The sequence below is a fragment of the Paenibacillus sp. cl130 genome, from assembly GCF_900116035.1.
Lineage (GTDB): Bacteria > Bacillota > Bacilli > Paenibacillales > Paenibacillaceae > Paenibacillus > Paenibacillus polymyxa_B.
Map to the genome: position 1 here is coordinate 502,135 of NZ_FOYG01000001.1, position 230,686 is coordinate 732,820.

Genomic DNA, 230,686 nt, shown 5'->3' on the forward strand with positions numbered 1-230,686 from the left:
ATTTCCGCACCACGTCGGATAGCGTGTTCCAGTGACTCCAGTACCAGAATACCTGCACCTTCGCTCATGACAAAGCCGTCCCGATTCTGATCAAAAGGTCGACTTGCTATAGAAGGCTCCTCGTTACGTGTGGACAAGGCAGTCGCATTAGCGAAACTCGCCAAGGCCAATCTAGTCACCGCCGCTTCAGCCCCACCAGCAAAAATGACATCCGCATCTCCTGTACGAATCGTCCGAAACGCCTCTCCAATTGCTGTATTCCCAATAGAGCAAGCCGTCACGGGTGAAAGCGTAGGTCCCATCGCTCCAAACGCGATACTAATTTGAGCAGCAGCCATATTCGAGATCATCATAGGTACCAGCGTTGGGCTAACTCTACCCGGTCCACGATGTAGCAGCACATCTACATTGTCCACCAACGTATCCAAACCGCCGACTCCCGATCCCACATAAACACCGACACGCTCCAAATCGGTGTGATCCAGTTCCAGACCGGAATCCTTAAGCGCTTGTTCTGCTGCATATAATGCAAACTGAGTAAACCGATCCATTCGTCTAGCATCTTTACGTCCCCATTGTTTTTCTGCATCAAAATCCTGTACCAGTCCAGCAATTTGTGCTTTCAAATCGGACACATCGAATGTATCAATTTTACGTATACCTGAATTGCCTTCCAGCAAATTCTTCCACAACGTGTCCACTTCATTACCCAGTGGGGAAACGACACCCATACCTGTTATCACTACTCTTTGCATAAGCTATTCATTCCTCCTGCTCGGTGACTTACTTATAATCCTCATTTTACCCTCGTCTTATCCTATTACAAGTGTTTGTTTATCCTGGTATAATGAACACTACTATAGTAAACGCCTTATTTGCTCACTTCGGATATACCCATTGAATGGAGAGAAAATACCTATGAAAACGGAAGCACGTCTGGAAGCACTGTCTGTTTTTCTAAAAACAAAAAGAGCCCGCCTACACCCACATATGGTCGGTCTCCCCCAAGGATCACGTCGCAGAACACCAGGCTTGCGCAGAGAAGAAGTCGCTCAGCTGGCAGGTGTCAGTACGACTTGGTATACCTGGCTGGAGCAAGGACGAGATATTAAGGTGTCCGCCTCTGTGTTGGATGCTATTGCTGCCGCATTGCAGTTGAACACAGACGAGCGCAAATATTTGTATGATTTGGCGATCGAAGCCGGGTCTCACAGCCTTCCTGCTCCTGCAGAGCAAGCCGTCATTTCCCCCTCTCTGCAAAAGATCGTACAAGAGCTCCACTACTGCCCTGCTATTATTTCAGATCGGCGCTGTCATATTGTCGGCTGGAACGCCGCTGCTGCTCATGTTTTTATGGATTTTGCCGAGCTACCCCATGAGCAACGCAATATGATTGAACTGCTATTCACCAAAAAGGAGTTTAAAAGTCTAGCCGTGAACTGGGAACACTTTGTAAAGGGGTTCCTTGCTATTTTCCGCGCTTATTACGGGCAATACGTGACAGACCCCTGGTATGCACAATTTATACAAAATATGAGCCAGGCCTACCCAGAGTTTAACGAGCTTTGGAATCAGAGTGAAGTAAGCTCCGCACCGGAGGTGCTCATTGAATTTCGTCATGCCAAGGCTGGCAAAATGCTATTTGACCTGACTTCTCTTCAGGTACAAGGCAGTGTTGATCTCCGTTGTAGCATTTACACCCCCAATGCGCAAACCTCTACGGAAAGTAAACTCCAAAAGTTAATGGAAGGCAGCTAAAGGATTTCATCCCTCCTGTTATGAAGATATCTTTTTCCGTCCATACTACATCTACGATCTGTGCTAAATAGATGCCACATATGTGACAGAACCAAGAGCTTCAACTGTGCTACTACCAGGAGGGAGGGAATCATCATGAAAGCCAAATCGACAAGTTCCCCGCATATACACAATCAAGCGCCACTGCCTGTTCCGGTGCAATTTGATCGAAGCTGGCAGGATGAGCTGGACCAACGCCTACACAAAGGTGGCCCTTGGGGAGATTGGAATCTGTATCAGCTGGCCATTGAGGCTGAAAAAGCCAAGCTGGTGCCGAGCTTCGATGAGCTTCAATGTCTACAGCATTTGCAAGACCTCACTCCACTACCCCATCAGCTGGATACCGCTCGGAAGGTACTGTTTCAAATGTCCGGACGTGCCATTCTTGCCGATGAAGTCGGCCTAGGCAAAACGATCGAAGCTGGAATGATCCTAAAAGAATATCTGGTTCGCGGGCTGGCTTCCAAAGTGCTTATTCTTGTACCCGCATCCCTGGTCCTACAATGGGTGCGTGAGCTGAACAGCAAATTCGGTATTCCCGCTGTCGCCCAGAAGAAAGCGTATTCTTGGTCTTCAGAGGTCGTCGTGGCCTCTATGGATACCGCCAAGCGGGAGCCCCATAGTAACATCCTGCTAGATACCGATTATGACCTGCTCATTATAGACGAGGCTCATAAGCTGAAAAATGAAAAGACATCCAACTACCAGTTTATTATGAAGCTGCGTAAAAAATATTGTTTGCTCCTGACAGCAACACCTGTACAAAACGATCTGTCTGAGCTGTTTAACCTGATTACACTGCTCAAGCCCGGTCAATTGGGAAGACATGGCGATTTTTCAGCCAACTTTGTTGTAGATAAGCGTCTGCCTAAAAATGAAGATCAGCTCAAGGATGAGCTGTCTAAAGTCATGATCCGCAATCGTCGCGGAGAAGGCCCGGTTCAATTCACCAAACGAAATGTTTCCAACATTCACTTGGAACTTTCGCCGGAAGAGCAAGCGCTGTACGATGGGGTGACCTCTTTTGTCAAAGAGCAATACCAGGCGAATGGCGGAAATTTAAGTAGCATGCTGTCTCTCGTCACCCTTCAACGGGAAGTGTGCAGCAGCCGGGACGCTGTGTTCGTGACTCTGGTCAATTTGTCTAAAAAGATGGCTCCAGACTCTCCTCTACGCGATCGTGTCTGGGATTTGGTTGCACACATTAAAGCGATCAAGGCCAATTCCAAAGCAGAAAAAGCGCTTGAGCTTATCCGTCAGATGAACGAAAAAGTGATCATTTTTACAGAATACCGAGCCACACAGGAGTATTTGCTGAACTATTTCCGTGACCGTGGCCTATCTGCTGTTCCTTACCGAGGCGGCATGAACCGTGGACGCAAGGATTGGATGATGGATCTGTTCCGTGGGCGCATTCAGGTCATGATTGCCACCGAAGCGGGTGGTGAAGGCATTAACCTGCAATTTTGTCACCATATGATTAACTTCGATTTACCGTGGAATCCCATGCGCGTGGAGCAGCGGATCGGACGGGTACATCGACTTGGACAGACGCATGATGTTAATATTTTTAACTTGTCCACAACTGGAACGATTGAGGAGCATATCCTGCATCTGCTGCATGAAAAGATAAATATGTTTGAGATGGTCATTGGCGGATTGGACGTTATTCTGGAGAAGTTTGAGAAGAAAGAATCCATTGAAAAAAGTTTGTATAAAATTATGCTTGAATCCAGTAGCGATGATGAAATTCGCAAAAAAATGCAAAATCTGGGTCACTCGCTGGATTCCATCAAACAGGAAATGGAACAACTGCGCACAGACCAGCCAAACACCGAGGATTTATTAGGCTTAGCAGGCAATACGGTTCCTCCGGGCAAAGCTCGACGCAGTGTGAAAGGAGGTCGCTAGTTTGACCATGAATGCACAGCAAGTCCAGCGCTTTGTCCACACCTATCTGGAAGCTACCGGATGTAGTGTCATCGAGAGGTCGCCCCACCATGTAACCGTCAAGCTTTCTCCAGAAGCGGATAAAGCCCTAACAAACCGCCCCTACTATTGGGGATACGTAGAGCGTACTGGCGTTCCAGCGCAGACGATGTCCTTCACTTTCATCTTTGATGGGGAAGCCTATCGCACAGAACAGGAACGTTTAGCCGATCATACGCCACCAACTCCAGCATCAGGCAACGCAGCACAGGATCAGGTCATGGGGCGTTACTTCGGTCATGTACCGACGTTACCACAATTAGGACCTGGACGTATTTTGCAGGAGGAGCTTCGATATGGAAGCCGTCGGCTGCATCAAATTTTTGAAGCCGCACGGGATGGAGGGAAATATGTTTATTTGTTTGAGCAGCCTGATGCCCGTCAGCTGTCTGCCCGCTCTCCCGTAGTCTATGAAGCTTGGCTCAGCATTTGCTATAAGATTGAATTCGCCTGCGATTTGAAGCGTGAGGAACTTCAGTGGCTAGGTATTTCGCTCAAAAGCGGCACCATTGTAACCGATTTTGGCGCCATGCTCGAAACCCGACAGCTCAGCCCGCTGCTGGCGGGCAATATGCATGTACAGCCTGCCAAGCTGTCTGTCCCTGAAGCTTCCACCTCGCTTGAAAGCTATCTTACCGAACAGCTCCGTCAGCAAGATTATGATTGGGCTGAGCAGGCGAGGGAACGATTGCGTGAGGAATTGGAGGTTATTGACCATTACTACGATGATCTAATCAAGGAGCAGAAAGAGGAAGAGGATAAAAAAGAGGCCATTTCAGAGCAGTATCAAGCCCGCCGTAAAGAAATGGTATGGCAATATGAGCCAAAGGTACTCGTATCCGCCATTAACTGCGGGATATTTCATCTGCGGTAACCGATATCTCTCGCTCCTTCGCAGGAAAGTTGCAGAGGTATCGTCAGCTTGTAACATCTTGCTTCAGCCTACATCAGTTTCCGCTGCTGTAACCACAAGTTTGGTTAAACATGTCTCCTATGTATCGACAGCAAAAAACGAACCTGGATACGACATTTATGCCGACAAGGTGCAGCAGTCTTTTTATCGGACAGGCTGTATGCTGGATAAAAAAGAATGCCTCCGTCGGGCAATCAAGCCGACAGAAAGGTGGATTACATTGAATAAGAGTCATTCCGGGCACTATAGCATAGGTATGATCGCAGCTGTTCTGATCGGCCTGTCCGCAGTCTGTCCGTTCACTTCCATTCATGCGGCTCCCTCAGCCGCACAAGGCAACAATTTAAACTCGGTGTCTCTCTACAACGAAAGCTCGTGGGTTCCTCCATTGAATTCCACGAGTCCTATTCCCCCTTCCCCAGGTGACGTTTCAGCAAGTTTTCCTACTGAGGAGCAAGGCGTGCCCGCAGACGTAAAACAGACTGCGGACAACACGGTACAATCCCTATCATCGCAGCCCCCTTTTGCCTCGTGGAAAGATGCTGAGCTTAGCTATCATCCGCTCGGACCTGGAACCCATAGTTGGCTTGTTCAAGTAAACCGTGCGGGAGAATACATCGGCTACCTGATTATCGGCTCAGACTCCAATGGCGCATATCAACTCAACGAATACGGGAATGGTCCGGGCGGGCCTTATAGTATGGCTGTACTTCGTCAATCCCTGGTGTCGCTCACAGATACTGATCTTTCATCTATCGACAAGCTGCAAATCACACCTATGTATGAGGAACCGCTACTAGCCTACTGGCTGGTGCGTTCCTCTACAGGCAGCGAAATATGTATTGATGCTGTGACTGGCGATCCGTTACCTGTAGAAGTGGCAGATGGGAGTTGGAAACATAAGCTCCAGAACAACGCATTCTCTTTATCTGTACCCTTTTTGAAAACAAAGGCGCAAGCGGTTACGGTCTCGTCTGCTCCTTTTGATCCCTATGACGATCTGGGTTGGCTTCAACCCAAGCAAAAACTTTCTGTCCGTAACACAGCCCAATTTATGGATACACTGAGTATTTCACCGCGTATTATATTTTCTGCCACAGGTATCAATTTTGCCTTTGGAGGTCCCTTATCCATTAGTGGGTATCAGTCCTGGATATCCCCAGATCATCCGTCCCAACCCAATTTATATGCGTTAACCTACCATCATGGACTGTCCCGATTTGTACCATTAAAACAGTTATTGTCAGCTGGTGAATTTTTTCGTTTGGACTCTTAGTTATTAAGAAACACGCAAAATGATTCGGAATGATCCCTACAACACAAAAAGAGACCTCAAATGGCATCCCCTATGCCTCTTGTGGTCTCTTTGGCGAGTTTAATGTCGCTCTCTTCGTTCTCTGCGTGTGGATTTCATCCACATTTTCAGAGCCAGAGGCAACATGCCAAACCATTTGCTCACCCACGGCTCTCTGGCTTGTTTTTGACTGCGTCGAACATCACGCGGTGTTTCCATATAGCGAACAATTCGCTGCGTAATATACGTCACCAGTTCGTCACTCTTCGCCATCCTCCATGACCTCCTCTATTCTGCCCCTATCATGTCCATTCACATTGCTTGGAAATATCGGATTTACACGTTAGGTGCAGATACAACTAGCTTGCTCATTTTCCAAAAGGTCTAACCCCTGTGGGAATAACTATGCATGGTTTCCCTTAAATGGAACATACTATCTTCAATCAGTAAATAATCAATTCGTCCACTGGAGGAATAGAACGTGCGAAAAAAAAAGTTAAACAAGATATGGCTGAAAGGGCTGGGGTTGAGTCTATGCATCCTTTGCAGTGCTGTATTTGCCCCATTTACCTATATAGCTGCTCAGCCCAACGAGAAAAGTAGCGAACCGAACAAGTATACAGAGGGTCCATCCAACGTACATTCGTCCTATCACGCTTTTGCCAAGCCCGTTGTCCTGATTGATGTAGGCCATGGCGGCGTGGATGGTGGAACAAGTCACAAAGGGCTTTTGGAAAAAGATATCAATCTCGCCATTGCTCAAAAGCTGTACTTGATCTTACGCTCCCAGGGTTACCCTGCTGTCCTGAATCGGGACAAGGACTACGCACTGAGTGACGATAACCGTTGGTTGCAGTCCAAATCCCGGCACCTTAAAGACCTGGCTCAACGTAAAAGTCTAACAGAACAACTGCCCACCGCTTTGGTTGTAAGCCTGCATGTCAATTGGACCAAACGTACCGAAAAACGTGGACCCATTGTGCTGTATCAGGATGAAGGCAGCAGCTATCTGTTGGCTGAACGGATTCAGCATTCATTAAACCGCTTATTTTGCATGAATAGAGAAACAGTGTACGGAAAACCCTTTTATCTTCTGAATAAAATCCAGCATCCCGCTGTAATTGTGGAAACCGGATTTATCAGTAACGAACAGGACAGAGCCATGCTTTCCGGGGATCGCGGTCAAAAAAGCATTGCTGAAGCTGTTGCCGAAGGCATTATTGCGCATCTGACGGCATGGTAGTGTTGGTGGCTGGGTCTCCAGTCCATCCCCATACAGCACGCACCAAATCGCTAATACCCACAAATTTGGCGTGCTCCTTTAGCTTGGGAACCGATGAATGAAGAGCCGAGGATGTATACATGCCAGACATGCCAACGTGCCCAATCGTTACGCATGTATCGTGCTCGTCCAGCCACTCAACCACTTTTGTAAGTTGCCGATTCACATGAGCGAGTGTATGGACATCATCCAGGAAAACATCATTGCGTACCGGTGGCATTCCCTTTTTAGCGGCAAGTTCAGGTACCACTGACCAATAATTAGTACGGCTGTCGACAAAAAATAGTCCATGCTCCTTACAAACATCAAGAACAATAGACATAATGCGTTTATCCGAAGTGACCTTGGAACCCATGTGGTTGTTCATTCCTATCGCATAAGGAACATCCTTTATGGCTGCTGTCACCTTAGCGCGTACTTCTTCATCCGTCATATTTGCCTTAATTGCTCCGGGTCCAAGCCATTCGGGCTTTCCCTGCTTTGGTTCCATTGGAAGATGGACGATGACATCATGACCACGCTTATGCGCTTCCATAGCGTCCTGCTTGGTTGTAGGCAGGAAAGGCATCACAGCAACGGTAATCTTAACGGGTAAATTTAAAATTTGCTCAGTCCCTTTCATATTATTTCCCAGATCGTCGATAATGACGGCAACCATCTTTTGCGGCACGTCCTGTTTGTCTAATGCTTTTGCAACACCAGTACTACAGACCATGAATAACATGCATACCGAAATACAGAGTACTACGGTTCTCCGTATTTTAGAGCTTGAATGGAATACAGGTACATAAGCTGGCTCTTTCCGGCCGCGAGATGCCTTTAAAGCCTTTTTTATTATGTTTCTCATGTGTAGCTTCCGTCGTGTACTCATTGCGGGTCAGCCTCCTTCTCTGTCCCTTCATTGTGTGAGTAACCTCGTCTAAATATGTATAAGGCAGATCCATGGAATACTCCCTGATCTGCCTTATCGTGCGTAGAAACGTATATTAAAGCCGCTTACCAGTTCTTATCAATAAATTCATCACGGCCTGATTGGGCCCGATCTTCCTTATAGTGCTTCACGTTTTTCTTGTGGTAATCCTGATGATAATCCTCTGCCGGATAAAAAATAGAAGCAGGAAGAATCTCCGTTACAATTGGCTTATCAAAACGTCCACTTTGTACCAACTGCTCCTTGGACTGTTGCGCAAGCTCACGTTGCTGCTCTGTATGATAAAAAATTGCGGGTTTATACTGTGTACCCCGGTCCTGGAATTGACCTTCCCCGTCGGTAGGATCTGTTTGCGGCCAATATAATTCGAGCAGCTTTTCATAAGGAAACAGCTCAGGCTCAAAAGTAATCTGCACCACCTCGTAGTGACCTGTAGTTCCTGTTTTAACCTGCTCGTAGGTCGGATCGGGAATCGTTCCTCCAGTGTATCCTGACACAATGCCATGAATGCCCGGCTGCTCCTCAAACGGAGTCACCATACACCAGAAGCATCCACCTGCAAAAGTTGCTTTCTCCATATTTCATCCAACCTTTCAATAGCTTCAATCATAAAGTGCGTTATTTTTTATCATATCTTAAAAGATAACCTTATAAAAGAAATTTTCTCCCTTTACAAACCTCAACCGATATCCGTATTACATAGTCGTCTGGATTTTTTTCTGCGAAATAGTTGAGCAAATCCACTGCGTACGCACTCCCGCACACAGTCATCCCTTTACTCGCTATATACTCTTTTATAACGGAGTACGCTTCAGACATTGTTTCATATGATCCTCTGTGATTTAAGACAGCATAGAGGCCTTTGGGTTTGGTAACTATTCTCTCTCCCACAGTCGGAGCCTTTAGCTTATTGGCAATATAATCGGAATAATAATCCCCTGACTCAAACCGATCCTTGGATAAAATGGTCCAGATCGGAAACTCATAATCAGTAAAGTGATTTTCGCAATAATCTCGATGTTCACTTAATTTGTGAGCAAACTCCTTATCACCATCACCCTGTTCCAGTAGTGTGGCAATGAAATATTCCTCTTCACATTCTTCTATCGACGGTCCATCGTGTAACTCTCCCTTGGCTTGCTCCGTCATTTCAATGGCATCTTTCAATAGGCTTTGCATCCGTTTTATTCTAATCCGTTCCACTTCAAGGTCATGCAGTTTCTGTTTGAATAGCTCTATGAGCAGAGGCGTATTCTGATTCTCAATAAATTCCTTGATTTCCTGTAGTGAGCTTCCCGCCTTCTTTAGCACATTAATAATATCAAGCGCGTAGCATTGCTGAATGGAGTAAAAACGATAGCCTTTTGAGTTTGTGAATTCTGGTTTCAAGAGCCCGATCTCATCATAATGGAACAGGGTATGTTTGGTGACTCCGCAAGTCTTGGCCAGCTCACTGGTAGTAAAGTATGGGCTGTGACTTTTTGACATAACTCATTCCTCCGTTATGTTTTAGAAGTTTAGTATGTCTATTTTATCCCGAGAATTAGCACTTGACTATAGGGTAACCCTATAGATTAAGGTTTTAAATTGTAATAACTTAAATTTATATTCACGGAGGAACAACATGTCTAAATTCAAACGCTGGTTGGTTCTGGCTATCGTATCAAGCGCTCTTTTGCTTATTGTGATGGATATGACCATCCTGTATACCGCATTGCCGAGCTTAACCCATGACCTCGGTGCATCAGCGTCAGAAAAATTATGGATTCTCAATGGCTACTCGCTCGTTATGGCGGGTCTGCTGCCAGCAATGGGAACGCTTGGGGACCGCTTGGGTTATAAAAAAATCTTTACCCTCGGGTTGCTTGTATTTGCTGCTGCTTCGCTTACTGCCGCCTTTTCCCCCGTGCCCTTTGTATTGGTGGCGTCTCGGGTTCTTCTTGCAGTCGGAGCGTCTATGATGATGCCCGCTACCTTGTCAATCATTAGGGTTACATTTACAGATGAACGCGAGCGTGGATTCGCGATCGGCATTTGGGGCTCCGTTTCTGCAGGAGGAGCAGGACTAGGTCCTATCGTCGGCGGGCTTCTTTTAGAGCATTTTTGGTGGGGTTCTGTATTTTTGATTAATTTGCCGATTGCGATCATTGCTTTTGCATTAACTCTGATTTATGTTCCAAAACATGCGGGCAATACAGAGAAAAAATGGGATCTTACCGGCTCCATCCAAATCATGATCGCCATGGTGGGACTCATCTATTCCATCAAAGAGTTTACCCGTCGTGACGGGTCTCCAATATTAGCCGTAATAGGTGCAGTTATCGGCGTCTTGGCACTTATCATCTTTATCCGTCGTCAAAATAAAAGCGCTAGCCCTCTTATTGATCTTACTTTATTTAAAATTACAAGGTTCAGCACCGGATTTATAACAGCCTTGGTGGGTGCATTTACACAGATGGGGATTCAATATATTGTAACCCAGCGTCTTCAACTGGTGGAAGGTCTGTCGCCTCTCCAAGCAGGACTGTACACGATTAGCATACCAATTGCATCTCTCATTGCCGGCCCCTTAACCGGGTCCATATTGCATCGCTATGACGTTATCCATATTAAAAGCTTCTCTCTTCTGATTGCCGGTCTGGGAATGGGCATCTATCTCACGCAATTTAATTCAGGCATGGCCGGGCAGATTCTTGGATTGGCTTTACTTGGTGTGGGTTTGGGAGCAGGTATGACAGCAGCATCTCACTCCATTATGAACTATGCCCCGGCACACAAAGCAGGCATGGCTGCATCGATTGAAGAAGTTGCCTATGAAATGGGGGGAGCATCAGGGATTGCTATCATCGGAAGCATGTCAACTCTTGCGTATTCCCTAGCTATGAAAGTCCCTACAGGACTCCACGTTCCAGCGAATGTGAAAGACAGCCTGGATGAAGCGCTCATAGCTGCAGAGGGTTTGCCTGCCCAGGCTGCAGAAGCACTGAAAGATGCGGGCCGTTCTGCTTTTGATCAATCCTTTTTTGTTATCCTTGTGGGAGTAACTGCAATTTTGGTGGTAGCTTCGCTAGTTGTCCGTTTGGCAGGGGCGCGCTCCAAGAAAAAAAGAGATGTTGAGTTTTGATACAGTTAATTCCATGTAGTTAATTCTAAACAACTGCCGCTACATCTCACGAGCGGCAGTTGTTTTATTTGTTATTTTTTAATCGCCTCCAAAAGTCTCGTATTTAGTAGATTCAATTAGGAAAAATCCACCGGAATGCGCTTATAAGGTCATTCCAACAGTAGACTTATTATCCTGTTCTCATAGCTTCGGAGAGATTTCTTCGACACAGGTCTTGGGTAACAACTTAAATTTTTTAAGCATACAAAAAGGTCCGCAAACTGCTATAAAAGCAATTCACAAACCTGTATATTATAAGATGATGCGGTCGAGAGGACTCGAACCTCCACGGGGGTTAGCCCACACGGACCTGAACCGTGCGCGTCTGCCAATTCCGCCACGACCGCATATATGTTGTCATATACCTCGAAAGATCTATCTTTCTTAGCGACAAGATAGATCATACCATGCTCATATCAAGATGTCAAACCTTTTATGTTTGTTAATTTCCCCTTGATAAAAAAGGAATAATAAGCTAAAATAAGAACATAAGTTCTCAGGAACGAAGGTTCTTTTTTTCAATCGGTTATGAATTATCATCACATTTTCCTAAGGCGGTGAATGGTAATGACTTCTTTAGATACTACTCAGCATGAATGGTCTCTTGTGAAAAGTTATCTGCTCCTTACCTTTATTCAAAAAGTATTTGAGCGGGACAGCCTAATTCTTGAAGAAAGCGGTATGCTGAAAACCCCTGATCTTTATGTCGAAATGGTTAACGCAGGTGTAGATCGTACCGGAATCCTGCTATCTGAAATAAAACATGAATTTAATAAATATCACATTCATGTTCTAGACATACAACAAAACCACTCCGGCGTTCACGCCACCTATATAAGTAAAGGAAATAAAGAGCAGTTCAATATGGCTATGCCAGCATTCCGTAAAGAAATGTATGAGCGGATGCGAGCATATCTGGGGCTCTCGACCTCCATGCCTCATACAGCCGCCCTTCCTTTACTAGAGAAACATCGCCCCGAATTACCAAACAATTCAACTTCCAAACCCCTACGCATCGTTGAACGAAGTTTGGTTACATCCTCTTTGGCCTATAAGCGTAAAACGTCTCGCCCTGCTGCTTTTGCCGCAAGCAGAAGAGCATAATCCCCGCACAACAAACACGCAAAAGAAAGAAGCTTCCGCAGACACCAACTGTGCTCGGAAGCTCCTTTCCATAACCATCATATATCAAAATCGATCTATATTCGCTATCACGAAGTATAAGCATATCTATTAATGATTTGCTTTATTGCAACGCCTTCTGTACACGCGTAACCCCTTGACTTAGAGCATGTCCTCCACCTACTGCTGCGGCCACAGCAATGGTCTCCATAATTTCCTGATCACTGGCTCCTTTGGACCGCGCCTCGTCCACGTGATAAAACGTGCATACTTCATTGTTGGCAAATAAGCCAATGCCTAGCGCAATCAGTTGCTTGGTTTTCTCATCTAAGCTGCCGGCTTGAAAGCACTCTCCGGTAAAGCGATGATATGCATGAACTACCTCGGGCAACTGATCTTCCAAATGGCTGATTTGATCCTTGTATGCATGTACTTTTTCGTCCATAACCGTCATTGACACAGCACGTCCTCTCTGTTGGATTTCCCTTCATTACTGTGTCCGATTTAGAGTTTCTGTATGCCTAATGAATCGCTCAGTTATTTTTATCCAACACCCATTTGGAACCCCTTCCTAACCCAGATCTATCGGATTGTGACGCGGCTCGCCGAACGGCTGGTATGTATAACTGCGATCCAACTTGACCACACGTCGATTCTGGCGGCGAATAAGCACCTGTTCATCATCCCATGCCAGTACAATGCCAACAACATCGTTGGACTCCAATCCATCGCGTACGACACGCACCTTTTCACCGGAGAGTCGATAAGCATCCAATTCTTCGTCCATAATCATCCTTGTCCCCTCCTTATTCACTTTTTTAACACAGCAACCATGATTCTATATACATGAAAAAAGTTTAAAAAGAGACCTAAACAATCATTTAGGTCTCTTCTCTCTTACTACTTATATGGATTGCCAACAGAGCGACAAATTATCCCGACTGGTTTACACTGTGATCATGTTCTTTTGTATCGTTCTTCTCGTACCAGAAGTCCAGCACTTGTGCAGACAACACTCGCTGATCTACATACTCCACTTGGTGAGCAGTAAATTCTTCTTTCCAAGAGAAGGACAATTCTTCGCATAGGTTAACCAACGTCAACAACTCAGACCAGGCCACATAGCGTTTATACCAAAAAAACTGAGGATGTTCAATCATATAGGGATACAAATCGTCGAATTCCGTATGCTTACAATCCAAGGCACGCTCAAAGTGTACTTTAGCCGCTGCCAGTTTTTCCAGAAAAAACTGTTCGGTCAATTGTTCTTTCCCCATGTTGCTGCCTCCTCTCCAAAACCTTATCTATATTATAAGCGAAATTGAAGCTCATGCAAAGGTTATTATTAGAAATAAGGATCAGGAGTTTTGAATTGTTACTATTCAGCAAACTCAATCTTGCCGTCAGCTAACGACGAAATTTTGACCAATGACTCTACACGAATACCCTGCTCACGGATGGTTCTCGCTCCGGCCTGAAAGCTTTTTTCCACCGCGACACCAAATCCAACCAACTCCGCTCCAGAGCGTTGAATGATTTTAACCATACCTCGCGCCGCATCACCATTAGCAATAATATCATCAATGAACAGAACACGGTCATCTTCGTGAATAAATTGACGAGACAGCATAATATCCGTAACAATACCTTTTGTAAACGAAGGTACGCGTTCACACAGCGCGTCTGGATCAGCTAATAGGGTCTTTTTACGACGAGCAAATACCAACGGTACACCCAATTCCAATGCTGTCGCAAACCCGATGGCAATGCCTGAGGACTCCACGGTCACTACTCTGGTAATCTTCTCTTCTCGGAAACGTGCTGCGAACTCTCGTCCCATTGCCATTGTCAGTTCTGGATCAACCTGGTGATTAAGCAAACCATCCAGCTTCAGCACCTGATCTGATGCAATCACGCCTTCATTTAAAATTCGTTTCTTTAATACTTCCATTACATGACCTCCCACGGCAATCCTATGCGGTAAAAGTACCATACTTCACCCGCCGCTTTCAAGCTATAGCTGCTTTCCATGCGGTCATGTGACATTTTTTTTACGCTTGTTCCAGAACCATGCGGTGATTCCTCCCACAACGATTAAAAGAATAACAACCAGCCCTACCCGATGCGTTACCTTCTCCATTAGCTTCGCCACCTGCTCCCAATGCATGCCCACCGCATGTCCAATCCCCAAAAATGTACCGCACCACAGCAAAGCTCCTGCTGATGCATAACTGATATAGCGAAAAACGCCTAGACGGGTTGTACCTGCTAGATATGAGGATACATGTCTCAAGCCGGGGACAAAATATCCGAACAGGATTCCCCAGGTACCATAGCGCCCAAACCAATTTTCAGAAGAGGCAATCCTAGAAGGCGTAAGCCTCACCCATTTTCCGTATCGATGCAAAAGTGGTTTGCCCAACAGACGCCCCAATGTGTAGCTAAGCATCATACCCGTCATACTACCGAAAAATGTGACTGCCAGTGCAGCAATGAAGTTGTAGTGCCCTTGAGACACGAGCCCGCCGAAGGCGATCATTAGCACTTCGTCGGGTATCGGCATACCCGCTACTCCAAGTGCAAGCAAGCCGAACATTGCCAAATATCCGTATTCAAGTATCCATGCAAGGATTTGACCCATAAATTACGCTCCCGTCAAGCTATTCATTAATTCACTTTAATTATTTTCAGTCTCATCCAGTCATGTCCTATTTCAGTTGAACATAGTTTGTATTATATGCTCGCTGCAGCGTTATTCAAGCAGGCAAGGAGGGACTGGGGATGAAACGTAATATTCATGTTTTTCAAATTGCTTTTACATACATCGGTACAATCGTCGGTGCCGGATTTGCTACCGGACAAGAAATTCTGCAATTTTTTACGCAGTATGGTCGTTGGGCTACACTCACTATTATGCTATCCACAATCATATTTGTATGGTTGGGTACGAAAATGATGCTGATCGCTCATGATATTTCAGCCAAATCCTACGAGGACCTGAACAAACATCTTTTTGGCGCCAATGCCGGGAAATGGATTAGCTGGTTCACACTCATCGTGCTGATTGGCGTAAACAGCGTCATGCTGGCAGGAGCCGGCTCTGTTTTTGTAGAGCACCTTCACCTGCATTACCAAACCGGATTGCTTATTACACTGATTGGAACTTATTTGCTGCTAAGTAAAGGCATTAAAGCCATCTTGCATATGAACACCGTGGTTGTCCCTTTGATGATCATCATGTCTCTTCTGCTCGTTCACAGCACGCTCTCCATGCCTAATCCTCAGAGTTTTATTACGAATACGACAGATCACAGTACATTTCGAACCTTGCTGTCTCCACTGCTGTACACGTCCTTTAACCTAACTATGGCCCAAGCCGTGCTTGTACCCCTTGGCAGTCAAACCTTCTCCCGAAGAACCATCCGCTGGGGCGGAGTTTTGGGCGGAGTTGGTGTCGGATTTATGCTAATGGCTGCACACTTTGCCATGTCAGCACATATGCCGGGTATTCAGCAATTTGAAATCCCTATGGGAAGCATTGCTTACCGTCTGGGTGCCTTTGTCGAAATCATATACATTCTACTCATTTTCATGGAAATCTTCAGTACCTTTGTAGCCGACATTTATGGAGTCAGTCTGCAAATTCGTCAGCATGTCCAAATTTCGCCCAAGCTCATCACACTATTCATTATGCTCACCTGTTTTTTAATCAGTCAGTTCGGCTTCAGTTCACTGTTATCTGTCCTTTATCCTATTTTCGGAATGCTCAGTCTGATGTGGGTTAGCAAACTGATCATAGCAGGACGCAGGAGACCTTTCCGTTCCTCACGTCCTCGCTCCAGCTTTCGGCATTCCGATTCCAAACCAGGTGGTACTCGTCATGGTTAATGTGGGAATTTCAAATACATTTTCTTCAACTCGTTAACCGCCCGACTTAAAGAATAGCTTGATTTAGCTTTATCGCAGGCAGATCTAGCCAGCTCATAACGATAGGCAGGGTCAGCAATGACCTTTTCTAATGCGTCTGCCAGTGCCCTCGGATTGTCGGGTGGCACGAGCAGACCATTTACCCCATCTTCAATCTGCTCCGGTATTCCTCCCACTTCTGTACCTACCAATGCCAGGCAACTCAACGCTGCTTCCGCAAATACCGAACCAAAGGCCTCCGCCCGAGAAGGCAAAACAAATACATCAAAGAAAGGCATAAACTCTTCTGGATGAAGGGTATATCCATAAAAAATCGTCTCATGGTATATATCGAGCTGTCGTGCCATCTCTTCCAGCTCAGGGCGAACCGGACCGTCTCCAATAATATGAAGCACAAATTCCAGATTTCTTTTTTTAAGTTCAGCACAGGCCCGCAATAAAATATCCAGTCCTTTCGCCGGAACAAGGCGGCAAACGGTTATGAGCTGTGTCACTTCATTTTCGTGTGGAATGGGCTTGAAGCGCTTCTCATCATATCCGTTCGGAATGACTGCAATGTCTTGCGGATTCTGAACGTAAGGAGTTAAGTAATGCTGAAAAGAATGAGATACCGCTATCAAGCGATCCGCCTTCTGCTCCATTTCCCCATACAGTGACACCAAGAATTGGTGTTCAGGCCCGTTCTCCTCTATTTTCCCGTTTAGAATTAACTCCTTCTCATAGGAAGAGTGAATCGTCTGTACGAGCGGAATGTCAGGAAAAACAGTTTTCATGGCGATTCCGGCAATAGGATGATGGGCATGAATGAGGTCATAGGGCTTCTGAATACGAAGCCGTGTCCACCACAAATAGTCACGGTACGTCTGAATATATTTTTGGACGATTGGATATTGTTCATATCTCGTCCAGTCAAAGGTATCAAAAGTTACTTCGTCCCTACCCTTGTTGCGAATCCGTTTAGGGATTGAAAATAGCTCCATTTCCCAACGGGGGGATGTAAATCGCTCTTGCAGATATGGAATCATGGATGAAACGCCTCCCGGTTGCTCGGGTGGGAAAAAGAGAGCCTGTAGCAATTTCATGACGTGCTTCCCCTTTCAAGCATTAAACTGCCCGGATCACAGATTGTATGTATAGGTTTCCGGATTTTCTGAAAGATGATATATTGAGAATAAATGTTAGTCACAAAAGAAAATTATAACATTTTAAATGGGATAAATCCTGTCTATTGTATCGGAACGGTATCATCCGTTCAATAGATTGACTACTTTTGCAAATGGAGTCGGTGATGTTGACGTTGTTGTCCTTATCGGGAACCTTGGGTTTCCCATCTCTGGCCGGGGCCGTAAGTGCAGCCTGCGGTTTGTATATTATACTCATGATGGCACTGATGTGCGTGATCATATATAGCAGACAACGAAAAAGAGCCTATATCCTTTTTTCGGTTGCCGCTATTATTATTATGACATATGAAGCCATGAATCTCTATTCAGCAGGCGGAGGCAAGATGCAACTTCAAGGAATCGTGTGGAAAAATGCGCTGGAGGCGTCTGCCTTCGTGCTCATCAATGCCGCCGTATTTCAACTCTACCGGAAGCTGAAACGTGTGCAGACATGGACCTTGATGCTGCTGGGTGCGTTATTGATTTTGCCGGTTATTGCCTGGACTGCAGGTTTGTTACCCGCTTGGATCAGCACAGCGAAACTAGTTGGATTCACTCTGTTTTATCGAGTACTGGTACTTATACTGAGCCTTGTGTTCATAACCCCACGAATCGGACAGCCAAAGAAGTATGTAGCGGGCTTATTCATGTATTTGCTCTGGCTCGGCTATTTGTGGCTGCGAAATGACATCCCTGAAGAAGCAGGCAGGTCAAACGCAGTCCTATATATGTCATTTTTACCATTGCTGTACTACACTACGTTATTCATTATCCTATTTGAACGGATTGTGGAGCTGCTCCAAAGGATTTACCGTTCTTCCATCACCGATGGCCTGACAGGGCTATATAACCGTAAATATTTTTCGGGACGACTACGGCGATATATGGATCAAGGAATCCGCGTGTCGGTCATTTTTTGCGATATTGACAATTTCAAAAAGCTGAATGATACGCAGGGCCATGCTCGTGCGGATGAAGTACTCAAACAGGTCGCACAGATTATGGAGGATGAACTGGATGAAATCGGACTGACCGGACGATACGGTGGCGAGGAACTGGTCGCAATGGTTGTGGATCGACGTGCCATGGTTGGACATGTCGCAGAACGTATCCGCGAGCGGGTCGCGGAAGAAAGCATTGTCACGATCAGTGTCGGATACAGTACAGTGAGGAAAGAAATGAACCCGGATGAACTGGTCAAGCAGGCCGATCAAGCAATGTACATATCCAAAACGACAGGTAAAAACAAGGTTACAGCTTATAAAGCAGCCGAAGTGAAAAAAAGCCGGGCAGCACGCGCACAATAATTCGTAAACTGCGATTCAGTGTTGAACGTTGAGTTTGAATAATTCTCTGTCAGGTTGTCTATATCATAAAATGACGCACAGGAATCTCATAAGAGCCTGTGCGTCATTTATATTTAATCTGCCTATCAAACTTCTGACGTTGCAGATGCTATATCCCGGCCGATCCATTCCAATTCTTCGCTAGTCAGCTCTCGATAGCTGCCCAGTGGAAGCTGTTCATCCAGCTTCAATGGCCCCATGGCCGTTCTTTTCAAATAGGTCACCTTTTTACCAACCGCCTCGAACATACGCTTCACTTGATGAAACTTACCCTCATGGATTACAAGCGAAATATAGGAAATGACTTCTCCATCTGCCTGGTACGGATGTTCGTGACGAAGAATGGTCAACTGCGCGGGAAGGGTAACATACCCATCATCCAGTTCCACTCCTGCTGTAAATTGATGAATATCCTCCTCCGTGACATGACCCGACACGGTAGCCTCATACGTTTTAGGGACATGCCGCCGTGGAGAAAGTAGTTCGTGCGCTAGCTTACCGTCGTTGGTCAACAACAATAGTCCTTCTGTATCTTTATCTAAGCGTCCTACTGGAAAGGGCTCAAAATGTCGTTCTTCCGCACTCAGCAAATCCAACACCGTCCGCTCCCTCGTATCTTCAGTTGCAGATATGACGCCCGGTGGCTTGTGCAGCATGATGTAAATATACTCCCGAAAAACAACAAGTTCCCCGTTCACTTCAATCTGATCCTGGTAGGGATGAACCTGTAAGCCGCTATCCTTGGTGGTTCTCCCGTTTACCGTGATCATCCCTTGCTTCACCTGTCTCTTGATATCACTACGGGAGCCATATCCCATATGGGTTAAAACTTTGTCCAAACGTTGCGTTTGTCTTCCTTTTCCACTCATACCGATGTCCACCTCCAGCCTGTAGGGTATTCATTTTTGAGCATGCCGTCCTGCCATTTGCCCCACCCAGCCGAATAACCATCAATGCACACGAGAGTATAGCCTTTGGGCTGGACTTCGTTCCGCAGTGCCATTCTCTCAACGGGGATGGACAAGGTCTCACCTTTTAAATACCGGATGGCCTCAGCATCTGAACTGGAGAGATTGATGCTTCTAACCGCCTCTGAAGGGCGTAATGCCACCGCCAGCGGATGTGAAGGCACAAAGCGACCATTCTTGTCGGTACCCATAAACCAGCCTGGTCGCACCACCTTCAGGCCGTCCAAACGATGTGATGCCAGTGGCGACTGATAAATGCGATCTCCGTAAACCACCGTATAGCCTGTTAAGCACACCTCCAGCTGCTCCTTCACAAATTGGTGATAGGACTCCAGCACATCCTGTGGGGAGCGTGCAGCGGATTTTACATTTTCTTTGCCAGAACGGGACTTATTGCCACCCAAGCCGCGCGCGGACTTTCCTTTACCGGACTTCCCATCCATTCCTTTACCACTTCGTTTAGGCTCACCAGTCGCATGTCTTCCTTGACCGCTTGGCGTCAACGCTTCCTTGACGGACAAAAACTGCTTCTTCCGTGGATACACTGCATCTATGTTCAACGCCCTGTCATTCTTGTCCTCAAATGGAGTCAAATCCTCTGATTCAGTGTGATCTTCTGTCCCAGTGACACGACCACCCTGATGTTGCAACACAGCGATAAAATGGCCTTCTCCCTCTACGAGATGCGGCCAAAGGCGTGCTGTTCCCCGCAGTTCGGGGTGTGCTGCCGCGACCTCTTCACTCATCCATTCCGGATGACCTGGTGCAAAGCCTGCTTCCGATAGAACTGGGACTACGTCAAAATCGGGATGGGCCTCCAGAAATTCTGCGATCATTCCTTCATTTTCTTCTGGCGCAAAGGTGCAGGTCGAATAGACAATTCTCCCTCCTGCGCTCAGCATTGAGGCCGCTACACGCAAAATGTCCCGTTGCATGACTACACATTTATCCACCGAATGCGTCTCCCATTGTTTTGCCATATCCTCATCCTTGCGGAACATACCTTCTCCCGAGCAAGGTGCGTCAATTAGTATCTTGTCAAAAAAATGTGGAAAGGCAGCGGCGATTCGATCCGGGCTTTCATTCAGTACCACGGCATTACGCACACCGTACAATTCCACATTTTTAGCCAACGCTTTGGTTCGGTCCGCGCTAATATCATTTGTCACCAATACGCCGCTTCCTTGTAGTTTGGCAGCTATTTGGGTCGATTTCCCGCCCGGTGCAGCGCACAAGTCCAATACAGCTTCGTCCTGAGCTACATTGAGTAGCTCAACTGGAGACATTGCACTCGGTTCCTGTACATAGTACAGCCCCGCATGGTAGTAAGGATGTAACCCCGGCTTTGTACCGTGCGGAATGTAGAAACCCGTGGCACACCACGGAATCGGCCGCAGTTCGAACGGAGAACGTTCCTTAAAGTCCTCCATCGGAATTTTTAACGTATTGACGCGAATCCCGGCATGGGGCGTGTGGTCATAGGCGGTCATAAATGCTTCAAATTCGTCGCCGAGCAATTGCTCCATGCGCTTTACAAATGCTGTGGGGAGCTGTACACCCATAATCGTAATCATCCTGTCCTTTTAAAATAAATTTTATTGTACCATATTCAACCTGTTATCCTGCAATATCGGTGTGATTTACAAACTTTCACTACAAGCTGTAATGTTGTATAATAATGAGATTCATAGCTACATATTTTGAATTTTGATAGGAGAGATTGCATTGAACGCACAAAAATCCAACAAAAAAAAGCTTATACCTGTCATCGGCTTTTTTGTTGTGCTGGTCATTTTGCTTGGAGTGCTACTCGCTTTAAATTCAGGCACTAAGAACAAGCTGTATGGCGTTTCCACAGCCTCGTTAAATCCTGCTACTCAAGAGTTGCTGAATGACCCGAACTATCAGCAAATTATTAAGCCGGAAGATCTACAGAGCAAAATTGATAAAAAGGAAAACTTTTTCGTCTATCATTTCGCGTCCGACTGTGTGCATTGCCGCGCCACTACTCCCAAGCTCTTGCCTTTGAGCAAGCAGGAGAACATCACGATGCACGAATTTAACCTGCGTGAGTATGAGGATGGCTGGGACAAGTATAAGATTGAGTATACCCCTACGCTCATTTATTACGAAAAAGGCGTGGAAAAGGAACGTATGGTAGGCGGGTTGAAGGAAAGTCCTTCGGACAATGGGTACACACTCGACGATTTCAAAGCCTTCTTTGAGAAATATAAAAAGAACGTAACCTCCTAGTCAAACGTTCACACACCTGAAACGATAAAGCAGCCCGATCCCCATGAAACGGATCGGGCTGCTTGCTTACCATGTGCATGTGCTTCAAACTCAAGGCGCATCCTTCGTTTCCACCGAGACAAAGCCCGATCCGCCAGCGGCCTGTCTTCGCCTAATTGAAGCTTCCAGCGCCTGCTGACGCTGCTCATGCTTTTCCCCACGCCGAGGACCTCTCTGCTGCGGGATGTTGACTGGAATGGACGACGATGCCTTCTCCACGGCACGGCGCAACCCGGGCTCGACGATTTCAATCGTCAAATCCCGATAAACCGGCGGTTGGTGCTGAAGCTCTTCCGTGCAGGTCATAACAGCTTCAGCAAGCTGACGGGCGCAAACGCGCGCCTCGTCCACCAGTTTCGCCATATTAATGCCCAGCGCCTGCGAAGGAGCATGCTCCAGCCGGTGGACCGCACTATCCAGCATCATATGTCCACCACGATAGTTACCATTCCGAAAATGATACAGTCCTACAGCAACTTGCAGCAAACCTTTATATACAGGGTCACGGTCCAGCTTAAGCCACAGCTCTTCCAGTACCTCATGACATTCAAAGTAATCCCGATCCCGATTGAAGTATACCAAATAAGTCACGTACAGCGGTTCGTAGGAAAGGTTTGCCATTTAATATTCATCCCTGTCTTCTTCCTTGGTAGAGGCTTCTAGCATCTCTTTAACCTCATCGTGAAGCAGCTTGATTCCTTCCATGTCGTGCCGTTCCCACAGTTCATTAAATCTGCGCTGCGCATCAATCGTTTCACTGATCTTATGGTAGAAATACAGCCGATGCATACCTGTTAGCACTTTGGATACGATATTGGCTTCATCCTCGAACTTTTTCTGCGCTTCCAATATTTCAAGACGCATGGAAGACATCTCATTATCCAATACAAAGGCTGCCTCAGCTGCCTTTTTCAACCGTGTGCGCATATTATCAGGCAAGCTTTCACGATACTTATAGCTAAGAGAATGCTCAATAGTTGCCCAAAAATTCATAGCCAACGTACGGATTTGAATCTCTGCCAGCACGATTTTCAACCCCACTGCTGTCTGAACCGGATACTCCACAATCATATGAAAGCTGCGATAGCCGCTGTCTTTATAATTGGTGATATAGTCCTTTTCATACAGTACGGTCAAATCCTTACGTCTTCTGATGTATTCGGCCACCCGCCGAATATCCTCTACAAATTGACACATAATGCGAATGCCTGCAATATCCTCGATTCCCGTCTCCAGCTGATCAGAAGGAACTTGTAATCTCTTCGCCTTATCGAGGATGCTTGATATTTTTTTAACCCGTCCGGTTACGAATTCGATAGGAGCGTATTCCTCGCGCTTTTTCAGCTCCGCACGCATTGTTTTGAACTTGACCTTAAGCTCTTCCACCGCCTGATCGTATGGCAGTAAAAATGTTCCCCAGTCTCTTCCGTCCATCCCCGTACCTCCTGTCTCTTCCGACAACACTTTTTTATCTGTGATCTGCACCAACAGCCTCGTTAATGTGTCTAAAGCCGTCCTTTCGAAGCAGCTCACGCAGGCCAGCATGTATAGCCCTATTTACTTCCGGCCCTTCGTAGATCAATGCTGTATAAATTTCAATCAGGCTTGCGCCTGCTTTAATTTTGTCATAGGCATCACGACTCGTGAAGATGCCGCCTGATCCGATAATAGGCAGCTTACCTTCCGTCTGGCGGTACACCCGTCCGATGACCTCTGTGGAACGGTCACGCAGCGGCTTACCACTCAGCCCTCCTGTTTCACTCGCATTTCGGTGCGTCAGACCAGCTCTGGATATCGTTGTATTGGTCGCAATAATGCCGTCTACTCCACTGGCAGCAATCGCATCTGTCATATATTCCAATTCCTCATCCGATACATCCGGCGCAATTTTAACTAGTACAGACTTGGCATTGCCGTACTTTTTCGCCTGGACTCCCATCTCTGCCCGAACCGCTTCCAATAGCGACTTCAGTTCATGACCATGCTGGAGCTTTCGTAAATCCGGCGTATTCGGCGAGCTAATATTCACTACAAAGAAGTCCGCATACGGATACAGTGCGGAAATACACTTTTCATAGTCCTTATGAGCATCCTCATTGGGCGTGATTTTATTTTTACCGATATTAACTGCGACCGGAACAGGTCGATGTTTGAGTGCAGCCAGACGTTTGGCCATGCTCTCAGCACCCAGATTGTTAAAGCCCATCCGATTGACTAACGCCTCATCGGGAGGCAGTCGGAACAAACGAGGTCGATCATTGCCGGGCTGTCCCACAGGTGTCACCGTTCCCACTTCCATAAATCCAAACCCGATAGAAGAAAAACCAGTAACCGCTTCTGCATTTTTATCCAGTCCTGCAGCCAGTCCAATCGGGTTGGGAAAATGAATGCCAAACAGATCAACGGCAAGATCCTCCGTTTCCTTGACTCCGTACATCCCTCGCAGTGTCGCTGCTCCACCAGGGAGTGAACCCGCATGTTTTAAGCCGTCAATGACTACATGATGGGCCGTCTCTGGACTCATTTTAAAAAAAACAGGTTTCGCAATCCTTCGATACAACACGATTCATCCACTCCGTTCTATGCCCTTGCACAATCCTAAAAAAACATCTCTACAAAATAGTTTAGCTTTTTCCATACCAAAAAGAAAGTAATTTGCGAGGTGTAGTATCAGAACAATTCAGTTGTCATGGAGATGTCATTGAAAATGTATAATCAAACCATTTACAATGGACATAGTAAGACAAGACCTTAGCCCGTTAGAAAAGAGGGATTGCTGATATGAAGACCAAGCGCAAGCCGCCCAGTCTGCAAAAGAAAAAGGATGAGGTGAACAAGAAAGCGATTGTATGGACCGCCGTCAGCTTTGTTCTCCTCATCATTGTGATTATTCTGGTCATTGTTTTAGCACAAGCAGGAAATCGTTAAACACCAAGTAGCAATAGCATCAAAACGTTAATTTAGCCAGTGATAGGTTTTGCGGGGATTCGTCTGGTCATGCTGCGGCTCACTTGTAAATCGAGAACCAGGCACAAGCACTTGATCAGGCAATCCCCCGTTACCAATGACCACCTCCGTACCCGAAGGTACGAGTGCAAACAATTCCTCCACATCCTCTTTACCCATTCGGACGCAACCCAACGACTCATTTTTGCCAATGCTGTCCGGCTCGTTCGTGCCATGAATGGCATAATTCGTTGCAGACAGTTGCATTCCACGACTACCAAACTCACCGTTGGATTTACCGTTCGGATTTACTACTTTATCGGTAATCACAAATTTCCCTTCTGGTGTTCTTTCTCCACCCAAACCGATAGGATAATTTCGAATAAGTACATTGCCACTTACCAGGGCGAGCCTGTGCTTAGATTTGTCCACCACAATTCGCAGCGGTTGCCCCAGAAAAGGTCGTCCGTGCAATGACGATGCCAGTAATGGACTGCTTTCGGCCGACGAGTCAGCGTCTAAATCTACTGCCTTCCCTGTTCCCTGTCCAGGTGAAGCAAGTAAATTACGCATAGGTGTAAAAGCCTTCTTCATCCCGTCTGTCGTACCGTACATCGTGTTAGCGGGAAAGTCTCGAGTCAGTTCATCAAGACTCTGGGGAAGACGTTGATGCTGTGAGCGAAAAGCACGCATGGAGCTATTCAACACAGCTAATTCCTCCTGTCCAGCAGCCCATTTTAGACCTGCTTTGCGAAGATTTTCACTGTCTGACGGCTTGCAAGCACACGCAGCGGCGTCGTAAGACTGAACAGCTAATCCGCCGTTTCCTTTGTTCTGTACACTAAGTAATGGCTTCATGCCCTCTCTCCAGAGCAGCCACGAGCCCCCTTGCTCCATGCCCAACACCGTAGTCTTGGACGGCAATCGGCTAGTCTTAGCCAACATATCAGTAAGCCCCGTTCCAGCTCCACTCCCTTTTCGAGCTTGAGCCGTAAACACACCACCAACCACACCGATCTGGGCCATCTCCTTCGGATCAGCAGCGGCCACTTTCGTAACTTCAATATTATCAATTGCTGCCTGCTCAGTTCCGGATGGAACAGATGTATTTTCATTTGAGGGTCTCGGTGAATTGGCTGAAGGAACCCATATGAGCAGTAGTACCATTAACGCAGTTAACAGGTGGCGTGTTCGAGCCGTCCTTCGCTCCTTCTCCTTGGACATCTGAACCAGTTTATCCTGATATTCCATCCATACGTCTGCCGGAATCTGTTTATGCTCGAAGGCTTCGAACACTTCTCCTGCGCGATTGAAGCAATAATTTGCTTTGCCCTCCTGACCGCTGCTCTCATACTCTTTGCCGAGTAAATACCAGGCCATTTTATTATCAGGGTGTTTTTTTACATACGATTTAAGATGAGGCGAATGGTTCATCGGATCCTCCTGATCGTGTAATCTTGCATACTTCCTATTATGTATATCGGTAAAAATAGACTCGATGGACAGCACATAAAAAAAACGTCTATCGATGGACTTTCACGGAAGCCAGACCGCGTTTGGCAGAAGTTTTTTTAGATTATAGAATGGCTCAGCTCCGCTGAACTATTCTATAATCTAAAAAAACAGCACCGACAGCTTACTTTCACCGTTATACGGCGAAGGGAGCTGTCGGTGCTGTGCCTATCAAAGAAGCCTACGCTTAACCTTCTTTATTGAACGGCTCGTCTGCTACTTTAATGGAATCTGTAGGGCAACCGTCACAAGCATCCTGCATATCATCAAACAAATCATCCGAGATTGCCTTGATGCCTTGGTTTGCATCCCCTTCAAAGATCACTTCAGCCAAACCTTCATCATCATAATCATAAATGTCAGGTGCTGTAGCGCCACAGGCTCCGCAAGCAATGCATGTATCTTTTTCTACCCAAGTGTATTTAGCCATAACTTTTCTCTTCCTCCTATACAATCAAACAAACCAGCTTTTACATTCTATTCACATATTAATACAAACCCAATATTATTACAAATTATTTTCCTTTATCCTTCGTGTAAAAAATGCTTATAACGTAAGCTTCTGATGCTTGCAATAATCTATCCAAAAGCTCACTCCGGAGTTGGTAGATTGTCTTTTTGCAGCGAAGTTCCGCGCAGCTTGGAGTTGCGCAGAAGTACCGAAGGATCATCTCCCAGCATCCCAGCGGTCAAAATTGCATTTTCACCAAACTTATCGCGCAGTGCATCCATCGTCTTCAATAAGCTTTCTTTCTTAGGCTGATCCTGGTATTCAAATAGATCCATTTGAACGGCCGCTTCCTCCTTTGGAATGAGCTGCTGTAACGTAATCCCCAGTAAGCGTACAGGCTTATCTTCTCCCCAATGGCGACGATACAACGCACAAGCTTCCTTATATATGTCCTCTGCACTTTCCGTAGGAGTGTTCCTGACTTGAGAACGCGTAAAGGTCTTCATATCCGGCGTCCGAATCGTCAATTGTATACCTCCTGCCAGCATACCGTGTCGTCGAAGCCGCCGGGCCACCTGATCACTAATGTTAAGAAGTACCCGTTGGGCTTCTTCCAGCTTTACCACATCCATAGGCAGGGTAGTCGTGTGACCAATGGACTTGTTTGGCTCCCGTTCAGTGCTGACTGGTGAATGGTTAATTCCGTTAGCGGCCAATTTTAACCACGAACCCGTCACACCAAATACGCCAACCAGCATATGCTCATCGGCCTTAGCCAGTTGCCCAATGGTACGAATATTCATTTGTAGAAGCTTATCTGCCGTTTTGCGGCCCACACCAAACAATTGACCACAAGGAAGGTTCCACAAAATATTGGGTACATCACGCAAACGTAGAATAGATATCCCGCGTGGTTTTTTCAGATCAGAAGCCATTTTGGCCAGCAACTTGTTAGGAGCAACTCCAATTGAACAGGGCAGGCCCAGCTCGTCTTCTACTCTGCGCTGGATTTCCTCAGCAATTTCCATAGGTGTTCCAAACTGTTTGGAGCCAGAAATATCCAGATAGCACTCATCAATTGAAGTCGCTTCAAGCATAGGCGTATACGAATATGCAATGCTCATAAATGCTTTGGAATAACGACGATACAAGTGAAAATCAGGCTGTATTACAATGAGCTGTGGACAGATCCGGCGAGCCTGCTGAACGACCATCCCTGTTGAAATACCCAATCGTCGGGCTTCATAAGAGCAGGTTACAATTACACCTTTGCGCAGCTCACTACTGCCTGCCACCGCGGTAGGCAGTCCCTTATATTTCTCCGGCTCCTCCGCTGCATGAACGGAACAATAAAATGCATTCATATCCACATGCAGAATAACTCGCCCACCAGCCGGATAATAAGCACTGACATCTTTCATGCTCAACCCTTCTTTTTAACTGTAAATTCACCCATCATCGCGGGAATATGTGTTTTGATTTTATACTTGAGACACTTTTAAATGCTATTTCTATTTTACATAAAAATAATGGTTTTGCGGCTAAAAATGATAATTATATATTACAATTGAAGTCATAAGTTGATATAATCGACTAACATACGAACACGACAAACTAACGCTTTCCTGTTTTTAAGCGTTAAACAACTAAATTAATGTGCTTAAAAAAGCAGAGCATCACCAATCTGAGCAATCCGCAAAGGAGGAGTCCCTCATGTCCACCGCTATTTCTATCTTTGACACAACGCTGCGAGACGGCACTCAAGGAGAAGGAATTAGCTTGTCTGCTGATGACAAATTGAAAATCGCCAAAAAACTCGATGATCTCGGTGTTCATTATATTGAAGGCGGGATTCCCGGAAGCAACAGCAAGGATATCGAATTTTTCAAACGGGTACAAGAGCTGGGCCTTCAGGCAAAGATTGTCGCCTTCGGCAGCACGCGACGCAAAGATAGCATCGCAGCACAGGATGTCAATCTGCAACGAATTCTGGAATCCGGCGCTCAGGCTGCTACACTTGTGGGTAAATCATGGGATTTTCATGTACACACCGCCTTACAGACGACACTGGAGGAAAATCTGTCTATGATTTACGACTCCATCGCCTTTTTAAAGCAAGGGGGCATGGAGGTTATTTTTGATGCCGAACATTTTTTCGACGGATATAAAAATAATCCCGAGTATGCAATGGCCGTTATGAAAAAAGCTGAAGAAGCAGGCGCGGATTGGCTCGTGATGTGCGATACAAACGGCGGTACCCTACCGCATGAGATTCGGGAAATTGTCACTATGCTGCAAAGCCAGATAACGAGGTCACAGTTGGGTATTCATACACACAATGACTGCGAATTGGCAGTAGCGAACTCTCTAAGTGCTGTACAAGCAGGCGCAAGGCAGGTTCAGGGTACCATCAACGGCTACGGTGAACGGTGTGGTAACGCTAACCTGTGCTCCGTCATTCCTAATTTGCAGCTCAAGCTGGGCTACGACTGTCTAGATATTGAAAAGTTAAATCAACTCCACAATACAGCCCGCTTTGTGAGCGAAGTCGCCAACGTCAATATGCCTGTGAACCAGCCTTATGTTGGCAATGCAGCTTTTGCCCATAAGGGGGGCATCCACGTGTCAGCCATTCTACGCGACTCGCGAACTTATGAGCACATCGCTCCTGAACTCGTGGGGAACAAGCAGCGGGTTTTGGTCTCCGAACTGGCCGGGCAAAGCAACGTGGTATCCAAAGCGCAAGAGCTGGGCATCACCCTTGACCCATCCAGTGATGAGGCACGTGGCGTAATTAGCCGCATCAAGGAACTGGAGCATCAGGGATACCAGTTTGAAGGCGCGGATGCTTCGCTGGAACTGCTCATTCGTGAAGCAGGCGGTGAAGTGAAGGAAATGTTCTCTTTTGAGTCCTTTAAAGTGCTGGTAGAGAAAACAGCCGGCCGCCCGGTCGTATCCGAGGCATTCTTGAAGCTGAATGTCGCAGGGACGAGTGTCTATACCGCAGCTGAAGGCAACGGTCCTGTCAACGCGCTCGATAACGCACTCCGCAAGGCTCTTTCTCAATATTTCCCTGCCTTGCGGGACATGCATTTGGCTGACTACAAGGTACGTGTGCTTGACGAAAAGGATGCCACCGCCGCCAAGGTACGTGTGCTCATTGAGTCTAAAAATTACGAGGACGTCTGGAGTAATGTAGGTGTATCCGAAAATGTAATTGAAGCCAGCTGGGAAGCTCTCTTGGACAGTTTCCGTTACGCATTGTTGGAAGCACCAACTCCAAAAAACGATCAGGCAGAGCTTACTCATCATGGATTAGTTAATCACTAATCAGGTGCTCGCATGAGCTATAAGGTGCCTTTGGCGGTCTACTCGGCTCCCAAAGACACCTTCTTTTTTTGAAGAGTTTTTATTTTGCGTTCCAACTCCTGCTCACTGAGCATGCCGATTATGATTTCGCGGACCTGTCCATGATGATCAACCAGTACATGGGTCGGAAAAGCCACCCCTCCAAATCGTTCAAACAATGCTCCTTGCTCATCAAGTAAAATGGGAAATTGGAGATCCAAAGAGCGGGAAAACTTCTGTACATCCTCCAATCGATCATAGCGAGTTACATTGATACCATAAACATCCACATCATCTTTGTACTTACTATACAACTCATTCAACATAGGCGCTTCTAATCGGCACGGGTCGCACCACGAAGCCCAAAAGCTAATAACCAAAGCTTTATTGCGCGTGGCCCCTACATCGTAGGACTTGCCATTTAACCCCTTTAAAATCAAAGAAGGAAGCCGTTGACCAGGCTTTATCTTTTTCATTACCTCTACCGCATGTGCTTCAGCCTCTACCTCTTTCTCAGCTTCAACTCTTTCTCTACCATATTCCTCTTTTAATGGTACATTTTTTATGGACAGGCTTGCTGCATAAGTTGTGTTTGCAATAACTCCCCATGAAGCCCCAATCACAACCAGCATAACCATCGCTCTGATGAAAAGAAATCTTTTCACGTCTTATCACCTGTCTTTCATCTAAATGACCCTTACCTTCTCCATAGGATGCCCATACTGTTCCCACCTCTAACCTTCTAAATCTGAACAGGACGCAAAAAAAACAGCAAACCCACGAAATCGCGAACTTGCTGTTTTTATGTGTATATGAATGCTATGCCTTGTACTGAATCAGGCATGACTTAAATGCGCGTAGACATCTGCCAAATTGGTCACGTTACGCTTCAGCATTTCCTGAACATACGCAACCCACAGCTTAGCCGTCATTTTCGCATCCTCTAACGCATGGTGCCGCCCTTCAATCGGAATGGATTGGTAGGCCAACAATTCATCCAAACTGTAGGTTTGATGTTGCTGTGGCTCGAGCCATTTGGCAAGCATCATCGTATCCAGAACACGATGAGTCAATTGGACTTTAGATGTTTTCCATAACGCAGCATTCAAAAAGGCCTTATCATGAGCGCTAGCATGTGCTACAAGTACTCGCCCACCTACAAAGGACATAAAGTCGTGCAGTCCATTCATAAGTGGTGGAGCTTGATCCGTCATTTCCCGGGTAATCCCAGTTAGCTCGGTAATGTGCTCAGGAATCACAGTCCGTGGATTAACAAGCGTATAAAACTGCTCTTTTTCCATAATCATGTCCCCGACAACCCGAATCGCCCCGAACGATAAAATCTCATCTCCATGCTGTGCTGAAAATCCCGTTGTCTCCAGATCAAAAACTACCGTCTCCAAACGATCCAGCGGGGTCCGCAATACTTCAGAGCGCCGTTGCTCCCGGGTTAAGGAGCGAATAAACGCCATCTGCTGAGCCGTAGGAGCCCCCATTACAGATGCGATCGCAGACGGTACTCCTCCTCTGCGGAGAGCGCTCCAGAAGCCACTTCCCTGCGCCGGTTCCTTCATGACCTTCTCCCTTCCATAAATCGCAACTGCCTTTGCAACGCACGATGCAGCCGTCGTACCGTCGAAAGCGCCTCGCGCAACTCATGCCAGCCTTTACCTTGTTTCAGCGGCTTTACAGCCAGGTAGCCATTGCTGACCAGCAATCCATCATTCTCTTTCACTGGCGTAGCCATTCGTAGCTGAAGCGCAATCCGAAAGGCTCGCTCGCAAGCATCGAGTAAAGGCAACGGTGCCGCTTCCAGTGATGCGAGACGACTGAGCCTTTTGAAGGTGGAGGTTTCCTCTACACCATGTTGCAACGCCAAAAAACGAACTGCGTTCACCAGCGGAATGTACAATCCGTATTTCACATCAAAATCGCCCGCATGCTCACCGAAGCGCTCGGTAACGATCTGACCTAAAATATTAAGTGTCGCTTTATGCCTCACTGTGTTCCTAAGTACCGCCGAGGGTAAATCAGGATGTTTTCGGAACAACTCATAAAAACTTCGTTTCCAGTTTGCAGATAGTCGCTCATCTCCAGCGATATGCCTCATATCAGACGAGATAATCAGATAACGGATCGGCTCCCAAGCAAAATCATCCGACCATTTCGTTAGCTGTTTTTGCCATCCAGACAATGTTTGACGCCACAACGGCTCCGAGCACATTACTTTCCCTTCACATTTGGGATATCCCAAATACTCTAACATCGCAGACATTCTGCGACCAAACTCTCTAAAATACAATTCTTTGTCAGCAGATATTGTGTCACTGATAATCATACCGTTATCCTGGTCACTCCACAGCGTCGATTCCGAGCGCCCCATGCTTCCGAAGGCTATAAATGCGTAAGGGACGGGAGGAGGGCCGAAGCCATCCTCAACCATCCCTTTTTCGCACATTTGTACAGCTCTGGCCGCGATGCGGTCATGCATTTCATTCGCCGTTCGTAACCAGTCTGATAACGGAGCGGAGGCTTGGGAAGCCAGCAGCCATTTTTGAGAGTCGACCCTGGCCTGCCTTAGCGATTCAGGTGTATCTGCATGATCTATCGCTTCGGCGGAACTCACCCAAGGGGCCATATTTTGCAGTTCCATACTTCCATCTCCTCCGCTCATCCATACTGGTTCTTTATATTTTACATATTAGTTCACAATTCCAGAACGCTTTTCAGCCTCAGCAACCAACTTCATTTGCTCAGGATAGCCGTACGTACCGTGTTCACTGATATCCAGTCCCATCGTTTCTTCCTCTTCCGTAACGCGAATACCCATAATCGCTTTCATCGCACCCAGAATAATGAAGGAAATGACGAACACGAAAGCCAAGGTGCCAATCAGTCCAAGCAGCTGTACTCCTAATTGAGTAAATCCACCACCATAGAACAGACCCGCTTGACCTACACCTGTTATTTTTACAAGCTCAGGAGTAGCGAACAACCCTGTGGACACTGCGCCCCACATCCCTGCAACACCATGCACGGAGAAAGCATATACCGGGTCATCTACTTTTGCACGCTCAAACCATTGCGCTGTGAAGAAAGTGACGATCCCTGCAACTGCACCAATGACCAGTGCCGCCCAAGGTGCTACAAAGGCACAAGAACCAGTAATGGCAACCAAAGCTGCCAGCACACCGTTTAACATAGCAGGAATATCTGCCTTTCCGTATACCATCCAGGATACGAGCAAAGCGAAAACTCCACCTGCCGCAGCAGCAATATTGGTAGTCAAGGCCACATATCCAAAGAATCCGTCGTTCATAGCCGATACAGCACTACCTGGGTTAAATCCAAACCAACCAAACCAGAGAATAATAACACCCAAGATAGAGTACACCTGATTATGACCAGGGATAATGTTCGGCTTGCCATCTTTATTGAACTTGCCCAGACGCGGTTTGAGCAGCAGTGTAGCGACGAGTGCCGCCGTAGCGCCTGTCAAATGGACTACCGTCGAACCGGCATAATCCTGCATTCCCAACTTACCAAGCCATCCGCCGCCCCACACCCAGTGAGCTACAACCGGATAGATTACGATGGAGAATAAAATACCGAAGATAATGTATACACTTAATTTTGCACGCTCTGCCATCCCCCCGCATGCGATAGAAAGTGATACCGCAGCGAAAGCAAAGTGGAACAAAAACATAATTGTAATCGGAACATCCAGACCTGAAAGAGCATCAAACGATACTGCAGCATCCGTACCACTCATGAAGAAACCCGTCAGTCCCATAAATCCGTTGCCGCCATCATTACCAAAGCCGAATCCAAATCCAAGTGCCCAGAAGGACAAAGCCGCAACACCCGTGGTGAGAATCGTTTTACCAGCGACATGGCCCGCATTCTTCATTCGTGTCGAGCCTGCCTCCAGCAATGCAAATCCCGCTTGCATAAAAAATACAAGTATAAATGCCAAGAACGTAAAGGCCGTGTTTAACCCAGCTTGAAGTTGAATATTTGTCGGACCGTCAGCAGCAAACGCACCTACCGGAAAAGCTAATACTGTCAGCATGGCCAATAATACAACTAACCACTTTTTTCTCATGAAGCCCACTCCCTCGAATGTTAAGTTTCTTTACATTTCGTGAAATTCTTATTGTCATTATAATCAGAATACATGAAAGTTGACAAGATTTTTTTTATTATGTTAAAAAAAGATGGTCCCAAACAATCCATGTCACATTTACTAACTATAAAAGTAGCTTGTTTCTTCCGAAAAAAAGCATGACGTTTGACTGTATGGTTGGGAATCATGTAAAATATTCTTTATAAACACTCCGTTTGCAAATGCTAATATTGAAGGTTGAACGAAGAGCGCGAGGTGAAGACAGATGGGGATATGAAGCTGTATCGAATTGGTGAGCTAGCCAAGGCGGCTGGTGTCAGCGAACGAACTATTGATTATTACACAAAGCTTGGTTTGATCACACCTGAAGAACGATCATTGAAAAATTATCGGCTTTATAATGATGAAACCTTAAACAGGCTTGAACGTATTAACCAAATGAAACAAGAGAAATATAGCCTCGAGGAAATCAGACAGACACTGATTAAATGGAACTCGGTCGCGGGGGAAGAGCACGTCACGGACAAATTAACGAGTCTAGAAATGCACATGCAGCGTCTGGAACGTGAAGTCAATGAACTACAGCCTCTTCTGGGGCAGCTCAAGCCCGTTCAAGCGCGCAAGTTGCTTACTGGTCTACTACCACAAAGCGCCGCTTGTATCGAAGCTCTGAAGTATCTGCTGGAGCATAGTTCTATGATGTAGATGCCCGGGCTAGTGATGAACAATAATGGAGGGTTGCTTTATGATGGGTATGTATATATTGATTATTCTTGCGTTCGGATTATCCTTATGGGCGCAATTCCGTGTAAAAGGTACTTTTAATAAATGGTCTGATGTCCCAAATGAAAATGGGTTGACCGGTTATGATGCTGCTCGGCATATGCTGGATCGCAATGGTTTGCATGATGTGCCTATTGAACCAGTACCTGGTGCGTTGTCTGACCATTATGATCCAATGCAAAGAGTCGTACGGCTGTCCGAGCCCGTTTATTATGAAAAATCCATTTCTGCAGTTGCCGTAGCTTGTCACGAGGTCGGTCATGCCATTCAGCATAAAGAGCATTATCCCATGCTGGCACTCCGTCACCGGATCTTTCCGATCGTAAACTTCGCTTCCGGGATTGCACCGTTTCTGCTGATTGCCGGTTTCTTATTCAGCTACACGAACCTGATTGGCTTGGGTATCATCTTTTTCTCGGCTACTGTCGCTTTTCAATTAATTACATTACCGGTTGAATTCAATGCTTCCAACCGCGCCCGAGAAATTATGGTTTCCGAAGGGTTTATCCGTAGTGATGAAGAACGGGGTATAGCCAAAGTATTAAATGCTGCTGCATTAACTTATGTGGCTGCAGCTCTCGTTTCCTTGCTGGAACTAATCCGCTTAATCGGTATCTTTAACAGCCGGGATTAATTGCTTGTATTACAAAAAAGGTTGTTCCTCCACCAAGAGGAACAACCTTTTTCCTTTATCTAAAACCAATCAGCTATACTCACTGCCCTAAATCCGCTTTAGCACTTCCATTCGGAGTAGCAGCACTACCTTTAAGGCCAAAATATTGCAACAAAAAAGTTCGGAATGACTTTGCAACTAAGGGTAGTTTGTCATCTCTGCGATGAATCAAGCCAATAGTTCGCGTGACCTCTGGATCAACAATCGACACTCTTGCAGGTTGAAGCGGGTTGGTCTGAAACAACGCCATTTCAGGCAAAAGACTGACTCCCATACCAGCCGCAACTAATCCGCGAATCGTATCTGTCTCTTCACCTTCAAAAGCGATATCCGGCGTAAACCCTGCCTCCAGACAAGCCTGCCAGACAATCGGACGTAACGAATATCCATCTCTGAACAGGATGAATTTTTCTCCTTTAAGCTGACTCAGCGTAATGTGTTTGGCCGTAGCTAAAGGATGATTGGGCGGGAGAACAGCAAACAACTCCTCGGTCAGCACCACATCCCCCTCTACATGATCATGACGATCCGGAAAAGGAGATACAAAAGCCAAATCCACCTCACCCGCTAACACATCACGAATTAAACTCGGGTACATCCCCTGTTTAAATCTGAATTTAACATTGGGATACCGCTTTCGGAATTCAGCCACCACTGTAGGAATAAGATGAATCCCCAAACTGTGCGGAAAACCGATGCGGATTTCGCCCCCCTCAGGATCCAAAAACTCATGTACTTCCAAAACAGCTCGCTCTAGATCTTTTATAATCGTCTCAACCCGTTTGCAAAATAGTTGTCCCACTGGCGTAAGCTGCAAATTGCGACCCTTTTGCATAAAAAGATTGACTCCCAGCTCCTCTTCAAGCTGATGAATTTGCCGACTTACCGCAGATTGCGCCACATGTAGCTCCTCGGCTGCCTGAGTGACATGTTCTTTTTGCGCTACCTTCATGAAGTATTGCAACTGTCGTAATTCCACTCCGATATTCGCTCCAATCTGTTTTTCAACATCCGGAAGAAGACGTCAATCGAACATCATCCTCTTTCTTCCCCTGCTAACTTACGGTAAAACTGTCTTTAGTGACGTTTGCGTTGGCCAGTCAATCTGATCATTAATCCATAAAGGAAAAACCCACTGAGCAATCCCCCGAAGTGAGCGGTCCAGTTAATGTTCGCTACAGCGAAAGAAAACAGGATACCAAACCCAAGCAGCGTGTACAGCGTTTTACGCGAGGCGTCATCCATCAGTGACCGCTGGAACAGGGCAACGTATAGGAATGCTCCATAGATGCCATAAATCGCTCCTGAAGCTCCTACAGAGACTGTCGTTTCCGTCATCATATTGTAATGCGCGATGGACAGTATGTTCCCTACAATGCCCGTGACCAGATACAATAACACATAGCGGAAGGACCCCAGCAAACGCTCCAGCGGAGGAGCGAAGACGAGTATGGCGAAGGAATTGAACAGAAGATGATCAAACCCTGCATGTAAAAACATAGCTGATACATATCGCCACAGTTGATCAGTGAATGGCGCTTCATTAATCAAAGCTCCATATCGGATCAACGTCAAACTATTTTCCGATCCACCCTGTACGGTGAGTACAATAAACATCACAATATTAATGAGCAAAATCAGACAGGTTACTGGGTAAAACCGCAAATAACTTTTCCAGTTCTCATAACGTAAAAAAATCAAGGCAATCCTTCCTTCATGGGTGTCTCCACCTTATTCAAATTGGACAATGTCTTTTATAAAAGATTATAATAGATTTCGGCAACGATAACCAATGCTAAAAACCAAGGAGGCTATTACATATGGCACAAGAACGTACAGGAGCTGCTACTTTTAAAGGCAATCCTTTGACACTCTTAGGTCCTGAACTGAAGGTTGGAGATCAGGCACCTGATTTCAAATTACAGAAAAACCTGCTAGAAGCAGCTACGCTCCAAGACTTTGCAGGCAAAGTCAAATTGATCAGTGTTGTTCCTTCTTTAGATACAGGCGTGTGTGACGCACAGACTCGACGTTTTAACCAGGAAGCTGATTCCCTTGGGGATCAAGTCGTAGTGCTGACTGTCAGCGTCGATCTGCCTTTCGCTCAAGCTCGTTGGTGCGGTGCTGCCGGTATCGACCGCGTATTGACACTGTCCGACTATAAGGATCATTCCTTCGGCGAAGCTTATGGTGTGTTCATCAAGGAATTCCATTTGGATCATAGAGCTATTTTTGTGATTGATCAAAATGACAAAATCGCTTACGTAGAATACTTGAGCGAAATGTCCGAACATCCTGACTACGACCAAGCGATTGCAGCAGTGAAAAAACTCGTCTAAATCAAGACTGAATATTAAAAAAGCGAGTGAAGGGTTGCCTTCCTCGCTTTTTTTGACGTTTGGCTGCCACAACACTGCTCACACATCTACAATCACTGCACGACCTTATGAGCGGACAGCTTCTTGTCAATCACAGCGAACAATTGCAAAATGATGCGGTAATTCGCGCCCAAGTCCCCTAGCGATCCGCGTGAAGCAGAATAAATATCCACCGCACTCCGAACTGGCGAGACGGACAATATAGAAACGGTAATGTCGACGGTTCTACCGAACGCCGTTCGCTTCTCTAACGTAATCTCACCTACAGATGCTACCTCATGGAGTACCTTGTAGCCAGGAATTTTTTTCAAAATAGATGATACTTCTTCCCAAGCCTTGTCTCTCGATAAGTTATAATAGCGTGTCTTCATTTGGGGGTCCTTGACCCGGTCGCTTGTACCTTCTTGGCTGCGCACAATCCCTACCAGAGTCCTCTTCAACGACAAGACATTTCCTCCTTCACGATAATCGTTGCCATAATGCAGCACATCGGTTTTTTTGCTGCAAGCGCTTTATAAAAACGTTAAACAACAAAAATTTAACCGACCATACCTGTGGTATGCGACCTTAGTACCTCATGTCTTAGTTTAACATTGTTACATACAAAAAACACCCTGTTTCTGCACGAAGCATGAACAGAGTGTATTCATTATCTTTGGAGTACCCGCCGATGCCGTCCGACCATAGCGTCTTCTGAACCTGCTTTAGCAGGTGGGTGACCGCAGAATAAACTTTTGAAGTCCCCTTGTCAGGAATTGACAGGGCTTTTCAGCTGTTCATCCGTATAGATCTCCCTAGACATTGTCATTGGTTCAAAACAACAAATGACCGTAACGTGCATCGCAGGATGTGACCTTATTATAGCGCTTCTCACTCAGAAAGTAAATGCTAGGAGAAATATGTTTTATTTTTAGAGGTTATCACTTTTCTTGTCTTCAATGGTTGCCGTACCTTCATCTTTCTGCTTCATCTTTTCCATTTGATCTTGCATTTTGAGGAATGTTCCATAAAAATTAAAGAAAGCGAACCAGGCAACCACGCTGCCGATGAAGAATAGGAAAAGCACAGGATATTTGACTCCAATAAATATAACAACGGCGCTGCCGAGCATGGTGGAAAATACACGGAATGGTCGAATCAGCGTCAATAAAACCGCATTTTTAATAATTTGTCCGGTAGACATATGATAATGAGCCACCATCGAAAAGAAGTTAAACATAGACACAAGCAAAATAATGATAAGAATAAGCATAATTACGCCCACGATTTGCAAGTTGCTGAGTTGTGTCATATATACGGTATAATCCACATACATGATGACAAACAGCAATGTGTAAAAGATACCCCCGATCAGACTCTGCTTATAATTCTCTTTATACCCTTTAAAAAAGGTACGAAACACGCCCGTATCGGTATCACCCATTACCCATTTGCGAACCACTGTGAACATAGCCGATGTGGCTGGAAATAAAGTAAGCGGTGCCAAAATAGCCATCGCCCAGTTCATTTGTAAAGACTCATTAGCCAAATTCTGATTCATTACAAGTAGTTTCAGTATGAGGCAGAATACAAAAGGCGACGAACATAACACCCATAACAAATTTGTAGCCGCCAGTCGGGTAATCCACTCGGTCAGGCGGTAAATACCACCCATAGCTCCTTTAAACTCCAATGTCAGTCTCTCCCTCCGCAAGCCTTGGCAGTTCCAAGACTCATGTTGCTATGCCTATAAATTCCGGCTCTTGACTATATCATACCGTATTTCAGCCCTAATACGCCAGAGAAATCAATACGTGACCCATTAAAGCAGATCGCTAAAAGGTTCATTCATACTGATCAATCATAACAAAAAAGCCGAAGCTTCATCTGCTTCGACTTTTCATTATTTCATTTCTTATTCGGAAGAGGAATCTTCACGTCTTGCAGGACGACGAGTTTCTCCATTGCTGCTCGGGCGTGGTTTACGATCTCCACTGTAGCGGCTTCCGGAATCACGGTTGTAGCCACCGCCTTCTTTGCCACGGTTGTAACCGCCATATCCACCTTTACTTCCACTACCGCCGGTACCGCCAGAACGGTTGGAATTGTAACCACCGTTGCTGCGACCGCTATAGTTGGAAGGCTTGCGACCGCCAGAACGCACGTCTGGTTTACGACGTTTTGCACGGATCGGATCTTCTGGAGTCAACTCAATCGATGCTTCTCTTTTCTCACCAGTCATCAGTTTCAGAGCTGCGGAGAGAAGTTGTACAGAATCATATTGCTCCAGCATTTGAATAGCCAAACCTTTGTACTCGTTCAGCTCACCGCTTTCTACAGCCTCTAGGAGACGTTCAGCAATGATACGTTGTTTGCCTTCCAGAGCTTCAGCCAACGTTGGAAGCGGCTTGCGTGGAATGCGGTGACGAGTTACACGTTCGATAAAGTGCAAATGGTCAATTTCACGAGGCGTTACGAAAGACCAAGCTTCCCCTTCTTTACCTGCACGTCCAGTACGTCCAATACGGTGAACATAGCTTTCTGGATCTTGCGGAAGGTCAAAGTTCACAACGTGAGTTACGCCGGAAACGTCCAAACCACGGGCAGCTACGTCAGTCGCTACGAGCACATCGATGCTTCCGTCACGGAATTTACGCATTACAGCATCACGTTGGTTTTGAGACAAGTCACCATGCAAACCGTCTGCAGAATATCCGCGTTTTTGCAGAGCTTCAGCCAGCTCGTCTACCCGACGCTTGGTACGACCAAATACGATAGCAAGTTCTGGGGATTCCATGTCGATCAAGCGGCTCAATGCTTCGAATTTTTGACGCTCAGGAACTTCGATATAGGCCTGATCAATCAGTGGAGCACTAACTTGTTTAGGAATAACTGAAACATGCTCAGGATTTTTGAGGAATTGCTCAGCCAATCTTTTAATATTAGGAGGCATTGTAGCCGAGAAAAGCATCGTTTGGCGCTCGTCTGGAACTTGCTTCAGAATGGATTGAATATCTTCCATGAAGCCCATATCCAACATTTCATCTGCTTCATCCAAAACAACTGTGTTTACATCTTCCAGCTTGATGGTTTTGCGATTAATATGGTCAAGCAAGCGTCCTGGCGTACCAATAATAATTTGAGGTTTCTTTTTCAAAGCACGAATCTGGCGTACGATATCTTGTCCACCATAGATTGGCAAAGTACGAAGACCTTTGAAACGGGAGAGTTTTTCGATTTCTTCAGCTACCTGGATAGCAAGCTCACGTGTTGGTGCCATGATCAGGGCTCTGATTTTTTCGTCGCTTCTAGAAATTTTGTTGATCAGCGGAATACCAAACGCAGCAGTTTTACCAGTACCTGTTTGGGCTTGGCCAATCATGTCTCTGCCTTGCAGTGCAATCGGGATGGATTGGGATTGAATTGGTGTTGCTTCTTCAAAACCCAGTTCTGTAATCGCCTGAATTACTTTCGGTTCAAGATCAAATTCTGCAAATGTCGTCAAATTTATTCAAACTCCTTCATAATGGTGGATGTGGTGGACAATCCACAATGTTGTCTGTATTCTTAAGTAGCGATATTATTGTATAAGTTTTCCCCAATACAGTGACAGTTTATTTAGACCTATAACTGCATCTTTCTGTAATGAATTTGGGGAACCTATCCGATACATCTTAAACGAATTTATCCTTTTTAAAACAGTTTAAATTTTAAGTGTTTCTCTGGACATAGGTCCCTACTCAAGAATATCCACATCGCATTATAGCACAGAACAATTCATGAATACCAGCAAGTTGCTTCCCGTATAATTTAAATGAGGTGAAATTAAGTTGTTAAAAATAGTGTTAAACTGCTTAACTGTCATTTTTGGAGCCGCTGCCATTGCATGCGGTTTTAATCTGTTTCTCGTGCCACACCACTTGCTGAGCGGAGGAGTAGCCGGGCTTTCCATGTTAATCGGCTACTTCACAAAATTTGATATCAGCGCGATGTATTTTATTATCAATATCCCGATGCTTATTGCAGGCTGGTTTATTTTAGGCAAGCGTTTTATTAGCCTGAGCATTTTATCCGTTGTCGTTACAACGTGGATTTTGGCGTGGGTGCCGGTGCAATCTGTCGTGTCGGACCCCCTGCTGGCCTCCGTTTTTGGTGGGGTAATGATCGGCGTTGGAGCAGGAATTTCCTTTCGGGTAGGAGGGTCCACGGGCGGTTTTGACATTATCGGTTCCATCGTCACTCGTTATCGTGACTTCCCCGTAGGAACTGTACTTGTTGGCATGAATGGACTGGTCATTCTTGCAGCAGGATATTTGAACGATGATTGGAATATTGCACTTGCGTCGATGCTATCTATTTTTGTGACTGGCAAGGTATTGGATCAAATCTATGTCAGTCACACGAAGATTACCGTCTACATTATTACAGAGCACACCGACAAGCTACTGGAGCGGATGTTGACCACACCACGCGGTGTTAGCAAAATAAAAATTGAAGGCGCATTTTCACATACCGAAAAGGACATGCTGATGACTGTCACGACACGCTACGAGCTAGTTGAATTAAAACGCATCATTAAAGAAGTGGACCCATCTGCTTTTGTCAATATTGTGGAAACGGTTGGGGTGATGGGTTCATTTCGCCGAAGATAAGCACAAACCTAAGTGTCAAAATACAGTTTCTGTGGTACACTATATGTGCGCTGTTCCCATAGTATATAAAGACCAGCTTTACCTGCTATTTCACAGGCACTTTGCTTTTCCGAATCGTATTGAATGATTCTTTTGGAATGATTCCGAGCAGGAAAGGGTGATTTTTGTGGAAATGGAAACGGTAAAACTGTCCGACATTGTCTTAAGGTGGTACCCGGAAATGCTCCCTTCTCTCAAAAAGGATGAGCTTAACTCGATGATTGTGCTTCGGGACGGGATGGCCATACTCAAGCCAACGGATGCGCTAGAAATTATTCAGTACAGTATTTGCGAGCATCAAGACAATAATTATCTTCAATAAATTTCTTTACCAAGTGCCGCTTCTTCCGGTTGCATCTACGACCGCGAAGAGAGCGGCATTATTTATGCATTTTTATGGATTCAATGAACACCGGTTGGGTTAATCATGTAAGACTGTGCCTGATGATTCCAGTATTGGTTACAAGCGTGTTGTTTTTCGATACATAACTTTACGTATAATCAGGTAAGCGACATACATAAGGGAGAGAGTTAGGAAATGAATATGATTTGGGCAATTATGCTATTGGCGATGGGGATAGGCGGAAACGGGGATCAGTCAGCCAACGCTCCAAATGTAAAAGATACGGTGGCAACAACAATTAGCAGCGCCATGATTCAGGCTCAGCACAATAATATGAAGGTGGATGCCTCCAATCCTCCGGTTAAAATTGACCCACAACCGACGACTCCTGCTATCAAGGGCATCTATGTCACGGCTTATAGCGCAGGCGGTTCGCGTATGACCCAGCTGCTTGAACTGCTTGACAAGACAGAGCTCAATTCCATGGTTATTGATATTAAAGACGATGCAGGTTACATCACTTATCCAACGACCACTCCCGAGCTGCTCAAATTGGGCAAGCCGCAAAAATTCATTCGGGATATTTCCGGTTTGATGGACCGATTGAAAAAGCATAATGTTTACCCGATTGCTCGTATTGTCGTATTTAAAGATACTGTACTGGCCAACAAAAATCCCGAGATGTCTTTCCGTAACCCTGACGGCTCTGTCTGGAAAAACGGCAAAGGAGACGGGTTCGTTAATCCCTATAATAAAGAAGTATGGGATTATAATATCGCCATCGCTAAGGAAGCAGCCAAACTTGGTTTTAAGGAAATTCAATTTGACTATGTACGTTTCCCCGAAGGCTTTGAGAAAAGAGCAGACAAGCTGAAATATACCAAATCAGATCAATCCCGCTCGGATGCAGTCGCTGAATTCGTACAATATGCCCGCAAAGAGCTAGCTCCATTAGGTGTACGAGTATCGGTAGATATTTTCGGATATGCCGCATCCGTTCCTGCTGCGGAGGGGATCGGACAGGATTTCACTAAAATCTCCGAAAATGTGGATGTCATTTCGCCCATGGTTTATCCAAGTCACTACACCACAGGCTGGTTCGGTGTAAAAGATCCCGATAAGAATCCTTACCAGACGATTAAAGGCTCCATGGCCGATACCCACAAAAAGCTCGATCCGACGGGCAAGCTAAAGCCAATTATCCGTCCTTGGATCCAGGATTTTACCGCAAGTTGGTTGGGGAGCGGACATTATGCCAAGTATGGGAAAACTCAAGTAGAGGATCAAATTCGCGCGCTTAAGGATATGAAAGTGGATGAATATTTACTCTGGAATGCCACAAACCGCTATACAAGTGGAGTAACTTACAAATAATTTATCCCTCCGGACTTCTCGTTCTCTTATACAAGATTTAGAAATTATATAATTATTTCGAAGGCTGTCCCGTTGTTTGGCGAACGGGTGCAGTCTTTTTTATTACTGTTCAAATGTAGCGGTATCCCTTACAATAAATACTTACATGTTATGATATATACAAATAATCAATCCCTAGTAAATGAGGAAAACAAAAATGCAATTGACACTAACAACGGGGCAGAAATGGAAGCAGCTTTTCTACATTTTGCTCCCTATCCTGATTACCCAGCTTGCACTATCTGCCATGACTTTTTTCGATACGAATATGTCAGGGCACTTTTCCCCTGCCGATCTGGCTGGAGTAGCCATTGGAGTAAGCCTATGGGTTCCTGTACAAACAGGCCTTAATGGAATACTTATGGCTATCACGCCCATTGTATCTCAATTGGTAGGAGCACAGCGCAAAGATAAAGTCTCCTACTATGTCATTCAAGCACTTTGGCTCTCTCTCGCCCTGTCTATGGTCGTTTTGATTGCTGGCATTATTTTGGTCAAACCTATTTTGAACGGTATGAATTTGGAACTGAGAGTTCATAATGTGGCCCTATACTACCTTTGTGCCATGGCCTTCGGGATTGTTCCTCTATTTGCCTACACTGTGCTCCGAAGCTTTATGGATGCATTGGGACAAACCCGCTTTACGATGTTAATCACGCTCATGTCATTACCCATCAATGTATTGTTAAATTATCTACTTATTTATGGAAACTGGGGTTTTCCGCGTCTGGGGGGTGTGGGTTCCGGGGTAGCGACGGCGACCACCTACTGGATCATCATGCTGGTTGCCGGTATCACTGCGCATCGTGGAAAAATATTTGCCGAATACCGAATCTTTAACAAAATATACGGGATTGCTGCTGGTGCTTTGAAAGAGCTCATCAAGATTGGAGTACCGATTGGATTTGCTATATTTTTTGAGACTGCCGTCTTTTCAGCCGTCACCCTCTTCATGAGCAGTTATAATACAGCTACCATAGCCGCACATCAGGCCGCCATGAACTTTGCATCTACGCTGTATATGATTCCACTCAGCATTTGCATGGCACTTACGATTCTGGTTGGCTATGAAACAGGAGCTACTCGCCCGCGGGATGCCAAAGCTTATAGTGTAATGGGTATCAGCAGCGCAGTAGGTCTATCACTGATTACAGCTATTGTACTGCTTATCTGGGGTGAACAGGTTGCTCGACTTTACTCCACCGATCCGCAGGTCATTCAATTGGCACAGCATTTTCTAATCTATGCGATTTTCTTTCAGATATCTGATGCTGTCGCTACACCTACACAAGGAGCGCTACGCGGGTATAAAGACGTCAATCCAGCCTTTTTGCTCACATTCCTCGCCTATTGGGTCATTGGGCTTCCTGTAGGATATATACTGGCACGCTGGACTTCATTGGGGCCCTACGGCTATTGGATCGGTTTGATTACAGGATTGGCAGTAGGCGCTATTTTACTTCTCTGGCGTCTGGTGAAAGTACAACGTCGTTTCTCCGAAAAAAAACAACACGCAGAGGCTATCTAGCCTTTGCGTGTCTCGATTACATATGCTGCGCCTAAAGTTATTCGTTTTTTCTCCACAATCGCCACTTCGTTCAGCTTGGGAGGAAATAGAAAGTGTCTCTCCACATGTTGTTCAATCTCCTCAAATGCCTGTTCTTCATTTTCAGCGGCGAGAATAACGGTCAGCGCTCCTTCCGAACTGTCCACTTCGATTTTGAATAGGTACATGTATGACTACCTCCTGATAGGACTCAAAGCTAAAAAAATAGCGGATGACTCGGGTCATCCGCATAATTTTGATCTTTTCCAATATCAGAGCCGATCTATTTTACATAAAGGCTCTTATTATTGGGACAAACGCAAGGCCAGCTCATAAAGCTCCATATTGAAATCTTTTTTGGTATTTACAACCTTGTCAATATCTGTAGCTACCAACTTACCGTCGATCGTTCCGCAAGCCTTGTCAGATATGCCCTCAATCAATTGGCGAACAGCAAAGTCACCCAAACGGCTCGCCAGGTTGCGGTCAAACGCTGTTGGTGTGCCTCCACGTTGGATGTGTCCAAGCACTGTAACACGAGGCTCATAATCCGGACAGTTTTCTTGGATAACCTGTGCTACTGTTTCGCCTTTGCCTACACCCTCAGCAACAATAATGATACTGTGGCGTTTGCCATGCTTAAAGTTTTGTTTCATCCGATCGGATACTTCATTCAGATCAAATTCTACCTCAGGCACCAAAATCGTTTCTGCGCCAGAAGCCAGACCTGCATGGAGAGCAATATCGCCACAATGACGTCCCATAACTTCCACGATGGAAGAACGTTCATGGGATGACATCGTATCACGCAGCTTGTTGATTGCGTCCACTACGATACTAACCGCTGTATCAAAACCAATAGTGTAGTCCGTGAAAGAAATGTCATTGTCGATCGTACCCGGAAGACACATGGTTTTAATGCCTTGCTTGGTCAGTTTATTAGCTCCTTGATAGGAACCGTCTCCACCAATCACGACTACGCCGTCAATTCCACGGTTACGCAAAATTTGAGCGCCTTTTTTCTGTCCTTCTTCAGTCGTAAATTCCAGACATCTTGCAGATTGAAGTACAGTACCCCCACGTTGGATAATATCTCCAACGCTTCTCAGATCCATTGGAAAAATATCATCGTTCAAAAGGCCTTGATAACCGCGTTGAATCCCGAATACTTCCAGTCCAAAATACAATCCGCTACGTACGACGGCGCGAACTGCCGCGTTCATCCCTTGTGAATCTCCACCACTTGTTAATACTGCAATTTTCTTAACTGCTGTCATGATTTATGACCTCCTCAAAATAATCATATAAGCCTTCTTATCCATCGACTGTTTAATAAGAAAAACAAACGCATGAGCGGACTATTTTTCATTAAACGTCTCGAAACAGCGCGAACGTCCTGCTGCTCGCTAACTTTAGGGTCGGATAAATATAAAGCCAGCAATCCCTCGATAATCATCCGGTGAAAGGAGCTGGCAGGGACATCTGCAATATCAGCCCGCGCCCGATTCACAACGTAGGCGATCCGGTCTAGCATCATGTCGGTATCTTCATAATAATTGCAAAAGTTAAGATCTCCGCCCTTCCGGTCTTCGTCTTGATCGATTAGATAATCCAGCAAAATATGAAGACTGCACACATGTGGAAAATACGATGCATGTATTGAGGCAGCCCCTGCATCGGTCAGATGCTGGTCGCTGGCAGCAAGAAACAGCATAAAGACCCCCAGAGTTGAACCGGTAGCCGCAGCAAACTCATTCCAGCGCAACTCTGGTGTACGGTCTTTATGAAGCGACCACCAGTCCAAAAGCGCTTGTTCCCGCAGCTCGGGTTTAATATGCTTGTATACTTGCAAATCCGTGTATAATCGCGCCAAATCCTGAACGTAAGGCATTGCCGCCTCATAGCCCGGAAGCCTGCTTACACAAGACTGACAGGTTGTCACCAGCCCGGTCAAATAACCGCCATCCTCCTGCTCACGACGCAACTCATAATAATTCACTGGCCTAGCCGTCGGATTAACCGCATCCAGCATAGCCTGATGCAACAGCCTGAAATCATCCGGGTCCATGGACGTACTGCGATCACACAGGTTGTCCAGATAATCACTAATGGTCTGATACGCTACGATCAGCGGAATTAGCGTCTGCCGGGCAGACATATTGGCTGCGGCATAAACCGCCCCACCCACGCAGTGAAACGTCTTATCCGCTATGCTCGCAAGCGCCTGGCTTCGCAGCTCAGGGTCCGGAATTTGTTCGGCCTTGCTCTTCCAGTTACTCAATTCTAGTTTCGTTTCAGGGAGAATGTGCTTGTACATTCGGCTCATTAGACCTATGGGGCCTCTCGGTACTTGATAACGTCCTTGCTCAACATAACTCAAATGACGGTGCCTCCACATTGTTGTCTACGTAATTATACCTATCCAAACCATATCCATTATAATATGTTCGTCCTTTTAGCACAAATGAACAACCTCACTTTTTTCTTTAAAATTCAAGAAAAATGAGCTATTCTCACAAAAAGACTTTATACCTGTAATGTTTTATTAGTCAAAAATAGGAGTTACACAAAATCTATCCTTATAAGACTTTAATCGCAAATAGTATAAATGGCCTACCTATCCCTTGTCCTCTGCTGGCTTCACCCCTTGGATTCCCTCTCCCATGCTTGCCTGCTTCCATTTCCCGAAAGCATAATAGAAAATGACTGCTACGGCAGAGATAGCAAAACCAACAGGAAAACTCCACCATACAGCATCTAGACCATACTCATCGACAAATGCATAGGCCAAAGGTATACGAATGCCCCATAATGAAATAATGGTAATTAAAAGCGGTATCATTACGGAACCCGTTGATCGAACAACACCTGTAATGACATTGGTAACACCGAATATAACAAAAGACCACAAAGTGATCAGATTAATCCGCATGCCCAATTCCAATGCACCCCCCGTAGAAGGAAGGAACATGAGCAAGGCCTGACGGTTAAACATGTAAATTAATACCACAGCTCCACCAGTCAACACAAAATTATACACAATCCCAATCCAGGTTGTCATGCGCACTCGATCCCAACGTCCGGCTCCGATATTTTGAGCGGCAAAGGAAGATACGGCTGCACCTAACGCCATTGCCGGCATCTGCACATAGCTGGACAAATTATTGGCTGCTGTATAAGCTGCTGCTGCCACTGTTCCGTAGCCATTAATCAGATTCATTAAAGCAATCGCGCTGGTGGAGACAGCAATCATTTGCAACCCCATCGGCACTCCCTTACGGATTAGGGTCCAAATAATCTTCCAATCAAATCTGAGTAAATGAAGCTCTGAAGAAGTAATGCGCAAAAAATATTTTACTCGATATAGGTAAATGAGGATCAACACAAAGCTAATCCCTTGAGCGATCAGGGTAGCAGTAGCGGAGCCTCCAATGCCCATAGCAGGAATCGGTCCCCATCCGAATATTAACAGCGGGTTAAGTAGTACATCTAGTACGACGGAAACAATTAGAAAATAAAATGGTGTTTTGGAATCTCCAGCGCCTCTCATTACGGTCATTATGTAGTTATAGCCGTACAAAAAGGGCATGCCCGCAAAAATAATACGCGTATATGTGATCGCCATATCCACTGATTCGGCAGGTGTATTGAGTACATGAAGAATCCAAGGCGCACTCAAAAATCCGATAATACCTATAGCAAAAGCAAGCACCAGAAAAAAGACTGCACTTGTACCTACTACACGCTTGGTTTCAGCTACGTCTCCTGCTCCGATATTTTGTCCGATCATAATAGTGGCAGCCATGGTGACGCCAAAAATCGAACTGATAAGAAAAAACATTATAATATTTCCATTGGAAGCGGCAGTCAATGCGGCTTCTCCCAGAAACTTTCCAACCCAGATCGAGTTGATCGTTCCATTCAGGGATTGCAGAATGTTTCCGAACAGCATCGGCAAAGAGAACATAAACAGCGTTTTGGCAATAGGACCTTCAATCAGGGAAGGCCTACGACTAGCCTCTGCTGCACTCATTTTCTCAACTCCTTCAATTTAAGATGTCTTCTGCTTAGTTTTATTACGTATAATACCCTATTCCTGCTCAATCTTCTCATATCATAAACGTATTTACGCAAAAAAGCGCAGTCCCTTAAATTTAAGGAACTGCGCTCTCAATTCATAGTTTAACCGTAATATATAAGACATCCGTAGAAACGGAACCATTCTTACAATTCAGTTACACTTACAGTTTGATTACGTTAGCTGCTTGGGGTCCACGGTTACCTTCAGTAATTTCGAATTCAACCGCTTGACCTTCTTCCAAAGTTTTAAAGCCGTCGCCTTGGATTGCGGAGAAATGTACGAATACGTCCTCGCCACCATCCATTTGAATGAAGCCATAACCTTTTTCTGCGTTAAACCATTTAACTGTACCTTTCAAGTGAACAACCTCCTAAAAATACCGCCATCTATGGCGAATATCCATATTATACTTCATGCTTTTTCACAATGCAATTGATGTTTTCCCTGGTTTTTCGGGCTGGAATGATTTGCTTTTGCGGCGGAAACTGCGGTATCATGAACCAAAACATCTATAAAATCGGAGACATGCATATGATGAAAAAACACGAAATATACAAAAAAGACAATTGGAACATGATGACTGTCGAGGTGCAGGGCCGTTACATCGTTCTACGGGAAATATCCGATGATTGGGGCGAGGAAGCCCACACGTTTTTAAGCCGTCCGGCGCTGATGCATTGGGCTCAAAATCGGTTTCCCAAGCAGTCCTTTCAAGATAATGAGGAAGAGTGGCAGCGGATCATGAACGCTTTCAAACAGGTCTAGCCTATTCATGGTGTCCAACAGCTATCTCATCTTCATTATTCTGGCCTTCACGCTGGGCGGAGTGCTGATCATGAAGCGTGATACGATACCGACTCCTCTCAAAAAGTGGATGGCCCTCACTGCTGTAATCATGGTTTGCCTTGCCTTTTATCTTATTGTATACAGCTTATTAAATATAGGTTCCAACCCACAGTAAGGAAAATTATACTTTCGGGCGTAAGAGGTCATACTATGGCATAACAAGCCATGGTATAAGGAGGATCTGCCGTTACATGCATCCTGTAAAACCTCTTGCCCTGCTGCTTACGGTAAGCGTGGCGGTTTCTTCGTTTTGGCATCCGTCCCTTACTGCCGCAGCCCTACCCCACATTACGTTCGATCAGAGGAGGCTCTCCATGAGTGAAATTGTAAAACGCGCTGATGCGCCAGTGGAAAATACATGGAAACTGGAAGATTTGTTTCCTAACCGCAAAGCATGGGATCAAGAATACGAAGAAGTCAAACAACTAGCCAAAAAGGCTGAACAATTCCAAGGCAAGCTCAATTCAGCAGAGTCGATTGGCAGCTGTTTTAAATTGGAAGATGAATTGTCGCTTAAAACCGAGCGTGTATATGTGTACGCACATCTGCATCATGATGAGGATACAGCTGAACCTACATACCAGGGTCTTTCGCAAAAAGCCAAAAAATTAGGCGTTGAGGTTAGCGAGTCTCTTTCTTTTGTGACGCCTGAAATTTTGGCACTGCCGGATCAACAGCTTGATGCCTTCATTGAAGATCCGAAGCTTGCAGATTATCGGTTTACACTTCAAGAAATGAAGCGGGAAAAAGCACATATTTTGGGCAAGACAGAAGAAGCGCTGCTCGCTCAGGTTGGCAATCTGGCTCAAGCCCCACAAACGATTTTTGGCATGCTCAACAACGCTGATCTGAAGTTTCCAAAAATTAAGGATGAGAACGGCAAAGAGGTTGAACTGACTCATGGCAGCTACATTCAATTCCTCGAAAGTCCACACCGCGAAGTACGCGAACGTGCTTTTAAAGCGGTATATGACACATATGCCAAAAATAAAAATACAATTGCTTCTACACTAAGTGCCAATGTAAACAAGAATATTTTTTATTCTCGTGTTCGCAAATACCCTTCTGTACTGGAAATGTCACTGTACGGTGACAATATTCCGAAGGAAGTGTACACGAATCTCATTGACACCATTCATGAAAGCTTACCCCTGCTCCATCGTTACATCAAACTGCGTAAAAAGTTGTTAGGTGTGGATGAGCTCCATATGTATGATTTGTTCGCTCCGCTTGTGGACGAATACAAGATGGACATTACGTATGAAGACGCCAAAAAGCAAACAAAGGAAGGCCTTAAGCCACTTGGCGCGGACTATCTGGCTTCGTTGCAAAAAGGCTATGATGAGCGCTGGATTGATGTATACGAAAATGAAAACAAACGCACTGGTGCATACAGTTGGGGAGCTTATGGTACCCACCCATATGTGCTGCTGAATCATAAAGACAACCTGAACAGCATGTTCACACTTGCTCATGAAATGGGGCATGCGTTGCATTCGTACTATTCAGACAACGCATTGAAGTATAGAGATGCACAGTACACCATTTTCCTGGCTGAAGTGGCATCCACAACCAATGAAGCGTTGCTAATGGACTACTTGCTGAACAAATCAACCGATCCGAAAGAGAAAATGTACCTTCTCACCTACTATGCAGATCAATTCCGCACAACGGTATTCCGTCAAACCATGTTTGCGGAATTTGAGAAAATTGTACATGAACGCGCTGAACAGGGGGAATCCCTTACACCGCAGCTTTTATCGGAGATTTACTATGATCTGAATGTGAAATATCACGGGCCTGGCATGAAGGTAGACAAAGACATTGAAATGGAATGGGCACGGATCCCTCATTTTTATAACAGTTTTTATGTCTACAAATATGCTACTGGCTTCTCGGCAGCAACTAGTTTCTCGAAACAGATTCTGGAAGAAGGCCAACCAGCCGTTGATCGTTACTTGGGCTTCTTAAAGAGCGGTGGCAGTGATTATTCAATTAATATTTTGAAAAAAGCTGGTGTTGACATGTCCTCTCCGCAGCCGATTCGCGAAGCGATGAGCGTATTCGAAGAAGTCATTACAGAAATGGAAAAGCTAACTGAAGGAAAGTAAAACCGTGCGCACTTAAAATCCAGCATTGAAATGATGCACGGATAAATCCCTTGTCCATGGCGGGCAAGGGATTTTATAATGTAACGGGAGGAGGTGGCATTTTGAAAACACAATGGTCTTTGATCGCAGCTCTTGTTATTGCTCTGTTAACAGCTGTATTTGCTGTTATTAATGTGAATTCGGTTCAAGTGAACCTTCTATTCAGTATGGTTAGCATTCCTTTGATTCTGCTTATTCTTGGTTGCACTCTTCTAGGTGGACTTATTGTCGGTTCTTTCGGTATTTTCCGCCAATATAGGCTTCAGAGAGAGATTAAACGTCTGACTACTCAGCTTCATACATTACAAGAAGAGCACACATCCACGGTGGAAGCAAACGCGGATGTGACCTATGACACGACTGGGTCTTCCAGCACAGGGTCTACTTTCGACCAAGATATAGAGCAACCGTCCTCTAACCCTGATCGGTTGTCCAAATGAGGAGGAGCAACAAATGACGATTCAATTAAATGAAGATTATATGATGAACTTTTTAAATCAGCTACTGAACACGCCCAGTCCCAGTGGGTACACACACCATGTGATGGAGCTGATTCATAAGGAAGCTGAGAGCCTCGGGGTACCCATCGAATGGAATGCAAAAGGCGGTGCCATCTTGACTCTGGAAGGTCAGGAAACGGACCGTACGGTGGCGCTGAGCGCACATGTGGATACATTGGGCGCGATGGTACGTTCGATTACAGCACAAGGCACCCTACGTCTGACATCCGTCGGCGGTTTCATGATGAACAGCATTGAGAACGAATACTGCCTTATTCATACCCGAAGCGGACAAACGTATACGGGTACTATTCTGTCCAGCCATCCATCCGTGCACGTCTATGATGATGCACGAAGCTTTGAGCGCAAGGAGAGCCACATGGAGGTTCGGATTGACGAGCTTGTTGAGTCAAAAGAAGACGTGCTTCAGCTCGGTATTGCGGTGGGCGATTTTATTTCGTTCGATGCGCGTCCAGTCGTAACACCGAGTGGATTTATCAAGTCACGGCATCTGGATGATAAAGCTAGTGTAGCTGCACTGTTTGGTCTACTGGAATCTGCTGTACATGGAAACTGGAAGCCTCGACATACCGTTAAATTGCTCATTTCTAACTATGAGGAAGTGGGGCACGGAGCGGCTTACATACCTGAAGGAATCAGTGAGATGATAGCTGTCGATATGGGCTGTATGGGTGAAGATCTGAGCTGCAAGGAAACGGATGTTTCTATCTGTGCCAAAGATTCCTCCGGGCCTTACGACTATAATATGACGACCCGTCTGATTGAGCTGGCCAAAGAGCTGAATATTCCGTATGCTGTAGATATTTATCCGCACTACGGTTCGGACGCTTCGGCTGCACTAAGAGCAGGTAATAACATCCGTGCTGCTTTGATCGGCCCTGGCGTACACGCCTCCCATGCAATGGAGCGCACGCACAAGCAGGCCGTGGTGAACACTGCACGTCTGCTTGCAGCTTATGTGACAGTTTAATTCGAACGATAAAAACCGACCTGTTCCACTGGAGAATAGGTCGGTGAAGGCTTAGTGAAAGGAAATCACAGCTATGGATCTGAAAAAACTACGTTACTTTATCGCAGTAGCGGAAGAACTGCATTTTAACCGTGCTGCGAAAAAACTGAATATCACCCAACCTCCCTTGAGCCAACAAATTCAAAGCCTTGAAGAAGAGCTTGGTGTGAAGCTTTTGGAACGAACCAAAAGACAAGTTCGACTTACGTCAGCAGGAGCGATATTTTTAGAAGAATCCAGAAATATGGTTGCTCAATTGGAAAGATCTATTAAGATCACACAGCTTGCAAGTCAGGGGAAATTCGGACAATTATCCATCGCTTTTGTAGATTCAGCCTCTGGCAGTCTGATGGTTAATGCCTTGAAGAAATTCCGAGAGCGCTTCCCAGATGTGAAGCTTACGTTATTTGAAATGACATCTGCCCAACAACTAAAAGCCATACACGATGGCAAAGTTCATGTGGGCTTCCTGCGCAGTGCAGATCCATCTATACATATCACTTCTCGTCTTTACGCCAACGAATCACTCATGGCCGTTCTTCCTCAGACACATCCGTTAGCCCACCATTCAACCTTGTCTTTACGTTCTTTAGCGGACGAATCTTTTATCCTGTCTCCGCCTCATATGGGAGCTTCTTTTCATAATCTCATACTCGACTTTTGCGGACAACATGGATTTCAGCCTCAAATCGTACAGGAAGCCGTTCAAATGTATACGATCGTTAACTTGGTAGCGGCGGGTATAGGTATCTCCATTGTCCCTTCTTCCGTATCTGTCTTTCAACGCAGTGATGTCGTATTTCGTTCATTTCAAGAAGAGTCTCCGTCCATCCCACTTTATGCTGCATGGAAAACAGGTGCACATGAAACTGTTCTGACTCATTTTCTGGAAGTGGTTGAAGAAACAGCTTGTAACGAAGAGTTAGACATGTAAATCTCCTTGATCGTATATCTTAACCTGTTTTTCTCGGATCACGTTCAACAATACCATTTAAAATGCTATCCAATTGTCTCATGACCTGCCCATCTAGACGGACACCCGCAGCTTTTACGTTCTCTTTAACCTGCTCGGGCTTGGAAGCACCGATAATAGCTGAGGACACTTGCGGGTTTTGTAAAACCCATGCGACTGCAAGCTGGGGCAGCGTCAGTCCGCATTCTTCTGCAATCGGCTGAATCTTCTTTACTGCCAAAAGGACTTCTTTACGTAACCATTGTCCAGCCAAACGTTCAAAAAATGGTGACCCTGCTGTCGTAGAAGCTCGTGAACCCTCGGGTAACGGCTTGTCTGCTGCATATTTACCAGAAAGGATACCTTGTGCCAGAGGTGACCAAACCACCTGCCCAATCCCTTCCTGCTCACAAGCGGGAATCACTTCAGCTTCAATGACACGCCATAGCATGGAATATTGGGGCTGACTTGCCACGAAAGGGACCCTTAATTCCCTAGCCAGAGCAGCTCCTTGCTTTATCTGCTCTGCTGTCCACTCGCTTACTCCTACATACAAAACCTTCCCTTGCCGCACCAAGTCGGATAAGGCCAAAAAAGTTTCTTCAAGCGATACGGTTGGATCAAAACGGTGTGCATAATATACATCAATATAATCCGTTTGTAGGCGTCGAAGAGAAGCATGGCAGGCCTCCATGATATGTTTACGAGACAGCCCTTTATCATTCTGTCCGGTACCTGTGGGATGAAAAACCTTAGTACATAATTCAATACTTTCACGGCGTATTCCCTTTAAAGAATGACCCAAAACCGTTTCCGCCAGGGTATCCGAATACACATCAGCGGTATCAAACGTGGTAATCCCTGAGTCTAGTGCAGCCTTTACACAGGCTTGCGCTATGGTATCATCCACTTGGGCACCGTGGGTGATCCAGTTCCCCAATGCAATCTCACTTACCATCAAACCACTTTTTCCAAGTTTACGATATTCCATTTTCAATTCCTCCCCTCCATCTGCAATCCATTATACCCACTGTAATTTAATATTAGAAATATATAATTCACTCGCTTTTAATATGAAAAACGTATTAATAATTCGATAAAAAAAGCAAGCCCCCACTCTGAATGGTGACTTGCTTCTGTATTTTTAAGATTTACTTTGTTCAATCTGCTCGGCTAGCTCATTCAGGTAGGTCCAGCGTTCCATTTGGTGCTCCAGATGCTGTTCGGCCTTTGCTTGCTCAGCCATGAGCTCCTGTAATCGTGCTGAATCACTGAAAGAATCTTCCATCTGTCGCTGAATGTCGGCCAACTTCTGTTCGGCTTGTTCAATCAGCTCATCAATTTGCTCATATTCCCGCTGTTCCTTGAAGGTGAATTTAAGCTTGGTTTTACTTGTCTCCTTGACTGAATCAGAAGGACCCGCAGACTTAGGCGCGGAAGAGCGATTCGAGGAAGCCGTACTCGTCGAGACAGACGTATTCACAGAAGATTGAGCATTTTTACTGATCCATTCTGCATACTCACTATAGTCGCCTACATGTACTCGTACCTGTCCATCCCCTTCAAACGCCAGTATTTTGTCCACTGTCCGATCCAGGAAATAGCGATCATGAGAAACAATAAACACCACGCCCGGGAATTCATCCAGATAGTCTTCCAAAACGGAAAGGGTCTGAATATCCAGATCATTTGTTGGTTCATCCAGCAATAGCACATTCGGTGCTGACATCAGAACACGAAGCAGATACAAGCGCCGTTTTTCACCCCCGGACAGCCTGGAAATAACCGTCCATTGCGCGCTTGGTGCAAACAGGAAACGCTCCAGCATTTGTGCAGCTGTAATCGTCGAACCGTCTGCTGTACGAATCACTTCGGCTTCTTCCTTAATATATTCAATGACACGTAATGATTCGTTCATTTCCTGATGTTCCTGAGTAAAATAGCCAAGCTTCACCGTCGGTCCCAGCACAACGTTGCCGGAATCCGGTTCTATGTGCTGGGCAATCATTTGGAGCAGAGTGGATTTCCCACTACCGTTAGGACCTAGGATACCAACACGATCACCAGGAACCGCAATGTAGCTCAAGTCCTGTATCAGCTTACGGGAATCTACCGATTTGGACAGATGCTCGATCTCCAATATCTTTTTACCCAGACGTGTGGAGGCGACAGACATATCTACAGATCCAGAACGAGCTTCCGGTTGCTGATCCCTAAGCTGCTCATATCGATCAATACGCGCTTTCTGCTTGGTGGAACGAGCCTTTGCTCCACGACGAATCCAGGCCAGCTCATTACGCAGCAAGTTCTTCCTTTTTTGTTCCGTAGACGCTTCCCGCTCCTCACGTTCTGCCTTCAACTCCAGAAAACGGGTATAGTTAGCCTCATAACGGAAAAGGCGGCCATGATCCAGCTCCAGCATGACATTTGCAACTCTATCCAGAAAATAGCGATCATGCGTGATCATTAACAACGCACCACGTCTTTTTTGCAAATACTGCTCCAACCATTCAACAGACTCATTATCAATATGGTTTGTAGGCTCGTCCAGAATGAGCAACTCGCAGGGTTGGATTAAAGCCGCCGCCAAAGCCACCCGCTTACGCTGCCCGCCGGATAGAACGCCCATACGAGACTCAAACTGGGTGATCCCCAGTCGGGTAAGTATATTTTTGGCCTCGCTCTCCAGCTGCCATGCCTGGAACGTATCCATTTGCTGACTTGCTCGCAATAGACGGTTTTGAAGCTCCTCGCTACCCGGATTTAACTCCAACAACTCCATGATTTCCGTATATTCACGGACCGCTTTCATCTCAGGCTGGTTGCCATGAAAAATATGCTGGAGCACCTTCATTTCGGGATCAAACTCCGGATTTTGTGCTAGATACTGAATTCGCACATCGTTGTTCACTGCAATGTTGCCATCATCTGGCGGCTCTAAGCCGGAAATTACCCGTAAAAACGTTGATTTGCCGGTACCATTTACACCGACGACCCCTATTTTGTCACGTTCATCCATACCAAAGGAAGCATCCTCAAACAACATTTTCTCGCCATAGCTTTTCGTTATATGTTCAACGGTCATAATATTCATACGGATTCCCTACTCTTCCCCTATTTTGTGATGCATCCTGTTTATTTTAACACAGACACAGCCAATGATTAAAAAAACCGTTACCTGAACGAAGTCAGTACGGTTTTTTAGCAACAAGATGTCAGGATTTTTGTACCCCGGCTTTACAGCCATGCATAAATAAGTTCGCCGCTAATTCAGCCGTCTGATCTACGTCACATTCGCGGAAATCTTTATTCAATAAAATATCCATTTTTAGGCGTTCCAACATACCAATGAATGCCTTCGCATGAAACTCAGACTGCTGTACACCCTCTGACGCCAGTTTATTTTTGACCAAATCAGTATAGTCCTGGATAAATCCCCACATAAACTCCATTAGGTCGGGGTCACTGTTGGGGGTCATAAAAAATAATTTAGTATGCTGCTTGCGCTTGAAATAGTAGTGCAGATGCAAATTTGCCATCCGCAGCAGTCCTTCTCCTAAAGTACGATTGATTAATGCGCCTTGCATTTCGGCTAGGTATTGCTCGCAATCTCTACGTGTGACTGCTGTAAATAGCTGCTCTTTGCTTTTAAAGTACAAGTATACTGTGCCTTTGGCAACTCCCGCTTGTTCTGCAATCTCGGAAATTTTGCTTTCATAAAAGCCTTTGGTGCCAAAGACGGTGTAAGCGGCGTCCAAAATAGCTTCATATTTATCTCCTTGTATATCGCCCATCTTAGCACCTCCTTATACAAGGATTGAAACACGGTCAATTCTTATAACAATTTTTTCCTTGTAATGATCTCCAGCTCCGTGTTCAAAGTATAAAAAAAATACCTGCAAGAGCGACCAATCCTCCGAAAATAGAACTAATGCTATTCACCCGATCATTGCTCATCCAACGCCAGCCTCGTACATAGACCGTCGTTTGTCCACAATGTGAGTCTACTTCTACTTCCCGTCCGCAAACCGTGCAGGAACGCATCATTTGCACCGTAGCACCTAGATAGGAATCAGCAAAGGCCCCGGCGCTACCGGATATACCTCCAACCAGTGCCCACAGCCATAACGGCAAGCTCGGCGTTCCTATGGCGTGTCCAAAGCCCCATGCACCTATGCCGATCAGTACACCCCCAGCCAAGGCCGCAGCCGTTCCCAATACAGATACTCCACCTGAGGTTCCGGGTGCCAGCACCTTCCCGTTAAGCACCGAACGGGGTGGCCTACGACTCAGGCTGCCAAATTCCGTTGCCCACGTATCGGATGTTACCGTAGCCATGACACCGACAAAAGCCAGTTGCCACGTAACATGGGGCCATATCGCATAGCCCAGGCATAACAGCATACCTAATCCCCCATTGGCCCATACTTGGCCTGCATCCCGGTTTCCGGTTTTGGCATACGATTTTTCCAGCTCAGCCTTGCGCTCCTTTTTGAACCTCGACAGGAGGGTCGACGTGATAAAGAACAAGAGCAATGTGCCGAACCAGAACAGGTTACCCGCCCCATAATATACGGTTCCCATCAGTACAGCCGTGGCAAAGCCAGATAAGGTTAAGGATTTTTTATAAAATGCAGCTCCCGCCACCACAGCAGCACAAAGCAATCCGATGATCCAGTCCATGATATACCCCCGCTTTTGAAATGAATCTCCGTTTTTCTTTTTTCGTTCTGTATATTATTGTACAATGCTCTACACTTATATAAAAGCCGTGTCCCATGCTTTGGCACAGGACACGGCCTTCACAATGCTTTTCTAAGGGAATCGCTCTTTATTTCCCAACTACCAAGAACATTCCCTTTTTTAATCCTCATCCATGAATGCCGTTCACAAGTTTATGCGATGGTGAAGCTCCCCTGACGATCACTCCCCCAGAAAAGCTCAAAGCGATCCCCGCTTGCTGTAGGCCCTACTCCTGCTGGAGTACCTGTAAAAATAATATCTCCTTCACCCAGCCCATAATGAGTCGCTATATATTCGACGATGTGCTGGATAGAAAAAATCATATCTTTAACATGTCCACGCTGGACTTCCTGTCCATTTTTGAGCAAGGAAAAATCCTGCTGCTCCAGCATGTCCAATTTTTCTAAAGGCAGGAATGGTGTCACGGGAGCAGACGATTTAAAGCCTTTGGCGGCGGTCCATGGATGGCCTTTTTTCTTGAGAACACTTTGTACATCACGCAGGGTAAAATCAATGCCGAATGCAAATGCGTTCAGACACGTATCTGCAGACATGCCTGGTTCGTATTTACGTCCTACAGCCACGACCAGCTCAGTCTCAAAATGAATATCTCCCTGCCCCTGAGGAAGCTCCAGCGTGGCGCCATCCAGCGGCACAACCGCATGAGACGGCTTCAAAAAAATCATCGGTTCTGCGGGAACCTCATTACCCAGCTCCTCCGCATGCAGCTTATAATTGCGTCCGACACAATAAACATTACGAATTTCCACGTTCATTACGATCCGTCACCCTTCCCGCGTATGTAGTCCAATTGATTAACGAATAAGTTTACGTATATAGTGCCACATCCGGTGCTTGGAAAGCAAAAAAACCTGTTCCCAGCGATCCGGCCAATTAGTGCAAATCATCAATTCAGGATGTAATGAGGACAATTTCCGCATTATACGGCGGTCATCCACCGTCCACGCCATGACAGTAATACCGCGGCCAGTGAGATCTTTCATCAGGTTTCGATCCAAACGCGGATAGCCTATGGATAAAAAAGTGCATTGTAGCTGCTCCAGTTGCGTTGCCAAATCATCTGGACGCGCATCGATAATCAATCCGGTACGGATCTCAGGAGACAGCTCCTTAGCCCGGCGTACTGCGGCACGCTCAAAAGAGGTTAATACCACCTCTCCCTCCATCCCTCTCATCACAATTTCACGGAGTACGGCTTTCTCCAGTCCCGGATACATATCTCCCGCTGTTTTAAGCTCAATATTGAGTGATACGCGGCCACGACATAAATCCAGTACCTGTGCGAGGGAAGGGATCATTTCTCCACGGTATTCTGCACTTTTCCAGCTACCAGCATCAAGTTGTTGCAATGCTTTCCAGTCTGAATCCTTTACTTTCCCTATACCATTCGTCGTGCGCTCCAGCGTAAAATCATGAATTACCACCGGAACACCGTCCTTTGACAGCTGTACATCCAGCTCAATCCAGTGTACAAATGGCTGCTTCAACGCAAGCTTAAAGGCTGCCATCGTGTTCTCGGGAGCAATCCCCGAAAAACCGCGGTGAGCCACGCACAAATGATTCATCTTGTTATGACCTCCATCCACAAAGGAGTCCTTCATACGATCGTTCCGTCAATTCCCATATAAAAAATTTCTTTTCGAGCTTCTATTGAGCGCTTACTGTACCATCCGTCCCTATAGAGACATTTCCCGGTGACAGTGCCGCCACTCTCTGCAAAATTTTGCTGGCCTCCGTATCCTTCAATGGAATCGGTTGACCTAGCTCCGCCCGGTAAGGGGTCAGCTTCATTTCGCAAGCCCCTTTTCGGGTGCAGGTTGCCTGAAATATGGCTGTATCCCAAGTGGCTGGCACCGTTGATTTAGAAAAAATAAAATTGCCTGTGCTGTATGCGATCCATTTACCTTTATATTGCTCCATCCCTTGAAGCACATGTGGATGACCGCCAATGACAAGATCAGCTCCAGCATCAATAAAAGCATGCGATAACTCGGTCTGATGGGGCTCAAGTGCAGTAGCGCGCTCCTTCCCCCAATGGGCAATGACAATCACCAGATCGGCCTGCATTCGTGCCTCACGGATGGACTTTACGATAGCGGACGAATCATAGGCTCCTGCTACACCGGGCAGTTTGGCGCCCGCATTCCAGTTGGCTTCAGGCATGACACGTGTAGTCCCCAACAACGCAATTTTGATCCCTTTACGTTCAAAATAATGCGGCGCATACGCTTCTTTTGCATTACGTCCGGCTCCAGCATGGGCTATACCTTTTTCATCCAGATACTTCAGTGTATCCAGTAATCCGCCTGTGCCCTGATCCAAAATGTGATTGTTGGCCAAATTGACAGCATCTATCCCTGCCGCAGCCAACGCAGTTAACGCCTTGGGCGAAGATTTATACACATACGTTTTATTTAACGCACCCACACCATTCGTTGTCACGGGCGTTTCCAGATTGGCAATCGTCAGATCGTCTTTATGAAACAAGTTTCCGAGATATTGATACGGAAACTCAAACCCATTCTGTTCCAATCGCTGCTCAACTTTACCGGAAAATTGCACATCCCCTACAAAGTGAAGCGTGACTGTCGGAGAATCTGCACCGTCTGTTTTGGATCTTTTTACATCCTCCGTTCCTCCCTTATCCGCGGATGGATTACCGTCGTATTCCTTATTGGACGTATCGTTCCCTGCTTGCCCGTCTTTCCCCGAGGATAATTTTGCTCCTGAAGAGCTGCCTTCGGGAGCATTTGTGTCAGACGTTGTCGCGGGACGATGGCTTGTGTCTGAAGCAGCAGATTGCTTCGTTTCATCGTCAGCAAATTGCTTATCTGCATGGGAGCCTTCGTCCAGCTGTTTATTTGACAAGTCTGTAACATTTTCACTGACCGAGGGAGTAGACCGCTCTTCACTAGCAGATTCCGTTTGGATTTTCTTCTCCGTTTGCGAATACCCGGCATTTTCCGCAAGAGAGGCACTGTTGTCGTGTTCAAATATGTAATAATAACCGAAAAGACCTACGATCATAAGCAGCAGGACCAGATTCGTAATAATCCAAGCCTTGCCTATTTTTGGTTTTCTTGCTTTCTTGCGACCTTCATTTCTCTGTGATCTGGGAGGGTACATTCTTCACTCCTTCTATGCTATTGCATATGCATAACTTCTTTATTAGCTGGCGAATTTTACACCTTCTCCATTATATATCAAATTTCAATATAAATAGAACCCCTCGCCTGGATCGCGAAGGGTTCATCATTGAACATTTACACCTGTACCTGGACCGCTTCCTGCTGTGTCGTTTGGACGGCATGGGAGGCCCATTCCTTAGCCTGACGGATGCAATCCGGTAAACCAATCGCATCATAGCCAGCACCCAACACATACACTCCCGGCATGGCAGTGCGTAACTCTTCCCGCAAATCAGCTATAGCCTGCGGATGCCCTACCGGATATTGCGGCATGGAATTGCGAAGACGTGTAATTTCCGTGAACAGCGGAGTTGCTGTAACTCCCATCATCTCTTTCAAATCCTTACGTACCAGTGCAATCAGCTCATCATCCGGTAACTCTACAGTGTCTTCAGCTCCTGCTCGCCCTACATAACAGCGCAACAGCACCTTATCATCCGGGCTAGTATGTAGCCACTTGGCAGACGTCCATGTGCAAGCGGTCACGCTGCGTCCTTCTTTGCGAGGGACCAGAAAACCAGAACCGTCAAAGACATTCTCAATATCATTTTTATCGAAGGCCATGACCACGTTTGCTACGGAGACATAATTAACGGCTTCCAGTGCAGCCACATTGACATGATCTCGCAATAGCGGCGCAGCAGCAAAGTTGGGAGTCGTTACAAAAATATCATCCGCCTCCAGCGTCTCTCCATTATCCAGCATAACGCGATATGGGCTGTCTCCACTTTCCGTGGTCTTTGTGAATTCTGTAACAGCCATTCCGGTGCGTAAATCACAGTCATACAAATCATTCAGCAACGCATGCACCAAACTTTGCAAGCCTTGACGGAAGGTCAAAAAGGCGCTTTTTTTCGTACCTGTATGTGTTTCAGCTGGTTTTCGGCCTGTCATCATCCCGTGAATGAGGCTTCCGTACTGCTGCTCTACCTCAGCAAATTGTGGGAAGGTCGCCTGCAAACTTAGCGTCTTCATGTTGGCAGCATAAATCCCCGCCAGCAGTGGCTCGGTTACATTTTCCAGCACTTCTTTGCCCAGTCGGCGTTCAATAAAATCACCCAACGCCTCATCTCCCGGTACACGGCGAGGCGGAATGACAAAATCCATCATAGCCCGCATTTTCCCGCCTAGAGAGATCAAGCCGCTGCGCAAAAAAGGTTTCAGCTCTGTTGGAATCCCCAGCACCAGCCCAGGAGGCATCGGATGAAGCTGTCCTTCATGCAAAATGTATGTCTTTTTAGCCTCAGGATTTGTGCTCACCAGTTCATGATCCAACTCCAGCTCTTTTGCCAGGTCTATCATGGCCGTTTTACGGGCCAGAAAGGAATCTGGCCCCTTTTCAATTACAAAACCATCTTTATGCAGCGTTTCAATTTTCCCGCCCAGCACGGAAGCTTTCTCCACCAACGTAATTCGAGGTGTATAGCCAGCTTCTTTGTACATTTTTCGTGTATAAAAAGCAGTGCTAAGCCCGGTCAAGCCTCCGCCTACAATTACAATATTACGTAACTTTTGCTCCATTATGTCCTCATCCCTTTTTCCATTGGTCTATGATGACATCACTAAGCGTCTCCATATACAGTGGATCACTGTTGAGTGAATCAATACGCTGAAAACGCATATCCAATTCCTTCGCTAACGCCTGTGCTTCAATATCCAGATCGTATAACACCTCTAAGTGATCAGAAACAAAGCCAACTGGCGCAGCCAGCACATACTCCACTTGCTCCTCTTTAAGACTGTGCATGGTATCCAAAATGTCTGGCCCCAGCCATGGCTCTGCTGTACGACCGGCGCTTTGCCACGTAAACTGCCAGTTGGTAATTCCCGCCTTGTCCGCAACAGCCTGCGATGTAGCCATTAATTGCTCAACATAAGGATCACCCATAGCCAAAATCCGTTCAGGCAAGCTGTGCGCACTAAACAGAACACGAACCTCATCCCGCTTGGCTCCAGCTTCTTCAAAAAGCGCCAGTTTGGCGTTTACACGCTCAGTCAGCGTCTTAATCAGCTTTGGATGAAGATAATAGCTCTCCACAAATGATATGGCTAGATCCAGTTCCTGTGCCTTAGCCTGTGCGCGCTTAATATAAGTGCCTACACTCATAACGGAATAGTGAGGAGCCAGCACGACACCCACCGCTGTACGAATGCCATCATGCACCATAGCTTCCACACCGTCTTCAATAAACGGTTTGGCATGTTTGAGTCCCTGATAACAGACAAATTCAATGTCCGGGTTGCGGTTTTCCCGATTTAAGGTTTCCTGCAAGTTTTGAACCTGCCGATCCGTGTTCTGCCGCAGCGGAAACACACCGCCTACAATAGCTTCATAACGATCCTTTAATTCTTTTAACTGCTCCGGCGAGGGAGCATTGCCGCGACGAATATGTGTATAATAGGCTTCCACCTGATCCAGACTCTCCGGCGTCCCGTAGGACATGACCAGTACACCCACTTTTGTTTTCATTAACAGATCACCTCTTAACATTTCTAATGTATTCATTTTTTGACAAAACCGAGCGGGAATACTCATGTACATAATTAGTAAGCTCTCTTAGCTTATCTAGCGAGGCCTCAGGAAATAAACCATGACCGAGATTGAAAATGTAACCCGGCTCCAAAATGCCTTCATCTACAATGGTTTTCGCATACTGCTTGATAACATCGATTGGCGCAGTAAGCACATAAGGATCCAGGTTTCCCTGTACACCAAAACCGTTCCCCAAGCGACGACGTCCTTCAGGTATACTTACCCGCCAGTCCAGTCCAATCACATCGGCTTTTAACCCATTCAAGTGTGGGAGCAATTCACCAGAGCTTACGCCCGGAAAATAAATTTTAGGTACATCCAGATCAGATAGTTCATGGAAAATACGTGTGATAGTCGGCAGCACAAAAGTTTGAAAATCATAAGGCGAGAGCGCACCTACCCAGCTATCAAACAATTGAAAAGCCTTACCGCCATTAGCGATATGGGCTCGCACGTATGTAATAACCATGTCTCCTAGCTTATCCATCAGGCGATGCCACAGCTCAGGCTCTCCATACATCATCGCTTTGGTGCGAATATATCCTTTCGAAGGCCTTCCTTCTATTAAATAGCTTGCAATGGTAAAAGGCGCTCCAGCGAACGTAATCAATGGCACGTTTAGTTCACGGTCCAAAATACGGATCGTTTCCAAAATATGACCCAAATCGCGTTCCACATCAATTGGACGCAACTTATCTACGTCTGCAGCTGACCGGATTGGATTATCAATAACCGGGCCAATATTTTTGACAATATCAAAATCAACCCCTAGCGAGGCTACCGGATTCATAATATCAGAATATAAAATTGCAGCGTCCACCCCAAGCTTGCGCACGGGCATCAAGGTCACTTCTGCGGCCAACTCGGGCTGGCGGCATATTTCAAGCAATGTGTATTTTTCTTTAATTTTGCGATACTCAGGGTCATACCTTCCGGCCTGCCGCATGTACCATACGGGAATATGATCCACAGCTTGCTTGCGGCAAGCGCGGATAAAAGTATCATTGTAGGTCATGACTTCAGCCTCCAGTTCGAATCATAAATACTATATTTTATTATGCCCTTTTTCAAGAGTCGTAACAACCGCAGCTCTCGAACAAACCATGACAAACCCATGACATTTGGATAAAGTTTCAATGAAGTGTGCTATACTAGAGAAATGGCTTTTTTAAAGCTCCGGAGAAGTTATGCTTTGATAAGTAGGATTTACAACAGGATGAGAATGGGCAGAAAGGAAGTGAAAGCACATTGAAAACGTGGGAGACGTGGAAAATCAATCTCATTGTGCTTTGGTTCGGTCAGTTTCTGGTCAATGCGGGTATCACGATGATTACTCCGTTCCTCGCCCTGTATCTGGCTCAGGACCTTCATGTGAAGGGAGAGCACGATATTGGTCTATGGGCCGGAGTTATTTTTGCCGCTAACTTTTTGACCTCATTTATGTTCCAGCCTTTGTGGGGCAAGCTGGCTGACCGATATGGACGTAAAGTCATGCTGCTTCGCTCAGGCTTTGGTATGGCTTTGGTCATCGGATGTATGGGTTTGGTCACCCACCCGTGGCAACTGCTGGCGCTTCGCCTGCTGAACGGTACGATTTCGGGTTTCAATCCGGCATCGATTTCCCTAGTGTCGGGTACCACTCCCAAAGAGCGAACCGGATTCGCTATGGGGATTATGCAATCCGGTCAGATGGCTGGCACGATTCTCGGCCCTCTGCTAGGCGGATTTTTGGCTGACTGGGTCGGATTCAGACCGATCTTTTATATTACAGGCGCTCTAATTTTTATAGCCTCGCTCATCGCAATGTTTCTGGTTAAAGAAAATTTCAGCAAAACGGAAGCCGCACGCATACCGCAAATTTCGGTTCTTGCCGGATTAAAGGAGCTAAGCCATACGCCCCAGCTTCCGGCTTTGTTCACCGTAACGTTTCTGCTCCAGTTTGCCATGATCAGTACGGTATCTCTGCTGCCATTATATGTGCAAAAGCTGTATGGGTCGGCAGAAGGAATTGCGCTGATTGCCGGGTTCGTTACGGCTATTACAGGCGTATCCAATATGGTTGCTGCACCGCTCCTTGGAAGATTGAGTGACAAGATAGGGGCGCACAAGATCTTGACCATTGCACTGCTCGGAACGGCGGTTATGCTCATTCCGCAGGCTTTTGTCAATGAAGTATGGCAACTTGTCATTATCCGTTTTTTCATGGGTGTATTTATGGGCGGTCTGCTACCAAGCGTAAATGCGTTGATTCGCACGTATACACCGGAAGGAATGGAAAGCCGTTCTTTCGGCTTCAATACCAGTTCGCTAGCGCTCGGAAATATGCTGGGTGCTGTCATTGGCGGGGTGCTATCCGGGTTTATTGGCATCGAAGGACTGTTTATCATGTCAGGTGTCCTGTTAATCGTCAACATATTCTGGGTACGCATGAAGCTTTTTGATCGTAAGGCTACGCCTGATTTCAGGTAAGATAACCTTCGGGTAAGACAAGCCTGCCTTAACAGACAAGAACCACCTTATTCACGCTGCCGTGGACAAGGTGGTTCTTTCTTTATATGTGGCTATACATGGGGAATGAACGCTATTTAACTCGAGCTAGCGCCAATCCATCGTACGCTGGCAAAAGCGTGCTGACCAGCCGTGGATCTGTTGCTATCGTTTCGTTAAAACGTCTCACGGCCTGGACGGCAGGGCCATTCTTATCCGTATTCAGCGTCCGTCCGCGAAGGAAACAGTTGTCTCCCGCAATAATGGCACCCGGATTCGCCAGAGCAATCGCATATTCCAGATACACTGGGTAATTTTCCTTATCTGCATCAATGAAGAAAAAATCGAAAGTTCTTCCCTCTTCCTGAAGTTCCTTCAAGCTGTCCGCTGCGGGTCCGATACGATATTCGACACGGTCACCGTATCCGTTGTTTTCCATATGTCGATGTGCCAGCGCTGCGTACGCTTCTTTCAGCTCCAGTGACACAATGCGGCCCTTTTCTCCCAGCCCACGAGCCAGACATAATCCACTGTAGCCGCCTAATGCGCCGATTTCCAGTACATGCTGTGCGCCAGATACTTCAATTAGAAAGGTCAACAGTTTTCCGTAAGGATGAGCAACGGATACTTCCGGCATACCTTCTTTAACGATAGCCTCCCTAATACTGCGCAGTGCTTCATCTTCTTGTACCAGCTGGTCTACATATTGTTCAGGGGTCATATTTGGTGTAATTTCCACGGTTCATCTCTCCTTCTTGCTTAATCATAGCGCAGGTTGGACGTGATGTCCTTCGTAAATTTTTTACCTTAATGATTTGTCTCTTCGAGTACAATGACCTATACTATAGGGATTGAACCAAGCTTACATGATTATGGGGACGGAGTGAATACGTTTAATGACTCAACTGCAACTAATTGCAACTGCGCCAATGGGACTTGAAGCCGTCGTGGCCCGGGAACTCAGAGAACTCGGGTACGAAGATCTGACCGTTGAAAATGGCCGCGTCGTTTTTACCGGAGATTATATGGATATATGCCGGTGTAACCTGTGGCTTCGCACATCAGACCGCGTGCTTATAAAAATGGGTGAATTTGCTGCAACTACCTTCGACGAGCTGTTCGAGGGTACCAAAGCATTGCCTTGGCAGGATTGGATTCCTGTAGATGGTGAATTTCCCGTAGAGGGACGTTCGCACAAATCACAGCTTAGTAGCGTACCAGCCAGTCAGGGAATCGTCAAGAAGGCGATTGTAGAGAAGCTCAAGGAAACCTACCACACAGATTGGTTTGCTGAAGATGGCCCTCGTTACGTCATTGAGGTCATTCTATTGAATGATCGTGCGTTGCTGACACTTGATACGACCGGTCCAGGACTGCACAAACGCGGCTATCGTAAGCTCGTTACAGAGGCGCCTCTCAAAGAAACGATGGCTTCTGCTCTTATTCAGCTTAGTCGCTGGAGCCCTGACCGACCATTCTATGACCCATGCTGCGGTTCCGGTACTTTATTGGTCGAAGCTGCCATGCAAGCCTGGAACATTGCGCCAGGCCTGAGACGTACCTTTAACTCGGAAGACTGGCCTGTCATTGGCAGAGAATTATGGGATCAGGCTCGCGACGAAGCGATGGATTTGACCCGCGATGACATTCCTTTTGAGATTGCAGGTAGCGATATCGACCCAAATGCCATACAAGTTGCTGAGGCAGCTGTAAAAGCAGCAGGCTTTGCTAAAGACATCCCTCTTAAGGTAATGCCTGTAACTAAAGTCAGACTCGAAGGACAATATGGTGTGATGATTACAAACCCACCTTATGGCGAGAGACTGAGCGAGCAATCCGAGGTGGAAAAGCTGATCCGTTCACTCGCACGCACGGCAGCCGAAATGAAGACTTGGTCCTTCTTTGCCATCAGCTCCACCAAGCAATTTGAGCATTATTGGGGCCGTAAAGCAGACAAGCGCCGGAAGTTGTTTAACGGCCGTATTGAATGCCAATACTATCAGTATCTAGGCCCTCTGCCTCCGCGCCGCAAAGATACTTCGCCGTTGCAGCCTTAAATATGATGAAGTTTAGGCCAGGAAACGAACCCTCTGTTCGTTCTTCTGGCCTGATTTGTGCTGTATTTTCTTTACTTAATCATTGAAATGCGCGAGATGAGCGCTATAATAATTAAAGGCATTTCGGTTTTAACATTACGTTAATATGTAGTTTATACTAGCCGAACATTTCTGCCGGAGGGGGTAAAGTGTTGGTTATTCGCACGTCCAGTGCAAGTCGCACTGGTAACACGTTCAGCAGAGTGCTGCTGTCTCGATATTTTGGATTAGGTCTGTTTTTTGTACTTATGATCGGCAAGCTCGTACTGATTCACTATAACTTGCATGCCCAAAATATTGACATGAATCCGCTGGATTATGTCATCGCTATTGGTTCTCTTTTACTTGTGAGCTTCTGGACCTTATGGCTACCACGTCGCGGACGTTTGATTGCTCTTGTGGTGCTCGATGTTTTACTCACCGCGCTCATTTATTCCGACATGGTTTATTATCGTTATTTCCAGGATTTCATTACGATTCCCGTCTTGCTTCAAGCCGGACAAGTTGATTCTCTGGGCGGGAGTATCGCATCCCTTATGTACTGGTGGGACATTTTCTTTTTTGCAGACTGGATTCTATTCATTCCGTATGTCATATTTGTGGCTTCGTTACGACGTCGACTTACAACGAATGATACTTATTTAGAAGCATCCCGAAGCTCGTTCACAAGGAGGTTCCTGCTTCGCTTCTCCAAAGGGGCATTGGCCTTCCTGATTGGCTATGTATTGACATTTGGGCCGATCAAATATTATACCTCCACATGGGCAACTGGCATATTTGTCGGCAACTGGTGGTCAATGGCCTTGTACAACGTAACCGGATTGATCGGATTTCATGGATATGACATCTACCGTTATGGTCAAGATCACCTTGGTCCCCAGCCAACATTGGCTCAAGCGGAATCTGATAAGGATAAGGAATGGTTTAATCAGCACCAAAAGTTGCTTCAGGTTAAAAATGATCTATCTGGCAAGTATAAGGGCAAAAACGTGATGGTCATACAAGCTGAAGCGTTCATGAACTTTTTTATCGGCAAACAGATCAACGGTCAAGCGATTACGCCTAATTTTGACAAACTGACGAAGGAAAGCATGTATTTCAACAATTATTTTCACCAGACTGCGCAGGGTCGTACTTCGGACGCGGACTTCTCTACACATGCTTCGCTGCATCCGCTCCCTACTGGCTCGGTATTTATCCGTTATGCGGACCATAAATTCGATACGTTACCTTCCATTTTGAAGGATACTGGGTATAGTCCCAATGCGTTTCACGTGTACGATAGCAGCTTCTGGAACCGTTACACCATGTATAAGGCAATGAACTATGACAAGTTCTACAGTAAAAAAGATTTTAAAATAGATGAGCCACTCGGTTGGTCCCTAGGAGATAAATCCTTTTTCCGTCAAACGCTCAATGATCTCACCACCGAAGTTAAGCAGCCGTTCTACGCCTATATGGTCGGTATCTCCAGCCATCATCCGTACAACCTGTCACCTGACGCGGTAGATTTGGACGTTGGCGAGTTTGAAGGTACCATGTTCGGAGACTATCTGAAATCTGTCCATTATGTAGATGAAGCACTGGGCGAATTGGTAGATCAGATGAAGAAAGACGGACTGTGGGATGATACGATCCTGATGTTTTATGGGGATCATGACAATTCTATTAAAGACAAAGCACTGTATGAGAAGTTTTTAGGCAAGCCACTTACGGATCTGGACATGCAGAAAATCATGAATCAAGTGCCATTGCTTGTGCATCTTCCTGACGGAAGTCAGGCGGGCACGTATACGGAACCGGCAGGTCAGTTGGATCTGACGCCTTCCGTAATGCACCTACTTGGGATTTCTACAAAACCATATCATTTTATGGGAAACGATCTGTTTAGCGGGAAGCCTCGTATGGTTGTACTGCGTACTGGTGCTTTCACCGATGGACGAGTGTACTACATTCCATCTGAGGACGGTACATTCTCCAAAGGGACCTGTTACAACCTGAGTACAGGCCAGCCTACAGATGTTAACGCCTGCGGACCGGGCTATACCGAAGCTCTCAATCGGTTGAACATATCCGATCAGGTTATCACATACGATCTTATTCGCGAATGGGAACCACAAACAAAGAAGTAACTCCTTCTTTATCTAATAGACTTTCTGTGGGAGGTTGCTAACATAGCATCCTCCCCGAACTCTTTTAAGGATGCCGATCGCATACCCACCCTGTATATAACAAAAAAGCACGATCCATCAGCTTGTAAGTGCTGTGGATCGTGCTTTTTTATATGGATTGTCACTCGACTGCGCTAGGAACGCAACGTTTTTTTAGCTTGTTCAAGCCGTTGTACCTCTTCACCAAGCATGTCCTCTGCAACTTCTACTGAGTCGTCACCAAGGCTATCCTTTGCCTGCTGTATGGCATGTTCCGCATGAGTGCGAGATTGCTCCGCCTGTTCAATCAGTTGCTCAGCCGGATGTGACAATGCCTGAGAGACGGCATTGTGTAGCCTGTCCACCGAGTTTTGTGTTTGAGCTTCAACACTGTGATTGTCGAGATTAGAATCATATTGGGCCATGAGTCACTCCTCCTTCTGGGCAGTGGTCTACATCCATTAGCATGGATCAGAAGAAGGAGAACTATTCAAAAATTGCGAATGCTGCGTACTGGAACTATTTGATAAAGCGCGCAGCCTTCTCCAATACTTCATCCTCTGTGGCCGCACTCACATAACGTCCGTTCACATACACAAACGCCCGTTTCCCACAAGGACCGCAATACGATTTGCAACCGATTTTGATCTCGGCATCCGGTGCCATCTTTTGCAACTTGGGCAAGATCGTTTTCAAGCGGATATGATTGCATTCATCACATACGCGAATATCATTGGCCATCTGTCATCCCTCCGAGCTCCGGCTTAGTGGTCGCCGTGATTACCTTGGGAAGGGTTAGTAATGACAAATCCTTCTTCGGGGAAGTACAAGTAATCAATTTTTACACCATCCAGCAGCGGCTGGCCGTTTTCCAAAATTACGTCAATGCCTTTATCTGTAGATACGACAGTATCTGTTTCTTTAGGCGTGTCCAAATCCAGCCCGTAATGAGCATGATCTCCATGAGCATGAGTAATAACAACGCGCAGGCTCTTCCCTTGGTTCTCTTCCTTATCCAGTTCAAGTTTCAATACTTTAGCTGCGTTACGAGTAATTTTGCAGTTCATCAAACTTCATCTCCTTCATATTCATTAAATGAAATGTGGTTCATTGGATACCTATCCACACCACACAACCTAGCGGGTAAAATCAACAACTCAAATAATTAGCCTCTATCCCAGAGGGAAAGAGGTACTATGGCAGCATAGCTGCGTCTGAAACATCATCATGAGCCAATAGATCACAATTATATTCAGCATAGCAAAAGGCAATATTCCTATTGTAAAGAAAATCGTGAAAAATCGCAATCACGAAATTCATAAGCTTATCTACCGAACACGTACATGCTGCTTTTCAAGCACATCTGGATATTTTCGTTCGGCACGGGTGACAAACCAATTCATAAGCAATAGCGTCACACCAATATCGTCGATGGGCATAAATGGCATGACATCAGGTAATACCCAATAGAGCAATACAGGCACCGCAAAGAGTAACTTTTCTCCCAGCGGAATCCTTGATGAAGTAATAAATCGGGGCATACGACGAAATACATGTGACCATTGACGGAGAGATAGTAATCTTTTCCACTTCATAGTTGTTCACTCCATTTCCAATGCTCCTAAGTATATATACCCCATTGAAGGGACATGTAAAGAGGAACACTTATAAAAAACGTGTTCCTCCTAATACGTGCAAATGATTCGATACGTTTCAGTAGGCCGAATTTTTCACCATGACAGCACTGTTGCCATTAACATGCCCACTTCTGCTGCAATATCATCGTAATCACGCATGGGCAGCGGATTTACACCTAGACCGACTTCAACGGTAAACCCTGGTTTACCAAATCGCTGTATAAACCAATCCTTGTACCCTGCATCGCTCCCACCCAGCTTTACCGCCCGGTACCCTGTTGTGGCAGCTAGCCGTAAGGCCCAATCTCGGCTCTCCTTAGGCTCTAGATCCCGATAATTCCAATAGATCTCCTGTCCCTGACTGTGTATGGATAACACCATGTCGAACTGTTCGCGCTCCGTCAGATCGGCAAGCGCCTTGGACTCTGGTTCAGACAAAGGTGCAGGTCCTGCATAGTCTCGTCGAGACGGACCTATTTTACCGCGTCTGCGTACCTCTTCTTCCCAATATGCCGGAAATTGATCGTTGAGGTCGACACCACGAATATTGGCCTTCCAACCGCGATAATCAGCACGTCCTTCATTCCACTTTTTGAGATCATGATACAACGGATGAGTTGGGAGTACACCTTGTTGCACCAGCTCTACCCCATCCGGGTTGACCATCGGAACCACCCATAGGGATGTATGCTCCAGCAAATCCTGCGGAGAACCTCCATACACCCATTGAGAGGTCCCTATATGTTCTTCAGTCCCATCGATCCCTTGTGCATATTGCTCTATAAAACGCAGCAAACAAGGCGTCGTCAGCCATTCATTAGCATGAACAGAAGCATTGGCATGAATTTTACGGGTTCCCTGCCCAATACGTACATAAGGAATATCCTTCCCCATGACACTGGTGCCAATGCTGCCAACTTCAATAAACGGATATCTGAGGGCCAAGGCCGCTAGGTCTTCCTTTAAATCTTCATATCCATACTCTCCACGTAATCGTACAATCTGATCCTGATGGTCTTCAGGAATAACAATAGTTTTTCCTTCCGTAAAATCATGCTCCGCAAGTCCTGGATTGGCTAGCCGTAACTCATCAAGCTCCACACCAAACTGCTTGGCAATCTGTCTTGCATACTCACCAGGCTGAATAACGTATTTACGATCCGTAGACGGACGAATATATAACACTTGACCACTAATCAGATAGGGTTGCGTGGCGGCCCACGGATTATCTACGATCAAAGTATCCGCCGATATTTTAAAAGCCGAGGCGACCCGGTGCAATGTATCTCCTTTTTGAACGATATATTCCCTCATCTTACTACGCCCCTTCCATCTGCCTTACTGCATGTTATGCAGACGCGGCGTGTCTTGATGTAGCGAAAAGCAAAACAACCGACTTCTTTTGTCCAATGACAAAAAAAGTCGGCTGTCTCGTTAATCCAAATTGGTGACTTGCCAGACGACAGGCGTTTGGCGAATTTGCTCCCCGAGCCACTGTGCGGCAATGCGCTGGAACAATTCAGGATCGCCGGAACAAAAAAGCTGATGTACCGGCGTTTCGTCCCCAGCTTCCAACTTGCCTTTGTTATACAAAATGGTACTCGTCTCACGCGCCGTTTCATCTGCCGAGCTAATGAGCTTTACTGCAGGCCCCATGACTTCTTGAATCGTTTCCTTCAAAAAAGGATAATGCGTACAACCAAGAATCAGACAATCAATCGGATACGTTTGAATAGGTCTTAATGTCTCCTCCACAACCTGCGATGTCGTCTTGGAGCGGAATAACCCTTGTTCCACCAATGGAACAAGCGCAGGACAAGCATGGCTCACCACGTCTACATAAGGAGACAATTGCTTGAGCGCAGCTGTATACGCTCCGCTTCGAATCGTACCGACAGTCCCAATCACCCCGACATGCCCGGTAGCCGTCGCGCTAATCGCAGCACGAGCCCCAGGGTGAATGACTCCGATCACCGGAATGGATACCTTTTGGCTTATATAGTCCAATGCCGCGGCAGTAGCCGTGTTACAAGCAATAATAATGACTTTCGGATCAAATTGAATCAGAAAATCAACCATTTGCTCTGTAAATTTTTTAACCTCTTCCGATGGTCGGGGGCCATACGGAGTGCGCGCAGTGTCTCCAAAATAAATGATTTTTTCCCGTGGAAGCTGACGCATGACTTCTTTTACAACCGTCAAACCTCCTACACCGGAATCCAATATTGCAATCGCTTGCTGCACGTACACACCGCTTCCTTTTTTGTTCAAATATGAGTTGTTTCATCTCGGAAAGCTATCCGTTGCTACATACCTTATGTTGTATTAATGTAAAAGGTACCCCAAAAGATTACCCTAAAACAAGGAAGTGATCAATAAAAAGGCTCCACCCCAACGGGAGAAGCCACGAATTCAAACCGTATTCAGTGTTTCACCTACGTTTTACAGACCGTTACAGAGCATCTTTTTCCGTATCTTCTTGAACAGTCGCTGATGAAATACTAACCTCAGGAATCATTTCACTCTTTTTACGCCATTGCCCGATTTCATGAATGACGGCTGAGGCTGTTTCCTTAATTTTGTCAGTATACTCAATTGAGGTGTCTGAAATTCTCACCGCTAGCTCCTGTCCCTTATCACTTACGTTGCGCGCCTGATCTGTAATATTCTGACGCAGCTCACGACCTGACTTAGGGGCAAATAACAAAGCAGCAACCGAACCAACAATGCTGCCTGCCAACGCGCCTCGGATAAAACTTTTGCAGTTCTCCTTCATCATCATCTCTCCCTTGTGCCCGGGCGAATGCCCATCTGTTAGTGCATTATAAGCATGGGGAGCTTGTCATGATACAGGAAACAAGCCTGAAAAGTTTTACTTTTTTTTAGAGCGGATACGATACAGGCAGCAACGGCCCCCATCCGCCAAACAATCCTCACGAACAACCTCGGCATCAAGCAGCTCCTCAAACATTTGCTGCTCGCATTCACAAGCCTTGCGGTAACGGCCTGCAATTTGAGAGATAGGACAATTGTATTCCACAATAGAGTAGCTACCATCCTCTTCCTCGTGCCACTCTGCCATATATCCGGAAGCATTCTGGATGCCCGAAAGCTTTTCCACACGTGAGGCCAGTGTAGTCTTCCCCTCCATGTGAGGGGCGTAGCGCTTCATCATTTTACGTTTTCTACCATCAAACAGCGAGTAAACAGCTTCCATTCCCTGTTCTTCATCCAGCTCCTCTAACAGTTCCAGTAACAGATGATCATAATTACGAGGAAACTGCTCGCTTCCCTGCTCGCTCAGACTGTATAAAAACGTCGGGCGTCCCATCGCCTGTCTCACGATCGTAGCCACGATCAGACCATCCTGCTCCATCAATTTGAGATGCCTGCGCACTCCCATTTCGGTAATGCCCAATTGAGCTGCCAAGCTTCCGACGCCCACAGGTCCCTGGGTTTTCAATAATGTCATGATCATGCGCCTAGTGGGCATTTCGGGTACGATATACTTATCCGTCACTTTTGCCTTTACACTCCCTCGGGCTGGGGACCCAATTCCTTATTTAAATAATCATGCACGTTAGATGCAAAAAGCTCCAGCAACCCAGGCAGCTTTGGTGTAAGCGGGTGAAGGCTTGTCCGGTCCCAATGGAAGTACTCCTGTACTAGGGGTTTACGTAAGCCTACCAGCTCTACTAGCGAATGAAATACGGTATCATCCAGTACACCTTCCTCATGAATGATACCGATAATATCCTCATAGCTACTAGCGTCACGCATAATAAATCCGTCGATGATATAGCTTCCTACGTCCGTTACCGTCTCAATTGCCAGATGAAGACAGCGCTCCTGCACTAGCCCCTGCAACAGATCGCCGTTCCAGGCAGCAGAAGTCTGGCGAAGTCCGGCGACAATGTCGGGAACAGCCCCTAGTCGAAGCTCAATTTGTTCCCGGTTGACATAATACAAGGTCCTGCACCTCCAGTAATCGCTTTAGATTTCATAATCAACTGCGATAGATACATCCTTTACTTCATTCATGTGTACAATAATTTCCTGATGGACAGGGTGTACCTGATACGTTTGCAAATCCTCCAGTGTTTCGACAACTGCGGTAAGGGAAATATCATAAGAACGTTCCGAACGAATCACATCCGTACCTACTTCGAGTGACAGCAGCTCTTTGATTTTGCCGTTCATGCTGCGCAAGATGGATGCTGTGTGCTCAATGCTTTCGGGGGAGCGGTCTTTCAATTTGAACAAAACAATATGTTTAATCATGCGTATAGGCTCCTTATCTTAAAATGTTCTCTTGAAAATTTTATCATAACGCCCCACATACGGAAAGAAACTTTGTAATTCTAGCGATCTTTTCCGCCATTTTTACCATCAGACTCCTTGTCCTTTAATAGGGCAAAAAAATTCTTGAGCTTCGGTGGAAGCGGCAGCCCCATTCGTGAACAGTTTTCCGTAATAGAGATTAATTCATTGGATAAATAAAAATACGTCGCTGCCCCTTTCATGATTTCGGTACCCATCAGGAGATCCACGTGATGCGCCAAAGAAATCACCATTAGCATTAAAGCCTTTCTCGCCAGCCCCCAAAAGCCGGCTTTACTGCTTAAACCTTGCCCAGTCTTAATTGCTGCGGCGACTCCAGTCACATAATCAACAGCCATTGCAACCGTGAATAGCACCATTAGCTGATTCCAGCCGCCAAAGGCAAACGTAATAAGGGCTCCTGCGGTAGCGCAAATCATACTAAACATATTCGGATTAATATTCATACCTCTCCTCCTCTCGGGGCGGTTACTGTAATATATGCAGCGACGTGGTAACCCGTAAAGTCATATGACCTGTGCATAGACATGAATTCATAGATTCATATAAAGCATGCTGCAAACTTCACAATTCCGAGCGAATACAACAAAAAGACACCTTTTCAACCACTATAAATGGTTGAAAAGGTGCCTTTTCTTTCATGCTATTCAATTAACGATGATCATTCCAAAAATTAAGCGGAGTCAGGTTATCATTCAACGGCTCGAACGAATATCCTTCTTTCTGCAAAGCGGCCATGATTTGTGGAAGAACCTTGATCGTAGATGGCTTATCATGCATAAGAACGACTGGTGTTCTGCCTTGCTTTTTCAATCTTCTAATATCACTTAGGACAGTCTGTACAAAATGCTCTGGATTTTTAGTATAACGCCAATCATTGGAATCGATATTCCAGTCCCAAATATGATAGCCTGCACCTGTCAGTTGATCGCGGTATGCTTTCTTCAAATATGGTTTGCTGCCATAAGGTGTACGAATCAAAGAAGTGCGTTTTCCTGTAGCCTTAAATAAAATTTCATTATCCTGATTCATCTCTGCCAATGCTGCTGCCGGGGATGCATAGATTTTCTTCACCTGATGCGTCATCCCATGCAGGCCCAAACCATGACCCGCCTCTACCATTCTTTTCATCACTGCGCTATGTTGACGAATTTCAGGTCCCAGCATGAAGAAAGTAGCCTTCGCATTATATTTATCTAAAATATCCAGCAGCTGCGACGTATGCGCCGTAGGACCATCATCGAAGCTCAAATAAATCGTACGGCTGGATGATGAGGCAGTTCCCTTGTTGCCTGAATTGCTGGCTTTGCCCGGTTTGACAGCTGCATACTGTTTAATTTCTGTTGCGAATGTATTCAAAAACTGAGCATCAGACAAACTAGCATTTGCGTTCTGAATTCGATATAGATTACTTGTTGGAAGCGTAATAGTGAAGCCGAACGCATCGGTCAAAGTGCGAATTGGCACCATTGTACGATCTCCACGCTCGAACACATCCCCCTTGTTCAAATCCAGCGTAAAGCTGCGATTATGTCCAGTCAGTACCAATGTGTTGCCGTTGGCCGAAGTAGAAATCCCCATCTTTTGCCCTAATGTAACGATAGGAACATACAACTTATCATTTTTCATTACGGGCTGAATGGTATTCGAATCTAGCAACACATCATTGACCCCCAGCAAAGGAGCCTTCGCTTGTGCACTCGCTGTATTCGTATGTATACCTAGCAAACCCAAACAACAGATTGCCATCAAGCATACAGCCATCCATTTTACTTTTAAAAGCTTCATTCATTACACCATCCTGTGCTGTATTTTATAATGTGCGGGAGCTATCTCTAGCTTGTCTATGAAGTTATACAGACATGACGATATAGACATGGCAATATAGACATTCACTCAACATATAGAACATAAACGCATATGAACCGACTGAACCGGACGTCTTTTCGTTCCCCCTATATATATTAATAGATTACCAGACTATAGTAGGTAAATATAGTAAAACAATTTGAAAACAATCTCGCAACCCCCCTACCAGAGAAGGTTACAAAGTTGTGAATAAATCAGTTTAGAAGTACAAGTGGGTAGTAGATTCTTTTAATGGAATTAGAAACTACCGAAAAAAAATGGAGGTAAGGTACTTGGAGCAAGATACAGTGGTATCTGAAGATTTTGGGTTTCTAATAGACTATGGGATTGTCAAAAGGAGTATCATTCAACCCATTTACTTAATACTAGGTGTTGATGTAAAGAAAGACCTTGAGGATTGCCGCCCCCAAGATCTTTCCATTTGCCTATTCTATTAATGATACCTCGAACCTCTTTTTAACTTCATCCAGATAATTAGCAAGAAACAAATCCTTATTTGTAAATCCTAAATAATATTCGTAGTCTTCCTCATCAATAGACGAATAATATTCCTGATGGAATAAAACATTGAAATGTTGTTTAAAATCTGAACCCTTCTTAATGACAATACATCTAAATAAATTATCAATTTCAATTGCTTTAATAATTTCTTCTTTTTTCACCGCCGAAAACCACATTATTTTCGGCGGTGTCTGATTCGGTTCATCCCAATGAGGTATAGATTCCCCCCATGGCAATACCCACTCAGAATTCACAAAAACACACCTCTCTAAGATGAATTCCTGTGTATTCACATCAAATAAATCCATATTCCTTTCGTAAAAGGAAAATAATACAATTGAATCATTTTCAATAAATAAGCTTATCAAGTCAGCAATGTTCTCTGTTGACATATTATGCTTAATCACACCATAAGGCTGTTTAAAATTTATTTTCAAATCCATCATCCTATTCATTCGAAATAATAGTAATCCAATGTGGTTCTACGTGTCTTCGGGTCAATGTATTAAAAATGCATTGGAACATATTGATCAGGATCATAGATTTATTATCAGTCATGAAGTTTTAATAAAAAAGACCACAACACGAAACTATCTGGTAATTGTGTACAGGCATATTAGAGGAATATTATACGGGAGCAATGAGGGTTAAGTTCGTTTGGACTTAGCCGCCCAATTCATTCGACACTGGGTAGGAGTAAAGTAAGACCTTGAGAGGATTTACTCGTCTCAAGACCGTAAACTACAGTGGGTTCTAGGTCAAATAATACTATTTAGAAATATCCACATTGATTCTTTTTAGCTGTATTGCCAAGTTCCAATTCAAAGGTTTGGTCTTTGATGAGCTAAACCAGTTAGCCCCCTCACTTAGCCACCTAATCCTATATTCTTCGATTGACTCTGGAATGTCCTTTGCATCATCATCAAATCCAGACTCAAATCCACAACAATTACATATTTCGTGAGTTGGAAAACCATGTTTATCCCATTGAGGATAATTCAACTCATTATAACCACAGACTGCACAAATATATTTACTCATGATGACACCCTCATACTCTTTATTGATTGGCTGTTGTAATTCCTCATGAAATAATTGTAACCGCATTTTGGTCACTACTTCCAAATTTAGGTTTATAAAGACTCCCTATGTGGTTAAATAATTCAAAATTCTACTTCAATACTTGTGCATTTCCAGCCTCTACATCATTAAAAAAAACTCTAGCATCCATACCCTACCTACCGTTGTTATTTTCATCCAATGTTAGACAACTCATATTGATTCGGTACTTTTGTCGGTTTTAAAATCTCCAATCCCAGCCATCGCTACCTCCACCGGTTGACACATTTTTCAAATGCAATTGTTCCCGACTGTTCCTCTGAAAAGGATTGATTAAGTCAATACGATATTCATATCCACTCTTTCTCCCTGAATAAAATCAAACTGTACAATTCAATTCTGCTATTAACAATATAAAGCAACTACTATGCCACCAACTTATCCAAAAACTATTTATAAAAATAATAAAAATTACAATATAAAACCATATAGTAAAACAATATCCATTAGTCTTTACGAGAGTTGATTTGAGTCTTGTATTAGTATCACCGGATTAATCGAGTAGATTTTACCAGTAATGTTTCAAGAAAAAATATAATAAATTTAGTGATTTTAGTACATGGCTCGCAAATATTGAAGTTCTGTGGTGCTGTCCCATAGCTCACCCGAGTAATGAAATGGATTGGATAACTTCTCCAGTGAAGAAGTTATATCTCGCCAAATATCATAGTTATGTTACTAGATTTATAGAATTATACTGGGACGAAAAAAAGCACTTGAAATCACCACAAGGAATTTCAAGTGCTTTATAATTTAGTTTTAAGTTACTCGTATAGTCGTCCTTTGCAGCTTTGATAATGACATAATATACACGCGTTGAAAACTGGTTATTGCTAAACAAGCGAGGATTAGTCTCGTTTGTGGTCTAATAAAGCCCCTTCTCGAAAAAAGGAATTTTTCATCTTCCTCATTATTTGGCTTCAGGAAAATTATCCTTGATTGGTGGGGTAGAGTCCCAGCTTATCAGTTTAATATGGTACTTATCAAGTAATTCATTTGAATTGGAAAATTGAGTATTAATAGTCCTTCCATCATTTTCAAAAACCCTTCCATCTTTTTTAATGATAAAGCCTTCTTGTTCAATAAATATAGAGTCAGCAACAGTTTGCTTATACTCGTCAGTACTATCCAAATCCCCCATATAGTACTCTGCAATACCTGGATGATAGGATACTTCTATTTTGACATTTTTTTCTATTAAAGGTAGTAATATATATCAGATGGATAATCTTTCTTTCCACTTACGATATTTGCCGTGAGCTTCATTTGAACCAATGCCATCATATTCACATATTAACGTATCTTGAATAACCTTTCGTTGCCCGTTAATTTCATATTCCAAACGAAATGGAAATTTCCCATATGTGATTTCAGGATGTGAAGAATTCGGTTCTAATTGAATCCCTATGAATATTAGAAGCCAAGGTAAAGCAATGAACGCTATGATTGCAAATGCCAACAACAACGGAATGCTTAGTAATAATAATGTTTTTTTCACTTTCATTTATACCTCTTCTCCTTCAAAGCATTTTTTACTGAGTCCATTTTATGGTTTCTGACCATTTGCCAAGCCTTATATGCTTTAGAGTGCCACCACTTAATTTTATACTGCGTAGGTAAGTAAACCGTTGTTCCAGTGCCTACTTCACCTAAAGTCTTGTTCAGAATTTCGTCCTTAACTACATAATTCGTTACTCTTGCAGTATAGTTCCTATCACTTAAACCATATTTACCTAGTGAAGGTACTGCAGGATTAATTGTAATGACATTTTTATTAGTCACTATAATTCTTACAATCGTAAGAGAAGAACATATTACCTCCATTTCCATTAATAATGTCACATTTTAATATATCGACACCTTAAACTTCCATTTTTATAGGCCAAATGGACCTTATTTTCCATAAACCGGTTAAGCCCATGGGATTAAAAGAAAATCAGGAGAGGAGTCACTTGCAAACCCCCCTTCGGGTATAGTAGTATGTGGTTAAAAAAAATCGGAGGGTATATGCCTAAACAACAAGATAAACATTCCATTCAGGCGTGGTCTCTGATCAATCGCAAATATTTGGGAAAAGGTGTGCGTGTCAAACGTTTTCGTAAACCAACACGCTGTCAAGTGCGCAATCGCGTTTTGCTTGCCGTTTTGATGGCTAATGACATTAAACTGTCCCAACTTGCCGAGGAGCTTTCCATTTCCTCCCGTAGTGTCAGTGCGTGGGTATATGAAGGTCGCATTCCCGGCAACACTAATCTGGAAAAGACGTGTAATACACTTGGTTATCCGCACCATATTCTATTTAATGAAGAGGTTGTCCGGCGTTCACCACTCATCTGTCAACCAGCGCCGTCCCGTTTTATGAAACGGACTGTGACTCGTTCTCCGGTTAAAAATCGGATCTTGGCGGGTCTATGCATGGTACATGATATTTCGGTGACCGATGTGAGTCATTGGATTGGTGTTCACCCCGGTACATTTCGGAAATGGTTGCATCAGGGTACCGTTCCTTCGCAAACCTTCCAGGATCAGGCGGAACAGTTTTTCCGTATTCCAAAATCCATTTTGTTTGCTGATGCCATGCTGAAAAAGTAAAAATGTCCGTAAAAGAGAAATGGTTGTGATTTTCATGAAAGTCTTTGAAAGGAACGCATTACCATCTTTCATCCGCTGAGACTTTCACATCATGTAATTCACAGAATATAAAAATGCAAAAAAGCACAGTCTGCCGATTCCTCGGCGCACTGTGCTTTTTAGATAACAGACCTTTAAATACTTCTTGCTTATATTTTGTCAGCTTTTTAAGAATGAATGCTTGCCGTTTCAGTTGAACGTTTGGCTTCTTCCTTGATGGACTTTAGCTTTTTCATCATCGGATTGCCTCCACGTCCAAAGTAGTCGTGAAGACGGCTGTATTCCTCGTACAGCTTATCATACACGGCCGCGTTCTCAGGGATCGGCTTGAAGCTCTCGTCCCGTACACGCGCCATATGACGCGCTGCTACGACGATATCGTCGTACCCTCCAGCTTCAGCTCCCGCAGCCACTGCTGCGAACATGGCTGCACCCAACGCAGGAGTTTGGGTAGAAGCAGCGACCTTAATTTCCCGTCCGGTTACGTCAGCATAAATTTGCATCAAAAGACGATTTTTCTGCGGCAATCCACCGCACGCATACAATACGTCTACTGGCACGCCGTTATGATGGAATGCATCGATAATTTTACGTGTTCCGAACGCAGTTGCTTCCAGCAATGTACGATACACTTCCTCTGGCTTCGTCAGCAACGTATATCCGACAATCAGCCCCGTCAGGTTGGTGTCAACCAACAAAGAACGGTTACCGTTCCACCAGTCGAGTGCCAGCAATCCGGTTTCGCCCGGTTTATATTCAGCCGCTTTACGCTCCAGCCATACATGGACGTTCACACCTTCCGCAGCTGCCTGCTCCTTCAATTCGCCCGGAACAGCATGTTCCACAAACCATGCGAAAATGTCTCCTACCGCCGATTGTCCAGCCTCATACCCGTAATAGCCCGGAATAATTCCGTTCTCTACAACGCCACACATACCTTCTACTTCTTTTTCTTCCTCACCGAGGAGCATATGGCAAATGGAAGTTCCCATCGCCATCACCAGCTTGCCTGGTGTGACGACGCCTACTGCCGGAACAGCCGCATGTGCATCCACATTGCCTACCGCTACTGCCGTTCCCGGGTTCAGTCCGAGTTTTGCAGCCATATCCTCTGTTAATCCACCCGCACGGGCACCCAATTCATAAATCTCACCGCGCAGCTTCGTATCCGTCAAATTTTCTAGACGCGGATCGAGCGCTTTGAAAAATTCACGATCCGGATAACCATCGCGATGATGGTAAATAGACTTGTAGCCAGCTGTACACTGATTACGTTTCAGTTCCCCGCTGAGCTGGGAAATTACCCAGTCGGTCGCTTCTACAAAGCGGTCTGTTTGATTATAAATGTCCGGTGCCTCGTTCAGAATTTGCCAAATTTTTGCGATCATCCATTCGGAAGAAATTTTCCCTCCATAGCGGGGCTGAAACGCCTCTCCGCGCTGCGAGGCAATGTCATTTAAACGGTCCGCTTCCTCCTGTGCTGCATGGTGCTTCCACAGTTTCACCCAACCATGCGGGTCATCTTTCAGGTTCTCGTCAAAGCACAACGGTTGTCCCTGCGCGTCAATCGGCAGCATCGTACATGCTGTGAAATCGATTCCGATCCCGATGATATCGTCTGGAGAAATCCCTGTCTCCTTCATAACAGCAGGTACGGAAGTAGTCAGGACTTCAATATAATCAGCCGGATGTTCCAGCGCCCAATCCATATCCAATTTGCGTCCGCTACCAGGCAATACTTCATCAATAACTCCATGACGGTAAAGTGTTACATGTGTAGCAATTTCAGCTCCGTCAGACAGGTCAACAATGACCGCACGGCCAGACTCCGTTCCATAATCGACACCAATTGTATACTTGCTCATTTGTGTGCCTCCTCCTTTATCGTTGACCATCATAAGCGTTCGCCCCATGCTTGCGCAGAAAATGCTTACCCAGCAGTGCCAGATCCATTGAGGTGAATTCTGGATTCCGAACGAAAGAACGGTACAATGCCAGATGTGTATGCGTATCTGACGAAGAGCGAACGCAAATAAACGCCTTGTAGATTCAGCACAATCAGTTGCTCCGCTTTCAGTTCTTCATAGTCCACGCCCTTGGAAGAGCCAAATTGGCCTCCCATACTTCCTTTTTCAATTGTTCTACTATGTATAAGGCACACCTTTTACTATCATTTCTGAAATCTGCAATGGAGGAGGTAACTGAAACTAGCCTCAAATGGAAAATTACAGGAAGGTCGTAACGACCCTTTATTCTTGGTTTCGCTTTCATTATATGCTTGTACGTACAACCTAGCTAGTCTTTTTTATGTATTTTTTCGATAGATTTATGTACTCATTTTCAGAAAAAACATAGCAAAAACAGTCTATTTCTGCAATCCAGAAAACAGACTGTTCGGTATGGCGAGTAACATGCCCATCAAATATTAAACGTTGAAGCTGTACACTTACTAACTTGTCCTGACATGTTAAGACTGATCTCCCTGCCTAGTGTTCTCCAGGCATTACCTGGACAGGCCCCGTAGATTCACGAACTATGAGCTCAGGCGGTAGAATTAACTGACGATCTTCTTCATGGTACCCCTTCTCTTCAATCATCGACAGCATGGTATCGGCAGCACGTAACCCCAATTCTTCCTTTGGATGCCGAATTGTCGTTAGCTTGATTTCCGTTGCTGTCGCCAAAAATGAATCATCGAACCCAACCAGCGATAGATCATTGGGAATGTTCAGGCCCGCCGAACGTACAATATCAAGGAGTCGAACAGCCAACTCATCATTATAGGTCACCCATCCAGTAGGACGCTCTCCCGCCTCCATCGCCAGCAGCCTCGACGCACGTTGTAGCGGAATCTCATTTTTTTCTTCTGTCCGGTAAGTCGTTACTGCGTTCGGGTGTAATGTCACTCCATATTTGCGGTGAGCAGCCACAAATCCTTTCATACGAAGAATTCCTTGCATATCATCGGTTTTGAAAAATCCGGCCAAGCGTCGGTGTCCCAGCTTAATCAGATGTTCGGCCGCCAAAAAACCACCCTTTTCATCATCTACTCGCAGACATGGCGCATCCATTTCCTCATAACGTGCATTGATCATCAAATAAGGGATTTGGCGATTTTCCACGGTTAAATAATAGTTCAGATTGGGGTTACGCTCTCCACTTTTAGTCGGTTCAATAATAATTCCGCTCAGCGGTTGACTTAACAGCATTTCCAGGCACTGACTTTCTTGCTCAGGGTCATTACCTGTGCTTGACAGCAGCATCTTGTATCCCTGGCGACTCAATTTGGATTCAATTCCCTGTACAATGGATGGGAAAATATAATCCGATATATAGGTTGTAACGACTCCAATCGTCTTTGGATCTTCGGGCTGCTTGCTGTCCCGTGTCGCGACAAAGGTTCCCTTGCCCTGCATCCGAAACAGCCAGCCTTCCTGCACCAGCTCACCCAGCGCCTGACGCACCGTTTGCCGACTAACGGCAAATTGTTCAGACATTTCATGCTCAGATGGAAGCTGGCTTTGTGGTTCCAGTTTAGATGAATGAATCCAGGACAAAATTTCTTGTTTAACTTGTATATATTTGGGCGCCATAATTTCCTCCGTACTTGCAATATCGTGTACCTGTTCATATTCCACGATTATAGCATACCGTTCATTTGTACATACAAATGTTACAGGAGCAGGATATCGTCGTATTGCTGCGGAGGTGTAAACCCATTCACTTATCCCTTCCTTGCCACACATAACTGGCCGAATATCTAAGGACAATTTGTGTAGATGTTGCACATTACGAACGAAGCAATTGATGTTCATTCATATACTTGAGTCCAGTATAGCGATCACGCAAGGTATGAGCCGTGCGCAATGCACGAGCAAGTTGTTCCTCCGTAACCCCCAGCTCGGCAATGGTAGATGGGCCTCCAACCTGAGACAGCCATGCACGCATCTGCTCCGACGTAGGCAAAGCCCGATACACCTTAAAAGCCTCTACATCCTGACTGGCTGCTAAATCCCTGTACAGGTCAGAAAGCAATGCGGATGCTACGCCTACTTTGGCACCATGCAAAACTTGCTTGCGTCCCTCTGAAATAAAATCCATTTCAATTCGGTGGGAAATATGGTGCTCTCCCCCTGACGCTGGACGAGAATGATCTATCATCAGCATCGAAATACCGGATGCAATCAACGCATTCATCAATACCTCAACACCAGCCTTGCTGCCTGCCGCAATCTCGTCGACATGCTCTACACAGTCACGCAGAGCCTCCTCAGTAATGCGATTAGCCACAGGTGAATATGGCTCGTTTCCCAAATCTCTGGAAACATGCCAGTCCGCTAGTGAGGTGAACTTACCGAGCATATCGCCAAAACCGGCCGCAGTCATCGTCTGTGGCGCATTTGCCAGCACGGACAAATCAGCAAAGATCGCCTCTGGCGGAACTGCTTGGAATGTCTGCTTGCTGCCATCCACAATTAGTGGTGCGCCTGCGGAGGTAAAACCATCCACCGAAGCAGCCGTTGGTACTGACAAGAACGGACGATTCATTTTATAACATACGAAGCGAACCAGATCATGAATCGTGCCAGAGCCTACAGCAAGTACAGCCTGACTCTTATCCGCCACACCCAGCAGCACTTTCATAATGTAGGTCTCATCAGCAATCACATCCCCTACAGCATTCGGAGGTAAGCGGACGACATCAACTGTCAAACCAGCCTCACGGATCAGCACAGCCACTTTTTTTCCTGCCGCCGCCGAAGTATGCTCATCTTCTACCAAAGTTACATGACGATAATCCAGTTGGTTCAAATAAGGAACAACAGACTCCAGTGCTCCATCTCGTACCTCGATACACAATTCAACCTTTCGGTGAGGATGGTCAGCGTTACTAGCCTGCGCCTCTTCGTTCCACAGCTTGATCTGTTCATTCATATTCATTTCATCAGCCTCCTGAAAAGGAATAATTTGCACAAGAATGATCCATAATAATTAATAGATTCCGTTTGAAAACGATTACTATTTAATTGTACGCACAAGTGTGTGTCCAAGTCCAGAGAAAAAGTACAAGTTACTTTTTAATTTATATATTCGAAAGGAACATGTTTATGAAATTTGGAACGGATATTGCCTGTGCACTTGGGTTACTGGCAGGTACAACGTTTGGCAGTGGTATTGCTTTTTTGTTCGGCTGGCAAGCTTATCGGGCCCTAACTTCTGTTGCAGTCTTTGGCGTTGCGGGGATTATCATAACCATTGTCGTTTTTCGCTTGCTGCACCGTAAGTCACTTTCCACGTCTAATTCTCGATAAATGCTGTTAGTGAAACGAGTGCAACTTGTTTTTTTGCCAATATACATAAAAAACGGGTCTCTTAAGCAATTGCATCGCTTGAGAGTACCCGTTTTTGTTTTACAAATATTCACTTATAAAGTTGTATCAACCTCTGGATTAACATCTAATTCATAATCAATTTCATCAAACCCGAATCCAAATAATTGAAGGAAATCCAGACGGTATTGTTCGAGATCGCCTAATTCAGATACATTTTCTGTAGTGATTTCGGACCAAGCTGCTTTGACAGCCTGCTGCACATCGTCTCTCATTTCCCAGTTATCCAGACGGATGCGTCCTTCTTCATCCGTTTCCACAGTCGACCCACTGTATAGCGTCTCGAACAGACGTTGTGCCTGCTCAATACATCCCTCGTGCAGTCCCTTTTCTTTCATGACCTTAAACAGCAAAGAAATATACAAAGGCACGACTGGAATAGCCGAACTGGATTGTGTAACCAAAGCTTTATTCACAGAAACATAGGCTTTTCCATGATAACGTTCCAGTTGCTTTGTTAGAGTATGTGCTGTAGCTTCCAAATCATTTTTAGCTTGGCCAATGGTTCCTTTACGATAGATAGCCTCCGTAATTTCGGGACCAATATACGAGTAAGCCAGTGTGGTTACTCCTTCAGCCAGCAGATCAGCTTCTTCCAACGCTTTTAGCCACAAGGACCAATCTTCGCCACCCATTACCGTGATGGTGTTCTCAATTTCCTCCTGCGTAGCCGGTTCTAGCGTAATTTCTGATACGACACCTGTATTGGTATTCACTGTTTTATTAGAAAAAGACTGTCCGATAGGCTTGAGAACGGAATTAAAGGTCTCACCCGTATCGGGATGTGTCCGTCGCGGTGAAGCGACACTATACACAATCAGGTCTACCTTGCCCAGCTTTTCCTTTACCAGCTTCAACGTCTCCTGCTTAATTTCATGAGAAAAAGCATCTCCATTAATGCTTTCTGCTATGTAGCCAGCTGCTCTGGCCGCTCTTTCAAAGGCTACCGTATTATACCAGCCTGCTGAAGCCGTGCGCCCCTCTGATGCAGGACGTTCATAGGATACCCCTATGGTGTCCGCTCCCAGACCGAAGCTCGCAGCAATACGAGAAGCCAGCCCGTATCCAGTAGATGCTCCGATCACAAGCACCTTTTTAGCTCCTTGTATTGATGTGCTTTCTTTGATGTAGTTGATCTGACGGTTAACATGAGCCGCGCATCCTGCAGGATGTGCAGTCGTACATATGAAACCACGAATTTTCGGTTTAATAATCATTGCAAGGGTCCCCCTACTTTAGCATTCATTTAATATGGATGTAATGGTTGTCCAGTCATAACTATATAGCAAATCAGCTTGCGGCTCAACACATAACCTAGCACTTGAAGGCAGCCGAAGAAAACCGTCGTAAACATCATAGTCTGCAACGCTTTTTTACTCCACTATTCATTTTGAATCATTTTCTAACAACATCACATCTTCTCCTTGCTGTTGTCTTATTTGGATATTAGCCCTTCCCCAAGAACACATTAAGTCAATAATTTCATTTGCTGTAATTCCATATTCCGTTATATAATACTCCACTTTTGGAGGCATTTGATTATACACATGTCTACCTATGATACCATCCTTTTCAAGTTCGCGAAGTTGCTGTATAAGAACCTTTTGAGAAATGCCCGGAATACTACGCTGTAATTCACTTGTCCTTTTTCTACCAGACATTAATAAACAAATGATTAATGATTTCCATTTACCTCCGATGATCTCAAGTGTTGCTTCTATGCCTAAATTATATTGTTTCATAGTACCACCTCTTCAACGCTAAAAATAACAAAGTTTATCTAATTAATTTTATAATTGCGTATCTTCATTCTAAGTCCAATGCACACTTTCAAGTAACTATCTTACTTTATTGTGTGTATTTACTTTTTTTGAAGCATACAGAATAATAATAGAGCATCTACAAAGGCAAATATGTTACGTAAGAAAGGTGATTTATGATGAAAACTCTTGTGATTTTAGCTCATCCCCATATCGAAGATTCTAGAGTAAATAACAGATGGAAACGAGAAATACTTCAATATACCAATGAAATTACAATCCACGAAATTTATAAAGAGTATCCAAACTGGAGCATTGATGTTTTGAAAGAACAACAGCTACTTGAAGCACATAGTAATATTATATTTCAATTCCCTTTATATTGGTATAGTTACCCACCTTTATTAAAAAAGTGGTTGGATGATGTTTTTACTCATGGATGGGCTTATGGTTCACAAGGTGATAAGCTAAAAGGAAAGAAGCTAGGGATAGCCATGTCCATCGGCGATAAAAAAGAAAATTACTCACCTACTGGTTCCGTTTCTTTTACTGTAGATGAAGTTATAGCACCTTTTAAAGCAAGCGCAGTGCATGTTGGCGCGATAACATTACCCTATTTCGCTGTCTTCGGAGCCTCATTTCAAGCAAGCGACGAAGACATTAATCAGAGTGCAAAGGACTATATTAAATATATATTTCAGTATAAATAAAATAGTTATAATGGTACACGCATCTTAACCATATAAAAACAGGCTCTTGGTGGCATCCAGCCAATCCAAGAACCTGTAAATGTTAGGCTATGATGCGGTCGAGAGGACTCGAACCTCCACGGGGGTTAGCCCACACGGACCTGAACCGTGCGCGTCTGCCAATTCCGCCACGACCGCATATTATGTACTCACACCGATGTTTTTCAGTCACCGTAATTAAGATTATATCTTCCATAGAACATAAAATCAAGCCATTTTTATTTTGTATTTTCTATGAATCATTTCCGCAAATATAAGAAAATCACTGGATATCACAATCCATATATGGTAAAATGGGTCCATCAGGAAAGGAGGTGCGTCAACATCAATAATCACATGTTGAGCGTATCCCTTACCCGGTCCGTTATTCTCTAATTTACAGAGTTGACGGAGGCGCGGGATACGGATCAAAGCTTTAATTAAGCGTCACGGGTAGAAAGACCGTCCTCGGACGGTCTTTTTTATTTCAACATCATCTATAAGATTACATACTGCACTGTGAAAAGAGGAGATACGATGTCGATTAGACCCGCAAATGTGGAAGAGCTCAACGAGTTGGCAGCCATCTGGCTAGATGCTTCCATAGAAGCCCATCATTTTATTGCTCCGCAGTATTGGGCATCACAAGTTACCGAGATGGAAAACAGGTACCTTCCCCTCGCTCAAAACTACGTTATCATACAAGATGATCATAGCATTGGCGGCTTCGTCTCCATGTTGGATGGATACTTGGCGGCTCTGTTTATACGTGTTGATTCTCAAAGAAAAGGCTATGGCAAGTTACTACTAGATTGGATCAAGAAGCAACATGATGAGATTCAATTAAAAGTATACCAGTCGAACACGAAAGCATTTAACTTCTATACCAAAAATGGATTTACCATTCAAGCGGAATCTGTTGATGCCGAAACTGACGAGAAAGAATTTGTGATGGCATGGACAAAACATGAACGATAATGAAGCATCTTTAACTATATAGTCTTCTTATTTAACCTATAGACCTCGGTATATAAAATCTCTTTAAACGGAGCAAAATCCTGTTCAGCCAGCGCACCTGGATAGCTCATAATTTGAAGCCGCAGATCAGCCTGTCCTTCTCTTAAAGGGGGCTGTACATAGTCAAAATGGTTCAGATGAAACCCCAAACGTTCATAAAAACCAATTCTTCTCTGAGTCCATTCATCCACTGGTGGCTCAACCTCCAGTACTACCGGTTTACCGGACTGTGAAATAAACTTGCTCATAAGCTCTTTACCTAACCCGCCACCTCGTATAGCCGAATCTACGGCAATATGCTCTACAAACCGAAAATCTGTAAACTCCCATCCCGCCAAAAAAGCAATTATTTGCCCTTGTTCGTCCTTTTTGGTAAGTAAACGATAACATGGATGATGAAGCAGAGCCCTTTGTGACTCGGATGTTCTGCATTCCGTTTCAGGAAAAGAAGCCTCCATAATCGCATATACTTGAGAGAATTCTAGTTCATTCATTTATACTTTCAACTCCTCTAACGTTAACTTGTTGGTCTACTAATGTCATTTACATTAGGTCCCTAACCCTTTAGACCTTGTTTAATTCCATAAGCGTCAGCAATATGTGTTCCAACAGCTCTGGAATGTCTTCCATCTGATCTTCGTTAATTTGTCTGGAAAATCGGAGTTCAATCCTGTTTTGGTATATAGACGTCTTCTCTCCGTAAATCTGACTAAGGGTTTGTACCGGTCTAAGATCGGGCTTCCAAATTTCGGCCAGTATATTTTCAATCCGGCTGCATTGTGACTCAATCTCACGAATTTCCATGTAAAAACTCAGCAACAAGACACATCCCGGAACTTGATCTTTGATTTCCAAAATTTCCGCAGCCAAGTTGTTTAAATCCGCCTTTAGTTGAATCTCTGCTGTCACACTCGGGTGTTCTCTCAGTCTGAATTGGACAGCAAATTCACGTGACATCACGGACATTTCCAATCTGTCGATCCGCTGTGTAATGTCAATACGTGAATCCAAATTATCCAGATCGTAAACCGTATTTTCCATAGCCACTTTTAAATTATCAAAAACCGTAGGGTCGAACATGTACAATTCACCTCTGCCTATCGTTACAATTTATTATCCAACTCATGTCGAAGTTTGTTCTTAATCCAATGAGTATACCATATATATTTTCCTCCAAGAAACCTAACCTTTAAACAGAAGCCCTAGAAAAAACCTGTAAACAAGCGAAATGCAATTCCGTAACAAAATGTTCTATTATATTTATTTTATTGATAAATATCCCTTTTTATTATTCCAATTCCCTGGTTAATGATATACAATAAACTCGAGCGTAATTACTAATATATTCATATAAATGAATATAAATCACAAAAAAGGAAGGAAGTTTATCAATGAAAAAAATGTTGTTAACTTCATTAGGCCTGACACTTATGTTAAGTACTTCTGCCAGTGTCGCTTTAGCCGAAGAAGCAAATTCTGTACCAGTAGCAAAGGAATCAACTCTAACCTCTGTACTTGAATATAATGAACAGGAGCCAAATGATAGTTTTGAACAAGCTAACTATTTTTTTATAGGTGATGCTGTCATCGGTACCCTTGGTAAAGAGGTTCAAGGAGGCTGGGAAGCCTACGATGTATTTAAAATTAAGGTTTTTAGATCGAACGAAGTTCAGTTTATAATTGAAGGCGACCAATACCCTGATTCTTGGATGGAACTAACTCTTTACGATAGTAATGGTAAACGAATTAAACGTTCAAAAAACGCCCAATATTCTTTAAATGCTGATCTTGAAAAAGGTAAGGAATACTACCTAGCTGTCGATGTACCAGGACTTCAACCTGGAGGAAAGGTATTCGACTATAAAATCTCTACTGAAGTTATAAGGTAGCCTAAATAAATTTATGTAACTTTCCAAATAGTTAAATTATTATTTACTGCCTGCTGTTGTGTTGGATACATACAAAAGGCGCGTACAAAAATCAAAAAACTCTAACTACACCAAGAGCCTAGCCCCTTTTTTAAGGGGCTAGGCTCTTTTTAAAGATCATGCAATTGGTACACTCTGTTATTTCACATTACCCTTGTCTTACGACAAACGTGAGCTAAAGTCCTCGTAGGAGAACTGACGGATTACCTTGATGCCTTCTTCGTCGTTGTAGCTGGCGATGGCTGGCAGGTTGACTCCGTTGAACATGTGGTTTTTGACCATCGTGTAATGGGCCATGTCGCAGAATACAAGCTTGTCTCCCGGCTTCAATGGCTCTTTAAAGGAATAGTCTCCAATCACATCTCCAGCCAAGCACGTAAGTCCACCAAGTCTGTAGGTGTAAGCATACTCACCAGGCTTGCCTGCATCAATGATATTCGGACGATATGGCATAGCCAGCACATCAGGCATATGACATTCAGCCGAAGTATCCAGAATGGCAATATCCATTCCGTTTTTCATCGTATCCAATACGGTAGCCACCAGATATCCAGTATTCAAAGCAATAGCTTCGCCTGGCTCCAGATAAACCTGCACACCATATTTATCCTGAAAATATTGAATACAGCGTACCAGCGTGTCCAGATCATAGTCTTCTCTGGTAATATGGTGACCGCCGCCGAAATTGAGCCATTTCATATTCTTAATGTATGGCCCGAATTTCTCATCCACGACTTTAATGGTGCGCTCCAGCGTATCTGAATTCTGTTCACACATCGTATGAAAATGAATACCATCCACGCCATCCAGATCCTCAGGTCTAAAGTTAGCCAGGGTCACACCCATTCTGGAGTTGTTGTAGCAAGGATCATACAGCGGCGTTTCGATTTCCGAATATTCCGGATTAACCCGAATGCCGATGTCGATTTTTTTGGAAGTTACGCCTTGCACTCTGCTTTTGTAGCGTTTCAGTTGATCAAAGGAGTTGAAAACAATATGGTCAACATACTTCAATAGCTCATCAAATTCACTGTCAACATAAGCAGGTGCGTATACGTGAACCTCCTTGTCCATTTTTTCGCGACCAAGTCGTGCCTCGAACAACGAACTGGAGGTTACGCCTTTTAAGTATTTGCCAACCAGAGGAAAGGTCGAAAACATCGAAAATCCCTTAAGAGCGAGCAAAATGCTGCAGCCTGTCCGCTCTTGGACGGAATTTAAAACCTCAAGGTTTTTGACAAGAAGTCTTTCGTCAACAAGATAACAAGGTGATGGAAGTCCTGTAATATCAATATTCATCACAGACCTCAATCAAGCAACGTTGGCGTAAAGTTCTCTTGCCATGGCAATCCGTGTTTATTTAGTGCTTCCATAAATGGATCTGGATCAAATTCCTCAACGTTGTAAACGCCTGGTTTTTTCCAGATACCTTTGATAATAAGCATTGCGCCGATCATGGCAGGAACACCAGTTGTGTAAGAAATGGCTTGGGAGCCAACCTCTGCATAACATTCCTCATGATCACAAACATTGTAAACATAATACGTTTTTGGTTTTCCATCTTTCACACCTTGGATGATGCAACCAATGTTCGTTTTGCCTTTTGTTCTTGGTCCCAGAGAAGCCGGGTCTGGCAAAATAGCTTTCAGGAATTGCAGTGGAATGATTTGTTGTCCTTCGTAATCAATAGGCTCGATAGAAGTCATGCCTACGTTTTGAAGTACATTCAAATGATTCAGATAATTGTCCGAGAACGTCATCCAGAAGCGGATTTTTTTCACGCCTTTAATATTCACTGCAAGAGATTCCAGTTCTTCATGGTACAAAAGATATATATTTTTCGGTCCAATTTCAGGAAGGTCGTATACCTTTTTCTCAGAAAGTGGCTCAGTTTCAATCCATTCTCCGTTTTCAAAGTAACGGCCCTTCGCCGTAATTTCACGAATATTGATTTCCGGATTAAAATTAGTTGCAAAAGGATATCCGTGGTCCCCTGCATTCGCATCCACAATATCAATCGTATGAATTTCATCAAAGTAGTGCTTTTGAGCATAAGCCGTAAATACTCCAGTTACGCCTGGATCAAAACCGCTGCCCAGCAGAGCTGTAATTCCTGCTTTTTCGAATCTTTCTTTGTAGGCCCATTGCCAGCTGTATTCAAACTTCGGCGTATCCGGCGGTTCATAGTTCGCCGTATCAACGTAATGAACACCTGTCTCAAGGCAAGCATCCATTATCGTCAAATCCTGATAAGGGAGAGCCACATTGATAACTACATCCGGTTGAAAGCTTCGAATCAAGTCAATGACCATGTCGGTGTTGTCAGCATCAAGCTGAGCCGTTTGTATCTTCGTACGACCTCCACCCAGCTTCTCTTTAAGCGCATCGCATTTCTCAACAGTTCTGCTTGCGATACAAATTTCTTCAAATACATCTGGGTTTTGGCAACATTTATGCACCACAACGCTGGCCACGCCACCGGCGCCAATAATCAATGCTTTTCCCAAAATAAATAACCTCCTTATTCCATACGCTAATCGCTAATCATTCTTGCAAACAAAATGATTATAAAGACATCCCACCAAATAATCAAGAAAAACGACAATTTGCTGTATCAAAATTCACAGGAGCATGTCACAAAAACTTTACAAATCCCAAAATTAGGAATAAAAACTTCGTAAAGTGAGCAGAAAACAAACATTACCCCGTACACTCCAGGGAAGTCAGCACACGTTTAACGGAAGTTTTTTTGAATCTAATGCTCATAGCCCTAAAGAGTTAATACTATCTTATTTCTAAACAAAAGACCACCCCTCCGCATCCTATGAAGAAGATTCATGTGGGGGTAAAATTATGGGCTGATAGCGTAATGCCTCATCTACGATCTCTGCCGCACTCAAATCACGATCATCCCAGTAGATCAAATTACTGATCCCCGGATGGGGCGTATTTTGCATCACTATGGTCAGCATGCTGTCGATTTCCTCTTCTGTTCCCTCATCTCTGATGATTTTTTCCACCAACTGTATAAGCTCACTTCGGTTTAAATTTTGGAGTTCCTCGCTGGCTCGATCCAGACTCATGTAATCGCCCTCCTTTGTATTGAGTATGATCGGCATTGTGTGGCCCATCCCTTTTTCTGTAAGCGCTATATGACCTATTATGGAGCTTTAAGAAGCGTTTATGATAAATAAAGCCGCCCCCAGTATGGGAACGGCTCTATACAGTAAAGCTTTTTAAACCATGATTTTGCAAATATCATTCGTGAATTCAACCGGATCTTGCAGCGGCAAGCCTTCGATCAGCAAAGCCTGATTATACAGTAATGCCGTATAGAGGTTTACTTTCTCCTTATCCTCGGCAAAAGCTTCTTTCAAAGAGTTGAACACCGCATGGTTTATGTTGATTTCCAGCACTTTATTCGCTTTGACATCGGCGTTATTAGGCATAGCGTTCAAGATTTTCTCCATCTCAATCGTCACTTCGCCGTCTGCGGACAGACATACCGGATGTGTCTTCAAGCGCTTGGAGGCTTTAACACTGGATACCTTGCCTTCCAGCAAGCCCTTCATGTACTCGAACAGCTCTTTGTTGTCGTTTTGTTCTGCTTCTGTTTCTTTCTCGTTTTCGTCAGGCTCAATGCCCAGATCGCCGCTAGACACAGATTTGAATTCTTTCTCTTTGTAGCTTAAGAGCATTTTAATAGCGAACTCATCAATATCATCGGTGAAGTACAGAATTTCGTAGCCTTTATCGGCCACCATTTCGGTTTGCGGCAGTTTTTCAATACGCTCGTTGGACTCGCCGGAAGCATAATAAATATACTTCTGATCCTCTGACATACGTGATACGTATTCGTCCAAAGTAACCTGCTTTTTCTCTGTAGAAGAGTAGAACATGAGCAGATCCTTGAGAGTTTCTTTATGTCTGCCGTAATCGTTGTAAACACCAAATTTCAATTGTCTGCCAAATGATTTGTAGAATTGATCATACTTCTCCCGGTCATTTTTGAGCAAGGTCAGCAATTGGCCTTTGATTTTGCTTTCGATATTTTTGGCAATCAGCTTCAGCTGACGGTCATGCTGCAGCATTTCTCTGGAAATGTTGAGTGACAGGCTTTCGGAGTCAACCATACCTTTGACAAAGCTAAAATAATCCGGCAGCAGGTCAGGAGATTTTTCCATAATCAGCACACCGTTGGCATACAACTCCAGCCCTTTTTCATATTCCTTGGAGTAGAAATCAAACGGGATATTTTCAGGAATAAACAGAATAGCTTGGTACACTACCGCGCCATCCGCGCTGACGTGGATATGCTGGAGCGGCTTGTCGTAGCCATAGCGTTTTTCCGCATAGAAATTTTGATAATCCTCGTCGGTCAGCTCGCTTTTGTTTTTTCTCCAGATAGGAACCATGCTGTTGATACGCTGTTCTTCTTCGTAATCCTCGAACTCGTTGTCGCTTCCCTCTTTCAGACGCTTGCCTGTAATATCCATTTTAATCGGATAGCGGATAAAGTCGGAGTATTTTTTAATCAGTGCTTTTAATCGGTACTCGTCCAAATATTCGTCGTAGGACTCATCTTCGGTGTTTGCTTTGATTTTCAGAACAATCTCGGTTCCGACCTCGTCCTTCTCAGCTGCTTCAATGGTATACCCGTCTGCACCTGTGGATTCCCATTTATAAGCAGTATCACTTTCCAAAGCCTTGGTAGTCACTGTAACCACATCGGCTACCATAAAAGCTGAATAGAAGCCGACGCCGAATTGACCGATGATGTCATGACCATCCTTGGATTCATTTTCATTTTTGAATGCCAGTGAGCCGCTTTTAGCAATAACACCCAGGTTATTTTCTAGTTCTTCCTTGGTCATACCAATCCCGGTATCACGCAGGGTTAGCGTTCTGTTATCCTTATCGGCAGTTACTTTGATATAATAATTTTCTTTGTCAAAGACCAGTTGATCATCCGTCAATGCTTTGTAATAAATTTTGTCAATCGCATCACTTGCATTGGAGATCAGCTCTCTTAGGAAAATTTCCTTTTGCGTGTAAATCGAGTTAATCATCATTTCTAGCAGACGCTTGGACTCAGCCTGAAACTGTTTTTTCTCCATTCGGATATCTCCTTTCAGATATGAACCTATGTAAGGCCAGCAGATATGAGCTATGCAAACGATTCAACTTTGTTAGCACTCCCATCATTCGAGTGCTAGCCTACCTTTTTTATAACATTCCTCATTTTTTATGTCAATATCTCGGTTGGCTGAGCAGTAAAATTACATTTTAGGAAATCGCTAGTGTCTAATGTGCTTAAACATCACGTTAAACATTTCGACAGAAGATGGAAACAGCCCCTGTACATGGGGAAGCAGATTACTCCTGATTCGTAGCTCATCCTCATTCAAATGCTGTAGGTCCTCATGAAAGAACCAAACAATAGGATAATCGCCGTCCTTATGTCTGCTGCCTGCATTTAAACAAACGGGGCCCTGGTCGTCCTCTGCTATTGCAAAAGGAATGTAGCCTGCTGATAGCAGAGGTGACCATTGATCAATCAAATCATAAAATGCCTTTAAGCCTTGACCTACAGGCAGACGTGGAAACTCAACAAACGTACAATCGCTCCAGTATACTCCCGGAATGGATTCATTATCGAATTGTAAAGATACATAATGGTAGGCCATGATAAAACTCCTCAGCAGGGGCGGCAGCTCAAAATGGTATTTTTCCTCCATCTCCCGAACTTCCTGTTCAGTAATCTGTGAAGGGAGAGGCTTCCATTTGATCCATCCCTCCTCGTCGACATTCCCATCACGCATTTCAATCGGTACATTTTCTTCCACATCCATAAAAAAGGCTTCATCCATTTGAGCAAATAGTTCCTTCATGGATGTACGAATATCCGCTTTCTTGTCCATGTCCTCACACCTCTTTCCTCTCTATTCACATTTTGCATCATGGGTTAATGCCAAATGCCCTCTATCTGAAAATAGCATTGTAATCATGTGTTACTACACTTTTTAAGTTCAGCTTATCAGAACTTGCTTTTATCACCATTTGCGGAATATTAGTATTACCAGCGCAATGGCTCATAGTTCCGCCAGATCACCCAACGCGCTGTCTCGTGAATTGGCGCGGTGCCAATGCTATATTCGTCCTTCGTGCCGCTCTGCAAATCAATCAAATGAAGCATACCTCCATACGTTCCAACCGCCAACATACCTTTATCAGGTGTAACTGCCAGCCCGGATATCGTACTGCCGACAAAATAGCGCCAAAGTTCACGACCCTTCCTGTCAATCAGACGGAGATAACCGTAGGCATCACCCAAAATAGATCCTTGTGTCAGCGCTGTTGCGGCGTATACTCGCATTTCTTCATTGATTATCGGCCATTCTTCCTTATTCTGAGCAAGACCCTGCTCCACCTCAGCAATCGATACTTGAATGGTGGCACCGTTATAGAAATGACAGGCATTGTACCAGACGTCCAGATCATCTTTGGAAAATAGGGCATAATGCGGATAACTAGAACTTGGCTCCAATGTATGCACCGTCTTATCGGACAGATCCATAAGCATATGCTCACTCATCTGGCTGCCGTATGCGATCCAGCGTCCATCCCTCGACACAGCTCCATGTGCCATATCCACAATCGTATCTTCCAGCTCTAGTTCTCTTCGTTCAGACGCCTTAGGATGGATCAAATCCACCTGATCACCAGCCAGCAAATAAACGCCGTAACCACAAACCAGCAGAAGTCGCTGTCCGTCGCCAAACGGAATCACTTCATCTAATATATCCTCAGGATGATCCTCATCTCCCAAGCACTCCAGATCAGGAATGGATGCTTTTAAGCGTCCTTGTATATCCTTCCACTGAAAATGTGCTGTCTCTTCTCCTTGCAGATTTCGGTCCGGTTGACGAACAATACGAATCCCCTGTCCATCCACCAACGCAAAATAAGTCCCGTCCGGCGAACAGCCTACTCGATGCAGTCCGGGGATTTGCAAGATTCCATCTTTTCCCGTCACATAGATCGTCCCACGTTCCCGAGGATTGCCCGCATGTACAATGATTTCATTGCCTCCATTCACAAAAGCTATCGGCCTAACGGCTTGCAAAGCCTCCTCGAACGCTGGTGTAAGCGGCCAAGACGCGGCTGGAATTTCTCGACGTAACTGCTCCATTTCACCAGCCTGATTTGCCTCCTGAATCATACGAAAAATATCTTTAGCCATCTTGGGGCGTTCGTCCTGCTTTGGCTCTGATTGCTCCTGCTGCCATTCACTTTCCATGCCGACTCTGATAAATTCATTCACATCTGCGGCATACCTTTTTCCTTCCTGTCGCCACTTTGCTGCCATTTCATGATTCAACCAACTCATTTGCTTCCCCCATCCAGTGTATGTATGCCCCGTTTGTTCTACAGGCTTTGTTCATTCTGTTAGGTGGTTTCTCACCTTTGTCAGCACAGACCACAGGTCTGTCACTGCCTTCACCTCTTCATAGTCCAGAAAGGCATCTCGTTTGTCATAGTATTTTACCGCCATAATCACCATCTGAAGCGTCACTGGCTGTCCGGCAGCCTTAAGGACTTCCACAATACTTTCGAAGGTCGCCAACTCAAACCAGGTTTGAACCTGACGATCCGGCACCCACTTGGGAATATACTCGTCCTGTTCGTTGGTTACGGCTGTACCCTCCTCTGCACATTCCTCTAGCCAATGCTCATCCCAATAATAAATCGGTGTGTAAACAGGGTCCTGATCCCATTGATCCACATTCACATATAACCAGTTATTATGCAGTTGCCCCACGCTACGCACCAATTCCTGTAATCCTTCAAATACACGATAAGACGGGCGCTCTCTGCGACGGTAATCCTCAAGTCTTGTCTCATACCTGCTCATCTCCAACCTCCCGCTTCCTATATCAGCTAAACACTCAAAATTCGCATAACATACATTTACAACTTATAAAACCCGATATAATTACAAGCACCTCGTAAAGTGTCAAGACTACATAAGGAGATTGATCTATTCATGAAAAGAATCACCGCACTTGTTATCCTGTCCTTGCTATTACTTGTATCCCCGATCTACGCTGCTGCCCCAGCACCTATGCTGGTCTATGTGGACCAGAGTAACCACTCCTTCATCCCGCTTCGTCTCCTGAACAGCTATGAAGGGATCACACTCAACATGACGGCAGCGGACAAAAAAATAGAAATTGCGCAAGGCAATACTCGGATTACCCTATTTGCCGGAAAATCTACTGCCAAAGTGAACGATCAAACGGTCCGTTTGCAAAATGCTCCTTTTACCGATAATGGTTCGACCTATGTACCCTTGCAGTTCATCAGCCAATATCTAAACCTGCAAGTCTCATGGCAAAAGGAAACCTCAGCTGTACGCATTAAGCAGGGTACAACGTCCGTCACGCTTCCGGTACTTACCGGTAAGCTACCCGGAAATACTACACCCATTACGACGGCTCATAAAAGCTTCAAGGTCGGATCTCGTACCTTTTCCGCTAAGGTGGTCACCATCTCTATGCTCCATCCCAAGGTAAGCCTGGATGTGGCTCTGGCAGGCAATACTATCGGCAAAGTGGAAGACTTAAGCAGTCTCGCCAAACGTAATCAAGCGGTTGTAGCCATAAATGGTACATTCTTTGACGCCTATACCAAAAGCTCCTACAAAACGCCTTACGGCTACCTGGTCAGTCACGGAAAGATGTTGAAAAAAAGCTCCGGCGACCAACGGACGGTCTTCACCTACGATGCTAACCATTTAGCTGAACTGGTGTCAGGTTCTGCCTTTGAACAAAGATTAAGCCAAGGTAACATCGAAGGTGCCCTGCAAGCTGGGCCTCGTCTGGTCACGAACGGACAGGTTTCCCTAAATGTCAAAGCCGAAGGCTTCAAGGACCCTAAAATATTAACAGGCGGCGGCGCCCGCAGCGCACTCGGAATGAGTCGGGATCATAAGCTGATCCTCCTGACCACAAGCGGAGCGACTATACCGCAGCTCGCCCAAATGATGAAACAGGCCGGAGCTTATCAGGCCATGAATCTGGACGGCGGTGCTTCCAGCGGGCTGTATTACAACGGCTCCTACCTCACCACACCCGGCCGCCAAATCAGCAATGCCATTATTGTAAAGTATCAATAGACGGATAAAGGGCTGTCTTCACGGATGTGTAAGCCGTGGGGATAGCCCTTTTTCCATTTTCCCCGGTTCCGGTTGTTCCTGCTTCCACCTGTTCAGGTGGCTTGTATGGGCCATTACGGGTTGATCCTGCAACCTACAATCGAATCAGCCCCGTAAAGCTATTGGTGCCTTCGCTTCCTTTTTTTAAAGAAAGATAAATACGATTGTCTTCTCTGCTCGCCAAGCATTCATAAATTCCGGGTTGCACAGAAAGGAACGTCCCTCCCCATACACATTCAGGCTCCAGTCCACCACTTGTGGCTTCCTCCCCCGCTCCAATAAACAGGTTGCCTGAGGGAACCTTCAAAAACAGCCGTACAGCAGGCTTGTCAATATGATCTGTCATCACAACCTCATAGGTCCCGTCGGCTCCCAGATTCAAAAAAGCTACATTTCCTTTGTTCAACTCGCCCAGCTCGTCCTCTTCAATGGACCACCAATCCGGATCATCGTCCAAACGATGCTTAAGAGCTTGCGTATCAAATAGGCAAAGAGTCGCCGTATCTGTTGTAAATTGAAATGGACTGCTTGCCGTATTCATCATGTGATCCTCCTGATTTTGGTCAGCCAATTTCTGTTTTCCCACGTCTTACGCTATCCGTATTGCCATATACTTGAGGGAAAATCTCCCTGTATGTAAAGTATAACAATGCTTGTAGGGCCAGACAACATGTTGGGCTAACACCCATTCTGCATAAAAAAGCCCTCCCTCACGATGTCGTGAAAGAAGGCCGATTTGTGGATTTAAGCGATGCTAACCTGCTGTTAGATCAGAAAAGACTTAGTAATAATCACCAACAAAATGAACAATACCAAAATCGCTCCTGTGGATGTCCATGCTCCACCGTAACCTACTTCACCCATGTCTGAATCCCTCCTTGCGTTAAAGCTTACTCTTATCGTATGAAGAAAAGCGGATAACGACAGGGCGAATCGGCAAGTTTATTTGCCATGGAAGGACTACTCAGAAAATGGACTGATACGTTTGAGATAGATCGCTAATGACTCTGGATGACAACTGGCAGAGAAGTCGTCCGTTCTTCGCAGTAACCTGCTCACATCCTTGTACTTCATTTTTTGAAGGAGCGGGGTTTCTAACTGGGATGAAAGAAATTGAGTGGTGCCTATAAATACAACAACATCCAATCCCGGGTTGGTTTCGGTATGTAATAAGTGCAGCAGATCAGTCATAGACAGGAATCCGGGAGGGAAAAGGCTGTTGTTTTCTTTCATATATAGTGCTTGTACAGGATTTGGGCTAGTTTCATGTGGTATTGGGATAGAGTGTGAAAATCCGTTATTGAATTATGTAGGTGTTGTGAGGGTCTGGACGGTTGAGTGGAACTTGGAATAAAGGTAGAAGGAGCTTCTTTCATATCCTATTCCTCCAGAGAATTTCAATATTAGTCTTATTATACTCTGAAATAATACTTATAGATATAATAAATGCTAAATATACGATTCTTAATCTCATGTTTACCCAAGAAAATCTTGTCTACACTTTTTAGTATGAAGGGGTGTAGACAAATGCAGGACAAAGAAGTATTAAAGCTAGTTGGGGCTAGAATTAGAGTGTTACGCAAAGAAAGAGGCCTCTCACAAGAAGCTCTTGGAGAAAAAGGTGGATTTCATTTTACATACATTGGACAGATCGAACGTGGAGAAAAGAATGTTTCTTTAATAAATGTAGCTAAGATCGCAAAAGCACTAGACGTAAACTTAATTCAGTTATTTTCATATGTAAGCGAGGACTCTAAAATTGTGGAGTCTGATGAAGATATTATACAAATTATTACGATGCTCAAAAAATCGAGTCCAGAGAAAGTACGTTTGGCGAGGAATGTGATAAGGGAAATTACAAATTAAAAAAGATTTTTTTTGTTTTCAAAATTATGAAAATCAAATAAACCCACCCGTTTCTTAAATACAGGTGGGTTCTTCGACTATGGTTGTCTCCACACTCCAATATGATGAGAGACCAAATATTACTGCACCTTATAGCGAGGCCTTTCTCCAGTGTATCTTCCCGTATATTACTACCACGCACTCCACGTGTGTCGAGACTATGGTAAGGATATACTTCCTCCCCTATATCTACTTCCAAAAATACACATAGTAAACACCCCAACCAATGGGCCATTTTGTAAACTAACTCTCTCTTTTAACCAATAAATACATATGATGGCTTGTTTATTAAATATCACCTCTCGTCCCTTTATAGCGTACAAACCTTGTAATACATATCTATCTTGACAGATAGTTGTACTCATCTGCGGTTTGTGTAACCAGAAGCGAATTTTAGATGACGTGCTTCACTTGGAAATACCCATCGCATCTAGAAAGGAGTCATGAACTCACTTGAGCGTATTATCAGATGGGATCGGATATGAAAGCCTACGCTTTTATGGTCCCTTTCAGCCACAATACATCGAACAACTTCAAATAACACGTGCCATTAACGATCATGCCTATTTACATATCAGTGGGTTACTCTCCGAAGAACAAGGAGCTGCATGCATCAGACAGGATATGGAGCAAGAGCCAATTGTGATTCGTCCGTTGAATGATCAGGGACAATCGCTGAGAAGATTGTTCCATGGGATTGTTACGCGTATGTCCGTACATTGTGTACGAGGCGTGTATACGTTTGAACTGGAGGCCGCTTCCCATTCGTACCAGATGGATATTAAGCGTAAAAGGCGCTCCTATCAGGATATTCACCGTACCTATGATGATCTGGTCACTGCGCTGGTTCGAAAATATCAATACGGAGACGCCATTGATACCGTAACTAATTATGCCAAGCTGGATACATTTGTTTTACAATATGAGGAGACGGATTGGGCGTTTTTAAAACGTCTCGCCTCTCGCTTTGGCTCCGTACTTGTGCCAGAGGTAAGCGCAGCCTCGCCCAAGGTTTTCTTCGGGATGCTAGAAGGCAAGCAACATAAGGTAAAGCAGGATGTATTTTATCGTGTACGAAAAACATTTCATGAGCTGGATGTAAAAAAGCCGGGAGAACGTGCTGGCTCGTATGTCACCTACATGATCGAAAGTCTGCAATACTATGCGCTGGGCGACCTCATCACCTTACAATTGGACAAGGCAAAGAACTGGTCGTGGTTCGAGCAGTGACGACCTTAGCGGATGGCTTACTAACTAGGAAAACAATCCCTTCAATATAAGGCCGGCATATTGACCGATCTGATCACTAGAGCATGGAGGCCTCGATGTTTTCCCTTATTTGATTTTTCATAATAAAAATTCACTACATAAAAAGTCCAACGACGACCAGTAAAACGGTCTTCCGTTCATTGCTTACTATTTTTCTTACGAATCATGCCAAATAAAAAAATCAATAATAAAACAGAGAACAAAAATGTATAACCTATTAGCAAGGGTTTTAGATTAGATTCTCCTGTATTGGTATATATTCTTCCTCCTAGAATAAGAAGCATAATTAATGATAGCCCAAAATTTTCACGGTTATATTTCCTTGTCTTATATTTAATAATTCTATAAATCAGAAAAAATAGTAGTAAGAAAGATACTATCGAGATAATAACGAAAACCATATTTGCATGTCCCCCTTTAAAATAAAATTAGCAAAGGTTTAATATCACCTTTGCTAATTTTATTACTCTTCATTCGAAAATTACATACGTTGAATATAATTATATGCTTGTTTAAGACTAGATCTAGCTTGTGAACGATCATTAACCACTCCAGCCGCTGATGCTGCTCCAGTAAGTCCAGAGCCGACTAATTCTACAACTGTTTCCCATGTCAAGTTGGCCAGATTGGTTTCAAGAAGCATTACGCCACCTATGATTTTGTTAGTCCAATATTTCATCTATGCTCATTCCACATTTCAAGGTAAAAACAAAATGCACTGGTGAGAGAATCGTGATCTTCTCCACCAACGCATTAATTAGGTTATCAACAAATTGTTCTAGTATAGCTTGCCGATTGTTTGAAATTTGAATAATCTCATCTACACGCTCCTTGATCTTCGCTTGCTAATCCTCTATCTCTTCTATCCTTTAATATCAGAGTCTGTTGTCGTAGCTCGTTGAGTTCACTGGAAAGCTATATTAACTCCCTATTTACCCTTACTTCCAAATCTCGTCCGCAATCTCTTTAATGAAAGCAAGCTTCTTCCACTGCTGCTCTTCTGTCAGAACATTGCCCTCTTCTGTCGAAGCAAAACCGCATTGTGGGCTGAGGCAGATGTGGTTGATGTCGACGAATTGAGTCGCTTCCTTAATACGATTAATGACCGTCTGCTTGTCTTCCAGTTCACCTGTTTTGGAGGAAACGAGGCCCAGTACGACCTGCTTTTGATCTTTCAGATGCTTAAGCGGTGTGAAATCACCTGCACGGTCGGTATCGAATTCGAGGTAGTAGCCGTCGATGTTGTCGATGCCGAACAGAGTTTCGGCTACAGGCTCATAGCCGCCAGAGGATGCCCAGGTGGAATGGTAGTTACCACGGCATACGTGGGTCGTAACGACCAAATCGGCTGGGAGATCATTCACCGTTTCCTGATTCACGCGAGCGAACAGCTTTTTGGTATCTTCCACATTCTCACCCGCATGCTGTCTAGCTTCCCAATAGTTTTTATCACAGAGCATACCCCATGTGCAATCATCCAGCTGTAAGCTGCGGCAACCCTCATTGTACAACGCTTGAATCACGGATTTGTAAGCTTTGGCGATATCCGTCACCAGTTCATCCAGATTGCTGTAATACGTGTCGGTTGTTTCTTTATTTTCGCCACGCAACAGCTCAGCCAGAAATTGCGCAGGTGCCGGGATCGTTTGGCGCGCGATCGCATCCTCACCTGCTACTTGCTTCAGGAATTTGAAATCTTCAATGAAAGGATGACGGGAATGTCCGATTTTACCGGACAAGCGCGCGGTTTCCGCTCTTGTTTCCACACCTTGGAATTGGTAGCCGTTCGAAAGCTGTACCTTTTCCACGCCGTCCAGCCCCCACATAAAATCAAGATGCCACCAAGAGCGCCTGAATTCACCGTCCGTCACGGCTTGAAGTCCTACGGATTTTTGCTTTTCTACTAGCTTGATAATTTCGTTATCTTCAATCTTTCTCAGCTCGTCCGCAGAGATTTCATTATTTTGAAATTGAATTCTGGCGTCTTTAATCGCTTGCGGGCGCAAAAAGCTTCCGACCATATCATGTCTAAAAGGGGTCACTTTACGTTGGGATGCATTGTCAAGGATGCTGCTCATTAGGGTTATCTCCTTTTTCGCTTCTGTAGTGAAGTTCTTGTAAGAAAGATAACATACATTTTCAGTTATAAGGTAACTCCAATAAACTATAGCTAGTTATAGCCTAAGGCTATATCCAACCTTTTATTCCCCTATCGCCTCATGCAGCGCTTCTACATAGACGGTAGCCAGCTTGGAGAGCGCAGCGTTTTTATGGCAAATCCATCCCACATTAATAGACTCATCACATTCCAGAGGGACGGAAATAATGTCGTTACCGTTCAGATCCGCACTGATCACCCCGGTAGAAATCGTATAGCCGTTCAAGCCAATGAGCAAATTAAAAAGGGTCGCCCGGTCATGGACACGAATGCTTTTGGGATGCGATAACGTACTGAGAATTTCCTCGGAAAAGTGAAAAGAATTGTACTCCCCTTGCTCAAAGGACAGATACGGATAGGGATGAAGCTGATCAATGGTCACGATAGACTGTCGGGAGAGCGGATTATTGGCACTGATAAAAATATGCGGCTTGGCCGTAAACAGGCTATTGAATTGCAAATTCGCATCTTTTAACAGCTTGTTAATGACCTTGGCATTAAATTCGTTCAGATACAGGATTCCGATCTCACTGCGCAGGCTTTTGACATCCTGTATGATTTCATGGGTTTTGGTCTCCCGCAAAGCCAGTTCATACTCATCTTGACCATATTGATTTACCAGATTTACGAATGCATTTACAGCAAATGCGTAATGCTGCGTGGACACAGCAAAATGCTGTGGTGAAGGCTTGGCATCCAGATAGCGACTTTCCAGCAGCTCCGCCTGCTCAACGACCTGACGTGCATAACCGAGGAATTCCACACCTTCCTTGGACAAAGAAATTCCCTTATTGGTACGCTCAAAAATGGTGATATGAATTTCTTCCTCCAAATCACGAATCGCGTTCGACAGGCTGGGCTGGGAAATGAACAACCGCTTCGCCGCCTCATTCATGGAGCCGCGATTGGCAACCTCAATGACATATTTTAATTGTTGTAAGGTCAATGCATGATGTCCTTTCCGTTTGTGTTTCTTCTATTATATAATACATAATCACACTTCTGGAAAAGGGATAGTTGTTGCTTAAATGAAATCAGCCTCTCCCCCTAAGGTTTAAAAAATATAAACACCTCCCTAAATGGAAATCTTCCATTTCAAGGAGGTGCTTTTTCACGGCTGCTTTAATTAACGAATTTCACCGTTTGTGGAGATCAGCTTTTGATACCAATAGAAGCTTTGTTTACGAATACGACGCAGATCCTTGAGATCAAACTCCTCACGATCCACATAGATAAACCCGTAACGCTTACTGGAGCCTTGATGGGTACTAACAAGATCAATCGCAGACCACGGACAGAAGCCGAATACTTCTACACCGTCTGTAATAGCCAGTTGAATCTGCTCGATATGTTTCTTGAAAAAGTCAATGCGGTAAGGATCATTCACTACATCCCCTTCTTCAAGCTTGTCAAAAGCGCCCAAGCCGTTCTCTGTCACGATTAAAGGCAAGTGGTAGCGAGAATAAATTTGGCGTAATGTGGTTCTAAAGCCGACCGGATCAATCTCCCAACCAAACTCCGTCGTTTGCAGGTTGGGGTTGATGGAACCTCGGTACGCTCCGGGTTCACCCACAATTTCATGCTGATCTCCTGTATGTGAAAAATCATTTCCGTCATCTAAACTTTCTCCTACGGTTTGAGAGGTATAATAATTAAATGCGATAAAGTCCGGGTTCCCCTTCGCTAAAATGTCCATATCCCCTTCTTCAATGACAGGCTCATAGCCTTTCTCGACCAAATAGCTCCACGCAATGTGATTGTAACGGCCAAATACAGCCATATCCAGATAGAGCCAGTTGCGAATGGCTGCATAGTTATCAGCCGCCAGTGTATCTTCCGGCTTGGAACTGGCTGGATAGATAACCCCGATATTCGGCGCAGGTCCAATTTTCGCGTCAGGTAGCATTTCATGGCACAATACCATTGCTTTCGCCTGCGCGACTAACATATGATGATTTTGTTGATACAGTACCCTTTGTGGATTTTCGAGACTTGTATCTAATGTGCCAATAGAACCGGGATGGAGAATCAGCATGTTCTGCTCATTAATGGTTAACCAATATTTCACCCTGTCTCCAAAGTTCTCAAACAATGTTTTGGCATACTGTTCGAAGGCATCAATCGTCTCCCTCTTCGACCAACCGCCTTGTTTTTCAAGAGCATAAGGCAGATCAAAATGATACATAGTAACAATCGGTTCAATCCCGTATTTAATTAGTTCATCAATTAATGAGCTGTAAAACGCGATTCCCTTCTGATTAACTTCACCTGCGCCCTGGGGATAAATACGTGTCCAAGCAATAGAGAAACGATATGCTTTAAAGCCCATTTCAGCCATCAGAGCTACGTCTTCTTTGAACATATGGTAATGATCACTGGTTACCTTAAAATCAGTGACCCCTTCGACGTGATTAGCCATGTCAATGACAGAAGGTCCTTTTCCATCTTCGTCCCATGCACCCTCTACTTGATAAGCGGAAGTGGAAGCTCCCCAGAAAAAATTTTCAGGAAATGCCTTCAATTGATTATGTTTCATGATCTAGTCCCTCCAGTTATAGTTATATCCTTCTGATGTTCGCAATTCGTGTATGTGATGATGCTTGCCAGTATCACACAACCAAAGTTAACAATACTTCATTTTTTTGAATCTGCTCCTGATTTGTCTCAAATACGTCCACTTTATGTTGCGTAAGTGTGACGATGACAGGCGTCACGATTTCGTATCCTGCTTCAATAATCTGCTCCCTGTCAAATTGGATTAACAAATCGCCCTGTTTCACGCCGTCGCCCTCTTTAACCACTGGATTAAAATGCTTCCCTTTCAGCGCAACGGTGTTAATTCCGATATGAATTAATATCTCTGTACCTGCACTGGAAGTCAATCCTATGGCATGTCCTGTGGGGAACAGCGAGGTTACAACTCCATCTATTGGCGCTACAACCTCGCCGACAGACGGTTCAATGGCTAACCCTTTTCCCATGGCCCCTGTAGAAAATGCAGAATCATTCACTTGACTCAGTGGTGTGGTCCTGCCTGTGATCGGGCTGTAGATTGTTTCTTTCTTGATATCAACGGCCTTGGTTGCTGTAACAACAGGCTCTGGTTCTGCTGTTTTCACGGATTCAACTGTTTCTGGGGCCTCCCCCTTTACCTTGCTTTCATATCCAAAAATAAGGATCAGCATCGTTGCAGCTATAAATGAACATGCAATGGCGATAACATAAATTAAGGTTGGCGTATATACTGGAATTGCAAAAATGTTGTGAAAAACATAAGCCGTCATTTTCACTCCAAAATGTCCATTGATAGCTCCGCCTAGAGCGCCTGCGATAATGACAATCGGAATGACACGTTTATAACGAAGCACCAGACCATACACAATCGGCTCTGTCACACCAGCCAGCAATCCTGTAATACTCGTGGAACCGGCAAGAGTTCTAAGTGTTTTATCTTTTCTCGCCTTCAGGAAGATACCAAATGCGACACCAATTTGAGCAAATACAGCTGCTGCAGCCATCGCCTCAATCGGATCACCGCCAACACCGATATTTTGAATCGTAATGGGTGTAAAACCCCAGTGAAGTCCGAAGACGACCATAAAGGTCATAAAACCGCCAAGAACAATCCCTGACAAAATGCCACTTACACCGATTAACCATGTCACACCTGAAGAAATCCAATCTCCTACCCCTGTACCGAAAGGTCCGAAAGCCATCGCAGATAGCGGAACCATAATCATCAAAGCCAGCATCGGAACTAAAAATAGTTGTAAATCCTTAAGAATGATCTTCTTCAAAAACTTATCCACCAACGCATATATGCTAATGGATATGAAAATCGGGAAAATACTGGCGGAGTAGTTCATCATGACTACCGGTATTCCTAAAAACGATACATCAGACCCTTTGTCCATCAGTCCCGTAAAGTTGGGTTCCATGAGAGCCGCACCGATCACACCAGCTACATAAGGATTCGCCTTCAGCTTTATACCAAGCGTGATCCCAAGCAAAATCGGCAAAAAGTAAAACACAGCATTCCCTGCAGCAGACAGGATCATATAAGTATCACTTGTTGCAGACATCCATCCCAGCAGAGTCAGAACCGTCAGGAGTGCTTTTATCATTCCTGAGCCCGCCATCGCCGGAATCAACGGGGAGAAACTGCCCGAAATGACTTCAAAGATTGTGGATATGACCGATGTTTTTTTACCACTAGATTCACTGGCTGTAGAGGAATTCGATTCAAAATTCCTGTTTTTCATGATCTCCGCATATACATAGGCAACATGGCTGCCAATAACAACTTGAAATTGTCCTCCGCTTTCAACAACTGTAATGATCCCCTCGTGCTTCTCAAGCGCTTCTCTTTCGGCTTTTCGTGAATCCTTCAGGTCAAATCGGAGTCGTGTAGCACAATGGACAAGCCCATTGATATTTTCTTCTCCTCCAACGAGACGTACGATGTCTTCGCCCATTTTCTTATGGTCCATGTTCATTCTCCTCTTGGGCAGATTGCCTGAAAACAAAAAAATACCTAAACGAAAGGCCTGTATGATCAAAGAACATGATCACTGCCATTCATTTAGGTATCGCCTGCTTAACCAGTAACAATCCTTATATTTAAGTTGTGAGCCTACTATAAATCACTTAGAAATCGTTTGCAAGCTTTTTTTTCTAAGAAGTAGCCATATCGTTTCTGGAGGTTACACGCTGTATATGAATCGTCAAATACACTTTTTCGTCAATCGACATAGCACTTTCATGCTTTAATTCCAAATATTGATTGATTAATTGGGTGCATTGAAAAGCCCTCTCGTATTTATCTTTGACTTGGTCATACAAGAAATTATCCCCTGAAGCTAGTTGTTCTTGTTCATTGCTCAGCAATCGTTGGGCAAAGTACTGCAAATGAGTAATAAACCGGGAATAATTGAACGAAGTTTCATCCAGTGTAATCTGATAGTAATCGGTTACAATGTTGAAAATGTCATCAATGACCTCGGTAATCTCAACCGTTTGTTTCATTCCCTGACCGTCTTGTCTTGCATTTACAAAATGCATAGCAATAAAGCTGGCTTCATGCTCATCCATTTGGATGCCAAATTGAGCATGGATAATGTCCAAAGCATTCATTCCGATCATAAATTCTTTTTTGTAAAATTTTTTAATTTGCCATAAGAGTGAATTTTTAAGTCCCACGGATTTTCTGTATCGAGAGATGGCAAATTGAATATGGTCAATCAGAGAAATATAGATGTTATCACTAAAAATATCTCCCATTTCCTTTTTTGCGCCGCCTACAATTTCATCCGCCACCTTTAAATACTCTACAGATGTTTCCCCAATAAGATCTATTAATTTTTGTGGAATTTTATCAGACTTTAATACAAAGGTTTTTTCTATTTTTTCCTCATCGACCCTCTGGCCATTTTTCTTTTTAAAGCCCAGGCCATTCCCTATGACAACAAATTCATGACCCACCTGATTTTCGACTCGGATGACATTGTTGTTAAAAATTTGCCGGATGATCATTTATCTGCTCACCTCATTGATGTAATGACAAAGTTTGTAATAACAAAAAAAACCAAATAACGACTAAATCAATTAGTCATTATTTGGGTATCGCCTGCTTACCAGTAACAATCCCGAAGGGCACTTCACCCCTCATTCAATTACCCTTACTATACCGCTTTCAATGCAGAATAACAATACAAACATGTTGAAAAGCCTTCTGGAAAGATAGTTTTGACCAAATCAGATAAAAATACTGAGTATCATCACGATGCCAAAAGCACTGAACCCGAGAATGGTTTCCATGACTGTCCACGTTTTCAGGGTTTGAGGTACGGACAGGTTCATGTATTCTTTAACAATCCAGAAGCCGGAGTCATTCACGTGGGACAAAATGATCGAGCCTGCTCCGGTAGCCAACACCAGTAGCTCCGGGCTCACCCCCGGCATCGTGACTGCAATCGGAGCGACAATACCTGCCGCCGTCGTCATGGCTACCGTGGCGGAACCAACGGCGGCCCGGATAAGACCTGCAATCACAAAGGCCAATACAAGCGGAGACAAATGTGCATGCTGGGCAAAACCTGCAATCGCATCTCCTACACCGCTGGCAGTCAGAATCTTGTTGAAACCACCGCCTGCACCGATCAGCAGGATGATAGAAGCAACCGGACCCAAGCAATCGTTCGTAAACTTCAATAGCTGCTTGCTATCGAAGTTGCGTGCATAACCAAAAGAGTAAAGCGAGAACAGCAAAGCAATCAGCAACGCAATAATCGGACTGCCGATGAAATCAATGACCTGTCTGAAGACGTTGGCTTCTGGCAAAATCAGATCGACAATCGTCGCCAGCAGCATCAGGATAACGGGAAGCATAATGGTGAAGAGTGTAATACCAAAGCCCGGCAATTCTCTTTCTTTCGTTTCTGTAAATTGTTCCATCAATTCACTCGAAGTCTCCACCTTGATACGTTTGGAAATCCAGCTTCCGTAGATCGGACCCGCAATCGCTGCGGACGGCAATGCTACGATAAGCGCAAGGAAGATCGTTTTACCAATATTCGCGTTAAAGATACCTACTGCCAGCATCGCTGCCGGATGCGGAGGGATAAGACTATGCACAACCGCCAATCCAGCCACGAGAGAAATTCCGATTTTGATCAGCGAAGTTCCGGTATGCTTGGCGATTACGAATACGAGCGGAAACAACAGTACGATACCTACCTGAATGAATACCGGGATACCACAAATAACAGCGACCACCATCATGGCCCAGTGAACATTTTTCTCACCGAACACCCGCACCATGGTCTTGGCAATCTGCTCCGCACCACCAGACTCAGCCATCAGCTTACCCAGCATCGTACCCAGACCAAGAACAATGGCGATAAAACCGAGCACACTGGCCACACCTTCTTGATAAGCTGTCACAATACTTTTCAGCGGCATACCTGCAATTAGACCCATGAATACAGCACCGACGATGAGCGCGACAAATGGGTTCATTTTGACTTTAGCGATCAGCACAATCAGTCCAATAATAGAAATAAGTGCATACAATAACAAACTTGCATCATGACTGAGTCCGAATACGGAATACATGTTATAACCCCCTCATTAAGTAAGCGCTCTCTAAGTTTGTTGAAAAACAGGGGTTAACCCTGCTCGTTTTCAATTTTCTCTACGGTTTCCAGCAATGTTCGTTCTCCGCCCACATTACCAGGGAACACAATATACGGAATGCCGCTGAATTTGGCTTCGTTTCCGGTCAGCCACACAGGGATGCCTGCCGCAACCTGGCCGAGTACACGTGCTTTTCGGATAGCAAGACCTTTGGTTGCCACATCACTGGAAGTAATGCCGCCTTTGGCGATGATAAACTTAGGCACCGTCTCAAGCGACTGTACGATTTCGACCAGTGCACCGGATACCGTTTGACTAATTTTGAAATTATCAGCTTTATTATCTACCGCAATGAGTTTGCGGCTACTGTATACCACCACATTGTTGCCCGCAGCCAGTTGTGTATTGGCTTCTGCGATAACACGGCTTAATTCCTGTGTGTAGCCCTCAGAATCCAACACCCGTTCCACATCAATTTCAAGACCCACAATTTCCGGGTACGTAAGTAACTGCTCCAGCTGTTTTGTTGTTTTTTGAACATAGGAACCGACGACCACAATACCACCGTGACCTTCCTGTCCACTTGCAATCAGTCGTTCCTTTGGCAAATATTCCTGGTCAGATATCCCGGCATACGATTTCACAAAAGAAGCAGCTGTGCGGAAAATAAACGTTTTCCCTTGCTCTTCTGCTTTCAGCAGCCCCAGTGATACTACATCCATATCCGCATACGAAAGCACGTTGACGATGATTGGTACGTTATCCTTCGCTTGTAGCAATACTTCTTGCACAGCGTCTGGTCCCTTGCGAATCTGTTCCAGTGAAATAACAAGACATTCCGAGGCATGAATACGGCCTTCTGTCTTTTCTTCCACCCAAGCGGTTAAATCGCCGTTTTCATAGCCAAATACCTTATCCTTGGCAAACTCCGACTCATGTACGGGGATTAGCGTATCATCCTCCACCATATAGTGGGTGTTGCCTCCGGTTACTCGTCCAGCTTCGAAAAAGGCTGGAATGATCAAATGACCGTCGTAGCTCCGTCCACTTTGACGCGATCCTTCTTCTGCCAGTACGTCCGTTTCCAGCGGGTAATACCCACGCAACATGGAATCACTACGGCTGACAAAGGTAAATGATTTTCCCTTTTCGGTGGCGACAGCCTGTACGTTGCGAGAAATCTCGCGGTTAATCCGTTCTGCGGTTTGCGCATCAAGTCCGCGTGTATTGGTCAGGATATAAAAAAGCGTTTCCGGTGAGTCGAATGCTTCACGAAGCAATGCTTCATCCCACTGCGTCAAAACATCAATATCATGAACGGTTTGTACCCCGGTCGGATCATCGTCTAATACGATAATTTTCCGTCCTCTGGCGTCATTAATCCGGCGAATTTCCTGACGCAATCCTTTGCTGTCCCATTCAGGAGGCAATTCTGCTTGAAGAGCTAACAACGAAGTATATCCTGCATTTACATTCATGTGATCTCCACCTTATTCAAATTCTTGATTAGCATGCTCTACTACTCTGCTTTTACCTGTACGCCTGCGAGTTTTTCAAAATATTGCACGATTCCGCCGTGATCATCCGCCGCTTTACCATCCACTTTGAGTGCGTGGAATATTTCCAGCAGTTGGCTACTAAGTGGCAACGGTACACCGATGTCATGCGCGGTTTCCATAACGTTCGTGATGTCCTTGAGGTTAATATCAATCCGACCCCCAGCTACAAAATTCCGTTGCAAGATCAGAGGAACTTTAGCATCCAGTACCGCACTGCCTGCCAATCCACCGCGAATCGCTTGCACCATTTTTTCAATATTAATTCCCGCCTTGGCTGCAAATACAAGCGCTTCGGACATGGCCGCGATATTCAGGTTCACCATGATCTGGTTAGCCAGCTTTGCCGTTGTGCCGCAGCCGTTATCACCAACCAAGGTGACATCCTGACCCAGCACATGCAGAACATCCAAGACATGCTCAAACACTGATTCTTTGCCACCAACCATAATCGCCAATGTCCCATCAATTGCTTTCGGTTCGCCACCACTGACAGGGGCATCCAGCATGTGCAGACCAGCCTCAACGGCTTTCACCGACAGCTCTTTGGAGACGACTGGAGAAATCGAGCTCATATCTACGATAACGCTTCCAATACTAGCCCCTTTTAAAATCCCGTTCTCGCCCAAAATGACTTCTTTCACATGATTGGAATTCGGCAACATCGTAAAAATGATTTCACTGCGCTCTGCAACTTCCTTCGGGGATGCCGCTGCATGTGCGCCTGACGCAACCAAAGCAGTGACGGTTTCCTGATTAATATCAAATACGGCCAGCTCATAATCCGCTTTCAAAAGATTTAACGACATCGGACGACCCATAATACCTAATCCAATAAATCCAATTTTCTTTGTCATGTTAAAGTCCCTCCATAGCTTTTCGAATTCGATTTCCTATTCAGAATTTTAGATAAATCCATTTGTAAACGCTTTTTATCACATGTAAGCGCTATTAATTCGTCTTTATATTTGCGATTGTACACAATAAATTCATTTTTGTATACAAAAATTTAAAATTTGTATCAATTTTATCGATTATATAGGATAGACATTGTTTAACCTCCATCTTTTCGCTAAAGTAGACGTAGAGGTGAATGACATGCAGTACAGCAGCAATAACTCTCGAACGGCGCACCAGCAATCTTATGAAACACTGCGTGATATGATACTGAACGGAACCATCCCTCAAGGAACCAAGTTGGTTGAGGAAAAGCTTGCCACGCAGCTCGGTGTAAGCCGCACGCCTATCCGTGAATCCATCCGCAAATTGGAGCAGGAAGGGCTTATCGTCAATAAACGTGTAGTCAAGCTATCTGAAACCGACCTGCGCAATACCTTTGAGCTACGGATGCTGCTTGAAGGACATGCGGCGCGCAGCGCGGCTGCCTACTTGTCCGAGACAGAGCTACTGGCTTTGGAGCAATGTGTGGACATCGGGCGTTCCGGCTCGCTGGATGAGGTGATGCATGCGAACAAAGAGTTTCATGAGATCATTATGAAAGCCAGCAATAATTCGATGATGATTGATTTGTTTGATCGGATGCAATCCGTTATTTATTTATTCCGTCATACGGTCGTCTACTATCATCGTCCCTTTCTGATTGATGAGCACCAGCATATTTGTGAGGCTATCCGCGCACATGACGGCGATACAGCAGAACGGCTGATGAAGGAGCATCTGCAGGCTGATCTGGACTTTTGCCTGCATCTGATCAGATAGTCCTTCGCTTCTCCATTTGTATGCCATACCAAAAAACCGCCAAACACTCGGAATCCCTTGTGCTTAGCGGTTTTTTTAGGTTCATGCTTAACTCTCTTTTTCTTTACAAAATACCTCTTTGGCAACCTGAATAGCTGAGGCTGCCCGAGGCCATCCTACATAAAAGGCAAGCTGTGTAATGACCTCAACCAGTTCTTCCTCCGAAATCCCGTTCTCCTTGGCCAGTTTCAGGTGATAAGGGAGTTGATTTACATGCTCACCCGCTACCAATGCGGAGACGGTGATGAGACTCCGTTCTCTGAGAGATAGCTCACTTCTTCTCCATACATCTCCAAAAAGAACATCCTCCGTATAACCTACAAAAGCGGGAGCAAAATCACCGATCGTTACCCGAACACTCGATCTGATCAATTTATGCTTCATACAATCATCTGGGCAAGTCCGTTGCCAAAGGACCAATCCTCTAATTCAGTCTCTACCAGTGTTACAAATACATCCTCCGGTCTAACCTTACATTCAATAGATAAGAGTTCCGCTAACTTTTGGTAGAAACTCTTTTTTTGTTCCGTAGTTCTACCCGTTCCCATTGTAATTTGGATATACAGCAGCTTATCTGTTCTGGGTACATTCAAATAATCGGGACTATAATAAAACTCGCTTTGCTTATGAGCATGAAAAACCTGAAAGTAATCTTTTTCCGGAACCTGAAAATGTTCGATCAAAGCATTCATGATACAACGACTAATCCAAGGTAACTCTTGCTCTGTGTATTGCTGCTCCATGTAGCCAACTCGTACAAATGGCATGTTCATCTCTCCTATCCGTTGGGATAAGATAATTGTACTCCCCTTACTTTCATCTGTATAATTGAAAATAATCATAAATATATTCAATTTCACCGATGGAGATGAGCATGCGTGGATCTGAAAGAATTAACTACATTTCGTACCATAATCGAAGAAGGAACGTTTTCAAAAGCTGCTGCCAAATTAAACTACGCTCAGTCTACAGTCACGAGCCAAATCCAGAGGTTAGAGAAAGAGCTGGGATTTCAGCTTTTTAAAAGGGGTTGGGATGCGGAGTTAACGTCCCCAGGCAAACTATATGCCGAGGAGATAGACGGGCTTATTCAGCATTGGAATTTTGTAATGGACCAGGCGAAGTCTCTGAAAAAGGAGGAGATTGGCACGCTTCATATCGGTGTGATTGAAACGGTGGCGGCTACCGTACTGCCCTTGGTTCTACAGCAGTTTCGAGAGCATAAACCGAATATTACGTGCCATTTTACAGTTGGAAACACGGATGCACTCGCAAATGCTTTGGTGGACGGTAAGCTGGATTTTGCAATCTCTGGGGAACCTCACTCGATTCCTTCCTTACACTTTGAACCCATATATCACGAACACATCGCCTTTATTGTGTCCCGTAATCACCCTTTTGCGGTAAAAAGTGAGCTTCATCTCGAAGATCTGTACGAGTACCCGCTTATCGTCGGAGGTAAGAACTGCTTGTACCATATACGACTGGAAAAAGAACTTTCCCGCTTCCCGTCGATGCCGTTTTTTTATACTGTCAGTCAAATCTCGTCGATCCCCACATTTGTAAAAACGATTCCTTCAGTTGGAGTGGTTCTATCGTCAATGCCTTTGCGGGAGGAGCTGGTCACCGTCCCCCTCCAGTTAATAGACCCGAATATTCCTATTGGACTATTACAAAACAACCATCACCAGCAGTATATGTCTTCGGCCCGAAAGCTGTTTATACAGCTGGTTAAGGAGCTTTGTAGGCTATAGCTCCAATGCAATAACTACTAATAAGCTATATAGGCAAAGCCGACACCTTTGCATAAAGAAAAAGCCGCCAAACACTCAGAAACCTGGTGTTTAGCGGCTTTACTATTTTGAAGGCCTAAGGAAATGTGACCCTCTTTTTATTTTTTCACTCCTGTGATACCCGTTATTTCGCTTCGAGCGGTTTTTTCCACAATCCCAGAATGAGCGCGGAAATCACGGAACCAATCGCCACTGCAAGCAAGAACAACAAAGCATGATTGGCAAGAGCTGCTACAAAAATTCCGCCATGTGGAGCTGGAAGATTGATTTGCCAGAACTGCGTCAGACCACCAGCAATCGCTGAACCTACAATACAAGAGGTCAGGACACGCAGAGGATCAGCAGCTGCGAATGGAATGGCTCCTTCCGTAATGAAGGACAATCCAAGTACATAGTTCGTCAAGCCAGACTTGCGCTCTTGCTCAGTAAACTTATTTTTGAAGAACGTCGAAGCTAATGCGATCGCCAACGGAGGTACCATACCACCTGCCATAACAGCCGCCATCATAGCTCCGTTCGTGTTACCACTGGAAGTAAAGACACCGATCGAAAATGCGTAAGCTGCTTTGTTAAAAGGTCCACCCATGTCGATCGACATCATTCCGCCCAGAATCAGACCCAAAATAACTGCATTACCTGTTCCCAAATTGTTCAGAACATTGACAAGCCACGTATTAATACCACCGAAAATCGGATCGAACAGGTAGAACATAATCGCGCCTGAAATTAGGAGTCCAAATACAGGGTATAACAAGATTGGTTTTAAACCATCCAGCGCTTTCGGCAGACCTGCAAAAGCTTTACGCAGGAAGATCACCACATAACCAGCCATGAAACCAGCTGCCAGACCGCCAAGGAAACCTGCATTAGAGTTTACAGCCATCAGACCCCCAACCATACCTGGCATCAGTGCCGGGCGGTCTCCAATGCTCATCGCGATAAATCCGGCCAGTATCGGAATCAGGAAGTGGAACGCACCTGTTCCACCGCCAATTGTCTGCAACAGTTGGAACAATACATTGTCTTCTCCTGCCACTTGTTCAATCAAGAAGGAAATTGCTAACAAAATCCCCCCGCCTACAACGAATGGCAGCATATGAGAAATACCGTTCATTAAATCCTTGTAGATTTTGCTGCCCACGCTGCTCTTCTCCGCTTTCGACTCATCAGCGCTGCCTTTACCTTCACTACGATAAATTGGGGCATCGCCATTCAGCGCTTTGCGGATCAGTTCCTCAGATTTACGGATACCGTCGCTTACCGGTCTTTGCAATACAGGTTTACCGTCAAATCTGGCCATTTCAACCTTCTTGTCAGCTGCAACGATTACACCTTTGGCACGGCGAATTTCATCCGCTGTCAGTACGTTTTGTGCGCCTTCCGAGCCGTTCGTCTCTACACGGATATTTACACCCATTTCTTTCGCTTTCTTAATGAGAGCATCTTCTGCCATAAACGTGTGTGCAATGCCTGTAGGACAAGCGGTCACTGCAACCACAAATTCGTCAGAATTCGGATTGCCAACGATAACGTCTGGCGTTTGCTGTGCTTTGGCATCCTCTTTCTTAGCCTCTTTTGCTTTCTTGGCAGCTTCTTCTTCCGCCTGCTTGGTATCAAACAGCATAGATACTTCATCCGGTGTTTGCGTTTTCATAAGGCTCCCGATAAAATCGGTATCAATCAACAGCCGGGAAAGGGCAGCCAATGTGCGAAGATGCGTATTTGCTGCTCCCTCCGGAGCCGCAATCATAAAGAATACTTTCGCCGGCTCACCGTCCAACGATTCGAATTCTACGCCTTTACTGCTTTTGGCGAAAACGACGGTCGCTTCATTCACGGCTTTGGTCTTGGCATGCGGCATCGCAATGCCGCCGCCAATTCCAGTGCTGGATTCTGCTTCGCGTTTGTAAATCATTTCTTTAAACAACGCCCGGTCATTAATACGTCCACTTGCTTCGAGACTAGCGATGAGCTCCTCAATCGCCTCGTCTTTTGTCGTCGCCTGCAGGTCCATGATCATCGTTTCTTTAATCATCAGGTCTGTTATTCTCATTTTTCACACTCTCCTAAGTTCGATCAGCGTGTTGACACACGCATAATAAGCTCATGATGCAGCTGGATTACTGTTTTGAAATCGTGACTTGCGGCCGTAATTGTTCAATCTTCTCTCTAGTAGCCAGATCATCGGAGAACGCAGTTGCGCTTCCGGATGCCACCCCTGCACGGAATGCTTCGATCGGATCGCCATGAAGAGCCAGCGTACCCACGAATCCAGCAATCATTGAATCACCTGCGCCTACAGAATTTTTCACCGTTCCTGCTGGTACATTTGCGTGATACACTTCATCTGCCGTAATGAACAAAGCCCCTTCTCCTGCCATGGAAATCAGTACATTTTTTGCACCTGCTTCCAGCAGCTTACGACCGTAAGTGACGATCTCCTCCTTTGAATGAATAGTTACGCCAAACAACTCAGCCAGCTCATGGTGATTCGGCTTGATGAGCAGCGGTTTATGAACCAGTGCCTTCATCAGCGCCTCACCTGTGGTGTCGATGACGAATTCAGCTCCAGTTTGCTGGCATACGCTAATCAGCCGATCATAGAAGTCTCCTCCAAGTGACGGCGGGATACTTCCCGACAAGACGACAATGTCATTTTTCTGGAGTCCCGCCAGCTTTTGCACCAACGCATCGGCCTCTTGCTCACGAATCGCAGGTCCCAAACCGTTAATTTCCGTTTCATTGCCATGCTTGAGCTTAATGTTAATCCGTGTGTCATCTTCGATAATTACAAAATCAGTTTTAATGGATTCTTCCCGCAATGTATCGTCGATAAACCTGCCTGTGAATCCTCCGAGAAAACCAATCGCCGTGCTATCTGCTCCCAACTGGTTCAGTACACGTGATACATTAATTCCCTTACCACCTGGCAGTTTTAAATCACGTTTCATCCGGTTCAAATCACCAAGCTTCAAATCATCAACTTCCACGATATAATCAATGGAAGGGTTCAGCGTTACTGTATATATCATTGTTATCCCTCGATTATCTTAGTTTTCTGAGCGATGGATCGGCGTGACCGTTCTGGCATCGATTCGGTAATAAGTATAGCTTCCTTGAGCTCGAACAGTTTGGCGAAGGTTACTTCTCCAATTTTGCTGGAATCGGCTAACACATACGTTTTGCCAGACAGCTGGTGGGCACGCCGCTTGATCAGCGCCTCTTCAGGATCAGGAGTCGTATACCCCATTTCCATATCCACCCCGTTCGTTCCTAGAAAGCACTTGTCGAATCGAAAATTGTCCAAATTTTGTAGGGCAATACTCCCGATTACGGCTTTGGTATGAATTTTCATCATCCCTCCCAGTAGATAGCTTCTGATTCTTTTGCTTACCAGTGCTTCTACGTGGGATAGTCCATTCGTCACGACCGTCACGTCTTTAGCTTCAATGTAAGGAATCATCGCCATCGTTGTTGTTCCCGCATCCAGATAAATACATTCGCCATCCAAAATTTCTTTGGCTGCTATACGGGCCACTGCATTTTTTTCTTGAACGTTTTTGAATGTTTTTTCTTCCATGCCAGGTTCCTGACTTTTCTGATTCAGCAAGGTTGCCCCGCCATGAATCCGCTTGAGCAACTGACGGCCCTCAAGATCTATCAAATCACGCCGAATCGTTGACTCAGAAGCTCCCAACAGATCAGCCAATTCTTGCAACTTTACAACACCACATTCTTGTAAGCGCTGTATTATTAACTTGTATCTTTCTTCCGTCAGCATCATCATTCCCCCAACTGTTCATATCGTACCACAAACTTGACAAAAAACAATCATTTTTCTTCAAAAAGATTCAAAAAAATTCATTTCTAATTCATTTTTTTACAAAATGGTGAATTCCTGATCCAATCATTATGATTGCGTTTACATTTTAAAGAAAATCCATCTACTTTTATGTAAATTCATTCTTCTTACATAGGAATTCAGCAGTAAACGTTCAAAAACGTTCTAAGGCTTCCATCAGTACTATTTTACCATTATGCGCACAATTCGTCCCCATCTTCTCTACTCAGAAAAAAGCTAAACACGAGGACTGATCCCCTTTGTGTTTAGCCAATCGAGACGCTTAGCGTTCAGCCCTTAACGATTCCAATGACGAAACCGTCATACCCCTTGCTCCCCACGGTTTGGATAGCTGTAGCTGTAATTCTTGATTCTTCAGCCAGCATATCATAAAACTTTCTTACTCCCTGCACCTGAGGGTCTGTGCTCAACTTCCTCCTCTTTCATCTGTGCTAACTGCTCCAAAGCTTCTCCCTCCCGAAGTTCCACCATTCCATCCAACTGAGCCAGCGATATATTCGACCGGGCAATTTTAGCATGGATCGGGTTGGCTTCCAGCGTAACTATTTTTCCATCCTTCGGCAACGCCCTTCCCAACCAGACTGTACTGTAGCCTCCCAAAGTACCGATCTCTAGCACGCGTCGCGCTCCCTGCATTTAAGCAAGGATATTTAATAGCTTTCCCTGATTGGGCGATACATCATGCGGAGGTAGTCCCGCCTTTTGGTTAGTAGCCAATACTTGTTCCAAGACAGCATCATGCGGAATGAGACTCTCCGAGATATACTGGTCTACTTGATCCCAAGTGTTCGTTTGATTGCTCCACTCTCCTTTGGATTAACTTACAATTTGATTGTAAATGAATTATTAGGGAGTGTGACACGTGCCTCTGAACTTATAAATATTAGCCAACCTGCGGTTACCGCCCAGATTAAAAAATTCGAAAAAGAAATCTCTCTCTCACTGCTCATGCCGCTAGGAAGGGATTGCCTTAACGGATGCTGGTGAAAAACTTGCTGTACTCGCCAAACGGCTCTTTGTCGTCGAACAGCAAATCGAACAATTATCTCAAGATTATCGTGATGGAGCCCATGGTCATATCCGGCTAGCAGCTACTTATTTACCGGCTCATTATCTCATTCCGGCCTGGATTGCAAAATTCAAACAAGAATATGAATATGTAGAACGCGGCGAGCTGTGCCGGGTATATGTAGAAGACATCCAGCTTCTCAATTCAATCGCCATCTGTACCCGCAAGAACGAACCCCTATCTACCGCTACCCTAAATCTCATTCAGCTCATACGTAACCATTCCTGATGAGCATTAGGCATCTGTGTACACTAGCGCTGTATTTTAAAATAACAAGAGCCATGACTGCGTGCATACCGCATTCATGGCTCACCTCGTTATGATAAATATTCACCCTCAATAATCTTCTCCAGATAATCTTCCGGCTGTGCAAGAAACTCGGCAAAGCTGCACACATCCGCATATTCCTGATGCTCCTCGTCATAATAACCCAGGCACTTCTGCTTCGGATTCCACACCAATATAATATCCGAGTAATTATCTACTTTTAGAGACAGACGCAACAGCTTTTGCCGACCCACCTTCATCTCAACCGTATCTATGAATGAGAAGAAATCAACAAATTGAATATCAAGATCATTTTCTGGCAGGTCCACACGGAGCTGATCCCCCGTCAGAAAGGCTATAAGATCCTTCGGAAGCTTGTAGCTTTTCAAAGCATGTCGTTTATTTTCCAGATTATGAAATGCTGGAGGCTCTAAGGACTTTAAATACTCAGCCATTTCCACGTTTTTATTACTTAGTGCAATTGTATATGCCCGTTCTCCATCTTTTTCTGCCAGCGTCACATCAGCGCCTTGCTGAACCAAATACTTCACCATCGCAAAATCATTGTTGCGTGCCGCCACTGTCAAAGGCGTGGCTTTATAAGGATATACCATATTTGGGGCATTGAAATTAATATCTACGCCATGTTCCAATAGTAATGCTACTGTTTTCAGGTCATGCTTACTAACTGCGTTGCGGAGTGTTGCTCCAGCATGCTGCTTCATATCGAGGCCCAACTCATGGATAAGCAGCATATTGCTTTTGTTACCGTAGTAGGCTTGCTCATAGGCACCGGATTTGACATGATTTTTCCCGTCCAGCTTGGCGCCATGGGCGACCACATAACGGACAATCTCTTCGGTACCATAGCGAACAGCCGTCAGGAATGCGGGATTATCCTTCACATTAAGTTGAACCCCCTCATCGACCAGTAGCTTCAAGACTTCCATTTGCTCAGTGATGAGTGTAATATCCAATGGACTTAATGTCGTATATTTACTGAGTACGATCCCTTGTTCTATATCCCAGCCTTCGGTCAGAGCTTGGCGTAAAGCGGATATATTGCCTTGAACGATATGCATCGCTATCTCAGGAAGAACCTCGAAATTGCCTACATCTTTTAATTTAATCATCGTTATTACCTCACTCTTTATGTATCTACTATCAAACATGCATATCTATTTTATACCAACCTCCCCTTTACATAAATCCGACAGATTCCCCAAAATTCATTATTCACTCTAGCGCAAACAAGTGAGTAATAGAGGTCAAAATACCTCAGAGAAGCTATAATTGTATTATGATTCTGTATACCCTGTGCAACGAAAAGGAGAACATATGAATAGCATTCAATACCTGTCCCAATTTAATTTGCTTCATAGTCTCTCATTAGAAGATTTAATTGAAATGGACCAAATGACCTCCATTACGACTATAGCGAAAAAAAACTTTATACAAACCCCAGAGACCTTTTCCGAGGGACTTTATTTTGTGAAAAAGGGAAAAGTACGTCTGTATAAGCTAAACGCTGACGGAAAGCAATTTACTTTGGATATCCTCAGCGAAGGAAATGTATTTGGTGAAATGGATATGATTTCACTGGGGACAAGGGATATGTATATAGAAACGATAGAAGAATGCGATATCTGCCGGATGGACAAAGACCGATTCGAGCATTTTTTAATAGAACATCCCCGGTTCATGATGAACATGATCAAGGTGTTAAGTGACCGAATCTCAGGAATGAGCAGTCTGGCCCAGCATTTAGCTTTGGGAAATTTACAGGATAAAATTTTGTATGTTCTTCTGAAATTGTCCGATCAGTTCGCCCTCCAAAGCCGTGAAGAGTATTGCAAAATCAATTTTCCTCTCTCCCATCAGGAAATTGCGAATCTGGTCGGGGCCACCCGTGAGGCTGTAACAACTGCTCTTCAGGAGCTTGTCAAAGAAAAGGTCATTAAAACCGGCTTTAAGACGATTTACATCCATCGCGAAAAGCTAATGAAGTTGTAAACTACATTACATCTATACTCCTACCCAAAAAAGTATCGTATACCTATCAGACAATTTACGATATGGAGTGAATGAAATGTTACACCGAAAAGGGGCCCGCAAAGGGTCAGATATTCCTAATGATGTGCTTCAGCTGCTACAGCAGGGGCGGCTTGAGACGGTGAATCTCACCGAATGGCTGGCTGTCGATCATGTTGTACTATTGCAAAATACTCTTGATGAATTTGGCTTGCAGCGATCATCCGATGTCTTCATGACCGAATTGAATCAGCTGAAGGAAAAGAAGATCATGAAAATGATACCCGCAATCGCGCGAGCGTGGCTTCATGTGTTTGAGCAACAAGCGATAGAAGAACGTATTCGCATCTTTGATGCGATGGCCTCCCATCTTTCAGACAGCATTCGCTGCTGGGCTGCCTACATCATCGGGATTGATCCCCGTTTAAGTGTAAAGGAAAAATTGGCTGGCATTCGCCCCTTTGCAGCCGATTCCCATTTCGGAGTACGTGAAATAGCCTGGATGGCCGTGAGAGAATCCATATCCTTGCAACTGCTTGAAGGGCTTGCCCTGTTAGACAGTTGGGTGCGAGATGAGGATGCTAACATACGTCGTTTTGCCATTGAATTAATCCGGCCACAAGGCGTTTGGGCCAAGCACATCCCTGAACTAAAAGAACATCCCGAGCTGGCTCTTCCTCTCTTGGAGGCTGTTCAGTCCGATCCGGCCAAATATGTCCAGGACTCCGTTGGTAATTGGTTGAATGACGCCAGCAAAACCAACCCAGAATGGGTTCTTCAAGTTTGTAATGCATGGCTGATGATTTCGGATACCAAAGAAACGAAGCGAATAGTAACCCGGGCCCAAAGAAGCTTGAACAAAGAGAAATAATTGGAAGACTCCTCCCCCATCCAATCCATATCTAGAATATTCACATAAACTATAATATTTATCTGGAATATTAGGAATGGAGGAATTCCTATGTCTATTATTCGAATCTATCTGGAAGCAGACAGTATCGTATCTGGAAACATTGCTATTACAACAAGTATCAATGTCACTCCAGTGGTTAATCGTTACACAGCTATTGTCGTGCTTGGTAATATATTAGGTGGAGTGACCACTATCCCGGCACAAAATTTCACAAATGATAGTGGTACTTCAGTCGCGGCAAACAGTCTTGTTGTTCCGACCAGTAGCGGATACTACAATGTATTTGTAAATGGGACGTTGCAGCGAGGCGGCTTAACAACGCTTTCTGCTACAAATCTAATTATAAATACAGGCCTGATTGTTGGTGCAACAGTAGTCGTTGAGGTTGTTAATTTCAACTCTAGTGCTTCCTCAACCTCTGTCAACAATGTCACAGTAACGACTACCATAAGCGACTGAGAGAATGCCTTCGTAAAATTACTATAAAAAACCGCCAAACACAGGGTTTATCCTCGTCTTTAGCGGTTTATTTCTCTTTGAACCTCGAATATTTAAATCTTGAAGTTCTCTACAAGCACCTGAAGCTTCTCGGCCAGTGATGAGAGGAGCGCTGCGGAGGATTCCACTTCTTGCATGGCAGCAAGCTGTTGCTCCGAAGAGGCGGACAGGGACTCTGCCCCTTTAACCGTATGGTTAGAGACCATTACGGTATTCTGAATGGCTTCAACGAGCTCTTCAGAGATCAGCGCCAGATCCCGAACTGTGGCTGATATTTGCTCGCTTTGGGAAGACATGTCGGAGATGGAGACTTCAATCTCGGAGAAGGAGCGCCCGGCTGATATGATCAACTCCTTGCCCTGCATCATTTCGTTCGTGGAACGCTTCATAGTTTCTCCTGCCTTGTCCATTTGGGCGATAATCAGACTGATCAGTTCGCTGATTTGTGTGGCAGAATTGGCAGAACGTTCGGCCAATTTGCGGACAGAGCCAGCGACAACGGCAAAGCCCTGACCTTCTTCTCCGGCGCGCGCAGCTTCTATCGCTGCATTCAAAGACAGCAAGTTGGTCTCCTCGGCGATGCTGGCAATGGTGCCGACAATGTTCTCAATCTCCTTGGAGTGGCTGCCAAGCGTATGAATAATGCTTGAGAGATCGCCGATGCTTTCGCTGACAACTCCCATTTGGGAGGTGGTGGAATCCATTGATTCCCGGCCAAGGCGTGCTTTCTGGACATTATCCGCGGCCTTGTTCATTGCGATGTCCGCATTGCCAGCAATATCGCTGATGAAGCGGGACATATCCTGAATAGCTTTATAGCTTCCTTCCAGGTTTTGCAATTGGGTATGCGCCCCATCAGCCAACTCAATCGTAACATTCACGCTATGCTCTCCAGCACGGTTCGTTGCCTGTGCGCTGGCAGACAGCTCTTGAGAGGAAGAAGCGACCAGCATAGAGGTGTCATTGACCTGGGTAATCAGGTTGCGCAGGTTCATTGTCATATCGTTGAAGTCGCGGGCCAGCGTCCCGATTTCATCCTTGTTTTTGAAGAGAAGCGGTTCATGGGTAAGGTCGCCCTTGGTAATGGTGTTCACAGAGGCTGACAGCTTGGTAAGCGGACTTACCATATGGCGAATCAACAGGTAAACAACAAGGATAGCCACCATGAAAATGGAGCCGCCAATAATAAAGGGCTGAACAATAATATCCAACGTCCGTTCCTGAATTAACGAGCCGTCAAAATTGATGGCCATCAGTGCAACAATGGGCTTGGTGGGATCATGGTCCTGATAAATGGGGCCGTATCCAGTTTTGAGCGAGGTTCCTTCATATGTATAAACCTTGGAATATGCTGAATGCTTCATGGTAGTTATCATTTCTTTGTCTTCGTCTGTAAAATAGAAGGAATCGCCAGCTTGATAGCCTCTTTGCTTAAAGTTGGCATCGGCGGCCAAAATTTTTCCATCCAAAGAGATAATAAAAGCCTCCTTAAAAATAGGCTTATGTGCTACAATCCAGCCGATCCGGTCTTCAATGGCAGCAAGTTTGCTGTTATCTCCACTGACCAGAGCCGATATATCCGCAGGATCTATAAGGCCAGTCGTAATATTGGCGCAACCCACCAGCTCGATTCCAGCAGCTTCATCCACTTGATGGTAAGCGGTACGATATCCGAAGTATCCAATGGAGGAGCCTACGAGAAGCAATATGATGAGCATCATCCAAGTTAATTTTGTTGCCAGCTTCATTATTTGAACCACCAATCCTGACTCTAATAAATTTTTGTGAAAATCCGTTTTCACTGCTACGATTATAGCCTATCAACACTTACTATAATATGGCATTCCAGTGTCGGAAGATGTCGTTTTTTGTGAGAATAGTCACTGTTTTTTGTAAACGGGGACGTTGCAGCGAACGGCAGTCATTAATGGCGTAGTGACGACTACAATAAGCGACTGAGGTGAGTGCCTCTGTTGAATTACGACAAAAAAACTGCTAAACACAGAGGTTTACCCTCGTTTTAGCAGTTTTTTTGTCTATGAATCAAGTGTTTCATCGGTAAGTATTTTCGATTTTTATAGCTGTATTCAGCTTTATTTTTTGTGGGCTAATAAGAGATTAACTATGGTATCCAATTGAAGCTCCAATGAATAAGGGTCTTCCATCACAAACTCATCCCCTTTATCGCTGAATGAACCGTACATATAAACCTGTCCTTTTTTTACAGCCGGAAGGCCTTTCCATAGCTCACTATGCAGAATCTGATTAGCCCCTTCATCTTCTGAACCGTATACAAAGATGTGATCTCCCATATACTCGGGTAAAACTTCAAGCGAAATATTTTCAAATCCTTCTTTCATGTTCAATGCCTTTTTAGTAGGTGGCAGCTTTAGCATCTGATAAATGGTCGGACTTCCGTAATTGCCGCCTTTTGCTGCCAAAATATATATCGATTTATTGGCGACTTGTACAATTGAAACCGTCTCTCCGTTTTTAACGATACCTTGAATTTTCGTTCTGGCCTCTGCAGCTTTCTTCTCGTATTCAGTAATCCACTGCTCGGCTTCTTTCTGCTTGCCAAAGATTTCGCTAATTCTGCGGAATTTATCCAGTGGTCCCGCTGTAGATTCGCCTTCCCAATACGGCAGGAACACAGTCGTTCCTACCTTTTGGTAGCTGTCGATGTTCTTTTCGATTGAACCGATAATTAAATCCGGTTGCAGAACAGTCAGTTCCTCCAAATCCATAGGAAATTCACCGAGATCCTTGATTCCGGCCAATTTCTCTTTGGGATATCCCGATTGATCAATCCAAGCCTCATTCAGCATAAAGCTTCTGACCCCCACTGGAATAATCCCCAGCTTCAAAAGATGACCCATATACTGATCCGACGCCACTCGTTTCGGGTTTGCAGGTACTTCCACATCGCCTTTTAATGTCTTAACCGTTCTTGTCTGTGCTTGCACTGCCGCTTGTCCATCGCTGTTGGATGATGTTGCTGTATGATTAGCCTTCGTTTGCGAGCTTCCATTTGTATTCGTCGGAGCCGAGCAAGCTCCCAGCATCAATGATAAACACAGCATAATCATCATGGCCGTTATTTTGACTCTTCCGTGCATAAACAAATCTCCTTCCGCGTTATACCGATATTGATAATCAATATCAGTATAACGTGCGAAAGATGTCCGCTGAAGGGCATATTTAAGCATCGTTTGGGGCATATCCTGATCTTGCTTCTGAGCATGATGCTCCCGTTCCTTTTTGAATCGTACGGGAGATAGTCCCTTATATTTCTTGAAGCTGCGACTTAAAGAATGGGCATCTGGATATCCCACACGCTCTGCGATCTCCTGCAAAGTGGCGTCCGTCTGCATTAGCAGTTCTGCCGCTCGATCTGCTCTTACTTGGCCCAAGTAATGAATCGGACTGGTATGCATTTTATTTTTGAACAACCTGGATAAATGTCCAATACTGCATTCTAGCTCCTCTGCAATGGACTCAAGTGCCATAGGCCGACTAAAATGCTCACGAATATAGGCTACAGCCTGCGATACCAGGTCGGGCTTAAGAGGCTCAATGCCCTGCCGATACAACTGCTGCAACAACTCATATACAAATTGTTGAAATAAGGCTTTGACATGCAGTTTGCCAAGTCCGGAAGCTTCACGCCATTCTTGCTCCAACAGCTTCACTTTATCGTACAGGGGCAGTGGGTAATGAGGTGCGAAAGCATACTGGTTCTGAAAAGGATTTTCCTTTTCCAGCAATTGTGCAATCTCTTTGCGGCTAGGCAGGGCCAACGTTGCCTTGTACAAAATGATGTAATATTCAAGCACCTCTTCCGCCAGGATACTCAGGCACATTCCTTTTCCGCCATGCAGTACATGGAAACGCTCTACCCTGTGAATACTGTTATCCAACCGTACCCGTGCGTTTCCACGAACGGCATACAAGAACGCACTGGCAGGAAGTCGATAGGTTCGTAGCTCCTCCCCTTCTTCGATCTTCTTATGACGAACATCCATCACCTGTATAAAAACATGATTCCACAGCAAAATGTGATCATTCAACTTCATTGCTTTTGTTCAGCCCCCGATCTAAACCATCCACGTGCCTGCTCACGCTCATATTCAAACTATAATATATTATAGTTGATAATTATTCTCACAGGCAATGAAGTGATTTCATACGGAGCCTCTACTTTGGACGGTCCATTTTTCTGATCGCATTCTCCGCAGCCTCCATGATTACTTCTCCCAATGTAGGATGGGGATGAATGGTTAGAGCTAAGTCTTCTACGGTTGCTCCCATCTCTATAGCCAGAGCAAGCTCGGAAATGAGTGTTGAAGCTTCGACGCCGACGATTTGCGCCCCCAGTACGATCCCCGATCCCTGCTTTGCTACGATTTTGATGTACCCCTCTGCTGCCCTTAGCGCCAATGCTCTGCCGTTAATTGCAAAGGAAGCTCTGCCAATGACAATCGGTAAGGCTTTTTCCTTTGCTTCTGTTTCACTTAGGCCAACACTAGCCAGCTCTGGTTCAGAAAAGACAACCAACGGCATGGCTTTATAATCCACTTTAGCAGCTTGACCTGCAATCGCTTCTGCCGCAATCTTCGCTTCATAGGAAGCCTTATGGGCAAGGGCTGGACCCTCCGTAATATCCCCGATGGCAAAAATATGCGGAATAGCCGTTCTACACTGCTCGTCTGTCTCGATCAACCCCCTGCTCGTGAGTGGCAAGCCAACGTGCTCCAATCCTAATCTGCCATCCGTATTCGGTTTTCTGCCTACAGTAACTAATACAAACTCAGCGGTGACATGATGCTGCTCTTGATCTTTTGAATAATGCAGCGTAATAGTATCCGTATTCTGCACGACTTTTTCGGCTATCGCCCCAGTTACGATGCTTACACCATCTGTTTTCAATTGCTTAACAACAGGGGCCACAAGGTCCGTCTCAAATCCCGGCAGCACCCGTTCCCCTCCCTCCAGAATCATTACCTTTGTTCCAAATTTGGCATACATTTGTCCAAGCTCAACGCCAATATATCCACCACCTATCACGATCAGGCTGGACGGAACCGCTGGAAGCGAAAGCGCCTCTGTAGAGGACAAAATACGTCCGCCAAACGGAAATGATTTCAGCTCGATTGGACGGGAGCCGGTTGCCAATATGGCATACTTAAAGGATATCGTTTGTTCCGCTCCATTTTGATTGATGATGGCTGTATGCCCATCAACCAAACTCGCCTCCCCTTCCAGAATGCTCACACCTGCCGTTTTCATTAAAAAGCCAACTCCGCCTGCCTGCTTATTCACAATCCCCTGTTTGAGAGCCTGAGCATTCACGAATGACATCGCTGCATCTGCCTGATTTACCTGCCTGAGTATCTCATAGCGATGTGCTTCGGCAATCAAAGCTTTGGATGGAATGCAGCCCACATTCGTGCACACTCCACCTAGCTGACTGCGTTCAACAATCGCCGTTTTCATTCCAAGCTGAGAAGAACGCAATGCTGCCACATAACCTCCTGGCCCTGATCCAATGACCAGTGTTTCTACAGATTCAAGCTTGCTCATAACTAATACCTCCTGTTAAAATGGCATGATTTAAAATATGATGATTATAATATATTATAATCATCATATTTTAAAAGCGTCAATAGTCTTGATCAGCCTTTCTGAAGTTGTCGTTATAGGAAGACAAATTGACACGTTTTATTATGATGATTATAATATTTTGAAGTTAGCATTATAAACCCGTGGAGTGATTACAATGCCTTATCCAAAAGGCCATAAGATGAAAGTGCGGAGTAAGATCGTTGAAAGTGCTGCCCAAGCTTTCCGTGCCAACGGTATTCAAGATGTAAGTGTGCCCTTTATTATGAAAGGGGCAGGATTAACTCACGGCGGGTTTTATTCACACTTTGATAACAAAGAACAGCTAGTCGCCGAAGCCTGTCGCTATGCCGTCAGTGATACCCTCGCACTGCTTCAGGAGGCCGTTGACCAAGAAAAGCAAGATCCTAAAATTAATGTTGTCATCGATTACTATTTAAGCACCCATCACCGTGATCGAACAGAAATAGGCTGTATTATTCCTGCCCTTTCCGTAGAAATAGCCCGTTCTTCCGAAGAAATCCGGCAGATATTCACGCAGGAGTTGGAAAGAATGATTACGTTTATCTCCAATTTGGGGGGAATGGATCAGTCCAAGGGCAGTGCATTGTTCAGTAGTATGGTTGGTTCTCTTGTGCTTGCACGTTCTGTTAATGATCCTAAACTGAGTGACAGCCTTCTCTCGGCAGGCAAACAGTATGCCAAAGCGCTGGTTAATAGTTGAATGTAAGTATGTTTTACGTATGCAAAAAATCCGCTAAACACCAAGAAATCCTTGATGTTTAGCGGATTTTTCCTAAGAATCTAAACTCAAAACGGAGGTAACGATTTGTCAGAGATTCGAAGTCTCCACCTGCCAAATCTCCGTTATGTTCCAAATCGTTTGCGGTACCCGCATTTTCGGCATAACTCTTCTACCGCTTCTCTCTTAGAGAACCCGAAGTACAGACGGTTTGCACGCTCCCCTTCCACAATGTCGGAAAAAGATTGCTCATGCACGTTACCTAAATTAATGACACCTTCTCCATCCAGACAGCAAGGGACCACCGTTCCATCCACCAATATCGCCGCTTGGCTACGGAGTGCATGGCAAAAGCCTTTTCCGTCATCTTCGGGGGCACTGAGGCTCGGCCATTCAAATTCATGGTCTTGATTCAAATAAACGTTTGGTGCGATTTTGACCCCACTGCCTGGTATCACCTTTTCCTCAATCCGATAGTCCAGTCCAAATTCTTGCTCCAGTCGTTCAAGTGTTTCCCGGTTACGCTGACGCTGCACATTAGTCAAATTATCTTCAGTCAAGTTCCAGAGACGGAACGAAATAATGACATTGTGTTTCACCGCTTCTCTTACAAACGTGAAAATATTACCCAAATACCCTTCTCGATCCACGGAGCCTTCATGCCCGTCAAAACTGTGGAGAGAGAAGTTCATCTGACGCAGCGCTGGTTGCCCAAGCAGCTTATGTCCGGTCTTCGGCAGCAAGGTACCATTGGTGGTTATATTGACCTTCAAGCCTTTCTCATGAGCACTTTCCAGCAAAAGATCAATTTTCGGATGGAGCAACGGCTCTCCTTTTACATGCAAATAGATGTAATCCGTATGTGGTTTGACCTGATCAAGCACATTTCGAAAGACTTCCGGATCAATAAATTTTTTGACACGCTGTGTTTGAGGACAAAAACTGCATGCGAGATTGCAGATGCTCGTTATCTCAATGTATACCTTTTTAAAAGTTTTCAACATGATTTCCCCATTCTAACCTTCATCCGGAGCATCTTGTTTATGCTCACTAATCTTATGATTATAACGGGTTATCACCGACAGGTAAACTCTCCAGTCTCCCCCTTGTGGGGCATCAAATGCTCGACACATACGCCTATCCAAGATTTGATTTAATATTTTCTATTGACCCTAGGTCTGACCTAAGGTTTATAGTGGAGTTATTCAACTATCAGTAAGGAGTCCTGTCATTGAAAGAACACATTACGATCAGCCAGCTTGCTCAGCTCATGAATGTATCTGTACATCAACTGCGATATTTTGAAGAAAAGGGAGTCCTGTATCCATCACATACAGAAGAAAATCAATATCGAATGTACGGGCTTCATGAGATTTATCAGCTTTCGCATATTTTATTATTACGCAAATTAAATGTCCCTGTCGATCAGATTCAAGAATGTATGACTTCCTATGCTGCCGATGACTATAACCAGCTTTTAGAGCATTCGTTGCAGAAGGTACAGGCCGAAATAGCTAACTTGAAGATGCATGAACAGTTTATTCACAAAGTGTTAGAAGAACATAATAATCGGACCCAGCAGGACGATGAGTATCAGGTCAAACGATTAGGTCCCCGTCATTTAAAGCTATGGTTTGCATTGGAGAATGGTCAAGAGCTCACTGCCGGTAACCTATTTGAACACCGCCCTGCCCCACCTCGATTATTTGAAAATGACCTGCATTACTTGTCTGATGCTGGACAGGCGAAGCTATGTTATGAAACGGCGGATGTGGCTGACTATATTCTGGAAGAGGGCAACTATCTTTATAAGCATCTTTCCGTCATTGAAGAACCAGAGATTGATTATGAAATTAAACAAATGGAACGATATGTAGCTCATCACCAATATAACTGCCAAAGCAAGATTGTTCTAGTAGAAAAATCTTATCTTTCGATGTTCGACAACAACAAGCTGCAATACGAAATTCAGGTTAAAGTAGAATAAATCTTGGAGGGCGTTAAATGAGTGCAAAATCCTTTGACATTGTTGCATACCAGAAACAAGACCATGAAGCTGTTTGCAGTCTTTTAGTCGAATCGTTTAAAGCAAAATTCCAATCTCTTGTTACACTGGAGGAGCAAGATATACAGAAGTTGTTAATGCAGGTTTGGGTTCAAAATCCTTATTCTTCATCTATGAAACAATTTGTAGCCAAAGAGAACGAAGATGTTGTCGGTGTTCTTTCCCTCAAATGGAAGGCCCCCTCCTCTTCACTTCCTGAAACAAATCCCATTTCTTTAGCTCCGCTCCTAAAACAGTTTGGTTGCTTCAATGTATTTAAATTTTTGACAGGTATGCATGCGCTGGAGTATACCCCCGCTGCAAATGAGTGTTACATTGATCATTTGGCGATTCGTTCAAGTCATCGTAACCAGGGAATAGGACGCCGTCTTCTAGCTTTCGCACAGCAATTTACGGTTGAATCTGGGTTTCATGCATTGACGCTTCATGTAGCGTATAAGAACCAAGGGGCTATCCGTTTGTATCACAAACTGGCGTTTGAAGTAGAACAATCCAAGTATAATGGGTTACGGCATTTTTGGTTCAAGGAGCCTGTATGGCATCTGATGAGTTGGAAAGAGAACCTGCATTCGAGGAGAGAGCATCGTTGAAAAAAACATTCAAGCTTACTTTTGGTATTGCGGCAGCTCTGGCTGTTGCCTTGATACTAATTGTTCTATATCAAAATTCCTACAAGATGACAGAAGAAAAAATACAAATTGCGACACCTAAAGGGCTGTTAACAGGTACATTAGCTTTGCCTAAGAACTACTCAGGAAAGGTTGGATTGGTTGTTTTTGTCCATGGGGATGGTCCTATTAATGACACATATGATGATGGATACAAACCACTGTGGGAAAAGTTCGCTTCCAAGGGTTATGCCTCCCTGTCACTGAATAAGCCCGGTATTAACAGCGCTCCTGGCAATTGGCTCGACCAAAGCATGGAGGACCGCGCACAGGAGATCCGATATGCAATAGACTGGGCAAGAAGCTTACCGATAATTGATAAGCAAAAAATCGGCCTATGGGGAGCCAGTCAAGCAGGATGGGTCATTCCGAAGATCGTTAAAGAGGAGCATGATATTGCATTCAGCATCCTTGTATCGCCTGCCGTGAACTGGATTTCCCAAGGACAATTTAATACCAGAAAAGAAATGGAACAAGAAGGAGCTACTCCGCAAGAAATTCAAAAGACATTGAACTACGATCAAGAAGTTCTACAGTTACTGAAAAAACATGCTTCTTATGAAGAATATCTAGGCATAGCCGATCCTGACGATATGATTTCCAAAGAAAGATGGAGCTTTATAGGCAAAAATTTTCTGTCTGATTCCACCGAAGAATTAAGTCACTTCCATTCTCCTGTACTCTTGGTTCTGGCTGGCAAAGATATTAATGTTGATGTAAAGGGTACCGAGCGAGTCTATCGCCAGAAAATACCTCCAGAACTGCTGTCCGTGATTCATTTACCTGAAGCCGACCATTCCATGATGGATGAAAAAATCGCGCGTTCAAAATCTCTAACTTTCTTAACAGCCGTATTCGCCCCAAGAAAATTGGTGAATGGTGAGTATCTCAAATCCCTTTCCGATTATGTCAGTCATCGTTAAACAATGATGTTCTTTTTTGCCATACTTCTTTTGATATGCTAATGAAAAAATGCTAATGAAAACCCCATAACTGTTCTCGGTTAGACTGGGAATAGATCTATAAACAACAAAAAAACGGCATCTCTGCCGTTTTTTCTAAAAGGATGGACTCTCAGGGACTCGAACCCTGGACCAATTGATTAAGAGTCAACTGCTCTACCAACTGAGCTAAGAGTCCATAATAAAAGTTTGGTGGAGCCTAGGGGGATCGAACCCCTGACCTCATCGCTGCCAGCGATGCGCTCTCCCAGCTGAGCTAAGGCCCCATCATAAGTAAGTTAATCAACGTTTCAAGCGACTTCTATATCATATAAAATTTTTATTCCTGTGTCAATACTTTTATAAAAAAAATATAATCATCTTCCCACCTTGACCCAAGAAAGATACAGTCAGCGATCAGTCGCTGGCTGTATCTTTAGATAACAATGTTTTCAGTTCCTTCATAAACATATTGATGTCTTTAAATTGACGATAGACGGACGCAAAACGTACGTAGGCGACTTCATCCACTGGGTAAAGCTGTTCCATGACCAGCTCCCCGATCTGCTGACTATCGACTTCTGTGGCTGCTGTGTTGCGGATAGCGTTCTCCACCTGGGATACGATCATATCCAATTGCTCGACGGATACTGGGCGCTTCTCACAGGCTCGAATGAGACCGCGCAGCATTTTATCACGACTAAACTCTTCACGGCTGCCGTCTTTTTTGATGACCATGAGTGGGGTTTCCTCCACCATTTCAAAGGTGGTAAAACGCCTGGCACACTGCTCACATTCACGGCGGCGACGGATGGACTTGTTATCATTCGCAGGTCGCGAATCCAACACTTTTGTGCCATTGTAGGCACAATACGGACATTTCATAATCTCACCACTTTCTTTTTCCAATAAATTCCCGAAGATTTTTAGTAATAATTTTGTCAAAACGGATCATAATATGTTTACCACATCGCGAGGAGGTGAACAACAATGGCACAAGGAAACAATGGCAACTCCAACAATCTGGTAGTCAGCAGATCCTCCGGCGCTCTGGAGCAAATGAAATATGAGATCGCTCAAGAGCTGGGTATCAGCATTCCTCAAGATGGATACCAAGGTAACATGACTTCCTATGAGAACGGTTCGATCGGGGGCTACATCACAAAACGCCTCGTAACGATCGCCGAACAACAATTGGCAGGTCAATACCAATAATCGCGGTAATAATGCAGAAATAACAAGAAAAAGTGTATGGACGGGCTGCTAAAAACAGCCTGTCCTGCGCTTTTTTTCATTTTAAAGCGAAAAGGCTCATCATGTCATTAACTTGTCTTTTAAAAATCATTATAAATTTTCGTGTATTGCCTGTAGTAATAAATGACCCGCTGTACATAATGTCGTGTCTCACCAAAAGGGATTTGCTTAATGGACTCTTCTTTTCCATCCCACACTCCCTTATCGAGCCACTCTTGAACTTTACCCGGCCCTGCATTGTAAGCAGCTACGATTGCTACAGGATTATCCTGAAACTTCATGGATAGGTTATGCAAATACCAGGTTCCCAGCTCTATATTGGTACCAGGCTCGTGCTTGACACTGTCTAGCGGAACCTTTTGAATCTGGGCGCTGTCCATAATCCAATTTGCTGTATTCGGCATAATCTGCATCAACCCCAGTGCACCCTTATGCGATTGCTTACTGGTTTTAAAATTGGTTTCTACGCGGATAATAGACGCCACCAAAAATGGGTCCACTTCATACGTTTGTGAATACTGCCGAATCTCATCCTTATATTGAATCGGATAGAACCAGGACATCCAATTTGAATTGAGGAACAGAATCAGGACAAACCCGACAAACAAAGTGAGCAGGACTCTTTTCTTTCGCAAAATATTCATGCAAGTCCCTTCCGCTGCCAAAATTGATCAATTTGTCGTTTCGTCTCAGACTGTGTTCCGCTATTATCGATAACGATATCGGCCAAGTTTTTCTTTTGTTCAATATCCATTTGTGCGGACAGCCGAAGTCCAGCTTGTTCCTCCGTCAGACCGTCTCTGAGCATCAGACGCTGGAGCTGAATATCACGTGGTACGTACACAACCATAATTTCCTCGTACAAGCTCTCCAGCCCGGACTCGTACATTAACGGGATATCTGCCAAAACAAGCTTGTCCGGCTGTTCCCGTTCATATGCTTCCATACGCAGTCGCATTTCCTCACGAATAGCAGGATGTGTAATATCGTTAAGTGCCTGCCGCTGGGCAGGGTCTCCGAATACAATCTCACCCAGTTTTTTGCGGTGCAGGGTTCCGTCACTGTTCACTATAGCTTGTCCAAAATGCTGTATGACCGCCGCCAGCACCGGATGCCCCGGAAGCATCACTTCCCGGGCAATGGCATCTGCGTCGATCAGCAGCGCACCTTTGGCGACCAAAAGAGCCGACACGGTGCTTTTTCCGGTAGCAATACCTCCGGTTAATCCGATATTCATGCTCTTTCACCTCATAACAGCTTCAATATGCCCATCATAATCAGTAATAATGCCGGCAATACACCCAGCGCCTTCATAAATCGAAATGCTGATAGAAAGAAGCCTGCCTTCATCCCTGCAATCAAAAATGTTCCACTGAATAACGTAATAGCCAGCGCAGTAGACAGTGGCTGAAAACCAAGCATAGCTGCCCCTAATCCCGCTCCGAACGCATCGACCGATAATGCAATACCCAGCCAAACCGCTTCGGTAGCAGATATACTGCCAGAACGGTCCATATCCGCAGCAGACGGGCTTCGAAGAATCCGAATAACAAGTCCCCATTTGCGGAACTCCAGAGAAAATAGCGTTCGCTCCTGCTGCTCTACAGAAGCTTCTGCCGACAGATCTTTTCTTGAGCTAAGGAAAGACTCTGTATCAGCATCCTCTATACTCTTCTTCTCTCCAAGAACAGATCTGCTCACTGGATCAGTCTGTTCTGTAAGAAGCAGCCCCCGAGAGGCCTCCGCTGAATCCTCTAGCGAATCCTCTTTGCGGTGCAGAGCTTGAAACAAAGAGTAACAGCCGATACAGATCAGGATGACAGCGCCGAAAACGGTCGTATATACAGGAGACAGGACACGAGATAGTAATGCGCCCAATTGCATGGATATGCCAATCACCAAACCTGAACATACGGAGATGATAGCAATCGACAACAGTGGAATTTTCATTTTGCGCAGACCATATGTAACACCGACTCCGAAACTGTCCAAACTTAGCGCAAATGCCAGTAACAGCAGGGCTCCCCAATGATTAGCCACTCCAATTCCCTCCCATTGCGAAGGCAGGGCCTTATAACAACCGAAACCCTCCGCAGTATTGGTACTTGGAACAATATATGAGAGGGATGGGCTTGGGGTGACTGTGCCTGTTTAGCGCAGAGGCTGGCAGACCGGACAATGATGTGTGCCACGTCCGGCTACGACAGATTTTTCGATCAATGTGCCACAGTTAATGCAAGGCTTCGCGTTACGTCCATAGATTTGCAATTGATGCTGGAAGTCGCCCGTTTTGCCCTGTCCATTAACGAACGATTTAATGGACGAGCCTCCAACCTGAATCGACGCACCCAGCGTGGAGACAATAGCTTCATGCAAGACATGAAATTGGCTATCCGTTAGGCTTTTGGCTGGCTGTGCTGGATGAATCCCCGCCTTAAACAACGATTCATCTACATAAATATTCCCAATGCCCACCACATATGACTGGTTTAACAGCGCTGCCTTGATCGAAGTCGAACGAGTTCCAACAGCGACACGCAGCATTTCGGGTGTAAAGGCCTCGTCCATCGGTTCCAAACCAAGCTTGTTCAGCGGCTTTTCCAGCAAATCCTGTCCTGCCGGAAATAAGTGCATCGTGCCAAACTGGCGCACATCCTGATAACGCAGCTCCGTACCATCTTTAAAATGAAAGATGACATGGGTATGCTTTTCCACAGGATCATGTTGCGAATACAATCCATATCGCCCTTCCATTCGAAGATGGGAGACCAACACCAGCCCGTCCAGCAAAATCCGCAGAAACTTTCCGCGTCTCTCCACCCCTGTAATCCGGTGATCGGCCAATTCCATCGCAAAAGCATGGATATCATCGGGCCGTTGAATGATCCGCGGTAAATTCACGGTGACATGATCTATATGTTTATCAACGATAAGCTCGTTTAGCGTTCGTTTAATTGTTTCTACTTCCGGTAATTCCGGCATGATGTCTTCACCTCACCCTATATTATAACGGAAGCAGCGTCAAATTGGGACTATCTACTCATTGAAATATCTTACTTGGCCTCATACCAATTGCTGCCATAGCTTACTTCGGCTTTGAGCGGCACAGCCAGCTTTAATGCAGCTTCCATGGTAGCCGGGACAAGCTCTTTCATCGTTTCCATTTCCTCAGGCGGAACCTCGAACACAAGCTCATCATGTACTTGGAGCAGCATTCTGCTGCGAAGATTACGTTCACGTAGCGCCTTATCCATCTGTACCATCGCCAACTTGATAATATCGGCAGCGGTACCTTGAATCGGCGTATTCATCGCTGTACGCTCAGCGAATGAACGCAGGTTGAAATTGCTGGCGTTAATCTCCGGCAAATAGCGTCTGCGTTCCAACAGCGTTTTTACGTAGCCGTCCCGCTTCGCATCCTTCACAATATCATCCATGTAACGGCGAACGCCTTGGAACACATCAAAATACTGGTCGATAAAGCGAGCCGCTTCCTTCCGCGTAATATTCAAATTTTGTGACAGACCATAATCACTGATTCCATAGACAATCCCAAAGTTGACTGCCTTCGCAGAACGCCGCATGTTGGAGTCCACATCTTCCGCTGCTACACCAAACACATCGGATGCGGTCTTGGTATGGATGTCCATATCGTGGACAAAGGCTTCCTTCAAACGTTCATCATCCGAAATATCAGCTAGCACCCGCAGCTCAATCTGTGAGTAGTCTGCCGCCAAAATAGACCAGCCCGGTTCGGACGGAACAAACACTTTGCGGATTTTACGACCCTCTTCAAGACGAATCGGAATGTTTTGCAAATTCGGAAATTGACTGCTCAAGCGTCCAGTTGCTGCAACCGTCTGCCGGAAATACGTATGCACCTTACCTGTTTTCTCCGAGATTTCTTTCAGCAATCCTTCGACATACGTCGATTGGAGTTTGGCAATAGTGCGGTACTGCAAAATATTTTGCACAATATCATGATAGGGGGCCAGCTTTTCCAATACCTCCGCATCGGTCGAGTACCCCGTTTTCGTCTTTTTAATGACAGGCAAACCCAGTTTATCAAACAAGATCTCACCCAACTGCTTGGGCGAATTTAGATTGAACTCTACTCCGGCAATGCTGTAGATTTCGCCCACCAACGTTGCAATCTGGGCTTCAAATTCTTTCCCCAAAGCGCGCAGTTCTTCTACATTCACCAAAATGCCCTGCTTCTCCATATCCGCCAAAATGCGGGACAACGGCATCTCCAGCTCATGAAACAGCTTATGCATTTCCGTTTTTTCCAGCTCAGCCTGCTGCACAGGCACCAAAGCTTCAATCACCGCTGCCTTACGCGCCACATGATCGGACAGTACATCCACGTCAGGGACTTTATATTTAGCTCCTTTGCCGAACACTTCTTCGTCTGGACGGATCGAAGACAAGCCATATTTGGCTGCCAATCCGCTCAATGTCTGGTTTGCATCGGTTGGGTCCAGCAAGTACCCTGCCAGTTGCACATCAAACTCGGCACCTGCAAACTCAATTCCATGCCAGTGTAAAGCCAAATCCGTTCGATGCAGATCATGACCGCGTTTTTTGCGTTCAGGGTCAGCAAGCCATGCGCGAATAGGTGTAGCTGCATCGCTTTGCAGTACATCCAGTGTCATAAAAAATTGCTGTCCCGTTGCGGCAAATATCAGACCTACAATGTCAGCATGATGCGGATTATCACCATGCGTCTCAACATGCAGCACATCCACACGATCCAACACTTCTACCAATTCGCTAATCCGCTGCTCATCCAGCACTGTTACGTCAGCCTCGGCTTCCTCTACGTCTACCCCAGTACTTCCAACCTCACCTGAAAAGGATAAACGCTCCAGCAAGGACTTGAACTCCAGCTTCGCCAGAGCTGGCCCGGCCGTTTCTGCTTGCAGCCCGCCGAAGGCCACATCTTCCAGCTGCTTGTCCAACGTTACATCCCGATAAATGGTCGCCAAATCTTTGCTCATTCGCGCATCATCAGCATGTGTCTCTACACGTTCTTTCATTTTGCCCTTCAGCTCATTCGTGTGCGCCAGCACTTCTTCGACTGAACCGTATTGATGCAGCAGCTTGAGCGCTGTTTTTTCTCCCACGCCGGGAATACCAGGAATATTGTCCGACGTATCGCCCATCAGACCCTTAAGATCAATAATTTGCAGCGGCTTCAGGCCATATCGTTCCTGAATTTGCTCAGGTCCATACGTCTCCACCTCAGTAACCCCTTTGCGGGTCAAGCCGACTGTGACATGGTCTGAGGCCAATTGGAGCATATCCTTGTCCCCAGTCACGACCAGCACATTAAAACCGGCTTCGTCCGCTGTCTTGGACAGGGTGCCTATAATATCGTCCGCCTCATAGCCATCCAGTTCAAACTGGGCAATGCCGAAAGCGGTCAATAGCTCTTTCAGCAACGGAAATTGCTGAGACAGCTCTGGCGGTGTCTTCTCCCGTCCACCTTTGTAATCCTCGTATCCTTTATGGCGAAACGTTATTTTACCGGCATCGAAGGCAACCAGAATATGTGTTGGTTTGTGCTCCTCCAAGAGCCGCAATAACATCGTCGTAAATCCGTACACCGCGTTCGTCTGCTGCCCGCTCGAATTCGTTAACGGTGGCATAGCAAAAAACGCCCGGTAAATGATACTGTTACCATCTATAAGCATGAGTTTATCCATTTAGCACCTCGCAAGTTCATCAATGCATTCGTAACGTTCTTACGTTTTACGCATTCCTCTTCCTATCTTAACATACAAGACTCCTTTTTCAGAAAAAAACGGCTGCTTCCTAACCAAATTTGCCTTTTGCTCAAAGACAAGTCTGGGTCAGAAACAACCGCTATATACCTGAAAGCTCTACTGGTTCAAATCTGGTCTCTCCCCTGTCACGAGATATACAGTACTTTCACCAATATTCGTAGCATGGTCACCAATTCGTTCAATGTATCGTCCTACAAGCAGTTGCAGCATGGCTTGTGAAGCCTCTGCCGGCTTTTCTACCATAAAGGCGTACAGATCGCTGATCATGTGGCTATACATGGAATCCACACGATCATCCTCTTTGGCCATTTTGTAGGCCAGATCTGTATTTTCATCCAAATAGGATTTGATCGCATCATCTATCATTTCTTTAACAATGGAAGCCATGTGCGGAATATCCACCAGAGGCTTAATGATCTGCTGCCCTTCCAAACGAAGTGTCACCTTGGCAATATCAAGTGCCAAATCGCCCATTCGTTCCAGATCACTGGAAATTTTAAATGCAACAATGATCCGGCGCAAATCCTTCGCTACCGGTTGCTGGGTAATAATGAGCTTGGAACCCATATCGAGAATATTCTCTTCCAGCGTATTGAGGGATGCATCATTTTTGACCACCTGCTGAGCCAATTCTATATTTTTGGTCTGCAAACATTCAATGGCCTGATCGAGCGCCTTCGAAACGTGTGCACCCATTTCGCGCAGTACGGCTCTCAGCTCATCTAACCCTTCATCAAAACCTTTTCTACGTATCATTTCGAAGTCACCCCTTCTGGCATATTCATCTGGTAGGCTTTAGCCAAATCGCCCTGAAATATAATCTTCTGTACGTGAATCTTGCGGCGTGGAAAACATCGTCTCTGTATCCGCCGCTTCCACCACAACACCATTTAAAAAGAACGCAGTTCGACCGGACACACGCGCTGCCTGATGCATGTTATGCGTCACCATGACGATGGTATATGTGTCTCGCAATTCCTGAACCAGTTCTTCAATTTTCATCGTGGAGATCGGATCTAGCGCAGATGTCGCCTCGTCCATAAGCAAAATATCTGGCTGTACAGCAAGCGCCCGGGCAATGCACAACCGCTGCTGTTGTCCACCGGACAAGCTCAGAGCTGAACGCTTCAGAAAGTCCTTGACCTCTTCCCAGAGTGCCGCCTGCCGCAGGCTTTGCTCGACCAATTCGTCCAACTTGTCCTTTTGCCGAACTCCATGCAGACGTGGGCCGTAGGCCACGTTATCATAAATCGATTTGGGAAATGGGTTAGGCTGTTGAAAAACCATTCCTACCTGCTTACGCAGAGTTTCTACTTCCATAGTATCGCCGTATATATCCTGACCTGCGATACTCACGGTGCCTTCAATACGCGTTCCCGGTATCATGTCATTCATCCGGTTCAGCGTACGCAGCAGGGTCGATTTGCCGCAGCCGGACGGGCCGATAAAGGCAGTTACCGTTTTTTCAGGAATATCGAGGTTTATATGTTTCAGCGCGTGAAATTTCTCATAATATAAATTCAGCTTATCAATCCGGATTACGGAATCATTCATGGATTTATGATCTCCTTCGTGTTGCAGTTATGATCCTCAAGCATTGCACCTGATTTGCACAATATGAAGATTATATAAGCTGTGTGTAAATTTAGTGTGGTGGATTTGTTAACGGTATGTAAAATGATCAAGAACTTAGCATGAGTTCAAGCTCCTGTGCAATTTCGGCTGCATTCAAAGCCGCTTCCTCTGCGGAATGGGACATTTCGCTGTTTTTGGCTTCAATTTCATCGACAGCCTGCAATAGTTTGGCAAAAGTTTGTGTTCCAGCAGAAATATATTGAGAGCCTGTATGAATCTGCTGCATACTCGTATCCGTCAGTTCAGCAGTGTCACGCAGCATCTGCTCGATATGGGTGAGTAAGCCTGTAATCTGCGTGGAAAAAGCTTTCGTCTGGAGTGACATATTCCTCACCTCCTGAGACACAATCTGGAAGCCTCGTCCGTGTTCGCCAGCATGCGCCGCTTCAATGGACGCATTGATCGCCAGCAGTCCGCTTTGATCTGCCAGTGCACGAATGGATGAGGCCATGCCCGCAATGTCATTCAGCGATTGGGTCAACGCCGTCATCTGCTCATGCTGGCGCTTCATTTGCTCCGTGACCGCACGATAGGAGAGCAAAACATCCTCCAATTCTACTTTGCCACGGCGGGATAATTCACTCATTGAGCGGGTTAGCCGCACACTGTCATCGGCCTCTTTAGCTGCATCCAGCACAGTCAGCTGAATACGCTGGACTCCGTCATAGCTATGCCGAATCACATCGCCCCGCTCTTCGTCCGCTTCTCTTTGCATTCGCTGCACGACGGACAGGATATCACGAATCGTGAGTACGCCGAGTAATCGTGTGCCTTCCTTAATCAACACACAATCGTAAAAACGCTGTTCTTCACGCAACATCGCCAATTCCACAATGTCCGATGCCCGGCTTTTTAAATCCACAATTAATGTATCGGGGTCGGCAAATATGGCCGCAGGCTTGTCATAGAACAACGCCGCAGCAAATCTGCCCGTAAAATGGCGATTGTACGCATCTCTCATAATAATGCCCAGTGGAAGATCATTTTTATCCACAACAATAACACAAGGTATATCTTCCTGTGTTTTCATAAGTGCTAACAGTTCTTTACAAGACATGTCCGTACCAATGATCGGAACCTCCCGGCATGGCACATAGGTAGTAATCGGCTTGTATGCTTCACGTTCAATCACGGCAGTGGAACTCGGCTGGGTCTTTGGTTCCGTTATCATCGTTCTGAAGTCCCCTTTTTTTAACTACTTGGAGTGACGGGAACATCATATCGGTCATTTGTTGATTCTAGCGACTAGTTTTGTTAATGAAATGTAAAATCACGAAATGGACACAAAAGCGCCGGAAACTGCTTTGGACAAAGAAAAACGCTCCTCATTTATAATAAATGAGAAGCACTTCTTTTTTTATTTACAACCAGCTTGTACCCCACTCCACGGATCGAATCAATATGAACCGAGTCGGGATCTAGCTCCAGCTTTTTACGTAAGGAACTGACGTGCACATCCACGGTCCGTTGACCGCCAATGTAGTCAAAACCCCAAACAGCATTCATCAGATCATCTCGGGTCAATACCACACCCGGCTTGCGGGACAAATAAAGAAGCACCTCAAATTCCTTTGGTCTGAGGCTGATGGACTGACCTCCAAGAATGACTTCATATTTTTCGGGGTAAATCTCCAGCTCGCCCAATTGAATTTTGGAGCTATCTTTCTGATCAGACAACACTCCTTCATCCCCGCCGGAAGTTCTTCGCAGCACAGCCGTCACGCGGGCCAACAGCTCAGAAACGCCAAAAGGCTTCGTGATGTAATCATCCGCACCCGACTTCAGCCCTTGAACAACCTCTGCTTCACCGTTTTTGGCCGTTAAAATAATGATAGGCGTCGTCAGCCCCTGATGGCGAAGTCTGCTCAGAATGTCCAGTCCGTTCATTCCCGGCAACATCAAATCCAGCAGGATCAAATCGTAGGACTCTCTGGAGGCTTTCTCAAACCCGGCACTGCCATGATCCTCCGTGTCCACTTCGAAGCCTTCTTGTATCAAATTGTAGGATAGCAATCTGGCAAGCGTTGGTTCATCCTCAATAACCAGCAAGCGTTGTCCCATAAATAACTTCATCTCCTGTTTACCTGTTAAAGGCGCATTGGTCAAAATCCTGAAACCTTTTCCATACTCATGCGACACCCGTTTATTTTATCACGGCATTGTTAACAGAATGTAAAAAATGTTCTAGTTCATTCTTCCTGTTGCAATAGTGGTAATTCAACTGTAAACGTGGTACCCAATCCAAGCTCACTTTCCACCGAAAGGGTGCCATGATGCAAATCGACCAAGTGTTTGACGATCGACAATCCCAGCCCCGTTCCGCCAGAGTTGCGCGAGCGTCCTTTGTCCACCCGGTAAAAGCGCTCAAAGATACGTGGCAGGTCCTTCTTCGGAATTCCAATACCTGTATCACTGACTGTAAATACGACCTTTTCCGTGTCATTCTCCCGCTGTATCGTTAGAACCTTAATCTTTACCTTGCCACCATCAAGTGTATAGTTGATGCCATTAGACAAAAGGTTCAAGAAAATCTGCTGAAGCTTATCTTCATCTGCCTCCATAAACAACTCATCCGGGATATCCATGTGTAGCGTAATTCTTTTTTTGGCCGCAACATTGTTCAGTTTTTCCAGCAATGAATCTATGAACGACGAAACGTGCACCGGCGAGCAATCCAGCGGAGAACGCTTGGATTCAATTTTGGATAGCTCCAGAATGTCACCGATCAGCCGATTCAATCGTTCGCTTTCATCATATATAATTTGCAAAAATGAGCGGGCCGTTTCTTCATCTTTAACCCCGCCACCGAGTAACGTCTCGGCAAAGCCCTTGACCGCGGCAATCGGTGTTTTTAGCTCATGAGAAACGTTAGCCACAAATTCACTCCGCATATTTTCCAACCGTCGAATGGCCGTAATATCCTGTAAAAGGAACAGCATCCCGCGGTATCCGCCTTCATCCTCATACATCGGGACACCGTCCAGCAACACGAGTCTCTCCTCGGGATTGTACAAATGAACCTCACCATGCAACCTCTCTCTGCTTTGTATGCTGCCCTCAATTAGCTTTGTGAGCTCATAGTGCTTTTTCAACTCATGATACGGCTTGTCCGTCACCCGTTTACCCACGACACCAAGCATTCGCTCAGACTCACGGTTTACAAGCGCAATACACTCACTTGCATCAATCATTAGAATTCCGCCTGTCATATTACTCATGACGCTCTGGAGTAGATCCTCATTGTCGCGTATCGTTTTCATTTGGTTTTGGAGACTGTCAGCCATACGATTAATGGCTTCACCCAGTTGCCCTACCTCATCCCGGCGCTGTACACCGACTCTTGCGTCATAATCCAGCCCTGATATGCGGTTGGCTACCCCTGTAATATGTTCAATGGGCGAGGTGAGGCTGCGAGCAATACGATAGCTCACCAGTCCAGCAGCAATAAACAGCAACACAAGACCAATCCCGATGGCCGTCCAGCCACGCCGTACTCCCTCCTCCACCGCTTTCAGGCTCATAGACAAACGGATATACCCATCAAAGCCCTTGTCCGATACAACAGGTTCAGCGACGTATAGCATGTTTCGTTGCAGAGTTTCGCTGTAGCGTATTGTCCGACCGATTCCTTCCGCCGTGGCTTGCCGTATTTCATCACGAGATGCGTGGTTTTCCATCTTACGAGGATCACTTAACGAATCGCCAACCACCGTCCCGTCCTTGCGAATGAAGGTCACCCGCGATTCCGTCAGACGAGCAATTTCTTTCGCCTTTTGAGAATAATAAGAGACATAATCCGTACTGGACAGGGCATCTGCATTAACAAAAGGGAATGTAGCCCGAAGAAGGTCAATCTCCCGTCCCATGTTCTCCTCTAGCACCTTCATATTCGAATTTTTAAAAATTTGTCCCATCGTGATTCCAGCAGCAAGGACAGATACGCCAATCAAAATCAGCATGATCAGGGTAAGCCTGAAACGAAACGATTTCATAAAATATGCCCATCCTTTATGTAGGTTAAGTCTCATTCTACAGGCTACTTTCATTATGTTCCACTGTGAAAAGAAAAAAAGGCCAGGGCATAACACGCCCCCAGCCTTTCCTTTATCCTCTTATCCGTTTATAACTTCACCGCCGTTGATATGAATAACCTGCCCGCTTACATATGAAGAATCGTCTGAAGCAAGGTACACATAGGCTGGCGCCAATTCTTCCGGCTGGCCCGGACGCTTCATTGGCTGTGCTCCTCCAAACTCGCTGACCGTCTTGGCATCAAATGTAGACGGGATTAACGGCGTCCAGATTGGCCCTGGTGCTACAGCGTTCACCCGAATACCTTGATCCGCCAAATTGAGTGAAAGGGAACGAGTAAAGGATGTGATTGCCCCTTTCGTCGATGAATAATCAATGAGTGTCTTGTTCCCAGCGTACGCGGTAATCGATGTTGTGTTGACGATAGTGCTTCCTTTCTTCAAATGCGGCAATGCTGCTTGCGTCAGGAAGAACATACCAAAAATATTCGTACGGAAAGTACGCTCCAACTGTTCTTTGGTAATATCCTCCAGCTTTTGCTGTGGATGCTGCTCTGCCGCATTGTTCACAACGATGTCGAGCTTGCCCAGCTCGTGAACCGTCTGTTGAACCGCTTTTTTGGCAAATTGGTCATCTCCGATATCGCCAGGAATCAACACACATTTGCGTCCCTCCTGCTCTACCTGACGTTTTGTTTCTTCCGCGTCCTTGTGTTCATTCAAGTAAATGATAGCTACGTCCGCACCTTCTTTGGCATACGTGACAGCTACAGCCCGTCCAATTCCACTGTCTCCACCAGTAATAAGTGCAACTTTACCTGTTAGCTTGCCAGCAGCTTTGTAAGTTGGTTTTTCAAACTGGGGTGCAGGCGACATTTTGGACTCAATCCCCGGTTGCTGGTCCTGATGCTGTGGGGGCAAGGTTTGCTGAGGTTGGTTACTTTTAGGCATTGTACATTCTCCCTTCAAAATCAGATATTTTTTAGGATGCAACATTTGCATCCACTCTACTCCTGATTTACCACACAAAGTTATTCGTTAAACGAAAAATGTAGTTATTTGAGCGCACAAAAAAACGACCTATGCTTATTCAGCACAGACCGTTTTTTCAATTTAGCATTTGTCATCATTCGATTACAGGCTCTCACCAAATGCATAATTAAATAATATGGCTGTATACCATTAAAAACGTAATTAAAATCAGGAAGACGGCAAGCAGCGTACTGAACATTCGCATTTTGCCAGCGTATTGCGTAATAGGCTGTTGGCTACGAATCGCTTCCAGCGACAGCCGTAACGGCTTACCCATGGCTCCCGCGATACCAGAAATGGCGAGAAACAACAGCAAAACGACAACGATCCATGCTACCGAATAAGAACCCCAGGGAAAAATCATATAGATACCGCTAACAAGCACAAGGATCAGTGCAAATTGAGCCAAACGGTTCAATAGCTGAACAGCCGATATCGTTCCCTCCTGCACGCTAGGAGCCAATTTGTCGATTTTGCCCACAACGAAGGGGAGCAATAAATAAAAACCCATTGCCAGTGATCCAATAATGTGAATAAAAAACATTCTTTACAACCTCCATTTCTTTTGTTTTCTTACAAACTTTTTTTCCATAGAACGATCATATTCCAACGAATGACTACCATCTTTTCAGTGTTTTGGGACATGCTTTTCTATGTCAGGATTTTGCAAAATCCTCATGTAACTATCAATACATATGACTCTATTATACCGGGGAAGTGGGTCAAAGCAAAGGAATACAGAAGAAAACGAATAGATTACTTAAAAGTAAAAGAGGTGTCCAGCGGCCATGACTATGGCTTGGGGACACCTCTTCAAGTAAAAGTATACCGTCTTAGTAGAAAATTGAATCTATACGGTAACTATTTTAATCACACTGCGGACCGATTCGGCGGATTGATCGAGCGCTGCTTTTTCTTCGGCTGTCAATTCCAACTCGAACACTTTTTCGATGCCATTGCCGCCAAGAAGTGTCGGTACGCCAAGGAATAAATCCTGATAGCCGTACTCTCCCTCCAGGTATGCAATGACCGGAATAATCCGTTTTTTATCTTTTACAATCGCTTCTGTCATTTGTGCAAGCGAAGCTGCCGGAGCATAATATGCGCTACCATTACCCAACAGATTAACGATCTCTCCGCCACCGCCGCGTGTACGTTGTACGATTGCTTCGATACGTTCCTGCGAAATCAGGGTTTCGATAGGTATACCTCCAACGCTGGAATAGCGTACCAGGGGCACCATATCATCACCGTGACCACCCATAACGAAGCCGCGCACGTCTTCGACAGAAACGTTCAGTTCTTGTGCAATAAAGGTACAATATCGCGCTGTATCCAGCACACCTGATTGGCCAATAACCCGATTTTTCGGGAACCCAAGCGTTTGATAGGCAGTATAGGTCATAGCATCTACCGGATTACTCAGAATAATGACGATAGAATCCGGCGCATACTTCTTCACGTTCTCACAAACGGATTTTACAATTCCTGCGTTCGTATTTACCAAATCATCACGGCTCATACCCGGCTTGCGTGCAATCCCGGCTGTAATAATGACGATATCCGAGTTAGCTGCATCCTCGTAATTGGAAGTGCCCGTGATCTGGCTGTCAAATCCCTGTACCGGACCGGCCTCCAAAATATCAAGCGCCTTGCCTTTGGTCGGATTCTCTAGTTGCGGAATATCGATGAGTACGATATCACCTAGCTCCTTTTGAGCCAGCAGCAATGCGGTAGTGGCACCGGTAAAACCGGCGCCAACAATGGATATTTTTTTACGTTGAATGGACAAGTGGTATTCCCCTTCCTTACAGGTTACTAATAATGGTATCTGCGAACTCGGAGCATTTCACTTGTGTAGCACCATCCATCAGACGAGCAAAGTCATAAGTTACAATCTTCTTATTAATGGACGTCTCCAGCCCTTTGTAAATCAGGTCAGCCGCTTCTTGCCAACCCAAGTGTTCAAGCAACATTACGCCCGACAGAATTACGGAACCAGGGTTCACTACGTCTTTGTCGGCGTATTTTGGAGCTGTACCATGTGTAGCTTCAAAGATAGCATGCCCTGTTACATAGTTAATGTTCGCACCTGGCGCAATACCAATTCCACCAACTTGGGCAGCAAGAGCATCGGACAGATAGTCCCCGTTCAGGTTGAGCGTAGCAATCACATCAAATTCAGAAGGACGAGTCAGTACTTGCTGAAGTGCAATATCAGCAATCGCATCCTTGATAATGATTTTGCCTGCATCTTCAGCTGCTTTTTGAGCTGCATTCGCCGCATCCTCACCGTCTTTTTCCTTGATTACATCATATTGGGCCCAAGTAAATACTTTATCTGCAAATTCTTCCTCAGCCACTTCATAACCCCAGTTTTTGAAGGCACCCTCGGTAAATTTCATAATGTTACCTTTGTGTACGAGCGTTACACTCTTGCGTCCGTGGTCAACAGCATACTGAATGGCAGCCCGCACCAGACGCTTTGAACCCTCGGAAGAAACTGGCTTAATGCCAATACCAGAGGTTTCAGGGAAACGGATTTTGTTCACACCCAGCTCTTGTTGGAGGAACTGAATAACCTTTTTCACGTCTTCGGACCCTTCAGCATACTCGATCCCCGCGTAAATATCTTCTGTGTTCTCACGGAAAATAACCATGTCTACCAATTCAGGACGTTTCACTGGAGAAGGAACACCGTTAAAATAACGAACAGGACGCAGACATACGTATAAATCCAGTTCTTGACGCAATGCCACATTCAACGAACGAATACCACCGCCAATAGGTGTCGTAAGTGGTCCTTTGATGGCTACAATATACTCACGGATGGCTTCCAAAGTATCGTTAGGGAGCCATTCGCCGTATGTATTGAAAGCTTTCTCACCAGCGAATACTTCATACCAGGCAATCTTTTTGCTGCCGTTATATGCTTTTTCTACAGCTGCGTCCAGTACGCGTTTGGAAGCTTTCCAGATGTCGCGACCCGTGCCGTCACCTTCGATAAACGGAATTACCGGATGGTTCGGAACCTGTAGTTGACCGTTATCAATCGTAATTTTTTCGCCTTCAGTTGGGAGCTCAAACTTTTCAAATTTCGCCATAAGTTCCTTTTCCTCCTCAGATATGAATGGGTACAGGACGAAAGACATGATCTTTATCACTGACAAAAACGTACATCTCTCGTCGTCCCCTCTATTGTACCTTATTTTTTAAATTCAGGGTATACAACCTCAATCTTCCTTCGACAAGGGGTTAGCGCAACTCTGGTGATACATATTTTTGATCCATTGGACCTGTATATTCGGCGCGAGGACGAATCAGGCGGTTATTTTCATACTGCTCTAAAATGTGTGCGGTCCATCCAGATACACGACTCACAGCAAAAATAGGTGTAAACAGGTCTCTCTTGATACCCAGTTGGGTATACACAGAGGCAGAATAAAAATCCACATTGGGCTTCAAGCCTTTTTGCCCTGTTACAATTCCTTCAATTCGAACTGACATATCAAACAACGTTGTGTCACCGTTCATTTCCCCCAGCTCGCGGGACATTTTGTGCAAGTGCTTGGCACGCGGATCACCGTTTTTATAGACTCGGTGTCCAAAGCCCATAATTTTTTCGCGGTTATCCAGTTTCGCCTGAATATAGGAGTCCACCTGATCCAAACCACCAATCTCCTCCAGCGTTTTGGCCACAGCCTCATTGGCCCCACCATGCAGTGGTCCTTTTAAAGCTCCAATAGCAGATGTGATTCCGGAATAAATATCCGACAATGTGGCTACCGTTACACGCGCAGCAAAGGTAGAAGCATTTAATTCATGATCGGCGTGCAGCACAAGAGCCTGATTGAACGCTTTAATAGCCGTCTCCTCTGGATCCTTGCCAGTCAGCTGATACAAAAAGTTTTCAGCGATGGAAATACCTTTTTTAGGCGCAATCGGCTCCAAGCCCTCGCGTATACGTGCTATCGCTGCCACAATGGTGGGCAATTGCGCCTGAAGCTTGACGGTTTTAGTCACATTAGACTCTCTCGACATATCATCCGCCTCTGGGTCATACAAAGCGAGAGACGATACGGCTGACCTCAAGGCAGCCATCGTGCTCAAATTTTTCGGGTATAACTTTAATTGAGTAACAATTTCATCCGGAATAGCAGCGTATTCGCTTAACTGGTTGCGAAGCTCCTGCAATTGCTCTTTATCAGGTAATTTTCCAAACCACAACAAATAAGCTACCTCTTCAAAATCGGCGTTAACAGCCAAATCATCAATGTTATAACCCCGGTACGTGAGAACGCCATCTACGATAGAGCTTATGGAGGAAGTGGTCGCTACGATCCCTTCCAGACCTTTAGTCGCTGTCATCGTTACATCTCTCCTTTGTAAAAACATTGTGAACGGACTTGCAATGTAAACATTTTCAAAAGTAAGATATGTCTTTTAAATAGCTGAGTAATGTTAACGCCATATGTCAATATTTAAACCTTCTTTCACTATACTGGATTTTGTCGTTTATGTGAACATTGAGGGCTATTCCAACACATTCAAATGTTTTATCGCTTCCATAAATAAATTTTTGAAACCCCTTACAAAAAATATTGATTTATTTGCACTTTTTTACACAGGTCTTGTCTCCCCCCTTTCCCGCATATGTATAGTAGAGCATTTATTTTATGAAAAACTATCGCAAAAGAAAGGAGCCGTGAGAGCTTGAGCCGATTAATCCTGAATCGCATATTTCGTGCTATATGGGTGGCAATCGTGATTGTAGCTCTGTTACTGGGCATATATGCGCTTTTCCCTCTCATCTATCCTTTCCTATTCGCCTGGCTTGTGGCTTATGCCATGAATCCACTGGTTAGTTTTCTGCGTAACAAAGCCCGTATGCCACGTTGGACGGCTGTCACGGTCTCATTATTTGTATATTTAGGTGGAATTGCAATTATCCTTTCTGCGGCAATCACCCGCATGGTCCGAGAAGTTATAAAGTTGGCCATGACTTTCGACGGACATATTGAGCGTTTTAAAAGTCTGTTTATCGATTGGACACAAAGCGATTTGATTCAAAATGTAATTATTGAAATTAACCATTTTATCCGGGATAATCCGGATTACCAACATACCATTAACAGTAATATTGATAAGACAACTCAAACCGTGAGTTCGGCTGTCACTACGCTAGTCGCTCAATTTTTTAATGGAGTTTTGAACTTGCTAACCTCTCTGCCTAATATGGGAGCAGTTCTAATGGTTATTGTATTAGCAGCCTTTTTTATTAGTAAGGACTGGGACCGACATAGTCGGATGCTCTCAAATACGGTTCCTGATACGATTCGCAAACCATTGTCGGATATATGGCACGATCTGCGTAAAGCACTGTACGGCTATTTGCGTGCACAGTTTATTATCATCTCCATTACGGCATTAACAGTCATTGTTGGGCTGTTCATATTGCGTGTGGAATCCGCCTTTACCATCGGTTTGATGATCGGGCTAGTGGACTTGCTACCTTATTTGGGGGTTGGCATTGTGATGATTCCGTGGATACTGTATGCGTATATGTCTGGTAATTTGGCACTAGGGGTAGGATTGTCGATCCTTTATATCATCCTGTTGATTGGACGACAGATCGTGGAGCCTAAGGTGCTGGCCAGCAGCGTGGGCTTGAACCCGCTTCCCACCCTCATCGGTATGTTCATCGGGCTCAAGCTATTTGGCGTTTTAGGATTAATTATCGGACCTGTATCACTAATTGTCGTTGATGCACTGAATCGTGCGAATGTCATTCAGGACTTGCGTAACTATATTCTCGCTGGAAGAGTCCGATAGATCATGGATAGGAAAAACGGCAGCTCACGTCAAAACCGCCGAAACGTAATACTGCCGTTTTTCATTTTTTTCTCCAGCCACTTCAATAAAAAGCGTCGGTACAACGCTCGTGTTAAAGGGAATACCAACGTAAAACCAATAATATCTGTTAAAAATCCGGGGATAAGCAGCAAGCTCCCACCGAAAAAGACACATAATCCATCCAGCATTTTACGGCCGGGCATTTGCCCCCGGTTCATTTCATTTTTCGCATCGGCAATCACCTTACGACCTTCAAATTGCATCATGGCAGCCCCGATTAGGGTCGTCAGAATGATGAGTAAAATCGTTTTGCCCGCTCCAATCCAATGACTTACCCATATAAACCCGTACAGCTCCGCCAAAGGAATGAGCAGCAGCAACAGCCATAGACGTTTACGCATCATCATGACTTCTGCCCCTCCCCGCCTGTAAAAGCAAACCTTAATGCAGTGTACAGCTCAGGTAGCGCCTGATCTAGTCGAACAGGCTTCCATTCGGTGTTCAACCATACATGACGTGTCATCCCTGTGACAAGCAGTTCTCCCGGTAGCGTGTCTGCCTGGGTCCATACCTTTCCCAGATACCTTTGATGCTCATCGTCCGTTACCCGTCGAACCTCATAGGTATAGTTTAGACGTAGTCTAGAGAAGTCCGTAATTGCCGTATAAATGGTAATTAAATCATCATATCGAGCAGGACTCGCATATTTCGCATTGATTTCAATAACTGGCAGCAAGACTCCTCGTTCCTCCATGCTCCGATAGTTAAAGCCCGCCTGCCGGATCATTTCGGTACGCCCGATCTCAAACCAGTTCAAATAATTTGCATGATATACGACCCCCATCTGGTCGCTTTCCTGATAACGGACACGTAGCGGTGCGCCATACCAGCGTAATTCCGTTTGTTTCTCCTCTTGAGTCATACAAGCTCTCCTATCTTTGTGCATCTTTATCTCTATTTTGCCCTCTCTCCATTAAACCATATTTACAGCCCAGGAACAAAAAGAGGGCAGACCGACCGGTCCACCCTCGCAAATCATATATAATAATGCCTTTATTATTGTGGCAACGGCTTGGACAGTTTATAATATCCGCTATCCGAAGCCAGCTTAAGCAAACTCTTAGCCTGGCTTCCCGCCCAGGCGTAACCAAGTCGTCTTTCCTCACTAATTTTCATGATGTCGGTATACTTTTTGCCATCCCGGTCTGAAAAGAAATACTTATTGTCTTCCACATTATAGAAACGATACCACATTACGCTCGATGCATCCTTTTGGAAAAACTCCGGACCTTGACGATTGTATTTGATACCGTCGATTCGGTTCGCGTCGAACCATTTCAAAGCGCTCTGAGCCGCTTTTTTCACTTCAGCGGTTTGCGGCTGGGACATGAGAAAAGCAGTAATGCCTACTGATTCCGTAGTTGTTTTGGAAGGTAGCTCAAATGCCCGGGCTTCAACAGATGCATAAGTAGCCGGATCGTGCTGTGCACCCCAGATTGTCGGTGTACCATTATTTACAATTTGAGACTTAATTGTGTACTGGATACCTTTGTTTAGCGCTTGCTGAAGTCTGGAGCGAGATGCATCGTCCAAAATATCGCTATCAAACGGCTGCTTCTTGTTCACAATATCGTCAGCCAAAACCATAACTCTAACCATCGCATCATCATTATAAGTTACAGCATCGGAATAATTACCACGTTTAGGGTATACTTGCGGCCAGCCACCGGAGGAATACTGAGAGGTTAAAACGAAGTCAATTGCTTTTTGTACACTGTTCTTAATATCTTTATTTTTTGTTTTTTTGTATACATCCGCCAAAAAGCGAATCTCGGTTGTCGTGGCCTCGTTATCGAACGTTCCGAGCTCAACACCATCCTTGCTCTTCCATGTGGAGCGTGCAGTTTTGCCATCCCATTTGGATTTATAATTCTTTTCCATAGCTTTGAAGAATCCGCCATGTGGTAATTGCCAGGATACAATATTTAAGGCAAGTGTAGTATCCTTGGATGTATTCCCCGTAGAGAACTTGCTAAAGTCGCGCATTTTGTTCAGGAGGCTGTCTGTATTCACAACAGCGGTTGGCTTCGTCACAGCCGACAGCCCAAATAATTGCTCACGATCCAAAACACCTGAATTTACACCGTCACCATAAACGTCCCGTCCCACAGCTGAATCTGTGGTAAGCTCATAAGAAGCAGTCGCCGATTCACGTCCTGAATCATATGTAGCCGGCACCATCTCCTGTGCCGCAGCCCATGAGGGACTTAGGAGTCCTGACGTTACTGTAATCGCCAAACTTGAGAGCGCTATCATCTTTACGGTTGGACACATCTTCTTCTTCATTTGAACCTCTCCCTTATTTTGAGTTGGGTAATTGCGTTCAGTTTAACCCTATATATTCTTGCTGAAGATTCTTTTTGATAGCGAAGGGAACTGAACCACTATTTATGCATGATAAATAGTTAGTTGTATTATATGAAAATATATCCAAACGATCAATATATTTTAATTTACTAATAGATTAAAAAAGTTACAAAACGTTGAAAACAATAAAAATCCTCTTACTAATGCTGGATTAGTAAGAGGATTTTACGTGCAGCTAATATATAGTAGGTCGATGAGCAACATCGCTTAACCAAATCGACCCATGATGTACTCCTGAGTCAGCTCATTTTCAGGATTCGTGAAAATATCGTTCGTTTTCCCATGTTCAACCAGACTTCCGATATAAAAATAAGCAGTATAATCGGAAATTCGTGCAGCCTGCTGCATATTGTGCGTCACAATAACGATGCGCAGTTCTTTTTTTAATTCGGTAATGAGCTCTTCTACCTTGCCTGTAGACACAGGGTCCAGCGCGGAGGCTGGCTCGTCAAGCAATAGAATTTTCGGTTGAACGGATAGTGCACGTGCAATGCAAAGCCGCTGCTGTTGCCCGCCAGACAGCGCCAGAGCGGAGTCGTGAAGGCGATCCTTGACCTCATCCCATAATGCTGCTTTACGCAGGCTGCTTTCGACGATTTCATCAAGCTGTTTCTTCTTGCGCACTCCACGGTATTTGGGACCGAAGGCGATATTATTGTAAATAGATTTGTAAAAAGGGTTGGGACGCTGCCACACCATGCCAATTTGCTGACGCAGCTTGATCACGTCCGTTTCCGGTGCTGTCAAATCCTGTCCATCCATCCAGATGTGACCCGTTGTAGAGGAAGATGCAATCTCATCATTCATTCGATTAAGGGAGCGCAAAAAGGTCGATTTACCGCAGCCGGAAGGCCCGATCAGGGCAGTCACAGTCTGCTCGGGAAAGGCCAGATTCACTTTTTTCACAGCCTCAAAGCTGCCATAATAAATACTCAAATCCTCAGTACTGAACGGATGCGGCGGTTGCCCCGCAAGCTGTTCCGAACGCGTAGACTGAACGGATGTTGCTGATGCGGCGGTTTTTGCCGTTCGCGTAATCACATGTTCCATTGTTCTTCATCCCCTTTCTAATCCATACGTTTGGCAGCTGTCAGACGGCGGTATACAACTCTTCCGAACCATCTTGCACTCAAGTTGAATGCAAGCACAAGCAGCACCAGTACGGCAGAAGCGCCTGCAGCAATATCTTTGGAGTCAGGAGCAATCCCCTCACTGTTGACCTTCCAAATATGAACAGCCAATGTTTCAGCAGGTCGCATCGGGTTAATAGGCGATCTGGCATGCAATGGATTCCAATCGGTAAAATCAAGCGGCGGCGTACTCATCCCTGCTGTAAACAGCAGTGCGGCGGCTTCCCCGAAAATACGGCCTGCGGCCAAAATCGTACCCGTAATCAAGCTTGGCAGCGCAGCTGGCAACAAAATGGAGGTGATGATTTTCCACTTGGATAATCCAAGCGCGAGTCCAGCTTCCTTTTGCTCCTTCGGCACAGCTCGGAAAGCCTGCTCAGTTGTGCGAACCATCAGCGGCAGGTTGAATACGGCCAAAGCCAAGGCTCCTGATAAGAGGGAAAAGCCAAAATCAAACGTATTTACGATAAGTAGTAGTCCAAACAATCCGATGACGATAGACGGGAAGGAGGACAATACTTCGACGACAAGTCGTATAAAGTCCGTAATTTTCCCCGGCTTTGCATATTGCGCCATGTAAATACCTGCGCCCCAGCCAATCGGAATGGTGATAATCAAAGTTAAGATTAACAAAAATACGGAATTAAATAGTTGTGGGCCAATGCCACCGCCTGCACGTAATGTTTGGGGAGCACTGGTTAAAAAGTCAAAAGAAATATGACTGACTCCGCGGGCCAAAATGAAGCCCAGTAATCCCACCAAAAGCGCAACAATGAACAAGGCGAAGAAACAGATTACAAATGTAGCGATCTTGTCGGTCGTTTTAGCTTTCATCAAACCCGGTTTCTCCTTTCAAGCAGCCTTACCAGCAGCACGAAAATGAATGTCATGAGCAGAAGAACAAGCGCCATGCTCCAGAGAGCATTGTTATGAACGGAGCCCATCGCTGTATTCCCCATGCTAAGTGTAATGACGCTGGTCAAGGTCGAAGCGGATTCCAGCAAGGAATGCGGTATGTGCGGAGCATTCCCGATTACCATCTGTACAGCCAACGCTTCCCCGAAGGCACGAGCCATACCGAGAATAATTCCTGTTAAAAGAGCAGGCAGCAGCGTCGGAATAATAACACGGGCAATTGTCTGCCAGCGGGTAGCACCCAAAGCATAAGAGGATTCACGCAGCCCCCCCGGTAAGGAAGACAACGCATCCGCCATAATACTCGTAATCGTCGGCAAAATCATGACTGACAACACTAGGCAGCCTGCCAGAATGCCAATGCCTTGTCCTCCAAACACGTTCCGCAGCAGCGGGACGATGACGGTCAAGCCGACAAAGCCATATACAACCGACGGAATACCAGATAATAATTCAATCGCGGGTTGAAGGATACGTTTACCCGATTTCGGCACGATTTCCGTCATAAATAAAGCCGCACATAAGCTGAGCGGACTGGCAATTAAAGCCGCCAGTATGGTTACTGCAAAAGAACCCGTAATAAACGGAAGCGCTCCGAAGGACTTAGGCTCGCCATCCGGGCTCCATTTGGTTCCAAAGAAAAACTCTCGCAGACTGACTCCATTCACCGCAAATGTAGCTACACCTTTGGAGGCAACAAAATATACGATGGAGACAATGACTGCAACTAAAAAAACGACACAAACCGACGTATATATGCGGCCGGTCCATTCTTCCCAGTAATGTCTTTCTTTCATAACTCGGGATCGTTTATTCTGTTCCATGTATGCCTTCCCTTCAATTGGTTCCATACTGTAACTCCTTTAACCGAAGAATAGAGGCAGGACGCTAGTCCGCCTCTTCTTCGTGAATATACTCGCGTTAGCTGCGTTCATCGAACAGGAGGTGTGACTCTCCTTATTTCGTGATATTACCGTCAGCATCACGTTTCACTTGCATACCTGCTACTGGAATGTATCCCAAGTCTACGACATCCGTTTTTTGGATTTCATCTGACAGAATGTAGTCAAGGAATGCTTTCACATGCTCTTTTGGCTCACCTTTAGTGTACATATGCTCGTAAGCCCATACTGGATATTTACCTTGTTCTACATTTTCAACGTTAGCTTCAACGCCATCGTATTTCAAAGTAGTTACTGTGTTGTCGATGTAGGACAGAGCCAGATAACCAATCGCACCCGGTGTTTCAGCAATCAGTTTTTTCACAGTACCGGAGGAATCTTCTTGAATGGAGCCCGGCAGATCTTCCGTTTTTTGTCCCAATGCGTATTTTTCAAATGTTGCACGAGTACCGGAGCTGCTTGGACGGTTTACGATAACGATTTTTTGATCTGCACCGCCAACTTCTTTCCAGTTCGTGATTTTACCTGTAAAGATTTGTACCAATTGATCTTTTTTCAGGTCTGTAACGCCTACTTTAGGATTCGCTACCGCTGACATGGCTACAACAGCTACTTGGTGATCGACCAGTTCATCTGCGCCGCTCTCCAGTTTTTCTTTTGCAAACACGTCGGAGTTACCGATGTCCGCTTGTCCGCCGGAAACTTGAGTCAAGCCAGTACCGCTACCGCCGCCCTGTACTTGAACTGCAATGCCTTTATATTTATCGACAGCCATAAATTTTTGTCCCGCTTGCTCTACCAATGGTTGAAGTGCAGTGGAGCCAACAGCCAGAATATTTCCTGTCAGTTCAGCAGCTGCTTTATTGTCTGTTCCTGTAGCAGCTTCTCCTTGTGGTGCAGCATTGTTACCTGATCCGCAAGCTGCAAGTGCAAATACCATGGTGAGAGTCATCAGAATGAACGGCCATTTTTTCAACATTTTTTATTGTCCTCCCCTTAGTTAAGTGACGGTTTTTTATTTATGACCATCAACACTTTTACATTGTAGGCCTGGAATGTTAGACGAACGACGTGGTTTTGTAAAACAAATATAAAATATTGATAGATAAATTTTTTTTCGGTATATAATTAATCTATAGTTTGAAATTCACATATGAATGACATATAAGGAGAGCTGCTGGATTCCATGAATATTCTAAAATTGCGTATCTTGATGCTGATCGACAAATTCCATAAGGCGACGGATGTGGCCGAAGCTTTGCAAGTCAAACAACCTACCGTCAGCTTTCATATGAAAAGCTTGGAAAAGGAAATGGGTGTTTCCCTATTCTCTCTTCAACAAGGCAGGATTATGCTAACGGAAGCTGGAAAAAAATTATTACCTTACGCAAAACAGATCATCTCTCTGGAGCAAGAAGCTAGACAAGCTGTAGATGAACTGACAGAAGAGTCACAGAGTCAATTACATCTGAGTGCAGAGTCGATATCAGGTACGTATCTCCTCCCCACTTTGATGGCTAAGTTTGCTCAACGATATCCAGATTGTCGTATTCAGTTGGAGATTCAATCCCCGGATGCCATTAAGCAGCTACTGAAACAGGGAGAAATTGATTTTGCTTTTCTCGACGATAGAGATTCTCTTTCAGAGTATACGGTGGCAGAGCCAGTGGCTTCAGATCAAGTAGGAGTTATCCGTTCTGCATCTGCACTTGCACCTGCATCCATATCAGAGGAGTTCGATGGACCCGATATGCTGGACAAGCACACATGGGTAAAATATAGCGGTTCATCAGTTGTAGATCAGTATTCCTCGCTAGTTAAGCCTCATCTGGAGATCAACTCTTGGGAAGCGGTAAAGCAAGTCGTAAGCGGCGGAGAAGCGCTTGCCTTCTTTCCTGCAAGTGGAGTCGATAATAATGAAAATGCTGTTCCCTCGGTGGAATGGCTTCCTTATCCCGAGGCTGATAACAAAAGGAGTCATTATCAAATAAACATCGTGTACCAACAAGATACACACATGAACTTGACGCAACAGGCATTCCTTGATTTCATACGACGAGAAGGACTGGAAATAAAAAGCTAGAGAACATAAAAAAAGAGCATCCAAGTCTTATTGACTTGAATGCTCTTTTGCTTGTTGTAACGAATACATACAGCCTCGGTATTATTTCGAGACTTTAATTACGCTTGTGCTGGAACGCAGCTAATTTTGATCAGGTTCGTAGAACCGGAATCACCAAGAGGTACGCCCGCAGTAATCACAACCAAATCGCCCTCTTTAACGAGGCCAGATTTGCGACCGCCTTCCAGCGCATTGTCAAACAGACTATCTGTTGTGTCAACGACTGGTCTGCCTTGTACTGCATGTACACCCCAGATCAGAGCCAAACGGCGAACTGTTCTTTCCTGTGTTGTAACAGCAACAATCGGAGCTTCAGGACGGTATTTAGAAATCATACGCGCCGTTGTTCCGCTTTGTGTGGACGTCAGGATCGCTTTGGCATGCAGGTCAAGCGCAGAAATAGAAACGGATTGGCTGATTGCTTCTGTAATACTAATTTCTTGAGCCGTTCTTTGTTTTTTGAACAAATCACGGTAGTTCAGAGAAGACTCAGCTTTTTCTGCAATACGTGACATCGTCAATACGGATTCTACCGGATATTTACCCGCAGCTGTTTCGCCGGACAGCATAATTGCGTCTGTTCCGTCAAAAATAGCATTCGCCACGTCACTTGCTTCCGCACGAGTCGGACGCGGGTTACGTTGCATGGAATCCAGCATTTGTGTTGCCGTAATAACAGGCTTGCCAGCAACATTACATTTGTTAATCATCAATTTTTGCGCCAGAGGCACTTCTTCAGCAGGAATTTCCACACCGAGGTCACCACGAGCAACCATCAGGCCATCCGAAGCTTCCAAAATTTCATCCAGGTTGTCAACACCTTGCTGATTTTCTATTTTGGAGATGATTTGAATATGACTTGCGTTGTGTTTCGCCAGCAATTCGCGGATTTCCAGCACATCACTTGCTTTACGAACAAAAGAAGCCGCGATGAAATCAATGTCCTGCTCAATACCGAAAATGATATCATTAGCATCTTTTTCCGTAATACCAGGCAAAGAAATAGCGACGCCTGGAACGTTAACGCCCTTCTTGCTCTTGATCGTTCCGCCATTAACAATGCGGCATTTGATTTCAGTGCCTGATACTTCAATAACGGTGAGTCCGATCAGACCATCGTCGATCAGAATGGTGGAGCCGGGCTCCACGTCCGAGGGAAGATCTTTGTACGTAATAGAAATACGATCTTGCGTACCGAGAATTTCTTCCGTTGTCAGCGTAATGAACTCGTCCTGAACAAGCTCAATAGGTTCAACTTCGAGCTTTCCTGTCCGGATTTCCGGCCCCTTCGTATCGAGCAAAATAGCAACGTTCTTGTTAAGCTCCTTACAAGCTTGACGGATGTTTTTAATCCGGTTGCCATGCTCCTCGAAATCACCGTGAGAGAAATTCAGGCGGGCTACGTTCATACCAGCCAAAATCAGTTTCTTCACATTTTCCAATGACTCACTGGAAGGACCGATGGTACATACAATCTTAGTTTTGCGCATTTGGGTTTTTCCTCCGTTTTCAAAGGTGCTACTCTTTATATCTTTTTCCAACAATTAAATCTACTACACTTTTTCCTATTTGTATAGGAAGTTCGTCATATTTATTGTTACCCGTTTACAGCGTATTACAACATAGGCTCAGATTCCGAAGACTTCAAGAAGGTGTATTGACCTATTTTTCGGAATTTTTGATACCGATCTTCCCTCAATTCATCGCAGCTCATATTCGTAAGGTCTGCCAAATGACGTTCCAATAGCTCCTTGATTGCGGCAGCGGTCACTTCATAGTTACGATGCGCGCCCCCTTTCGGCTCCGGCACAATATCCTCGATAATTTCCATGCGCAGGAGGTCATTAGCCGTGATCTTCATGGCTTCAGCTGCCTGATCGGCCTTGGAAGCATCTTTCCATAGAATCGAGGCAGCACCGTTTGGAGAAATGGCCGAATAAATGGCATGTTCCAGCATCAGCACACGGTTACCAACTGCAAACGCAAGCGCACCGCCGCTTCCACCCTCGCCGATGACCACACAAATAACAGGCACCGAAAGCTTTGCCATCTCCCGCAAGTTGCGGGCAATCGCTTCCGATTGACCTCTCTCCTCTGCTGTATTACCCGGATAAGCGCCCTTCGTATCAATGAATGTAATAATAGGGCGTTTGAATTTATCAGCCTGCTGCATCAGACGCAAGCCTTTACGAAATCCTTCCGGATGAGCACTACCAAAGAAACGTGCAATGTTATCTTTCGTATCCTTACCACGCTGTTGACCAATGACGGTCACCGGAATACCATTTAGCTTGGCAATTCCGCCCACAACCGCCAGATCGTCTCCAAACAAGCGGTCGCCGTGTAATTCAATAAAGTCCGTAAACACCTGCTCAATCAGATCAAGAGACGTTGGTCTTTGATGATGACGAGCCAAATGCATTTTTTGTGGTGCTGTAATGTTCGAATATATTTCTTCTTCCATCTCGAGATAACGGTCCTCGAGACGGTTGATTTCATCTGTAAAATCAATTTGCTTATCCTGTCCGAATTGCTTGAGTTCTTCGATCTTCTGTCGCATCTCGACCAGGGGCTTTTCATAAGGCAATTCACCAGCCATCTATTCCACCCCTTTCACACTGTGCAGATCAAGCAGTTGCCCGAGGGTATCACGCAGTTCCTTGCGGTGTACAACCATATCCAATTGTCCGTGCTGCAAATTAAATTCGGATGTTTGAAAATCATCCGGCAACTTCTGTCTGATTGTCTGTTCAATTACAATACGCCCTGCAAAGCCGAATACAGCTCCTGGCTCCGCAATATTAATATCTCCAAGCGTAGCAAAGCTGGCGGATACTCCGCCTGTAGTCGGGTCGGTGATAACAGAAATATAGAGCAAGCCCTGCTCATCCAGACGAGCAAGAGCAGCACTTGTTTTGGCCATCTGCATCAAGCTTAAAATACTTTCCTGCATACGTGCCCCGCCAGAAGTTGAGAAAATAATTAGCGGCAGACGCTTGTCTATTGCTTGCTCAATGGCGCGTGTAATTTTCTCTCCTACGACCGAACCCATACTGCCAGTAAAAAAGTCAAAGCTCATCACAGCAACGACAACAGGATGTCCATAAATAAGGCCGTCGCCTGTAACGACAGCCTCTCGCAAGCCAGATTTCAGGGTCTGTTGCTCCAGCTTGCTCGCATATCCTGGAAAGTCCAGCGGGTCAACCGAAATCATATCTGCATCATATTCCGTAAATGTGTCTTCGTCGAGCACCATGCGAATGCGATCCATTGCATTCAAACGCATATGGTATCCGCACACCGGACACACTTTCAAATTTTTCTCTAGTTCTTTGCTGTATTGAATACTTCCGCACTTGCCACATTTGGTCATAAGACCTTCGGGAATTTCCCGTTTGGGACGATCCGGCATGTCCGCTTGATCGCCGCTCAGCGCCCGTTCCGAAGGGATGGTCGCGTATTTACGCTTCTTTTGGAATAAATCTTTAAACACAACTACACCTCTCCAGCCGTTTATTTGTCAGCCGTAACCGATACAAGGTCCTCTGCCGTCTATGCGGCACCTCTAAGCATTATGTTCATACACACGTCAACGCCTGTTACTAAAACATTACCGCCGATCGTGCATCCTTTGTTCCACTCATGCTGCTGTATCACTTCCGCCGTTCCGGACTCAAGGGCGCAAAATCGAATTAAGCACTTCCTGTATTTCTTCGACTTCACCCGAAGGCACAAGTATCTCAAACTGTTGCTTGGATGCGCTGATGGCCCGGGCCTGCACCATAAAACCTTCTTCAGACAGTTTGAGCTTAATCATGTCAGCCAGTCTGGCCGTCGGTGCAATATAAATCACCGTCCACATGCCTTGTTTCTACCCCCTAAGCCTCAAGTTTTGAGCCCATATAATAGACTCATGATAACATACCTTACTTTTTTCCCGCAACAAAAGCCCTCCTGATCATTCAAGTTCCGTCGGAGGGCCTAGAAAATCATCAACTCTGTCCACACAGGTCAATTAAGCATCCAATGATGCAGGATAATGCTTAGCATGGAGGCTCCGATGTGCAATGCGCGAAGAAGCAGCGGCAGCCAGTCCGGCGACAAGATCGTCTAAAAACACATGAATACCACTGCCTTTTTGGTTCAGCTGTTCAATAATCCCCGTCTTTTCCTTATCCAGATAACCAAAACTGGTTAAGCCGATCATACCGTACACACTCGTAATTCCAAGAGCCAGTGTCTCGTCCACTCCGTACAGCGGTTCGTCAGCCTCCATAATGGCTTGCAATGGCTGGGGAAGAAGTTTTTTTTCGGCCAGTTCATCAAGCGCAATACCTGTGAGCAACGTATATTGAACCTCGCGCTTTTGCAAAACCGCTTTGACACTGTCTATACATTCTTCCATCGTCAAATGAGGATAATATTTTAGCTGAAGCTGAAAAACAATGTCCGCAATGGACTCGATCCGAATGCCTCTGCGATTTAACAAAGTTTCTGCATATTCATAGGACATAATTTCCCTCCCGCTTTCACCGTGCAGTTCTATTCTTTCACCGTACGGGACCTTATGGTGCAGGGTACGTGTTGAATCTCCTGTTCCGCCAGTTTTCCAAGTGTATGCTGGAGGGAAGGAAAATGTTCATTAAACCGTTACAATAAGGGCGCTTTGCTGTGTGCCTATCATTTGACTTTCACCGTGCCTTCACCCAACATCGACTCCATTTGATCAAAAAGCTGAGGAGAAGGCTTAATGTTGTAAGCATCGCTCAACGCAAGCAGACGCTGGTTGCTCTCATAAAAAAGCACGGTAGGCATAGCACCGGGATGCTCCTGTAGCAGTGCCTTGAGACTGACCAGCAAGCTGGCGTCCTCCTCGGCCTGGCGGGTGATTTTGACAAACACCCGCTGACGAGTGGTCGACTCCACGCTGCGCGGGCCCGGCACCTGCTCACCGCGAGCCGCTTCGGCTCCGCGCGGTGAAGTAGCCGTCACAGGACGGGCCGCCTTCGGTTGAGGCGAAGCAGATGCAGTGGCTGTCGAAGGCGGAGACGACATACGCGACGCTCTCCCACCCGCGCCGCCAGCAGCAGGGCCAGCAGCTGGTACGGATGCTCCAGCTGTGGCGGACGAGCGCGTACTGGCACGTCGGCGCTGGAGGAGCCGTGCCAGCGAGTCTTCCGCCAGCGGGGCGGTCTCATCCGCAAGGAGCTTGAAGTGCTCGTCCTGCTGCTGCATCTTGGCTCGAAGCGTAAGCAAAGCTCCCTTTTCAATCCACTGCTGGCTTCGCTTCCATACCTCAGGAAACAGCACAACCTCACAGCGCTCAATCTGATCCTCCAGCTCAATAAAGGCCATAGCCTTACCCTGCTTGGTCGTAATCGTTTTGAGTGACACTACCATGCCTGCAGTCACAACAACCGTTTCATCGGGGACATCGCCCAGCTCCATCAAACGATCCGCCTCGCTGCTTTCTAACAGCGACTCAAAATCATCCAACGGATGCCCCGATAAATACAGTCCCAGCAGTTCACGTTCCAGCTCTAATTGCTGGCTGGCACTAAATTGGGGTACATTGGGATATTCGATATCCCAATTGGGCATTTCCACAAAACCAAACATATCAATTTGCAAGTCATCCCGTTCCTTGCGCCATTTGACGGCTGCATCCACCGTTTCATCCAGCATGGCAAGCAACTGTGCCCGATGACCCGTCAACGAATCAAAGGCCCCTGCCTGAATAAGCGATTCAATTACTCTCTTATTACATACCCGCAAATCGACACGTCGACAAAAATCGAGCAGGCTGTCGAAAGGCCGTTCCTTGCGAACAGCGAGAATGCTCTCCATCGCCTGTGTGCCGACATTTTTAATCGCAGCCAGGCCGAAGCGGATGCCTCCCTGCTGTAACGGAGTAAACAGCACCCCGCTCTCATTCACATCAGGTGGCAACACTGCGATATCCATACGACGGCATTCGACAACATATTCAGCCACTTTCCGATGACTTCCCATCACCGCTGTCAGCATAGAAGCCATAAATTGTACCGGATAATGGGCCTTTAAATAAGCCGTCTGAAATGCTAGCACACCATAAGCAGCTGCATGGGCACGCGGGAAGCCGTAGTCAGCAAAACGGACAATCATATCGTAAACCCTTCCGGCCTCCTCCTCCGTGTATCCCTGCTTGATACTGCCTTCGACAAAATGCCCGCGCTCCAGATCCAGCACTTCGCGCTTTTTCTTGGACACAGCCCGGCGCAACAGATCGGCTTCTCCCAGGGAAAAACCCGCCATGCGCGAAGCAATCTGCATGATTTGCTCCTGATACACAATAATACCGTACGTGTCCTTTAAGATCGGTTCCAGGTCAGGATGCGGATAAGAAATCTCAATCTGACGATGTTTGGCCTGTATAAAGTTAGGAATAAATCCCATCGGGCCCGGACGATACAAAGCCAGGACAGAAATGATATCCTCGAATACACTCGGCTTCAAATCCTTGAGTACCCGGCGTACACCGGCCGACTCCAGCTGGAATACGCCTCCTGTATCTCCTTTGCCTAGCAAGTCATAGGTATGTGGATCATTATCGGGAATACGGCTAAAATCAGGCGTTTCTCCATGGTCTTCCGCAATCCAGTGTATGCACCGTTCAATAATGGAGAGTGTACGCAGCCCAAGGAAATCCATTTTAAGCAAACCAATGCGCTCTAGATTTTCCATCGAGTACTGCGTCAAAGGTACCCCTTCACTCCCCTCTTGAAGCGGAACCGCATCGGTCAATGGAGTCCGCGAAATGACAACACCTGCTGCATGTGTCGAAGCATGACGAGGCATTCCTTCAACCTTGATCGCCATATCCAGCAGTTCACGTGTCTTAGGCTTCGTTTCATATAGCGTTTTCAGCTCCGGGGTAATTTCCAACGCATGACGGATATTAATGCCTAGCTGCGCCGGAATCAGCTTGGCTGCCTTGTCCACCTCGCCATATGGCACGTTCAATACACGACCGACGTCACGGACAGCGGCTCTTGCCGCCAGCGTTCCAAAGGTAATAATTTGCGCTACATGCTCATTTCCGTACTTTTGTACTACATAGTCGATAACCTCGTCACGCCGTTCATCACTAAAATCAATATCTATATCCGGCATACTAATTCGTTCGGGATTCAGAAACCGTTCAAAGAGCAGGTTGTATTTCATCGGATCGACATTCGTGATGTTAAGCACATAGGCAACCAAACTGCCTGCTGAGGAACCCCGCCCCGGTCCCGTTGCTATCTTATGCTTATGAGCGAAGGCAATAAAATCCCATACAATCAGGAAATAATCGCTGAAACCCATACTGTCAATGGTATTTAACTCATAGTTTAGCCGTTGGTTCAGCCTTTCCCGTTCTTCCGGCTGCTCCCATCCGGGATCGCTTCCATAGCGATGCTCCAGCCCTTGCACGCACAAATTGCGTAAATAGGAAGAAGAGGTCATTCCTTCCGGCAGCGGACGATATTCAGGCAAAATGGATTGACCGAATTCCAGCTCCAGTTCGCATTTTTCAGCAATACGCACCGTGTTGGCGATGGCTTCTGCCACATGCGGGAATAAACGAGCCATATCCTCCTGACTTTTCAGATACAACTGACGTGTTGGTATACGCAAGCGCTCCTCATCGTCAACTGTCTTCCCTGTCCCGATACAGATCAGAACGTCCTGCACGTCTGCATCTGGCTCAGTCAAGTAATGCACGTCATTCGTCGCCACCAGTGGAATATCCAGTTCCTTCGCCAGTGCGATCAAGAGAGGATTTACGCGTTTTTGCTCCGATAGACCATGATCCTGGAGTTCCAGATAAAAATCATCGGCAAAAATGTTACGATATCGCTCCGCTGCTCGTCGTGCTTCAGCTTCCCGACCATGCAGTAAATGCTGCGGCACTTCACCGCCCAAACAAGCGCTCAGGCATATGATGCCTTCATGATGGGCAGCCAAAGCCTCCATGTCGATGCGCGGCTTGTAGTGAAAGCCCTCCAAATGGCCGATGGAGCACAGCTTCATCAGATTTTGATAGCCTGTTTTATTTTTGGCGAGCAAAATTAAATGATATATGGGCTGATCCTTCCGGCTGCCACGCTCCTTGCGCGATCCTGCCGTCATATAGGCCTCACACCCGATAATCGGCTTAATGCCGTTCTCTACACACGCTCTATAAAAAGGAATGGCACCGTACATGACCCCGTGATCTGTAAGGGCCAGCGCCTTCATTCCGTAAGCTGATGCCTGTTTGACCAACTCCGCGGTACGAGCCGCGCCGTCCAGCAGGCTGTACTCGCTATGAACATGCAAATGCACAAATGAACTCATGCGCTTCTCTTCCTTTCACCGCTTGATTTTCTTCAAACTATTTTATCATATCCGCGTTAGTAGCGCCCATAGAATAAAAGTACAGACCTCGGCGGACAAGCGCGGTCCTGATTCGTATACCTAAGGAGGAAAAGAGCATGAGCACTTTTATATCCAAAGCGATTCTCGACTTCTTCATTGCCTTCGGCATCGTGCTCGGGGGAGCCATGCTCGGCGGAATGGGAGCTGTGGTATCGCTTCAGCCGCCTACCCAGACGATGCTGGAGGTTGCTGGAAGAATTAAAATATGGGCGCTTGCCGCCGCTGTGGGGGGGACGATGGACCCGATCCGGGTTATTGAAAGCAATATGTTGGATGGTAATTTGTCACCTGCCATTAAGCAGATATTGTATTTGATTTTCGCCTTTTTAGGCGCTCATATGGGTGCAGAGCTGGTCAAGTGGGTATGCGGCAACGGACGACCGTGAGGTGAAACGACTATGAGAGTCCCCCCTTTTGAGCGCCTGCGCCCTTTTATGCAATTATCCTCCGTCTTTGTACTCGGTATGATTACGGGAGGAATGATCTACAATGCCATCTGGCATGCCAGCTTCAATCAGCTATGGACGAACAACCAGGATCTTCAATTCCAGCTCCAGCAAGCCGAGGAGGACAACAAAACATTGCGCAAATACAGCAAGCGCCAAACCGTTGTCAAAGAGATCAAGCTGATTCCAGAGGAAGCTTCGGCCGAAAAAATTGATTCTATTAACCTAAAGGAACTTCTTCGCCGTGTCAGTCGTGATCTGGAGGTGCTGCGTGGCAGAGATATGTTTGAGATTGACTCTGACAGCAAGCTGGTACGTATGTTGCTGCACCAAAAAAAATACACCGTTCGTGACAAGGAGTATACGATCCAGGTCAAAACGATGCTTGTAATGGAAGGTGTGCTGCAAATTTGGCTGGAAGCAAAAGAAAGACTGCCTGAAAGCCACTAAGTCGATCTATTCGCCTTCACACCTTGCTCCAATCCATTGGTTGACTAACCATGTTCAATGGATTGAAGCGTCATCACTGCTTTGCATACCAAATGATTTTCCCGTGAAATTGCAATTTCTAGCTTGCAGGTACGGCGACTCATCTCAAGCAACAACGGACGAAGAACGACAGCATCCTCTATCTGTACGGGTCTAATAAAATAAGTCGTCAAATTGTCCAGCACATAATCCTTGCCGGTCATGTCTCTAGCTGCCCGGTAGCCCGCTTGTGTCATCACGTTGACCAGTACGCCTTCCGAGATCGTACCTAAATTGGTCGCCATTTGCGGAATGATAAAACCGCGGAAAAATAACGATCCATCCTCATTACGCTCTTCAGCAAACCCGTTCCAGATCAACTGGTCGAACGTCTCGCCAAGTTGTGGCTGCTTTTGGGCGTTACGCAGCGCCTCCAGCACCTCACGCCGTGTAACGGACCCGAGCAGCTTGCGATTGCGGTCCACGACCGGCAAGTAATCCACACCTTCCCACGCCATCATTTGCGCGGCTGAAGCCAGCGAGGTCTGGTAAGTGACCGTTATCGGATTGCGGATCAGACATTTATCCATCGTATGCTCAGGTTGAAGCCCCTCCACATCTTTGCGGCTGACGATACCAATTAAACGATTCCATTCATCCACTATTGCAAAATGATGATGTCCAGTCGTCACCGAAAGTTCTTCAAACTCGGTAAGCGTGCTGTTGATTTTCAAGGTCAACGTTTTCGGTTTGCCTGCCGCAATGTCTTCAATCAGCATAATTTTCTTTTTGATCAAGCGATCAAATATGGCTCTATTAATCATAGATGCCACTGTAAAAGTATCATGGCGTGAGGAAATAATCGGCAGACTGATCTTGTCTGCGAGCTGCTTAACCTCTCGGCTCGTACCGAATCCCCCTGTAATCAGCACACCTGCCCCCTGCTCCAATGCAAGTGAATGCGCATCCTCACGGTTACCAACGATCAGCAAACTGCCAGCGTCAATATAACGGGCCATAGCTTCCTCGCGCATCGCCCCAATAACATACTTGTGCAAGGGCTTCTCCAGCCCCTCACTTCCGCCCAGCACATGTCCCTCTACAATATTCACGACATCTGCAAAGGTCAGCTGCTCGGACAAGCCGCGCGGACGCTTCTCTACTCGTACTGTTCCGATCCGTTCCTTGGTAATGACAATTCCCAGGTTCTCGGCTTCCTTCACGGCCCGATAGGCCGTTCCTTCGCTGACGCTCATTTCTTTAGCCAACCTGCGCACAGAAATTTTGGAGCCTATTTTCAACTGCTCGATATGTCGCAATAGCTGCTCATGCTTCGTAACTGTTTCATCTAGCCCGTCCAACTCTGTTACACCCCCAACGTTCAATCTGTATCATTCTGTATCTATTATAGCACAAAATACCTTTATTTTAGACCTTTGTTCATTTTGAGTTTTCTGCTTCGGAAATAGCAAAAAAGCGATCCCCTCTATTACAAGGACCGCTTCTTACTATGATTGATTTGTATCTGGGGGCAATCCCAGGACAAGCTAAAAAAAACTCACTGCATGCTACCTTTGTCAGCTTTTTTATCCCATTTCATCTGCCACTGCTGCATTTTGGCCCGCCGCACACGCTCCAGCGTTTTGCGCTTTTCCTCATCCACACCCAGCAAAAAATGCATGTTCGCCCCGATGACTAGCAGCGCAAAAAGTACCCATACTATCCCAAAGCCGTTGACCCAGTTCAAACCGCCTGCAAGCGAGATGCGTGGTAACGCAACCAAGACCATAGCCAGCGCAATCAGTGTGTACAAACCGTGTTTCCATTTTTTAAAAGAACCCAATCGTATCCCTTCCTCTCCCTGTGACTCTATGTATCTAGTCTATGAGAGGACAGGAAGGAATATGAGACAAACTTACAGAGATGAACCGTACAAATCTTGAAGACTGTCTGCAATAATTTTGTTAACATCCTCAATAATCACGCTCAAGCGGCGTTCAGCGTCGAACAGGCGTCGGATGTTGAGGTTCAAGCTAAGTACCTCAAACAGCTTCTCCATCTTTTCCATCTCTTCCTGTGCTGGCATATCGCCGCTCATCATCCGTTGCTGTACTTCCATTTGGCGTTCACGGAAATCGTCGAGCATTTTCTTGGCTTCTGGATCGGTTTCGATCAGCTTCATCGCTGACGTAATTTCCTCTACCTCTTTGCTTTCCTTCAATGCTTTCGCTAAATCATGGGCTTTGTCATAGATGTTCATGATTGTTTATTCCTCCAATACAAGTTTAGTGTCAACATTTCACATTGTCCGTCAATCACCAAGGGATATATGTCCTCATATGATGAATCAGTGCTATTACAGCCCATTCACGTTTCCCGTTACTTTCAAGACATCAAGTTGCTGCCCGGAAGGAGATCCACGATGTCCATCAAAAAAACAACGATTCAAATCATCGGATCGGGCATCTTGCAGGATGACGTACTCATGGTCGGCGAGTCCCTGCTTCGCAAATGGAAAATATCCGCTGGCCACCCCGTTCAGCTCGCCTTCGGTTCGTTCCGCCAAGAGGTTACCGTCATATCGGTGCCCCGCTACAGCGGCCTACGTGTGGGAAGCGTGCTAGCCCGAAAAATGGGGCTTCATGCCAATTGTGATCTGCGAGTAACCTACAGCCGAGGTCGCCGGACACTTCGAGTGGGCCCACTTATTAGCGTGCTGGTCAGTCGGGACTATCCCGAACAGCCCGACAAGCCTTTCGGGTCGATCACCCTGTTCTGCCGTGAACTAGTCGGGGAATGCCGCAGACAAGGAGCATATGTGTATTTTTTCACCCCGGAGCATATCGGAAGTCAGCCCGGGCGAGTTCAGGGATGGGTGTATGACGGAGGCTGGAAAAAGACGGTCATGCCCGCAGGCGATGTCGTCAATAATCGTCTTACCTCCCGTAAACTCGAGAACAGAACTAGCGTACAGCATTTCATGAAAGAAGTAAAATCGCAGTACGGCACGACCATTTTTAACGAAAAGTTTCTGGATAAGAATGAAGTATTTGATGCGCTTAAATCAAATTCTTCCCTGCGCAAGTATTTACCCGAGTCCCACTTGCTGCAAACCTTTGCTGTTTTCAAAAAAATGTGCAACCAGTATCCCGCTGTTTTTCTCAAGCCAGTGCGCGGAAGCTTGGGTAAAGGCATAATGCGCATTAACAAGCAAACCGATGGCACCTTTTCGGTGTTATCCACAACAGCGGGCACGCCCCGCAAGCAAACGTATGCCAACGTAGATAAGCTGTACAAAAGCTTAGCGGGAAAAATGAAAACAACACGCTTTCAACTCCAACAGGGACTTACCTTGATTGATCACGGTAAGCGTCCGGTCGACTTTCGTGCGCTTGTACAGAAAAATTCGTCCGGAACCTGGACCGTAACATCCATTGTCGCCCGGATCGCTGGAGGAAGCCACTTTGTGTCCAATCTGGCAAGAGGCGGCACGCTGAGCACAGTCAAGGAAGCACTTGCCAAAACCACGCTGCCCGCAACCGTTAAATCGAATGGGCATACCTCTCTGAAAACAGCAGCACTGGATATCGCAAGCGGAGTGGAAAAAGAAATTCCCGCCCATTTCGCGGAATTTGGTATTGATCTGGCAATAGATAGCACAGGGCGCATCTGGTTGCTGGAGGTCAATTCGAAGCCATCAAAGAATGACAACACGCCGTTAAATGATCAGAAAACTCGCCCGTCCGTTAAAAAAATGATTGAATACTGCTGTTATTCAGCCGGCTTCAAATGAATTCATCTCTTCCAGAGTCTGGCTGCCAAAGGAGCTGTTGTCGGTGTCTCTTGTTGTGCCAGGTACGCTGGGCGTGCTTGTTAGCCGGAATCAGGCCGTCACTCCCCCTATTACCGAAGCCGATTTTTGCCGCAGGCTAAGTCTGTTGGGCAGGCGCTCTGGTCTTAGCGTAATGGCGTTTACCGCCGAAGGAGTCTCACCTGAAGATCACTCCATACGAGGTTATGTTTATCGTAACGGAGTATGGACATCCGGTCGCTTTCCGTTGCCGGACATTGTGTATAACCGCTGTCTCCATGTCCACGAGAGCCAGAATGTCAGGCGCACACTGGAAGACATGGCGGAGCAAAAATCGCGCAAGCTCATCTACTGGTCGCGTAACTTACCTGGCAAATGGCAGGTGTATCGCGCTTTGCATGCGGTAGATAAAGTGCGTCCCTTTGTGCCGCCTACGGCGCCTTACCGGGACACGACTCAGCTTGTGGAATGGCTACGACGCCATTCGGAGCTGTTTATGAAGCCACAGACCGGAACACATGGCAAGAGCACACTGTATCTCCGGCTGGCAGAAGGAGGTCAGGGACTACTTGTACAGGGTAGAGACTCCCGTAACCGCCCGTTCCGGCGCTCGTTTTCCGAATTGGATGCAGGATTGTCATGGATCCACGGAATTGCACACAAACGCGCTTATATCGTGCAGCCTTATTTGAAATTAACAAGCCAAAGCAATCATCCCTTTGATGTTCGCGCACTCATACAAAAGGATGGAAACGGCTATTGGTGCCTGACGGGCTTTGCCGTAAGAGAAGGCAGAAAAGGAACCCTGACTTCTAATCTGCACGGTGGAGGCGAAGCCCATCCTGCTGAGCCTTACCTTCGTGAACAATTTGGCGCGGACACCACGCGTCTCATCATCAGGCAGATGATGACGCTGTCCTTGACCATTACCAGGGCGCTGGAGGAACGTTATGGCCGCCTTGGCGAGTTGGGAATTGATTACGGTATTGACCGGATCGGGAACATCTGGCTATTGGAGGTTAATTCCCGACCTGGGCGGGCCTCCTTTTTTCAGACCCGTCAGCCAGAGTGCGCTTTCCAGTCGGTCAACCGCCCGCTCGAATATGCTCGATATTTAATGACCCATTCCAAAGCGACAGGGCCAAAGGGCGCGGACGCCTCCCTTGAACATACGGTATAGGAGGATAAACAGATGAGTTTAACGCATTGCAATGTGCATTTCTCACAGCAGCCCGACAAGGTGGCGTATATATCCACTGCCTTGTTGAAAAGCCTTAAATTATCCGGAGCCAAGTCCGTTCGTCTGCGGCTCGGTAAGGATCAGATCCCCGCTACAGTAAAACCAATTCAGAAGGCGGGACGCCATCTATACTTGACCTCCGGCTTACGTAACGCAATCCGTGTTCCCAAAAGCGGGTCCATCTATTTGCGAAATCTGGATGGTGATATACAGCTAGGGCCGTTGATTGGCGTGCTGTCTGACGGTACCACCTCCACCACTCGCCCTTTCGGATCACGCACAGGCTTTATTAAGCAACTGCTGAAGGAAGGTAGCAAAAAATCGTATATTTTTGCCTTCACCCCTCGGGATATCAACTGGCAAAATGATACGATTAACGGCTATTTTCTGTCATCCAGCGGGGAATTTACACGTAAACTTGTACCTTTGCCAGACGTGATCTATAATCGTTTGCCGAGCCGTCGCTCTGATTTTTCCCCGGCGATCAATCAACTACGCGAACGCTTTTCCCGCAAACGAATTCCCTTCTTTAACTGGAGCTTTTTCAATAAGTCCGATATCTATAATCTGCTGGAGAATAACCCAGATGTTAACCGCTATGTCCCTGAATCATACACGAATCCCAGCTCTGAACGTATCCGAAGTATGCTGGAGCGACATCAATTTGCTTATTACAAGCCAAGTGGAGGCAGTCTCGGTAAAGGAATCTACCGTCTGTCCCATGTTCCCAAGCAAGGATATTATGTGAGGTACCGTAAGAAAAATAGCAATGTATTGCTAAAATTCACCTCTTTTAACTCCATGCTCAGGATGCTTCACTCCAATCAGGGACAGATGCTAAAGGGTTATGTCATTCAACAGGGCATCCAGCTGATCGAGATTGACAATTGCCCGATTGATTTCCGGTTTCACATGCATAAAAATGGAAATAACCAGTGGGTCGTTGTCGGCATTGGAGCCAAAAAATCCGGACGTGGCAGTGTCACAACCCATATCAAAAATGGCGGCTCCCTTATGACACCTGAACAGGCGTTGAACCGGGTATTCGGAGACCGGGCGGGTGAAGTGCTTCAACGTGCCAAGAATGTAGCAGTTACGCTCGCTGAAGCCATTGAACACCACCACCAGCATCTACTGGGTGAAATCGGTTTTGATCTGGGCATTGATCAGGATGAAAAGGTATGGATGTTTGAAGCCAACTCCAAGCCAGGCCGATCCATTTTTCAGCATCCATCGTTGCGTGCGGAGGGTAAAGCATCCGTGGAGCATATTTTGGACCACTGTCTTTACCTCAGTAAATTCCGCAGAAAAGAGGAACTATGAATACCCGGGCGGAGCATAAGCCAGTCGTTGCTGTATTGACAGTGCACGACGAAGGGCAATTTTTCAAGGGCAATCAGCGCAATTTCAGGGATATTCTTGAAACGGGAACACGGATGGGATATCAGGTGTACATTGTTACCGTCAGGGACCTGAAACTGGCAGATGAGACGGTTAAGGGCTATGTCTTCAACAAGAGCTTACAGACGTGGGAGGAACAGAATTTCCCACCTCCACAGGTCATTTATAATCGCATCCCAAACCGTAATTATGAACTTAAAACCTCTGTGCGCACAAAGTTGGATGAAATTTCACATGCCTCAGGCATTGAACTGTACAATCCAGGCTTTTTTAACAAATGGGAACTGTTCAAGTGGTTGCGTACCTCGGAAACCACTCGTCAGCTTGTTCCGGCAACCAAACGGTTAAGCAACCTGTCTTCATTAGGAAAAATGCTGTCTGCGTATCCATACCTGTATCTCAAGCCGGAAAACGGTAAGGCCGGAAAAGGGATTATGATTCTTAAATTCCACCCAGACCATCTCATGGCTTACAGACTGACCATTCAGCATGACAAAAAAAGTGTAACCTACAAATCTGTATCGCTATCCCGGCTGTGGGGACGTATCCGCCGGGAAGCAGGCAACTCGCCTTATATCATTCAACAGGGTATCGATCTGGCAACCTATCAGAAAAAACCCTTCGACCTGCGTATCCTGGTACAAAAAAATATCCGTGGCTCCTGGAGTATAACCGGGGTCGGTGCCAGACTGGCGGGTAAAGGGAGCATCACCACACATGTCCCGCGTGGCGGGAGTGTAGAGGACCCGTTCAAGCTACTGTCCTCGCTGTTTGGGCCTGAGGACAGCACGGATCTACTGAGCAAAGTTAAAAGTACGGCCATACAGATTGCACGTCAAATTGAACGCGCATCCGGTCTTTCTCACGGCGAAATGTCCATGGATTTGGGCGTGGATACGCTCGGAACACTCTGGTTTTTTGAGGCCAATGCCAAACCGATGAAATTTGACGAGCCGGAAATCCGCCAAAAGTCGCTTAGACGCATATTCCAGTACAGCTCCTTTTTGGCCGGACGATTGAAATCATGATCAAGGAAGTGGAATCATGCCGCAAATTAGCGATGTTCAACATTTGCCTGCCCGGAGCTGGCTACTGAGACGACGACAGTTGCTGTTTTTGGCCCGCAGTTCAGGGGGCATGCGCATTACTCGTAATGCTCTGCGGCAGTTGGCAGTTTTAACGCCCGAGCTATTGAACACCCCTGGCTCCTCCCTCCTGTGCGCATATGTGCGCACGGAGAAGGGGCTGCGGATTGCGGGATTTTCCCTCGCTCTGAATTACGGGAAGGATGCTTGCATCGTAATTGTTCGTCCGCTTTACCGGGGCCGCAGACTGGGCGCTAGACTGCTGTCCGCCCAGCTCAAACAGCTGCGCCGTCTGACGTGCAGCGTAGCCGCCGACAATATGTCCAGTCTCAAAACCTGTTTCCGCGCTGGACTTGTTGCGCACGAAATGACAACTGGACCGACCGGGAAACCCACGCTGATATTTCACGGGGAGTTATCCCAAGATAAGCAGACGGCAGAGGAAGGTGGAATGCTGTGCCAAAACCTGTCCTAGGCATCATGACCTTGTATTTGAACAACAAGAAGCAATTGGAGGAGCGCGACATATATGAGCGCATGATTGCAGAAGGGAAAAGGCTGGGACTGGATATGTATGTATTCACTCCTGCAGATGTCCACAAGGATCGCAGGCTGCTCCTTGCCCAAATCTATGATCCACACAGCGGAAAATGGACCCGAAAATGGCGAGAGTTTCCAGATATGATTTTCGACCGTTGCCGGGTACAGCGCAGTGAGCGATATCGTCAGTTGAAGCAGTTCCGATTGCAATACACAGACCTTGTATATTTAAACCGACCGCTGAGTAACAAGTGGGTCATTCATCAGCAGCTTGCGAGGAGGTCTGCCTTTCGCGCCCATTTGCCTGCAACAGAGCTGTTCAGTGGATTTCATAGTGTAAAACGGATGCTTAAACAGAATTCACTAGTGTACCTCAAGCCGATTAACGGTACGGGAGGCCGCGGCATTTTACGTATTGAACCTGTTAACAAGCAAGGAGGCCTGTATCTGATTGAGGGCCGCAATCGCAAACGCCATATTATTCCCCAGCAGCGGGTACGTCTAGACCGTCTGGAGCCGCGTCTGAGCAGCTGGAACATGGATAACTACATTGTTCAGGAAGGCATTCCTGTGCAGTTGCCGAATGGCAGAGTCCATGATTACCGTATGCTGGTACAGAAAAATAGCCAAGGAGTATGGGAGCTAACCGGATGCGCCGGGCGAATCGGGGCACATCGGAGTGTCACTTCCAACCTGCATGGTGGAGGCAAGGCGGTACCGATGAGCCAATTGCTGACGCAATGGATTCGTGATGAAAGCCATAGAGAGAAAATCATCAAGCAAGGGGAAAAACTCGGACTGGACATCGCTGCATATCTGGAAGAAAGCTACGGGGCATTGTGCGAGCTTGCGCTCGATTTGGCAATTAATAAGGACGGTCATATATACGTGCTGGAAGTCAACCCGAAGCCAGCCCGTGAGGTCTTTTCACGTATTGGTGAAAAAGAAACCTATCGCCGTTCCATCGCCAAGCCCATGGAATATGCTTTGTGGGTCTACCACACACAAATTAATCCTAAGCCTCAGACGGACTACAAAGCAGAAGATAAAACAGAAGATAAAGCAGAAAATAAGACAGAGAATAAGACAGAGAATAAGACAAAGGAAGGCTCCACGTAAAGTGGCTGCCTTCCTTTCTTTTTTCGTCTGCCCGACAGTACCAGCATGTTTTAATTATATGGTGCGTCGAGCCTATTTATAACCAATTACCTGTGTTTCACAGTTACTCGGCGTTTTTATAAAGTGTAAGCAGTTGCGTAAAGTCTGTAATAATCGCATCGGACCCCTTCAACTCATCGTTCACACCAAATCCAGCATAAGCGCAACCGATCACCGTCTGTCCGTTCTTTTTGCCTGCTTCCACATCTGAGGAACGATCTCCTACCATCCATACGTTCGAAATATCGTGCTTGCTCAACAGAATTTCCAGCAAATTCACTTTGGAAAGCGTGCTGTACTCCCCAGCACTGTACAGTCCTTCAAAAATGGGAACCATTTCATACGCAGCAGCGATCCCCTTTACATAGTCCTCCAGCCCGTTACTGGCTACGAACAATCGAACACCTTGCTCATGAAGGGTCTGGAGTGTTTCTTTTACATGTGGATACAGGGCATGACTTCCGTTCTTCAATCCTTCCAGTTCCAGCTGAAGCAGCAGCTCGTCCGCTCTTCTATGGGCCGCTTCGCTGGCTTCCGGCATCACTCTTCTCCAGATTTCATCCAGCAGCATGCCCAAACTATTCAAAATAAGCTCCTCGGGAGGAGTCTCTCCTTCATAAAGCCCTTCGGCGCGCAGCGTATCAAACAGCTTGTGGTACGCAGGAAGCAATAGCGTCTCCGTCTGAAAAAGTGTACCGTCCATATCAAATACCATAGCCTCAGGTTTCTTCAACACAGGTGCATTGTTCATGTAGTTATCAGTCATTCCTTTCCTATGTAGGTTTACAACTCTAACCCCTCTCATGATAAGCAATAAGAGAGGTCCGTGTAAACCTCATTGCGCATACCGCTAACTCTTATATTTTTTTAAAACAGTCCTGAAACAATGCAAACCACCCCACATATCCGTGTGTAAAGCACCCCGTGGAAGCTTGAGATCCACACCATTCCAATACGAAAATCCCGCCTGCTCTATCCATTGCTCCATCGCTGACAGGTCCACTGTAGGGTAATCAAACGTCAGCAGAAGCATTCCGTCATCGCGTAAGGTCCGGTGAAATTCACGTAAGGCTGCCAAAGATTCATCAGGTGTTAAATGCTCCAGCACCGAAATACATACAATTTTGTCAAAACTGGCATCCTCATAGGGCAGAGCCGTCAGATTGGCATGTGCGGAGTGGAGCCGAACCGGTAAAATCTCCTGAATGCGCTCGGCGGCCTCCTCTCCGATATCCCGCCGCACCTCGGCCAAAATGGCATCCACGGAAACGATCCGAATATCCAGATCGCAGGCATAGACCTGAGCGCAACGGCGGGCCAACTCAAATTTGAATGGATGTGGGATTCCACATGCTGCGTCCAGCACTGTATCTTGCCCAGACATAAATTGAAGACACCATTCATACTCATAGGGGCGACTCCACCAGCTTTGGGGGAGTCTGTAAATCATGCTGGAGGAGTTGGGATCAGAATATACAAAAAAGCGAGACAGATACGGGTCAGACATGTTCATGGATGCTGCCTCCTTTTAGGGATGATTAAATTACTCTTGCGACACAGCACAGTTCATGACCCCGTTTCTCGCCTTGAAGTTTGGCTAACAATCCCATTTGCTCCGTAAAGGCAAGCTCACCGTACAAAGGATGGGCTTGCAGCAGGGCATCCAAACCAGAGGGAAGTTGGCGGGTGAACATAGCCACTGGGCGGAAGCCAGACTTTGCTAGTAAGAGCGCAAGCGTGTGCTCAGAATAATGATACAAATGATCTTCCTCCGTAAATAAAGGCGAATAAACACCATAAGCCTCATTGGTGAACGAGTTTTTGTTGGGCACCGTAATATATAACGTTCCGTCAGGTTGAAGCTGTTCGCGTAAATCTGTCAAAAATGTAACAGGGTCCGCAATATGCTCCAGCACATGCCAACATGCTACGGCCTCGTATTTATGATCCAGTGATAAATCAGTATCTTCTTCTGCTTCTTGTTCTTCATTCAATTCCTGTATTTCATGTGCTTCTTCGGTTTGAGTATCTTCTTCGGCTTCATCGCCCCAGTAACCCGGCAATAAATCCACGTCATATTTGTATTTGGCGTAAGCACGCGAGTCTATGGAAGGTTCAATGCCCACTGCATCCCAGCCGGCTTGAAGGGCAGCATGGATAAATTCTCCGGTACCTGATCCAATCTCAAGCAATTTTCCTTTACCGGTACTGAACATATCCAGCAGCATAAGTCCAAAAAGGGCATGATCTCCATAAGTTGAAGTTGCTGCACTATCCCGCATAGCAATCCATTCGGCATTATAAATTTTTGCAATCATATCCTCTGGCTGTATATGATCCACATCATTACGAAAAACCAATCCGCAGGAGCCGCATCCCATCAAGGTAAAGCGTTCATAGCTATGAAATACTGCCGTGTCGGATGAGCCACACAGTTTGCATTTACTATAAAGTAAGTCCTTTGTTTCACTTTTTATTTGTAGGTCGGAATTATTAATAACCTGGACACTCGCAATCTCAGCAACATCCATGGCGTTCACATCATCGGCAGCTTCATACTCTGGTGCAGTTTCTTTTTCTGCATTTATGTTGTCCTGATCTACCCAAAGCGTGAGTCGGGGGTTCGGGTCCAAAATAGATTCATATTGCTCTTTCCAGCCATAACGAGCACTTGGATCAAGCAACTGGTATCGCTGAAATTTGGCCATGCGAATAGCAGGTGTACACCATCCCCAATGCTGGATACGGTAGTTGCTGATTTCACTGGGTAGGTCAAGCACATTTTCGGGAAATCTCCCACAGTGCAAGGACTGCTCCTTCCATTTATAAGAAAACCCTTCCTTATATCGAATTAAAAAAGGACGGTAATACTGATGAGCCTGCCAATAATCATCATCGCGATAATGCGTGGAAGTCCACATATCAAACAACCTGAAACAAATCGTATCCGCTTTCGTTCCCGCTAACAACGAATGTACCCCTTGAGCAAAACGGGATTCGAACATTTCGTCAGCGTCCATGTTTAATATCCACTCGGGAGAGGATGCCAACGTCTCTCTCCACTGCTGTTTTCGCAGCTCTAATTCATTGGTAAAAGAAGCTGTTTCATTGCGTATTAAACGCAATGGGATTCCCTTCAGGATCTCGCGGCACAACTCTCCGCTATCATCCTGACTGCCATCATCAATAATGACCGCTTCATCAATATATTCCCGATGACTCCGCAGCACGTCAATGAGCTTGCGATCTGCCTCATTGTATACCGTCATGGTCAGCGTCAATTTGGGTTTGGAGACAGGCGGCGTATGAAGTTCACTTTGTCGTGGACCAGAGAATGTTTGTGGTACAGCAAAAGAATCTGCAGTGTACTTGGCAAAGACAGCTGACTCACGGAGATCATACGGTATAACAGGAGGTTCAGAGAACTTAGAGGGACTTGATGATGCAGAATGATTGAAGGCAGGAGAGTTAGTAGAAGTATCGGAGTGATCCAGATATGCTAAATGTTCTGAATGGTCCGTATGAACACCACTCGTTGTAAAATACTTTAGGGTGAATAGTAGCTGCTCTGCCTTTATTCTGTCCGCTTCCCGGTACAGATGCATCGCCGGATAGTGTGTATCCACAAAAAGTGGAAATCCAAATGCAGCTGCCCGAATACAGAAATGTCGATCTTCTCCCCAATAGGAAACGTTTTTGATTTTACCAAAGTGAATCCCTGCTTCCAGTGCACGTCTGCGGATTAGGGTGCAAGCGCCTAGACCACCCACCTCGTACAAACCAGGAACGTGCAATTGGTGTATGAAATGCAACTCGCGTTGCGCTCGCTCCTCTGCCGACAACACTTCGCCTTCTTCACGATGGAACAAATTATATTCATCACTAACCCACACCTGAGGCAATAGAGGCCCCTCCGGCTGCCAGCGTGTCCAGAAAATCTCAGATACAATATCCTTCTCCGCCTCTACCAGTTTACATAAGGTACGGGAATGGAGAATCAGGTCTGAATCGACCAAAAACAGCGCGTCATAATTATGCTGAAGTGCATAATCAATAAGACGATTTTTAAAATCAGCCACTTTCCAGACGAGGGCAGGCGGCCAATAATGAGTGTGCTCATCACTTCGGTTCTCCACTTGCTGTGAGCCTGTCAACAAGGGCAAAACCCTGCCTGGCAGTCGATTGGAAAAATCGGCAAGCCATTGGCTTGAAGTCGGATTGTCATTATCATCGACAAATAAATAATCGGGCAGCACGTCAGGTGCTTCCAGTCGCTCCAAAGCTTGAAGAAATAAAGACAATGTTTCCGGTTTCTGGTGCACCGGGCTACCGATTAGTATACGCATGATTCAACGCCTCCATCAGGCAGAAGCCTCATAACCGTTCCCCCTCCATGTCCTAAGGCATAACATAATTGCGACCAAGCGATATGGGAGTGAGCGTGGTATGAATGGACTTACACCTGGAAATATCAATGAAAACGACATCAATACAAAAATACAACCTTAACATCCAGTTAACTGCCTTTTTTTCTGTTTTTCACCTGTTTTCCAACTACATTTAGCCATCAAATTTATTTCCCGGTCGCACTTGGTAATATCGAATTTCGCACAATCTCCTCCCCCTTCATATCAGACTTTGATTTTCTAATTTATTAGAGCAAGTTTGAATTTATGATCATTACACATCCTCTAAATGCTCCATCGGAATTACTACATAATGAGCAAGCTATCCTACATAAAATGGAGATTATATCAAGTTTTTTGGGAGGGACAAAGAGCATGGTAACTGTCAGCTTATGTATGATTGTCAAAAATGAAGAAGAAGCACTTCATACCTGTCTGAAATCAGTCCATGACCTGGTAGATGAAATCATTATCGTTGATACTGGCTCTACCGACAGTACCCAAGAGGTAGCTGCATCGTTCAACGCTCGGATATACCCTTTTGAATGGTGTGATGATTTTTCCGCAGCCCGCAATTATGCGTTTGATCAGGCAACACAGGAATATCAATTTTGGCTGGATGCCGACGACATCCTAGAAGAGCAAGACCGACTGGCATTTCTCGACTGGAAAAAACAAGCCACCGTCTCGTATGACAGCATTACGATGGATTATGTGCTATCTGTAGATGAACAGGGGCAGCCGCTGCATAAGCTCAAAAGAAACCGAATGGTGCGACGTGATCGTAAATTCAGATGGATCGGATTTGTTCACGAATTCCTGAATGTGACAGGCAGTACCTTTCACAGTAATATGGCGGTGACTCATAAAAAGACACGTGCTTACACTGATCGTAATTTGCATATCTATCTCAAGCATCGGGAGCAAGGCACCGCATTTTCTGAACGAGATCACTACTACTTCGCTAATGAACTTTATGATAACGGACGCATACTAGAAGCCATCCAGCAGTACAAACACTATCTGGGGCTAGATCTCGGATGGATTGAAGATCGGATTGCTGCTTGCTTTAAGCTAGCGGATTGCTACGCTCACCAGGGTCAAAAACAGGAGCAGCGTATGGCTCTGCTTCGCACACTTAACCTTGATGTACCACGCGCACAGTTCTGCTGTGCCTTTGGCAATTTGTTCATTGAAGATGAGCAGTATACTCAAGCCATTTACTGGTTTCGTCAGGCGACGCTGATAGAGCCTCCACAAGATGTGATGGCCTTAACCAATTCCTCGTACTATACCTGGTTTCCACACTTGCAATTATGCCTGTGTTACGACCGAATCGGTGACATCGAAAAGGCAAAATCGCATCATCGCATCGCTCAGTTGCACCATCCTACCCATCCAAGCGTGTTATATAACGAGCAATATTTTGCACAACTGAAGCAATAGGGATGAGAAAGACGCGCCAGGGAAGGTCGTTTAATGTAGGCGGCCTTTTAGTCATCATGCCGATATGTGCTCGGCACGATACCCGGGCTGACAGCCTGCAATTTTTGGGGGCTTTTATTTTTGCCCCCTCTTATATACAAAATGCCCATTGCTACTCCTTGAGAACGACCATTTCATAGCTTAGATGACTTCAAAAGAAAAAAGTCTCCTGCAAGCTTAAGCTCACCAAGAGACCTTGTGTATCATTTTCTCAGAACACTTTCTTCCGGTCTCTTTCCCCCTTCAAAATTTCCACAGACTCATGGAAACGGAGCGAATGGATTATTTCGCGTTCACGCAGAAACTTCAGACTATCCTGCAAATCCACATCATCGGTTAAATCAATCAGCCACTGATATGTAGCTCTCGCCTTTTCTTCTGCCGCAATATCCTCATACAAATCCGCAATTGGATCACCCTTGGCTTGAAAATAGGTCGCTGTAAAAGGAACTCCGCCTGCGCTCTGGTAATACAGCGCATGATCATGCGCCGCATAATATTCCCCCAGCCCGGCTGCCTTCATTTGCTCTACACTCGCATCCTTGGTCAGCTTGTAAATCATAGTCGCAATCATTTCGAGGTGCGCAAATTCTTCCGTACCTATATCATTAAGTACGCCGATAACCTTATCCGGAATCGTATACCGCTGATTCAGATACCGCAAAGCCGCCGCCAGCTCGCCATCCGCTCCACCATACTGCTCCATAAGCAGTTTGGCCATATGAGGATCACATTTGCTGACACGTACGGGATATTGCAGTTTTTTCTCATATACCCACATTCATGTTCCTCCTTTATAAAAGGTTGTACCTACCTAGACCTGCCACGGCCAAGGAGTTTGGTTCCATTCCCAAGGATACTTGGAATAGGCACGGCCAAAATTTTGTAAAGGCCCATATAAGATCTGGTACTCGTTAGCAATCGCCGTTCTTTCCTGCGTCAGCTTATTGAACTGTTCGATAGCCTGTAAATCATCCGGGTGTGTATTGAGATACAAATTCAGTTCCACCAATACAAAATCTACCGCCTGAAGCTTCTCCAACAGCGCATAAAACTGGGCATCACCCGGCTTGGTTTGGGGCGTGCAGCCTTGGGCTGGGTTTCCGGCTTGACTATAGTCCTGAGCTTGGCTCTGATACTGGTTCTGGTATGAATACGGATTTGAATAAGGGCTTTGATATGGATTCGGCTGTTGATACCCACTCTCATGCTGAATTTGCTGTTGGAATGGGTTTGGGGACTGACCCTGTTTTGGATTCTCCATTCTATTCGCCTCCCCCCTGGTTTCTCATAGGCTCATAAGGGCTGTAAAGTAGAGGCCATAGTGTCCCCTTCGTCAGCGCCTCATCTGGACTGAATTGCGGTAGACCAGGGGGCTGAAATTGTACAAATAAGTTTGGCGGAAGCACATAAGTCTTGCACAGGACGGGTGGACACGGATCGAACGGGCCGACAAACGGGGCATACTCACCTTGCTGTGGAAATTTCACGGGCCGGGACCTCCTTTGATTGATCCATCTGCTTTACTATTCAACATATGCCGCATCGCCCAAGTCTCGAACAAAAAATCACAGATAAAAATAATTGTTCAAAGAAAATAACTATAGAACTGTTTCTAATCAAAAAAGAGCCTTTAAACCCACGGTACGTGGATCTAAAGGCTCTTTCTTCAGCACTCTATAATAACTTACATACCTCAACTGATCTTACCTATCTCTGTGGATCAGGAATCAATCGGTAGAAAGCTCATCTTCAATCACAGGCTCAGGCTTGCGGTGAATCTTCACTCTCATTATGCGAAGCCTTGTTGCTTCCTCCACCTCAAAGGTAAGGTTATAAAACTCAATTTTCTTCCCTTTCACCGGAATGCCTTCCAATTCCTTGAACAGCCATCCCCCGATGGAATCCACCTCGTCGTCTTCAATATTCACTCCAGTCAAATCATTGACATCCTCAATGAGCATACGACCGTCCACAGAGATGAAGTTCTCCTTCATTTCCACGCTCGGGCGTTCATCCTCAAATTCATCATAGAGATCCCCGACGATTTCCTCCAAAATTTCCTCCGCTGTCAGCAGCCCAGCCGTTCCGCCGTACTCATCTACCACGAGAGTCATTTGGGAATGTTTTTTCTGCATAAGGCGTAGCACGTGACTCACTTCCATGGACTCCGGCACATTCAAAATAGGACGTACCACCGAAGCCAGATCCAGTTGCTCTCCCTGCTCAGCTAGCAGAAGATCCGTAATATGGACAAAACCGATAATCTGGTCTTTATCCTCAACCGCTACCGGGTAGCGGGAATGCTTGGTCTCGCTGATAATCTTGAGATTTTCCTTAAACGACAAATTCGTGTACAAACAATCCATATCTGTACGCGGCAGCATGATTTCGCGGGCAAGCAAGTCAGAAAAATCAAAAATATTATCCATCAGCTTAATTTCGTCCTTATCAATCACACCGCTTTTGGCGCTCTGATTCATCAATATACGAATCTCTTCCTCCGAATGAGCCGCTTCGGCTTCACTCGCCGGCTGAATGCCGAATGCACGCAACAGTAAATTTGCCGCAGCATTCAATACCCAGATCACAGGCAGAAAGACCTTATAAAAAAGCAGCAAAGGCGCCGATAAAAACAACGCCACACCTTCGGTCTTCTGAATCGCTAAGGACTTTGGCGCCAGTTCCCCCAATACGATATGCAAAAAGGTAATTACGCAAAATCCGACGATAACGGATACCGTTGTAATCAGTGTACCGTCAGTTACACCGAGTTTGTGCATGAGTGGCTCTATCAGGTAGCCGGATATTGCTGGCTCTCCAATCCAACCTAGGCCCAATGAAGCCAGCGTAATGCCCAATTGGGTGGCGGACAGATAAGCATCCAACTTTTGGTTCACCTTCAGCGCATAGCCTGCCAGGCGATGACCCTCGCTTTGGAGCTGCGTCAATCGGGATTGGCGCATTTTGACCAATGAAAATTCTGCGGCCACAAATACACCATTTAGAAAGACAAGCAGCAGTACCAAGAGGAGATTCACAGCTAGCAATCCCCAATGAAACTCGGTATGACCATCCAATACGAACTCCCCATTTCTATAGTTTGCATTTTGCATCTTTTGGTTTGCAAGCAATTCAATCCAAATTTTATTGATTGGAAGCTGCTAATTAAAATCATGCAAAAATACTCATAATTGTAATGCTTTTCTTGATTTAAAGTCTATTCCTTTGTAGTACATATCCGCCACGAGCAGGTTCGGTCCACAACAGGCAGCGGCATCACAATGACAGTTCACAGTCTGATTCAGCGGATGCTCATTCAGCCATTCACCAAAAATATCGTCCAGACTGTCTTCCTGAATGTTTCCGAAAGCCGGAATGTCTGCAAAATCCGTCACATACACGCTACCCGTGAACATATTCACATTCACACGGTTTCTTCCGTCTGGATCATTACGCACCGTAATATTCGGTTCCTGACGCAAGCGGCGAAGCAGTTTGCGGTCTTCTTCCCGATCCGAACAAGCAAAGAACGGTAATGTGCCAAACAACATCCACATGTCCTGATTACGTACATCCAGCAGCTTATGGATAGAGTTTCGCATATCGTCGAGTGAAAGCACAGGCAAAGCAGAGGCAAAATTCGACGCATACATTGGATGAACTTCATGCCGTCGGCATCCCATTTCGTTGATTAACTGATGAATGCCCTCCAGCTTCGTGTGTGTCCGATAATTAATCATGGATTCAGCTGAAATGAACATTCCCATTTCACTCAATCTGCGGGCATTTTCCATCATTTTTTCATACAGGCGAACAGCGCCCGCACGTGGAGTCGGCCGGCCGGTATTTGCAAAACCCACTTCATAAAAATCGTCCGCATTCAAATAGTTAAACGAAATATGCATCACATCCAGATAAGGAAGCATCTTCTCATATCTGCGAATATCTAACGTCAGATTGGAGTTGATTTGCGAGCGAATACCGCGCTCCTTGGCATATTTCAGCAGTGGAACGATCACTTCATCCACTGTTTTATCGAGTAAAGCAGGTTCCCCGCCTGTAATACTGATGGTCTCCAGATGCTCGACTTCATCCAGACGCTTCAGCATTAGGTCTAACGGCAGGAAAGGGGCCTCCTTCATAACTAACATGTCGCCAACAGCGCAATGCTCACAGCGCATATTACATAGATGCGTTACGGTCATTTCCACACTCGTTAGCAAATGACGACCATGTGTACGCAGTGAGACAATCGGGTCCCACGGATCATAGGTTGGCGATATTTGGGGTAGCGTGTTATTTTGTAGAACTGTCATTATGTTTTCACCTTATTTCTGTTATTAACCTCAAAAGACGTATAATTATCATATCATGATGTGTAAAGTGTCTGCATGCTTTCTTCCACATCATCTGCTAATCTACGTGTACTCCTCCGAAAGGGGCGGCAGTAGCGCCCAATGTGTTTGTAATCATAACCGAGAGGGATACGGACAAATCGACATCATAAGGTGCCTTCACTTCCTGCCCATCCCGGTCCCTTACAATGCGAATGACGGGTCTTTGCGGGATTTTGGGATGTATACGCACCACGACCCCCTCTTCCCCCGTGTTGAGTACCACAGAGAGTCCCAGGGGGTAAATAGCTACACAGTCACGAAAGGCTTCCAGCATTCGCTGCTCATATAACGTTCCTGCCCCGGCGTACAGCACTTCCATCGCTTCATAAGGCAACAAAGCCTGTTTATATATCCGACTTGCTGTCATTGCGTCGTACGAGTCCGCCAGACCGATCCATTTCGCATATTCGTGGATCTGGTCCTTTTTCCAACCGTGTGGGTATCCGCTACCGTCGATACGCTCATGATGCTGTAATGCACAATGAGCCGACAACAAGGGAATTCCAGGCTCGTCTTTGAGCAACTTGTAGCCGATCACCGTGTGTGTTTTCATATGCTCATATTCCTCATCCGTCAATTTACCCGGCTTATAGAGTACTTGAGGTGAAATTTTCATTTTACCGATATCGTGCAGTAGTGAACCTATCCCCAGCTCCATGAGCTGGTTATTATCGTAGCCGTTGGATATTCCAAGTACTAGTGAATATAAACATACGTTCAAAGAATGATGATACAAATCCTGATCCGCGGCCCCGATATCCATCAACATAATGATGGTGTCCTGACGGCCTCCAATATCGTCCAGAATGGATTCCATCACCTTATAAAATGACTTGCCAAAATATTTGTGCTTATGATCTACGGAGTAGGATGACAACCCTTGAAACTGCTTTTTGATTTCCTGTAGCGCCGCGGCCCTTGTCTGTTCATGGATCATCTCAGGAATGACGATATCTTCTGTCACAGCATCCTCAATGTATACATATCCAATACCGACTTGGCCTAGACGTTCAATCAATCGCGAAGTAAGCTCAACACCTTCCGAGAGCAGCACCATTCCGTTTTCATTGTATATTTTTTTGCCCAGCTTCATGCCGGCTCTCAATAATGTAACAGGTACCAGTCGCAGCTTAATCCTCTCCCGATTGTTTTGATACCTGAAGCCACCTAGCTGCAAAACATTCTTCCATCGCGCCCGGACGCTTCAACTCCATTTCAATCAAATCCCGTAAAAATTCTGGAAGCATAAATCGGAGATCTGTTCCGTTCGCAAGCACTTCATAACCTGCTTTGAAAGTGAACATATCCAACGTGCCCACTGTGTATTCCTCATGCTCTTCCAAAGGTTGACCCGCTACACGAATGTCCGTCACTTTTTCATAAGAAGCACGGCCCGAGTCATACTGAATGGCCAAGCCTTCCACACACATCGTGCCAAGCACTTTGCCTCTGAAGCCAAAGCCCGTCATGGGCTTGTCTGTAAATTCAGGCAGCAAGGACTGCTCCAGCGCCAACCGAATATCTCTTCCCCGCAACTTCATAACACAGGCATTAATCGGTGAAGGGCATAAGGAATGTAGTATTCCTTTGCTGATATCCCCTTGAGGTAATGGACCGAGCAGTTGTCCCGCATTGACGAGGGCAATTTCTGTTCCTGTAAAATGGGACACCGCTTGTGCCAGCATGTTCCCAAAAGGGGATTCCTGATCATATGCGATCTCCAGTTTCCGATCCGTCACCGCAATGGTGCTCTCCATGGCGCGCTCTGCTTGTCTGCGATGCACCACAATGGCCGATGCCACTTTTTCGTCCAGTAGTGTCTGATCTACAGGAACTACGCCGCCTGACGTGACTCGAAACGGTTCGAGGCTATTGTTACGACTTAGTGTCACTTCACCCAGTAGCGTTCCGAACTTACCCGCCCCACATAAAGCTGTTTTTCCGATCCAAAGCGGTTCCTCCAGCACATGATGGGTGTGACCTCCAAGGATAACGTCAATTTCAGGAAACTGCGACGCTAATTTTTGATCGGAAGGTAGACCCAGGTGCGACATCACGACCAAAACATCAACCTGCTTTCTCAGTGCCGCGATCTGCTTCCCCAGCACCTCAAACGGATTGAGCACATCCCAGCCCAGCAATTGATAAAACTCTACAAAAGGAGCCGTCACACCGAGTAAACCGACCTTGATTCCTGCTTTGTCTACGATAAGGGATTCCTTCATCCACGAAGGGTTCATCCCCGTAGCACGCTCTGTCATATTGCCGCATACGACCGGACAATGAATCCCTGCATATGCCTGTTCAATCATATCCGGGGTAAAAGTCAGTCCCTCATTGTTACCGATCGTAATTGCATCGTATCCTGTTAGATTAATCACATCCACATTTGCCCCACCGAGCGTTCCTTCCGTTTCGGGGGCCATCCGGTCCATGTGGTCTCCTATGTCGAGCACAAGCAGCGCATCCCGTGATGCGGCTCTTCGTTCATCGATCATCGCGGCTATCGAAGGCATACTGCCAAAATGACTATGGATATCATTGGTATGCAAAATGGTCAACGTTTGCCGAGTCGTCATCTCCATAACCGCCCTCCTCTATACTTTATATATATCGACTTTGGAGCTTCTAATGTTTAAGCATACCATGTTATTTAGCAATATGGTACATATGAGTGGACATAGTCCTTAAGCTTCGCTGTACTCTCTGAACAATCTCACATCATAAACATAGTGAAAAGCATTGACGTTATCTACTGTAGGTATCTGATAGGAAACGGGTTCCTGGGACCTATTTTACAGCTTGGAATAATAGTAATTTAGTCGTTGTCATCCCATATAATTCTTGATATATTAGGGTTGTTTCATATTTTCGACAAATTTACGACAATAAGGAGGTTAGCACATGAGAGTTCACGTTACCGATGCCAAGCCGGGAGATCGCCTCAAATCCGATACATACAATGGGCACGGTGTACCTGTCATGATTCAGGGCACCGAGCTTCAGCATGACGACATTTCCAAACTCATTATGCATGGTGTCGATTATATCGACATTGATGCCGGTTCTGCGAGCATTCCGGTTGACTTTGCCCCCGATGTTCCAGCTTCCCCTGAATCCCTCAAACGCGCCGTTCCCCTCATGGAGCAGACGATCAGTGGCTTTGAAAGCATGTTTCTCGAAGCTTCCTCAACTGGAAAATTTGATGAATATCGAGTTGATGAACTGTTCGGCCCTCTCGTTTCAGAGCTGGCTCGTCAAAAAGATGTCGTATCTCTGCTGTTAATTATGGAGCGGGGAGATCACTATACCTATAATCATTCTCTCCAAGTAGGTGTACTGTCATATTACATTGCCACATGGCTTGGATATTCAGAAGAAGAAGCTTATGCCGCTGGTAAAGCCGGATATTTACACGATATAGGCAAATCCATGATACCGGATGAAATTTTGAACAAACCGGATAAACTGACACCTGAAGAATTTCATGAAATGAAGAAACATTCTCTCTATGGCTATGATATTATTCGCAATTCAACCAGCGATGAGATTTCTGCAATTGTCGCCTTGCAGCATCACGAGCGTGAAGATGGAAGTGGATATCCCCATGGACTGTTCAAGGAAGAAATTCATCCTTTTGCCAGCATAACAGCTATTGCAGACGTGTATAGCGCGATGATTTCCAATCGTGTGTACCAGACGAAGCAGGAGCTACTCGCCGTATTACGCGAGCTGCACAGCATGAGTTTTGGACATCTAAACCCAGAAGCTACCCAAGTGTTCATCAGACATATGCTTCCTAATTTCATTAATAAGCAGGTTCTGCTGACTACAGGGCAGACAGGAACGATTATTCTGAACAATCCTGCTGATTACTTCAGACCCTTAGTGAGAATTAACGATGATGAATATGTAGATTTATCTAGGGAACGCCATGTATCCATTGATGAAATTTATTTGGAATCCTGATCCGCTACTGCCTCCCGGCGTTACTTCGGTGGAACGAAATGTCTTGCCGAAGCCCAGGCTACGCGAATAAAAAGAGACTGTCCTTGATTCGTAGGTTCTTCTACGAAGGACAGCCTCTTTTTATGTTAGGGACATTAACCTAGTCACAATTTACAACGATCAAACACAATAAAAACGCGTTTCTACTACTATATTATTTGCTACATTTGTTTATTAAATAAGAGGTGCCTGAATCAATGTTGCGAAATTGAACTGGTGTACATGACCATCATTTAATGTGGTTTGGCCCGTAACAAAATGTACGTGCTTGCCATTTCCGACTGGAATAGCGGGTCCTGTTCTAATCCTTCTCAGATTATGAAAATGGTTCACGAAATCAGTTTTTGAAAGATCAATTTCATGGACATGACTTCTTCCAACTCGAATCGCTTGCCCAGTAACACCTGCAAAGCGGTGGTTATGTCGGTCTGCGCCTTCTTCAGCCAGTTTGGTACTACCTTCAAATTCATGTACATGCCTCTGTGTCTGTTTAGAAGAGAGGGGTTTCTTCTTCACTCCAGCTTTATTCTTCTGCATCCGTTGCCTGCCTCCTTATGTTTTGTGGCTTTACAATATCCTATTAAGCAAACATAGTTAAGTGCTAGGCAATTATCCGCAGTCCTAACAATAATTTTTTTTAATTCTATCTCCCCTTATAAAAGCGTTAGATCATAAGACAATTCAGAAAACTGCCGACATCTTTTTAGACATTACGGAAAAAATAGAAGAAGGCGAACTTAAAAAGTTCGCCTTCTGTACTAGCAGGAAATCCGAGTCGGCACAAAATCGGCACGACTCCGATTTAACAGCTTTAGAATACCTCAAAAACCTTGTCACACCAAGGGTTACTGCGTTTTAACCAATACTGCCTTCCATTTCGAACTTGATCAAACGGTTCATTTCTACCGCATATTCCATCGGCAGCTCTTTGGTGAACGGCTCAATAAAGCCCATAACGATCATTTGCGTTGCCTCTGCTTCAGTCAAACCACGGCTCATCAGGTAGAACAGCTGATCTTCCGATACCTTGGAAACCGTTGCTTCGTGCTCAAGCGTGATGTCGTCATTCATGATTTCATTATAAGGAATAGTATCTGAAGTTGATTGATTATCCAAAATCAGCGTATCACACTTGATATTCGATTTTGCACCTTGAGCCTGACGACCGAATGAAGCTAATCCGCGATACGTTACTTTACCGCCGTGCTTACTGATCGACTTGGATACAATTGTGGAGGTGGTGTCTGGTGCCAAGTGGATCATTTTCGCACCTGCATCCTGATGCTGGCCTTTGCCTGCAACAGCGATGGACAGGACCATCCCTTTCGCTCCACGGCCTTTCAATACAACGGCTGGATACTTCATCGTCAACTTGGAACCGATGTTACCATCGACCCATTCCATCGTTGCGTTTTCTTCTGCAACCGCACGTTTGGTTACCAGGTTATAGATGTTTGGTGCCCAGTTCTGGATCGTTGTATAACGAACGCGTGCGTTCTTCTTACAAATAATTTCGACCACGGCACTATGCAGCGAGTTCGTGCTGTAAATTGGAGCCGTGCATCCTTCTACATAATGCACAAAGCTGTCTTCGTCGGCAATAATAAGCGTACGCTCAAATTGACCCATGTTTTCCGAGTTGATACGGAAGTAAGCCTGCAATGGAACTTCACATTTCACACCTTTTGGTACATAGATGAAGCTACCGCCTGACCATACCGCACTGTTCAGTGCAGCAAACTTATTGTCCGCAGGAGGTACAACTGTTGCAAAATACTCTTTCAGAATCTCAGGATGCTCACGCAACGCCGTATCGGTATCCATGAAAATAACGCCCTGGTCTTCCAGTTCCTTTTGCATACTGTGGTAGACAACCTCGGATTCATACTGTGCGGATACACCAGCCAAAAACTTTTGCTCCGCCTCAGGAATACCCAGTTTATCAAAGGTTTCTTTAATTTCCGTCGGAACTTCTTCCCATGTCTTCCCTTGTTTCTCGGAAGGTCTTACATAGTACTGGATATCGTTGAAATCCAGTTCATCCATATCTCCGCCCCAGTTTGGCATTGGCATTTTTTCAAACTGTTTCAGTGCTTTCAGACGGAACTCCAGCATCCATTCTGGCTCATCCTTAATTTTGGAGATTTCCTTTACAATTTCCGGAGTGAGACCCTTACCTGTTTGGAAAATGGACTTGTGCTCGTCACGAAAGCCATATTTATACTCTTCCATTTCCGGTGCTTTCTTGGCCATGTTTCTCAAACCTCCTCTGTTCTATTTAAATTATTTATCTTCATCAATCCCTTTGCGCAGCGCGTTCCAAGCCAGTGTCGCACATTTGATGCGGGCCGGGAACTTATTTACGCCTGACAAAGCTTCCAATTCTTCATAATCATCGAATTCAACGGCTTCTCCCTTCATTAAAGAAGAGAAGCGGCTTGCCATATCCAGTGCCTGATCAATCGTTTTTCCTTTGACCGCTTCTGTCATCATCGAAGCTGAGGACATACTAATCGAGCAGCCTTCGCCAGTAAAACGGGCATCTTCGACCACGCCGTCTTTCGTTTTGAGTTGAAGAGAAATCCGGTCACCACACGTAGGATTATTCAAATCCACCGTAACGGCATCGTCCTCAAAACGTCCGCGATTGCGCGGATTTTTATAATGATCCATAATCACGCGTCGGTACAAGTCATCAAGTTGCATCGCCAAAATACTCCTTTGTTTGGATTAAGGCGCTGACCAAAGCGTCGACTTCCTCTTCCGTGTTATAGAGGTAAAAGCTGGCACGTGCAGTCGCACTGGCTTTCAACCAGCGCATCAATGGCTGGCAGCAATGATGGCCTGCACGTACAGCCACCCCTTTGCTATCCAATACGGTAGCTACATCATGCGGATGCACATCATCCAAGTTGAATGTTACGAGCCCAACATGACGGTCTGCAGGTCCGTAAATCGTCAATCCCTCCACTTCACGGAGACGTTTGAGAGCATAGTCGACCAGACGGCTTTCATGCTGTGCAATGGCGTCCAGTCCGATGCTTTCCAGAAAATCAATGGCAGCTCCCAAACCAACGGCTCCGGCTATAATCGGGGTTCCACCTTCAAATTTCCAAGGCAGCTCCTTCCATGTGGATTCGTACAATCCCACATCGTCGATCATTTCACCGCCGAACTCAATGGGCTCCATGTTTTCCAGCAGCGCCTTCTTGCCGTACAGTGCTCCGATCCCAGTAGGAGCACACATTTTGTGACCCGAAAAGGCATAAAAGTCAGCATCGATGTCTTGCACGTCTACTTTCATATGTGGTGTGCTTTGTGCACCGTCTATAACGATGACTGCGCCGTTGCGATGCGCAATAGCTGCAATCTCTTTGACAGGGTTCACAACACCCAGCACATTGGAGACATGCGCAATCGCTACAATTTTCGTGTTTTCTGTAATGGTATTCTCAACATCAGCAAGATCAACGCTACCATCCTCTTGAAGTGGAATATATTTCAAAGTCGCGCCTGTGGCTTTGGCTACCTGTTGCCACGGAATCAGATTACTGTGATGCTCCATTTGTGTGATGACAATTTCATCACCTGCCTGGCAATTAGCCCTGCCATAGGAAGAAGCGACCAGATTCAACGCCGTTGTTGTTCCTCTTGTAAAAATAATTTCCTGACTGCGCTTTGCATTCAGAAAGCGGGCTACCTTCTCCCGCGCACCTTCATAAGCATCCGTTGCGCGACTACCCAAGGTATGCACACCACGGTGAACATTTGAATTATCATATTCGTAGTAGTGCTTGATCGCCTCGATGACCGCCAGCGGTTTTTGCGAAGTGGCCGCATTATCCAAATAAACCAGCGGATGACCGTTAATCTCCTGATGTAAAATCGGGAACTGTTCACGGATCAATGCAGTATTCATTGGCCTAACTTCCTTTCAACAAGGCTTTGCAGCTGATGTTGAAGTCCTTCGAGCGGAATTTCAGATACGACAGGTGCCAAGAAGCCATAAATAATCAGACGTTCAGCTTCTGCACGGCTAATCCCGCGGGACATCAAGTAATACACTTGTTCACGGTTTACCTGACCAACCGATGCTGCGTGACCTGCCGTTACATCATCTTCATCAATCAGCAGGATCGGGTTAGCGTCACCACGCGCTTTCGGGCTGAGCATCAGAACACGTTCTGTTTGCTGACCGTCTGCTTTGGTAGCACCTTTTTCAATTTTTGTAATTCCGTTAATGATGGAAGACGCTTCTTCACGCATTACTGCGCGCGTAATCATCTGACTGGCGGAATTTTTACCAAAATGCTGTGCTTGTGTCGTATAGTTCAGCTTTTGTGAGCCGGAACCAACAGCAATGATCTTGGCATCCGAATTGGAGCCATTGCCTTTGAGCACGGACATGGTATTGCTTGCTGTATTACCGTTGTTCATTTCGCCCACAATCCATTCGATAGCTGCGTCATTTCCCAACGTAGCACGACGAATCGAAATATCCGTTACTTGCTCTCCAAACTGATGGACTGTCGCATAACGTACTTTAGCTCCTGCATTTGCAACAACTTCTACCGCACCGTTATGAAGAACAGGTGCCGCCAAATCCGCAGATACATAGTTGTCTACGTAAGTCACGGAACTGTGGCTTTCAACAATGAGCAGCACATGCGGTGCAAACGTTGCAGTCGCATCGTCCGTCAGAAATACAGCTTGAAGCGGAACGTTCAGTTCTACATTTTTAGGCACATAAGCAAATACTCCACCGTTCCAGAGTGCTGCGTGCAATGCAGATAATGAATTTTCTTCAGCCTTAATAACTGTGTTCAGATGAGCTTTAACCAAATCAGCATGCTCTTTAACCGCTGTTTGTAAATCCGTGAAAATGACGCCTTGCGCCGCCAATTCCTCGCTCAGCTTCACATATACCGCGCCGGAGTTGCGCTGAATAATCAGACCACCCTCCTGTTGCTCTTTGACCAGATCAGCAATGGCTGCCGGGACCTGCCCTACCGATGCAATGACCTCGTTCTGTTTATGTTGACCGTAATCGTTTAATTTCCATCGTTCGATTTTTGTTTTTTCAAATACCGGAAGCTCCAGTTTGCCTGCAAGCTCAAGTGCTTTTTGTCTGTCTTCGGCCAACCAAGATGGTTCGCCGTTACGTTCGGACAGAACACGCAGTTGCTCGGAATCTACCGGAAGGATTGTTTGTGTAGTCATTAGTTTTCCTCCTCGCTTCCGGCTTACGCCTCTTGTCCTACAGTTTCATCAACGATACCCAGCTCTTCCTTGATCCAGTCGTAACCGTCCGCTTCCAGACGCTCAGCAAGCTCAGGACCACCGGATTTAACGATACGTCCTTGCATCATTACATGTACATAATCTGGTTTAACGTAGTTTAACAGACGTTGATAGTGAGTAATGATAAGGAAACCACGCTCTTCGGAACGCATAGCGTTGACACCGCTAGCCACGATTCTCAAAGCATCGATATCCAGACCGGAGTCGATTTCATCAAGAATGACAATTTTCGGATCAATCATCATCATTTGCAAAATTTCATTCCGTTTTTTCTCACCACCAGAGAAGCCTTCGTTCAGGTAACGGTGAGCAAACTCAGGATTCATTTCGAGCTCTTTCATTTTGCTTTCCATTTGACGGATAAACTTAATCAGGGAGATTTCTTGTCCTTCTTCACGGCGTGCGTTGATCGCACTACGCAAAAAGTCGGAGTTCGTTACCCCTGCAATTTCACTCGGATACTGCATCGCCAAGAACAATCCTGCACGTGCACGCTCATCCACTTCCATATCCAGCACGTCTTCTCCATCCAAAGTTACTTTGCCATCTGTGACTTCATATTTAGGATGACCCATCAAAGCAGACGCGAGTGTACTTTTACCCGTACCGTTAGGACCCATGATGGCATGGATTTCTCCGCCCTTCATTTCGAGGTTAATACCTTTCAAAATTTCCTTGCCTTCAATGGTCGCCTTGAGACCTTCAATCTTAAAGTTTGTAGCCATATTCGCAATACCCTCCAAAAAATGTAGTGTGGTGTCGAAATCAGAAAGTATATTTAAACAGGGGAGCCCCCTGATTTCAAGTAATATTTAAAAATTTATTTATAATCATTCTAAACTGATTCTCAATGATTCTCAAGTTATTTTATAATAAATATCTTTAAGGGTGCAACCAACAGACACACGTTATCCAACTTTCTTCATAAAATGTTCACCCTACCAGGCACACAAATAGCAAAATTCATCCTGTGGTTGTTCATATAATTATAAATTTGTACAAAAAACATGGGATGCATGATCTTTTTCCAGCCATAAAAACGCTACTGACAGCATGACGTCAGTAGCGTTTTACATGTAGAGAGTTTATTTCAGAGCGTAACCCCATCACTATGGAGTGGAATTAAATTCACCGAACTAGGCATTGAGTGATGGAGCGAAATTCGGCCAATTAGCCCAAATAAGAGCGAAGCATCCACATATGTTTCTCCAGATCCGCTTTATAACCAATCAGCAAATCTGCAGTTGGCTGGTCGGAATTGCTTTCCGCCAGTTCGATACCTTCCTGAAACTCCTCGCATACAGTTGCAAAATCCTCGATCAAGGTTTGTACCATCTTAGGAGCATCTTCGTTGCCGGTTGCTTCCTGAATCGACGACAGCTCCAGGTATTCCTTCAACGTTGCGGAAGGAGAACCTTTCAACGCGAGCAAACGCTCGGCGATCTCATCCATTTTCAATGTCACTTCATTGTATAACTCTTCAAATTTAACATGGAGTGTGTAGAAACTGGAGCCTTTCACATACCAGTGATAGTTATGAATTTTTACATATAACACATTGAGGTTAGCGACTTGACGGTTTAAAAGTTCCTCCACCGATTTGGTTTGCGTATTTTTCGAGTTACTTGTTGTTTTAGCCATCATAAATCCCTTCCTTTTTCATCAAATTGATTTTCAGGAACGTTTACGTATCCATCACCGCCATTGCTGACGGTAAGACGCCAGCGGGCATCCTAATATCACCTGCCGGACGTCTGTCTCATATTTACCCTCTCTATACGGAGACGAAACAAAAAAAGAGTACTCCTTTCTTCCTCTTTCAATTCCCATAAAAAAAATGTACAAAACTTCAATGATTTTCGTTATACTTTCTCTATCCTATCAAAATACTTGGTTTAATATTGTGATATTTTTTAAACTATTTACATGCGCACATTTTATGGAGGTGACTTCGTTGTCCCAATATCATCCTTTAACGACTGAAGAAGCAATCGAATTCGTGAAGAACATCCCCGGATTTTTTAGTCAGGAAGCCCATCTGGAATGCCGAGAAATCGGTGATGGTAACTTAAATCTGGTTTTTCATATTACGGATTCTGAATCTAACAAGAGTATCATTGCCAAGCAGGCACTTCCCTATGTAAAAATTGTGGGTGAATCCTGGCCGCTTTCACTGGATCGTGCCCGTATTGAACGCGAGGCACTTCAGCAGGAACACTACATTTGCCCCGAATTGGTTCCTGCGGTACTGGCGTATGACGATGAGCTTGCGTTGACCGTGATGGAGGATCTTAGCTCACACACCATCATGCGCAAGGGACTAATAGAAGGAAACACCTATCCATATTTCGCTAATCATATTGGGGAGTTTCTGGCACGCACGCTCTTCTTCACCTCAGATTTGGGCATGAATCAGCAGGATAAAAAAGACCTGGTTAAACGCTTTATCAACCCGGATCTCTGCAAAATAACTGAAGATCTGATTCTGGATGAACCGTATCGGATCTCAGATAATAACAACTATGGTGCGTACATCGAAGACGAAGCAGAGGCACTACGTACAGATCAAGTGCTTCACCTGGAAGTGGCTTTGCTGCGAGAAAAGTTTTTGACACGAACCGAAGCGCTTCTGCACGGTGACCTTCATACTGGCAGCATTTTTGTAACGACCGAATCGACTAAAGTCATTGATCCTGAATTTGCCTACTACGGACCCATGGGCTTTGATATCGGAGCAGTGATCGCCAATCTGCTGTTGAACTACGCAGCACAACCCGGATGGACCTCTGGCGAGAAGGCTCTAAAGGAAAGGCGTGACTGGGTTCTGGAGACCGCCATTCAGGTATGGGAACAGTTTGAGCGTAGGTTCCGCAAACTGTGGGACGAGCATGTCACCGATCATATGGCACGTACAGCGGGATATCAGGACTTGTATCTCCAGAAAGTACTGCAAGATACGATTGGTTTTGCAGGGTGCAAAGTGATTCGCCGTATCATCAGCCTGTCGCATGTGGCAGATATCGACACCATTGCCGATCCTGCTATCAAGGAAGCTGCGGAACGTCTGGCGTTATCTATCGGTAAATCCTTGGTTCTTCGCAATCGCGAGCTTCATTCGATTCGGGAACTGGGAGACATTGTTCGGACAGCAACAGCTGCCCAAACTAAAGGAGCTTAATGAATATGAGTGAAAAGAAAGAATCGTCGCACGTAACCTCTGGGAAAGCTGCAGTGCCCAGTCAGGCTCTATCTTCGCTGGTGTGGAAAGGCAACCGCTTGTCTATGTTGGATCAGCGTCTACTGCCCGAAACGATTGTCATGCTGGATTTATTCACGGCCGAGGAAGTATGGGATGGCATACATGCCATGAAGGTACGTGGTGCGCCCGCTATCGGGATGGCTGCGGCCTACGGCGTTGTGCTAGGAGCTACCGCCTACGACGGCACCGACGCTGCTGGGTGGCTGCAGCATGTACACGCCGTGTGCGGACATTTGGCTACTTCACGCCCGACGGCAGTGAACCTGTTCTGGGCCTTGGACCGCATGAAGAAGCGGGCTGGGGAACTCATCGTTGAAGCTAGCGGAGGTCAGGTCGAAGACTGGAATGCCGGGCTGGAGCGTGAAGCCACAGCCATTCAGGCAGAGGATGAGGAAGTATGTCGCCAGATCGGCATCCATGCTTTACCTCTGTTCGAGGACGGGATGGGCGTACTTACTCACTGCAATGCAGGCGGATTGGCGACAGCGAAATACGGAACAGCGCTCGCGCCGATGTACCTTGCGCAGGAGAACGGCATTCACCTCAAAGTATTTGCCGACGAAACCCGCCCCGTGCTGCAGGGGGCGCGCCTGACCGCTTTCGAGCTTCAGCAGGCAGGCATTGATGTCACCCTGCTCTGTGACAATATGGCGGGCATGGTGATGTCCAAAGGATGGGTACAGGCCGTTATTGTCGGCACAGATAGAGTCGCTGCTAATGGAGATGTGGCCAACAAAATCGGCACCTATAGCCTAGCTGTGCTAGCGAAGGCGCATGGCATTCCTTTTTATGTCGCTTCGCCACTATCTACCATTGATTTGCAGACCGCAACAGGCGCAGATATTCCGATCGAGGAGCGTTCTGCTGAGGAAGTTACCGAAAGCTTTGGTAAAAGGACCGCCCCGCAGGGCATCAAAGTCTACAACCCAGCATTCGACGTTACACCTCATGAGTACATTACCGCCATCATTACCGAAAAAGGGATTGTACAAGCACCCTTTAGCGAGAACCTGACCCATTTGTTTGCCGAATAATTGTTCTTGCATGTCATACCGTTCGTATATAATTCAAATGATAATTCTACTCGATAGAATAAAACTTTTCACAGAAAAAAACCGGAGCCAAAAAGTCCGGTTTTTTTTCGTTCTTGTTCCTCTACTCTTATGCAACATATGCACATAGGCTTCATTACACCAGTTTCAAAAGTGCTTCGTATCCTGGCATACCTGGCTTAATCCCCAGTTGCTCCGCTTCTGTCGTCACCGATTCCATCGGCGCTTCCAACAATTCTTTCAGCGTTTTTACCCCCACAGCTCGTGCGGCAAGAATTTTCCGATCCGCCAGCCGTTCATTGAGCAGTCCAACATCCAGGGCACCACACATGATGTAACCACGGGAGTTAGAGATCGTCAACAGCGTTGTTTTAGGCAGTTTGACCTCAACTCCGATAAATGTATGCTCACCCACTTGCACGGATTCCATGTGTATCATGGTTATTACATGCACCTCCTCTTTGTTCACCCGGGATATTTTATGCAGCATTTCCGGGTAAGTGTGGACGCCCGTGGATATGCTCAAAATATCATGGTGAATAACTACAGCTGGAGGGGCCTCTTAACTTTGGCAAAATTCAGTACAATTTCCTTTTCGCTTTTGCTGTTAATTTTTTTGTAGGCGTATGTTCTTTGTTTATATTTACAACACTATAAGTAAAGATAGGAGTATGCGATTCGCATACTCCACTTTTTCAGATGCTTAATTTATTTTATGAAAATCGCATACATTATAGATCTATAGTAATTGCACTACTTGTGTTCCCTTTTTTATATCTTTAATATTTTCTGAATCCTTTACACTAATACCAATGAGTGGAAGGTTAGCAATGGAAAAAGAAAGGCTAATATCCAATACGTCCAGTTCACATTTTGTCCCATCTACCTTATCTACTTGTATTTTTGAACCTATCAAACTTTTCAGATTCGTATGATCCTGCTTATCTAATCCAATATTTGTTCCAATTAAAATGATTCCTTTATTGGGTGTTTTAATAATATCGTCTAACTTCATAATCTCCAAAAGAACATCTCCATTCTAACTAACTGAGCTGACTCCTCCAAACAATCCAGCCAGCTTCTATTGTAATAATATCTCCACGTTGCCATTTGTGGATATGTTTAGTTAGTACATCTGAAAAGTAATCCTTTGCCTTGTTGTTTATGTCAAAATTTCTCCTTTCTGTTCATTGCATAAATACCTTTAACCAAAGGTAAATAGACAATTTTTACAAATTAATGACGCTTTTCATCTATAAAAACACTCCCGCTGATTTTATCTATTCCCAAAAAAGCATACAACAAACAACTTTAAATCCTGATAGATAGACGAATAACATCAAGTTCCACAATTCTCAATATTAATTCCGTTCACCTAAACTGACCCTAAGTATTGTCGTAATTGAGCAAACTATGTGATAATTACGCAGTTGAGCGTATACAAAGATAATGCTTTCTCCCGAAACAAAGAAAGTTCCACCTATTGTGTATATCATTAATACAGTTATCAAAGATCAAAACAAAATCACTAGCACAAGACAGACTACTCCAATTTCCCGAAGCCGCGTTTCCATTACACTCCCTTTTCTCTGTCCAACAATAAGACTTTCTAAGACAAATAAACAATATCAAATTGCCGATCTCAAATTATTTACTCATCTTAAATCTAGGAATTACCTAGCACTTCGTACTTCATTCAATCACTTCTACTTTTGGAACAAGATCACGGTTATATGTATTGTCCTTGTAATTCTTCGACTAGCATTTAGAGCAAACCACTTTACCTTCGCTTCATTGTGCATCTCCTTTTTTGCAATTATTTCCTTTGTCACTATTCCAGTTTGATCATGATTGATATTGGAACATGGTGAATTGAATTTGACGCACCTTATTTTGAAGTAAGGTATATTAAAAATCACAGTTTCCTTCATTCAGATTGGATAACTATAAAAAAGCTCACTCCCATTTTTATTATTAAAGGAGCAAGCTTAACACTGACTATATGACGCTGGTATTGTAAAGCAACTTACTCTTCTTCATCATTAAAAATAGCTTCAAACTCTTCATCTGTATAATCTCTATTGCTAGGTACATGATAACGCTGTGGTAGTCCATTATGATCAAGTACATGATCCACAACCCCATCTCTATCCGAGACAACAAAAGTAATCTCATCATCACCTTCATAACTCTTTGGTGTGATATCAGCTAAAACTAACCATGCAGCACCCTCAACCCTGTAGAATTCCGGGTAAAATTTGACGGACTGCTCAGTGTCATCATGTATTACACCATATAACTTATATTTTTCTTGATAATCCTGAGCAATTTTTCTAGCTTGAGTAGCTGTTAATTTAGTATCCACTTTTTCATCCATTATTCTTCATACCCTTTCCAATTAGACAGAGGCCACTGTCCGTTTCTCACTTTATAAATGTATCTCTGTGCTTCGTATATTTCTGAGGAATTAAATTTGTCTTTATTTTTGATGATTTCATTATAAACATACTCTTCTTTAGCTATAGTGGATAAATTCATATATTTTTCTTTTCCAAGTTCTCCAAAGTGTTTTGCATGGTAAGATTCGTGAATTGCACTTAGATAGGAAGCATCTGGTCGTATAACAATCTGTCCTGTACTAGGATTAAAGCCACCCACAGCTTCTTCTGGAAGTATAGCGCCCTTTTTATCAATTATAACTTTTACATCAATAGCATTCATTTCTTTTTTAAAAGCTTTTATTTCACTAACATTCATAATTTTTAATCCATCTGGTGTTAACCTTCTCTGACCGCTTACAGGCATCTCTTCCCACAATTTCAAATCTAGATCATGGCCTTTGGGAAATGGTCTAACTTCACCGTTTAACTTTATTGTACTACCAATCCCAATTTTAGGTTTGATTACCGAACTAACTCCTCCAAACAATCCTGCTGTACCGATCATATTAGCCCAGTGTTCCTTTGACCAGGCATTGTTTGGATTAAATGCCCCTTGAATCATACCTGTTACTCCAAATGTACCGAAATTGAGCATGTCATTCCATGAATCGTTTTGTTTAGCTGCCCGTTCCATGTACCCTTGGTACATTCCTTTTGGAATACCATATGACATATAATCTAGAAAGCTCCAGACTGAATTAAACTTTTTCTCATAGCGTACTGAGTTAGCGTCTACAAAATCCTGACCTAGTTCAGTTAAGCTATCTACTGATTTCTGGAACGCATTCCGTGTATCTGGAGCAGGAACAGCACATGAATTCGGTGGAGGTGGTAAACAACTTGCGTCAATGTTACCTGCTTCCATCAGATCTGCTAATCTGAATTTATCTGCATGGTGACGTAATTCCCTAGCAATAGAATCCGTCAAGGTAACAAAGTCATTCATATTCTTCTGAGAGGTTTGGAAGGAATAGTAAAAGTGCTCTTTAGTCAGTCCTTCCCACAATTGCCCCATAGATGAAATTTGTTGTACTAAATTACTATTCATTTGAGTTGCCGTTTGCTGTGCTAACTCAAACTGCTTGGAGGCAGTCATAAGCTGCTCAGGTGTCACTTTAATTGTTGTCATAATATACCTCTGTTTGAGTTCGTTATGACATAGTAACATTATTCCGATTTATGGAAAACGAACTTAATTCCTAATTGTTATGTGAAATAAGATAACTTTATACCTATGACCAAAAGCTTATAGTCATCGCTTTCCACTCCTGATCTTCAATCATATCCTGTAACTCAGGAATCAACTTTAGGAGTTTTTTATAGTTCTGTAGCTGTTGTTTCGTGATACCGAGTTCCTGAACAATATCGGTAGTATTTTTTATAGGGACATTTTGTTCATCTGCTTGATTCCCATATCCTTAGCTCAACAATTTGATCATGATTGATATTGGAACATGGTGACCTGAATTTGACGCACCTTCGTTTGAAGCAAGGTGGTTGTAAATGTCATCCTCCTTTATTCAGATTGGCTAACTATGTAAAAAGGCCCACTCCCATTTTTATTGTTAAGGAGCAGACTCAAATTGTACTTTTTTAAATCTCTATGCTATCCCACAACTCTAAAATAGTCTTATCTTCAATCTTCCCATTATCGAACAACTCTCTTGCTGATTCAAATGATTGCGAAAAACTGTCTCTTTGACGAGTAAGAAAGTACTCTTCTTCATTCTGGCTAATCCAATAGCTATCATTTTTATAGTAGAACTGAAACTCTTCCCCCATTTCAAAACGTTCCACCAATTCATTATATTCCAAAACAGTCCCTCCTACTTCTTGTTAACTCTTTTAAATGTCCCATCTTCTTTCCATTCAAAAACATGTTCATGAGGCCACTCTGGATGCTGCTTTGAATTTCCATGATCCGTGTAGTCTACATCGCATGTAGCGCAATTGTTTTAATTTTCTTAGGTGTAATGGCATCCTACTACTTTATAACGAATGTTAGACCATAGGGGACTATATGCTTTGTCGTGCTTACAATTTATGTGGTACCCATACAAACCAAAAAGGCTAGATGGATAATCCCATCTAGCCTCGATTGAGTGAAAAATACACAATTGAGGATTTCCAGAGTTATTCATATTTCCAAATAATAGATCCATCAGTAGATGTTATCATGCTGGGAGGATCGTTATGGAGAGAAATTTCAATAAAGGGGCTCTTTCCTTTTTGTAACCAATTATATATACTTCCTTCGTCGTTAATCGGCTTAGATACTATCTTTTTAACTTCAATAACCGCAGCATCATATTCAATGAATTCATTATCATCTTCATCTAAACCATTGTTTGTTTCATAAATGGTGTCCCTAGTACCAATAATCTTTAATCCACTTCCCCACTGAATAGTTAATTCTTCTTTCGGTACTGAAATAATGGCTTTAATCAAAGAATCATATCCCATATATTCCTCCTTGGTTTAAGGCGCTGCTGGTACAATATGTGCGCCATCTTTACTGTAATGAATAATTCCTTTTGTTGTTTCTTCGAACATACCAGTATCTCTATTATAGTATTTCCCGATAGGTTTTCCGAAATCAATCCTTTCTCGCCCTGCTTTAAACATAGCACCTTTTCCAGAATAACTATCAAGTAATTCTTGTGCGGTTTTGTTATCACCATAGAAAATACTCTTGTTCTTACCATTGGCTAAGTCTTGTTTGTAGTTGGGCGTCCCAACAATATGCTTCTCCTGATCTCCGTGTTTTACTTTTACAGGGTAACTGTCAACTTCACGATAAGGACCTGCTGGAACAGATTTTTTCCCATAAGAAGGTACACCTTCTCCTTTCGCCATCTGCCACAATTCCGCTGAGCTCTTCCCTATTCCGCTTGCGCCTTTAACTGCGGTTGTACCTCCATGTGCCGCTAAAGCTGCTGAGCCAATCAATCCAGGTATTCCGATAATACTACCAACTCCTGTGGATGAAACAGCAACTGATAATCCTTCTCCACCTGTTCCAACGATTACCTCACCAGCTCCCTGCAATGTCGTAGCTACGTGACCGAGAATTTCACCTACTTTAGCAGCCATAGGATGATCATAGTCACGGTCTTTGTCAGGCAGCATCCCCAAGGTTAAATCTTCCTGAATAGCACCTTTCGCTCCCTGAGCAGTATCCCACAAAATTTCCCCTTGAAGCTTACTAGCTTCCATCTGAGCTTCGGCTTTTGTGATCTCAGCTTTACCGATCTGTTCAAAGATTTTATGTAACCAACCTTCACCGCTTGATGCCGTTTTAACAGGCACACCATTCCCTGGCACATCCAGTACGACTTTTTCTCCATCTACCTGTGTGAAGTTTTTTGAAATAAAAATGAGTTCTTGTGCAACCGTAGAAAGTCGTTCAAGCGTCACGCCCATGGATTGTCTAGAGACCTGAAAATCTTGGAAAAACCTCTCTCGGGTAGCACCAGACCAACCTTGTTGGACAAAATCAATTCTTCCATTCAGTAAATTCAATATACGTTCCATTTCGTGTTTACCATGCAAGAACTGGTCAGCCACTTCCATAAGCTTGTCAGGTGGAACCAATATTCTCCCCAATTGATCACGTCCATTTTAATTTAGATGGAAATAATCTTATCAGAAGGAGATGTTTAGGGATATCCACCTGTCATCCTGAAATTTCCTTTTATATTATGTGACAAATGGACTGATATAAACGGATTTACTATGTCAAAAGTATTGTATAAAGCCTCTTTTTAATATAAACGAAAATATCAGTGTTAAATTTTTTTAAAATATTGTGGGGGCACAAAATCGGCAAGCCAAACACCATTGTTAGCGATATAGAACTTCACATTATTAGCCATCGATTTTACTGTATCGATTTCAAGAATGACTAATTCACCACGTCTCTTACCTGCCAATGTTGCAAATTCAAGTGTCTCAGATAGATGAACATACTTTCTCCCCATGGGTTTAATTCCCTCGGTAATAATTTTATCAACTACTTTGCTATTTGTTCCGTGATAAAGAGAAGTTGGTGGAGTGAATTCTTTGTAATCTAATCTTCCTGTACTATGCCCGTAGTTAGCTCGTATGTATCCATTTACCATGTGGTATCGCTTCTTTGGACAATTAGTTACGACTTGATCAATTCCTGCTTCTCCTATATCCAACCATCTATTCTCTGATTTAATTGCTGAAATTAAGTCATGCACGTGGCAATAACCTTCATGGTCCAACTTAATTCCAAACTGTTCTGGTGTATGCCTAAGAATTTTACTCATAAATTTACTAAGGCTCTCTTCTTGTTTTGGTGATAACATCATATACTCCTTCTAATGTAATATTTGCTTTATCTAAAGTAACCAATCTGATGATTCATAGCGTCTTGTGAAGTAAAGCACCAATCCCCCGATAAGGAAAAATGTAGCTCCAATTAAAAAACCTCTTAGACTATATCTGCTATAAGCCTCCAATAATACTGCAACTCCCAGCCCACAAGGGAAATACCCGAAAATACCTCTTATCAAAGCCATGATAAAAAACTTACGATTCATAAATTTTTCTCCTCGCTAATCGTACTTCATTATATAAAAACGAACAAATTTATTTCATCCATATCCATATATCCTCTTTGTCTCCATTCCACAGCAATCCAAAGTCTGCAACAAAAACTTCCATTATAAGCCTAAATTAAAAAGACAACAGGTGATACCTGCTGCCTTTACTCACCATTATTTAGCTTCCGTCAACATTTTTAAAATGCCGGTAAATGAGCCGTTAATCGACTTAATATCTCCATTAACCTGTTGGTTAAATTGAGACTCCGTAAGTTTATCTTTTCCTGCTGTGTGGTTCTTAATGAATTTTATAAGCTCTGCTTTCTGATTTGCAATATCTTTTAATGCTTGTTCGCTTTCTTTTTTGTAATTTTTAATACTTTTACTTAGTTCCACCTTCGCCACGCTGAGCTGCTTCTTTAATTTATCGCATTCAGCCTTGGCTTGAGCTATTACCGCTTTACTTGATTTATTTTTCACTTCGTTTTTATAGCGCGCTGATGCTTGACTTAATCTCTGAGTTAGCTCACGAACTTCTGCCCCCAGAACAGCATTAAGTTTTTTTTGTGCAATTTTAATTTCCTTCACACGATCTTTGTAATTCTCAAAGTATATTTTTTCGATTTCACTTGTTGACATTGCTTTTGTAGATGTTGCTGCCAATACTTGTGATGGAATTAAGATAGCAAACATTAATAGTAGTAGAATAGCTTTCTTCATATGTATCTCCTTCTTTGGTAGTAGTGCAATTATCATAAGGGAAATGAAGGGAATAGGCAATATGTCTTGTTATTAAAATACTACTTTCTACATTGTATATTCTTTCAATGATCGAATAAGCATTTTACAGATAAAAGTCCAAGCTAAGTCACTTCTAGAAGCTTATTTATGTAGAGCAAAACAAACGATATGAAAAAAGCTAGACGGATAATTCCATCTAACCTCTTGATCATAGTTAATTTTCTACGTCTATTGTGATCTTAAACTTGAGATTATTTTATTCCAACATTCCTCCATGTTGTCCAGTTGGATCGTAATTACTAATGCTACTGACATAAAACTGGATACTAGGAGAGTGGAATCAACTTACTCTTACTCTTCATCTTCATTAACCACTTTAATTAGATTTCCGTAGACTGCCCTCGTGTGAGCAGATGCATGTTCTTTAAAATACGTAAACAACCTCATACATCTAATTGCTTGTATTTTATTATTAACTTCAGCGGATCTTTCCAAACAGCTGAACAAAAATGTAAAACCGTCTGAAAACTTCCCTTTACGCAAAAGATAGATTGCTAATTCTCTTGAGAAATCAGTATATCGCTCCGTTATGAAGCGTTGAGTATACAACCCTTCCACTTTTTTTCGCTCCAGAAAGGAAATAATTTCTCCTTCAAATTGTATTAAAATATCATCTACATCAAAATGATATCGATTTGCCGCTTCAAGCATATTATCAAGTGCGGGAAGAATTTCATCTTTTTTAGAAAAAATATAAGCTACATAATCAGTTAGAACGCTCTTATCGCCAGAAAGAAGCTTATTTGCATACGTATTTACTACTGCCCAGTCTTCATATTGCCTCTTCCACTTCAAAGCAGTTTCATCTGTAGCGTTCACCCAACTCAAATCGGTGTAAGCATAAGTATGCTGAAGTGCTTGCTCGTAGTCTTTCCTTCCTTCACAAGCTTCTGCCCGAAGTAAATGCGAGAATGCCCAATACGCAAACAAGGGAAATTTGGGTTTCTTCGAATTGTCTTTATTCATATGATGCCGTTTTTGTTCCAAATTGTATTGAATTTTAGCCTTATCTCCAAGAGCTTTAGCGAATAATTCTAATTTGTCCCATTTTCGTAACGAGCGGTATGTATTCGCCAATTCTTTTAACGCCTCTAACTGATCTGTCTCATCTAACCGTTCAATGTAAGGCTCGAATTGAACGGCTGCATCATAGCTTTTTTCTTGATCGTTTCCAACACGAATCGTAAACAATCGATACTGGCACACTGCCAATCGCTCTGAATGTTGCTGCCTTTCACTCTCGCTCACATTTTCATAAAGAAACGCCGCTGCTTCCTTGTAACCATCTCTGTAAATATTCTCGGCTACTTCAAAGAGTAACGGAGGATAGATTGGGTTATCCAGCAACAGAAATACAACGCACTGCAAGCAATCAAGTCGGCCAAGCTCCACGCATCGGTACAAAAAAGGGCTAATTCTCCGCCAGTTGAGCGTTTCTTCTAAGATACACTCCTCAATGTAACGTTCATAAAAATAGTCTGGTGGCAATTTCATTCCGGCAGTAATGCGATCCAATTGGTTAACGGATAAAATACGATTTCCAGTAACAATACTGCTAACCGTACCAACATTCAAATCAATGATGTGTCCAAACTCAGTCATGCTTAAGCCATTTTGTTTTAGATATTGTTCTAATTCTGCTCCAATCGTAAGTGTGATTTCCATGAATAAACCACCCTTTCAACGTAGACTCGGCCTATAATATAGCTTCTTTCACTTATTTTTTAGTTAAAACTCAGCTCTTTACTCCAACAACTGATTTGAATCTCAATCTTCTTTTTACTATTAATAATAATTACATTTCTCCATGGTATGTGGGTTGATAGTTATGCTCAATATCTTGATAGCCTGCTGGAGGAATTACTATTGTCAATAACATAAAACTTGTTACCAGTAAGGTTAAAATTATTTTACGTCTCATCATTATCCACCTCATCAATCAAATTTCTGTAAGCTGTCTTTATCTCAGTTGATGCATACTCTCGATAAGACTCATACAGCCTCATACATTTAATTATATACGATTTATTATTGCTTAATGTAGATTTTTCCAAACTACTTAATAAAAATTTAAAGCCATCAGAAAATCTTCCTTTAGTCAAAAAGTAGACTGATAATTCCTTAGAAAAATGTATAAAACGCTCTGTTATGAATCGTTGAGTATAAAAGCCTTCGATTTTTTGTTGTTCCAAATAAGATAAAATATCCTCCTCGAATTGCTCTAAAATATCATCTACATCAAAATGGTATCGATTTGCCGCCTCAAGGATATTATCAAGTGCGGGAAGAACCTCATCTTTTCTTGAAGAAATATAAGCTACATACTCGGGAAGTACGCTCTCTTCGCCTGAAAGAAGCTTATTTACGTACGTATTCACTACCGCCCAATCCTCATACTTATCTTTCCAATTCAATGTTTCTTCATCAGTATCCGTAACCCAACTTAAATCAGCATATTTTTTGATATGATGAAATGCCCGTTCATAATCTTTTCTTTCACCACAGGCTTGTGTACGAAGTAAATGAGAAAATGCCCAATAAGCAAACAGAGGAAAACTTGGTTTCTTTGAATTTTCTTTTTTCACATGGTGCCGCTGTTGTTCCAATTTGTATTGAATTTTAGCTTTGTCTCCCAAAGCTTTAGCGAACAATTCTACTTTGTCCCATTTACGTAACGAACGGTATGTATTCGCCAAATCTTTTAACGCTTCTAACTGATCTATCTCATCTAGTCGTTCAACATATATTTCAAATTGAACTGCCGCTTCATAGTTTTTCTCTTGATTGTCTCCTTGCCTCGTATGGAACAAGCGGTACTGACACATAGCGAGGCGTTCTGAGTATTGTTTTTTCTCACTTACAGCTACATTTTCATAAAGTATGGCTGCCGCTTGGTACTTCTTTTCATGAAATAATTCTTCAGCAAGCTCAAATAAGGATTCTGAATAGCCCAACTTATCCATCAATAAATTGACCACATCATGAATGCAGTCCAGTTTGTTCAATTTCGCACAATTATGTATAAAAGGACTCATTCGACGCCAATTCGGATTAGCCTCTGTTAAATACTCAGACACATACCGTTCGTAGTAATAGCCAACGGAATGCCCCATTGCTTTTGTAATTCGGTCTAGCTGATCCACTGAAAGAGTGCGGTTCCCATTAATAATACTGCTCATGGTTCCCGGATTCATTTCTGCCTCTCTGGCGAGATCACTAAGGATTAAATCTTTATCTTTCATATGTTTTGTTATCTCTGTGAGTATCGTGGTTGTGTTGTACAAAAGTAACCACCCCTTATCAGGAACTTGTTAGGATATCAACTCATTAAAAAGAGGACTATTGCAATCCAATGATTGTATAGCCTTTCCGCAATTTATTGTACCATCTTTTGGCACAATATCATATACCTTTCAGAACCTTACTTAAGATACCTTTGAAGGGTTTGCAAAGAAATTAAGCTCTATAAATCCTGAGACATACGAATCATATCTCTACACTGTATGCCATTCTCATAAATTTCTTCTAGATAGTTATGTCTGACAAAGAAATCTAGATCTACACCAACAATTCTGAACCCACATTTTTGGTAGAGAGCTAACTGCCCAATGCTAGAGTTTCCTGTGCCCATTTCCATCGTTTTATAACCTTGTGCCCTAGCTGTTTCAATTGCATGTGTTACTAATTGTCTGCCTATTCCTTTACCATGCATACCTTCTGATACTGCTATATTCACTAACTCAACTGTTTCAGGTCTTGTAGGTAAAAGAACATAGACTCCAACAATATGATGGTCAATCTCTGCTACAAAACACTGCCCTCTTTTTAAGTATTCCTCAACAAGTTGGTGCGAAGGATCAGCTAGTAACAAGAGCTCTATTGGATATTTTTCATTTGAATGAAGTAGTCTAATATTCATATATTCTCTCCTGAATGTATTATCGCCCCTGGATTCCCCCCATCGTAAGCTTTATTCCAGAAATCCGGGGAAGCCCTAAATCAGTTTGATCTCAATTCATACAAACCATTGTGAAGCGAAAGACTGGCAGAGCATGGAGCTTCAAACAAGACTCTGGTGTTAAATACGGCCGGAAGCCTATCATCAGGAAACCAAGGCCGTTGCTTGTCTATGACTATAAATGATCCTTCTACATCCCCTAGCGGCGCGAATTTCTGTCCAGCCCCTCCCCATGAATCAAGTTGGAACGTTTCGGTGATTATCCTTGATACTTCGGAGACATCGTCGACAGGAAGACCGATCTCGCTTATACGAAGTAGAGAGTGGAGCCCGAAAGCTTCAGTGACTGCGTTGTTGAGTGTATGGTGAGCGATGAACTCGACAAGGTTATGATCCGGATCATAGAAGTAAAGCGCTGTTGCATTCCAGTTTTCGAAAAAAAACTCATCTTCTTGGGGTCTTGAGATCAATGAAATCCCACGGTCGATTACCCACTGTTTTGCTTCTATGAATTTATTCGTTGGAATCGTAACCGCAATATGATAAAATTCATTTTCCATGTGGGAGGATTCCTGAAAAGCAAGAACCGATTCCCCTACTTGAAAAGACAACCGCGAAGGGTTTTCCTCCACAACCTGCAAATCCAAGAGAGAGCCGTAAAAAGCTTTTATCGCTTCGAAACTGTGGGTGCCTAAAAGCACTTCTTTTAATTTCAATGCATTGGTCCTCCCCATAAATAATATTGAAACCCATTTTCCGTCGTATCCAGATCAGCATTTTATCTCAGACTGTATGAGGCCATTTCATTGGTTATTGATTATCCTTTAAATCGCTTAGAAGTTTGGCATTCACATCTAACGCTGCAAATTGAAGTAGTATATCCTGTTCATCCAGTGCTTTACTTTTCGCCATTTTGAGATAAAGCTTGGGCTGGTCCCGAAATGCTCTTGCACTCCCAATCGAGTATGCCTTCTGGAGATATTCATGAGCTAATACAAGCTTGCTCTGATGAAGAAGTGTTTCCGCCATCTGGATATAAGGTTCAGCATGTATAATCCGGTACCCTGAACCTTCCAAATCTATAATCTCCCCATTTAAAAGCTCTACTGATCGCTGAGTATGCCCGTTATAATTAAGAATTTGAACGTATTGATGTAGGGTTACACCTGTAATGCCCCATGTATGCTTAGGTTCGGGTATTAGATCCCAGGCCCTCTGTGCTTTTTCCTCAGCTAAGTTGCTATCTAATGGGAGTATATGAGCTGCTTCCTCACCAAGAGCCCAAATTTCCTCTTCCAATTGAGCCTCCAGATCATGATACATTCGAATATTCATCTATTCCTCCCAATACATAATGTAGAGTACTCTTCTAATGTCTATCCATATTTTAACGCACGCTGGCTTCCGTTGCATTCGAATTGAACAATTTTATTTTTATAATCATAGATAAAAACGCTAGCAGCGCAAACATCATTCCGCTCCAGATGAGCTGGTGTATTCCCAAGTGAGAGATAAACCAGCCGCCTATAGCAGCTCCCATCGTAATACCTAGATTAGAAAATGAGACAAACAGGCTGTTTCCAAACTCTGGAGCTTCTTTCGCTTCAGTGGTTAACCATGTTTGACTAATAATTAGCCCCCCGGAATGCACGGCCCCCCAAATGAGTACAACCACAATCATCGGTAGGAAAGAAGCCCCCAGAGCATAAGTGAATACGTAAATGACCATATATAGCAATGGGAACATGATGACGGTCTTAGTCAGATTTTTATGTAATAATCCTCCAAATAAAAAGTTTCCAAAAATCATGACGATTCCAAAGACCATCAACATCATACTGATCCATGACCCGTTCATAAGAGTTACTTCTCCAAGATATTCGGCAAAGTAGCTATACACCGAAAACATAGCTGCAAAGATAAAAATAACAGTCACAATGTTGAACCACAATTGAGGTTTACGTAATATACCAAGCTGTTTGCCATAAGACATCTTTTCCTGAACTGGCAGGGAAGGAAGCCATACGAGTATTCCTACAAATGCAATCATGCTTACGACAGCACCAAATAAGAAAGCAGCTTCTAACGATATCTTATCAGCAAGATAGGAAGTCAAAGGCACGCCAAAAGCAAATCCTACTGTAATTCCAGCGAAAACCTTGGTGACTGCTTTACTACTCTTTTCAGGGGGGACAAGATGAGATGCAGTCACGAGAGCGACCGAAAAAAAGACAGGATGAAAAATAGCAGGAAGAACACGAAAAATGAGCATGACCTCAAAATGAGTGGTATAGGCATAGACAATATTGGAAATGACAAAACTGAATACAGCGGTTAATAGAATGACTTTACGATTCATGCCGGAAACGAGTAAGGTCAAGAACGGACCTGAAATGGCAACAACTAAAGAAAAAATACTGACGAGCCAACCAGCCTGGGCAGCTGATACATGGAATTTTTGAGTTACTTGGGGGAGAACACCTATAATCCCCATTTCCGTTGTAATAATGCCGAATACGCCTAAAGCCAGAATGATAATAAGTAACGGGTTAACCTTTTTCATTTTAAGTATAAGCCTCCAATTTAATTATATATATAGATTTGTAGATATGTTATGTAAAAAAAAACCTCCTTTCTGTTTATAGTTCCTTTTGAACGTACTCGGCAAATTCCCGGATTGTTTTTTCATTCCGTCGATAGTACGTCCACTTCCCAATACGCTCAGACTCTAACAAACCGGATTTTTGCATCGTTAATAAATAACTTGAAATCACAGACTGCGCAAGTCCCGCTTTAGCCTGAATATCTCCCACACATACACCAATTTGAAAATTAAGCCCTTGCTTTAGATAAGCCTGTTCATCAAAAAACTCTTCTGGTTTTTTTAACCACAGCATAATTAGACGACGAGTTTCGTTTGACAATGCTTTATAAATCAATGACGGTTCCATATAAAATATTATATCTATTTTATTAGATTTGTAAATATAAAGCCCAATGACTACGTAGAAGAATTAATAATAAAGGCTGCTTCCCCACAGAAAATCCGCTGGGAAACAGCCTGTTTGTGTACATATTCAACTACACTGACTTACTCTTATTGGAGCGATACATCAAGTACAGGAAATACGGTGCACCGATCAGTGCGATCAGCAATCCGGAAGGAATTTCGGTCGGCGCAAGCACTGTCCGGCCAATCGTATCAGCCAGCACCAGCATCACCGCTCCCAAGATGCTCGACAGAACAATGGAGCGGCGTACATGGTGCCCAATCAACGTACGCACGATATGCGGGGCAATCAGCCCGATGAAGCCAACTGTACCCACACAGGCCACCGCTCCGCCCGCCAGCAGCACACCCACTGCCATGGCCAGCAGCCGGGTGCGGCGCACCGGAAGTCCCAGTCCCATGGCGCTGCTATCGTCAAATACCAAAAGATCGAAGCGGCGAGCTAGCCACCAGGCTATTGGCAACAACACGAGCAGAAAAGCCAGAATCGTCGCCACCTGCCCCCAGTTTCGAGCGTAGGTACTACCCGTCAGCCAAATATAGCCTGTGCTGCCCCAAAGCGAACCTTGGATAATCAGTATCTGAATGCCAGCTGCTCCGATCGCTGATACGGCAATCCCAAGTAGGATGACCACAGACGGGTTTAGGTGCTTGTTCCATGATAAAAAGAAGATCACCGCCGCCGACACCGTCGCTCCGGCAATCGCCGCGATGGGCAGCATATAAACAGGCAGCCCAGGCCAAACGATAATTACTGCAAGCGCGCCGAAACCAGCCCCTGAAGAAACACCAATGATCGAGGCATCCGCTAAGGGATTACGAACGGCTAATTGGATCAAGACACCGCTGACCGCAAGCGCGATACCAGCCCCGGCTGCCACCAGCGTGCGCGGAATTCTAAACTGCAGCAAGGCCGAATTTGCGTTCTCACCGCCGAACAGGCCGGACAATAGATCGCCGACCGGAATTCGCATTCCTCCAAACATCAGGCTGAATACGGTCAACAGCACGGCACCGCACCCAAGCAACATGACCAGCCTGCCATACGGTAATTTCCGAGAGCGCACACCTATGTTCATGGAAGATTGTCCACTAATACCAGAAGGTAGCTTCATCTTCCACAGAATCAGCCAAATTAACCAAGGAGCACCGATCAAGGCCATCATTGCTCCGGTCGGCAGATCCATGCTTGATTGGTGGACCATTTTCGCCAGCACGTCAGCGCCCGTCAACAGCAATGCCCCCCAGAGGAAGGAACCGGGCAGCACCCAACGATGCATTTTTAGACCGCTTAAGCGAACCAAATGCGGAGCTACCAAACCCACAAAACCAATGGGTCCAATGACACTGACTGTAATGGTCGACAGCAGTACAGCCAATACAATTCCCACCGCCCGGGTCAAGCTAACCTTTTGTCCGAGCGACGTGGATGTGGACTCATCCAGATCCAGAACATCAAACTGCCTTGACAGCAGAACGGCAATGATCGAGAGTCCTACGACCCAGGGCCAGGCGTAAGTCGTCCCGCTCCAGTCGTTTTGCACAAGCGAGCCAGAACCCCAGAGAAACAGTCCCTGCGTTTCAAATGAATAAAAAATATGCAAAGCTCCGGTAAACGAACCGAGAACCATGGATACAATCAAGCCGGCAAGCGCCAACCGAATCGGACTTCCAGCTCGTCCCCCGCCCATGAAGTAAGCCAGCACCGCTGCAAGCAGGCCGCCGACAGCGGCAAATAGAAACGGCGCCTGATGCAGCAATCCGGGAAACATCACCGCGCCAAGGACGACCACAAAGTAGGCACCGGCGTTAATTCCTAGTGTATCAGAAGCCGCCAGCGGATTTTTGGTGATGGCCTGGAGCAGAGCACCGGCGATGGCCAGCGCACCACCTGCTAGGATTCCGATGACCGTACGCGGCATTCGGAGATCCCACACCATGTTATGATCGAGCGTATTCTGACGCTGGGTCAACGCCTCAATTACTGTATGCAGCGGGATTGAAGCCTCTCCATAACACAAGCTTACAAAAAAAAGCACGATGAGGACGATCAATCCGCCCCCAAAAATGCTTCCTACACGCCAAGTCTTCGATAAACCCGTTGTGCCTGTTCGGGTCATTTCGTCAGAGCTCCGACTACTTGATCAACCAGCACTTTGGATGAGATTGGGCCGCCGAACGTCCATGTTGTACCGTCCAGTGGGTAGGTCCGTTTTTCTTTGACAAAGTTCAGTCCGTTCCATACCGAGTTGTTCTTCATCGCGGCTCCAAATACATCGTCCGTCTTTTGCGTAATATAGATAAAATTGCTGTCCTGCACAGCTGGAAGAGCTTCAATGCCAACGGTGCTAAACCCGTATTTCTCGGTCTTGTCCGACTTCCAGTCGTTCACCATGCCGATTTTCGCAAGCGTTCCCACTACAACCGAATTTTCTTTGAACATTCGCAGACTGGCAGCATTTTGAGCTGTAAAGGCTTGTGTCAGCGCATAGTGAAAGTCTGCTTTGCCTGCCTTCTCCAATGTAGCCTTTGCATCTACATAGTGCTGGTCAAGTTCGCTTAGGACCTTATCAGCCTGTTCCGTTTTTCCGGTAGCCACAGCGACTTGCTTGAAAATTTCGACCATACGGTCGTAATCATAGCCGTTCCCCTTGTAAGGATCGAATTCTATCGTCGGTGCAATCCCCTTAAGCTGTGCATAGATCGCTGCATTGTTATCGGCGTTAGAGATAATAAGATCTGGCTTGAGCGCCGCAATCGCTTCTAGATTCGGTTCGCCCCGTGTGCCGATATCAGTTACGGTATCAGCCAGCTTTGCCTCCGGTGTTACCCACAGCTTGTAGTTTTCATTGTCCGCATTGCCGACAGGCTGTACGCCAAGTGCAATGAGGTCCTCGGTAAACGTCCATTCGAGTACAACGACACGTTCCGCTGGCTTGTCCAGCTTGACTTCCCCGTGGTCGTCCTTAACCGTAACCGGACCAGCCGTAGTAGATGTCTGCTCAGACCCAGCAGTACCTTCCGTCTTCGAGCTATCCCCAGCTGCACCGCAGCCCGCCAATACAATAGTAAATACTACAAATAACAATAGGCTATTCAACATCTTTTTCATTTCTTTCAATCACCCCTGTATGTATATTGCATTGGAAAATGATAATCATTATCAGTAAAAGAGTATAGGGCTTAGTGACTTTTGTCAATACGGATAGATCTAAAATTGAATCGCAAACGGGTTCCGTATATGATAGCTTTATCATTGTTTAAGGGAGGCTACATTTACGTGGCAGTATTAATCAACGAGCAAATTAAAGCTGACGAAGTGGTACTCACTGGACTCGCAGGGGAGAAGCTCGGCGTTGTCTCGAAGTCAGAAGCCTTGGCTATGGCCCGATCCAAAGGGGTGGACCTGGTCTGCACCTCACTGATGAGCAGTCCACCGCCCTGTAGCTTGGTCGCAAAGGGCAAAGGAAAAGCGCTTGCGCAAAAAGAAGCCGCAGCAAGCAAAACGAATGTCGGCCGAACCGCAAAAAACAGCGGCAAAGAAAAGGTCAAGGAGCTTCGCTTCACTGCTCATATTGAGGAGCATGATTACGACACGAAGCTGCGTCAGGCAGACAAATATCTGCGTTCCGGCAAACCGGTGCAGTTGGTCGTTAAAGCGTCTGGTGCAAAAGAAGCACCTGTCGCCAAAGCTGTACTAGAGCGGCTACTAGTCGATCTGAAGGAAGCCGGAGTGAAGGATACTGGAATCCAGACGGGCGGCAAGGGCTCACAAGTGAAATTAAACCCTCGCTGAATGGCAAATCCGTAAATTGGACAAGTCACTTAGACCGTAGGAAATAGAGTGAGATCACTAATGGACATGAATGGACCTGTCAACATTTCTCGAAGTGAGAGACTTCAGACTTGCCACGAAATAGCTGCGAGGTTACATGAAGTATACAGAGACAAAATTCTGGCTATAGGGATCTATGGATCTGTTGCCAAAGGTACTGACGGCCCTTTCTCGGACATTGAAATGTTTTGTGTACTAAGTGAACCAAACGGCCCCGTAGAATTTAGCCATGAATGGTCGGCGGGGCCCTGGAAAGCTGAGGTGAACGTCTGTAGTTCAGACATTCTTCTTAAAATCGCCTCTACTGTTGAGGGCGATTGGCCATTGACACATGAACCCTTCTTTTCCCCACTTCGTCTGTATGATCCTAAAAACTTTTTTTCTATATTAAAGGAAGCTGCCGAATCCCCAACAAAGGAAGATTTCAGGCATGCCATCAACGAAGTGCTTGTAGGTGAAATGTACGAGTTTATAGGAAAGCTTAGAAATGTCCGTGTAAATGGCCCTCATACCTACTTGCCGTACTTGGTAATGCAGTTTGCCCAATATGGGGCTATGTTAGTTGGGTTGCACAATCAGAAGCTTTTCTCAACGGGTTCAATGGTTCTACCGGAGGCCCTGGAACTGCCGAGTCGTCCAGAAGGATTTGATCATGTAGTTAAGTTGGTGATGTCCGGAGATTTAGCTGAACCAGCGAAGATCATTTCAGCCTGTGAAGATTTCTGGAGTGGTCTTGTGAGTTGGGCAGTCGAACATGACTACCTTATTCGATCACAACGAATCCCATTTTGATCGCAAATAAAATTTACTTTAATTGCGATTACTATAATATATCATGTTTTTGATATGCCCCATCCCCCTTTCGTTAAGGGGGATTTTACTTTTCTTCTGGATGGATGATACTGCTTCGTTATATTTTCCCACTGTAACATGTTTAAA

General features: G+C 45.1%; 227 protein-coding genes, 4 tRNA genes, 1 other RNA gene and 2 pseudogenes (1 of these 234 cut by a window edge). 63 read left to right on the plus strand and 171 right to left on the minus strand.

Annotated elements, in window-relative coordinates; genetic code table 11:
- Nucleotides 1-755: the 5' portion of a beta-ketoacyl-ACP synthase II gene (gene fabF, locus BM358_RS02255; RefSeq protein WP_023988058.1), read on the minus strand. Its footprint begins 484 nt before the window's first position; 755 of the gene's 1,239 nt are visible here — the first part of the coding sequence; its start codon is at nt 753-755; its stop codon lies off the left edge, out of view.
- A 163-nt stretch (nt 756-918) separates the two neighbouring features.
- Here fabF and BM358_RS02260 point away from each other — a divergent pair, with 163 nt between their 5' ends.
- The 4 genes from BM358_RS02260 to BM358_RS02275 all read left to right on the plus strand — a co-directional run bounded on the left by BM358_RS02260 (nt 919) and on the right by BM358_RS02275 (nt 5,975).
- Complete coding sequence (locus tag BM358_RS02260; protein WP_023988057.1) at nt 919-1,758, plus strand: helix-turn-helix transcriptional regulator; 840 nt, start codon at nt 919-921, stop codon at nt 1,756-1,758.
- 135 nt (nt 1,759-1,893) lie between these two features.
- The gene (locus BM358_RS02265) at nt 1,894-3,708 is read left to right on the plus strand and encodes a DEAD/DEAH box helicase (protein WP_028542802.1); all 1,815 of its coding nucleotides are present in this window, start codon (nt 1,894-1,896) and stop codon (nt 3,706-3,708) included.
- A 1-nt stretch (nt 3,709) separates the two neighbouring features.
- Nucleotides 3,710-4,660: a YqhG family protein gene (locus BM358_RS02270; protein WP_028542803.1), complete on the plus strand. Its 951-nt coding sequence runs from the start codon at nt 3,710-3,712 to the stop codon at nt 4,658-4,660.
- A gap of 58 nt (nt 4,661-4,718) precedes the next feature.
- Entirely contained in the window at nt 4,719-5,975 is a 1,257-nt protein-coding gene (locus BM358_RS02275; protein WP_226887703.1) for a hypothetical protein, read from the plus strand.
- Between the two features lie 99 nt (nt 5,976-6,074).
- Here the strand turns inward: BM358_RS02275 and BM358_RS02280 are convergent, their stop codons facing one another.
- Complete coding sequence (locus BM358_RS02280) at nt 6,075-6,266, minus strand: YqzE family protein (RefSeq protein ID WP_023988052.1); 192 nt, start codon at nt 6,264-6,266, stop codon at nt 6,075-6,077.
- A gap of 208 nt (nt 6,267-6,474) precedes the next feature.
- Here BM358_RS02280 and BM358_RS02285 point away from each other — a divergent pair, with 208 nt between their 5' ends.
- Complete coding sequence (locus tag BM358_RS02285; RefSeq protein WP_028542805.1) at nt 6,475-7,236, plus strand: N-acetylmuramoyl-L-alanine amidase; 762 nt, start codon at nt 6,475-6,477, stop codon at nt 7,234-7,236.
- Here BM358_RS02285 and BM358_RS02290 read toward each other — a convergent pair.
- The 3 genes from BM358_RS02290 to BM358_RS02300 form a co-directional block, all read right to left on the minus strand.
- Nucleotides 7,211-8,146 (minus strand): divergent polysaccharide deacetylase family protein, encoded by a 936-nt coding sequence (locus tag BM358_RS02290; protein WP_028542806.1) that lies wholly within the window; start codon nt 8,144-8,146, stop codon nt 7,211-7,213. The genes BM358_RS02285 and BM358_RS02290 overlap by 26 nt on opposite strands.
- Nucleotides 8,147-8,271: 125 nt before the next feature.
- A complete protein-coding gene (gene msrA, locus BM358_RS02295; RefSeq protein ID WP_028542807.1) occupies nt 8,272-8,784 on the minus strand; it encodes a peptide-methionine (S)-S-oxide reductase MsrA in 513 nt (170 codons plus the stop codon).
- A 70-nt stretch (nt 8,785-8,854) separates the two neighbouring features.
- Nucleotides 8,855-9,694 carry a MerR family transcriptional regulator gene (locus BM358_RS02300; protein WP_028542808.1) on the minus strand — a complete coding sequence of 280 codons (840 nt, stop codon included), beginning with the start codon at nt 9,692-9,694 and terminating at the stop codon, nt 8,855-8,857.
- 136 nt (nt 9,695-9,830) lie between these two features.
- On the opposite strand from BM358_RS02300, the gene BM358_RS02305 reads away from it, so the two are divergent.
- A complete protein-coding gene (locus BM358_RS02305; RefSeq protein WP_028542809.1) occupies nt 9,831-11,330 on the plus strand; it encodes an MFS transporter in 1,500 nt (499 codons plus the stop codon).
- Nucleotides 11,331-11,632: 302 nt separating this feature from the next.
- On the opposite strand, the gene BM358_RS02310 is transcribed toward BM358_RS02305, so the two are convergent.
- A tRNA-Leu gene (locus BM358_RS02310) sits at nt 11,633-11,716 on the minus strand.
- Nucleotides 11,717-11,936: 220 nt separating this feature from the next.
- Between BM358_RS02310 and BM358_RS02315 the strand changes: the two genes are divergently transcribed.
- Complete coding sequence (locus BM358_RS02315; RefSeq protein ID WP_023988046.1) at nt 11,937-12,473, plus strand: YhjD family protein; 537 nt, start codon at nt 11,937-11,939, stop codon at nt 12,471-12,473.
- Between the two features lie 142 nt (nt 12,474-12,615).
- Here BM358_RS02315 and BM358_RS02320 read toward each other — a convergent pair whose 3' ends face one another.
- From BM358_RS02320 to BM358_RS02340, 5 genes are all read right to left on the minus strand, one after another.
- Nucleotides 12,616-12,945, minus strand: a complete 330-nt coding sequence (locus tag BM358_RS02320; RefSeq protein WP_013309744.1) for a carboxymuconolactone decarboxylase family protein — start codon at nt 12,943-12,945, stop codon at nt 12,616-12,618.
- A gap of 117 nt (nt 12,946-13,062) precedes the next feature.
- The gene (locus tag BM358_RS02325) at nt 13,063-13,284 is read right to left on the minus strand and encodes a hypothetical protein (RefSeq protein ID WP_023988044.1); all 222 of its coding nucleotides are present in this window, start codon (nt 13,282-13,284) and stop codon (nt 13,063-13,065) included.
- A 139-nt stretch (nt 13,285-13,423) separates the two neighbouring features.
- On the minus strand, nt 13,424-13,768 hold the full coding sequence (locus BM358_RS02330; RefSeq protein ID WP_007429850.1) for a hypothetical protein: 345 nt from the start codon (nt 13,766-13,768) through the stop codon (nt 13,424-13,426).
- A gap of 101 nt (nt 13,769-13,869) precedes the next feature.
- Entirely contained in the window at nt 13,870-14,442 is a 573-nt protein-coding gene (locus BM358_RS02335) for a xanthine phosphoribosyltransferase (RefSeq protein WP_013309742.1), read from the minus strand.
- 84 nt (nt 14,443-14,526) lie between these two features.
- A complete protein-coding gene (locus BM358_RS02340) occupies nt 14,527-15,132 on the minus strand; it encodes a DedA family protein (RefSeq protein ID WP_028542810.1) in 606 nt (201 codons plus the stop codon).
- 140 nt (nt 15,133-15,272) lie between these two features.
- On the opposite strand from BM358_RS02340, the gene BM358_RS02345 reads away from it, so the two are divergent.
- On the plus strand, nt 15,273-16,379 hold the full coding sequence (locus BM358_RS02345) for a YkvI family membrane protein (protein ID WP_028542811.1): 1,107 nt from the start codon (nt 15,273-15,275) through the stop codon (nt 16,377-16,379).
- On the opposite strand, the gene BM358_RS02350 is transcribed toward BM358_RS02345, so the two are convergent.
- Nucleotides 16,376-17,500, minus strand: a complete 1,125-nt coding sequence (locus tag BM358_RS02350) for a glycosyltransferase family 4 protein (protein WP_023988040.1) — start codon at nt 17,498-17,500, stop codon at nt 16,376-16,378. The genes BM358_RS02345 and BM358_RS02350 overlap by 4 nt on opposite strands.
- Nucleotides 17,501-17,706: 206 nt before the next feature.
- On the opposite strand from BM358_RS02350, the gene BM358_RS02355 reads away from it, so the two are divergent.
- Complete coding sequence (locus BM358_RS02355) at nt 17,707-18,888, plus strand: GGDEF domain-containing protein (protein ID WP_028542812.1); 1,182 nt, start codon at nt 17,707-17,709, stop codon at nt 18,886-18,888.
- Between the two features lie 125 nt (nt 18,889-19,013).
- On the opposite strand, the gene BM358_RS02360 is transcribed toward BM358_RS02355, so the two are convergent.
- Both BM358_RS02360 and BM358_RS02365 read right to left on the minus strand, forming a co-directional pair.
- Complete coding sequence (locus tag BM358_RS02360; RefSeq protein ID WP_028542813.1) at nt 19,014-19,796, minus strand: pseudouridine synthase; 783 nt, start codon at nt 19,794-19,796, stop codon at nt 19,014-19,016.
- On the minus strand, nt 19,793-21,457 hold the full coding sequence (locus tag BM358_RS02365; RefSeq protein ID WP_028542814.1) for an RsmB/NOP family class I SAM-dependent RNA methyltransferase: 1,665 nt from the start codon (nt 21,455-21,457) through the stop codon (nt 19,793-19,795). The genes BM358_RS02360 and BM358_RS02365 overlap by 4 nt, the downstream gene beginning before the upstream one ends.
- 163 nt (nt 21,458-21,620) lie before the next feature.
- Here BM358_RS02365 and BM358_RS02370 point away from each other — a divergent pair, with 163 nt between their 5' ends.
- Nucleotides 21,621-22,148, plus strand: coding sequence for a thioredoxin family protein (locus BM358_RS02370; RefSeq protein ID WP_013309735.1), 528 nt, complete (start codon nt 21,621-21,623; stop codon nt 22,146-22,148).
- A 90-nt stretch (nt 22,149-22,238) separates the two neighbouring features.
- On the opposite strand, the gene BM358_RS02375 is transcribed toward BM358_RS02370, so the two are convergent.
- Genes BM358_RS02375 through BM358_RS02385 form a run of 3 tightly spaced genes read right to left on the minus strand, consistent with a single transcriptional unit; the run spans nt 22,239 to nt 24,750 of the window.
- The gene (locus tag BM358_RS02375; RefSeq protein WP_028542815.1) at nt 22,239-22,808 is read right to left on the minus strand and encodes a DUF309 domain-containing protein; all 570 of its coding nucleotides are present in this window, start codon (nt 22,806-22,808) and stop codon (nt 22,239-22,241) included.
- On the minus strand, nt 22,809-23,621 hold the full coding sequence (locus BM358_RS02380; protein ID WP_023988035.1) for a GTP diphosphokinase: 813 nt from the start codon (nt 23,619-23,621) through the stop codon (nt 22,809-22,811). It lies immediately after the preceding gene.
- A 34-nt stretch (nt 23,622-23,655) separates the two neighbouring features.
- A complete protein-coding gene (locus BM358_RS02385; protein ID WP_025720086.1) occupies nt 23,656-24,750 on the minus strand; it encodes a quinone-dependent dihydroorotate dehydrogenase in 1,095 nt (364 codons plus the stop codon).
- Between the two features lie 218 nt (nt 24,751-24,968).
- Here BM358_RS02385 and BM358_RS26360 point away from each other — a divergent pair, with 218 nt between their 5' ends.
- Nucleotides 24,969-25,115, plus strand: coding sequence for a hypothetical protein (locus tag BM358_RS26360; RefSeq protein WP_023988033.1), 147 nt, complete (start codon nt 24,969-24,971; stop codon nt 25,113-25,115).
- Nucleotides 25,116-25,142: 27 nt separating this feature from the next.
- Here the strand turns inward: BM358_RS26360 and BM358_RS02390 are convergent, their stop codons facing one another.
- From BM358_RS02390 to BM358_RS02400, 3 genes are all read right to left on the minus strand, one after another.
- Nucleotides 25,143-26,567, minus strand: a complete 1,425-nt coding sequence (locus BM358_RS02390) for a L,D-transpeptidase (RefSeq protein ID WP_028542816.1) — start codon at nt 26,565-26,567, stop codon at nt 25,143-25,145.
- Between the two features lie 265 nt (nt 26,568-26,832).
- Nucleotides 26,833-27,075 carry a ferredoxin gene (locus BM358_RS02395; protein WP_023988031.1) on the minus strand — a complete coding sequence of 81 codons (243 nt, stop codon included), beginning with the start codon at nt 27,073-27,075 and terminating at the stop codon, nt 26,833-26,835.
- Between the two features lie 161 nt (nt 27,076-27,236).
- Nucleotides 27,237-28,517, minus strand: coding sequence for a DNA polymerase IV (locus BM358_RS02400; protein ID WP_028542817.1), 1,281 nt, complete (start codon nt 28,515-28,517; stop codon nt 27,237-27,239).
- A 292-nt stretch (nt 28,518-28,809) separates the two neighbouring features.
- Between BM358_RS02400 and cimA the strand changes: the two genes are divergently transcribed.
- Nucleotides 28,810-30,426 (plus strand): citramalate synthase, encoded by a 1,617-nt coding sequence (cimA, locus tag BM358_RS02405; protein ID WP_028542818.1) that lies wholly within the window; start codon nt 28,810-28,812, stop codon nt 30,424-30,426.
- 38 nt (nt 30,427-30,464) lie between these two features.
- Here the strand turns inward: cimA and BM358_RS02410 are convergent, their stop codons facing one another.
- From BM358_RS02410 to BM358_RS02425, 4 genes are all read right to left on the minus strand, one after another.
- Nucleotides 30,465-31,109, minus strand: a complete 645-nt coding sequence (locus tag BM358_RS02410) for a TlpA family protein disulfide reductase (RefSeq protein ID WP_028542819.1) — start codon at nt 31,107-31,109, stop codon at nt 30,465-30,467.
- 171 nt (nt 31,110-31,280) lie between these two features.
- The gene (locus BM358_RS02415; RefSeq protein WP_023988027.1) at nt 31,281-32,018 is read right to left on the minus strand and encodes an exonuclease domain-containing protein; all 738 of its coding nucleotides are present in this window, start codon (nt 32,016-32,018) and stop codon (nt 31,281-31,283) included.
- Complete coding sequence (locus BM358_RS02420; RefSeq protein WP_028542820.1) at nt 32,015-33,097, minus strand: DUF294 nucleotidyltransferase-like domain-containing protein; 1,083 nt, start codon at nt 33,095-33,097, stop codon at nt 32,015-32,017. Before BM358_RS02420 ends, BM358_RS02415 begins: the two co-directional genes overlap by 4 nt.
- Before the next feature lie 48 nt (nt 33,098-33,145).
- Nucleotides 33,146-34,549, minus strand: coding sequence for an ammonium transporter (locus BM358_RS02425; RefSeq protein ID WP_028542821.1), 1,404 nt, complete (start codon nt 34,547-34,549; stop codon nt 33,146-33,148).
- Between the two features lie 294 nt (nt 34,550-34,843).
- Here BM358_RS02425 and BM358_RS02435 point away from each other — a divergent pair, with 294 nt between their 5' ends.
- Together BM358_RS02435 and BM358_RS02440 are read left to right on the plus strand one after the other, a co-directional pair.
- Nucleotides 34,844-35,275 carry a MerR family transcriptional regulator gene (locus BM358_RS02435; RefSeq protein WP_023988024.1) on the plus strand — a complete coding sequence of 144 codons (432 nt, stop codon included), beginning with the start codon at nt 34,844-34,846 and terminating at the stop codon, nt 35,273-35,275.
- A gap of 40 nt (nt 35,276-35,315) precedes the next feature.
- Entirely contained in the window at nt 35,316-35,987 is a 672-nt protein-coding gene (locus BM358_RS02440; protein ID WP_023988023.1) for a zinc metallopeptidase, read from the plus strand.
- Nucleotides 35,988-36,066: 79 nt separating this feature from the next.
- On the opposite strand, the gene BM358_RS02445 is transcribed toward BM358_RS02440, so the two are convergent.
- The gene (locus BM358_RS02445) at nt 36,067-37,005 is read right to left on the minus strand and encodes a glutamate biosynthesis transcriptional regulator GltC (RefSeq protein WP_023988022.1); all 939 of its coding nucleotides are present in this window, start codon (nt 37,003-37,005) and stop codon (nt 36,067-36,069) included.
- A gap of 98 nt (nt 37,006-37,103) precedes the next feature.
- The gene (locus BM358_RS02450) at nt 37,104-37,727 is read right to left on the minus strand and encodes a rhomboid family intramembrane serine protease (protein WP_023988021.1); all 624 of its coding nucleotides are present in this window, start codon (nt 37,725-37,727) and stop codon (nt 37,104-37,106) included.
- Nucleotides 37,728-37,846: 119 nt separating this feature from the next.
- Here BM358_RS02450 and tpx point away from each other — a divergent pair, with 119 nt between their 5' ends.
- Entirely contained in the window at nt 37,847-38,365 is a 519-nt protein-coding gene (gene tpx, locus BM358_RS02455; RefSeq protein ID WP_023988020.1) for a thiol peroxidase, read from the plus strand.
- Nucleotides 38,366-38,457: 92 nt separating this feature from the next.
- Here the strand turns inward: tpx and BM358_RS02460 are convergent, their stop codons facing one another.
- From BM358_RS02460 to BM358_RS02475, 4 genes are all read right to left on the minus strand, one after another.
- The gene (locus tag BM358_RS02460) at nt 38,458-38,850 is read right to left on the minus strand and encodes a DUF1499 domain-containing protein (protein ID WP_013309718.1); all 393 of its coding nucleotides are present in this window, start codon (nt 38,848-38,850) and stop codon (nt 38,458-38,460) included.
- 211 nt (nt 38,851-39,061) lie between these two features.
- A non-coding RNA gene (gene ssrS / locus BM358_RS02465) (6S RNA) lies at nt 39,062-39,256 on the minus strand.
- Between the two features lie 58 nt (nt 39,257-39,314).
- A complete protein-coding gene (locus BM358_RS02470) occupies nt 39,315-40,076 on the minus strand; it encodes a YesL family protein (protein WP_028542823.1) in 762 nt (253 codons plus the stop codon).
- Nucleotides 40,077-40,298: 222 nt separating this feature from the next.
- Nucleotides 40,299-41,888 (minus strand): degradosome RNA helicase CshA, encoded by a 1,590-nt coding sequence (locus BM358_RS02475; RefSeq protein ID WP_023988018.1) that lies wholly within the window; start codon nt 41,886-41,888, stop codon nt 40,299-40,301.
- Nucleotides 41,889-42,213: 325 nt separating this feature from the next.
- Here BM358_RS02475 and BM358_RS02480 point away from each other — a divergent pair, with 325 nt between their 5' ends.
- The 4 genes from BM358_RS02480 (at nt 42,214) to BM358_RS02495 (ending at nt 46,358) form a co-directional block, all read left to right on the plus strand.
- Complete coding sequence (locus BM358_RS02480; protein WP_023988017.1) at nt 42,214-43,035, plus strand: YitT family protein; 822 nt, start codon at nt 42,214-42,216, stop codon at nt 43,033-43,035.
- Between the two features lie 172 nt (nt 43,036-43,207).
- A complete protein-coding gene (locus tag BM358_RS02485; RefSeq protein ID WP_080683009.1) occupies nt 43,208-43,396 on the plus strand; it encodes a hypothetical protein in 189 nt (62 codons plus the stop codon).
- Between the two features lie 216 nt (nt 43,397-43,612).
- The gene (locus BM358_RS02490; RefSeq protein WP_028542824.1) at nt 43,613-44,791 is read left to right on the plus strand and encodes a putative glycoside hydrolase; all 1,179 of its coding nucleotides are present in this window, start codon (nt 43,613-43,615) and stop codon (nt 44,789-44,791) included.
- A 196-nt stretch (nt 44,792-44,987) separates the two neighbouring features.
- Nucleotides 44,988-46,358, plus strand: a complete 1,371-nt coding sequence (locus tag BM358_RS02495; protein WP_028542825.1) for an MATE family efflux transporter — start codon at nt 44,988-44,990, stop codon at nt 46,356-46,358.
- Here the strand turns inward: BM358_RS02495 and BM358_RS02500 are convergent.
- The 5 genes from BM358_RS02500 to BM358_RS02520 all read right to left on the minus strand — a co-directional run bounded on the left by BM358_RS02500 (nt 46,355) and on the right by BM358_RS02520 (nt 50,815).
- The gene (locus tag BM358_RS02500; RefSeq protein ID WP_023988014.1) at nt 46,355-46,564 is read right to left on the minus strand and encodes a DUF3906 family protein; all 210 of its coding nucleotides are present in this window, start codon (nt 46,562-46,564) and stop codon (nt 46,355-46,357) included. The genes BM358_RS02495 and BM358_RS02500 overlap by 4 nt on opposite strands.
- 117 nt (nt 46,565-46,681) lie before the next feature.
- Nucleotides 46,682-47,653: a 6-phosphofructokinase gene (gene pfkA, locus BM358_RS02505; protein ID WP_023988013.1), complete on the minus strand. Its 972-nt coding sequence runs from the start codon at nt 47,651-47,653 to the stop codon at nt 46,682-46,684.
- Nucleotides 47,654-47,676: 23 nt separating this feature from the next.
- The gene (locus BM358_RS02510) at nt 47,677-48,756 is read right to left on the minus strand and encodes a tetraprenyl-beta-curcumene synthase family protein (RefSeq protein WP_013309708.1); all 1,080 of its coding nucleotides are present in this window, start codon (nt 48,754-48,756) and stop codon (nt 47,677-47,679) included.
- A 237-nt stretch (nt 48,757-48,993) separates the two neighbouring features.
- Nucleotides 48,994-50,409 carry an MATE family efflux transporter gene (locus tag BM358_RS02515; RefSeq protein WP_028542826.1) on the minus strand — a complete coding sequence of 472 codons (1,416 nt, stop codon included), beginning with the start codon at nt 50,407-50,409 and terminating at the stop codon, nt 48,994-48,996.
- A 208-nt stretch (nt 50,410-50,617) separates the two neighbouring features.
- Nucleotides 50,618-50,815: a cold shock domain-containing protein gene (locus BM358_RS02520; RefSeq protein WP_013309706.1), complete on the minus strand. Its 198-nt coding sequence runs from the start codon at nt 50,813-50,815 to the stop codon at nt 50,618-50,620.
- A 173-nt stretch (nt 50,816-50,988) separates the two neighbouring features.
- On the opposite strand from BM358_RS02520, the gene BM358_RS02525 reads away from it, so the two are divergent.
- The 6 genes from BM358_RS02525 to BM358_RS02550 all read left to right on the plus strand — a co-directional run bounded on the left by BM358_RS02525 (nt 50,989) and on the right by BM358_RS02550 (nt 55,917).
- Nucleotides 50,989-51,222, plus strand: coding sequence for a hypothetical protein (locus tag BM358_RS02525; protein ID WP_013309704.1), 234 nt, complete (start codon nt 50,989-50,991; stop codon nt 51,220-51,222).
- Nucleotides 51,223-51,229: 7 nt separating this feature from the next.
- Nucleotides 51,230-51,418, plus strand: a complete 189-nt coding sequence (locus tag BM358_RS26690) for a hypothetical protein (protein WP_025715827.1) — start codon at nt 51,230-51,232, stop codon at nt 51,416-51,418.
- A 199-nt stretch (nt 51,419-51,617) separates the two neighbouring features.
- Nucleotides 51,618-53,414 carry an oligoendopeptidase F gene (gene pepF / locus BM358_RS02535; protein WP_028542827.1) on the plus strand — a complete coding sequence of 599 codons (1,797 nt, stop codon included), beginning with the start codon at nt 51,618-51,620 and terminating at the stop codon, nt 53,412-53,414.
- Between the two features lie 56 nt (nt 53,415-53,470).
- Nucleotides 53,471-53,893 (plus strand): LapA family protein, encoded by a 423-nt coding sequence (locus BM358_RS02540; protein WP_028542828.1) that lies wholly within the window; start codon nt 53,471-53,473, stop codon nt 53,891-53,893.
- A gap of 13 nt (nt 53,894-53,906) precedes the next feature.
- Nucleotides 53,907-54,944, plus strand: coding sequence for a M42 family metallopeptidase (locus tag BM358_RS02545; protein WP_028542829.1), 1,038 nt, complete (start codon nt 53,907-53,909; stop codon nt 54,942-54,944).
- Nucleotides 54,945-55,017: 73 nt separating this feature from the next.
- Nucleotides 55,018-55,917: a LysR substrate-binding domain-containing protein gene (locus BM358_RS02550; protein ID WP_028542830.1), complete on the plus strand. Its 900-nt coding sequence runs from the start codon at nt 55,018-55,020 to the stop codon at nt 55,915-55,917.
- Nucleotides 55,918-55,936: 19 nt separating this feature from the next.
- On the opposite strand, the gene BM358_RS02555 is transcribed toward BM358_RS02550, so the two are convergent.
- From BM358_RS02555 to hemE, 10 genes are all read right to left on the minus strand, one after another.
- On the minus strand, nt 55,937-56,926 hold the full coding sequence (locus BM358_RS02555) for an aldo/keto reductase family protein (protein ID WP_028542831.1): 990 nt from the start codon (nt 56,924-56,926) through the stop codon (nt 55,937-55,939).
- A 153-nt stretch (nt 56,927-57,079) separates the two neighbouring features.
- On the minus strand, nt 57,080-59,029 hold the full coding sequence (locus BM358_RS02560; RefSeq protein WP_028542832.1) for an ABC-F family ATP-binding cassette domain-containing protein: 1,950 nt from the start codon (nt 59,027-59,029) through the stop codon (nt 57,080-57,082).
- Between the two features lie 121 nt (nt 59,030-59,150).
- Nucleotides 59,151-59,729: a TetR/AcrR family transcriptional regulator gene (locus BM358_RS02565; RefSeq protein WP_028542833.1), complete on the minus strand. Its 579-nt coding sequence runs from the start codon at nt 59,727-59,729 to the stop codon at nt 59,151-59,153.
- 82 nt (nt 59,730-59,811) lie between these two features.
- Complete coding sequence (locus BM358_RS02570; protein WP_028542834.1) at nt 59,812-60,618, minus strand: DUF92 domain-containing protein; 807 nt, start codon at nt 60,616-60,618, stop codon at nt 59,812-59,814.
- Between the two features lie 212 nt (nt 60,619-60,830).
- A complete protein-coding gene (locus BM358_RS02575; RefSeq protein ID WP_028542835.1) occupies nt 60,831-61,454 on the minus strand; it encodes a fumarylacetoacetate hydrolase family protein in 624 nt (207 codons plus the stop codon).
- 39 nt (nt 61,455-61,493) lie between these two features.
- Nucleotides 61,494-62,264: a glycerophosphodiester phosphodiesterase gene (locus tag BM358_RS02580; RefSeq protein WP_028542836.1), complete on the minus strand. Its 771-nt coding sequence runs from the start codon at nt 62,262-62,264 to the stop codon at nt 61,494-61,496.
- An 82-nt stretch (nt 62,265-62,346) separates the two neighbouring features.
- Entirely contained in the window at nt 62,347-63,825 is a 1,479-nt protein-coding gene (locus tag BM358_RS02585) for a CapA family protein (protein WP_028542837.1), read from the minus strand.
- A 137-nt stretch (nt 63,826-63,962) separates the two neighbouring features.
- On the minus strand, nt 63,963-65,408 hold the full coding sequence (gene hemY, locus BM358_RS02590) for a protoporphyrinogen oxidase (RefSeq protein WP_028542838.1): 1,446 nt from the start codon (nt 65,406-65,408) through the stop codon (nt 63,963-63,965).
- A 7-nt stretch (nt 65,409-65,415) separates the two neighbouring features.
- On the minus strand, nt 65,416-66,357 hold the full coding sequence (gene hemH, locus BM358_RS02595) for a ferrochelatase (RefSeq protein WP_028542839.1): 942 nt from the start codon (nt 66,355-66,357) through the stop codon (nt 65,416-65,418).
- Between the two features lie 7 nt (nt 66,358-66,364).
- Nucleotides 66,365-67,435, minus strand: coding sequence for a uroporphyrinogen decarboxylase (gene hemE, locus BM358_RS02600; protein ID WP_023987997.1), 1,071 nt, complete (start codon nt 67,433-67,435; stop codon nt 66,365-66,367).
- A gap of 233 nt (nt 67,436-67,668) precedes the next feature.
- Between hemE and BM358_RS02605 the strand changes: the two genes are divergently transcribed.
- Nucleotides 67,669-68,889, plus strand: coding sequence for an MFS transporter (locus tag BM358_RS02605; protein WP_013309691.1), 1,221 nt, complete (start codon nt 67,669-67,671; stop codon nt 68,887-68,889).
- A 112-nt stretch (nt 68,890-69,001) separates the two neighbouring features.
- Here BM358_RS02605 and BM358_RS02610 read toward each other — a convergent pair whose 3' ends face one another.
- Nucleotides 69,002-69,646: an O-methyltransferase gene (locus BM358_RS02610; RefSeq protein WP_023987995.1), complete on the minus strand. Its 645-nt coding sequence runs from the start codon at nt 69,644-69,646 to the stop codon at nt 69,002-69,004.
- A 157-nt stretch (nt 69,647-69,803) separates the two neighbouring features.
- On the opposite strand from BM358_RS02610, the gene BM358_RS02615 reads away from it, so the two are divergent.
- Complete coding sequence (locus BM358_RS02615; RefSeq protein ID WP_023987994.1) at nt 69,804-70,964, plus strand: THUMP domain-containing class I SAM-dependent RNA methyltransferase; 1,161 nt, start codon at nt 69,804-69,806, stop codon at nt 70,962-70,964.
- Nucleotides 70,965-71,152: 188 nt separating this feature from the next.
- Entirely contained in the window at nt 71,153-73,135 is a 1,983-nt protein-coding gene (locus BM358_RS02620) for an LTA synthase family protein (protein ID WP_028542840.1), read from the plus strand.
- 173 nt (nt 73,136-73,308) lie between these two features.
- Here the strand turns inward: BM358_RS02620 and BM358_RS02625 are convergent, their stop codons facing one another.
- The 17 genes from BM358_RS02625 to BM358_RS02700 all read right to left on the minus strand — a co-directional run bounded on the left by BM358_RS02625 (nt 73,309) and on the right by BM358_RS02700 (nt 84,450).
- The gene (locus BM358_RS02625) at nt 73,309-73,578 is read right to left on the minus strand and encodes a hypothetical protein (RefSeq protein WP_023987992.1); all 270 of its coding nucleotides are present in this window, start codon (nt 73,576-73,578) and stop codon (nt 73,309-73,311) included.
- A 94-nt stretch (nt 73,579-73,672) separates the two neighbouring features.
- Nucleotides 73,673-73,894, minus strand: a complete 222-nt coding sequence (locus BM358_RS02630) for a YuzB family protein (protein ID WP_007429791.1) — start codon at nt 73,892-73,894, stop codon at nt 73,673-73,675.
- Between the two features lie 23 nt (nt 73,895-73,917).
- Nucleotides 73,918-74,220 (minus strand): iron-sulfur cluster assembly accessory protein, encoded by a 303-nt coding sequence (locus BM358_RS02635; RefSeq protein ID WP_013309686.1) that lies wholly within the window; start codon nt 74,218-74,220, stop codon nt 73,918-73,920.
- A gap of 261 nt (nt 74,221-74,481) precedes the next feature.
- Complete coding sequence (locus BM358_RS02640; RefSeq protein WP_023987991.1) at nt 74,482-74,748, minus strand: hypothetical protein; 267 nt, start codon at nt 74,746-74,748, stop codon at nt 74,482-74,484.
- Between the two features lie 135 nt (nt 74,749-74,883).
- Nucleotides 74,884-76,104: a M14 family metallopeptidase gene (locus BM358_RS02645; protein ID WP_028542841.1), complete on the minus strand. Its 1,221-nt coding sequence runs from the start codon at nt 76,102-76,104 to the stop codon at nt 74,884-74,886.
- A gap of 120 nt (nt 76,105-76,224) precedes the next feature.
- Nucleotides 76,225-77,034, minus strand: a complete 810-nt coding sequence (gene racE, locus BM358_RS02650) for a glutamate racemase (protein WP_023987989.1) — start codon at nt 77,032-77,034, stop codon at nt 76,225-76,227.
- 208 nt (nt 77,035-77,242) lie between these two features.
- A complete protein-coding gene (locus BM358_RS02655; protein WP_028542842.1) occupies nt 77,243-77,566 on the minus strand; it encodes a YtxH domain-containing protein in 324 nt (107 codons plus the stop codon).
- Between the two features lie 96 nt (nt 77,567-77,662).
- Entirely contained in the window at nt 77,663-78,310 is a 648-nt protein-coding gene (locus BM358_RS02660) for a helix-turn-helix transcriptional regulator (RefSeq protein WP_028542843.1), read from the minus strand.
- An 8-nt stretch (nt 78,311-78,318) separates the two neighbouring features.
- Complete coding sequence (locus BM358_RS02665) at nt 78,319-78,759, minus strand: DUF86 domain-containing protein (RefSeq protein WP_023987986.1); 441 nt, start codon at nt 78,757-78,759, stop codon at nt 78,319-78,321.
- A 24-nt stretch (nt 78,760-78,783) separates the two neighbouring features.
- Nucleotides 78,784-79,071: a Dabb family protein gene (locus tag BM358_RS02670; RefSeq protein WP_013309679.1), complete on the minus strand. Its 288-nt coding sequence runs from the start codon at nt 79,069-79,071 to the stop codon at nt 78,784-78,786.
- Between the two features lie 80 nt (nt 79,072-79,151).
- Nucleotides 79,152-79,577 (minus strand): phage holin family protein, encoded by a 426-nt coding sequence (locus BM358_RS02675; protein ID WP_028542844.1) that lies wholly within the window; start codon nt 79,575-79,577, stop codon nt 79,152-79,154.
- 205 nt (nt 79,578-79,782) lie between these two features.
- On the minus strand, nt 79,783-80,919 hold the full coding sequence (locus BM358_RS02680) for a polysaccharide deacetylase family protein (protein WP_028542845.1): 1,137 nt from the start codon (nt 80,917-80,919) through the stop codon (nt 79,783-79,785).
- Between the two features lie 506 nt (nt 80,920-81,425).
- Complete coding sequence (locus tag BM358_RS02685; RefSeq protein ID WP_028542846.1) at nt 81,426-81,944, minus strand: hypothetical protein; 519 nt, start codon at nt 81,942-81,944, stop codon at nt 81,426-81,428.
- Between the two features lie 325 nt (nt 81,945-82,269).
- Nucleotides 82,270-82,542 (minus strand): hypothetical protein, encoded by a 273-nt coding sequence (locus BM358_RS02690; RefSeq protein ID WP_028542847.1) that lies wholly within the window; start codon nt 82,540-82,542, stop codon nt 82,270-82,272.
- 988 nt (nt 82,543-83,530) lie between these two features.
- Nucleotides 83,531-83,761: a hypothetical protein gene (locus BM358_RS26695; RefSeq protein WP_231517264.1), complete on the minus strand. Its 231-nt coding sequence runs from the start codon at nt 83,759-83,761 to the stop codon at nt 83,531-83,533.
- A gap of 75 nt (nt 83,762-83,836) precedes the next feature.
- Nucleotides 83,837-84,124, minus strand: coding sequence for a hypothetical protein (locus BM358_RS26700; protein ID WP_231517265.1), 288 nt, complete (start codon nt 84,122-84,124; stop codon nt 83,837-83,839).
- A complete protein-coding gene (locus BM358_RS02700; protein WP_028542848.1) occupies nt 84,121-84,450 on the minus strand; it encodes a hypothetical protein in 330 nt (109 codons plus the stop codon). The genes BM358_RS26700 and BM358_RS02700 overlap by 4 nt, the downstream gene beginning before the upstream one ends.
- Before the next feature lie 177 nt (nt 84,451-84,627).
- Here BM358_RS02700 and BM358_RS02705 point away from each other — a divergent pair, with 177 nt between their 5' ends.
- A complete protein-coding gene (locus BM358_RS02705; RefSeq protein ID WP_007429779.1) occupies nt 84,628-85,212 on the plus strand; it encodes a helix-turn-helix domain-containing protein in 585 nt (194 codons plus the stop codon).
- Nucleotides 85,213-85,418: 206 nt separating this feature from the next.
- Here BM358_RS02705 and BM358_RS02710 read toward each other — a convergent pair whose 3' ends face one another.
- The 4 genes from BM358_RS02710 to BM358_RS02725 all read right to left on the minus strand — a co-directional run bounded on the left by BM358_RS02710 (nt 85,419) and on the right by BM358_RS02725 (nt 90,192).
- Nucleotides 85,419-87,116, minus strand: a complete 1,698-nt coding sequence (locus BM358_RS02710) for a ribulokinase (protein WP_028542849.1) — start codon at nt 87,114-87,116, stop codon at nt 85,419-85,421.
- Between the two features lie 65 nt (nt 87,117-87,181).
- Nucleotides 87,182-87,373, minus strand: coding sequence for a hypothetical protein (locus BM358_RS02715; protein WP_028542850.1), 192 nt, complete (start codon nt 87,371-87,373; stop codon nt 87,182-87,184).
- Between the two features lie 364 nt (nt 87,374-87,737).
- A complete protein-coding gene (locus BM358_RS02720) occupies nt 87,738-88,844 on the minus strand; it encodes a GntR family transcriptional regulator (protein WP_028542851.1) in 1,107 nt (368 codons plus the stop codon).
- A gap of 196 nt (nt 88,845-89,040) precedes the next feature.
- Complete coding sequence (locus BM358_RS02725) at nt 89,041-90,192, minus strand: sn-glycerol-1-phosphate dehydrogenase (protein WP_028542852.1); 1,152 nt, start codon at nt 90,190-90,192, stop codon at nt 89,041-89,043.
- 167 nt (nt 90,193-90,359) lie between these two features.
- Here BM358_RS02725 and BM358_RS02730 point away from each other — a divergent pair, with 167 nt between their 5' ends.
- Nucleotides 90,360-90,563 (plus strand): hypothetical protein, encoded by a 204-nt coding sequence (locus BM358_RS02730; RefSeq protein WP_028542853.1) that lies wholly within the window; start codon nt 90,360-90,362, stop codon nt 90,561-90,563.
- Between the two features lie 113 nt (nt 90,564-90,676).
- Here the strand turns inward: BM358_RS02730 and fabV are convergent, their stop codons facing one another.
- On the minus strand, nt 90,677-91,858 hold the full coding sequence (gene fabV, locus BM358_RS02735) for an enoyl-ACP reductase FabV (protein ID WP_028542854.1): 1,182 nt from the start codon (nt 91,856-91,858) through the stop codon (nt 90,677-90,679).
- Between the two features lie 168 nt (nt 91,859-92,026).
- Entirely contained in the window at nt 92,027-92,383 is a 357-nt protein-coding gene (locus BM358_RS02740; RefSeq protein WP_023987974.1) for a winged helix-turn-helix transcriptional regulator, read from the minus strand.
- 197 nt (nt 92,384-92,580) lie between these two features.
- Between BM358_RS02740 and BM358_RS02745 the strand changes: the two genes are divergently transcribed.
- Nucleotides 92,581-93,111: an NAD(P)H-dependent oxidoreductase gene (locus tag BM358_RS02745; protein ID WP_028542855.1), complete on the plus strand. Its 531-nt coding sequence runs from the start codon at nt 92,581-92,583 to the stop codon at nt 93,109-93,111.
- Nucleotides 93,112-93,204: 93 nt separating this feature from the next.
- Here the strand turns inward: BM358_RS02745 and BM358_RS02750 are convergent.
- A tRNA-Leu gene (locus tag BM358_RS02750) sits at nt 93,205-93,288 on the minus strand.
- Between the two features lie 378 nt (nt 93,289-93,666).
- On the opposite strand from BM358_RS02750, the gene BM358_RS02755 reads away from it, so the two are divergent.
- Complete coding sequence (locus tag BM358_RS02755) at nt 93,667-94,107, plus strand: N-acetyltransferase (protein ID WP_028542856.1); 441 nt, start codon at nt 93,667-93,669, stop codon at nt 94,105-94,107.
- Between the two features lie 14 nt (nt 94,108-94,121).
- Here BM358_RS02755 and BM358_RS02760 read toward each other — a convergent pair whose 3' ends face one another.
- The gene (locus BM358_RS02760; protein ID WP_028542857.1) at nt 94,122-94,640 is read right to left on the minus strand and encodes a GNAT family N-acetyltransferase; all 519 of its coding nucleotides are present in this window, start codon (nt 94,638-94,640) and stop codon (nt 94,122-94,124) included.
- Between the two features lie 70 nt (nt 94,641-94,710).
- On the minus strand, nt 94,711-95,226 hold the full coding sequence (locus tag BM358_RS02765) for a hypothetical protein (protein ID WP_028542858.1): 516 nt from the start codon (nt 95,224-95,226) through the stop codon (nt 94,711-94,713).
- 311 nt (nt 95,227-95,537) lie between these two features.
- Between BM358_RS02765 and BM358_RS02770 the strand changes: the two genes are divergently transcribed.
- Nucleotides 95,538-96,035: a hypothetical protein gene (locus BM358_RS02770; protein ID WP_023987970.1), complete on the plus strand. Its 498-nt coding sequence runs from the start codon at nt 95,538-95,540 to the stop codon at nt 96,033-96,035.
- A gap of 198 nt (nt 96,036-96,233) precedes the next feature.
- Here the strand turns inward: BM358_RS02770 and nspC are convergent, their stop codons facing one another.
- The 7 genes from nspC to BM358_RS02805 form a co-directional block, all read right to left on the minus strand.
- Nucleotides 96,234-97,373 carry a carboxynorspermidine decarboxylase gene (gene nspC / locus BM358_RS02775; RefSeq protein ID WP_028542859.1) on the minus strand — a complete coding sequence of 380 codons (1,140 nt, stop codon included), beginning with the start codon at nt 97,371-97,373 and terminating at the stop codon, nt 96,234-96,236.
- A gap of 8 nt (nt 97,374-97,381) precedes the next feature.
- Nucleotides 97,382-98,581 carry a saccharopine dehydrogenase family protein gene (locus BM358_RS02780; protein ID WP_013309649.1) on the minus strand — a complete coding sequence of 400 codons (1,200 nt, stop codon included), beginning with the start codon at nt 98,579-98,581 and terminating at the stop codon, nt 97,382-97,384.
- A gap of 315 nt (nt 98,582-98,896) precedes the next feature.
- Entirely contained in the window at nt 98,897-99,157 is a 261-nt protein-coding gene (locus BM358_RS02785; protein WP_023987968.1) for a bacteriocin immunity protein, read from the minus strand.
- Nucleotides 99,158-99,310: 153 nt separating this feature from the next.
- Entirely contained in the window at nt 99,311-101,191 is a 1,881-nt protein-coding gene (gene htpG / locus BM358_RS02790; RefSeq protein ID WP_028542860.1) for a molecular chaperone HtpG, read from the minus strand.
- A 180-nt stretch (nt 101,192-101,371) separates the two neighbouring features.
- A complete protein-coding gene (locus BM358_RS02795; protein WP_028542861.1) occupies nt 101,372-101,995 on the minus strand; it encodes an SMI1/KNR4 family protein in 624 nt (207 codons plus the stop codon).
- A 155-nt stretch (nt 101,996-102,150) separates the two neighbouring features.
- Nucleotides 102,151-103,464, minus strand: a complete 1,314-nt coding sequence (locus BM358_RS02800) for a PQQ-binding-like beta-propeller repeat protein (protein ID WP_028542862.1) — start codon at nt 103,462-103,464, stop codon at nt 102,151-102,153.
- A 51-nt stretch (nt 103,465-103,515) separates the two neighbouring features.
- Complete coding sequence (locus BM358_RS02805) at nt 103,516-103,989, minus strand: DUF7716 domain-containing protein (RefSeq protein ID WP_028542863.1); 474 nt, start codon at nt 103,987-103,989, stop codon at nt 103,516-103,518.
- 132 nt (nt 103,990-104,121) lie between these two features.
- On the opposite strand from BM358_RS02805, the gene BM358_RS02810 reads away from it, so the two are divergent.
- Nucleotides 104,122-105,252 carry a phosphodiester glycosidase family protein gene (locus tag BM358_RS02810; protein ID WP_028542864.1) on the plus strand — a complete coding sequence of 377 codons (1,131 nt, stop codon included), beginning with the start codon at nt 104,122-104,124 and terminating at the stop codon, nt 105,250-105,252.
- A gap of 133 nt (nt 105,253-105,385) precedes the next feature.
- On the opposite strand, the gene BM358_RS02815 is transcribed toward BM358_RS02810, so the two are convergent.
- Both BM358_RS02815 and BM358_RS26630 read right to left on the minus strand, forming a co-directional pair.
- On the minus strand, nt 105,386-105,835 hold the full coding sequence (locus tag BM358_RS02815; protein ID WP_049828504.1) for a DUF6386 family protein: 450 nt from the start codon (nt 105,833-105,835) through the stop codon (nt 105,386-105,388).
- Between the two features lie 221 nt (nt 105,836-106,056).
- The gene (locus BM358_RS26630; RefSeq protein WP_014599622.1) at nt 106,057-106,155 is read right to left on the minus strand and encodes a hypothetical protein; all 99 of its coding nucleotides are present in this window, start codon (nt 106,153-106,155) and stop codon (nt 106,057-106,059) included.
- A 663-nt stretch (nt 106,156-106,818) separates the two neighbouring features.
- Between BM358_RS26630 and BM358_RS02825 the strand changes: the two genes are divergently transcribed.
- Together BM358_RS02825 and BM358_RS02830 are read left to right on the plus strand one after the other, a co-directional pair.
- Nucleotides 106,819-107,157, plus strand: a complete 339-nt coding sequence (locus BM358_RS02825) for a helix-turn-helix domain-containing protein (protein ID WP_028542866.1) — start codon at nt 106,819-106,821, stop codon at nt 107,155-107,157.
- Nucleotides 107,158-107,649: 492 nt separating this feature from the next.
- Nucleotides 107,650-108,449: pseudogene (locus BM358_RS02830) on the plus strand (contractile injection system protein, VgrG/Pvc8 family); the annotation flags it as partial.
- Between the two features lie 497 nt (nt 108,450-108,946).
- Here the strand turns inward: BM358_RS02830 and BM358_RS26170 are convergent.
- The 9 genes from BM358_RS26170 to garR form a co-directional block, all read right to left on the minus strand.
- Complete coding sequence (locus tag BM358_RS26170; protein WP_143109547.1) at nt 108,947-109,144, minus strand: hypothetical protein; 198 nt, start codon at nt 109,142-109,144, stop codon at nt 108,947-108,949.
- A gap of 259 nt (nt 109,145-109,403) precedes the next feature.
- Complete coding sequence (locus tag BM358_RS02845) at nt 109,404-110,543, minus strand: 5-methyltetrahydropteroyltriglutamate--homocysteine S-methyltransferase (protein ID WP_028542868.1); 1,140 nt, start codon at nt 110,541-110,543, stop codon at nt 109,404-109,406.
- 123 nt (nt 110,544-110,666) lie between these two features.
- Nucleotides 110,667-111,569, minus strand: a complete 903-nt coding sequence (locus BM358_RS02850; protein ID WP_028542869.1) for a LysR family transcriptional regulator — start codon at nt 111,567-111,569, stop codon at nt 110,667-110,669.
- 180 nt (nt 111,570-111,749) lie between these two features.
- A complete protein-coding gene (locus tag BM358_RS02855; protein ID WP_023987953.1) occupies nt 111,750-113,159 on the minus strand; it encodes a glycoside hydrolase family 1 protein in 1,410 nt (469 codons plus the stop codon).
- Between the two features lie 73 nt (nt 113,160-113,232).
- Nucleotides 113,233-115,113, minus strand: coding sequence for a beta-glucoside-specific PTS transporter subunit IIABC (locus tag BM358_RS02860; protein ID WP_028542870.1), 1,881 nt, complete (start codon nt 115,111-115,113; stop codon nt 113,233-113,235).
- A gap of 184 nt (nt 115,114-115,297) precedes the next feature.
- Nucleotides 115,298-116,155 (minus strand): BglG family transcription antiterminator LicT, encoded by an 858-nt coding sequence (gene licT / locus BM358_RS02865; protein WP_028542871.1) that lies wholly within the window; start codon nt 116,153-116,155, stop codon nt 115,298-115,300.
- Between the two features lie 222 nt (nt 116,156-116,377).
- A complete protein-coding gene (locus BM358_RS02870; protein WP_028542872.1) occupies nt 116,378-117,736 on the minus strand; it encodes a GntP family permease in 1,359 nt (452 codons plus the stop codon).
- Nucleotides 117,737-117,789: 53 nt separating this feature from the next.
- Nucleotides 117,790-119,235, minus strand: coding sequence for a four-carbon acid sugar kinase family protein (locus tag BM358_RS02875; protein WP_049828505.1), 1,446 nt, complete (start codon nt 119,233-119,235; stop codon nt 117,790-117,792).
- Nucleotides 119,236-119,276: 41 nt separating this feature from the next.
- A complete protein-coding gene (gene garR, locus BM358_RS02880; protein WP_028542874.1) occupies nt 119,277-120,170 on the minus strand; it encodes a 2-hydroxy-3-oxopropionate reductase in 894 nt (297 codons plus the stop codon).
- A gap of 241 nt (nt 120,171-120,411) precedes the next feature.
- Between garR and BM358_RS02885 the strand changes: the two genes are divergently transcribed.
- Nucleotides 120,412-121,032, plus strand: a complete 621-nt coding sequence (locus tag BM358_RS02885) for a GntR family transcriptional regulator (RefSeq protein ID WP_028542875.1) — start codon at nt 120,412-120,414, stop codon at nt 121,030-121,032.
- Between the two features lie 87 nt (nt 121,033-121,119).
- Here BM358_RS02885 and BM358_RS02890 read toward each other — a convergent pair whose 3' ends face one another.
- Together BM358_RS02890 and BM358_RS02895 are read right to left on the minus strand one after the other, a co-directional pair.
- Complete coding sequence (locus BM358_RS02890; RefSeq protein WP_028542876.1) at nt 121,120-121,455, minus strand: carboxymuconolactone decarboxylase family protein; 336 nt, start codon at nt 121,453-121,455, stop codon at nt 121,120-121,122.
- Nucleotides 121,452-121,838: a tautomerase family protein gene (locus BM358_RS02895; protein WP_023987945.1), complete on the minus strand. Its 387-nt coding sequence runs from the start codon at nt 121,836-121,838 to the stop codon at nt 121,452-121,454. Before BM358_RS02895 ends, BM358_RS02890 begins: the two co-directional genes overlap by 4 nt.
- 111 nt (nt 121,839-121,949) lie before the next feature.
- On the opposite strand from BM358_RS02895, the gene BM358_RS02900 reads away from it, so the two are divergent.
- A complete protein-coding gene (locus BM358_RS02900; RefSeq protein ID WP_028542877.1) occupies nt 121,950-122,825 on the plus strand; it encodes a LysR family transcriptional regulator in 876 nt (291 codons plus the stop codon).
- Between the two features lie 163 nt (nt 122,826-122,988).
- Here BM358_RS02900 and BM358_RS02905 read toward each other — a convergent pair whose 3' ends face one another.
- From BM358_RS02905 to BM358_RS02920, 4 genes and pseudogenes are all read right to left on the minus strand, one after another.
- Nucleotides 122,989-124,917: a PTS fructose transporter subunit IIABC gene (locus BM358_RS02905; protein ID WP_028542878.1), complete on the minus strand. Its 1,929-nt coding sequence runs from the start codon at nt 124,915-124,917 to the stop codon at nt 122,989-122,991.
- A 67-nt stretch (nt 124,918-124,984) separates the two neighbouring features.
- Nucleotides 124,985-125,896, minus strand: coding sequence for a 1-phosphofructokinase (pfkB, locus tag BM358_RS02910; RefSeq protein WP_028542879.1), 912 nt, complete (start codon nt 125,894-125,896; stop codon nt 124,985-124,987).
- Between the two features lie 2 nt (nt 125,897-125,898).
- Nucleotides 125,899-126,645: a DeoR/GlpR family DNA-binding transcription regulator gene (locus tag BM358_RS02915; RefSeq protein WP_023987941.1), complete on the minus strand. Its 747-nt coding sequence runs from the start codon at nt 126,643-126,645 to the stop codon at nt 125,899-125,901.
- A gap of 350 nt (nt 126,646-126,995) precedes the next feature.
- A pseudogene (locus BM358_RS02920) lies at nt 126,996-127,488 on the minus strand (O-methyltransferase).
- Here BM358_RS02920 and BM358_RS27115 point away from each other — a divergent pair.
- Nucleotides 127,465-127,713, plus strand: a complete 249-nt coding sequence (locus tag BM358_RS27115; RefSeq protein WP_370671134.1) for a helix-turn-helix domain-containing protein — start codon at nt 127,465-127,467, stop codon at nt 127,711-127,713. The pseudogene BM358_RS02920 and the gene BM358_RS27115 sit on opposite strands and share 24 nt — an antisense overlap.
- Nucleotides 127,714-128,112: 399 nt before the next feature.
- Here BM358_RS27115 and BM358_RS02930 read toward each other — a convergent pair whose 3' ends face one another.
- On the minus strand, nt 128,113-129,195 hold the full coding sequence (locus tag BM358_RS02930) for an ankyrin repeat domain-containing protein (protein ID WP_028542882.1): 1,083 nt from the start codon (nt 129,193-129,195) through the stop codon (nt 128,113-128,115).
- Nucleotides 129,196-129,400: 205 nt separating this feature from the next.
- On the opposite strand from BM358_RS02930, the gene BM358_RS02935 reads away from it, so the two are divergent.
- The 3 genes from BM358_RS02935 (at nt 129,401) to BM358_RS02945 (ending at nt 131,465) form a co-directional block, all read left to right on the plus strand.
- Entirely contained in the window at nt 129,401-130,075 is a 675-nt protein-coding gene (locus BM358_RS02935; protein ID WP_028542883.1) for a Crp/Fnr family transcriptional regulator, read from the plus strand.
- A gap of 76 nt (nt 130,076-130,151) precedes the next feature.
- Nucleotides 130,152-130,964, plus strand: coding sequence for a DNA alkylation repair protein (locus tag BM358_RS02940; protein ID WP_028542884.1), 813 nt, complete (start codon nt 130,152-130,154; stop codon nt 130,962-130,964).
- Nucleotides 130,965-131,054: 90 nt separating this feature from the next.
- Nucleotides 131,055-131,465, plus strand: coding sequence for a DUF4183 domain-containing protein (locus BM358_RS02945; protein WP_023987937.1), 411 nt, complete (start codon nt 131,055-131,057; stop codon nt 131,463-131,465).
- Nucleotides 131,466-131,557: 92 nt separating this feature from the next.
- Here the strand turns inward: BM358_RS02945 and BM358_RS02950 are convergent, their stop codons facing one another.
- From BM358_RS02950 to lpdA, 3 genes are all read right to left on the minus strand, one after another.
- Nucleotides 131,558-133,252: a methyl-accepting chemotaxis protein gene (locus tag BM358_RS02950; protein WP_023987936.1), complete on the minus strand. Its 1,695-nt coding sequence runs from the start codon at nt 133,250-133,252 to the stop codon at nt 131,558-131,560.
- A gap of 345 nt (nt 133,253-133,597) precedes the next feature.
- On the minus strand, nt 133,598-135,580 hold the full coding sequence (locus BM358_RS02955) for an AraC family transcriptional regulator (RefSeq protein ID WP_028542885.1): 1,983 nt from the start codon (nt 135,578-135,580) through the stop codon (nt 133,598-133,600).
- A 121-nt stretch (nt 135,581-135,701) separates the two neighbouring features.
- On the minus strand, nt 135,702-137,087 hold the full coding sequence (gene lpdA, locus BM358_RS02960) for a dihydrolipoyl dehydrogenase (protein ID WP_028542886.1): 1,386 nt from the start codon (nt 137,085-137,087) through the stop codon (nt 135,702-135,704).
- A gap of 196 nt (nt 137,088-137,283) precedes the next feature.
- Between lpdA and BM358_RS02965 the strand changes: the two genes are divergently transcribed.
- Nucleotides 137,284-137,850 carry a TetR/AcrR family transcriptional regulator gene (locus BM358_RS02965; RefSeq protein WP_023987933.1) on the plus strand — a complete coding sequence of 189 codons (567 nt, stop codon included), beginning with the start codon at nt 137,284-137,286 and terminating at the stop codon, nt 137,848-137,850.
- A 143-nt stretch (nt 137,851-137,993) separates the two neighbouring features.
- Here BM358_RS02965 and BM358_RS02970 read toward each other — a convergent pair whose 3' ends face one another.
- On the minus strand, nt 137,994-138,872 hold the full coding sequence (locus BM358_RS02970) for a radical SAM/SPASM domain-containing protein (RefSeq protein ID WP_039269916.1): 879 nt from the start codon (nt 138,870-138,872) through the stop codon (nt 137,994-137,996).
- Nucleotides 138,873-139,099: 227 nt separating this feature from the next.
- Here BM358_RS02970 and BM358_RS02975 point away from each other — a divergent pair, with 227 nt between their 5' ends.
- From BM358_RS02975 to BM358_RS02985, 3 genes are read left to right on the plus strand one after another with little or no spacing between them, the layout of a single operon-like run.
- Nucleotides 139,100-139,855 carry a helix-turn-helix domain-containing protein gene (locus tag BM358_RS02975; protein WP_028542888.1) on the plus strand — a complete coding sequence of 252 codons (756 nt, stop codon included), beginning with the start codon at nt 139,100-139,102 and terminating at the stop codon, nt 139,853-139,855.
- Nucleotides 139,856-139,872: 17 nt separating this feature from the next.
- Entirely contained in the window at nt 139,873-140,523 is a 651-nt protein-coding gene (locus BM358_RS02980; RefSeq protein ID WP_049828506.1) for a GNAT family N-acetyltransferase, read from the plus strand.
- Entirely contained in the window at nt 140,520-141,524 is a 1,005-nt protein-coding gene (locus tag BM358_RS02985; protein WP_028542889.1) for an alpha/beta hydrolase family protein, read from the plus strand. Before BM358_RS02980 ends, BM358_RS02985 begins: the two co-directional genes overlap by 4 nt.
- A 144-nt stretch (nt 141,525-141,668) precedes the next feature.
- On the opposite strand, the gene BM358_RS02990 is transcribed toward BM358_RS02985, so the two are convergent.
- The 3 genes from BM358_RS02990 to nrdR form a co-directional block, all read right to left on the minus strand.
- Nucleotides 141,669-141,741, minus strand: a tRNA-Lys gene (locus BM358_RS02990).
- 12 nt (nt 141,742-141,753) lie between these two features.
- Nucleotides 141,754-141,829, minus strand: a tRNA-Ala gene (locus BM358_RS02995).
- Nucleotides 141,830-141,959: 130 nt separating this feature from the next.
- Complete coding sequence (gene nrdR, locus BM358_RS03000; protein WP_013309614.1) at nt 141,960-142,427, minus strand: transcriptional regulator NrdR; 468 nt, start codon at nt 142,425-142,427, stop codon at nt 141,960-141,962.
- Nucleotides 142,428-142,532: 105 nt separating this feature from the next.
- Here nrdR and BM358_RS03005 point away from each other — a divergent pair, with 105 nt between their 5' ends.
- A complete protein-coding gene (locus tag BM358_RS03005; protein WP_013309613.1) occupies nt 142,533-142,757 on the plus strand; it encodes an alpha/beta-type small acid-soluble spore protein in 225 nt (74 codons plus the stop codon).
- Nucleotides 142,758-142,876: 119 nt separating this feature from the next.
- Here BM358_RS03005 and BM358_RS03010 read toward each other — a convergent pair whose 3' ends face one another.
- The 15 genes from BM358_RS03010 to citZ all read right to left on the minus strand — a co-directional run bounded on the left by BM358_RS03010 (nt 142,877) and on the right by citZ (nt 159,651).
- Nucleotides 142,877-143,440 carry a lytic transglycosylase domain-containing protein gene (locus BM358_RS03010; protein ID WP_023987928.1) on the minus strand — a complete coding sequence of 188 codons (564 nt, stop codon included), beginning with the start codon at nt 143,438-143,440 and terminating at the stop codon, nt 142,877-142,879.
- Nucleotides 143,437-144,033 (minus strand): dephospho-CoA kinase, encoded by a 597-nt coding sequence (gene coaE, locus BM358_RS03015; protein ID WP_023987927.1) that lies wholly within the window; start codon nt 144,031-144,033, stop codon nt 143,437-143,439. Before coaE ends, BM358_RS03010 begins: the two co-directional genes overlap by 4 nt.
- An 11-nt stretch (nt 144,034-144,044) precedes the next feature.
- Nucleotides 144,045-144,836, minus strand: a complete 792-nt coding sequence (locus BM358_RS03020) for an MntP/YtaF family protein (protein WP_023987926.1) — start codon at nt 144,834-144,836, stop codon at nt 144,045-144,047.
- 111 nt (nt 144,837-144,947) lie between these two features.
- On the minus strand, nt 144,948-145,778 hold the full coding sequence (gene mutM / locus BM358_RS03025) for a DNA-formamidopyrimidine glycosylase (RefSeq protein ID WP_023987925.1): 831 nt from the start codon (nt 145,776-145,778) through the stop codon (nt 144,948-144,950).
- 71 nt (nt 145,779-145,849) lie between these two features.
- Nucleotides 145,850-148,504 (minus strand): DNA polymerase I, encoded by a 2,655-nt coding sequence (polA, locus tag BM358_RS03030; protein ID WP_028542890.1) that lies wholly within the window; start codon nt 148,502-148,504, stop codon nt 145,850-145,852.
- A gap of 177 nt (nt 148,505-148,681) precedes the next feature.
- On the minus strand, nt 148,682-149,341 hold the full coding sequence (gene phoU / locus BM358_RS03035) for a phosphate signaling complex protein PhoU (protein ID WP_023987923.1): 660 nt from the start codon (nt 149,339-149,341) through the stop codon (nt 148,682-148,684).
- Nucleotides 149,342-149,380: 39 nt separating this feature from the next.
- Complete coding sequence (gene pstB / locus BM358_RS03040) at nt 149,381-150,139, minus strand: phosphate ABC transporter ATP-binding protein PstB (protein ID WP_023987922.1); 759 nt, start codon at nt 150,137-150,139, stop codon at nt 149,381-149,383.
- A gap of 127 nt (nt 150,140-150,266) precedes the next feature.
- Nucleotides 150,267-151,391, minus strand: coding sequence for a methyl-accepting chemotaxis protein (locus BM358_RS03045; RefSeq protein ID WP_023987921.1), 1,125 nt, complete (start codon nt 151,389-151,391; stop codon nt 150,267-150,269).
- A 158-nt stretch (nt 151,392-151,549) separates the two neighbouring features.
- A complete protein-coding gene (locus BM358_RS03050) occupies nt 151,550-152,281 on the minus strand; it encodes a response regulator transcription factor (RefSeq protein WP_013309604.1) in 732 nt (243 codons plus the stop codon).
- 128 nt (nt 152,282-152,409) lie between these two features.
- Nucleotides 152,410-154,212, minus strand: a complete 1,803-nt coding sequence (gene pnpS / locus BM358_RS03055) for a two-component system histidine kinase PnpS (protein WP_028542891.1) — start codon at nt 154,210-154,212, stop codon at nt 152,410-152,412.
- 120 nt (nt 154,213-154,332) lie between these two features.
- Entirely contained in the window at nt 154,333-155,202 is an 870-nt protein-coding gene (locus BM358_RS03060; RefSeq protein WP_023987919.1) for an SDR family oxidoreductase, read from the minus strand.
- A gap of 208 nt (nt 155,203-155,410) precedes the next feature.
- On the minus strand, nt 155,411-155,827 hold the full coding sequence (locus BM358_RS03065; protein ID WP_023987918.1) for a hypothetical protein: 417 nt from the start codon (nt 155,825-155,827) through the stop codon (nt 155,411-155,413).
- A gap of 306 nt (nt 155,828-156,133) precedes the next feature.
- Nucleotides 156,134-157,075, minus strand: coding sequence for a malate dehydrogenase (gene mdh, locus BM358_RS03070; protein WP_028542892.1), 942 nt, complete (start codon nt 157,073-157,075; stop codon nt 156,134-156,136).
- Between the two features lie 16 nt (nt 157,076-157,091).
- A complete protein-coding gene (icd, locus tag BM358_RS03075) occupies nt 157,092-158,387 on the minus strand; it encodes an NADP-dependent isocitrate dehydrogenase (RefSeq protein WP_023987916.1) in 1,296 nt (431 codons plus the stop codon).
- Nucleotides 158,388-158,538: 151 nt separating this feature from the next.
- Entirely contained in the window at nt 158,539-159,651 is a 1,113-nt protein-coding gene (citZ, locus tag BM358_RS03080; protein ID WP_028542893.1) for a citrate synthase, read from the minus strand.
- Nucleotides 159,652-159,996: 345 nt separating this feature from the next.
- Between citZ and ytvI the strand changes: the two genes are divergently transcribed.
- On the plus strand, nt 159,997-161,115 hold the full coding sequence (ytvI, locus tag BM358_RS03085) for a sporulation integral membrane protein YtvI (RefSeq protein WP_028542894.1): 1,119 nt from the start codon (nt 159,997-159,999) through the stop codon (nt 161,113-161,115).
- 29 nt (nt 161,116-161,144) lie between these two features.
- On the opposite strand, the gene BM358_RS03090 is transcribed toward ytvI, so the two are convergent.
- From BM358_RS03090 to BM358_RS03120, 7 genes are all read right to left on the minus strand, one after another.
- Entirely contained in the window at nt 161,145-161,543 is a 399-nt protein-coding gene (locus BM358_RS03090) for an FxsA family protein (RefSeq protein WP_013309596.1), read from the minus strand.
- Nucleotides 161,540-162,058 carry an acyl-CoA thioesterase gene (locus BM358_RS03095; RefSeq protein WP_023987913.1) on the minus strand — a complete coding sequence of 173 codons (519 nt, stop codon included), beginning with the start codon at nt 162,056-162,058 and terminating at the stop codon, nt 161,540-161,542. The genes BM358_RS03090 and BM358_RS03095 overlap by 4 nt, the downstream gene beginning before the upstream one ends.
- Before the next feature lie 134 nt (nt 162,059-162,192).
- Complete coding sequence (gene pelA, locus BM358_RS03100; protein ID WP_028542895.1) at nt 162,193-163,482, minus strand: pectate lyase; 1,290 nt, start codon at nt 163,480-163,482, stop codon at nt 162,193-162,195.
- A 288-nt stretch (nt 163,483-163,770) separates the two neighbouring features.
- A complete protein-coding gene (gene pstB / locus BM358_RS03105) occupies nt 163,771-164,613 on the minus strand; it encodes a phosphate ABC transporter ATP-binding protein PstB (RefSeq protein WP_028542896.1) in 843 nt (280 codons plus the stop codon).
- 17 nt (nt 164,614-164,630) lie between these two features.
- Complete coding sequence (gene pstA / locus BM358_RS03110) at nt 164,631-165,527, minus strand: phosphate ABC transporter permease PstA (RefSeq protein WP_023987910.1); 897 nt, start codon at nt 165,525-165,527, stop codon at nt 164,631-164,633.
- Nucleotides 165,527-166,459, minus strand: a complete 933-nt coding sequence (pstC, locus tag BM358_RS03115) for a phosphate ABC transporter permease subunit PstC (protein ID WP_013370343.1) — start codon at nt 166,457-166,459, stop codon at nt 165,527-165,529. The genes pstA and pstC overlap by 1 nt, the downstream gene beginning before the upstream one ends.
- Before the next feature lie 106 nt (nt 166,460-166,565).
- Nucleotides 166,566-167,489, minus strand: a complete 924-nt coding sequence (locus BM358_RS03120; protein WP_025722004.1) for a phosphate ABC transporter substrate-binding protein PstS family protein — start codon at nt 167,487-167,489, stop codon at nt 166,566-166,568.
- A gap of 207 nt (nt 167,490-167,696) precedes the next feature.
- Between BM358_RS03120 and BM358_RS03125 the strand changes: the two genes are divergently transcribed.
- Entirely contained in the window at nt 167,697-168,593 is an 897-nt protein-coding gene (locus BM358_RS03125) for a LysR family transcriptional regulator (protein ID WP_028542897.1), read from the plus strand.
- Between the two features lie 98 nt (nt 168,594-168,691).
- Here BM358_RS03125 and pyk read toward each other — a convergent pair whose 3' ends face one another.
- From pyk to BM358_RS03155, 6 genes are all read right to left on the minus strand, one after another.
- Nucleotides 168,692-170,122 carry a pyruvate kinase gene (pyk, locus tag BM358_RS03130; RefSeq protein ID WP_023987907.1) on the minus strand — a complete coding sequence of 477 codons (1,431 nt, stop codon included), beginning with the start codon at nt 170,120-170,122 and terminating at the stop codon, nt 168,692-168,694.
- A 125-nt stretch (nt 170,123-170,247) separates the two neighbouring features.
- Nucleotides 170,248-171,231 (minus strand): acetyl-CoA carboxylase carboxyltransferase subunit alpha, encoded by a 984-nt coding sequence (locus BM358_RS03135; RefSeq protein ID WP_023987906.1) that lies wholly within the window; start codon nt 171,229-171,231, stop codon nt 170,248-170,250.
- Nucleotides 171,232-172,125, minus strand: coding sequence for an acetyl-CoA carboxylase, carboxyltransferase subunit beta (gene accD / locus BM358_RS03140; RefSeq protein WP_013309586.1), 894 nt, complete (start codon nt 172,123-172,125; stop codon nt 171,232-171,234).
- 180 nt (nt 172,126-172,305) lie between these two features.
- Nucleotides 172,306-172,494: a hypothetical protein gene (locus tag BM358_RS03145; protein WP_013309585.1), complete on the minus strand. Its 189-nt coding sequence runs from the start codon at nt 172,492-172,494 to the stop codon at nt 172,306-172,308.
- Between the two features lie 153 nt (nt 172,495-172,647).
- Nucleotides 172,648-173,145 carry a phosphatidylglycerophosphatase A family protein gene (locus BM358_RS03150; RefSeq protein ID WP_023987905.1) on the minus strand — a complete coding sequence of 166 codons (498 nt, stop codon included), beginning with the start codon at nt 173,143-173,145 and terminating at the stop codon, nt 172,648-172,650.
- A 167-nt stretch (nt 173,146-173,312) separates the two neighbouring features.
- Entirely contained in the window at nt 173,313-176,990 is a 3,678-nt protein-coding gene (locus BM358_RS03155) for a DNA polymerase III subunit alpha (protein WP_028542898.1), read from the minus strand.
- A gap of 137 nt (nt 176,991-177,127) precedes the next feature.
- Here BM358_RS03155 and BM358_RS03160 point away from each other — a divergent pair, with 137 nt between their 5' ends.
- Entirely contained in the window at nt 177,128-177,457 is a 330-nt protein-coding gene (locus tag BM358_RS03160; protein WP_013309582.1) for a YtrH family sporulation protein, read from the plus strand.
- A gap of 12 nt (nt 177,458-177,469) precedes the next feature.
- Nucleotides 177,470-177,967 (plus strand): sporulation membrane protein YtrI, encoded by a 498-nt coding sequence (locus BM358_RS03165; RefSeq protein ID WP_023987904.1) that lies wholly within the window; start codon nt 177,470-177,472, stop codon nt 177,965-177,967.
- A gap of 44 nt (nt 177,968-178,011) precedes the next feature.
- Here the strand turns inward: BM358_RS03165 and BM358_RS03170 are convergent, their stop codons facing one another.
- The 3 genes from BM358_RS03170 to BM358_RS03180 all read right to left on the minus strand — a co-directional run bounded on the left by BM358_RS03170 (nt 178,012) and on the right by BM358_RS03180 (nt 180,245).
- Entirely contained in the window at nt 178,012-179,346 is a 1,335-nt protein-coding gene (locus BM358_RS03170) for a DRTGG domain-containing protein (RefSeq protein ID WP_013309580.1), read from the minus strand.
- A gap of 197 nt (nt 179,347-179,543) precedes the next feature.
- On the minus strand, nt 179,544-179,828 hold the full coding sequence (locus tag BM358_RS03175) for a hypothetical protein (RefSeq protein ID WP_013309579.1): 285 nt from the start codon (nt 179,826-179,828) through the stop codon (nt 179,544-179,546).
- 72 nt (nt 179,829-179,900) lie between these two features.
- Nucleotides 179,901-180,245, minus strand: coding sequence for a YlbF/YmcA family competence regulator (locus BM358_RS03180; protein ID WP_013309578.1), 345 nt, complete (start codon nt 180,243-180,245; stop codon nt 179,901-179,903).
- Nucleotides 180,246-180,407: 162 nt separating this feature from the next.
- On the opposite strand from BM358_RS03180, the gene BM358_RS03185 reads away from it, so the two are divergent.
- From BM358_RS03185 to BM358_RS03210, 6 genes are read left to right on the plus strand one after another with little or no spacing between them, the layout of a single operon-like run.
- Complete coding sequence (locus tag BM358_RS03185) at nt 180,408-181,778, plus strand: YheC/YheD family endospore coat-associated protein (protein ID WP_023987902.1); 1,371 nt, start codon at nt 180,408-180,410, stop codon at nt 181,776-181,778.
- Between the two features lie 43 nt (nt 181,779-181,821).
- The gene (locus BM358_RS03190; protein ID WP_028542899.1) at nt 181,822-182,976 is read left to right on the plus strand and encodes a YheC/YheD family endospore coat-associated protein; all 1,155 of its coding nucleotides are present in this window, start codon (nt 181,822-181,824) and stop codon (nt 182,974-182,976) included.
- Between the two features lie 12 nt (nt 182,977-182,988).
- Nucleotides 182,989-184,359, plus strand: coding sequence for a YheC/YheD family endospore coat-associated protein (locus tag BM358_RS03195; protein WP_013309575.1), 1,371 nt, complete (start codon nt 182,989-182,991; stop codon nt 184,357-184,359).
- Nucleotides 184,356-185,465 carry a YheC/YheD family endospore coat-associated protein gene (locus BM358_RS03200; protein WP_023987900.1) on the plus strand — a complete coding sequence of 370 codons (1,110 nt, stop codon included), beginning with the start codon at nt 184,356-184,358 and terminating at the stop codon, nt 185,463-185,465. Before BM358_RS03195 ends, BM358_RS03200 begins: the two co-directional genes overlap by 4 nt.
- A 16-nt stretch (nt 185,466-185,481) precedes the next feature.
- Nucleotides 185,482-185,997, plus strand: coding sequence for a GNAT family protein (locus BM358_RS03205; protein WP_023987899.1), 516 nt, complete (start codon nt 185,482-185,484; stop codon nt 185,995-185,997).
- A complete protein-coding gene (locus BM358_RS03210) occupies nt 185,979-187,181 on the plus strand; it encodes a YheC/YheD family endospore coat-associated protein (RefSeq protein WP_028542900.1) in 1,203 nt (400 codons plus the stop codon). The genes BM358_RS03205 and BM358_RS03210 overlap by 19 nt, the downstream gene beginning before the upstream one ends.
- A 103-nt stretch (nt 187,182-187,284) precedes the next feature.
- Here BM358_RS03210 and BM358_RS03215 read toward each other — a convergent pair whose 3' ends face one another.
- From BM358_RS03215 to BM358_RS03225, 3 genes are all read right to left on the minus strand, one after another.
- Nucleotides 187,285-187,986 (minus strand): HAD family hydrolase, encoded by a 702-nt coding sequence (locus BM358_RS03215; RefSeq protein ID WP_013309571.1) that lies wholly within the window; start codon nt 187,984-187,986, stop codon nt 187,285-187,287.
- 84 nt (nt 187,987-188,070) lie between these two features.
- Nucleotides 188,071-188,733, minus strand: coding sequence for a class I SAM-dependent methyltransferase (locus BM358_RS03220; protein ID WP_028542901.1), 663 nt, complete (start codon nt 188,731-188,733; stop codon nt 188,071-188,073).
- Nucleotides 188,734-188,758: 25 nt separating this feature from the next.
- On the minus strand, nt 188,759-191,566 hold the full coding sequence (locus BM358_RS03225) for a bifunctional glycosyltransferase/class I SAM-dependent methyltransferase (protein ID WP_028542902.1): 2,808 nt from the start codon (nt 191,564-191,566) through the stop codon (nt 188,759-188,761).
- Nucleotides 191,567-192,001: 435 nt separating this feature from the next.
- On the opposite strand from BM358_RS03225, the gene BM358_RS03230 reads away from it, so the two are divergent.
- Nucleotides 192,002-193,072, plus strand: a complete 1,071-nt coding sequence (locus BM358_RS03230; protein WP_023987894.1) for a glycosyltransferase family 2 protein — start codon at nt 192,002-192,004, stop codon at nt 193,070-193,072.
- A 250-nt stretch (nt 193,073-193,322) separates the two neighbouring features.
- Here the strand turns inward: BM358_RS03230 and BM358_RS03235 are convergent, their stop codons facing one another.
- From BM358_RS03235 to BM358_RS03265, 7 genes are all read right to left on the minus strand, one after another.
- Nucleotides 193,323-193,892, minus strand: coding sequence for a manganese catalase family protein (locus BM358_RS03235; protein ID WP_013309567.1), 570 nt, complete (start codon nt 193,890-193,892; stop codon nt 193,323-193,325).
- 33 nt (nt 193,893-193,925) lie between these two features.
- Complete coding sequence (locus BM358_RS27095; protein WP_023987893.1) at nt 193,926-194,375, minus strand: spore coat protein CotJB; 450 nt, start codon at nt 194,373-194,375, stop codon at nt 193,926-193,928.
- Nucleotide 194,376: 1 nt separating this feature from the next.
- A complete protein-coding gene (locus BM358_RS03245) occupies nt 194,377-194,601 on the minus strand; it encodes a spore coat associated protein CotJA (RefSeq protein ID WP_025722540.1) in 225 nt (74 codons plus the stop codon).
- A gap of 240 nt (nt 194,602-194,841) precedes the next feature.
- Nucleotides 194,842-196,191: a hemolysin family protein gene (locus BM358_RS03250; protein WP_023987891.1), complete on the minus strand. Its 1,350-nt coding sequence runs from the start codon at nt 196,189-196,191 to the stop codon at nt 194,842-194,844.
- Nucleotides 196,192-196,299: 108 nt separating this feature from the next.
- Nucleotides 196,300-197,430, minus strand: coding sequence for a radical SAM/CxCxxxxC motif protein YfkAB (gene yfkAB, locus BM358_RS03255; protein WP_023987890.1), 1,131 nt, complete (start codon nt 197,428-197,430; stop codon nt 196,300-196,302).
- Between the two features lie 97 nt (nt 197,431-197,527).
- Complete coding sequence (locus tag BM358_RS03260; RefSeq protein WP_025722542.1) at nt 197,528-198,688, minus strand: HD-GYP domain-containing protein; 1,161 nt, start codon at nt 198,686-198,688, stop codon at nt 197,528-197,530.
- On the minus strand, nt 198,642-200,096 hold the full coding sequence (locus BM358_RS03265; RefSeq protein ID WP_028542904.1) for a bifunctional metallophosphatase/5'-nucleotidase: 1,455 nt from the start codon (nt 200,094-200,096) through the stop codon (nt 198,642-198,644). The genes BM358_RS03260 and BM358_RS03265 overlap by 47 nt, the downstream gene beginning before the upstream one ends.
- Nucleotides 200,097-200,415: 319 nt before the next feature.
- Here BM358_RS03265 and BM358_RS03270 point away from each other — a divergent pair, with 319 nt between their 5' ends.
- Nucleotides 200,416-201,480: an HD-GYP domain-containing protein gene (locus tag BM358_RS03270; protein ID WP_028542905.1), complete on the plus strand. Its 1,065-nt coding sequence runs from the start codon at nt 200,416-200,418 to the stop codon at nt 201,478-201,480.
- Between the two features lie 213 nt (nt 201,481-201,693).
- Here BM358_RS03270 and BM358_RS03275 read toward each other — a convergent pair whose 3' ends face one another.
- The 7 genes from BM358_RS03275 to BM358_RS03310 all read right to left on the minus strand — a co-directional run bounded on the left by BM358_RS03275 (nt 201,694) and on the right by BM358_RS03310 (nt 208,461).
- Nucleotides 201,694-202,056 (minus strand): YmaF family protein, encoded by a 363-nt coding sequence (locus BM358_RS03275; RefSeq protein WP_028542906.1) that lies wholly within the window; start codon nt 202,054-202,056, stop codon nt 201,694-201,696.
- 318 nt (nt 202,057-202,374) lie between these two features.
- Entirely contained in the window at nt 202,375-203,772 is a 1,398-nt protein-coding gene (sufB, locus tag BM358_RS03285) for a Fe-S cluster assembly protein SufB (RefSeq protein ID WP_013309556.1), read from the minus strand.
- Between the two features lie 30 nt (nt 203,773-203,802).
- The gene (gene sufU, locus BM358_RS03290) at nt 203,803-204,225 is read right to left on the minus strand and encodes a Fe-S cluster assembly sulfur transfer protein SufU (RefSeq protein WP_013309555.1); all 423 of its coding nucleotides are present in this window, start codon (nt 204,223-204,225) and stop codon (nt 203,803-203,805) included.
- On the minus strand, nt 204,215-205,438 hold the full coding sequence (locus tag BM358_RS03295; protein ID WP_028542907.1) for a cysteine desulfurase: 1,224 nt from the start codon (nt 205,436-205,438) through the stop codon (nt 204,215-204,217). The genes sufU and BM358_RS03295 overlap by 11 nt, the downstream gene beginning before the upstream one ends.
- The gene (gene sufD, locus BM358_RS03300; RefSeq protein ID WP_023987884.1) at nt 205,435-206,739 is read right to left on the minus strand and encodes a Fe-S cluster assembly protein SufD; all 1,305 of its coding nucleotides are present in this window, start codon (nt 206,737-206,739) and stop codon (nt 205,435-205,437) included. Before sufD ends, BM358_RS03295 begins: the two co-directional genes overlap by 4 nt.
- A gap of 23 nt (nt 206,740-206,762) precedes the next feature.
- Nucleotides 206,763-207,545, minus strand: coding sequence for a Fe-S cluster assembly ATPase SufC (gene sufC / locus BM358_RS03305; protein WP_013309552.1), 783 nt, complete (start codon nt 207,543-207,545; stop codon nt 206,763-206,765).
- Between the two features lie 445 nt (nt 207,546-207,990).
- Nucleotides 207,991-208,461 (minus strand): Dps family protein, encoded by a 471-nt coding sequence (locus tag BM358_RS03310; protein WP_013309551.1) that lies wholly within the window; start codon nt 208,459-208,461, stop codon nt 207,991-207,993.
- 313 nt (nt 208,462-208,774) lie between these two features.
- On the opposite strand from BM358_RS03310, the gene mtnK reads away from it, so the two are divergent.
- Complete coding sequence (gene mtnK, locus BM358_RS03315; RefSeq protein WP_028542908.1) at nt 208,775-209,998, plus strand: S-methyl-5-thioribose kinase; 1,224 nt, start codon at nt 208,775-208,777, stop codon at nt 209,996-209,998.
- A gap of 5 nt (nt 209,999-210,003) precedes the next feature.
- Nucleotides 210,004-211,113: an S-methyl-5-thioribose-1-phosphate isomerase gene (gene mtnA, locus BM358_RS03320; RefSeq protein WP_028542909.1), complete on the plus strand. Its 1,110-nt coding sequence runs from the start codon at nt 210,004-210,006 to the stop codon at nt 211,111-211,113.
- A 154-nt stretch (nt 211,114-211,267) separates the two neighbouring features.
- Here the strand turns inward: mtnA and BM358_RS03325 are convergent, their stop codons facing one another.
- The 19 genes from BM358_RS03325 to BM358_RS03420 form a co-directional block, all read right to left on the minus strand.
- Entirely contained in the window at nt 211,268-211,570 is a 303-nt protein-coding gene (locus BM358_RS03325; protein ID WP_023987881.1) for a YunC family protein, read from the minus strand.
- A 300-nt stretch (nt 211,571-211,870) separates the two neighbouring features.
- A complete protein-coding gene (locus BM358_RS03330) occupies nt 211,871-212,146 on the minus strand; it encodes a hypothetical protein (RefSeq protein ID WP_231517285.1) in 276 nt (91 codons plus the stop codon).
- A gap of 1,011 nt (nt 212,147-213,157) precedes the next feature.
- Nucleotides 213,158-213,508, minus strand: coding sequence for a hypothetical protein (locus BM358_RS03340; RefSeq protein WP_049828507.1), 351 nt, complete (start codon nt 213,506-213,508; stop codon nt 213,158-213,160).
- A complete protein-coding gene (locus BM358_RS03345; protein ID WP_028542913.1) occupies nt 213,508-214,701 on the minus strand; it encodes a WXG100 family type VII secretion target in 1,194 nt (397 codons plus the stop codon). The genes BM358_RS03340 and BM358_RS03345 overlap by 1 nt, the downstream gene beginning before the upstream one ends.
- A 464-nt stretch (nt 214,702-215,165) precedes the next feature.
- Complete coding sequence (locus BM358_RS03350) at nt 215,166-215,387, minus strand: hypothetical protein (protein ID WP_028542914.1); 222 nt, start codon at nt 215,385-215,387, stop codon at nt 215,166-215,168.
- A 318-nt stretch (nt 215,388-215,705) separates the two neighbouring features.
- The gene (locus tag BM358_RS03355) at nt 215,706-216,035 is read right to left on the minus strand and encodes a hypothetical protein (RefSeq protein ID WP_028542915.1); all 330 of its coding nucleotides are present in this window, start codon (nt 216,033-216,035) and stop codon (nt 215,706-215,708) included.
- Between the two features lie 15 nt (nt 216,036-216,050).
- Nucleotides 216,051-217,178 (minus strand): polymorphic toxin type 50 domain-containing protein, encoded by a 1,128-nt coding sequence (locus BM358_RS03360; protein WP_028542916.1) that lies wholly within the window; start codon nt 217,176-217,178, stop codon nt 216,051-216,053.
- A 182-nt stretch (nt 217,179-217,360) separates the two neighbouring features.
- Entirely contained in the window at nt 217,361-217,906 is a 546-nt protein-coding gene (locus BM358_RS03365) for an RNA 2'-phosphotransferase (RefSeq protein WP_028542917.1), read from the minus strand.
- Nucleotides 217,907-217,939: 33 nt separating this feature from the next.
- Nucleotides 217,940-218,140, minus strand: coding sequence for a hypothetical protein (locus BM358_RS03370; protein WP_028542918.1), 201 nt, complete (start codon nt 218,138-218,140; stop codon nt 217,940-217,942).
- A 177-nt stretch (nt 218,141-218,317) separates the two neighbouring features.
- Nucleotides 218,318-218,863, minus strand: a complete 546-nt coding sequence (locus BM358_RS03375) for a hypothetical protein (protein ID WP_028542919.1) — start codon at nt 218,861-218,863, stop codon at nt 218,318-218,320.
- 372 nt (nt 218,864-219,235) lie between these two features.
- Nucleotides 219,236-220,609, minus strand: coding sequence for a helix-turn-helix domain-containing protein (locus BM358_RS03380; RefSeq protein ID WP_028542920.1), 1,374 nt, complete (start codon nt 220,607-220,609; stop codon nt 219,236-219,238).
- Nucleotides 220,610-220,854: 245 nt separating this feature from the next.
- Nucleotides 220,855-222,186 (minus strand): helix-turn-helix domain-containing protein, encoded by a 1,332-nt coding sequence (locus tag BM358_RS03385; RefSeq protein ID WP_371263050.1) that lies wholly within the window; start codon nt 222,184-222,186, stop codon nt 220,855-220,857.
- 221 nt (nt 222,187-222,407) lie between these two features.
- Entirely contained in the window at nt 222,408-222,863 is a 456-nt protein-coding gene (locus tag BM358_RS03390) for a GNAT family N-acetyltransferase (protein ID WP_023987862.1), read from the minus strand.
- Nucleotides 222,864-222,943: 80 nt separating this feature from the next.
- A complete protein-coding gene (locus tag BM358_RS03395; protein ID WP_028542922.1) occupies nt 222,944-223,618 on the minus strand; it encodes a VOC family protein in 675 nt (224 codons plus the stop codon).
- Between the two features lie 94 nt (nt 223,619-223,712).
- Nucleotides 223,713-224,237 carry a hypothetical protein gene (locus BM358_RS03400; protein ID WP_028542923.1) on the minus strand — a complete coding sequence of 175 codons (525 nt, stop codon included), beginning with the start codon at nt 224,235-224,237 and terminating at the stop codon, nt 223,713-223,715.
- Between the two features lie 52 nt (nt 224,238-224,289).
- A complete protein-coding gene (locus tag BM358_RS03405; RefSeq protein ID WP_028542924.1) occupies nt 224,290-225,465 on the minus strand; it encodes an MFS transporter in 1,176 nt (391 codons plus the stop codon).
- A gap of 76 nt (nt 225,466-225,541) precedes the next feature.
- Nucleotides 225,542-225,853: an ArsR/SmtB family transcription factor gene (locus BM358_RS03410; RefSeq protein WP_023987858.1), complete on the minus strand. Its 312-nt coding sequence runs from the start codon at nt 225,851-225,853 to the stop codon at nt 225,542-225,544.
- A gap of 130 nt (nt 225,854-225,983) precedes the next feature.
- Entirely contained in the window at nt 225,984-228,032 is a 2,049-nt protein-coding gene (locus tag BM358_RS03415) for an iron ABC transporter permease (protein ID WP_028542925.1), read from the minus strand.
- Entirely contained in the window at nt 228,029-229,024 is a 996-nt protein-coding gene (locus BM358_RS03420; RefSeq protein WP_023987856.1) for an ABC transporter substrate-binding protein, read from the minus strand. Before BM358_RS03420 ends, BM358_RS03415 begins: the two co-directional genes overlap by 4 nt.
- A 168-nt stretch (nt 229,025-229,192) precedes the next feature.
- On the opposite strand from BM358_RS03420, the gene infC reads away from it, so the two are divergent.
- Nucleotides 229,193-229,708, plus strand: coding sequence for a translation initiation factor IF-3 (infC, locus tag BM358_RS03425; protein ID WP_023987855.1), 516 nt, complete (start codon nt 229,193-229,195; stop codon nt 229,706-229,708).
- Between the two features lie 60 nt (nt 229,709-229,768).
- Complete coding sequence (locus tag BM358_RS03430; protein ID WP_028542926.1) at nt 229,769-230,539, plus strand: ANT(4')-I family aminoglycoside nucleotidyltransferase; 771 nt, start codon at nt 229,769-229,771, stop codon at nt 230,537-230,539.
- Nucleotides 230,540-230,686: the final 147 nt, after the last annotated feature.

Bases quoted from the DNA above. Each gene is read 5' to 3' on its own strand.
- BM358_RS02260 (WP_023988057.1), top strand. From the start codon at position 919: ATGAAAACGGAAGCACGTCTGGAAGCACTGTCTGTTTTTCTAAAAACA.
- BM358_RS02265 (WP_028542802.1), top strand. From the start codon at position 1,894: ATGAAAGCCAAATCGACAAGTTCCCCGCATATACACAATCAAGCGCCA.
- BM358_RS02280 (WP_023988052.1), bottom strand. From the start codon at position 6,266: ATGGCGAAGAGTGACGAACTGGTGACGTATATTACGCAGCGAATTGTT.
- BM358_RS02290 (WP_028542806.1), bottom strand. From the start codon at position 8,146: ATGAGTACACGACGGAAGCTACACATGAGAAACATAATAAAAAAGGCT.
- msrA (WP_028542807.1), bottom strand. From the start codon at position 8,784: ATGGAGAAAGCAACTTTTGCAGGTGGATGCTTCTGGTGTATGGTGACT.
- BM358_RS02300 (WP_028542808.1), bottom strand. From the start codon at position 9,694: ATGTCAAAAAGTCACAGCCCATACTTTACTACCAGTGAGCTGGCCAAG.
- BM358_RS02305 (WP_028542809.1), top strand. From the start codon at position 9,831: ATGTCTAAATTCAAACGCTGGTTGGTTCTGGCTATCGTATCAAGCGCT.
- BM358_RS02315 (WP_023988046.1), top strand. From the start codon at position 11,937: ATGACTTCTTTAGATACTACTCAGCATGAATGGTCTCTTGTGAAAAGT.
- BM358_RS02320 (WP_013309744.1), bottom strand. From the start codon at position 12,945: ATGACGGTTATGGACGAAAAAGTACATGCATACAAGGATCAAATCAGC.
- BM358_RS02325 (WP_023988044.1), bottom strand. From the start codon at position 13,284: ATGATTATGGACGAAGAATTGGATGCTTATCGACTCTCCGGTGAAAAG.
- BM358_RS02330 (WP_007429850.1), bottom strand. From the start codon at position 13,768: ATGGGGAAAGAACAATTGACCGAACAGTTTTTTCTGGAAAAACTGGCA.
- BM358_RS02335 (WP_013309742.1), bottom strand. From the start codon at position 14,442: ATGGAAGTATTAAAGAAACGAATTTTAAATGAAGGCGTGATTGCATCA.
- BM358_RS02340 (WP_028542810.1), bottom strand. From the start codon at position 15,132: ATGGGTCAAATCCTTGCATGGATACTTGAATACGGATATTTGGCAATG.
- BM358_RS02345 (WP_028542811.1), top strand. From the start codon at position 15,273: ATGAAACGTAATATTCATGTTTTTCAAATTGCTTTTACATACATCGGT.
- BM358_RS02350 (WP_023988040.1), bottom strand. From the start codon at position 17,500: ATGAAATTGCTACAGGCTCTCTTTTTCCCACCCGAGCAACCGGGAGGC.
- BM358_RS02355 (WP_028542812.1), top strand. From the start codon at position 17,707: ATGTTGACGTTGTTGTCCTTATCGGGAACCTTGGGTTTCCCATCTCTG.
- BM358_RS02360 (WP_028542813.1), bottom strand. From the start codon at position 19,796: ATGAGTGGAAAAGGAAGACAAACGCAACGTTTGGACAAAGTTTTAACC.
- BM358_RS02365 (WP_028542814.1), bottom strand. From the start codon at position 21,457: ATGGGTGTACAGCTCCCCACAGCATTTGTAAAGCGCATGGAGCAATTG.
- BM358_RS02375 (WP_028542815.1), bottom strand. From the start codon at position 22,808: ATGGCAAACCTTTCCTACGAACCGCTGTACGTGACTTATTTGGTATAC.
- BM358_RS02380 (WP_023988035.1), bottom strand. From the start codon at position 23,621: ATGGACGGAAGAGACTGGGGAACATTTTTACTGCCATACGATCAGGCG.
- BM358_RS26360 (WP_023988033.1), top strand. From the start codon at position 24,969: ATGAAGACCAAGCGCAAGCCGCCCAGTCTGCAAAAGAAAAAGGATGAG.
- BM358_RS02390 (WP_028542816.1), bottom strand. From the start codon at position 26,567: ATGAACCATTCGCCTCATCTTAAATCGTATGTAAAAAAACACCCTGAT.
- BM358_RS02395 (WP_023988031.1), bottom strand. From the start codon at position 27,075: ATGGCTAAATACACTTGGGTAGAAAAAGATACATGCATTGCTTGCGGA.
- BM358_RS02400 (WP_028542817.1), bottom strand. From the start codon at position 28,517: ATGAAAGATGTCAGTGCTTATTATCCGGCTGGTGGGCGAGTTATTCTG.
- cimA (WP_028542818.1), top strand. From the start codon at position 28,810: ATGTCCACCGCTATTTCTATCTTTGACACAACGCTGCGAGACGGCACT.
- BM358_RS02415 (WP_023988027.1), bottom strand. From the start codon at position 32,018: ATGAAGGAACCGGCGCAGGGAAGTGGCTTCTGGAGCGCTCTCCGCAGA.
- BM358_RS02420 (WP_028542820.1), bottom strand. From the start codon at position 33,097: ATGGAACTGCAAAATATGGCCCCTTGGGTGAGTTCCGCCGAAGCGATA.
- BM358_RS02425 (WP_028542821.1), bottom strand. From the start codon at position 34,549: ATGAGAAAAAAGTGGTTAGTTGTATTATTGGCCATGCTGACAGTATTA.
- BM358_RS02435 (WP_023988024.1), top strand. From the start codon at position 34,844: ATGAAGCTGTATCGAATTGGTGAGCTAGCCAAGGCGGCTGGTGTCAGC.
- BM358_RS02440 (WP_023988023.1), top strand. From the start codon at position 35,316: ATGATGGGTATGTATATATTGATTATTCTTGCGTTCGGATTATCCTTA.
- tpx (WP_023988020.1), top strand. From the start codon at position 37,847: ATGGCACAAGAACGTACAGGAGCTGCTACTTTTAAAGGCAATCCTTTG.
- BM358_RS02485 (WP_080683009.1), top strand. From the start codon at position 43,208: ATGGAAACGGTAAAACTGTCCGACATTGTCTTAAGGTGGTACCCGGAA.
- BM358_RS02490 (WP_028542824.1), top strand. From the start codon at position 43,613: ATGAATATGATTTGGGCAATTATGCTATTGGCGATGGGGATAGGCGGA.
- BM358_RS02495 (WP_028542825.1), top strand. From the start codon at position 44,988: ATGCAATTGACACTAACAACGGGGCAGAAATGGAAGCAGCTTTTCTAC.
- BM358_RS02500 (WP_023988014.1), bottom strand. From the start codon at position 46,564: ATGTACCTATTCAAAATCGAAGTGGACAGTTCGGAAGGAGCGCTGACC.
- pfkA (WP_023988013.1), bottom strand. From the start codon at position 47,653: ATGACAGCAGTTAAGAAAATTGCAGTATTAACAAGTGGTGGAGATTCA.
- BM358_RS02515 (WP_028542826.1), bottom strand. From the start codon at position 50,409: ATGAGTGCAGCAGAGGCTAGTCGTAGGCCTTCCCTGATTGAAGGTCCT.
- BM358_RS02525 (WP_013309704.1), top strand. From the start codon at position 50,989: ATGATGAAAAAACACGAAATATACAAAAAAGACAATTGGAACATGATG.
- BM358_RS26690 (WP_025715827.1), top strand. From the start codon at position 51,230: ATGGTGTCCAACAGCTATCTCATCTTCATTATTCTGGCCTTCACGCTG.
- pepF (WP_028542827.1), top strand. From the start codon at position 51,618: ATGAGTGAAATTGTAAAACGCGCTGATGCGCCAGTGGAAAATACATGG.
- BM358_RS02540 (WP_028542828.1), top strand. From the start codon at position 53,471: ATGGCGGGCAAGGGATTTTATAATGTAACGGGAGGAGGTGGCATTTTG.
- BM358_RS02545 (WP_028542829.1), top strand. From the start codon at position 53,907: ATGACGATTCAATTAAATGAAGATTATATGATGAACTTTTTAAATCAG.
- BM358_RS02550 (WP_028542830.1), top strand. From the start codon at position 55,018: ATGGATCTGAAAAAACTACGTTACTTTATCGCAGTAGCGGAAGAACTG.
- BM358_RS02555 (WP_028542831.1), bottom strand. From the start codon at position 56,926: ATGGAATATCGTAAACTTGGAAAAAGTGGTTTGATGGTAAGTGAGATT.
- BM358_RS02560 (WP_028542832.1), bottom strand. From the start codon at position 59,029: ATGAATATTATGACCGTTGAACATATAACGAAAAGCTATGGCGAGAAA.
- BM358_RS02565 (WP_028542833.1), bottom strand. From the start codon at position 59,729: ATGGGCGATATACAAGGAGATAAATATGAAGCTATTTTGGACGCCGCT.
- BM358_RS02570 (WP_028542834.1), bottom strand. From the start codon at position 60,618: ATGGACTGGATCATCGGATTGCTTTGTGCTGCTGTGGTGGCGGGAGCT.
- BM358_RS02575 (WP_028542835.1), bottom strand. From the start codon at position 61,454: ATGAACGTGGAAATTCGTAATGTTTATTGTGTCGGACGCAATTATAAG.
- BM358_RS02580 (WP_028542836.1), bottom strand. From the start codon at position 62,264: ATGAATCATTTGTGCGTGGCTCACCGCGGTTTTTCGGGGATTGCTCCC.
- BM358_RS02585 (WP_028542837.1), bottom strand. From the start codon at position 63,825: ATGTACCCTCCCAGATCACAGAGAAATGAAGGTCGCAAGAAAGCAAGA.
- hemY (WP_028542838.1), bottom strand. From the start codon at position 65,408: ATGGAGCAAAAGTTACGTAATATTGTAATTGTAGGCGGAGGCTTGACC.
- hemH (WP_028542839.1), bottom strand. From the start codon at position 66,357: ATGAAAACAAAAGTGGGTGTACTGGTCATGTCCTACGGGACGCCGGAG.
- hemE (WP_023987997.1), bottom strand. From the start codon at position 67,435: ATGACCTACAATGATACTTTTATCCGCGCTTGCCGCAAGCAAGCTGTG.
- BM358_RS02615 (WP_023987994.1), top strand. From the start codon at position 69,804: ATGACTCAACTGCAACTAATTGCAACTGCGCCAATGGGACTTGAAGCC.
- BM358_RS02625 (WP_023987992.1), bottom strand. From the start codon at position 73,578: ATGGCCCAATATGATTCTAATCTCGACAATCACAGTGTTGAAGCTCAA.
- BM358_RS02630 (WP_007429791.1), bottom strand. From the start codon at position 73,894: ATGGCCAATGATATTCGCGTATGTGATGAATGCAATCATATCCGCTTG.
- BM358_RS02635 (WP_013309686.1), bottom strand. From the start codon at position 74,220: ATGAACTGCAAAATTACTCGTAACGCAGCTAAAGTATTGAAACTTGAA.
- BM358_RS02640 (WP_023987991.1), bottom strand. From the start codon at position 74,748: ATGAAGTGGAAAAGATTACTATCTCTCCGTCAATGGTCACATGTATTT.
- BM358_RS02645 (WP_028542841.1), bottom strand. From the start codon at position 76,104: ATGAGGGAATATATCGTTCAAAAAGGAGATACATTGCACCGGGTCGCC.
- BM358_RS02655 (WP_028542842.1), bottom strand. From the start codon at position 77,566: ATGAAGGAGAACTGCAAAAGTTTTATCCGAGGCGCGTTGGCAGGCAGC.
- BM358_RS02670 (WP_013309679.1), bottom strand. From the start codon at position 79,071: ATGATTAAACATATTGTTTTGTTCAAATTGAAAGACCGCTCCCCCGAA.
- BM358_RS02675 (WP_028542844.1), bottom strand. From the start codon at position 79,577: ATGAATATTAATCCGAATATGTTTAGTATGATTTGCGCTACCGCAGGA.
- BM358_RS02680 (WP_028542845.1), bottom strand. From the start codon at position 80,919: ATGAAGCTTTTAAAAGTAAAATGGATGGCTGTATGCTTGATGGCAATC.
- BM358_RS02685 (WP_028542846.1), bottom strand. From the start codon at position 81,944: ATGGATTTGAAAATAAATTTTAAACAGCCTTATGGTGTGATTAAGCAT.
- BM358_RS02690 (WP_028542847.1), bottom strand. From the start codon at position 82,542: ATGAGTAAATATATTTGTGCAGTCTGTGGTTATAATGAGTTGAATTAT.
- BM358_RS26695 (WP_231517264.1), bottom strand. From the start codon at position 83,761: ATGGGGGATTTGGATAGTACTGACGAGTATAAGCAAACTGTTGCTGAC.
- BM358_RS26700 (WP_231517265.1), bottom strand. From the start codon at position 84,124: ATGAAAGTGAAAAAAACATTATTATTACTAAGCATTCCGTTGTTGTTG.
- BM358_RS02700 (WP_028542848.1), bottom strand. From the start codon at position 84,450: ATGGAAATGGAGGTAATATGTTCTTCTCTTACGATTGTAAGAATTATA.
- BM358_RS02705 (WP_007429779.1), top strand. From the start codon at position 84,628: ATGCCTAAACAACAAGATAAACATTCCATTCAGGCGTGGTCTCTGATC.
- BM358_RS02710 (WP_028542849.1), bottom strand. From the start codon at position 87,116: ATGAGCAAGTATACAATTGGTGTCGATTATGGAACGGAGTCTGGCCGT.
- BM358_RS02715 (WP_028542850.1), bottom strand. From the start codon at position 87,373: ATGGGAGGCCAATTTGGCTCTTCCAAGGGCGTGGACTATGAAGAACTG.
- BM358_RS02720 (WP_028542851.1), bottom strand. From the start codon at position 88,844: ATGGCGCCCAAATATATACAAGTTAAACAAGAAATTTTGTCCTGGATT.
- BM358_RS02725 (WP_028542852.1), bottom strand. From the start codon at position 90,192: ATGAATATGAATGAACAGATCAAGCTGTGGAACGAAGAGGCGCAGGCT.
- BM358_RS02730 (WP_028542853.1), top strand. From the start codon at position 90,360: ATGAAATTTGGAACGGATATTGCCTGTGCACTTGGGTTACTGGCAGGT.
- fabV (WP_028542854.1), bottom strand. From the start codon at position 91,858: ATGATTATTAAACCGAAAATTCGTGGTTTCATATGTACGACTGCACAT.
- BM358_RS02740 (WP_023987974.1), bottom strand. From the start codon at position 92,383: ATGAAACAATATAATTTAGGCATAGAAGCAACACTTGAGATCATCGGA.
- BM358_RS02745 (WP_028542855.1), top strand. From the start codon at position 92,581: ATGAAAACTCTTGTGATTTTAGCTCATCCCCATATCGAAGATTCTAGA.
- BM358_RS02755 (WP_028542856.1), top strand. From the start codon at position 93,667: ATGTCGATTAGACCCGCAAATGTGGAAGAGCTCAACGAGTTGGCAGCC.
- BM358_RS02760 (WP_028542857.1), bottom strand. From the start codon at position 94,640: ATGAATGAACTAGAATTCTCTCAAGTATATGCGATTATGGAGGCTTCT.
- BM358_RS02765 (WP_028542858.1), bottom strand. From the start codon at position 95,226: ATGTTCGACCCTACGGTTTTTGATAATTTAAAAGTGGCTATGGAAAAT.
- BM358_RS02770 (WP_023987970.1), top strand. From the start codon at position 95,538: ATGAAAAAAATGTTGTTAACTTCATTAGGCCTGACACTTATGTTAAGT.
- nspC (WP_028542859.1), bottom strand. From the start codon at position 97,373: ATGAATATTGATATTACAGGACTTCCATCACCTTGTTATCTTGTTGAC.
- BM358_RS02785 (WP_023987968.1), bottom strand. From the start codon at position 99,157: ATGAGTCTGGATCGAGCCAGCGAGGAACTCCAAAATTTAAACCGAAGT.
- htpG (WP_028542860.1), bottom strand. From the start codon at position 101,191: ATGGAGAAAAAACAGTTTCAGGCTGAGTCCAAGCGTCTGCTAGAAATG.
- BM358_RS02795 (WP_028542861.1), bottom strand. From the start codon at position 101,995: ATGGACAAGAAAGCGGATATTCGTACATCCATGAAGGAACTATTTGCT.
- BM358_RS02800 (WP_028542862.1), bottom strand. From the start codon at position 103,464: ATGAGTTGGTTGAATCATGAAATGGCAGCAAAGTGGCGACAGGAAGGA.
- BM358_RS02805 (WP_028542863.1), bottom strand. From the start codon at position 103,989: ATGAGCAGGTATGAGACAAGACTTGAGGATTACCGTCGCAGAGAGCGC.
- BM358_RS02810 (WP_028542864.1), top strand. From the start codon at position 104,122: ATGAAAAGAATCACCGCACTTGTTATCCTGTCCTTGCTATTACTTGTA.
- BM358_RS02815 (WP_049828504.1), bottom strand. From the start codon at position 105,835: ATGATGAATACGGCAAGCAGTCCATTTCAATTTACAACAGATACGGCG.
- BM358_RS26630 (WP_014599622.1), bottom strand. From the start codon at position 106,155: ATGGGTGAAGTAGGTTACGGTGGAGCATGGACATCCACAGGAGCGATT.
- BM358_RS02825 (WP_028542866.1), top strand. From the start codon at position 106,819: ATGCAGGACAAAGAAGTATTAAAGCTAGTTGGGGCTAGAATTAGAGTG.
- BM358_RS26170 (WP_143109547.1), bottom strand. From the start codon at position 109,144: ATGAAATATTGGACTAACAAAATCATAGGTGGCGTAATGCTTCTTGAA.
- BM358_RS02845 (WP_028542868.1), bottom strand. From the start codon at position 110,543: ATGAGCAGCATCCTTGACAATGCATCCCAACGTAAAGTGACCCCTTTT.
- BM358_RS02855 (WP_023987953.1), bottom strand. From the start codon at position 113,159: ATGAAACATAATCAATTGAAGGCATTTCCTGAAAATTTTTTCTGGGGA.
- BM358_RS02860 (WP_028542870.1), bottom strand. From the start codon at position 115,113: ATGGACCATAAGAAAATGGGCGAAGACATCGTACGTCTCGTTGGAGGA.
- licT (WP_028542871.1), bottom strand. From the start codon at position 116,155: ATGATCATCCGGCAAATTTTTAACAACAATGTCATCCGAGTCGAAAAT.
- BM358_RS02870 (WP_028542872.1), bottom strand. From the start codon at position 117,736: ATGTATTCCGTATTCGGACTCAGTCATGATGCAAGTTTGTTATTGTAT.
- BM358_RS02875 (WP_049828505.1), bottom strand. From the start codon at position 119,235: ATGAATGTAAATGCAGGATATACTTCGTTGTTAGCTCTTCAAGCAGAA.
- garR (WP_028542874.1), bottom strand. From the start codon at position 120,170: ATGACAAAGAAAATTGGATTTATTGGATTAGGTATTATGGGTCGTCCG.
- BM358_RS02885 (WP_028542875.1), top strand. From the start codon at position 120,412: ATGCAGTACAGCAGCAATAACTCTCGAACGGCGCACCAGCAATCTTAT.
- BM358_RS02890 (WP_028542876.1), bottom strand. From the start codon at position 121,455: ATGAAGCATAAATTGATCAGATCGAGTGTTCGGGTAACGATCGGTGAT.
- BM358_RS02895 (WP_023987945.1), bottom strand. From the start codon at position 121,838: ATGCCATTTGTACGAGTTGGCTACATGGAGCAGCAATACACAGAGCAA.
- BM358_RS02905 (WP_028542878.1), bottom strand. From the start codon at position 124,917: ATGAGAATAACAGACCTGATGATTAAAGAAACGATGATCATGGACCTG.
- pfkB (WP_028542879.1), bottom strand. From the start codon at position 125,896: ATGATATATACAGTAACGCTGAACCCTTCCATTGATTATATCGTGGAA.
- BM358_RS02915 (WP_023987941.1), bottom strand. From the start codon at position 126,645: ATGCTGACGGAAGAAAGATACAAGTTAATAATACAGCGCTTACAAGAA.
- BM358_RS27115 (WP_370671134.1), top strand. From the start codon at position 127,465: ATGCGGAATGAGACTCTCCGAGATATACTGGTCTACTTGATCCCAAGT.
- BM358_RS02930 (WP_028542882.1), bottom strand. From the start codon at position 129,195: ATGATTAAATTAAAAGATGTAGGCAATTTCGAGGTTCTTCCTGAGATA.
- BM358_RS02935 (WP_028542883.1), top strand. From the start codon at position 129,401: ATGAATAGCATTCAATACCTGTCCCAATTTAATTTGCTTCATAGTCTC.
- BM358_RS02940 (WP_028542884.1), top strand. From the start codon at position 130,152: ATGTTACACCGAAAAGGGGCCCGCAAAGGGTCAGATATTCCTAATGAT.
- BM358_RS02945 (WP_023987937.1), top strand. From the start codon at position 131,055: ATGTCTATTATTCGAATCTATCTGGAAGCAGACAGTATCGTATCTGGA.
- BM358_RS02950 (WP_023987936.1), bottom strand. From the start codon at position 133,252: ATGAAGCTGGCAACAAAATTAACTTGGATGATGCTCATCATATTGCTT.
- BM358_RS02955 (WP_028542885.1), bottom strand. From the start codon at position 135,580: ATGAAGTTGAATGATCACATTTTGCTGTGGAATCATGTTTTTATACAG.
- lpdA (WP_028542886.1), bottom strand. From the start codon at position 137,087: ATGAGCAAGCTTGAATCTGTAGAAACACTGGTCATTGGATCAGGGCCA.
- BM358_RS02965 (WP_023987933.1), top strand. From the start codon at position 137,284: ATGCCTTATCCAAAAGGCCATAAGATGAAAGTGCGGAGTAAGATCGTT.
- BM358_RS02970 (WP_039269916.1), bottom strand. From the start codon at position 138,872: ATGTTGAAAACTTTTAAAAAGGTATACATTGAGATAACGAGCATCTGC.
- BM358_RS02980 (WP_049828506.1), top strand. From the start codon at position 139,873: ATGAGTGCAAAATCCTTTGACATTGTTGCATACCAGAAACAAGACCAT.
- nrdR (WP_013309614.1), bottom strand. From the start codon at position 142,427: ATGAAATGTCCGTATTGTGCCTACAATGGCACAAAAGTGTTGGATTCG.
- BM358_RS03005 (WP_013309613.1), top strand. From the start codon at position 142,533: ATGGCACAAGGAAACAATGGCAACTCCAACAATCTGGTAGTCAGCAGA.
- BM358_RS03010 (WP_023987928.1), bottom strand. From the start codon at position 143,440: ATGAATATTTTGCGAAAGAAAAGAGTCCTGCTCACTTTGTTTGTCGGG.
- coaE (WP_023987927.1), bottom strand. From the start codon at position 144,033: ATGAATATCGGATTAACCGGAGGTATTGCTACCGGAAAAAGCACCGTG.
- mutM (WP_023987925.1), bottom strand. From the start codon at position 145,778: ATGCCGGAATTACCGGAAGTAGAAACAATTAAACGAACGCTAAACGAG.
- polA (WP_028542890.1), bottom strand. From the start codon at position 148,504: ATGGATAAACTCATGCTTATAGATGGTAACAGTATCATTTACCGGGCG.
- phoU (WP_023987923.1), bottom strand. From the start codon at position 149,341: ATGATACGTAGAAAAGGTTTTGATGAAGGGTTAGATGAGCTGAGAGCC.
- pstB (WP_023987922.1), bottom strand. From the start codon at position 150,139: ATGAATGATTCCGTAATCCGGATTGATAAGCTGAATTTATATTATGAG.
- BM358_RS03045 (WP_023987921.1), bottom strand. From the start codon at position 151,391: ATGATAACGGAACCAAAGACCCAGCCGAGTTCCACTGCCGTGATTGAA.
- BM358_RS03050 (WP_013309604.1), bottom strand. From the start codon at position 152,281: ATGGGACAACGCTTGCTGGTTATTGAGGATGAACCAACGCTTGCCAGA.
- pnpS (WP_028542891.1), bottom strand. From the start codon at position 154,212: ATGAAATCGTTTCGTTTCAGGCTTACCCTGATCATGCTGATTTTGATT.
- BM358_RS03060 (WP_023987919.1), bottom strand. From the start codon at position 155,202: ATGCCTAAAAGTAACCAACCTCAGCAAACCTTGCCCCCACAGCATCAG.
- BM358_RS03065 (WP_023987918.1), bottom strand. From the start codon at position 155,827: ATGTTTTTTATTCACATTATTGGATCACTGGCAATGGGTTTTTATTTA.
- icd (WP_023987916.1), bottom strand. From the start codon at position 158,387: ATGGCGAAATTTGAAAAGTTTGAGCTCCCAACTGAAGGCGAAAAAATT.
- citZ (WP_028542893.1), bottom strand. From the start codon at position 159,651: ATGACAGCGACTAAAGGTCTGGAAGGGATCGTAGCGACCACTTCCTCC.
- BM358_RS03090 (WP_013309596.1), bottom strand. From the start codon at position 161,543: ATGATGATGCGTAAACGTCTATGGCTGTTGCTGCTGCTCATTCCTTTG.
- BM358_RS03095 (WP_023987913.1), bottom strand. From the start codon at position 162,058: ATGACTCAAGAGGAGAAACAAACGGAATTACGCTGGTATGGCGCACCG.
- pelA (WP_028542895.1), bottom strand. From the start codon at position 163,482: ATGAAGAAGAAGATGTGTCCAACCGTAAAGATGATAGCGCTCTCAAGT.
- pstB (WP_028542896.1), bottom strand. From the start codon at position 164,613: ATGGAACATGTGATTACGCGAACGGCAAAAACCGCCGCATCAGCAACA.
- pstA (WP_023987910.1), bottom strand. From the start codon at position 165,527: ATGAAAGCTAAAACGACCGACAAGATCGCTACATTTGTAATCTGTTTC.
- pstC (WP_013370343.1), bottom strand. From the start codon at position 166,459: ATGGAACCAATTGAAGGGAAGGCATACATGGAACAGAATAAACGATCC.
- BM358_RS03120 (WP_025722004.1), bottom strand. From the start codon at position 167,489: ATGTTGAAAAAATGGCCGTTCATTCTGATGACTCTCACCATGGTATTT.
- BM358_RS03125 (WP_028542897.1), top strand. From the start codon at position 167,697: ATGAATATTCTAAAATTGCGTATCTTGATGCTGATCGACAAATTCCAT.
- pyk (WP_023987907.1), bottom strand. From the start codon at position 170,122: ATGCGCAAAACTAAGATTGTATGTACCATCGGTCCTTCCAGTGAGTCA.
- BM358_RS03135 (WP_023987906.1), bottom strand. From the start codon at position 171,231: ATGGCTGGTGAATTGCCTTATGAAAAGCCCCTGGTCGAGATGCGACAG.
- BM358_RS03145 (WP_013309585.1), bottom strand. From the start codon at position 172,494: ATGTGGACGGTGATTTATATTGCACCGACGGCCAGACTGGCTGACATG.
- BM358_RS03150 (WP_023987905.1), bottom strand. From the start codon at position 173,145: ATGTCCTATGAATATGCAGAAACTTTGTTAAATCGCAGAGGCATTCGG.
- BM358_RS03155 (WP_028542898.1), bottom strand. From the start codon at position 176,990: ATGAGTTCATTTGTGCATTTGCATGTTCATAGCGAGTACAGCCTGCTG.
- BM358_RS03160 (WP_013309582.1), top strand. From the start codon at position 177,128: ATGAGCACTTTTATATCCAAAGCGATTCTCGACTTCTTCATTGCCTTC.
- BM358_RS03165 (WP_023987904.1), top strand. From the start codon at position 177,470: ATGAGAGTCCCCCCTTTTGAGCGCCTGCGCCCTTTTATGCAATTATCC.
- BM358_RS03180 (WP_013309578.1), bottom strand. From the start codon at position 180,245: ATGAACATCTATGACAAAGCCCATGATTTAGCGAAAGCATTGAAGGAA.
- BM358_RS03185 (WP_023987902.1), top strand. From the start codon at position 180,408: ATGTCCATCAAAAAAACAACGATTCAAATCATCGGATCGGGCATCTTG.
- BM358_RS03195 (WP_013309575.1), top strand. From the start codon at position 182,989: ATGAGTTTAACGCATTGCAATGTGCATTTCTCACAGCAGCCCGACAAG.
- BM358_RS03200 (WP_023987900.1), top strand. From the start codon at position 184,356: ATGAATACCCGGGCGGAGCATAAGCCAGTCGTTGCTGTATTGACAGTG.
- BM358_RS03205 (WP_023987899.1), top strand. From the start codon at position 185,482: ATGCCGCAAATTAGCGATGTTCAACATTTGCCTGCCCGGAGCTGGCTA.
- BM358_RS03215 (WP_013309571.1), bottom strand. From the start codon at position 187,986: ATGACTGATAACTACATGAACAATGCACCTGTGTTGAAGAAACCTGAG.
- BM358_RS03220 (WP_028542901.1), bottom strand. From the start codon at position 188,733: ATGAACATGTCTGACCCGTATCTGTCTCGCTTTTTTGTATATTCTGAT.
- BM358_RS03225 (WP_028542902.1), bottom strand. From the start codon at position 191,566: ATGCGTATACTAATCGGTAGCCCGGTGCACCAGAAACCGGAAACATTG.
- BM358_RS03230 (WP_023987894.1), top strand. From the start codon at position 192,002: ATGGTAACTGTCAGCTTATGTATGATTGTCAAAAATGAAGAAGAAGCA.
- BM358_RS03235 (WP_013309567.1), bottom strand. From the start codon at position 193,892: ATGTGGGTATATGAGAAAAAACTGCAATATCCCGTACGTGTCAGCAAA.
- BM358_RS27095 (WP_023987893.1), bottom strand. From the start codon at position 194,375: ATGGAGAATCCAAAACAGGGTCAGTCCCCAAACCCATTCCAACAGCAA.
- yfkAB (WP_023987890.1), bottom strand. From the start codon at position 197,430: ATGACAGTTCTACAAAATAACACGCTACCCCAAATATCGCCAACCTAT.
- BM358_RS03265 (WP_028542904.1), bottom strand. From the start codon at position 200,096: ATGGAGATGACGACTCGGCAAACGTTGACCATTTTGCATACCAATGAT.
- BM358_RS03270 (WP_028542905.1), top strand. From the start codon at position 200,416: ATGAGAGTTCACGTTACCGATGCCAAGCCGGGAGATCGCCTCAAATCC.
- BM358_RS03275 (WP_028542906.1), bottom strand. From the start codon at position 202,056: ATGCAGAAGAATAAAGCTGGAGTGAAGAAGAAACCCCTCTCTTCTAAA.
- sufB (WP_013309556.1), bottom strand. From the start codon at position 203,772: ATGGCCAAGAAAGCACCGGAAATGGAAGAGTATAAATATGGCTTTCGT.
- sufU (WP_013309555.1), bottom strand. From the start codon at position 204,225: ATGCAACTTGATGACTTGTACCGACGCGTGATTATGGATCATTATAAA.
- BM358_RS03295 (WP_028542907.1), bottom strand. From the start codon at position 205,438: ATGAATACTGCATTGATCCGTGAACAGTTCCCGATTTTACATCAGGAG.
- sufD (WP_023987884.1), bottom strand. From the start codon at position 206,739: ATGACTACACAAACAATCCTTCCGGTAGATTCCGAGCAACTGCGTGTT.
- sufC (WP_013309552.1), bottom strand. From the start codon at position 207,545: ATGGCTACAAACTTTAAGATTGAAGGTCTCAAGGCGACCATTGAAGGC.
- BM358_RS03310 (WP_013309551.1), bottom strand. From the start codon at position 208,461: ATGGCTAAAACAACAAGTAACTCGAAAAATACGCAAACCAAATCGGTG.
- mtnA (WP_028542909.1), top strand. From the start codon at position 210,004: ATGAGTGAAAAGAAAGAATCGTCGCACGTAACCTCTGGGAAAGCTGCA.
- BM358_RS03325 (WP_023987881.1), bottom strand. From the start codon at position 211,570: ATGATACACATGGAATCCGTGCAAGTGGGTGAGCATACATTTATCGGA.
- BM358_RS03330 (WP_231517285.1), bottom strand. From the start codon at position 212,146: ATGAAGTTAGACGATATTATTAAAACACCCAATAAAGGAATCATTTTA.
- BM358_RS03340 (WP_049828507.1), bottom strand. From the start codon at position 213,508: ATGGATGAAAAAGTGGATACTAAATTAACAGCTACTCAAGCTAGAAAA.
- BM358_RS03345 (WP_028542913.1), bottom strand. From the start codon at position 214,701: ATGACAACAATTAAAGTGACACCTGAGCAGCTTATGACTGCCTCCAAG.
- BM358_RS03355 (WP_028542915.1), bottom strand. From the start codon at position 216,035: ATGGGATATGATTCTTTGATTAAAGCCATTATTTCAGTACCGAAAGAA.
- BM358_RS03365 (WP_028542917.1), bottom strand. From the start codon at position 217,906: ATGTTATCACCAAAACAAGAAGAGAGCCTTAGTAAATTTATGAGTAAA.
- BM358_RS03370 (WP_028542918.1), bottom strand. From the start codon at position 218,140: ATGAATCGTAAGTTTTTTATCATGGCTTTGATAAGAGGTATTTTCGGG.
- BM358_RS03375 (WP_028542919.1), bottom strand. From the start codon at position 218,863: ATGAAGAAAGCTATTCTACTACTATTAATGTTTGCTATCTTAATTCCA.
- BM358_RS03380 (WP_028542920.1), bottom strand. From the start codon at position 220,609: ATGGAAATCACACTTACGATTGGAGCAGAATTAGAACAATATCTAAAA.
- BM358_RS03385 (WP_371263050.1), bottom strand. From the start codon at position 222,186: ATGAAAGATAAAGATTTAATCCTTAGTGATCTCGCCAGAGAGGCAGAA.
- BM358_RS03390 (WP_023987862.1), bottom strand. From the start codon at position 222,863: ATGAATATTAGACTACTTCATTCAAATGAAAAATATCCAATAGAGCTC.
- BM358_RS03400 (WP_028542923.1), bottom strand. From the start codon at position 224,237: ATGAATATTCGAATGTATCATGATCTGGAGGCTCAATTGGAAGAGGAA.
- BM358_RS03405 (WP_028542924.1), bottom strand. From the start codon at position 225,465: ATGAAAAAGGTTAACCCGTTACTTATTATCATTCTGGCTTTAGGCGTA.
- BM358_RS03410 (WP_023987858.1), bottom strand. From the start codon at position 225,853: ATGGAACCGTCATTGATTTATAAAGCATTGTCAAACGAAACTCGTCGT.
- BM358_RS03415 (WP_028542925.1), bottom strand. From the start codon at position 228,032: ATGACCCGAACAGGCACAACGGGTTTATCGAAGACTTGGCGTGTAGGA.
- BM358_RS03420 (WP_023987856.1), bottom strand. From the start codon at position 229,024: ATGAAAAAGATGTTGAATAGCCTATTGTTATTTGTAGTATTTACTATT.
- BM358_RS03430 (WP_028542926.1), top strand. From the start codon at position 229,769: ATGGACATGAATGGACCTGTCAACATTTCTCGAAGTGAGAGACTTCAG.